At 71.5% G+C, this 230686-nt stretch carries 209 protein-coding genes, 1 tRNA gene and 4 pseudogenes (1 of these 214 running past the window's edge); 81 read left to right on the forward strand and 133 right to left on the reverse strand.

The annotated features are described in order from the left end of the window. Together AB0O48_RS00810 and AB0O48_RS00815 are read left to right on the forward strand one after the other, a co-directional pair. Window positions 1–404: pseudogene (locus tag AB0O48_RS00810) on the forward strand (hypothetical protein); the annotation flags it as partial. A gap of 1 nt (window position 405) precedes the next feature. Continuing rightward, entirely contained in the window at window positions 406–1110 is a 705-nt protein-coding gene (locus AB0O48_RS00815) for a class F sortase (RefSeq protein WP_357246248.1), read from the forward strand. 73 nt (window positions 1111–1183) lie between these two features. Here the strand turns inward: AB0O48_RS00815 and AB0O48_RS00820 are convergent, their stop codons facing one another. Further along, the gene (locus tag AB0O48_RS00820; protein WP_357246250.1) at window positions 1184–6265 is read right to left on the reverse strand and encodes an NAD-glutamate dehydrogenase; all 5082 of its coding nucleotides are present in this window, start codon (window positions 6263–6265) and stop codon (window positions 1184–1186) included. Between the two features lie 289 nt (window positions 6266–6554). On the opposite strand from AB0O48_RS00820, the gene AB0O48_RS00825 reads away from it, so the two are divergent. Further along, window positions 6555–8519, forward strand: coding sequence for a penicillin-binding transpeptidase domain-containing protein (locus AB0O48_RS00825; RefSeq protein ID WP_357246253.1), 1965 nt, complete (start codon window positions 6555–6557; stop codon window positions 8517–8519). Between the two features lie 758 nt (window positions 8520–9277). Here the strand turns inward: AB0O48_RS00825 and AB0O48_RS00830 are convergent. The 6 genes and pseudogenes from AB0O48_RS00830 to AB0O48_RS00855 form a co-directional block, all read right to left on the reverse strand. Beyond that, window positions 9278–10234, reverse strand: a pseudogene (locus AB0O48_RS00830) (arginase family protein); the annotation flags it as partial. Between the two features lie 66 nt (window positions 10235–10300). Beyond that, entirely contained in the window at window positions 10301–11224 is a 924-nt protein-coding gene (locus AB0O48_RS00835) for a tetratricopeptide repeat protein (protein WP_357246255.1), read from the reverse strand. A 154-nt stretch (window positions 11225–11378) separates the two neighbouring features. Further along, on the reverse strand, window positions 11379–13067 hold the full coding sequence (locus AB0O48_RS00840; RefSeq protein ID WP_357246258.1) for a methylmalonyl-CoA mutase family protein: 1689 nt from the start codon (window positions 13065–13067) through the stop codon (window positions 11379–11381). Window positions 13068–13172: 105 nt separating this feature from the next. Continuing rightward, complete coding sequence (locus tag AB0O48_RS00845; protein ID WP_357246261.1) at window positions 13173–13574, reverse strand: Asp23/Gls24 family envelope stress response protein; 402 nt, start codon at window positions 13572–13574, stop codon at window positions 13173–13175. Window positions 13575–13689: 115 nt separating this feature from the next. Then, window positions 13690–14694, reverse strand: a complete 1005-nt coding sequence (gene meaB / locus AB0O48_RS00850) for a methylmalonyl Co-A mutase-associated GTPase MeaB (RefSeq protein ID WP_357246264.1) — start codon at window positions 14692–14694, stop codon at window positions 13690–13692. Between the two features lie 55 nt (window positions 14695–14749). Next, the gene (locus AB0O48_RS00855) at window positions 14750–15949 is read right to left on the reverse strand and encodes an acetyl-CoA C-acetyltransferase (protein WP_365062265.1); all 1200 of its coding nucleotides are present in this window, start codon (window positions 15947–15949) and stop codon (window positions 14750–14752) included. 62 nt (window positions 15950–16011) lie between these two features. Here AB0O48_RS00855 and mce point away from each other — a divergent pair, with 62 nt between their 5' ends. The 4 genes from mce to AB0O48_RS00875 all read left to right on the forward strand — a co-directional run bounded on the left by mce (window position 16012) and on the right by AB0O48_RS00875 (window position 22019). Next, window positions 16012–16488, forward strand: a complete 477-nt coding sequence (mce, locus tag AB0O48_RS00860) for a methylmalonyl-CoA epimerase (RefSeq protein ID WP_365062267.1) — start codon at window positions 16012–16014, stop codon at window positions 16486–16488. Window positions 16489–16750: 262 nt separating this feature from the next. Next, window positions 16751–18106 (forward strand): crotonyl-CoA carboxylase/reductase, encoded by a 1356-nt coding sequence (gene ccrA, locus AB0O48_RS00865; protein ID WP_357246273.1) that lies wholly within the window; start codon window positions 16751–16753, stop codon window positions 18104–18106. Window positions 18107–18445: 339 nt separating this feature from the next. Next, window positions 18446–19705: a DivIVA domain-containing protein gene (locus AB0O48_RS00870; protein WP_357246276.1), complete on the forward strand. Its 1260-nt coding sequence runs from the start codon at window positions 18446–18448 to the stop codon at window positions 19703–19705. Window positions 19706–19883: 178 nt separating this feature from the next. Continuing rightward, complete coding sequence (locus AB0O48_RS00875; RefSeq protein WP_357571787.1) at window positions 19884–22019, forward strand: hypothetical protein; 2136 nt, start codon at window positions 19884–19886, stop codon at window positions 22017–22019. A gap of 83 nt (window positions 22020–22102) precedes the next feature. Here AB0O48_RS00875 and AB0O48_RS00880 read toward each other — a convergent pair whose 3' ends face one another. Beyond that, window positions 22103–23077: a hypothetical protein gene (locus AB0O48_RS00880; RefSeq protein WP_357246282.1), complete on the reverse strand. Its 975-nt coding sequence runs from the start codon at window positions 23075–23077 to the stop codon at window positions 22103–22105. Window positions 23078–23203: 126 nt separating this feature from the next. Here AB0O48_RS00880 and AB0O48_RS00885 point away from each other — a divergent pair, with 126 nt between their 5' ends. Beyond that, window positions 23204–23353, forward strand: coding sequence for a hypothetical protein (locus AB0O48_RS00885; protein WP_357246286.1), 150 nt, complete (start codon window positions 23204–23206; stop codon window positions 23351–23353). A 206-nt stretch (window positions 23354–23559) separates the two neighbouring features. Beyond that, window positions 23560–24639, forward strand: a complete 1080-nt coding sequence (locus tag AB0O48_RS00890) for an AI-2E family transporter (protein ID WP_357247135.1) — start codon at window positions 23560–23562, stop codon at window positions 24637–24639. A gap of 16 nt (window positions 24640–24655) precedes the next feature. Here AB0O48_RS00890 and AB0O48_RS00895 read toward each other — a convergent pair whose 3' ends face one another. From AB0O48_RS00895 to AB0O48_RS00925, 7 genes are all read right to left on the reverse strand, one after another. Continuing rightward, window positions 24656–25465, reverse strand: coding sequence for an alpha/beta hydrolase (locus tag AB0O48_RS00895; RefSeq protein ID WP_357246287.1), 810 nt, complete (start codon window positions 25463–25465; stop codon window positions 24656–24658). 112 nt (window positions 25466–25577) lie between these two features. After that, window positions 25578–25907: an ATP/GTP-binding protein gene (locus tag AB0O48_RS00900; protein WP_130404050.1), complete on the reverse strand. Its 330-nt coding sequence runs from the start codon at window positions 25905–25907 to the stop codon at window positions 25578–25580. Between the two features lie 11 nt (window positions 25908–25918). Further along, a complete protein-coding gene (locus AB0O48_RS00905) occupies window positions 25919–27073 on the reverse strand; it encodes a hypothetical protein (RefSeq protein WP_357246291.1) in 1155 nt (384 codons plus the stop codon). Beyond that, the gene (locus tag AB0O48_RS00910; protein ID WP_357246294.1) at window positions 27070–27564 is read right to left on the reverse strand and encodes a SigE family RNA polymerase sigma factor; all 495 of its coding nucleotides are present in this window, start codon (window positions 27562–27564) and stop codon (window positions 27070–27072) included. Before AB0O48_RS00910 ends, AB0O48_RS00905 begins: the two co-directional genes overlap by 4 nt. Window positions 27565–27605: 41 nt before the next feature. Further along, entirely contained in the window at window positions 27606–29396 is a 1791-nt protein-coding gene (locus tag AB0O48_RS00915) for a 3-hydroxybutyryl-CoA dehydrogenase (protein ID WP_365062272.1), read from the reverse strand. 126 nt (window positions 29397–29522) lie between these two features. Continuing rightward, a complete protein-coding gene (locus tag AB0O48_RS00920) occupies window positions 29523–30587 on the reverse strand; it encodes an alpha/beta hydrolase (RefSeq protein ID WP_365062274.1) in 1065 nt (354 codons plus the stop codon). Window positions 30588–30687: 100 nt separating this feature from the next. Next, the gene (locus AB0O48_RS00925; protein WP_357246303.1) at window positions 30688–31053 is read right to left on the reverse strand and encodes an FHA domain-containing protein; all 366 of its coding nucleotides are present in this window, start codon (window positions 31051–31053) and stop codon (window positions 30688–30690) included. Between the two features lie 306 nt (window positions 31054–31359). On the opposite strand from AB0O48_RS00925, the gene AB0O48_RS00930 reads away from it, so the two are divergent. Then, window positions 31360–32856 carry an aldehyde dehydrogenase family protein gene (locus AB0O48_RS00930; RefSeq protein ID WP_365062276.1) on the forward strand — a complete coding sequence of 499 codons (1497 nt, stop codon included), beginning with the start codon at window positions 31360–31362 and terminating at the stop codon, window positions 32854–32856. A 79-nt stretch (window positions 32857–32935) separates the two neighbouring features. After that, entirely contained in the window at window positions 32936–33595 is a 660-nt protein-coding gene (locus tag AB0O48_RS00935; protein WP_365062278.1) for a class I SAM-dependent methyltransferase, read from the forward strand. A gap of 5 nt (window positions 33596–33600) precedes the next feature. On the opposite strand, the gene nucS is transcribed toward AB0O48_RS00935, so the two are convergent. Beyond that, window positions 33601–34260: an endonuclease NucS gene (gene nucS, locus AB0O48_RS00940; protein ID WP_357246312.1), complete on the reverse strand. Its 660-nt coding sequence runs from the start codon at window positions 34258–34260 to the stop codon at window positions 33601–33603. A gap of 71 nt (window positions 34261–34331) precedes the next feature. On the opposite strand from nucS, the gene AB0O48_RS00945 reads away from it, so the two are divergent. Both AB0O48_RS00945 and AB0O48_RS00950 read left to right on the forward strand, forming a co-directional pair. Continuing rightward, entirely contained in the window at window positions 34332–34949 is a 618-nt protein-coding gene (locus AB0O48_RS00945) for a DUF4126 domain-containing protein (protein WP_357246315.1), read from the forward strand. Between the two features lie 91 nt (window positions 34950–35040). Beyond that, on the forward strand, window positions 35041–35337 hold the full coding sequence (locus AB0O48_RS00950) for a DUF1540 domain-containing protein (RefSeq protein WP_357246318.1): 297 nt from the start codon (window positions 35041–35043) through the stop codon (window positions 35335–35337). A gap of 15 nt (window positions 35338–35352) precedes the next feature. Here AB0O48_RS00950 and AB0O48_RS00955 read toward each other — a convergent pair whose 3' ends face one another. Then, window positions 35353–37359, reverse strand: coding sequence for a protein meaA (locus AB0O48_RS00955; protein ID WP_357246321.1), 2007 nt, complete (start codon window positions 37357–37359; stop codon window positions 35353–35355). A gap of 151 nt (window positions 37360–37510) precedes the next feature. On the opposite strand from AB0O48_RS00955, the gene AB0O48_RS00960 reads away from it, so the two are divergent. Genes AB0O48_RS00960 through AB0O48_RS00970 form a run of 3 tightly spaced genes read left to right on the forward strand, consistent with a single transcriptional unit; the run spans window position 37511 to window position 40064 of the window. Then, a complete protein-coding gene (locus AB0O48_RS00960) occupies window positions 37511–38362 on the forward strand; it encodes an ABC transporter ATP-binding protein (RefSeq protein WP_357246325.1) in 852 nt (283 codons plus the stop codon). Then, window positions 38359–39204 carry an ABC transporter permease gene (locus tag AB0O48_RS00965; protein ID WP_357246328.1) on the forward strand — a complete coding sequence of 282 codons (846 nt, stop codon included), beginning with the start codon at window positions 38359–38361 and terminating at the stop codon, window positions 39202–39204. The genes AB0O48_RS00960 and AB0O48_RS00965 overlap by 4 nt, the downstream gene beginning before the upstream one ends. 47 nt (window positions 39205–39251) lie before the next feature. Continuing rightward, window positions 39252–40064, forward strand: a complete 813-nt coding sequence (locus AB0O48_RS00970) for an alpha/beta hydrolase-fold protein (RefSeq protein ID WP_357246331.1) — start codon at window positions 39252–39254, stop codon at window positions 40062–40064. Window positions 40065–40101: 37 nt separating this feature from the next. On the opposite strand, the gene AB0O48_RS00975 is transcribed toward AB0O48_RS00970, so the two are convergent. Continuing rightward, the gene (locus AB0O48_RS00975; RefSeq protein ID WP_357246334.1) at window positions 40102–40950 is read right to left on the reverse strand and encodes a 3-hydroxyacyl-CoA dehydrogenase family protein; all 849 of its coding nucleotides are present in this window, start codon (window positions 40948–40950) and stop codon (window positions 40102–40104) included. A gap of 224 nt (window positions 40951–41174) precedes the next feature. Here AB0O48_RS00975 and AB0O48_RS00980 point away from each other — a divergent pair, with 224 nt between their 5' ends. Further along, window positions 41175–41795: a hypothetical protein gene (locus AB0O48_RS00980; protein ID WP_357246336.1), complete on the forward strand. Its 621-nt coding sequence runs from the start codon at window positions 41175–41177 to the stop codon at window positions 41793–41795. Here AB0O48_RS00980 and AB0O48_RS00985 read toward each other — a convergent pair. After that, window positions 41687–43219 carry a serine/threonine-protein kinase gene (locus tag AB0O48_RS00985; protein WP_365062283.1) on the reverse strand — a complete coding sequence of 511 codons (1533 nt, stop codon included), beginning with the start codon at window positions 43217–43219 and terminating at the stop codon, window positions 41687–41689. The two genes, AB0O48_RS00980 and AB0O48_RS00985, sit on opposite strands and share 109 nt — an antisense overlap. Window positions 43220–43263: 44 nt before the next feature. Between AB0O48_RS00985 and AB0O48_RS00990 the strand changes: the two genes are divergently transcribed. Then, window positions 43264–43812 (forward strand): RNA polymerase sigma factor, encoded by a 549-nt coding sequence (locus AB0O48_RS00990; protein WP_357571793.1) that lies wholly within the window; start codon window positions 43264–43266, stop codon window positions 43810–43812. A 30-nt stretch (window positions 43813–43842) separates the two neighbouring features. On the opposite strand, the gene murA is transcribed toward AB0O48_RS00990, so the two are convergent. Next, window positions 43843–45285, reverse strand: a complete 1443-nt coding sequence (gene murA / locus AB0O48_RS00995) for a UDP-N-acetylglucosamine 1-carboxyvinyltransferase (protein WP_357246344.1) — start codon at window positions 45283–45285, stop codon at window positions 43843–43845. Between murA and AB0O48_RS01000 the strand changes: the two genes are divergently transcribed. Continuing rightward, window positions 45284–45856, forward strand: coding sequence for a cob(I)yrinic acid a,c-diamide adenosyltransferase (locus AB0O48_RS01000; protein WP_357246347.1), 573 nt, complete (start codon window positions 45284–45286; stop codon window positions 45854–45856). The genes murA and AB0O48_RS01000 overlap by 2 nt on opposite strands. A 394-nt stretch (window positions 45857–46250) precedes the next feature. Here AB0O48_RS01000 and AB0O48_RS01005 read toward each other — a convergent pair whose 3' ends face one another. The 13 genes from AB0O48_RS01005 to glyA all read right to left on the reverse strand — a co-directional run bounded on the left by AB0O48_RS01005 (window position 46251) and on the right by glyA (window position 57255). Continuing rightward, on the reverse strand, window positions 46251–46706 hold the full coding sequence (locus tag AB0O48_RS01005; protein ID WP_357246350.1) for a DUF2550 domain-containing protein: 456 nt from the start codon (window positions 46704–46706) through the stop codon (window positions 46251–46253). Between the two features lie 12 nt (window positions 46707–46718). Further along, the gene (locus tag AB0O48_RS01010) at window positions 46719–47000 is read right to left on the reverse strand and encodes a F0F1 ATP synthase subunit epsilon (RefSeq protein ID WP_357246353.1); all 282 of its coding nucleotides are present in this window, start codon (window positions 46998–47000) and stop codon (window positions 46719–46721) included. Window positions 47001–47088: 88 nt separating this feature from the next. Continuing rightward, entirely contained in the window at window positions 47089–48234 is a 1146-nt protein-coding gene (locus AB0O48_RS01015; RefSeq protein WP_365063225.1) for an LCP family protein, read from the reverse strand. A 225-nt stretch (window positions 48235–48459) separates the two neighbouring features. After that, window positions 48460–49896 carry a F0F1 ATP synthase subunit beta gene (gene atpD / locus AB0O48_RS01020; RefSeq protein WP_365062287.1) on the reverse strand — a complete coding sequence of 479 codons (1437 nt, stop codon included), beginning with the start codon at window positions 49894–49896 and terminating at the stop codon, window positions 48460–48462. Next, window positions 49896–50825, reverse strand: coding sequence for a F0F1 ATP synthase subunit gamma (locus tag AB0O48_RS01025; RefSeq protein WP_357246359.1), 930 nt, complete (start codon window positions 50823–50825; stop codon window positions 49896–49898). The genes atpD and AB0O48_RS01025 overlap by 1 nt, the downstream gene beginning before the upstream one ends. Before the next feature lie 4 nt (window positions 50826–50829). After that, entirely contained in the window at window positions 50830–52482 is a 1653-nt protein-coding gene (gene atpA, locus AB0O48_RS01030) for a F0F1 ATP synthase subunit alpha (protein ID WP_357246362.1), read from the reverse strand. Between the two features lie 143 nt (window positions 52483–52625). Beyond that, window positions 52626–53447, reverse strand: a complete 822-nt coding sequence (locus AB0O48_RS01035) for a F0F1 ATP synthase subunit delta (RefSeq protein ID WP_357571794.1) — start codon at window positions 53445–53447, stop codon at window positions 52626–52628. Continuing rightward, complete coding sequence (locus AB0O48_RS01040; protein ID WP_357246368.1) at window positions 53447–53986, reverse strand: F0F1 ATP synthase subunit B; 540 nt, start codon at window positions 53984–53986, stop codon at window positions 53447–53449. The genes AB0O48_RS01035 and AB0O48_RS01040 overlap by 1 nt, the downstream gene beginning before the upstream one ends. Window positions 53987–54012: 26 nt before the next feature. Further along, window positions 54013–54255, reverse strand: a complete 243-nt coding sequence (locus tag AB0O48_RS01045; protein ID WP_357246371.1) for an ATP synthase F0 subunit C — start codon at window positions 54253–54255, stop codon at window positions 54013–54015. Window positions 54256–54318: 63 nt separating this feature from the next. After that, window positions 54319–55116, reverse strand: coding sequence for a F0F1 ATP synthase subunit A (atpB, locus tag AB0O48_RS01050; protein ID WP_357246373.1), 798 nt, complete (start codon window positions 55114–55116; stop codon window positions 54319–54321). A gap of 11 nt (window positions 55117–55127) precedes the next feature. Continuing rightward, window positions 55128–55364 carry a hypothetical protein gene (locus tag AB0O48_RS01055; RefSeq protein ID WP_357246376.1) on the reverse strand — a complete coding sequence of 79 codons (237 nt, stop codon included), beginning with the start codon at window positions 55362–55364 and terminating at the stop codon, window positions 55128–55130. 183 nt (window positions 55365–55547) lie between these two features. Then, window positions 55548–55973 carry a hypothetical protein gene (locus AB0O48_RS01060; RefSeq protein ID WP_357246379.1) on the reverse strand — a complete coding sequence of 142 codons (426 nt, stop codon included), beginning with the start codon at window positions 55971–55973 and terminating at the stop codon, window positions 55548–55550. Further along, entirely contained in the window at window positions 55966–57255 is a 1290-nt protein-coding gene (gene glyA / locus AB0O48_RS01065) for a serine hydroxymethyltransferase (protein ID WP_365062293.1), read from the reverse strand. Before glyA ends, AB0O48_RS01060 begins: the two co-directional genes overlap by 8 nt. Before the next feature lie 35 nt (window positions 57256–57290). On the opposite strand from glyA, the gene AB0O48_RS01070 reads away from it, so the two are divergent. Continuing rightward, a complete protein-coding gene (locus AB0O48_RS01070; RefSeq protein WP_357246385.1) occupies window positions 57291–58751 on the forward strand; it encodes an SDR family oxidoreductase in 1461 nt (486 codons plus the stop codon). A gap of 12 nt (window positions 58752–58763) precedes the next feature. Here AB0O48_RS01070 and AB0O48_RS01075 read toward each other — a convergent pair whose 3' ends face one another. The 4 genes from AB0O48_RS01075 to prmC all read right to left on the reverse strand — a co-directional run bounded on the left by AB0O48_RS01075 (window position 58764) and on the right by prmC (window position 63195). Continuing rightward, window positions 58764–60878 (reverse strand): transglycosylase domain-containing protein, encoded by a 2115-nt coding sequence (locus tag AB0O48_RS01075; RefSeq protein ID WP_357246388.1) that lies wholly within the window; start codon window positions 60876–60878, stop codon window positions 58764–58766. A gap of 110 nt (window positions 60879–60988) precedes the next feature. Further along, window positions 60989–61600, reverse strand: a complete 612-nt coding sequence (locus tag AB0O48_RS01080; RefSeq protein ID WP_357571797.1) for a phosphotyrosine protein phosphatase — start codon at window positions 61598–61600, stop codon at window positions 60989–60991. Beyond that, window positions 61601–62248, reverse strand: coding sequence for an L-threonylcarbamoyladenylate synthase (locus tag AB0O48_RS01085; RefSeq protein WP_204945979.1), 648 nt, complete (start codon window positions 62246–62248; stop codon window positions 61601–61603). Further along, the gene (prmC, locus tag AB0O48_RS01090; protein ID WP_365062297.1) at window positions 62248–63195 is read right to left on the reverse strand and encodes a peptide chain release factor N(5)-glutamine methyltransferase; all 948 of its coding nucleotides are present in this window, start codon (window positions 63193–63195) and stop codon (window positions 62248–62250) included. The genes AB0O48_RS01085 and prmC overlap by 1 nt, the downstream gene beginning before the upstream one ends. A gap of 74 nt (window positions 63196–63269) precedes the next feature. On the opposite strand from prmC, the gene AB0O48_RS01095 reads away from it, so the two are divergent. After that, window positions 63270–64817, forward strand: a complete 1548-nt coding sequence (locus AB0O48_RS01095) for a GGDEF domain-containing protein (protein WP_357246397.1) — start codon at window positions 63270–63272, stop codon at window positions 64815–64817. A gap of 34 nt (window positions 64818–64851) precedes the next feature. On the opposite strand, the gene prfA is transcribed toward AB0O48_RS01095, so the two are convergent. Further along, the gene (prfA, locus tag AB0O48_RS01100; protein ID WP_357246399.1) at window positions 64852–65940 is read right to left on the reverse strand and encodes a peptide chain release factor 1; all 1089 of its coding nucleotides are present in this window, start codon (window positions 65938–65940) and stop codon (window positions 64852–64854) included. 124 nt (window positions 65941–66064) lie between these two features. Next, window positions 66065–66289, reverse strand: coding sequence for a 50S ribosomal protein L31 (rpmE, locus tag AB0O48_RS01105; protein WP_365063228.1), 225 nt, complete (start codon window positions 66287–66289; stop codon window positions 66065–66067). A gap of 273 nt (window positions 66290–66562) precedes the next feature. On the opposite strand from rpmE, the gene AB0O48_RS01110 reads away from it, so the two are divergent. Beyond that, a complete protein-coding gene (locus AB0O48_RS01110) occupies window positions 66563–67459 on the forward strand; it encodes an AAA family ATPase (RefSeq protein ID WP_357571798.1) in 897 nt (298 codons plus the stop codon). Window positions 67460–67519: 60 nt separating this feature from the next. On the opposite strand, the gene rho is transcribed toward AB0O48_RS01110, so the two are convergent. From rho to argS, 9 genes are all read right to left on the reverse strand, one after another. Then, entirely contained in the window at window positions 67520–69721 is a 2202-nt protein-coding gene (gene rho / locus AB0O48_RS01115) for a transcription termination factor Rho (RefSeq protein WP_365062300.1), read from the reverse strand. Between the two features lie 298 nt (window positions 69722–70019). Beyond that, window positions 70020–70964 carry a homoserine kinase gene (gene thrB, locus AB0O48_RS01120; RefSeq protein WP_357571800.1) on the reverse strand — a complete coding sequence of 315 codons (945 nt, stop codon included), beginning with the start codon at window positions 70962–70964 and terminating at the stop codon, window positions 70020–70022. 64 nt (window positions 70965–71028) lie between these two features. Continuing rightward, a complete protein-coding gene (locus AB0O48_RS01125; protein WP_357246410.1) occupies window positions 71029–72273 on the reverse strand; it encodes an MFS transporter in 1245 nt (414 codons plus the stop codon). Window positions 72274–72284: 11 nt separating this feature from the next. Next, window positions 72285–73103, reverse strand: a complete 819-nt coding sequence (locus tag AB0O48_RS01130) for a polysaccharide deacetylase family protein (protein ID WP_357246413.1) — start codon at window positions 73101–73103, stop codon at window positions 72285–72287. 157 nt (window positions 73104–73260) lie between these two features. Then, window positions 73261–76539: an efflux RND transporter permease subunit gene (locus tag AB0O48_RS01135; RefSeq protein WP_357246416.1), complete on the reverse strand. Its 3279-nt coding sequence runs from the start codon at window positions 76537–76539 to the stop codon at window positions 73261–73263. A gap of 142 nt (window positions 76540–76681) precedes the next feature. Further along, a complete protein-coding gene (thrC, locus tag AB0O48_RS01140; protein WP_357246418.1) occupies window positions 76682–77731 on the reverse strand; it encodes a threonine synthase in 1050 nt (349 codons plus the stop codon). A 140-nt stretch (window positions 77732–77871) separates the two neighbouring features. Continuing rightward, window positions 77872–79182, reverse strand: coding sequence for a homoserine dehydrogenase (locus AB0O48_RS01145; protein ID WP_357247143.1), 1311 nt, complete (start codon window positions 79180–79182; stop codon window positions 77872–77874). An 8-nt stretch (window positions 79183–79190) separates the two neighbouring features. Further along, the gene (gene lysA / locus AB0O48_RS01150) at window positions 79191–80576 is read right to left on the reverse strand and encodes a diaminopimelate decarboxylase (protein WP_357571804.1); all 1386 of its coding nucleotides are present in this window, start codon (window positions 80574–80576) and stop codon (window positions 79191–79193) included. 1 nt (window position 80577) lies between these two features. Beyond that, window positions 80578–82245: an arginine--tRNA ligase gene (gene argS, locus AB0O48_RS01155; protein ID WP_357571805.1), complete on the reverse strand. Its 1668-nt coding sequence runs from the start codon at window positions 82243–82245 to the stop codon at window positions 80578–80580. Between the two features lie 97 nt (window positions 82246–82342). Here argS and AB0O48_RS01160 point away from each other — a divergent pair, with 97 nt between their 5' ends. From AB0O48_RS01160 to AB0O48_RS01175, 4 genes are all read left to right on the forward strand, one after another. Next, complete coding sequence (locus AB0O48_RS01160) at window positions 82343–83146, forward strand: DUF3105 domain-containing protein (RefSeq protein ID WP_357246427.1); 804 nt, start codon at window positions 82343–82345, stop codon at window positions 83144–83146. 8 nt (window positions 83147–83154) lie between these two features. Then, a complete protein-coding gene (locus tag AB0O48_RS01165; protein WP_357246430.1) occupies window positions 83155–83826 on the forward strand; it encodes a DUF305 domain-containing protein in 672 nt (223 codons plus the stop codon). Between the two features lie 315 nt (window positions 83827–84141). Continuing rightward, the gene (locus AB0O48_RS01170; protein ID WP_357247146.1) at window positions 84142–84837 is read left to right on the forward strand and encodes a winged helix-turn-helix domain-containing protein; all 696 of its coding nucleotides are present in this window, start codon (window positions 84142–84144) and stop codon (window positions 84835–84837) included. A gap of 92 nt (window positions 84838–84929) precedes the next feature. Next, window positions 84930–85001: transfer RNA gene (locus AB0O48_RS01175), tRNA-Arg, on the forward strand. A gap of 100 nt (window positions 85002–85101) precedes the next feature. Here the strand turns inward: AB0O48_RS01175 and AB0O48_RS01180 are convergent. Then, the gene (locus AB0O48_RS01180; protein WP_357571806.1) at window positions 85102–86172 is read right to left on the reverse strand and encodes an FAD-dependent oxidoreductase; all 1071 of its coding nucleotides are present in this window, start codon (window positions 86170–86172) and stop codon (window positions 85102–85104) included. A gap of 66 nt (window positions 86173–86238) precedes the next feature. Between AB0O48_RS01180 and AB0O48_RS01185 the strand changes: the two genes are divergently transcribed. Then, on the forward strand, window positions 86239–86802 hold the full coding sequence (locus AB0O48_RS01185) for a TetR/AcrR family transcriptional regulator (RefSeq protein WP_357246436.1): 564 nt from the start codon (window positions 86239–86241) through the stop codon (window positions 86800–86802). Window positions 86803–86826: 24 nt separating this feature from the next. On the opposite strand, the gene AB0O48_RS01190 is transcribed toward AB0O48_RS01185, so the two are convergent. Further along, the gene (locus AB0O48_RS01190; RefSeq protein ID WP_365062306.1) at window positions 86827–87423 is read right to left on the reverse strand and encodes a WHG domain-containing protein; all 597 of its coding nucleotides are present in this window, start codon (window positions 87421–87423) and stop codon (window positions 86827–86829) included. Continuing rightward, a complete protein-coding gene (locus AB0O48_RS01195) occupies window positions 87410–88243 on the reverse strand; it encodes an alpha/beta hydrolase (RefSeq protein ID WP_365062308.1) in 834 nt (277 codons plus the stop codon). The genes AB0O48_RS01190 and AB0O48_RS01195 overlap by 14 nt, the downstream gene beginning before the upstream one ends. Window positions 88244–88402: 159 nt before the next feature. Between AB0O48_RS01195 and AB0O48_RS01200 the strand changes: the two genes are divergently transcribed. Then, window positions 88403–88861 (forward strand): hypothetical protein, encoded by a 459-nt coding sequence (locus AB0O48_RS01200; RefSeq protein WP_357571808.1) that lies wholly within the window; start codon window positions 88403–88405, stop codon window positions 88859–88861. A 26-nt stretch (window positions 88862–88887) separates the two neighbouring features. Here the strand turns inward: AB0O48_RS01200 and AB0O48_RS01205 are convergent, their stop codons facing one another. The 5 genes from AB0O48_RS01205 to AB0O48_RS01225 all read right to left on the reverse strand — a co-directional run bounded on the left by AB0O48_RS01205 (window position 88888) and on the right by AB0O48_RS01225 (window position 94711). Further along, on the reverse strand, window positions 88888–91269 hold the full coding sequence (locus AB0O48_RS01205) for an excinuclease ABC subunit UvrA (protein WP_357246448.1): 2382 nt from the start codon (window positions 91267–91269) through the stop codon (window positions 88888–88890). A 29-nt stretch (window positions 91270–91298) separates the two neighbouring features. Further along, window positions 91299–91709, reverse strand: a complete 411-nt coding sequence (locus AB0O48_RS01210) for a VOC family protein (RefSeq protein ID WP_357246451.1) — start codon at window positions 91707–91709, stop codon at window positions 91299–91301. A gap of 5 nt (window positions 91710–91714) precedes the next feature. Beyond that, a complete protein-coding gene (locus tag AB0O48_RS01215; RefSeq protein ID WP_357246453.1) occupies window positions 91715–92164 on the reverse strand; it encodes a helix-turn-helix transcriptional regulator in 450 nt (149 codons plus the stop codon). A gap of 71 nt (window positions 92165–92235) precedes the next feature. Then, window positions 92236–93195, reverse strand: coding sequence for an ATP-dependent DNA ligase (locus AB0O48_RS01220; protein WP_365062312.1), 960 nt, complete (start codon window positions 93193–93195; stop codon window positions 92236–92238). Between the two features lie 31 nt (window positions 93196–93226). After that, the gene (locus AB0O48_RS01225) at window positions 93227–94711 is read right to left on the reverse strand and encodes an MFS transporter (RefSeq protein WP_357571810.1); all 1485 of its coding nucleotides are present in this window, start codon (window positions 94709–94711) and stop codon (window positions 93227–93229) included. 75 nt (window positions 94712–94786) lie between these two features. Here AB0O48_RS01225 and AB0O48_RS01230 point away from each other — a divergent pair, with 75 nt between their 5' ends. The 3 genes from AB0O48_RS01230 (at window position 94787) to AB0O48_RS01240 (ending at window position 98132) form a co-directional block, all read left to right on the forward strand. Further along, window positions 94787–95221 carry a helix-turn-helix domain-containing protein gene (locus AB0O48_RS01230; RefSeq protein ID WP_357571811.1) on the forward strand — a complete coding sequence of 145 codons (435 nt, stop codon included), beginning with the start codon at window positions 94787–94789 and terminating at the stop codon, window positions 95219–95221. 101 nt (window positions 95222–95322) lie between these two features. Further along, window positions 95323–95910 (forward strand): TetR/AcrR family transcriptional regulator, encoded by a 588-nt coding sequence (locus tag AB0O48_RS01235; protein WP_357246464.1) that lies wholly within the window; start codon window positions 95323–95325, stop codon window positions 95908–95910. Beyond that, window positions 95910–98132 (forward strand): MMPL family transporter, encoded by a 2223-nt coding sequence (locus tag AB0O48_RS01240; RefSeq protein ID WP_357246467.1) that lies wholly within the window; start codon window positions 95910–95912, stop codon window positions 98130–98132. Before AB0O48_RS01235 ends, AB0O48_RS01240 begins: the two co-directional genes overlap by 1 nt. A 111-nt stretch (window positions 98133–98243) precedes the next feature. On the opposite strand, the gene AB0O48_RS01245 is transcribed toward AB0O48_RS01240, so the two are convergent. Further along, a complete protein-coding gene (locus tag AB0O48_RS01245) occupies window positions 98244–99500 on the reverse strand; it encodes an erythromycin esterase family protein (RefSeq protein ID WP_357246470.1) in 1257 nt (418 codons plus the stop codon). A 128-nt stretch (window positions 99501–99628) separates the two neighbouring features. Here AB0O48_RS01245 and AB0O48_RS01250 point away from each other — a divergent pair, with 128 nt between their 5' ends. Beyond that, window positions 99629–99820, forward strand: a complete 192-nt coding sequence (locus AB0O48_RS01250) for a DUF2795 domain-containing protein (protein ID WP_357246473.1) — start codon at window positions 99629–99631, stop codon at window positions 99818–99820. Between the two features lie 157 nt (window positions 99821–99977). Here the strand turns inward: AB0O48_RS01250 and AB0O48_RS01255 are convergent, their stop codons facing one another. Next, window positions 99978–100880, reverse strand: coding sequence for a Gfo/Idh/MocA family oxidoreductase (locus AB0O48_RS01255; protein WP_357571812.1), 903 nt, complete (start codon window positions 100878–100880; stop codon window positions 99978–99980). 193 nt (window positions 100881–101073) lie between these two features. On the opposite strand from AB0O48_RS01255, the gene AB0O48_RS01260 reads away from it, so the two are divergent. The 3 genes from AB0O48_RS01260 (at window position 101074) to AB0O48_RS01270 (ending at window position 102365) form a co-directional block, all read left to right on the forward strand. Beyond that, on the forward strand, window positions 101074–101436 hold the full coding sequence (locus AB0O48_RS01260) for a cupin domain-containing protein (protein ID WP_357246478.1): 363 nt from the start codon (window positions 101074–101076) through the stop codon (window positions 101434–101436). Between the two features lie 127 nt (window positions 101437–101563). Then, the gene (locus tag AB0O48_RS01265; protein WP_357571813.1) at window positions 101564–101956 is read left to right on the forward strand and encodes a hypothetical protein; all 393 of its coding nucleotides are present in this window, start codon (window positions 101564–101566) and stop codon (window positions 101954–101956) included. Then, the gene (locus AB0O48_RS01270; protein ID WP_357246483.1) at window positions 101949–102365 is read left to right on the forward strand and encodes a hypothetical protein; all 417 of its coding nucleotides are present in this window, start codon (window positions 101949–101951) and stop codon (window positions 102363–102365) included. Before AB0O48_RS01265 ends, AB0O48_RS01270 begins: the two co-directional genes overlap by 8 nt. 64 nt (window positions 102366–102429) lie before the next feature. On the opposite strand, the gene fabG is transcribed toward AB0O48_RS01270, so the two are convergent. Together fabG and AB0O48_RS01280 are read right to left on the reverse strand one after the other, a co-directional pair. Next, on the reverse strand, window positions 102430–103188 hold the full coding sequence (fabG, locus tag AB0O48_RS01275) for a 3-oxoacyl-ACP reductase FabG (RefSeq protein WP_357571814.1): 759 nt from the start codon (window positions 103186–103188) through the stop codon (window positions 102430–102432). 43 nt (window positions 103189–103231) lie between these two features. Beyond that, complete coding sequence (locus AB0O48_RS01280; RefSeq protein WP_357247149.1) at window positions 103232–104884, reverse strand: alpha-amylase family protein; 1653 nt, start codon at window positions 104882–104884, stop codon at window positions 103232–103234. Between the two features lie 57 nt (window positions 104885–104941). Here AB0O48_RS01280 and AB0O48_RS01285 point away from each other — a divergent pair, with 57 nt between their 5' ends. Together AB0O48_RS01285 and AB0O48_RS01290 are read left to right on the forward strand one after the other, a co-directional pair. After that, window positions 104942–105556 (forward strand): DUF1349 domain-containing protein, encoded by a 615-nt coding sequence (locus AB0O48_RS01285; RefSeq protein ID WP_357571815.1) that lies wholly within the window; start codon window positions 104942–104944, stop codon window positions 105554–105556. A gap of 57 nt (window positions 105557–105613) precedes the next feature. After that, on the forward strand, window positions 105614–106285 hold the full coding sequence (locus AB0O48_RS01290; RefSeq protein ID WP_357571816.1) for a DedA family protein: 672 nt from the start codon (window positions 105614–105616) through the stop codon (window positions 106283–106285). 4 nt (window positions 106286–106289) lie between these two features. On the opposite strand, the gene AB0O48_RS01295 is transcribed toward AB0O48_RS01290, so the two are convergent. Both AB0O48_RS01295 and AB0O48_RS01300 read right to left on the reverse strand, forming a co-directional pair. Further along, a complete protein-coding gene (locus AB0O48_RS01295) occupies window positions 106290–107036 on the reverse strand; it encodes a membrane protein insertase YidC (protein WP_357571817.1) in 747 nt (248 codons plus the stop codon). 117 nt (window positions 107037–107153) lie between these two features. Continuing rightward, window positions 107154–107447: a DUF6412 domain-containing protein gene (locus AB0O48_RS01300; RefSeq protein WP_357246498.1), complete on the reverse strand. Its 294-nt coding sequence runs from the start codon at window positions 107445–107447 to the stop codon at window positions 107154–107156. 160 nt (window positions 107448–107607) lie between these two features. On the opposite strand from AB0O48_RS01300, the gene AB0O48_RS01305 reads away from it, so the two are divergent. The 3 genes from AB0O48_RS01305 (at window position 107608) to AB0O48_RS01315 (ending at window position 111187) form a co-directional block, all read left to right on the forward strand. Then, window positions 107608–108744, forward strand: coding sequence for a glutamate--cysteine ligase (locus AB0O48_RS01305; protein ID WP_357246501.1), 1137 nt, complete (start codon window positions 107608–107610; stop codon window positions 108742–108744). Window positions 108745–108767: 23 nt separating this feature from the next. After that, window positions 108768–110147: an FAD-dependent oxidoreductase gene (locus AB0O48_RS01310; RefSeq protein WP_357571818.1), complete on the forward strand. Its 1380-nt coding sequence runs from the start codon at window positions 108768–108770 to the stop codon at window positions 110145–110147. A 68-nt stretch (window positions 110148–110215) separates the two neighbouring features. Beyond that, window positions 110216–111187 carry a LacI family DNA-binding transcriptional regulator gene (locus AB0O48_RS01315; RefSeq protein ID WP_357247151.1) on the forward strand — a complete coding sequence of 324 codons (972 nt, stop codon included), beginning with the start codon at window positions 110216–110218 and terminating at the stop codon, window positions 111185–111187. A gap of 205 nt (window positions 111188–111392) precedes the next feature. Here the strand turns inward: AB0O48_RS01315 and AB0O48_RS01320 are convergent, their stop codons facing one another. The 3 genes from AB0O48_RS01320 to AB0O48_RS01330 form a co-directional block, all read right to left on the reverse strand. After that, window positions 111393–112346 (reverse strand): carbohydrate kinase, encoded by a 954-nt coding sequence (locus AB0O48_RS01320; protein ID WP_357571819.1) that lies wholly within the window; start codon window positions 112344–112346, stop codon window positions 111393–111395. Beyond that, entirely contained in the window at window positions 112343–113602 is a 1260-nt protein-coding gene (locus tag AB0O48_RS01325) for an AGE family epimerase/isomerase (protein ID WP_357246510.1), read from the reverse strand. The genes AB0O48_RS01320 and AB0O48_RS01325 overlap by 4 nt, the downstream gene beginning before the upstream one ends. A gap of 232 nt (window positions 113603–113834) precedes the next feature. Further along, window positions 113835–114476 carry a TetR/AcrR family transcriptional regulator gene (locus tag AB0O48_RS01330; RefSeq protein WP_357246513.1) on the reverse strand — a complete coding sequence of 214 codons (642 nt, stop codon included), beginning with the start codon at window positions 114474–114476 and terminating at the stop codon, window positions 113835–113837. Between the two features lie 76 nt (window positions 114477–114552). Between AB0O48_RS01330 and AB0O48_RS01335 the strand changes: the two genes are divergently transcribed. Beyond that, entirely contained in the window at window positions 114553–115395 is an 843-nt protein-coding gene (locus AB0O48_RS01335) for an arylamine N-acetyltransferase (RefSeq protein WP_365062323.1), read from the forward strand. An 18-nt stretch (window positions 115396–115413) separates the two neighbouring features. Here AB0O48_RS01335 and AB0O48_RS01340 read toward each other — a convergent pair whose 3' ends face one another. After that, on the reverse strand, window positions 115414–116310 hold the full coding sequence (locus AB0O48_RS01340; protein ID WP_357246519.1) for an NmrA/HSCARG family protein: 897 nt from the start codon (window positions 116308–116310) through the stop codon (window positions 115414–115416). A 101-nt stretch (window positions 116311–116411) separates the two neighbouring features. Between AB0O48_RS01340 and AB0O48_RS01345 the strand changes: the two genes are divergently transcribed. Continuing rightward, window positions 116412–116891 carry a MarR family transcriptional regulator gene (locus tag AB0O48_RS01345; protein WP_357246522.1) on the forward strand — a complete coding sequence of 160 codons (480 nt, stop codon included), beginning with the start codon at window positions 116412–116414 and terminating at the stop codon, window positions 116889–116891. A 28-nt stretch (window positions 116892–116919) separates the two neighbouring features. Here the strand turns inward: AB0O48_RS01345 and AB0O48_RS01350 are convergent, their stop codons facing one another. Together AB0O48_RS01350 and AB0O48_RS01355 are read right to left on the reverse strand one after the other, a co-directional pair. Continuing rightward, window positions 116920–117345 carry a nucleoside deaminase gene (locus AB0O48_RS01350; RefSeq protein WP_357246523.1) on the reverse strand — a complete coding sequence of 142 codons (426 nt, stop codon included), beginning with the start codon at window positions 117343–117345 and terminating at the stop codon, window positions 116920–116922. After that, window positions 117342–118193 carry an LLM class flavin-dependent oxidoreductase gene (locus tag AB0O48_RS01355; RefSeq protein WP_357246526.1) on the reverse strand — a complete coding sequence of 284 codons (852 nt, stop codon included), beginning with the start codon at window positions 118191–118193 and terminating at the stop codon, window positions 117342–117344. Before AB0O48_RS01355 ends, AB0O48_RS01350 begins: the two co-directional genes overlap by 4 nt. Window positions 118194–118250: 57 nt before the next feature. Between AB0O48_RS01355 and AB0O48_RS01360 the strand changes: the two are divergent. Further along, window positions 118251–119117 (forward strand): annotated as a pseudogene (locus AB0O48_RS01360) (aminoglycoside phosphotransferase family protein). Window positions 119118–119264: 147 nt separating this feature from the next. Here the strand turns inward: AB0O48_RS01360 and AB0O48_RS01365 are convergent. From AB0O48_RS01365 to AB0O48_RS01375, 3 genes are all read right to left on the reverse strand, one after another. Beyond that, the gene (locus AB0O48_RS01365; RefSeq protein WP_357246531.1) at window positions 119265–120074 is read right to left on the reverse strand and encodes a DNA-formamidopyrimidine glycosylase family protein; all 810 of its coding nucleotides are present in this window, start codon (window positions 120072–120074) and stop codon (window positions 119265–119267) included. Window positions 120075–120359: 285 nt separating this feature from the next. After that, complete coding sequence (locus AB0O48_RS01370; RefSeq protein WP_357571824.1) at window positions 120360–120560, reverse strand: DUF397 domain-containing protein; 201 nt, start codon at window positions 120558–120560, stop codon at window positions 120360–120362. Continuing rightward, window positions 120553–121440: a helix-turn-helix transcriptional regulator gene (locus tag AB0O48_RS01375; RefSeq protein WP_357571825.1), complete on the reverse strand. Its 888-nt coding sequence runs from the start codon at window positions 121438–121440 to the stop codon at window positions 120553–120555. Before AB0O48_RS01375 ends, AB0O48_RS01370 begins: the two co-directional genes overlap by 8 nt. 225 nt (window positions 121441–121665) lie before the next feature. On the opposite strand from AB0O48_RS01375, the gene AB0O48_RS01380 reads away from it, so the two are divergent. The 5 genes from AB0O48_RS01380 (at window position 121666) to rocD (ending at window position 125445) form a co-directional block, all read left to right on the forward strand. Beyond that, a complete protein-coding gene (locus AB0O48_RS01380; protein WP_357246539.1) occupies window positions 121666–121836 on the forward strand; it encodes a hypothetical protein in 171 nt (56 codons plus the stop codon). Further along, on the forward strand, window positions 121833–122093 hold the full coding sequence (locus tag AB0O48_RS01385; RefSeq protein ID WP_357246542.1) for a hypothetical protein: 261 nt from the start codon (window positions 121833–121835) through the stop codon (window positions 122091–122093). The genes AB0O48_RS01380 and AB0O48_RS01385 overlap by 4 nt, the downstream gene beginning before the upstream one ends. A gap of 67 nt (window positions 122094–122160) precedes the next feature. Continuing rightward, window positions 122161–123045, forward strand: a complete 885-nt coding sequence (locus tag AB0O48_RS01390; RefSeq protein ID WP_357571826.1) for a thrombospondin — start codon at window positions 122161–122163, stop codon at window positions 123043–123045. A 370-nt stretch (window positions 123046–123415) separates the two neighbouring features. Beyond that, entirely contained in the window at window positions 123416–124231 is an 816-nt protein-coding gene (ddaH, locus tag AB0O48_RS01395) for a dimethylargininase (protein WP_357247154.1), read from the forward strand. Beyond that, window positions 124231–125445 (forward strand): ornithine--oxo-acid transaminase, encoded by a 1215-nt coding sequence (gene rocD / locus AB0O48_RS01400; RefSeq protein WP_357571891.1) that lies wholly within the window; start codon window positions 124231–124233, stop codon window positions 125443–125445. The genes ddaH and rocD overlap by 1 nt, the downstream gene beginning before the upstream one ends. Window positions 125446–125497: 52 nt before the next feature. Here rocD and AB0O48_RS01405 read toward each other — a convergent pair whose 3' ends face one another. From AB0O48_RS01405 to AB0O48_RS01445, 9 genes are all read right to left on the reverse strand, one after another. After that, window positions 125498–126652: an FHA domain-containing protein gene (locus tag AB0O48_RS01405; RefSeq protein WP_357246548.1), complete on the reverse strand. Its 1155-nt coding sequence runs from the start codon at window positions 126650–126652 to the stop codon at window positions 125498–125500. After that, a complete protein-coding gene (locus tag AB0O48_RS01410) occupies window positions 126649–126942 on the reverse strand; it encodes a 4a-hydroxytetrahydrobiopterin dehydratase (RefSeq protein ID WP_357246551.1) in 294 nt (97 codons plus the stop codon). The genes AB0O48_RS01405 and AB0O48_RS01410 overlap by 4 nt, the downstream gene beginning before the upstream one ends. Before the next feature lie 126 nt (window positions 126943–127068). Then, the gene (locus tag AB0O48_RS01415) at window positions 127069–127302 is read right to left on the reverse strand and encodes a hypothetical protein (RefSeq protein WP_357246553.1); all 234 of its coding nucleotides are present in this window, start codon (window positions 127300–127302) and stop codon (window positions 127069–127071) included. A 212-nt stretch (window positions 127303–127514) separates the two neighbouring features. Then, window positions 127515–136154: a DNRLRE domain-containing protein gene (locus AB0O48_RS01420; RefSeq protein ID WP_357571827.1), complete on the reverse strand. Its 8640-nt coding sequence runs from the start codon at window positions 136152–136154 to the stop codon at window positions 127515–127517. A 338-nt stretch (window positions 136155–136492) separates the two neighbouring features. Continuing rightward, entirely contained in the window at window positions 136493–137542 is a 1050-nt protein-coding gene (locus AB0O48_RS01425) for an acyl-CoA desaturase (RefSeq protein WP_357246557.1), read from the reverse strand. 136 nt (window positions 137543–137678) lie between these two features. After that, window positions 137679–141080, reverse strand: coding sequence for a hypothetical protein (locus AB0O48_RS01430; RefSeq protein ID WP_365062331.1), 3402 nt, complete (start codon window positions 141078–141080; stop codon window positions 137679–137681). 48 nt (window positions 141081–141128) lie between these two features. After that, complete coding sequence (gene cutA, locus AB0O48_RS01435) at window positions 141129–141449, reverse strand: divalent-cation tolerance protein CutA (RefSeq protein WP_357066756.1); 321 nt, start codon at window positions 141447–141449, stop codon at window positions 141129–141131. Window positions 141450–141522: 73 nt separating this feature from the next. Then, entirely contained in the window at window positions 141523–142527 is a 1005-nt protein-coding gene (locus tag AB0O48_RS01440; protein ID WP_357571830.1) for a 1-acyl-sn-glycerol-3-phosphate acyltransferase, read from the reverse strand. Next, window positions 142527–143360: a patatin-like phospholipase family protein gene (locus AB0O48_RS01445; protein WP_357246566.1), complete on the reverse strand. Its 834-nt coding sequence runs from the start codon at window positions 143358–143360 to the stop codon at window positions 142527–142529. Before AB0O48_RS01445 ends, AB0O48_RS01440 begins: the two co-directional genes overlap by 1 nt. Before the next feature lie 165 nt (window positions 143361–143525). On the opposite strand from AB0O48_RS01445, the gene AB0O48_RS01450 reads away from it, so the two are divergent. Beyond that, window positions 143526–145019, forward strand: a complete 1494-nt coding sequence (locus tag AB0O48_RS01450) for a serine/threonine-protein kinase (protein WP_357246569.1) — start codon at window positions 143526–143528, stop codon at window positions 145017–145019. 28 nt (window positions 145020–145047) lie between these two features. Here AB0O48_RS01450 and AB0O48_RS01455 read toward each other — a convergent pair whose 3' ends face one another. The 9 genes from AB0O48_RS01455 to AB0O48_RS01495 all read right to left on the reverse strand — a co-directional run bounded on the left by AB0O48_RS01455 (window position 145048) and on the right by AB0O48_RS01495 (window position 155048). Beyond that, window positions 145048–146103: a glycosyltransferase family 4 protein gene (locus tag AB0O48_RS01455; protein ID WP_357571892.1), complete on the reverse strand. Its 1056-nt coding sequence runs from the start codon at window positions 146101–146103 to the stop codon at window positions 145048–145050. A 157-nt stretch (window positions 146104–146260) separates the two neighbouring features. Beyond that, window positions 146261–146932 (reverse strand): BON domain-containing protein, encoded by a 672-nt coding sequence (locus tag AB0O48_RS01460; RefSeq protein WP_357571831.1) that lies wholly within the window; start codon window positions 146930–146932, stop codon window positions 146261–146263. 185 nt (window positions 146933–147117) lie between these two features. Continuing rightward, window positions 147118–148794, reverse strand: a complete 1677-nt coding sequence (locus tag AB0O48_RS01465; protein ID WP_357571832.1) for a trypsin-like peptidase domain-containing protein — start codon at window positions 148792–148794, stop codon at window positions 147118–147120. Between the two features lie 62 nt (window positions 148795–148856). Continuing rightward, window positions 148857–150410, reverse strand: a complete 1554-nt coding sequence (locus AB0O48_RS01470; protein WP_357246579.1) for a HAMP domain-containing sensor histidine kinase — start codon at window positions 150408–150410, stop codon at window positions 148857–148859. Next, the gene (locus AB0O48_RS01475) at window positions 150407–151108 is read right to left on the reverse strand and encodes a response regulator transcription factor (RefSeq protein ID WP_355033347.1); all 702 of its coding nucleotides are present in this window, start codon (window positions 151106–151108) and stop codon (window positions 150407–150409) included. Before AB0O48_RS01475 ends, AB0O48_RS01470 begins: the two co-directional genes overlap by 4 nt. Window positions 151109–151239: 131 nt before the next feature. Continuing rightward, entirely contained in the window at window positions 151240–151851 is a 612-nt protein-coding gene (locus tag AB0O48_RS01480; RefSeq protein WP_357246582.1) for a PadR family transcriptional regulator, read from the reverse strand. Beyond that, window positions 151848–152672: a DUF4097 family beta strand repeat-containing protein gene (locus AB0O48_RS01485; RefSeq protein ID WP_357571833.1), complete on the reverse strand. Its 825-nt coding sequence runs from the start codon at window positions 152670–152672 to the stop codon at window positions 151848–151850. The genes AB0O48_RS01480 and AB0O48_RS01485 overlap by 4 nt, the downstream gene beginning before the upstream one ends. A gap of 643 nt (window positions 152673–153315) precedes the next feature. After that, a complete protein-coding gene (locus AB0O48_RS01490) occupies window positions 153316–154281 on the reverse strand; it encodes a lysophospholipid acyltransferase family protein (protein WP_357571834.1) in 966 nt (321 codons plus the stop codon). After that, window positions 154278–155048: a GNAT family N-acyltransferase gene (locus tag AB0O48_RS01495; protein WP_357246590.1), complete on the reverse strand. Its 771-nt coding sequence runs from the start codon at window positions 155046–155048 to the stop codon at window positions 154278–154280. Before AB0O48_RS01495 ends, AB0O48_RS01490 begins: the two co-directional genes overlap by 4 nt. Before the next feature lie 150 nt (window positions 155049–155198). Between AB0O48_RS01495 and AB0O48_RS01500 the strand changes: the two genes are divergently transcribed. The 7 genes from AB0O48_RS01500 (at window position 155199) to AB0O48_RS01530 (ending at window position 165437) form a co-directional block, all read left to right on the forward strand. Beyond that, complete coding sequence (locus AB0O48_RS01500) at window positions 155199–155846, forward strand: hypothetical protein (RefSeq protein ID WP_357571835.1); 648 nt, start codon at window positions 155199–155201, stop codon at window positions 155844–155846. 141 nt (window positions 155847–155987) lie between these two features. Then, a complete protein-coding gene (locus AB0O48_RS01505) occupies window positions 155988–156923 on the forward strand; it encodes an ATP-binding cassette domain-containing protein (RefSeq protein WP_357571836.1) in 936 nt (311 codons plus the stop codon). Then, entirely contained in the window at window positions 156920–157732 is an 813-nt protein-coding gene (locus AB0O48_RS01510; RefSeq protein WP_357246597.1) for an ABC transporter permease, read from the forward strand. Before AB0O48_RS01505 ends, AB0O48_RS01510 begins: the two co-directional genes overlap by 4 nt. Before the next feature lie 313 nt (window positions 157733–158045). Then, entirely contained in the window at window positions 158046–161837 is a 3792-nt protein-coding gene (locus AB0O48_RS01515) for a multifunctional oxoglutarate decarboxylase/oxoglutarate dehydrogenase thiamine pyrophosphate-binding subunit/dihydrolipoyllysine-residue succinyltransferase subunit (RefSeq protein WP_357571837.1), read from the forward strand. A 133-nt stretch (window positions 161838–161970) separates the two neighbouring features. After that, window positions 161971–162156 carry a DUF6104 family protein gene (locus AB0O48_RS01520; protein ID WP_357246603.1) on the forward strand — a complete coding sequence of 62 codons (186 nt, stop codon included), beginning with the start codon at window positions 161971–161973 and terminating at the stop codon, window positions 162154–162156. Between the two features lie 99 nt (window positions 162157–162255). Then, window positions 162256–164325: a phosphate acetyltransferase gene (pta, locus tag AB0O48_RS01525; protein ID WP_357571838.1), complete on the forward strand. Its 2070-nt coding sequence runs from the start codon at window positions 162256–162258 to the stop codon at window positions 164323–164325. After that, complete coding sequence (locus AB0O48_RS01530; protein WP_357571839.1) at window positions 164322–165437, forward strand: acetate kinase; 1116 nt, start codon at window positions 164322–164324, stop codon at window positions 165435–165437. Before pta ends, AB0O48_RS01530 begins: the two co-directional genes overlap by 4 nt. A gap of 76 nt (window positions 165438–165513) precedes the next feature. Here AB0O48_RS01530 and AB0O48_RS01535 read toward each other — a convergent pair whose 3' ends face one another. Together AB0O48_RS01535 and AB0O48_RS01540 are read right to left on the reverse strand one after the other, a co-directional pair. Then, window positions 165514–165684: a hypothetical protein gene (locus tag AB0O48_RS01535; protein ID WP_357246611.1), complete on the reverse strand. Its 171-nt coding sequence runs from the start codon at window positions 165682–165684 to the stop codon at window positions 165514–165516. Between the two features lie 162 nt (window positions 165685–165846). Then, window positions 165847–166308 carry a MerR family transcriptional regulator gene (locus AB0O48_RS01540; protein WP_357571840.1) on the reverse strand — a complete coding sequence of 154 codons (462 nt, stop codon included), beginning with the start codon at window positions 166306–166308 and terminating at the stop codon, window positions 165847–165849. A 93-nt stretch (window positions 166309–166401) separates the two neighbouring features. Between AB0O48_RS01540 and AB0O48_RS01545 the strand changes: the two genes are divergently transcribed. Together AB0O48_RS01545 and AB0O48_RS01550 are read left to right on the forward strand one after the other, a co-directional pair. Then, a complete protein-coding gene (locus AB0O48_RS01545) occupies window positions 166402–167451 on the forward strand; it encodes an aldo/keto reductase (RefSeq protein WP_357571841.1) in 1050 nt (349 codons plus the stop codon). 98 nt (window positions 167452–167549) lie between these two features. Next, entirely contained in the window at window positions 167550–168518 is a 969-nt protein-coding gene (locus AB0O48_RS01550; RefSeq protein ID WP_357571842.1) for a chlorophyllase, read from the forward strand. A gap of 142 nt (window positions 168519–168660) precedes the next feature. Here AB0O48_RS01550 and AB0O48_RS01555 read toward each other — a convergent pair whose 3' ends face one another. From AB0O48_RS01555 to AB0O48_RS01565, 3 genes are all read right to left on the reverse strand, one after another. Then, window positions 168661–169623 (reverse strand): zinc-binding dehydrogenase, encoded by a 963-nt coding sequence (locus AB0O48_RS01555; RefSeq protein WP_357246622.1) that lies wholly within the window; start codon window positions 169621–169623, stop codon window positions 168661–168663. Window positions 169624–169754: 131 nt separating this feature from the next. Next, complete coding sequence (locus AB0O48_RS01560) at window positions 169755–170933, reverse strand: NADP-dependent malic enzyme (RefSeq protein ID WP_357246625.1); 1179 nt, start codon at window positions 170931–170933, stop codon at window positions 169755–169757. A gap of 143 nt (window positions 170934–171076) precedes the next feature. Next, window positions 171077–171427, reverse strand: coding sequence for a S24 family peptidase (locus AB0O48_RS01565; RefSeq protein ID WP_357246627.1), 351 nt, complete (start codon window positions 171425–171427; stop codon window positions 171077–171079). An 84-nt stretch (window positions 171428–171511) separates the two neighbouring features. Here AB0O48_RS01565 and sodN point away from each other — a divergent pair, with 84 nt between their 5' ends. The 3 genes from sodN to AB0O48_RS01580 are packed head-to-tail and all read left to right on the forward strand — an operon-like array spanning window position 171512 to window position 172919. Then, on the forward strand, window positions 171512–171916 hold the full coding sequence (gene sodN / locus AB0O48_RS01570) for a superoxide dismutase, Ni (RefSeq protein WP_357246630.1): 405 nt from the start codon (window positions 171512–171514) through the stop codon (window positions 171914–171916). Next, entirely contained in the window at window positions 171913–172515 is a 603-nt protein-coding gene (locus AB0O48_RS01575; RefSeq protein ID WP_357571843.1) for a GNAT family N-acetyltransferase, read from the forward strand. The genes sodN and AB0O48_RS01575 overlap by 4 nt, the downstream gene beginning before the upstream one ends. Then, entirely contained in the window at window positions 172512–172919 is a 408-nt protein-coding gene (locus tag AB0O48_RS01580) for an ATP-binding protein (protein WP_088987803.1), read from the forward strand. Before AB0O48_RS01575 ends, AB0O48_RS01580 begins: the two co-directional genes overlap by 4 nt. A 73-nt stretch (window positions 172920–172992) precedes the next feature. Here the strand turns inward: AB0O48_RS01580 and AB0O48_RS01585 are convergent, their stop codons facing one another. Next, complete coding sequence (locus AB0O48_RS01585) at window positions 172993–173421, reverse strand: hypothetical protein (protein ID WP_365062344.1); 429 nt, start codon at window positions 173419–173421, stop codon at window positions 172993–172995. On the opposite strand from AB0O48_RS01585, the gene AB0O48_RS01590 reads away from it, so the two are divergent. Further along, a complete protein-coding gene (locus tag AB0O48_RS01590) occupies window positions 173420–174370 on the forward strand; it encodes a diacylglycerol kinase family protein (protein ID WP_357246638.1) in 951 nt (316 codons plus the stop codon). The genes AB0O48_RS01585 and AB0O48_RS01590 overlap by 2 nt on opposite strands. Window positions 174371–174820: 450 nt before the next feature. After that, a complete protein-coding gene (locus AB0O48_RS01595) occupies window positions 174821–175078 on the forward strand; it encodes a WhiB family transcriptional regulator (protein ID WP_088950012.1) in 258 nt (85 codons plus the stop codon). Between the two features lie 67 nt (window positions 175079–175145). On the opposite strand, the gene AB0O48_RS01600 is transcribed toward AB0O48_RS01595, so the two are convergent. The 5 genes from AB0O48_RS01600 to AB0O48_RS01620 all read right to left on the reverse strand — a co-directional run bounded on the left by AB0O48_RS01600 (window position 175146) and on the right by AB0O48_RS01620 (window position 179774). Continuing rightward, on the reverse strand, window positions 175146–175886 hold the full coding sequence (locus AB0O48_RS01600) for a CbiX/SirB N-terminal domain-containing protein (protein WP_357571893.1): 741 nt from the start codon (window positions 175884–175886) through the stop codon (window positions 175146–175148). A gap of 53 nt (window positions 175887–175939) precedes the next feature. After that, the gene (locus tag AB0O48_RS01605) at window positions 175940–176701 is read right to left on the reverse strand and encodes a phosphoadenylyl-sulfate reductase (RefSeq protein ID WP_357246641.1); all 762 of its coding nucleotides are present in this window, start codon (window positions 176699–176701) and stop codon (window positions 175940–175942) included. Next, the gene (locus tag AB0O48_RS01610; protein WP_167393614.1) at window positions 176698–176859 is read right to left on the reverse strand and encodes a hypothetical protein; all 162 of its coding nucleotides are present in this window, start codon (window positions 176857–176859) and stop codon (window positions 176698–176700) included. Before AB0O48_RS01610 ends, AB0O48_RS01605 begins: the two co-directional genes overlap by 4 nt. Beyond that, window positions 176856–178568, reverse strand: a complete 1713-nt coding sequence (locus tag AB0O48_RS01615) for a nitrite/sulfite reductase (protein WP_357246644.1) — start codon at window positions 178566–178568, stop codon at window positions 176856–176858. Before AB0O48_RS01615 ends, AB0O48_RS01610 begins: the two co-directional genes overlap by 4 nt. Window positions 178569–178862: 294 nt before the next feature. Further along, complete coding sequence (locus AB0O48_RS01620; RefSeq protein WP_357246646.1) at window positions 178863–179774, reverse strand: ArsR family transcriptional regulator; 912 nt, start codon at window positions 179772–179774, stop codon at window positions 178863–178865. Window positions 179775–179836: 62 nt separating this feature from the next. Between AB0O48_RS01620 and AB0O48_RS01625 the strand changes: the two genes are divergently transcribed. Then, complete coding sequence (locus AB0O48_RS01625) at window positions 179837–180862, forward strand: aldo/keto reductase family protein (protein WP_357246649.1); 1026 nt, start codon at window positions 179837–179839, stop codon at window positions 180860–180862. Window positions 180863–180897: 35 nt separating this feature from the next. Next, window positions 180898–182403 (forward strand): glycosyltransferase family 39 protein, encoded by a 1506-nt coding sequence (locus AB0O48_RS01630; RefSeq protein ID WP_357246651.1) that lies wholly within the window; start codon window positions 180898–180900, stop codon window positions 182401–182403. Window positions 182404–182437: 34 nt separating this feature from the next. On the opposite strand, the gene AB0O48_RS01635 is transcribed toward AB0O48_RS01630, so the two are convergent. Together AB0O48_RS01635 and AB0O48_RS01640 are read right to left on the reverse strand one after the other, a co-directional pair. Beyond that, window positions 182438–184030, reverse strand: coding sequence for a histidine kinase N-terminal domain-containing protein (locus AB0O48_RS01635; RefSeq protein ID WP_357246653.1), 1593 nt, complete (start codon window positions 184028–184030; stop codon window positions 182438–182440). 25 nt (window positions 184031–184055) lie between these two features. Continuing rightward, complete coding sequence (locus AB0O48_RS01640; protein WP_357247166.1) at window positions 184056–185087, reverse strand: SIS domain-containing protein; 1032 nt, start codon at window positions 185085–185087, stop codon at window positions 184056–184058. A 189-nt stretch (window positions 185088–185276) separates the two neighbouring features. On the opposite strand from AB0O48_RS01640, the gene AB0O48_RS01645 reads away from it, so the two are divergent. Continuing rightward, complete coding sequence (locus AB0O48_RS01645) at window positions 185277–187106, forward strand: tetratricopeptide repeat protein (RefSeq protein ID WP_357246655.1); 1830 nt, start codon at window positions 185277–185279, stop codon at window positions 187104–187106. Window positions 187107–187184: 78 nt separating this feature from the next. On the opposite strand, the gene AB0O48_RS01650 is transcribed toward AB0O48_RS01645, so the two are convergent. Then, window positions 187185–188774 (reverse strand): MDR family MFS transporter, encoded by a 1590-nt coding sequence (locus AB0O48_RS01650; protein WP_357246658.1) that lies wholly within the window; start codon window positions 188772–188774, stop codon window positions 187185–187187. 112 nt (window positions 188775–188886) lie between these two features. Here AB0O48_RS01650 and AB0O48_RS01655 point away from each other — a divergent pair. Beyond that, window positions 188887–189576, forward strand: a pseudogene (locus AB0O48_RS01655) (TetR/AcrR family transcriptional regulator); the annotation flags it as partial. On the opposite strand, the gene AB0O48_RS01660 reads toward AB0O48_RS01655, so the two are convergent. From AB0O48_RS01660 to AB0O48_RS01690, 7 genes are all read right to left on the reverse strand, one after another. Beyond that, window positions 189509–190018, reverse strand: coding sequence for a GNAT family N-acetyltransferase (locus tag AB0O48_RS01660; protein ID WP_357246661.1), 510 nt, complete (start codon window positions 190016–190018; stop codon window positions 189509–189511). The pseudogene AB0O48_RS01655 and the gene AB0O48_RS01660 sit on opposite strands and share 68 nt — an antisense overlap. After that, a complete protein-coding gene (locus AB0O48_RS01665) occupies window positions 190015–190230 on the reverse strand; it encodes a biotin/lipoyl-binding carrier protein (RefSeq protein ID WP_357246664.1) in 216 nt (71 codons plus the stop codon). The genes AB0O48_RS01660 and AB0O48_RS01665 overlap by 4 nt, the downstream gene beginning before the upstream one ends. Before the next feature lie 424 nt (window positions 190231–190654). Further along, a complete protein-coding gene (gene rsrA, locus AB0O48_RS01670; protein WP_030336658.1) occupies window positions 190655–190942 on the reverse strand; it encodes a mycothiol system anti-sigma-R factor in 288 nt (95 codons plus the stop codon). Between the two features lies 1 nt (window position 190943). Then, the gene (locus tag AB0O48_RS01675; RefSeq protein ID WP_357246667.1) at window positions 190944–191768 is read right to left on the reverse strand and encodes a sigma-70 family RNA polymerase sigma factor; all 825 of its coding nucleotides are present in this window, start codon (window positions 191766–191768) and stop codon (window positions 190944–190946) included. Between the two features lie 226 nt (window positions 191769–191994). Continuing rightward, on the reverse strand, window positions 191995–192612 hold the full coding sequence (locus tag AB0O48_RS01680; RefSeq protein WP_357246670.1) for an alpha/beta family hydrolase: 618 nt from the start codon (window positions 192610–192612) through the stop codon (window positions 191995–191997). Between the two features lie 52 nt (window positions 192613–192664). Then, window positions 192665–193057 carry a WhiB family transcriptional regulator gene (locus AB0O48_RS01685; RefSeq protein WP_357377506.1) on the reverse strand — a complete coding sequence of 131 codons (393 nt, stop codon included), beginning with the start codon at window positions 193055–193057 and terminating at the stop codon, window positions 192665–192667. A 200-nt stretch (window positions 193058–193257) separates the two neighbouring features. Next, window positions 193258–193968 (reverse strand): SOS response-associated peptidase, encoded by a 711-nt coding sequence (locus AB0O48_RS01690; protein ID WP_365062353.1) that lies wholly within the window; start codon window positions 193966–193968, stop codon window positions 193258–193260. Between the two features lie 102 nt (window positions 193969–194070). Between AB0O48_RS01690 and aroA the strand changes: the two genes are divergently transcribed. The 4 genes from aroA (at window position 194071) to AB0O48_RS01710 (ending at window position 198265) form a co-directional block, all read left to right on the forward strand. Beyond that, complete coding sequence (gene aroA, locus AB0O48_RS01695) at window positions 194071–195372, forward strand: 3-phosphoshikimate 1-carboxyvinyltransferase (protein ID WP_357246678.1); 1302 nt, start codon at window positions 194071–194073, stop codon at window positions 195370–195372. Between the two features lie 136 nt (window positions 195373–195508). Continuing rightward, entirely contained in the window at window positions 195509–196504 is a 996-nt protein-coding gene (gene rsgA, locus AB0O48_RS01700) for a ribosome small subunit-dependent GTPase A (protein WP_365063237.1), read from the forward strand. A gap of 28 nt (window positions 196505–196532) precedes the next feature. Then, window positions 196533–197351, forward strand: coding sequence for a histidinol-phosphatase (hisN, locus tag AB0O48_RS01705; protein WP_365062356.1), 819 nt, complete (start codon window positions 196533–196535; stop codon window positions 197349–197351). A 26-nt stretch (window positions 197352–197377) separates the two neighbouring features. Further along, window positions 197378–198265 (forward strand): hypothetical protein, encoded by an 888-nt coding sequence (locus tag AB0O48_RS01710; protein WP_365062358.1) that lies wholly within the window; start codon window positions 197378–197380, stop codon window positions 198263–198265. A gap of 27 nt (window positions 198266–198292) precedes the next feature. On the opposite strand, the gene AB0O48_RS01715 is transcribed toward AB0O48_RS01710, so the two are convergent. Beyond that, window positions 198293–199492 (reverse strand): glycosyltransferase, encoded by a 1200-nt coding sequence (locus tag AB0O48_RS01715; RefSeq protein ID WP_357246690.1) that lies wholly within the window; start codon window positions 199490–199492, stop codon window positions 198293–198295. Window positions 199493–199716: 224 nt separating this feature from the next. Here AB0O48_RS01715 and AB0O48_RS01720 point away from each other — a divergent pair, with 224 nt between their 5' ends. From AB0O48_RS01720 to AB0O48_RS01730, 3 genes are all read left to right on the forward strand, one after another. Next, window positions 199717–200715, forward strand: coding sequence for an SDR family oxidoreductase (locus AB0O48_RS01720; protein WP_365062360.1), 999 nt, complete (start codon window positions 199717–199719; stop codon window positions 200713–200715). A 59-nt stretch (window positions 200716–200774) separates the two neighbouring features. Beyond that, a complete protein-coding gene (locus AB0O48_RS01725) occupies window positions 200775–201536 on the forward strand; it encodes an ATP-binding protein (RefSeq protein WP_365062362.1) in 762 nt (253 codons plus the stop codon). Window positions 201537–201626: 90 nt separating this feature from the next. Next, complete coding sequence (locus AB0O48_RS01730; RefSeq protein ID WP_112583682.1) at window positions 201627–202199, forward strand: DUF5709 domain-containing protein; 573 nt, start codon at window positions 201627–201629, stop codon at window positions 202197–202199. A 6-nt stretch (window positions 202200–202205) separates the two neighbouring features. Here AB0O48_RS01730 and AB0O48_RS01735 read toward each other — a convergent pair whose 3' ends face one another. Both AB0O48_RS01735 and AB0O48_RS01740 read right to left on the reverse strand, forming a co-directional pair. Next, the gene (locus AB0O48_RS01735; protein ID WP_357247169.1) at window positions 202206–202859 is read right to left on the reverse strand and encodes a response regulator transcription factor; all 654 of its coding nucleotides are present in this window, start codon (window positions 202857–202859) and stop codon (window positions 202206–202208) included. 14 nt (window positions 202860–202873) lie between these two features. Continuing rightward, window positions 202874–204013, reverse strand: coding sequence for a DUF5931 domain-containing protein (locus AB0O48_RS01740; RefSeq protein ID WP_357246699.1), 1140 nt, complete (start codon window positions 204011–204013; stop codon window positions 202874–202876). Window positions 204014–204132: 119 nt separating this feature from the next. On the opposite strand from AB0O48_RS01740, the gene AB0O48_RS01745 reads away from it, so the two are divergent. Continuing rightward, complete coding sequence (locus AB0O48_RS01745; protein WP_365062365.1) at window positions 204133–204588, forward strand: ATP-binding protein; 456 nt, start codon at window positions 204133–204135, stop codon at window positions 204586–204588. Between the two features lie 409 nt (window positions 204589–204997). Here AB0O48_RS01745 and AB0O48_RS01750 read toward each other — a convergent pair whose 3' ends face one another. The 8 genes from AB0O48_RS01750 to AB0O48_RS01785 form a co-directional block, all read right to left on the reverse strand. Further along, window positions 204998–205843 carry a G5 domain-containing protein gene (locus AB0O48_RS01750; RefSeq protein ID WP_365063240.1) on the reverse strand — a complete coding sequence of 282 codons (846 nt, stop codon included), beginning with the start codon at window positions 205841–205843 and terminating at the stop codon, window positions 204998–205000. A gap of 268 nt (window positions 205844–206111) precedes the next feature. Next, window positions 206112–206939, reverse strand: a complete 828-nt coding sequence (locus AB0O48_RS01755) for an ABC transporter permease (RefSeq protein WP_357572551.1) — start codon at window positions 206937–206939, stop codon at window positions 206112–206114. Beyond that, entirely contained in the window at window positions 206939–207838 is a 900-nt protein-coding gene (locus AB0O48_RS01760) for an ABC transporter permease (RefSeq protein WP_365062368.1), read from the reverse strand. Before AB0O48_RS01760 ends, AB0O48_RS01755 begins: the two co-directional genes overlap by 1 nt. After that, a complete protein-coding gene (locus AB0O48_RS01765) occupies window positions 207835–208986 on the reverse strand; it encodes an ABC transporter ATP-binding protein (protein ID WP_365062370.1) in 1152 nt (383 codons plus the stop codon). The genes AB0O48_RS01760 and AB0O48_RS01765 overlap by 4 nt, the downstream gene beginning before the upstream one ends. A 4-nt stretch (window positions 208987–208990) precedes the next feature. Then, entirely contained in the window at window positions 208991–210175 is a 1185-nt protein-coding gene (locus AB0O48_RS01770; RefSeq protein ID WP_357241929.1) for a spermidine/putrescine ABC transporter substrate-binding protein, read from the reverse strand. Between the two features lie 208 nt (window positions 210176–210383). Further along, the gene (locus tag AB0O48_RS01775) at window positions 210384–210572 is read right to left on the reverse strand and encodes a DUF397 domain-containing protein (RefSeq protein WP_357572547.1); all 189 of its coding nucleotides are present in this window, start codon (window positions 210570–210572) and stop codon (window positions 210384–210386) included. Beyond that, window positions 210563–211306 (reverse strand): DUF5753 domain-containing protein, encoded by a 744-nt coding sequence (locus tag AB0O48_RS01780; RefSeq protein WP_365063243.1) that lies wholly within the window; start codon window positions 211304–211306, stop codon window positions 210563–210565. Before AB0O48_RS01780 ends, AB0O48_RS01775 begins: the two co-directional genes overlap by 10 nt. A gap of 300 nt (window positions 211307–211606) precedes the next feature. Next, complete coding sequence (locus AB0O48_RS01785) at window positions 211607–211975, reverse strand: DUF3499 domain-containing protein (RefSeq protein WP_357368957.1); 369 nt, start codon at window positions 211973–211975, stop codon at window positions 211607–211609. Window positions 211976–212128: 153 nt separating this feature from the next. On the opposite strand from AB0O48_RS01785, the gene AB0O48_RS01790 reads away from it, so the two are divergent. Then, window positions 212129–212578 (forward strand): metallopeptidase family protein, encoded by a 450-nt coding sequence (locus AB0O48_RS01790; protein ID WP_357241919.1) that lies wholly within the window; start codon window positions 212129–212131, stop codon window positions 212576–212578. A 100-nt stretch (window positions 212579–212678) separates the two neighbouring features. Here AB0O48_RS01790 and AB0O48_RS01795 read toward each other — a convergent pair whose 3' ends face one another. The 6 genes from AB0O48_RS01795 to AB0O48_RS01820 form a co-directional block, all read right to left on the reverse strand. Continuing rightward, the gene (locus AB0O48_RS01795) at window positions 212679–212936 is read right to left on the reverse strand and encodes a WhiB family transcriptional regulator (protein WP_007455784.1); all 258 of its coding nucleotides are present in this window, start codon (window positions 212934–212936) and stop codon (window positions 212679–212681) included. A 458-nt stretch (window positions 212937–213394) separates the two neighbouring features. Continuing rightward, window positions 213395–213724, reverse strand: coding sequence for a phospholipase (locus AB0O48_RS01800; protein WP_365062373.1), 330 nt, complete (start codon window positions 213722–213724; stop codon window positions 213395–213397). Between the two features lie 16 nt (window positions 213725–213740). Then, the gene (locus tag AB0O48_RS01805; protein ID WP_357241913.1) at window positions 213741–215135 is read right to left on the reverse strand and encodes a DUF4331 domain-containing protein; all 1395 of its coding nucleotides are present in this window, start codon (window positions 215133–215135) and stop codon (window positions 213741–213743) included. A 51-nt stretch (window positions 215136–215186) separates the two neighbouring features. After that, on the reverse strand, window positions 215187–215465 hold the full coding sequence (locus AB0O48_RS01810; protein ID WP_357241910.1) for a hypothetical protein: 279 nt from the start codon (window positions 215463–215465) through the stop codon (window positions 215187–215189). Between the two features lie 164 nt (window positions 215466–215629). Then, window positions 215630–218173, reverse strand: coding sequence for a bifunctional FO biosynthesis protein CofGH (locus AB0O48_RS01815; protein ID WP_365062376.1), 2544 nt, complete (start codon window positions 218171–218173; stop codon window positions 215630–215632). A 115-nt stretch (window positions 218174–218288) separates the two neighbouring features. Continuing rightward, window positions 218289–219302, reverse strand: coding sequence for a hypothetical protein (locus AB0O48_RS01820; RefSeq protein ID WP_357241905.1), 1014 nt, complete (start codon window positions 219300–219302; stop codon window positions 218289–218291). A 98-nt stretch (window positions 219303–219400) separates the two neighbouring features. Here AB0O48_RS01820 and cofD point away from each other — a divergent pair, with 98 nt between their 5' ends. Together cofD and AB0O48_RS01830 are read left to right on the forward strand one after the other, a co-directional pair. After that, window positions 219401–220402, forward strand: coding sequence for a 2-phospho-L-lactate transferase (gene cofD, locus AB0O48_RS01825; protein WP_357241902.1), 1002 nt, complete (start codon window positions 219401–219403; stop codon window positions 220400–220402). Then, window positions 220399–221484, forward strand: coding sequence for a coenzyme F420-0:L-glutamate ligase (locus AB0O48_RS01830; RefSeq protein ID WP_365062379.1), 1086 nt, complete (start codon window positions 220399–220401; stop codon window positions 221482–221484). Before cofD ends, AB0O48_RS01830 begins: the two co-directional genes overlap by 4 nt. Window positions 221485–221738: 254 nt before the next feature. Here the strand turns inward: AB0O48_RS01830 and AB0O48_RS01835 are convergent, their stop codons facing one another. Both AB0O48_RS01835 and AB0O48_RS01840 read right to left on the reverse strand, forming a co-directional pair. Next, window positions 221739–222737: a winged helix-turn-helix domain-containing protein gene (locus AB0O48_RS01835; RefSeq protein ID WP_357241896.1), complete on the reverse strand. Its 999-nt coding sequence runs from the start codon at window positions 222735–222737 to the stop codon at window positions 221739–221741. 288 nt (window positions 222738–223025) lie between these two features. Further along, window positions 223026–224072 carry a hypothetical protein gene (locus AB0O48_RS01840; protein WP_365062382.1) on the reverse strand — a complete coding sequence of 349 codons (1047 nt, stop codon included), beginning with the start codon at window positions 224070–224072 and terminating at the stop codon, window positions 223026–223028. Window positions 224073–224111: 39 nt separating this feature from the next. On the opposite strand from AB0O48_RS01840, the gene AB0O48_RS01845 reads away from it, so the two are divergent. After that, window positions 224112–224720 carry an NUDIX domain-containing protein gene (locus AB0O48_RS01845; RefSeq protein WP_357241890.1) on the forward strand — a complete coding sequence of 203 codons (609 nt, stop codon included), beginning with the start codon at window positions 224112–224114 and terminating at the stop codon, window positions 224718–224720. On the opposite strand, the gene AB0O48_RS01850 is transcribed toward AB0O48_RS01845, so the two are convergent. Further along, complete coding sequence (locus AB0O48_RS01850; protein ID WP_357241887.1) at window positions 224689–225780, reverse strand: sugar phosphate nucleotidyltransferase; 1092 nt, start codon at window positions 225778–225780, stop codon at window positions 224689–224691. The genes AB0O48_RS01845 and AB0O48_RS01850 overlap by 32 nt on opposite strands. Window positions 225781–225841: 61 nt before the next feature. Further along, window positions 225842–226987 (reverse strand): glycosyltransferase family 1 protein, encoded by a 1146-nt coding sequence (locus AB0O48_RS01855; protein ID WP_357241883.1) that lies wholly within the window; start codon window positions 226985–226987, stop codon window positions 225842–225844. Between the two features lie 154 nt (window positions 226988–227141). Between AB0O48_RS01855 and AB0O48_RS01860 the strand changes: the two genes are divergently transcribed. Further along, the gene (locus tag AB0O48_RS01860) at window positions 227142–227831 is read left to right on the forward strand and encodes a TIGR03089 family protein (protein ID WP_365062385.1); all 690 of its coding nucleotides are present in this window, start codon (window positions 227142–227144) and stop codon (window positions 227829–227831) included. Between the two features lie 193 nt (window positions 227832–228024). Here AB0O48_RS01860 and AB0O48_RS01865 read toward each other — a convergent pair whose 3' ends face one another. Further along, complete coding sequence (locus AB0O48_RS01865) at window positions 228025–229998, reverse strand: acetoacetate--CoA ligase (protein WP_365062387.1); 1974 nt, start codon at window positions 229996–229998, stop codon at window positions 228025–228027. Window positions 229999–230140: 142 nt separating this feature from the next. Then, window positions 230141–230659, reverse strand: coding sequence for a hotdog domain-containing protein (locus tag AB0O48_RS01870; protein WP_357241874.1), 519 nt, complete (start codon window positions 230657–230659; stop codon window positions 230141–230143). Between the two features lie 23 nt (window positions 230660–230682). On the opposite strand from AB0O48_RS01870, the gene AB0O48_RS01875 reads away from it, so the two are divergent. Then, window positions 230683–230686: the 5' portion of a hypothetical protein gene (locus AB0O48_RS01875; RefSeq protein WP_357241871.1), read on the forward strand. Its footprint extends 671 nt past the window's final position; 4 of the gene's 675 nt are visible here — the first part of the coding sequence; the start codon lies at window positions 230683–230685; the stop codon falls past the right edge of the window.

Here is a 230686-nt window from a genome sequence, read left to right on the forward strand (position 1 = left end):
AGCACGGCTCGGACGAGCGCGGCGGCTACGGCAAGGACGAGCACGGCTCGGACGAGCGCGGCGGCTACGGCAAGGACGAGCACGGCTCGGACGAGCGCGGCGGCTACGGCAAGGACGAGCACGGCTCGGACGAGGACAGCTGGGAGAAGGAGCGCGAGTTCGTCTACTACGGCGACGCCAAGGTCGACAAGGATGCCAAGCCGGGTCGCTACGAGCTCAAGGGCTCGTGCGGCGAGGGCGAGCTCGTCGTGCTGCCGCACGGCGGTGTCGACGGTGGTGACGGTGGCGCCAGCACCGGTACCGACCGTGGCCTGGCCACCGGCGGGGCGGGCCTGCTCGGCGCTGCCGCGCTCGGCGGGATCGTGCTGATGCGTCGTCGGCGGACCAATGGTTCGCTCGTCTGACGTGACGACGACACGGGCCGGCGGCCGTCACGGGAGACCGTGGCGTGCCGCCGGCGCGGCCGTCGTCGTCACTATGGCCATGCTCGGCGCTGGCATGATCGGCTTCGCTCTGAAGACCACCCCGCAGACCCGACCGCCGCAGCCGCTGGCCCAGGCCGGTCCCGAGGTGAGCGGGCCGGCCGACACCGCCACCGCCGTGCCCCCGGTCGACGGGCAGCCGGTCGGCCAGGGGGACGTTCCGGCCGGGTTGGCGCGCTCCGCGCCGACCAGCATCGAGATCCCCCGGATCGGCGTCAACGCGACGATCCTGTCCCTCGGCACCAACCCGGACGGGACCGTCCAGGTTCCCCCGTTGGAGCAGGCCGACCAGGCTGGCTGGTACGAGCCGGGAGCGAGCCCCGGCGAGACCGGTAACGCGGTCATCGTCGGGCACGTGGACTCGGCGAAGCTCGGCCCGGCCGTCTTCTTCGACCTCGGCTCTCTCGTGCCCGGTGACACCATCACGGTGCGGCGGGCGGACGGCCAGCCGGCCGCGTTCCAGGTCGACTCGGTGAAGTCGTACCCGAAGACGGCCTTCCCCACCGAGTTGGTGTACGGACCGAGCGACCGGCCCGGTCTGCGGGTGGTCACCTGCGGTGGTCAGTTCGACGAGGCCGCCAAGAGCTACCCGGACAACATCGTCGTCTTCGCCACCCTGGTGGCCTGATCGGGGACGAAACGAAACGCGGTCCGGCCGGTCGGGTCACCCCGACCGGCCGGACCGCGTCCGGCGTACCGACTCAGGCGGCCGCGGAGGTCCGCACCAGGGTGCGGATCTGGCGCAGCAGCACCGACAGGGCGGCGAGATCCGCCCGCGACTCGTCGAACTCCCCCATCGCCCGCCGGGCGCGGTGGATCGAGGTCGCGTTCGACTGCTCCCACTGCTGCACCCGCTCGTGCGGCGGCAGGTCCTCCGGGGTGGAGTCGAACACCTCCGCGGTGAGCGCGGCCAGCGCGGCGTACAGGTCGTAGCGCAGCGCCATCCGAGCCAACGTCTGCCAGCGGTCCTCGCGAGGCAGCAGGGAGATCTTCGACAGCAGCGAGTCCACCCGGAACAGGTCGGACAGCACGAAGTAGACCGAGGCCACCTCGCTGACGTCCCGCCCGCTGGCGTTCGCCGTCTCCACCACGTCCATCAGACCGAAGCTGTACATCAGCCGGGTCGCGCGTTCCGCCAGCTCGCGGGGCAGCCCACGCTCGGTCATCGAGTCCATGTGCGCGGCGATGCCCTGCCGCTCGTTGCCGTAGAACAGTTCCTCCAGCCCCGGCAGCAGCCGGGTTACACCGTCGCGCAGCCGGGCGATCTCGGCCGGCACGTCGATCGGTGAACGCCGGTTGGACACCAGCCACCGCACGGCCCGGTCGAGCAGCCGACGGGTGTCCAGGTAGACACTCGTCTGCAACTCCGGCGCGACCTTGTTGTCCAGCGCCTCGACCGCGTCCCACAGGTCGCGGAGGCCGAACACCTCGCTGACCACCACGTAGGCCCGGATCACGTCCGCCGCGCTGGCCGCCGTCTCCTCGACCACCCGGAAGATGAACGAGATGCCACCCCGGTTGATCGCCTCGTTGACCAGCACGGTGGTGACGATGTCGCGGCGCAGTCGGTGCTGGCCCATCCGGTCGGCGAAGCGCTCACGCATCGGCGTCGGGAAGTAGTTGACCAGGACCTCGGTCGTCCACTCCTCGTCCGCCAGACCCTCGGTGAGGATCTCCCGCTCCAGGACGATCTTCACGTACGCGAGCAGCACCGCGAACTCCGGCGCGGTCAGCCCGGACTCGCTGCGGACCGCCAACTCCTCATCCGGCGGCAGCGCCTCCAGCGCCCGGTCCAACCCACCCGACCGCTCCAACTCGTTGATCATCCGGCGGTGCACCGGAAGCAGCGAGGCGGCCTGGGCCTGGGCGTTGTTGATCGCCCGCGCCTGGTCGTAGTTGTCCCGCAGCACCAGCTCCGCGACCTCGTCGGTCATCCCGGCCAGCAGCTCGTCGCGCTCGGCCGTGGTCAACTCGCCGTCGGCCACCGCCGTGTTCAGCAGGATCTTGATGTTCACCTCGTGGTCGGAGGTGTCCACGCCGGCCGCGTTGTCGATGAAGTCGGAGAAGATCCGGCCGCCGGTCAACGCGTACTCGATCCGGCCGAGCTGGGTCCAGCCCAGGTTGCCGCCCTCGCCCGCGACCCGGCACCGCAGGTTGCGCCCGTCCACCCGGATCGCGTCGTTGGACTTGTCGCCCACCTCGGCGTTGGTCTGGGTGGACGCCTTGACGTAGGTGCCGATGCCGCCATTCCAGAACAGGTCCACCGGAGCGGTGACGATCGCCTTCATCAGCTCCTGCGGCGACAGGTGCGTGACGTCGTCGTCCAGGCCGATCGCCGCCCGGACCTGCGGCGTGATCGGGATGGACTTCGCGGTACGCGGGAAGATGCCGCCGCCGGCCGAGATCAGCTCCGGGTTGTAGTCCTCCCACGAGGACCGGGGCAGGTCGAACAGCCGCCGCCGCTCCGCGTACGAGGTGGCCGCGTCCGGCTCCGGGTCCAGGAAGATGTGCCGGTGGTCGAAGGCGGCCACCAACCGAATGTGCTCGGACAGCAGCATCCCGTTGCCGAACACGTCGCCGGACATGTCGCCGACGCCGACCACCGTGAAGTCCTGGGTCTGGGTGTCCAGGCCCAACTCCCGGAAGTGCCGCTTCACCGACTCCCAGGCGCCCCGGGCGGTGATGCCCATCTTCTTGTGGTCGTAGCCGGCAGAGCCGCCGGAGGCGAAGGCGTCGCCCAGCCAGAAGTTGTGTGCCGTGGAGATCTCGTTGGCGATGTCGGAGAACGTCGCCGTGCCCTTGTCCGCCGCGACCACCAGGTACGGGTCGTCGGCGTCGTGCCGGACCACGTCCTCGGGCGGCACGATCTGCCCGCTGACGATGTTGTCGGTGACGTCGAGCATCGCGCCGACGAACTCCTGGTAGCAGGCGACCGCCTCGTCCCGGTCACCCGGCTTCTGCTTCAGCACGAAGCCGCCCTTGGCGCCCACCGGCACGATCACGGTGTTCTTCACCATCTGCGCCTTGACCAGACCGAGCACCTCGGTCCGGAAGTCCTCCCGACGGTCGGACCAGCGCAGCCCGCCCCGGGCCACCGGCCCGAACCGCAGGTGTACGCCCTCGAAGCGGGGCGAGTAGACGAAGATCTCGAACTTCGGTCGGGGCGCGGGCAGGTCCGGGATGGCCTGCGGGTCGAGCTTGAACGCCACGTACGCCTTCGGTCGCCCGTCGGCGCGCTTCTGGTAGAAGCTGGTCCGCAGGGTCGCCTCGATCAGCGTCAGGTACGACCGCAGGATCCGGTCCTGGTCGAGGCTGGCCACGTCGTCCAGCCCGGCCCGGATCGTCTCGACCAGCTCACCGCTGCGCTGCTGCCGCTGCTCGGTGGTCTGCTCGCCCGGCGCGAACCGGGTCTCGAACAGCTCCACCAGCAACGCGGCGAGCTTCGGGTACGCGATGAACGTCTGCTCCATGTAGTCCTGGGAGAAGACCGTGCCGGCCTGCCGCAGGTACTTCGCGTACGCCCGCAGCACCACCACCTGCCGCCAGGTGAGCCCGCCGCGCAGCACCAGCTCGTTGAACCGGTCCACCTCGGCCTCACCGCGCCAGGCCGCCGCGAAGGCGTTCTCCACGTGCGGGCGCACCTCGGACAGCTCGTGGTGCCCCTCGGGCAGCATCAGGCCGAAGTCGTACAGGTAGACGCGCCCGTCGATCCGGTCCACCTCGTACGGGTGCTCGTCGACCACCCGCACACCGAGGGAGTGCAGCACCGGCAGCACGGCGGAGAGCATCATCGGTTCGCCGTACCGGTAGACCTTGAACCGGACGTCCATCGCCTCGGCCAAATCCGCGCCGGGGACCCGGGTGCCCGGCCGGGGCGCCAACTGCTTACGGAAGAGGTGCATCTCCAGCTGGCCGGGCTCCTCCAGCAGCTCCAGCTTCGCCAGGTCCTTCATCGCCTCGTACGGCGTGTGCCCGTCCTTGTAGCCCTCCGGGAACGCGTCGGCGTACCTGGTGAACAGGTGCTTGGCCTGCTCGTCGCCGAGCTTGCGCTCCAGCACCAGCCGGTAGTCGTCGTCCCAGAGTCGGGTCGCGTCGGCCAACTCCTCGGCCAACAGGTCGGCGTCGATGTCGCCGGGCGGTCGCGTCGGGTCGGTACGCACGATGAAGTGCACCCGGGCCAGCATCGACTCGGTGACACGGGTGGTGTAGTCCACCCCGACACCGTTCAGCTCCCGCAGCAGGATGTCCTGCATGCGCAGCCGGTTCTGCGTGGTGAACCGGTCCCGGGGCAGGTAGATCAGGCAGGAGATGAACCGCCCGTACGCGTCCCGGCGCAGGAAGACCCGCAGCTGCCGACGACCGGCCATCCGCAGTACGCCGATCACCGCGTGGTAGAGGTCGTCGGTCTTGATCTGGAACAGCTCGTCGCGGGGGTAGGTCTCCAGGATCTGGATCAGATCCTTGCCCGAGTGGCTGCGCCGGCTCAGGCCGGAGCGGTCCAGCACCTCGGCCACCTTGCGGCGCACCACCGGCAACTCCCGGACGCTGGTCCGGTACGCGGCGGTGGAGAACAGGCCGAGGAAGCGCCGTTCGCCGATCACCTCGCCGGCCTCGTTGAAGATCTTGAAGCCGATGTAGTCCAGGTACGCCGAGCGGTGCACGGTGGCCCGCGAGTTGGCCTTGGTGATGATGAGCAGGCGCTTCTCCAGCACCTTGTCGTGCGCCTCCGGCGTCATCGACGCCAGCGGCCGAGCCTCCGGCGCGTCGGAGCGCAGGATGCCCAGACCCGTGCCGAGCACCGCCTCCAACGCCTTGCCGTCGACCTCGTCGCCGGCATCGCCGCTCGCGACGTCGACCAGCCGGTACTCCCGGTAGCCGAGGAAGGTGAAGTGGTCGTGGGCCAGCCACCGCAGCAGCTCCACCGAGTCGGTGATGTCCTTCTCCGGCACCGGCGGCCGGTTCTCGGCGGTACGCGCGGAGGCCAACTCGTCGGCGAGCGCGAGCGAGCGCTGACGCATCTTCGGCCAGTCCTCCACCGCCTCCCGCACGTCGGTGAGCACCCGCTGCAGCTCGCGGCGCAGCCGGTCCCGCTCGGCCGCGTCCCGGACCGGGTCGATCTCGATCCGCATCCAGCTCTCGATGATGTCGCCGGCGATCGCGTCGTCCGGCTCCACGTCCGCCGAGACCTCGGTGAGGCGGCCCAACGGCTCCCGCCGCACCACCACCAGCGGGTGCACCAGCAGATGCACGTCCAGGTGGTACGAGTTGAGCAGCGCGGTCACCGAGTCGACCAGGAACGGCATGTCGTCGGTGACGATCTCGACGACCGTGTGGTGCTGGTCGGCGTGCGGCTCGTGGATCCGCAGCTTCAACTCGCCCGGCACCCGCTGTTGGGCGAGGTCCCGGTGCGCCCGGGCCGCGTCGAGCATCTCTTCCGCCGTGAAGCCGACCAGCTCCTCGTCCGGTGCGAACCGCCAGAAACGGCCGACGAGTGTCGCCGCGTCGTGGTCGTCCCCCGCGAGCGCGACAGCCTGAGCCACCAGCCGCTCCGCGTTGGGAACTGGTTCGTCGAGCTCGGCGTCCTCCACGTCGTCGGCCAACGCCTCGGTGGGCAGGCCCAGATCGTAGATGGTGTCGATGCTCGACCCGGTCAGCCCCGTGACTCCCGTGTCGAGCCGGCCGTAGCCGTCCCCGTCGGTCGCCGAATCGAAGCTGTCGTCGTCCCGGCCGGAGTCATCCTGCCGGAGGTCGGGTTCCGGTTTGATCGCCGGACGCCGGTCCATCGGTGCCACTCCCCTCGACCCACCGCGTTGTGGGTCACTCTGCCGCTCAGCCTAGGCCCTGCCGTTGTGCGCCTTCGTCGGCGGACCACTGGCCAGACGTCCGGATCGGGACTTTGTCCTTTCACCCGTTGCGGGTCCGAGGTTGGCCGGCTGCGGGATACCCCGCCACGCGATGTTCATCACACCGGCCCGGCCCGTCTTTGAGCGCGCCCGCCATGCTGGGGGACGTTGGGGACGGCGTCGGCGTACTACCGTGCGAAGGCGCTCCGAGATCGGAAGGACCAGCTTCATGCCCTCGTCGTACCCCCGGCCCCTCCGGCCGAACCCCGTCCGCCGTGTGGCCGCCGCCCTCACCGCGGCGCTGCTCATGGCCGGCGTTCTGGTTGGCTGCTCGGCTGACGACGGGCCGGAGGGCAGTCTCGACGCCTTCCTCGCCGGTTGGCGCAGCGGCGATCTCCAGGCGGTCGGTCTGATCGACCCGACCGGCAGCAAGTTGCCCTCGACCGAGGTGAGTCGCCAGATCAAGGAGCTCTCCGGTGAGCTGGCGGCGACCCCGCCCACGCTGACGCGTCGTGGCGAGCCGAAGGTGAAGGCGGACATCGCCACCACAACCGTCCAGGTGGAGTGGAAGCTGCCCGGTCAGACCCCCTGGACGTACGACCGGGAGGTGCGTCTCGCCAAGGGCGACGACGACCAGTGGCAGGTGATCTGGGAGCCGAAGGTGGTGCACGAGCAGCTCACCGAGGGTGACCGGTTGGCGTTGCGCCGCGACGCCAGCACCCGCGCCGGGGTGCTGGACGCCGCCGGCCAACCGATCGTGACCCCCCGGCCGGTGGTGCGGGTCGGCGTGCAGCCCGACGGGGTCACCGATCTCGGCAAGCTCGTCAAGGACCTCGACGCGGCGTTCAAGGCCATCCGCCCGGCGCTGGTCCCCGGCGTCGACCTGGCCGACCTGCCCGACCGGGTGACCAAGGCCGAGCCGGGCGCCTTCGTCGAGGTGGTGTCGCTCCGCGAGGAGGCGTACCGGCAGATCAAGCCCCGGATCTACGACCTGCCCGGCACCAAGTTCGTCTCCGACAAGATCGACCTGGCGCCCACCCGCGAGTTCGCCCGTGCGGTGCTCGGCTCGGTCGACCCGGCGCAGGCCGACGACCTCGCCGCACACCCCGACCGGTACGTCGTCGGCGACCTGGTCGGGCACGGCGGGCTGCAGGGCCGCTACGACGAGCGACTGCGCGGTGGCCCCGGGCTGACCGTGGTGGTCGAGCGTCCCGTCGAGGGCGGCAAACTGGAACCGACCGGCACCGAGTTGTTCCGCCGGGAGCCGCAGCCCGGTCAGGCGCTGAAGACCACGCTTGACGTCGCCGTCCAGAATGCGGCCGACGGGGCCCTGCGCGCCGAGCCACGGCGGTCCTCGATGGTGGCGCTCCGGATCAGCGATGGTGCCGTGCTCGCCGCGGCGAACGGCCCTGGCCCGGCCGGGGAGAATCTGGCCTTCGACGCTCAGGTGCCTCCGGGCTCCACGTTCAAGATGGTCAGCGCGCTCGGCCTGCTGGACCGGGGTGCGGTCACTCTGGACGGGCCGGTGGCCTGCCCGAAGACCTTCACCGTGGACGGTCGCTCCTTCAAGAACTCCGACAACTTCGAACTCGGCTCGGTGCCGTTCCGCACCGACTTCGCCAAGTCCTGCAACACGGCGTTCGCCTCGCTCGCGCCGAAGCTCGGCGGTGACGGGCTGGCCGCCGCCGGCCGCTCGTTGGGCCTGGAGGGTCAGTGGGACCTCGGCACGGACGCCTTCACCGGCAAGGTGTCCGCGGGTGGCAGCCCGGCCGAGCAGGCCGCGGCATCGTTCGGGCAGGGCACCACGCTGGTCAGCCCGCTGGCCATGGCCGGTGCCACCGCGGCGGTCGCCCGAGGCCGCTTCGAGCAGCCGAAACTGCTCATCGACCCGGCGCCGGCCAAGCCGGCCCCGCCGGGCGAGCAACTCAAGCCGGAATCGGTCGCGGCACTGCGCGCGATGATGCGCGAGGTGGTCACCACGGGCACCGGCAGCGCGCTGAAGGACGTGCCGGGCGAGGTCTACGGCAAGACCGGCACCGCCGAGTACGACGACAACCCGGCCCATACCCACGCCTGGTTCGTCGGTTGGCGGGGCGACGTGGCGTTCGCCGTCTTCGTGGAGAAGGGCGGCGCCAGCACGGCGTCGGCCGTCCCGATCGCCGAGCGCTTCCTCCGCGCCCTCCCCCCGTCCTGACACCAACGCCGCTCAGGAACGCCCAGCCCCGACCCGCCGCCCAACCCCGACCGCACGCCCAGCCGGCAACCCCCGCCCAGCCCGAACCGCACGCCCGGCCGGCAACCCCGCGCACCGCTCCGGCGTTGATCCACTCGGTTTTGCTGAAACCGCGCTATCCGAGCCACTCGGACGCCGCGACATCATGAAAGCCGAGTCGATCATGACCCGGCGGGGCGGCGTTCGGGTCAGGCGGTGTCGGCTTTGCGATGGTCCGGGGCATTCTCGGCCGGTGGGGAGGGTCGGCGGAGCAGACCCGGGCCGGCCGACGCGGGTGGGCCGACCGGCTCCCGCTCGGTCGTGGCCGGGAGGTGGGCCGCACCCTCGGCGGAGTCACCACCGAATCGGCCGGAAGCAGCCACCGCACCATCGGGGCGGTCGATGCCGGCCCGGTCATCGGCGACGGCTCCCGGGTCGGCCGACCCCGCCTCCGGGAGCGGCGTGGCATCGACGGCCGGAGACCACGAGGGGGCATCGGCGAAGGACGCCGCGCCGCCGATCACACCAGCCACCCCACCAAGCCGCTCCGCGCGGTCCACCCCACCAAGCCGCTCCGCGCGGTCCAGTCCACCGATCCGCTCCGCGCGGTCCAACCCACCAAGCCGCTCCGCGCGGTCCACCCCACCAACCCGCTCCGCGCGGTCCAACCCACCTGCACCTTCGTCGTGGCCGGGTCGCTCGGTGGGAGCCGGGGTCCGGCCGTTGCCGCGGCGGGGGCCGGGGGTCGGCCGGGACGACAGCAGCCGGGGCGGCACCGCCTCCGGGGCGGTGACCGGGGCCAGGCCGGCGACGACGGTGTTGACGATCTCGGCCGCGTACGAGCCGTCGGGGTCGTAGTCGGGGTCGAACACGGTCAGCTCCACGCCGAGGCAGTGTGGGGTGTCGACCAGGCCGGCGAGCAGGATCTCCAGCTCGGCGAAGGCGATCCCACCGGGGTCGGGGGCATCGACGGCGGGCATCACCGCGGGGTCGAGCACGTCCACGTCGATGTGCACCCAGTAGCCCGCGCAGTCGGCGAGCTGCTCGTGCGCCCACTGCGCGGTCCGGGCGGCGCCCTCGGCGCGCAGCGCCGGCACCGGCCGGGTGGTGATCCCGGCGGCCTGGAGGTCGAGCCGGTACTCGTCCTGGGCTCGGATGCCCAGCACCACCACGTCGATGTCGCGGAAGTAGGGCCGGCGGCCCTCGATCGCGGCCAGGTCGGCCTGGCCGCGCCCGGTGACGAGGGCCAGGTCCTCCCCGGCGGCCGCCCCGACGTAGGAGGCGTTGCCGGGGTGCCGGAAGTCGGAGTGCCCGTCGACGAAGACCAGCCCGATCCGCCCGCCGACGGCTTCACCGAGGCGGTGCATGGCCAGCGCCGAGCCGAGCAGCACGGAGCAGTCGCCGCCCAGCACCACCGGGAACTCGCCCCGGTCGATGATCGAGCCGATCCGCTCGGCGAGGGCCAGCGAGTAGTCGGCGATCTCCCGGGCGTGGCACACCCCGTCGCCGGGCCGCCAGTCGCCCGGGTCGTACCGTGCCGGGGTGACGCAGCCGGCGTCGCGGGCGCGGAGCCGGGCCAGCAGTTCGTGGTCGCGCAGTGCGCCGGGCGCCTTGGCGCACCCGGGGACCGACGTGGACGTCGGCGGCCGCAGACCGAGATTTGTCGGCGCGTCGAGGACGGCGATCCGGCGCATCATGAGCTCCCGTCCTCGTTGGTCGGGCGGGCCGGCCGGAACGCCGGCCCGCGCTGGCGTGCTGTGAACTCAGAACAGGGCGCTGGCCAACGCCCGGCGCGCCGAGGCGACGGCCGGATCGTCCGGGCCGGCGATGGAGAAGAGCGAGACCAGGTGCTGGCGGGCGGTCTCCCGGTCTTCTCCGGCGGTGCGCCGGACCAGACCGACGAGCCGGGCGTACGCCTGCTCGGCCAGACCGCTGAGCACCTCGATGTCGGCGGCCAGCAGCTGCGCGGCCACGTCGTCGGGGGCGCTCTCGGCGGCGGCCAGCGCGGCGGCCGGGTCCGCGCCGGCGACCCGGCGGGCCACCCCGACCTGGGCCAGCCCGGCGGTGGCCGCGGCGTCCGCCGGGGCGTCGGCCAGAATCTTCCGGTACGCCTGCTCGGCGGCGTCCAGGTCGCCGCTCATCAGCGCGTCGTCGGCCTCGTCGAGGCGGGGGTCCTCCGGCTCGGCGACTGTCACGCCGCCGGCCTTGAGTACGGCCTGGATCCACTGCCGCAACTGGGCCTCGGGCACCACGCCGGAGAAGGCGTCGACCGGCTGGCCGCCGACGACCGCGTAGACCATGGGGATGCCCTGGACTCGGAACATCTGTGCGATTCGCGGATTTTCCTGCACGTCGACCCGGGCCAGCACCCAGGTGCCGCCGCCCTCGGCGTTCAACTGCTCCAGGACCGGGGCGAACTCGTCGCTCTCCGGGAAGCCGGCCGCGCCGAAGAACACGACGACGGGCACGGCCATCGACCGTTCGAGCACCTCGGACTGGATTGTCGCCTCGGTGACGTCGACGATGGCGGTGCTCCCGCCGGCGGTGGGCGCGCCGGGGGTGCCGTTGGACGGGCCGCCCTGTGGGGGCGTGCCGGGGCGGGTACTTGCTGGTGCGGGGCCACGCAGCGTGCTGAGGTCGACCGCGCCGCGGGTGAAGATCGACGAGGTGATCCGTGGGTCGCTCATGGTTACCTAGTCTCGCACGTGAGCCCCCGATCTCAGGTCACCCACAACCCCGACGTTGCAACTCTCACGCCCCACCCCCACCCCCGGCGATCGGGCATTTCTGCCGCCAGGAAGTGGGCGGCGGGTGCGTGATCGACGGGGGTGGTGGTATGGGTCAGAAGCGGGCTGGTTCGCGGTGGGTGCCCCACTCGGCGCGGAGGGCGTCGCAGATCTCACCGAGGGTCGCTTCGGCGCGGACGGCGTCGAGCATCGCGGGGATCATGTTCTCGTCGGTGCGGCTGACGTCGACCATCCGGGCCACCGCCGCGCGGACCGCCGACTCGTCCCGCGCACCCTTGCGCTCGGCCAGCACCCGGCGCTGCTCCAGCTCCACCTCGTGCGAGATGCGCAGGATCTCCAGCTCCTTGGCGACCGTACCGGTGTGGCAGTTGACCCCGACGATCTTCTTGTCACCCTTCTCCAGGGCCTGCTGGTAGACGAAGGCCGACTCGGCGATGTGCCCGGTGAACCACCCGTCCTCGATGCCGCGCAGGATGCCCGAGGTCATCGGGCCGATCTGGTGCGGCCCGTCCCCGCCGAGCTGCCGGATCCGGGCGAAGATCTCCTCCGCCTCGGCCTCGATCTTGTCGGTCAGCGCCTCGACGTACCAGGAGCCGCCGAGCGGGTCGGCCACGTTGACCACGCCGATCTCCTCCATCAGCACCTGCTGGGTACGCAGGGCGATCTCGGCGGACTCGTCGGTGGGCAGCGCCAGGGTCTCGTCGAGCGCGTTGGTGTGCAGCGAGTTCGTGCCGCCCAGCACCGCCGCGAGCGCCTCGACGGCGGTCCGTACGACGTTGTTGACCGGCTGCTGCGCGGTCAGCGACACCCCGGCGGTCTGCGTGTGGAAACGCAGCCACAGGGCCTTCTCGCTTGTCGCGCCGTAGACGTCGCGCAGCCAGCGGGCCCAGATTCGGCGGGCGGCGCGGAACTTGGCGATCTCCTCGAAGAAGTCGAGGTGCGAGTCGAAGAAGAAGCTCAGCCCCGGCGCGAACACGTTCACGTCCAGGCCGCGCGAGAGGCCCAGCTCGACGTACCCGAAACCGTCGGCCAGGGTGTACGCCAACTCCTGCGCGGCGGTCGAGCCGGCCTCGCGGATGTGGTAGCCGGAGACCGACAGCGGCTTGTAGCGCGGGATCTCGGCGGCGCAGTATTCCATCAGGTCGCCGATCAGGCGCAGGTGCGGCTCCGGGTCGAAGAGCCACTCCTTCTGCGCGATGTACTCCTTGAAGATGTCGGTCTGCAGCGTGCCGTCCAGCTTGGACAGGTCGGCGCCCTGCCGCTCGGCGGCGACCAGGTACATGCAGAACACCGGCACGGCCGGACCGGAGATCGTCATCGAGGTGGTGACGTCGGCCAGGTCGATGCCGTCGAAGAGCGCCTGCATGTCGGTGGCGGTGTCGATGGCGACGCCACAGTGGCCGACCTCGCCGAGCGCCTGCGGGTCGTCCGAGTCGCGGCCCATCAGCGTCGGCATGTCGAACGCGACCGAGAGGCCGCCACCGCCGGCGCCGAGGATCATCTTGTAGCGCTCGTTCGTCTGCTGGGCGTTACCGAAGCCGGCGAACTGCCGGATCGTCCAGGTCCGCCCGCGGTAGCCGGTCGGATAGAGACCCCGGGTGTACGGGTACTCGCCCGGCCAGCCGATCCGCTCGAAGCCCGGGTACGCGCTGCCCTCGGGCGGCCCGTAGACCGGTTCGACCGGCATCCCGGAGAGCGTGGTGAAGTCAGCGTCGCGCTTGCGTGCGGCGTCGTACCGGGCCTGCCAACGCGCCCGTCCGGCGTCGATCTCGTCGGCGTCCATGAGCAGGGCTCCTCCTCGGGTCCTCGACTGCACGTCGAGTGTAGGGCCCACACCTGAACGATCGCTAAGTCCCGTCGTACCGACCGGTAACGTGCGAGCTGGGCCTTAGACGGCCGGCCCGCCCATCGCCACGTCGTCGACCCGGATGTTGACCTCGTCGACCCGCAGCCCGTACGCCTCGACCGCCTCGGTCACCCGAGCCCGCACCTGCCCGGTGATCTCCGGGACCGGCTGGCCGGCGTGAATCACCAGCACCAGGTTGACCACCGCGGCATCGCCGGTCACGTGGGCCGAGCAGCCCCGTCGGGCATCGCCCACCTGATCCAGCCCGACCCGGTCCAGCACCGAGTTGAAGAATCGGGCCACGTCCCCGCCCAACTCGGCCACTCCGGGAACAGCGCGGGCCGCCGCGACGGCGATCTTCTCGATCACCTCGTCGGACACCTGCGTCGTTCCGCCGGCCCCCGCCGACGCCGTGGTCAGCTCCCGCGTCACCTCGTGGTCCATCGCCACTCCCCCTGCTCCTCGCGCCACCGCGCCGGCACACCGCCCGGCCCCCACCGCCGTGGGGCGCTGCGAGCCTACAAGGAGGGAATGCCACCAGGGTGTCCCCGGTGGACGGTCAGCGGGCGAGCTGGGCGAGCAGTTCGTCCGCCGCCCGGTAGGGGTCGATCGCGCCCTCGGCCACCTTGGCGGCGAGCGTGGCCAACTCCGTACCGTCGCGCAGTGAGCCGATCCGGGCGCGCAGGGTGCCGAGCGCGATCGCCTCGACCTCGGCGGCGGCCCGCGCCTCCTGGCGGCGGCGCAGCTCGCCGTGCTCGACGAGCCAGCCCCGGTGCTTGTCGATCGCCGCCGCGATCTCGTCGATGCCCTCGCCGCGCGCGGCGACCGAGCGGACCACCTGCGGTCTCCACTGCCCCGGGCCACGCTCACCGAGGGCGATCATGCCCTGGATGTCGCGGACGGTGGCGTCGACGCCGTCCCGGTCGGCCTTGTTGACCACGAACACGTCGGCGATCTCCAGGATGCCGGCCTTGACCGCCTGGATCGCGTCGCCCATGCCGGGCGCGAGCAGCACCAGCGTGGTGTCGGCCAGCGAGGCCACCTCCACCTCGGCCTGTCCGACCCCGACGGTCTCCACCAGCACCACGTCACAGCCGGCGCCCTCCAGCACCCGGACCGCCTGCGGCGTCGCCGCGGCCAACCCACCGAGGTGACCCCGGCTGGACATGGACCGGATGTAGACGCCCGGATCGGTGGCGTGGTCCTGCATCCTTACCCGGTCGCCGAGGATCGCTCCACCGGTGAACGGGCTGGACGGGTCGACCGCCAGCACGCCGACCCGGTGCCCCTTCGCCCGCAGCGCGCGGACCAGCTCGTTCGTGGTGGTCGACTTACCCACCCCGGGCGAACCGGTCAGCCCGACGACCTGGGCCTGCCCGGCGTACGGCGCCAACGCGGCGGCGATCGCCGGCAGCAGCTCGTCGCCGTTCTCCACGAGGGTGATCAGCCGGGCCACCGCGCGGGGGTCACCCGCGCGGGCGCGTTCGACAAGCATCGGTACGTCCCGGGTGCGGCGCACCGACGTGGCACCCGCGGACGGGACGCGCTCCGCCGCGTCGCTCACCGCACCACCCTTGTTCGCGACCGCGGCGCTCGCAGAACCGGCTCACGTCCCGCGGTCACTGGTCCACCGCAGCCTTGCCCGGCACGTGGATGATCAGCGCGTCGCCCTGACCACCGCCACCGCAGAGCGCCGCCGCGCCGGTACCGCCGCCGCGCCGCTTCAGCTCCAGAGCGAGGGTGAGGACGAGACGAGCGCCGGACATGCCGATCGGGTGCCCCAGCGCGATGGCGCCGCCGTTGACGTTGACCCTGTCCGGGCTGATGCCGAGGTCCCGGGTGGACTGCACACCGACCTGTGCGAACGCCTCGTTGATCTCGATCAGGTCCAGGTCGGCGACGCTCAGGCCGCCCTTCTTCAACGCGTGGTTGATCGCGTTGGACGGCTGCGAGTGCAGGGAGTTGTCCGGGCCGGCCACGTTGCCGTGCGCACCGATCTCGGCCAGCCAGGTCAGCCCCAGCTCGATGGCCTTGGCCTTGCTCATCACGAGCACGGCGGCGGCGCCGTCGGAGATCGGCGACGAACTGCCGGCGGTGATGGTGCCGTCCTTGGCGAAGGCGGGGCGCAACTTGGCCAACGACCCGACGGTGGTATCCGGGCGGATGCCCTCGTCCTCGCTGATCACCAGCGGGTCACCCTTGCGCTGCGGGATCACCACCGGGGCGATCTCGTCGGCGAAGTGACCGTTCTTCTGCGCGGCGGCGGCCCGCTGGTGGCTGGCGGCGGCGAACTCGTCCTGCTCCTCGCGGGTGATGCCGTGCCGGGCACCGAGGCGCTCGGTCGACTCGCCCATCGAGCAGCAGTCAAAGGCGTCGCTGAGCCCGTCGTGCGCCATGTGGTCCTTGACCACCACGTCGCCGTACTTGTGGCCGGTGCGCTGACCCATCAGCAGGTGCGGGGCGTTGGTCATCGACTCCATGCCGCCGGCCACCACGACGTCGAACTCGCCGGCACGGATCAGCTGGTCGGCCAGGGCGATCGCGTCCAGGCCGGAGAGGCAGACCTTGTTGATGGTCAGCGCCGGCACCGACATCGGCACGCCGGCCTCGACCGCGGCCTGCCGCGCCGGAATCTGACCGGCGCCGGCCTGCAGCACCTGCCCCATGATCACGTACTGGACCTGCTCCGGGCTGACCCCGGCCCGCTCCAGCGCGGCCTTGATGGCGATCCCGCCCAGCTTCGTGGCCGGAAGATCCTTGAGGTTGCCCAGCAGCCGGCCCATCGGGGTCCGCGCGCCGCTGACGATCACCGAAGCCATGCCTGCCTCCGAGGGGGGTGCCGAGCTGTACGCCTTAACGATTGTTCGGTCAGACTAGCGCCATGACTGAGAACTCCTCCGCCGAGCCTGGTGCCGACTCCGTCACAGACATCGGGCTTCGCAAAATCGACCACGTCGGGATCGCCGTGGCCGACCTGGACGCCGCCATCGACTTCTACCAGCGGACGTTCGGGATGCGCTGTGTGCACGTCGAGACCAACGCCGAGCAGGGCGTGCGGGAGGCGATGCTGGCCGTCGGGCCGACCACCGAGGGTGGCTGCGTGCAACTGCTCGCCCCGCTCACCCCGGAGTCGACGATCGCCAAGTTCCTGGACCGCAACGGTCCGGGTGTGCAGCAGGTCGCGTACACGGTGGTGGACATCGACGCGGCGTGCGCGGCGCTGCGCGCCCGGGGGATGCGGCTGCTCTACGACACACCGCGGCGCGGCACCGCGGACAGCCGGATCAACTTCGTCCACCCGAAGGACGCCGGTGGCGTCCTCGTCGAACTGGTCCAACCCGCCCCCACCGCCCACTGACCCCCGCACGTGGCGCATCCTCCCGCGCCACGTGCGCGCACGTCAGTGCGCGGTTGGTGGGGCGGCCGGACACCTTCACGCATCGGCGGATGCAGTTTTTCACAGAGGACTTCCCGGTCTAGCTACCGTTCAGTAACGTCCGGCCCCACCGGAGCGCGACCGGGGTCGGATGTGTCGAATGCCGACATGGCGGTCGTGACCCACCGGCGCCGACGATGGCAGCACCCGGGCCCGTGCGGGTGCGGACGAACCGGAGGTCACCGTGCAGGACATCCTCGAAGCGATCATGGCGGCGGAGGAATCGAACGATCCGGACCGCGAACTCGCCGGCGTCGCCGGGCTGCCCGTACCGGAGAGTTACCGAGGCGTCGTGGTCCGCGCCGAGGAGGCCCGGATGTTCGACGGCAAGCCCACCCGGGACAAGGACCCGCGCAAGGCGTTGCACGTCCAGGAGGTGCCGACGCCGGAACTGGCGCCGGGCGAGGCGTTGGTCGCGGTGATGGCCAGCGCGATCAACTACAACACGGTGTGGACCAGCATCTTCGAGCCGCTGCCCACCTTCAGGTTCCTCCAGCGCTACGGCCGGGTCTCCGAGCTGACCCGCCGGCACGACCTGCCGTACCACGTCGTCGGCTCGGACGCGGCGGGCGTGGTGCTGCGCACCGGTCCCGGGGTGACCCGCTGGGCACCCGGCGACGAGGTGGTCGCGCACTGCCTCTCCGTCGAGCTTGAGGACGCCGCCGGGCACGACGACACCATGCTGGACCCGCAGCAGCGGATCTGGGGCTTCGAGACCAACTTCGGTGGGCTGGCCGAGCTGGCGGTGGTCAAGGCCAACCAACTGATGCCCAAGCCACGGCACCTGAGCTGGGAGGAGGCGGCCAGCCCCGGGCTGGTCAACTCCACCGCGTACCGGCAGCTCGTCTCGCATCACGGGGCCAACATGAAGCAGGGCGACGTGGTGTTGATCTGGGGCGCCTCCGGCGGCCTCGGCGGATACGCCACCCAGATGGCACTCAACGGTGGCGCGATCCCCGTCTGCGTCGTCTCCTCGCCGGAGAAGGCGGAGCTGTGCCGCCGGATGGGTGCGGACCTGGTCATCGACCGGGCGGCGGAGGGTTTCCGCTTCTGGAAGGACGAGGAGACCCAGGACCCGGACGAGTGGAAGCGCTTCGGCGAGCGGATCCGCGAGCTGACCGCCGGCGAGGACCCGGACATCGTCTTCGAGCACCCGGGTCGGGAGACCTTCGGCGCCAGCGTCTACGTGGCCCGGCGCGGTGGGACGATCGTCACCTGCGCCTCCACGAGCGGCTTCCAGCACCAGTACGACAACCGTTACCTCTGGATGCACCTCAAGCGGATCGTCGGCAGCCACTTCGCCAACTACCACGAGGCGTGGCAGGCCAACCGTCTGGTCGCGCTCGGCAAGGTGCACCCGACGGTGTCCCGCACCTACTCCCTGGAGCAGACCGGTCAGGCCGCGTACGAGGTGCACCGCAACGCCCACCAGGGCAAGGTCGGGGTGCGTTGCCTCGCACCGACGGACGGCCTCGGCGTACGCGACGGGGAGCTGCGGGCCCGGCACGAGGAGGCGATCAACCGCTTTCGGGGGCACTGACCGGCACCGCCGGTCCGGGGCACTGGCCGGCACCGCCGGCCCGGGGCACTGGCCGGCACCGCCGGCCGGACGGATGAACGCTCGATGGCCAATGCGCTGATCGGACATTGTTCTTCCGCTCCCATTAGCGGAAAACCCGCCCGGATCGAACAAAGGGCCTCGGGGTAACCCCGGGGCCCTTTTCCGCGTCACGCTCCGTGGCGTCCGACCCGCCCGGGACCTGCCAAGATCGGCGATTGGTCCCCCTCCGCCGATGGCGGGAGTTGACCATGTAAAGAGGCCACGAAAGCTGCGCACCGCTCTTGCGAAGCACCCTGGGGCGTCTGCCAGTATGTCCCAATGCCCCAGCAGCAGTCCTCCCCTCTCGCGTTCTTCGATAACGCGAACTCGCAGCCAGACTTCACCGTCGGCCTGCGCGGTTACAACACTCACCAGGTCGATGACTTCCTCGGCCGGATGACCGCCGCGCTGACCCAGTCCGAGCAGGCCCGTGCCGAGGCCGAGCAGCGGATGAACGACGCCCAGCGTCGGCTCCGCCAAGCCGAACAGCGCATGAGTGCGCTGGAGCAGAAGCTCACCGACACGAACAAGCAGCTCGAAGAGAACAGCCGGCCCACCCTCTCCGGCCTCGGCACCCGCGTCGAGCAGATCCTCCGGCTCGCCGAGGAGCAGGCGAACGACCACCGCAACGAGGCGAAGCGCGAGTCCGAGGGCATCCTCTCCGCCGCCCGCCTCGAGGCCCGCGAGATCACCGACAAGGCGCGTGCCGAGGCCGCGGCCATGAAGGCCAGCGCCGAGCGAGAGGCGGGCAACCTGCGCACGGCCGCCGAGCGCGAGGCCGCCGAGGTCCGGGTGCAGGCCCGCCGTGAGGCTGACACGCTGCGCGCGGACGCCGACCGCGAGACCAAGCAGCTGCGTACCGTGACGGCGCACGAGGTCGCCGAACTGAAGTCGACAGTCGAGCGGGAGGTGGCCACCCTTCGGGCCACCGCCGAGCGGGAGATCACCCAGCAGCGGGCCAAGGCCGCCCGCGAGGCTGAGGAGAAGCGCGCCGAGGCGACCAAGCTGCTGACCGACGCGCGGGACAAGCGCGACAAGGACCTTCAGGCTCTGGAGCTCCAGCTGGCCGAGCGGCGGGAGAAGTCCGAGCGCGAGGAGTCCGAGCGGCACGCTGCACAGGTCTCGCAGACCCAGAAGATGGTCAGCGAGGCCGAGCAGCGTGCTCGGGCCGCGCAGGAGCGGGCGAAGGAGATCGAGCAGCGCGCCGAGGCCCGCCGGGTCGAGTCGGAGCGCAACGCCGCCGAGACGGTGGACAAGGCCAAGGCGCACTCCGAGAAGACCCTCAACGAGGCAAAGGCCGAGTCGCAGCGTCTGCTCTCCGAGGCCCGTACCGAGGCGGAACTGACCACGCAGGCCGCCCGCCGCGAGGTCGAGGACCTCACCCGGCAGAAGGACGCGGTCACCTCGCAGCTGGGCCAGATGCTCTCCGGGCTCGCCGGCATCGTTCCGGGGATGCCCGCTGCCGCCCCGGCGGCCAAGCCGGAAGCCAAGAAGACCGACGGCGGTCAGGAGCGGGTGCCGGCGGAGACCACCGGCTGACGCGAGGCGTCAGGTCGGGGCATCGAACGGCGCGAGGTGACACCGGGTAACCGGTGCAACCTCGCGCCGTATGCGTTTCCCAGCCGGTGGTATCCCTTGCCCGCAACGGAGTGAAGTAGCTCGCACAAGGCGCGTCCGTATCGCCCCAGCAGGCCCTGTTGCGTGTGAGGATGGGGGCATGTCGCACGGCGAGGAACTGTTCGCTCTCGGCGGGGACGTGACGACGGAGCCCAGCTTCGAGTCCGCTCTGCGGGGGTACGAGAAGAAACAGGTTGATCGGTATGTCGCTCGTGCCGAGCACGAGATCGCGACCCTCGCCTCCGAACGGGAACAGGCGTATACACAGATCCACAAGCTCGCCGGCCAGGTCGAGGTGCTCCAGCGTGACCTGACGCAGGTCCGCAAGCAGATGAACGTGGTCGACCGGGCCTCGTTCCGCCACCTCGGCCCACGGGTCGAGTCGATCCTCACGCTCGCGGAGGAGCAGGCCGAGCAGATCGTGTCCGACGCGAACGTGGAGATCGAGGCCCGTCGCGCCGCAGCCGAGCACATCATCGAGGAGGCCCGCCAGCAGGCCGCGCGGGCCCTGAAGGACTTCGAGATCGCCCTCGCCGCGCGCCGCTCGGAGGAGGAGCGGCACAGCGCCGCCCGACGGGCCGAGGCCGAGGCCACTCTGCGGTCCGCCAAGGACGAGTCGGCGCAGTTGCGCAAGGCGGCGCAGGACGCGCTGGCGAAGGCCCAGCAGGAGGCCACCCAGCTGCGGGACACCGCCAAGGAGATCCACGCCCGCGCGCAACAGGAGTCGACCAAGCTGCGCGAGACGGCCCGGGAGACACTGGCCAACGCCCAGCAGGAGGCCAGCGACCTGCGCGGGGCCGCCAAGGAGGTGCACGCCAAGGCCCTCCAGGAGGCCAAGCGGCTCACCGACACCGCGACCGAGGCGGGCCGGGCCAGCCACGCCAAGGCCCAGCAGGAGGCAAAGCAGATCATCGACGACGCGTCGATGGCCGGACGCTCCACCCGCGCCAAGGCGCTGCAGGAGGCGGAGCGGCTGACCACGCAGGCCGCCGAGGCGGGCAAGCGCAGCCGTGCCGAGACCGAGGCGTACGTGCAGCGGATGCGCACCGAGACCGAGGCGTACGTGCAGCACACCCGGGCGCAGACCCAGCAGGAGCTGGGCGCCTGGCGGGCCGGGGTGGAGCAGGAGGTCAACTCGCGTCGCGAGGCGGCCGACCGGGAGTTGGCGCAGCGTCGGTCCACTGCCGAACAGGAGTTCGCCAAGCGCCGCGACGAGCTGGACAAGCAGCACACGTCCCGCCAGCAGGAGCTGGAGACCGGGTTCGCCAGCCGTCAGCAGGAGTTGGAGGCGGGTTTCACCAGCCGCCGCGACGAGTTGGAAACCGAGTACACGGGACGCAAGAACGAGCTGGAGACCGAGTACACGAGCCGGCGGGATCAGCTGGAAACCGAATACTCCACGCGCAAGAACGAGATCGAGCAGGGCGCGGCCGGGATTCGGCAGGCGGCCGAGCAGGACGCGGCGGCTCTTCGCCAGCGGTCCGAGGCGGAGGCCGCCGAGCTGCTGAGCCGGGCCGAGACCGAGGCCGGCGGCAAGCGCCGCGAGGCCGACGAGCACGTGGCGGCCTCCCGTCGGCAGTTCGAGGAGTACGCGGCCACCACCCAACAGCACCTGGCCACCACTCAGCAGCACCTGGCGGCCACACAGCAGGAGTCCGCGGCGGGCCGACAGCAGCTCGCCCAGGTGATGCTGGAGATCGCCCAGGCTCAGCAGCAGCTCGCCGACCTGCGCCAGGAGACCTGGAAGGCTCGGCAGGAGTCGGACGAGCTGCAGCGGCAGATGACCGAGGCGCGGTTGCAGAGCGTCGCTGGTCCGATCGATGGCCCAACCACGCCGGCCGCCGGTAATGGTGCGAGCCGGAACGCGGCCGACGAGAAGGCCGCGACCGTCTCCGGCACGGCGACCACCGACGCGGGCGCGTCGTCGGGGTTGGGAGCGGCCAACGGTCTCAAGACCGAGTCCGCCGACACCCGGCAGCCGGCGAACGCCGGGGCCGAGAGTGCCGGGCAGTCCACGTCCCGGCCGGTGGCCGAGCCGGTGACCACCGTCGACGGGGGCGCGGCCAGCGCCGGGGTGGACGGGGAGCCGACCGTGGCCGCCGTTCCGGGCGAGGGTGGCCGGGGCGCCAAGCCGACCAAGATCACCAGCACCGGTGAGAACGGCAAGCGACCCAGCAAGCCGACCACCGACGAACGCAGCGCCAAGCCCAGCAAGGTCACCATCGAGAAGGACTGACGGGTACGCCCCCAGCGCTGACTCGGGTGCGCGCCGAGATCTTGGACAGTTCCCGTCCCGCGTTGACGGAAACTGTCCAAGATTCAGATGTGCGTCGGATGGCGTTGGGATGGGGTGGGGCTCCAGCCGGCCGCGACGAGGGCACGCCGGACGGCGCCGGCGACCTCGTCGGGACGGGCGCGGACCAGCCAGGCCGGAAAGCGCAGGATCCGGTCGCCGCTGGTCCAGACGTCGTTCTGCCGACGCATGTCGTCTGCCCATTGCCGGGCGTCCATGTGGTGCGCGCCGTCGACTTCGACATGCACCCGCCACTGCCGCCAGTACGCGTCCAGCCAGCGGTTGCGGCCAGCCGCGTCCACCCGATGCTCCTGAAGATCAGGTACGGGCAGCCGGTGCCGGCGACAGAGGCGCAGGAAGTCGATCTCCGAGAGCGCCTGCGCGCCGCCGGCGATGTCACCGACGGTCTGTTGGATCAGGTGCCGGCGGGGCGCTCGCGGGAGGACGTCGAGCACGGTCTGCAACTCCTCGGGAAGCACCCGCCGCTGCTGACAACCGGCTGCCAGCACCCCCTGCGCCTCCTCCACTCCGACTGCCCAGCCCGCCGCGTCGACGAGTGCTCTGGCCGTCGTGGTGCGCGGTGGACGGGCGAGTTGCCGGTGCGAGTCCGGCAGCACCGACGTGCGATGCACCACTACCGCGGGCATGTCGATGGGGAGGCGACGCAGCGAGGTCCGTGCGGCACGGCGGGCGGCCGGCACCTGCACGTGCAGAGGCTCACGGCGCAGCCCGCGTACCCCGGCTTCGGTGGCGGCGGTTACCCCGGCCAGCATCGCGCCTGGTCCGGCGGCCAGCACCGCGACCCAGAGCTGCTGGTCGCGGCTCAGGCGACCGTTGCCGGTCAACAGGATCCCACGGCAGATCGACCGCCAGCGGCCGGAGCGGATTCGCCCACGGACTGCCCCCTCGCTGAGCAGGCTGGAGACCTGCGCGGTCGTCAGCACGCCCGCCTGCTCGAAGGCGAGCCAGTCGAGTGCGTCGGCGTCATCGGCAGGCAGCATCCGAACAGCGTTCACCGCCGCGAGCCCGCCACACCACCAGATCTTGGACAGTTTCCGTCAACGCGTAACGGGAACTGTCCAAGATCTGCGCGTGGGCTGGGTCTGGAGGGTGCCGACGGTGGTTGGGTGGGGCACCTGGAGCGCCGGATTGACGGTCTCGTGGTCGATGGTGACCATGGGGTGGCTACGCTGCTGGCGCGCTGGGAGATGATCACAAACGTCCGCCGTCAGTCGATCGAACTGGTGCGGGACGTTCCGCGTGGCGGTCGTTCGTGACCACCACCCGTCATCCCACCGCCTGAGTCGGGAGGTCTCTGGTGCCGCAGCACGACCCGTCCGGCGACGACCCGGGCGTGACCCCGGGGCCACCGCCAGCGGAAAACCCACCGGCGGAGACGCCACCGTCTGCGAAGACGCCACCACAGGCGGAGACGCCACCGCCTGCGGAGACGCCGCCACCGGTGCCGGTTCCCGCTCCGGGAATCGACCCGGATGAGCCACCGGCGGTTCCGTCCGGAAAGTTCGGCACACCGGGGCGTCCGCTGCGGCGCAGCAGCTTCCTGATCGGGTTCACCGGGGCGTTGGGTGTGCTGCTGGCGTACACCCTCTATCTGGGGATTCGCAATGCCGGCGGCATCCTGGTGCTGGTGGTGATCGCGCTCTTCCTGGCGGTCGGCCTCAACCCGGCGGTGGTCCGGCTTCGCCGCTGGGGCGTGCCGCACGGCCTGGCGGTGGCGGCCGTCGCGTTGACCGTGGTGCTGCTGCTCTGCGGCGGCGTGGTCGCGCTGGTTCCGCCGATCGTGACGCAGTCGGGACAGTTCGTCGACCAGATCCCGAACCTGCTCGACGAGTTGCGCCGCAATCCGACGGTCAATGACCTGGTGGAGCGGTACGACGTGGTGGAGCGCGTGCAGGGCGCGGCCAACGCGCAGACCGTCGGCCGGGCGCTCGGCGGGGTGTTGGGCGGCGCACAACTGATCTTCGGCACGGTGTTCCGGACGCTGACGGTGCTGGTGCTGACGATCTACTTCCTGGCCTACTTCAACAAGCTTCGCGCCCTGGGCTACTCGTTGGTGCCCCGGTCGCGGCGCGAGCGGGTGCAGCTGATCGGCGACGAGATCCTGGCCAAGGTCGGGGCCTACATGGTCGGCGCGCTGAGCATCGCGGTGCTGGCCGGCGCGACCACCTTCGTCTTCGCGCTGATCGTCGGGCTGCCGTACCCGTTCGCGCTGGCCGTGGTGGTGGCGGTGACCGACCTGATCCCGCAGATCGGCGCCACCCTGGGCGCGGTGATCGTGAGCCTGGTCGGCTTCGCCGCCGACCTGCCCACCGGCATCGCCTGCGCGGTCTTCTTCCTCGTCTACCAGCAGGTGGAGAACTACCTGATATACCCGAAGGTGATGCGGCGCTCGGTGGAGGTCAACGAGGTGGCCGCCCTGCTGGCCGCCCTGCTGGGCGTGGCGCTGCTGGGCGTGGTGGGCGCGCTGATCGCCATCCCCACGGTGGCCGCGCTGCAACTGATCCTGCGCGAGGTGGTGCTGCCCCGCCAGGAGACCCGCTGACCCACGGCGAAGGGGGTCAGCCGGCCTGACCGGCGGCCGGCCCGGGGACGGGCGTGTCGGCGAACGAGGCGACCGTCCGGTCGGCGTACGCGCTGACGTCGCCGGCCTCCATCGGGCCGTCCCAGGTCGTCGGGAGCGGCACCTCGACGGCCGGGTTGACCCGCCGGACGATCTCGTCGAGCACCGTCTCCGCGTCGCCCACCCAGAGGTGCTTGGCGCCCGGCACGCCGACGACCTCGGCCTGCGGCACGGCGGCGAACCGCTCCCGCGCCTCGGTCGGGCGCAGGTAGTCGTCGAACTCGGGCACCAGCGCCGTCAGCGGCCGACCCGAGGCGGCCCAGGTGGTCAGGTCCTCGGGTGTCGAGAAGCGTAGCGGCGGGGAGAGCAGGATCGCCCCGGCGACAGCCGGGTCGCAGCCGTACTTCAGGGCCAGGTCGGTGCCGAACGACCAGCCGACGAGCCAGATGTTGGGCAGCTCGGCGAACTCCGCGTACTCGATGGCGGCGGCCACGTCGTACCGCTCCCCCACCGCGCCGTCGAAGGTGCCCTCGCTGGTGCCGCGCAGGCTGCTGGTGCCCCGGGTGTTGAACCGCAGCACGGCCAGGTCGGCCAGGGCCGGCAACCGCCAGGCCGCCTTACGGAAGACGTGGCTGTCCATCATCCCGCCGTGGGTGGGCAGCGGGTGCAGGCAGACCAGGGTGGCCACCGGCGGCCGGTCGGCCGGCAGGGCCAGCTCGCCGACCAGCCGCAGACCGTCGGCGGTGTGCAGCTCGATGTCCTCCCGGCGGCCGGGCAGGATCGACGACGCGCGGATCGCTGTGCTCACCGCCCAAGTGTGTCGTGAAGTCACCGCCGCCGCCCACCCAGGCACGAACAGCGTGATCCAGGTCGCTGAGCCGCTGCGCGGACACGGCGCGCGCGGCCCCCGGCCGGGTTGGTCAGTAGCGCGGGGTGCCGCGGCCGCGCTGCACCGCCGGGCCACGCCGATCCCGGGCTCGCCAGCAGCCGCTGTGCCAGTGTCGCCGGTCGGTCAGGTCACCCAGGCCGTCGGCCGGCCAGGCCACCAGGTGCGCCACCCCCGGCCGGATCTCCTGGTCACAGCCGGGGCAGCGGTACGTCTTGACGGACGCCCCCGCGCCGATTCCGCGTACCTGCCAGGCGCCGTCGGTCCACTGCTGCACCGAGGCGACACCCTGCCGGACCCGATCGGCGTCCAGGTTGGCGTTGTCGTCCCGGCGAGGGCGATTGCGACGGGGGCTCACAGTCACCAAGGTTACGGTCACTTCCAGCTGGCCGGCTCGCCAAGGTCGTCGGCGACCCGGAGCCCGCCGATAACCGTGCTGACCTCGGCGTCCGTGGGCGGGCGCTCCCAGCGGTTCTCGTGCCCCATGGACAGCAGGGTGTGCGGAATGCCGAGCACGTGCCAGAAGTCACCCATGTCGAACACCGGCCTGCCGGCGATCTCGCGGTTGGCCTTGGACCGGTCGGGCGAGGATGGGCGGGGTGAGTAGTAGAGCCGCACCGGCAGGGTGCCCGCGCCCTGGAGAGCGACCGTGAGCGCCGCTTCGGTCTGATCCGAAGCCGCGACGGGCCTCTGGGTCGGCGTGGTGGTTCCCGCCACGTTCACGATGCTGGGCCAGGCCAGCTGACGCACCGCCACCTCGCACGCGCTGATCCGGGCACCTGGCGGCAGAGCGGTCAGTCGGACCGGGGCGACACAGCGGCGGGCTTCGTCGAACCGAAGCGCCGCGGCCGCTCGTTGGACCTCGGCACTGGTCTCGCCGAGGGTCGCGACCCGGACATACAGGCCCGGGACGGGCTGCCAGCGCAGCACCCACCCCTTCGCGACCCGGTCGAGCTGACGGATCACCCCGTTGTACCGAGATGCGGAGTCGACGTCCGGGCCAGGCGAGGGAAGATCCTTCTCGCTGTCGGCGGCGTTCACTCTGTCGGGGCCGATGTCCCGAAGCTGGCTCGGGTCACCGGTCTCGGCCGTCCGTGGGTCGGCAGCAACGATCACCAGAGCCTGCACACCGCCACCCAGGTCCAGTCGCATGCTCTCGACCTGAGCTGCGGAGCGCCAGGCGACCGGCTTCGCTGCTGACGGATCGACCCCGAAGTGCAGCAGCTGGGGGTCGGAGCCGATCAGGGCGGGGCTCGCCGCTGCCCCCGGAATCCCCGGTGCTCGGGGCGGCGTGACCACGACCAGGCTGGGCGTGACTGCCGGCTGTGGCGGCGCGGCCGACGGCGTACGGAGGGCCACACCGGCCCCGAGCAGCACCGCGACGCCGAGCGCTGTCCCGATGACGGCGCGCCGTCGCCGCCGACGGGTTCGTCCCCCGTGCACCGCCGCCGTCAGCAGGCTGTCGGTGTCCACGGGTCCGTCGGCCTGCTCCCGGAGTACCCGTGCGATCCGCTCGTCGAGGTTGGTCACGGCCGGCTCCCGTTCGTCGTGGGAACGCCGTGGCGCTCCCGCAGCTGGCTGAGCGCCCGCATCGCATGGGTGCGGACGGTGACCGGGGAACAGCCGAGAATCTGGGCGATTGTCGCGTCGTCGAGGTCCTCGTAGTAGCGCAGCACGAGCACCGCGCGCTGCCGGTCGGGCAGGCCGAGGATCAGCCGCCACATCTCGTCCCGGTCGGCCGCGTCGCCGCCCAGGTCCCCGCGCCCCGGCCGGTCGGCGAACTCGGCAGTGGCCAACTCCCGGCTGGATCGGCGGCGCCACCACGAGGTGTTGGCGTTGACGAGCATCCGGCGCACGTAGACGTCCGGATGGTCGGCACGGGCGATTTTCCGCCAGTGCACGTACGCGCGCGCCAACACGTCCTGGGTGAGGTCCTCGGCCCGGTGCTCGTCACCGGTCAGCAGCCGGGCCAGCCGGACGAGCGCCGGCCCGCGACTGCTGACGTATTCCTCGAAGGTCACACCACTGAGACGCCGTCACCGGCGCCCGCTGTTGACACCGGTCAGCGGTGCGAGTGGTCGCGGAAGCCGCGGCGGGTCTTGCGGCCCAGGTAGCCGGCGGTGACCAGGTGCTCCAGCAGCGGCGCGGGCGCGAAGCCCGGCTCACGCAGCTCCAGGTACAGCTCGCGCTGGATCGCCAGCGCGACGTCCAGCCCGACCACGTCGAGCAGCTCGAAGGGACCCATCGGGTAGCCGCAGCCCAGCTTCATGGCGTGGTCGATGTCGTCGGCCGTCGAGTAGCTGGCCTCCAGCATCTTCACCGCGTCGTTCAGGTACGGGAAGAGCAGCGCGTTGACGATGAACCCGGACCGGTCGCCGCAGACCACACCGGTCTTGCCGAGCGCGGCGCAGACGGCACGGGCGGTGGCGGTGGCCTCCGGTGAGGTGCGGATGGTCCGCACGACCTCCACCAGCGGCATGACCGGCGCCGGGTTGAAGAAGTGCAGTCCCACCACGTCGGCCGGTCGGTGGGTGGCCATCGCCACGTCGATCACCGGCAGGGACGAGGTGGTGGTCGCCAGCACGACGCCCGGCTTGCAGATCTCGTCGAGGCTCGCGAAGAGGGCCTTCTTGACGCTCAACTCCTCGACCACCGCCTCGACCACCAGGTCGACGTCGGCGAGGTGGTCGAGGGTGGCCGACCAGCTGATCCGGCCGAGCGCGGCGTCCCGGTCGGCCTCGGTGAGCTTGCCGCGCACCACGCCCTTGTTCAGCGAGGTCTTCACCGCCTCGCAGACCGTCGCGGACTTCTCCGCGCCGCGGGTCACCGACACGACCTCGTAGCCGGCCGTCGCGAACACCTCGATGATGCCGGTGGCCATCGTCCCGGAGCCCACGATGCCGACCTTTGCGATGGCGCGCGCGCCGTCGGCCAGCCCGGCCTCCGTGGCCGGCGGCGTCGCCTCGTCCGGTACGACCACCGGCGAGCCGGGCCGCTCGTAGGTGTAGAAGCCCCGGCCGGACTTCCGGCCGAGCAGTCCCGCCGTCACCATCTGCTTGAGCAGCGGCACGGGGGCGTGTCGGCGGTCCCGCCCGCCGCGCCGGTACATGGTGTCCAGAATCTCGTACGCGGTGTCCAGGCCGATCAGGTCCATCAGCGCCAGCGGGCCCATCGGCAGACCGCAGCCGAGCTTCATCGCGGCGTCGATGTCCTCCCGGGCGGCGTAGTGCGACTCGACCATGGCGACCGCGTGGTTGAGGTAGCCGAAGAGCAGCGCGTTGGCGATGAAGCCGGCCCGGTCGTTGATGGTGACGTCGACCTTGCCGAGTCGGGCGCAGAGCGCCTCGACGTCGGCGACCACCTCGGGCGAGGTGACGACGGTGCGGACCACCTCGACCAGCTTCATCACCGGCGCCGGGTTGAAGAAGTGGATGCCGATCACCTGGTTGGGCCGGGTGGTGGCCACCGAGATCTCGGTGACGCTCAGCGACGAGGTGTTGGTGGCGAGAATGGCCTCCGGCCGGCAGACCCGGTCCAGTTCGGCGAAGATCCGCTGCTTGAGGTCGAGGTGCTCGGGCACCGCCTCGATGACCAGATCGACGGAGTGCAGTGCGGGCAGCCCGACCGCGAAGTGCACCCGCTCGTGCAGGGCGTCGCGGTCCGCCGCGGCGAGCTTGCCCTTCGCGACCGCGCGGTCGGTGGAGGCGGTGAGGGTGGCCCGGCCCCGTTCCAGCGCCGGCTCGGAGATCTCGACCGCGACCACATCGATGCCGTTGCGGGCGAAGACCTCCACGATGCCGGCACCCATGGTGCCCAGCCCCACCACACCCACGGTGCTGAACTCGCGCGCCACGACCGGCCTCCCCAGACACTCCGCACGGCCCCTGAACGGCCGCTAAGGTTATGCGCGCGAGTCTGCCACGTGACGCTTGGTTGTCGAGACGCCGTGGCATATTTCACCGCCGACGACGTGGGGCCGCTAGGCGGCCGGCGCGCTGGTCAGGGCCAGCAGTTCCGCGACGAACTCCGCCGGCCGCTCCAGGTGCGGGCTGTGTCCGCAGCCGGGCAGCACCACCTCGTGGTACGCGCCGCCGGCCGCCGCGTACCGCTCCAGCACCGACCGGGTCTGGCCCACCATCGGCTGCGGCGGGCAGGCCTCCTCGCCGGGCCAGTCGGGTACGAGACCCAGCGAGCCCAGGTACGCCAGGTCGAACAGCGAGGTGTCCGAGACGATGACGTCGGCGTCGCCGCGTACCCAGGTGATCGGGGGCTTGTCGGCGACGGCCACCAGTTCGTCGGCGAGCCGGAACCAGGTCGGCGCGAGCGCGTTGAGCACACCACGTCTCCCCGGCGCGGTGCCCGGCCAGTTCGTCGAGGGCGCCGCCGTGCCCGGGTAGTTGTCGTCCCCGGTGGCGGTGGAGAGCACCGTGTCCAGGAGCAGGTCCTCGTCCGCGCCCAGTGCCGCCGGATCGGCCACATAGGTGGCGCGCAGGACCGCGCGCGGGCTGGCCGGGGCGTCCGCGCTCCGATCGCCGGCGGCGAGCCGGGCGACGAAGTCCGGATTCGCCGTGCCCGCGCCGGTGCCGGCGAAGTCGGGAGTGGTGGGTGTGCCGGTCAGGTCGCGGGTGCCGCCGAAGCCGTACGGGGAGACCGGTGCCGCGAGCAGCAGCGCGCCCACCCGGTCTGGATGGTCGACGAGGAGACGCATCGCCACCCCGCCCCCGAGGGAGTGCCCGACGACCACCGGGCGGGTGTCGTTGGCACCGAAGAGCGTCGGGTCGTCCAGGAGGGCGGCCACGTCGTCGGCGAAGTCCCGCAGGCCCCGGGTGGCGTCCACCGGGGCGGTCGCGGAGTCGCCGTACCCGCGCAGGTCGGGGGCGACCACCCGCAGCGTCGGCGGCAGCCGCCGGACCAGCGGCTCCCAGAACAGCGCGGAGGAGCAGTTGCCGTGGATCAGCAGCACCGGGATGCCGTCCGGCGGGCCGGCCACCCGGACCGCCTGGGTGATGCCGTTCGCCGTGACGCTCCGCTGCTCGGTTTCCATCCGCGGGATGGTGCCACGCCCGCCGGCGCGGGTCCACGTGCCGGACAGCCACCCCGGGTGCGGCCCAGGTGTGGGCCACACCCGGGTCGGCGGGCGCTGGTCAGCGGCGGACGCTGGGCGGCGCGGCCAACGGCAGCGGCAGTGTCGGTCGGACGTCCCGCCGGGACGGGCCGAAGCTGAGCCCCACCGGATCGGTGTGTGCCACCCCCGGGTCGAACAGGCGCAGTTCGGTACGGCCGAGTCGGATCACGTCACCGTCGGAGAGAAGCTCGACCTCGGTGATCCGGCGGTCGTTGAGCCAGGTGCCGTTTGTCGAGCCGAGATCCCGCAGCGACGGACCCTCCGGGGCCAGCCACACCTCGGCGTGGCGGCGGCTCAGGTGCGGGTCGCTGATGACGACGTGACCGGTCGGTGCTCGACCGACCACCTGTGGTTCGATCCGCAGTCGGAAACTCGCTCCGCGCATCGGCCCACCCGCCACCGTCAGCAGCGGTCTAAGTTCCGGATGTTCCTCCATGGACAGTCAGCCCTCCACCCCACACCGTTACTCCGCGCGTCAGCCTGCCATCAGACGGTAGTCATCGATACCGCCCAGCCGGTCAGCTCCTCGCCACCTCCCGGCTACCCGCCGTTCGACGATTCGGGCGGATCGCGTTCACCATCAGCGCCTTGGCCTGCACTGATCAACGATCAGGCGCAGCCGCACGACTCCGGGCCGGTCGGCCACGATCTGGACCTACCGGTGAGTAATCCTCGGGTCTAGACTTCCGCCATGACGGCTGTGCAGGTCCCCGGTCTTCCGGTCATCGAGGCGGGTCGGCTGGTCTCCACCAGCCCGGCCACCGGCGCCGAGGCCGGCCGCTTCGCGGTCGCGACCGACGCCGACGTGCGGCGGGCCGTCGAGGACGCCCGCGCCGCCGGCGGGTGGTGGGCCGGGCTCGGCTTCACCGACCGCCGCGAACGGATGCTGCGCTGGCGCGCCCTGCTCGCCAAACGCATCGAGGAGCTGGCCGAGCTGGTGCACGTCGAGGGTGGCAAGCCGACCGCCGACGCCATCGTCGAGATCGTCACCGCGATCGAGCACATCGACTGGGCCGCCCGCAACGCCAGCCGGGTGCTCGGCCCGCGCCGGGTGCGGTCCCGGCTCATCCTCGCCGAGTTCTCCGGTCACCTCGAATACCAGCCGCACGGCGTGGTGGGCGTGATCGGGCCGTGGAATTATCCGGTCTTCACGCCGATCGGTTCCGCCGCGTACGCGTTGGCCGCGGGTAACGCCGTGGTGCTCAAGCCGAGCGAATACACCCCGGCCGCCGGCCAGTGGCTGGTGGACAGCTTCGCCGAGGTGGTGCCCGAGCACCAGGTGTTCAGCGCCGTGCACGGGCTGGGCGACGTGGGCGCCGCGCTGTGCCGCGCCGGGGTCGACAAGCTGGCCTTCACCGGCTCGACCGCCACCGCCCGCAAGGTGATGGCCGCCTGCGCCGAGACGCTGACCCCGGTACTGATCGAGGGCGGCGGCAAGGACGCCATGATCGTCGACAGCGACGCCGACCTGGACGCCGCGGCCGAGGCGTGCGTCTGGGGCGGCATGACCAACGCGGGCCAGACCTGCATCGGCATCGAGCGGGTGTACGCGGTCGACTCGGTCTTCGACGCCTTCGTCGACAAGGTGGTCGCCCGCGCCGGTCGGTTGACAGTGGGGCCGGAGGGCACCGACATCGGGCCGATCACCATGCCCCGGCAGATCGACGTGATCCGCCGGCACATCGACGCGGCGATCGACTCCGGTGGGCGCGCCGTGCTCGGTGGTCCGAGCGCCGTGCAGCCGCCGTACGTGCACCCGACCGTGCTCGTGGACGTCCCGGAGGAGTCGGCCGCCGTCCAGGAGGAGACGTTCGGCCCCACGCTGACCATCAGCCGGGTCCGCGACGCCGACGAGGCCGTCACCCGCGCCAACGCCCTGCCGTACGGCCTCGGGGGTTCGGTCTTCGGCCGGCGGCGGGCGGTGTCCATCGCGCGGCGGCTGCGCTCCGGCATGGCCTCGATCAACTCCAGCCTGACCTTCGCCGGCATGTCCACCCTGCCGTTCGGCGGGGTCGGCGACTCCGGCTTCGGGCGGATCCACGGGGAGGACGGGCTGCGCGAGTTCGGCCGAGCCAAGGCGATCACCCGCCGTCGGGCCCGGTCACTGTTGCCGTCGATGACCTTCGAGCGCACCCCGACCGACGTGGCCCGACTCGTCAAGGCCATCAAGGTGATGTACGGCAGATGAGTGTCGGATAACCGATCTCGACGAAGATCGGCGTATCCACATGTTTATACGCGGTGTCGGCGGCGGTACATTGCGTTAAATGGGCCCCAATCGATTGCGCTACCGCCTTGTCGACAGCGACCAGTCGTGGAGTGCGCGGCGGCGCCGGCATCGCTCGGACTGGTTGGCACGCACCTTCCCCGAGATCGGCGACATGCACGTGGTCGATCTCGGCGGCCGGCTCGGCACCTGGCACCGCGCGACCGTCCGGCCGGCCCGGGTCACCGTCATCAACCTGGAGCAGCCGCCCGCCGTCGTGCCGGACTGGGCCCACGTCGAGCAGGCCGACGCCTGCGCCCTGCCCGCACGACTCGCCCGGACCGAGTACGACCTGGTCTTCTCCAACTCCGTCCTGGAGCACGTGGGCGGGCACGAACGCCGGCTGCGCTTCGCCGCCGCCGCCCGCGCGATGGCCGACCGGCACTGGGTGCAGACGCCCTACCGCTACTTTCCCATCGAGCCACACTGGATCGCGCCCGGGATGCAGTTCCTGCCGGTACGACTGCGCACCGCGCTCGCCCGCCGTTGGCCGCTGGGCCACAAGCCGACCCGCAGCCACGACGCCGCCATCCACCAGGTGCTCTGGACCGAGTTGCTGGACCGCTCGCAGATGCGCCACTACTTCCCCGACTCGCACATGCTCGTCGAGCGGGCGTTCGGCCTGCCCAAGTCGCTGATCGCGGTGCGTACCGGCGGGTGAGCCGCTCAGAAGAGCGTCAGTTCGTCCTTCTCGATGCCCCGCAGCCGGTCGTAGTTCACGACCACGCACCGGATGCCCCGGTCCGCGGCGAGCACCCGGGCCTGCGGCTTGATCTCCTGGGCCGCGAAGACCCCGGCCACCGGGCTGAGCAGCGGGTCACGGTTCATCAACTCGAGGTATCGAGTCAACTGCTCCACACCGTCGATGTCACCGCGCCGCTTGACCTCGACGGCGACCGCGCCGGAGTTGGCGTCCCGGCACAGCAGGTCGACCGGGCCGATCGCCGTCATGTACTCGCGGCGGACCAGCGTGAATCCCTCGCCCAACGCCCCGGGGTTGGCGGCCAACAACTCCTGGAGGTGCGCCTCCACCCCGTCCTTGCGCAGGCCCGGGTCCACCCCCAGCTCGTACGAGGTGTCCTGGAAGATCTCCTCCAGGGTGATCCGCAGCTCCTCGCCGGCCTTGTTGACCACCCGCCACACGCCGGGGGCCTCCTCCAGCCGACAGGGCGGGCTCATCCAGTTCAAGGGTTTGTACGCCCGGTCGTCGGCATGGATCGACACCGACCCGTCCGCCTTCACCATCAGCAACCGGGTGGCCGGCGGCAGGTGAGCCGAGAGCCGTCCGACATAGTCCACCGAGCACTTCGCAATGACCAACCGCACCCGACGAGGGTAGCCGAGGACCCACCGGTCGCCGCCGAGCGGCACTGGCGCGTCGGTGCCATGCTGAGACCGTGTTCGAAGTCCTCACCGGCACCGGCCTCGCCGCCTCAGCGGGGCTGAACGCCTACATACCCCTGCTCGCCCTCGGCCTCCTCGGCCGCTACACCGACCTGATCGACCTTCCGAGCGGCTGGACCTGGCTCGGCAACGGCTGGGTCATCGTCATCCTGGCCGTGCTGCTCGCCGTGGAGATGGTGGCGGACAAGGTGCCCGTGGTCGACCACATCAACGACGTGGTGCAGACCGTGGTCCGACCCACAGCCGGTGGCCTGGCCTTCGGCGCCGGATCCTCGTCGGAGACGGTGACGGTCAGCGACCCGGGGAGTTTCTTCTCCTCGCACCAGTGGGTGCCTGTCGTCACCGGCGTACTGCTGGCGTTGGGCGTGCACCTGCTCAAGTCCGCGGCACGGCCGGTCATCAACGCGACCACTGCCGGGTTCGGCGCCCCGGTGGCCAGCACCGCCGAGGACGCCACGAGCGTGGTGGTCTCCCTGGTGGCGATCATCCTGCCCGTGCTGGTGCTGGCTTTCCTGCTGGGTCTGGTGGTCTTCGTCTTCTGGTTCCTCCGGCGGCGCTCGGAACGCCGCCGGGAACGCGAGGCGGCCCGCGCCGCCGGCTTCCGCGTCTGACCTGGTCGGCGGCGGATCGGCGGGCCGCCATACCCGGGTTGCACGGGCCGACAAAAGCCTAGGATCGGGGCAAGACCTAGAGGAGGTTGGCATGACTGCAGCTTTGGAGATGCCCCGAGTCCAGGAATGCGTAGTCGCCGCGTGCGCGTACAACCAGGCGGGTGACTGCCACGCCTTCGCGATCACGATCGGCAGCATGGATCACGCGCACTGCCACACCTTCGTCGAATCGCCCATCCGGGGCGGCGTGGACGGAATGACCGCCCAGGTCGGCGCCTGCCAGCGTGCCGACTGTCGGCACAACGAGCAGTTGGAGTGCCACGCGTCGTCGATCAAGGTCGGCCCGGACAACGACCTGGCCGACTGCATGACGTACGCCGGCCGCTGACCCACCGACGGCGGGTCAGGGCAGGTCGTTGGCGCGTCGGATGACCGTCACCAGGTCGTCGATGATGTCGGTGAGGGCGAAGTCCTTCGGGGTGAAGACCCGGGCCACCCCGGCTGCCCGCAGCGTGTCGGCGTCACCGGCGGGGATGATGCCGCCCACGACCACCGGCAGGTCCGCCCGCCCGGCGGCGCGCAGCCCGTCCAGCACCGCGGGCACGGCGGCCAGATGCGACCCGGAGAGCACGGACAGCCCGACCAGGTCGACGTCCTCCTCCACGGCGGCGGCGACGATCTGCCCCGCGGTGAGCCGGATGCCCTGGTAGACGACCTCGAAACCGGCGTCGCGGGCACGTACCGCGATCTGCTCCGCGCCGTTGGAGTGCCCGTCCAGGCCGGGCTTGCCGACCAGCAGCCGCAGCCGGCCGCTGCCCAACTCGCGGGCGGTGGCGGTGACGCGCTCCCGCACCGCGGCGAGACCCGGATCCCCGCCGCTGCCGGTGCCGCCGGCCAGACCGGTCGGCGCCCGGTACTCGCCGAAGACCTGCCGCAGCGCTCCGGCCCACTCGCCGGTGGTCACCCCGACCCGCACGCACTCCACGGTGGCCGGCATCAGGTTGGTGGTGGTCGCGGCGTCCGCACGGAGCCGGGAGAGGGCCGCGTCGACGGCGTCCGCGTCCCGATCGGCCCGCCACCGGTGTACGCCCTCCGTGGCGGCCGCCTCGACCGCCGGATCGACCTGCTCGACGGCTTCGGCGCCGGCGGCGGTCAGCGGGGAGGGTTCGGTCTCGGCGTACCGGTTGACCCCGACCACCACGTCGGCACCGGACTCCATCCGTCGCCGGCGCTCGGCCAGCGAGGCGACAAGCGCGCTCTTGAGGTAGCCGGTCTCCACGGCGGCGACGACACCGCCCAGCTCCAGCACCCTGTCCAGCTCGACCCGCGCCCCGCTGACGACCTCGTCGACGAGCGCCGTCATCACGTGCGAGCCGGCGAAGAGATCGGGATATTCGAGCAGATCCGACTCGTACGCCAGGACCTGCTGCATCCGCAGTGACCACTGCTGGTCCCAGGGGCGGGGCAGGCCGAGCGCCTCGTTCCAGGCGGGTAGCTGCACCGCGCGGGCCCGGGCGTCGCGGGACATCGTCACGCCGAGCATCTCCAGCACGATGCGTTGGATGTTGTTCTCCGGCTGTGCCTCGGTGAGGCCGAGCGAGTTGACCTGCACGCCGTAGCGGAACCGCCGTTGCCGGGCGTCGGTGACTCCGTACCGCTCCCGGGTGATCTCGTCCCACAGCACCCCGAACGCGCGCATCTTGGCGATCTCCTCGACGAAACGCACCCCGGCGTTGACGAAGAACGAGATCCGCTGCACCACGTCGCCCATCCGCTCGGGCGGCACCTGACCGGAGTCCCGGACCGCGTCGAGCACGGCGACCGCGGTGGCCAGCGCGAAACCGACCTCCTGCACGGGCGTGGCACCGGCCTCCTGGAGGTGGTACGAGCAGATGTTCACCGGGTTCCACCGGGGCATCGCCGTCAGCGTGTGGGCGATGACGTCGGCGGTCAGTCGCAGTGAGGCGGCCGGCGGGAAGATGTAGGTCCCCCGGGACAGGTACTCCTTGATGATGTCGTTCTGGGTGGTGCCGGCGCAGCGGGCCAGGTCGGCGCCCTGTTCCAGCCCCACGGTTCCGTACAGGGCGAGCAGCCACATCGCCGGGGCGTTGATGGTCATCGAGGTGTTCGTCTCGGCGAGCGGTATGCCGTCGAAGAGCGCCCGCATGTCGCCGAGGTGGGCCACCGGCACGCCGACCCGGCCGACCTCACCGGTGGCCAACTCGTGGTCCGGGTCGTACCCGGTCTGGGTGGGCAGGTCGAAGGCGACTGAGAGGCCGGTCTGCCCCTTCGCCAGGTTGCGCCGGAAGAGGGCGTTGGTCGCGGTGGCCGACGAGTGGCCGGCGTAGGTACGCATCACCCACGGGCGGTCCCGCTCGGGTAGCCGTCCCGTAGATGCCGTCTCATCCATGGCTGGAGCTTAAGTTACCGTTCAGTAAAACGGACTGTGGAAAACCACACAGGTCCATGTCGGGGACGTCTGGGCGCGAAGCGCGCGCAGTGGTGCGCACCGCTATACCCCGGACACCACCCCGGCCGGGTCAGGACGCACACTGGACGGCATGGATGACGAGCTGGCCATCTCCGTCCGCGGGCTGCGCAAGGCGTACGGCGACAACGTCGCGGTGGCGGGCGTGGACCTCGACGTGCGCCGGGGCGAGGTGTTCGCGTTGCTCGGCCCGAACGGCGCCGGCAAGACCACCACCGTGGAGATCCTGGAGGGTTACCGACGCCGGGATGCCGGCGAGGTCTCCGTGCTCGGCACGGACCCGGCGCAGCAGCACGCCGACTGGCGCGCCCGCGTCGGCATCGTGCTCCAGGGCACCGGCGAGTTCGACGAGCTGACCGTGGCCGAGGTGATTCGGCACTTCTCCGGCTTCTATCCCGACGCCGACGACCCGGACAAGGTGATCGAGCGGGTCGGGCTGGCCGACAAGGCGAAGGCCCGGACACACACCCTCTCCGGCGGGCAGAAGCGCCGCCTGGACGTGGCGCTGGGCATCGTCGGTCGTCCCGAGCTGCTCTTCCTCGACGAGCCGACCACCGGCTTCGACCCGGAGGCCCGCCGCGAGTTCTGGGAGCTGATCCGCGACCTCGCCGCGGCCGGCACCACGATCGTGCTGACCACGCACTACCTGGACGAGGCGGAGGCGCTCGCCGACCGGGTCGGGGTGATCGCCGGCGGCCGACTGGTCGAGGTGGCCGCCCCGAACCAACTGGGCAACCGACAGGAGGCCCTCGCGACGGTCTCCTGGCGTACCCCGGACGGGACGCCGGAGAGCGCGCAGAGCGCGACGCCGACGGCCCTGGTGGCCGACCTGGCCGCGCGCTACGGCGGCGAGGTCCCTGGCCTCACGGTGACCCGGCCGACCCTGGAGGACGTCTACCTCACCATGATCGGACACGCGCGATGACGACCACGACGAAGCCGGCGACGCCGGTCACCGCGACCCGCGGCCGTCGGCCGGGTGCCGGCGCGCTCGCCCTGCGCCAGGGCCGACTGGAGATCACCCAGTTCCTGCGCAGCCGGGAGTCCGTGGTCTTCACCATGGGCTTCCCGATCATCATGATCCTGATCTTCGCCTCGATCTTCGACGGCACGATCGGTGGCGGGGTCAAGTTCACCCAGTACTTCATCACCGGCATGATCGCGACCGGCCTGATGACGGTGAGCTTCCAGAACCTGGGCATCTGGATCCCGATCGAGCGGGACCGCGGGGTGCTCAAGCGCTATCGGGGCACGCCGATGCCGAAGTGGGTCTGGTTCGCCGGCAAGGTGATCATGGTGGTGGCGATCGGCATCGCCGAGACGGTCCTGCTGCTGGCCGTCGCGGTGGCGCTGTTCGACCTCGACCTGCCGGGCACCGCCGCGAAGTGGTTCACCTTCGGCTGGGTCGCCGTGCTCGGGGTGACCGCGTGCACCCTGTGCGGCATCGCCATCTCGTCGCTGGCCCGCACCGCCCGCAGCGGCTCGGCGGTGGTCACCCCGGTCGCCCTGGTGCTCCAGTTCATCTCCGGGGTGTTCTTCGTCTTCACCGACCTGCCCACCTGGATGCAGCAGGTGGCGGCGCTGTTCCCACTGAAGTGGATGTGCCAGGGGCTGCGGTCGGTCTTCCTGCCGGAGAGCTTCGGCGCCCAGGAGCCGGGCGGCTCGTTCGAGCTGGGCCGGGTCGCGCTGGTGCTGACCCTGTGGTGCGTGATCGGTGTGGTGCTCTGCCTGACCACCTTCCGCTGGACCACCAAGCGCGACGGCTGACCCGTTCCGGGGTCCCGAACCGCCCCGGGGCCTGCCAGACTCTGTCGATGACCGCTCGACCGACCCGGCGTGGTCTCCTGCTTGCGGGTGCGGGAGCGACGGCACTGGCGGTCGGGGTCGGCTGGGCCGCCCGCGACCTGATCCGTCCCTCGCCGGCACGGCCGACACCCCCGGACGCGCCCGCCGGTGACGAGCGGCTGACCAGCCGGCCGTCCGCCGCACGTGGCCGCTCGGTCGACTTCTACACGGCCGTCCCGGACGGGCACGGCGACGGCCGGGGGTTGCCGGTCTGCCTGGTGCTGCACGGCGCGTCCACCACCGCGCGCGACTTCCCCGGGCTCGGCCTGGGGCGCTTCCTGACCGACGCGGTACGCCGGGGCGCGCCGCCGTTCGTGCTCGCCGGAGCGACAGGCGACCGCCTCTCCTGGCGCCCCGCCGGTCGGGACGACCCGCAACGGATGGTGCGCGAGGAGTTGCCGGCCTGGTGTGCCGAGCGGGGCTTCGACGCCACCCGGCTGGCGGCCTGGGGCTGGTCGATGGGGGGCTTCGGCTCGCTGTTGCTCGCCGAGACCTGGCCGGGGCTGCTCCGCGCCGTGGCGGCCTTCTCCCCCGCCGTCGCGCCCGGCGATGACGTCTTCGCCGGTGTCGACCGGCTGCGCGGCACCCCGCTGGGTCTGTGGTGCGGCCGGCAGGACGACTTCCTCGACGACGTGCAGGCGCTGGAGCGAGCCCTGCCGGAGCCGGCGGCCCACGCGGAGTACGCCGACGGCCGGCACGACTTCCGCTACTGGGGACGGGTCATACCCAGCGCCCTCGACTTCGTCGCGGCAGCGCTGGCCGCGCCGCCCCGGCCGACCTGACCCCGGAGACCGCGAACGGACCCCGGGGCTGGACGTCTCAGTAGGTGTAGAAGCCCTTGCCGGTCTTGCGGCCGAGGTCGCCGGCGGTGACCATCCGCTGGAGCAGCTCCGGCGGAAAGAACTTCTCGTCGGCCGTGTCGGTGTAGATGTTCTTCGAGGCGTGCAGCAGCACGTCCACGCCGGTCAGGTCGGTGGTGGCCAGGGGTCCCATCGCGTGCCCGAAGCCCAGCCGGCAGGCCGTGTCCAGGTCCTCGGCGGACACCACACCGGACTCGACGAGCTTGACCGCCTCCATGACCAGGGCGGAGATCAGCCGGGTGGTGACGAAGCCGGCGATGTCCCGGTTGACCACCACCACCGTCTTGCCGATCTCCTCGGCGAAGGCCCGCGCGGTGTCCAGCGTCGCGTCGCTGGTCTTGTAACCGCGTACCAGCTCGCAGAGCTGCATCATCGGCACCGGGGAGAAGAAGTGGGTGCCGACGACCGCCTCGGGCCGCTCGGTCACCGCGGCGATCTGGGTGACCGGGATGGCCGAGGTGTTGGTGGCGAGCACCGCGTCCGACTTGCAGATCTTGTCCAGGGCGCGGAACACCTCGTGCTTGATCTCCAGCCGCTCGAAGACCGCCTCGACCACGATGTCCGCGTCGGCCGCCGCCTCCAGCTCGGTGGTCGGGGTGATCCGGGCCAGCGTCGCCTCGACCTCGGACGCCTCGATCTTGCCCTTCTCGGCGAACTTCTCCAGCGACTTCCGGATGCCGGCAAGCCCTCGGGTGGTGGCCGCGTCGTCCAGGTCGCGCAACGTCACCTGCCAGCCCGCCTGCGCCGCCACCTGGGCGATGCCGGAGCCCATCAAGCCCGCCCCGACGACCGCGAGTCGACCCGCCATCTGCTTCTCCCTCGCTGCGAATGAGTGCCTCACTGCACCCTAGTCGGCGAGCCTGAACGATGACTAAGCGCGCTCCACCCCGGAAGGATGTTGGGCGCTTCCGGTGACCTTGGGCGGGGTAGGGACCGGTGACGGATTCATGACCCCGCTCGGCGAACAAACTCCCCTGCGGGTGCATCGAACCCTGCGACAACAACCCAACGGCCATCAGCCAGGAGTTCATCATGCGTGCCACGCCCTTGGTCGGAACCCTCACCTGCCTCCTGCTCGTCGCCGCGTGCACGTCACCGGCACACCAGAGCGGCAACGCCGCGCCGGCCGGCTCACCGGACCCCGCGACCAGCGCGGCGACCACCACGCCGCCCGCGTCGCCCACGCCGCCCGCGTCGCCCACGCCATCTGCGTCGTATTCGCCGTCGGTGCGACCGTCGAGCACCACCGATCAGCTCGTCCTGGGACCGAACGGCATCGGCTCACTGAAGCTCGGAATGACCCGTCAGCAGGCCACCGCGACCGGGATGCTGCGGATCCCCTTCGACGCCACCGGCGGCTGCGGCACGTCATTCCTGCGCGCCGCCCCGACCGAGGAGGGGACCATCACCCTCTCGCCGACCGTGGGAATCGCCGCCATCAGCGTGTGGCCCGGCATCAAGACGCGCGAGGGTTTGGGCATCGGCATGTCAAGCGCCGAGGTGCTTCGGATCTACCCGGCATACCGGGAGGGGGTCAACGCTGGCTACGCGACGCCCCCCGGCAACGACAAGGCCGTGTACCGCATCGCAACGAGGAACGGCAAGGTCACCGCGCTGAGTCTGCAGCACGTGGACCAGGACTGCTTCGACTGAACCGACCCGACCCGGCCGGCCTGGGGCGCCAGTGAGCTGGACAGCCGCAGGTCGGCCAGGATCTCGTCGGTCAGGTCGGCGTCACCGACCTGCTTGATCTGCAGGTAGACGCCGTAGCCGCGCTGCGGCACGGTGAGCACCACCTCGCTGAACGAGACCGCGGCGCCACACGAGGTCCACCGCCGTATCCGCGCCTGGTTACCGCCCACGTCCACGGTCCGGTCGGGCTGCGGGACGCAGGAGGTGTGGCTGGGCAGGGCGGGTGCCGCGCCGCCGGCGAGCAGTGCCTTGCTCACGCCGACGAACACGCCGGGTATCCGACTCGCGGGATCGGACCAGACGTCGAGATCCGGAGCGACCGCGAGGCCCGGCGCCTGACCCGCGGGAAGTCGCAGCACCGAAGGATCCCAACCGGCGTCCTTCACCTGGCCGGCCCAGCTCGACGGCACCGCGATCGACAGGGCACCGGAGACGTCGTGGACGCGTACCCAGCCCGACCGTGCCGGCAGGGCGGCGCTGGAACCCGCCGTCGCCAGCAGCGCGGTCAGTGCGACCCCGACGCCGACGACCCGTCCCAACTGCCGCACCAACCGGCCGCGGCCCGTGTCCCGCTCCATCGCGGCGATGACCCGGCACAGCTCGTCGAGCAGGACCGCGGCGGACGCCCACCGTTGCCGAGGGTCGTGATGCAGCGCGCGGCGCACCAGGTCGTCCACCGCGGACGGAACCCCGGGGCGTACCTGGGACGGCCTGGGCAACGACCGCCCACCCCTGCCCGCGCGACTGGCCTGCTCGGGAGGGTTCCCGGTCAGCATGTGGTACAGGGTCGCGCCGATCGCGTAGACGTCGGCGCGGATGTCCAGGCCCCCGCCCGGGGTGGCCTGCTCGGGAGGCATGTAACCGGGTGTGCCGGCGGCGAAGGTGAAGCCGGACGCGTTCGCGAGCGCCTTGGCCAGGCCGAGGTCGGCGACGAGCACCCGATCCCGATCCGCGGCCGGCTCGAACAACACATTGGACGGCTTGAGGTCGCGGTGCAGCACACCAGCCTCGTGCAGCACGGTGACGGCACTGGCGATGTCGGCCGCGACGAGCAGGGCCTCCCGTACCGGCATCGGCCCCGAGACGAGCCGATCCGCGAGGGTGCCACCGGCCACGTACGGCATCACCAGGTACGGCCGGCCGTCCGGCAGCTCACCGACGTCGAGGACCCGCACGAGCAGGCTGGAATCCGTCCGCCGCATGATCCGCGCCTCCTGCTCGAAGCGCTCCCGCAGATCGGCGTGGTACGACCAGTTGTCCGCCAGCACCTTGATCGCCACCGACGCGTCCAGGGCGTCGTCCGCGCCGAGCCACACGGTGGCGAACGCTCCGGAACCGATACGTCGCAGAATGCGATATCGGCCGATCCTGTCGGGTACTGACACGCCCGTATTATGGCCCTCAGGACGTGGGGGAACGGGGCCTGAGCATGTCAGACGATCTTGGAATCGAGGAGCTCGCCGGCCGCGCCGCCACGGGTGACGCCGCCGCTCTCGACGCGCTGCTGAGCAGGATCGGCCCGCAGGTCCTGCGGCAGTGTCTGCGCCTCCTCCCGTGCCGGCAGGACGCCGAAGAGGCGTGCCAGGACGCCCTTCTCCAGGTCGCTCGCAAGATAGACGGCTTCGCGGGGCGGTCGAAGTTCTCCACCTGGCTGTACGTCGTCACGGCCAACTGCGCCCGGCAGACGTACCGGAGCCTCAAGCGCCGGGCCGGCGAGCAGCCCACGCCACTGCTTCCCCTTGATGCCGCCGACCCGCGTACGACGAGCGTGATCGCGGGCTCCCGGCTCGACCTGCTGGACGCGCTGGAACGGCTGGAGGCACACCGACCCGAACTCGTCGCCCCGCTGGTGATGCGTGATCTGTGCCAGTTGACCTACGAGGAGATCGCCGACCACCTCGCCATTCCGATCGGCACCCTGAAGTCCCGCATCCACGACGCGCGACGACACGTACGGGCCTCGCTGGGGGCCGCCTGACGCGGTGCGGCCCCACGCACGGAGCCGGCCTCAGATCTCCAGTGACGGTTCATCCGGGGTGGTGCCCCGCTCGACCGCCACCCCGAGAGCGCGGAGATCGGCCACGAAGTCCGGGTAACCCCGGTCGACGTGGTGCACGTGGGAAACCTCGGTGACCCCCTGCGCGCACAACCCGGCGATGATCAGCCCCGCGCCGGCGCGGATGTCGGTCGCCTGGACCGGGGCACCGGAGAGCCGACCTCGCCCACGGACCACCGCGTGGTGCCCGTCGGTCTTGATGTCCGCGCCGAGCCGCATCATCTCGTTGGCGAACATGAACCGGCCGTCGAAGATGTTCTCGGTGATCAGGGAGGCGCCGTCACTGACGGCGGCCAGCCCGATCGCCATCGGCAGCAGGTCGGTGGCGAAGCCGGGGTACGGCAACGTCACCACGTCCACCGCCCGGGGCCGGTCGTCCATCCGTACGCGGAAGCCGTCTCCCCGGGTCTCCACCAGGCCACCGGCGGCCACGACCTTGTCCAGCGCGACCTCCAGGTACGCCGGGTCCAGCCCGGTCACCGTCACGTCGCCCCGGGTCATCGCCGCCCCGAACGCCCACGTGCCGGCGACGATCCGGTCCCCCACCGTGGCGTGCCGCACCGGGTGCAGACCCGGCACCCCGGTGATCCGCAACGTGGAGGTGCCCGCACCGGAGATCCGCGCCCCCATCTGGTTGAGCATCGTGCAGATGTCGACGATCTCCGGCTCCCGGGCGGCGTTGTCGATCATCGTGACGCCCTGGGCCAGCACCGCCGCCATCACCAGGTTCTCGGTCGCTCCCACGCTGGGGAAGTCCAGCACGATGTCCGCGCCGCGCAGCCCGTGCGGGGCGGACGCGATGACGAAGCCGTGCTCACCGGAGATCTCCGCGCCCATCCGGGTCAGCCCGGAGACGTGCATGTCCAGCCCGCGTGACCCGATGGCGTCGCCACCAGGATGGGCCACCCGCACGTACCCCCGGCGGGCCAGCAGCGGGCCGAGCACACAGATCGACGCGCGCAACCGCCGGACCAGGTCGTAGTCCGCCTCGGCGCCCGGTTGCTCGGGCACGTCGATGGTCACCGACCGGGACCGGGCCACCCCGCCGCGGGCCACCATCGGGTCGACCGGGTCGTCCGCGTCGAACCGGACGCCGCAGCCCAGCCGACGCAGCACCTCGCCCATGATCGCGATGTCGGTGATCCGCGGGACGTTCGTGATCACGCTGCGGCCCGGGGCGAGCAGCGCGGCGGCCATCAGCTTCAACGCCGAGTTCTTGGCCCCCACCACGTGTACGGTGCCGGTGAGCCGGGCGTCCCCGTACACCCGGATGACGTCGACGTCGTTGACCGCCGGGTCGCCCGCGTCGCCGGGGCCCGCCACCACCGGCCAACTGGTCGCGCTGTCCGGCCGCGCCGGGATCGTCAGGTCGGGAATCCGTAGGCTGTGCGTCATGGCCGTCCACCTCACGCGCATCTACACCAAGGCCGGCGATGCCGGCATGACCAGGCTGAGCAACAACGAGCAGGTGCCGAAGACCGATCCACGGATCGCCGCGTACGCGGATGTCGACGAATGCAACGCCGCGATCGGCGTCGCGCTCGCCCTGGGTGGGCTCGACGAGGAACTGCGGGGCGTGCTGGGGTCGGTGCAGAACGACCTGTTCGACGTCGGCGCCGACCTGTCCACCCCCGTCGAGCCGGAGCCGAAGTACCCGCCGCTGCGGGTCACCGAGGCGTACGTCGAGCGCCTTGAGGGCTGGTGCGACGAGTACAACGCACGCCTGAGCAAGCTCGACTCCTTCATCCTCCCCGGCGGCACCCCGGGCGCGGCGCTGCTCCACGTGGCGCGGACGACCGCCCGGCGTGCCGAACGCGCGGCATGGGCGCTGGTCAGCCACGATTCGGAACGGACCAGCACTCTCCCGGCAAAGTATCTCAACCGGCTCTCCGATCTGCTCTTTATCCTGTCAAGAACGGCAAATCCGGCGGGAGATGTGCTATGGGTGCCGGGCGGCAAGCGCTGACCGTGGGCGCGCTGCACCACGTGGAGGTGTGGGTTCCCGATCTGGCCGCTGCCACGCGTAGTTGGGGCTGGCTCCTCGGCGAGCTGGGCTGACCAGCGCCTAGATCAACTCGGGTTCCTTGATGTCGGGCCATCCCAGCCACCAGAACACCCCGGCATCAAGAAGCCCGAGTTGATCTAGGCGCGCCACCGCCACCGAAGAAGGCGGGACCGACCACCGAGAAGGCGAGACTCAACCAACCCGGTAACGGCAGAAGGCAAGAAGCGCGCCAGAGCGGCGCACAGCGCCAACGACGGGTTTCCGGGGGAGCCCGCCCGGCGCAGGGATCAAGCCTGACCGCCCGGAGCCGGGTGGGCTCCCCCGGAAACCCCAAGCGCAACCACCCAGGAGCCGATCAGGCAGCCGGCCAGTCCTGGGAGGCCATACGCGGCGAGACCGCCCCCGGAGGGGCGGCCTCGAGCCAGGAGAGGAAACCGGTGACGGTCGACCGCGCCATGGCGATCTCCACCGGTGCGTGGTGACTCGTACAGCGGAGGATCACCCAGTCGGCCGGCATGGAGAGCCGTTCCTGGCCCTCCGGCAGCCGGCGGCGCTCCACCGCCAGCCCTTTGCGGGAGAGCACCCGCTTGGGTCGGATCGCGAAGCTGAACATCCGGTACCACCGCAGCTCGTCACCGGCGAACCGGCCGAAGCCGGGCGACCAGCCACGGCCGTCGAGCATGGTGGTGACTCGGACGCTGAGCCGGATGATGCCACCGCTACGGGTGACCAGCGCTCGCCGGACGAAGAGGGTGAGAAGCGCGCCGAGGATGACGACAACGCCGATCCCGATTCCTTCGACGATGTCCATCCCCGGTGTGGCTCAGCGGCTCTGCGCGGAGACCGGGGTTGCGCTCTCGGCCAGCACGATGACGCCGTCGGCGCTCACCGAGAGGAAGCCGCCGGCGACCTCGTAGGAGACCTGCTCACCGCCGGCGAGCTTGATGCGGACCTGACCGGGCTCGGCGAGTTGGCCGAGCAGCGGCGCGTGTCCCGGCAGGACACCGAGCTCGCCTTCGGTCGTCCGGGCGACCACCATTTCGGCGTCACCGGACCAGACCTTCTCCTCGACGGCGACGAGCTCGACGTGAAGCTGCTTTGCCACGCTGTCTCCTTGCTGCGGCGACGGATTGCCGAAAGTCTAGCCTGACGCGCACGCGCTCCCAACGCGGGTGGGAGAACCCGCGCCGCGACTACTTGGTCTTGTTCACGAAGTCCGGATGCTCCAGCAGGAAGGCATCGAGCTGCTCGTTGTGCAGGGCGGTGAAGAAGTCCGGGACATCCGCCTGGAACTGCTCACCGAGGTAGACGCCCCTGCTGTTCTTGAGCTCGCCACCGGCGAGCTTGATCATCTGGATGGTGTTCGGGCGGATGTCCTTCAGGGCGAGCCCGAAGTCGACGACGCTGCTGCCCCGACCGTTGAAGATCAGCGACTGGCCGGCGGCGCGGAGCACCTTGTCCAACTTGAGGGGGTTGGCCACCACGTCGGCGCTGAACGCCTGGCCCACCATGGCCTTGACGAACTGCTGCTGGTGGCGCTGCCGGCCGTAGTCGGAGTCCGGAACACCGTTCTTCGGGTAGCGCTGCCGGACGTAGTCCAGCGCCTGCCACCCGCTGAGGTGTTGGTTGCCCTTCTTGTAGACCGCCTGCGGGCCGACGTAACCCTCGCCGTACGTCTTGCCCGGCCGCGGCTTGCCGTCCGGCTGCTTGTGCTCGGACTTGACGTCGCGCTCGATGTACATGTCGACGCCGCCCATCGCGTCGACGATCTTCTGGAAGCCGGTGAAGTTGATGATGGCGCCAGCGTCGAACCGCTTGATGCCCGTCACGTTCTGCACGGTGGTGGCCAGCAGCTCGAAGCCACGTGCCGCGTCGGGGTTGGCCCCCGGCACCTTGCTGCCGAACGACATCGCAGCGTTGATCTTCGTGGTCTCGCCGGGGAAGTCGGCCTTCTTGAACGCCGGGATCGGCACGTAGAGGTCGCGCGGCAGGGAGAAGAGGTAGGCCCGGTCCATCGACGCCGGCACGTGCAACACCATGATCGAGTCGGCCAGCGGCGCGGCCGTCGGCGTACGCGGGTCGATGCCGACGAGCAGGATGTTGAGTGGGCCCTTGATGTCGCTCTTCTTCGCCTGGGCGCCCGCCGCCTGGTCACCGAACAGGTCCGCCTTGCCGACCGCACCCTCGTAGCGGGCCATCAGGGCCTCCGTGCCGACCAGCACCGCGCCGCTGAGCACGACCAGCACGGTGCCGAACACCGTGCAGATCCTGGCCCAGCCTGGCACGCCGCGCCAGACGGATGACTTGCGGCCCCGCTTACCGGCCTTACCCACGAGCAGCTCCGTTCGTTACGCCCACACGAAGGAAGACGGGCGCACGTCGTCGAAAGGTTGCGAAGATCAACGCTCGTCAGGGGTGAGCGCGCGAATTAGAACGTATCTCGGGTTCTTGGGAACGGACGACCCCGAGTAACGGACCGCGACGATGGTAGGACGCGAAGATGAACAAAAGACTGCCCCGGCATGGCCGGGGCAGTCTTTTGGTTGCGGGACGAATCGGGCTTGTCAGCCCTTCATCAGCTCCTCAGCCTTGCGCTCCAGGTCCTCAAGACCGCCGCACATGAAGAACGCCTGCTCGGGGAAGTGATCGTACTCACCCTCGCTGATCTTGCGGAACGCCTCGATGGTCTCCTTGATCGGGACCGTCGAGCCCGGTACGCCGGTGAACTGCTCCGCCGCGTAGGTGTTCTGCGAGAGGAAGCGCTCGATCCGCCGGGCCCGAGCCACGGTGATCTTGTCTTCCTCGGAGAGCTCCTCGATACCGAGGATGGCGATGATGTCCTGCAGGTCGCGGTAACGCTGCAGGATCCGCTTCACCTCGGTGGCCACCTGGAAGTGCTCGGCGCCGACGAACTCCGGGGCGAGGATCCGGGACGAGGACGCCAGCGGGTCCACGGCCGGGTAGATGCCCTTGTCGGAGATCGACCGCTCCAGGTTGGTGGTCGCGTCCAGGTGGGCGAACGTGGTGGCCGGGGCGGGGTCGGTGTAGTCGTCCGCCGGCACGTAGATCGCCTGCATGGAGGTGATGGCCTGGCCCCGGACGGAGGTGATCCGCTCCTGGAGCTCGCCCATCTCGTCGGCCAGGGTCGGCTGGTAACCCACGGCGCTCGGCATACGGCCGAGCAGGGTGGACACCTCCGAACCGGCCTGCGTGAAACGGAAGATGTTGTCGATGAAGAGCAGCACCTCCTGCTTCTTCACGTCCCGGAAGTACTCCGCCATGGTCAGCGCGGAGAGGGCCACCCGCAGCCGGGTGCCCGGCGGCTCGTCCATCTGGCCGTAGACCAGCGCGGTCTTGTCGATGACGCCGGACTCGGTCATCTCGGCGATGAGGTCGTTGCCCTCACGGGTGCGCTCACCCACGCCGGCGAACACCGAGGTACCACCGAAGTTACGGGCCACCCGGGTGATCATCTCCTGGATGAGCACCGTCTTGCCCACGCCCGCGCCACCGAACAGGCCGATCTTGCCGCCCTTGACGTACGGGGCGAGCAGGTCGATGACCTTGATGCCGGTCTCCAGCATCTCGGTCTTCGGCTCCAGGTCCGCGAAGGCCGGGGCCTTGCGGTGGATGCCCCACCGGTCGTCGGCCTCGAACGTCTCGCCCTCTTTGAGGTTGAGCACCTCGCCGATCGCGTTGAACACCTTGCCCTTGACCGCGTCGCCCACCGGTACGGTGATCGGCTCGCCGCGGTCGCGCACCTCGGCGCCACGAACCAGGCCGTCGGTCGGCTGCATCGAGATGGCACGGACCAGGTTGTCACCCAGGTGCTGGGCGACCTCCAGGGTCAGCGTCTTCTCACCGCCGGACAGGTTCACGGTGACGTTGAGGGCGTTGAACAGGGCCGGCATGGCGTCGCGCGGGAACTCGGCGTCGACGACCGGGCCGATGACCCGGACCACGCGACCCGTGGCCGTCTTGGTCTCTACTGGTGCAGTCATCACACTTCACTTCCCGACGCGGCCAGCGCGTTGGCGCCGCCGACGATCTCGCTGATCTCCTGGGTGATCCCGGCCTGGCGAGCCGAGTTCATCTCGCGCGTGTACTTCTCGATCATCTCTTCGGCGTTGTCGGTGGCGCTCTTCATCGCCCGCCGCCGTGCCGCCGACTCACTCGCCGCCGACTCGATCAACGCCGCGTAGATCCGCGTGTTGATGTACCTCGGCAGGAGCGCGTCGAGCAGCGCCTCCGCCTCCGGCTCGAACTCGTACGCCGGCAGCAGCCCCTCGGAGCGCGGCCGGTCCTCCACCTGCATCGGACCGATCACCTTGGTGACCGGGTTCTGCGTCATCAGCGAGTGGAACTCGGTGTAGACGATGTGCAACTCGTCGACGCCGAGCACGCCGTCCGCTCCGGCCCCGCCGTCGGCGTCGTCCGCACCGGCGGTGAACGCCTTGATCAGCGTCTCACCGACGGTACGGGCGTCCTCGAACGACGGCTGCTCACTGAAGCCGGTCCAGTTCGCCTCGATCGGCCGGTTGCGGAACCGGTAGAACCCGACGCCCTTACGTCCGATGACGTAGAGCACCGGCTCCTTGCCGTCCGCCTTGAGCCGCGCGATCAGCGACTCCGCCATCCTGATCGCGTTGGAGCTGTAACCGCCGGCCAGGCCACGGTCGCTGGTGACCAACAGGACGCCCGCCCGCCGCACCCGCTCGCGCGGGGTGAGCAGCGGGTGGTCGATCCGCGCGTTGGACGCCAGCGCCGTGAGCACGCCGGTGATGGCCTGGGCGTACGGCAGGGACGCCTGCACCCTGGCCTGAGCCTTGGCGATCCGGCTCGTCGCCACGAGCTCCATCGCCTTGGTGATCTTCTTCATCGACTTCGCCGAGCGGATCCGTTGACGAAGAACGCGTACCTGGGCCGCCACGGGATCAGCTCTCGGCCGGGCGGTCGGTCGCGCTGTCGCGGAAGCGGGTCACCGTCTCGCGGTTCTCGTCACCCTCGAGCGGAGCGGCCGGCGCGTCGTTGACCTTGCGCTCGTCGTCCTTGTTGAGGAAGACCTGCTTGAACTCGGCGATCGCCGCGTCCAGCGAACCGACGATGTCGTCGCCCCACTGGTTGTCGGCGATGCCGGCCAGCACACCCTCGTGCTTGTGCCGCAGGTACTGGAGGAACTCCGCCTCGAAACGCCGGACGTCGCTCACCGGGATGTCGTCCAGCTTGCCCTCGACACCGGCCCAGACCGAGACGACCTCCTGCTCGACCGGGAACGGCGAGTAGTTCGGCTGCTTGAGCAGCTCGACGAGGCGTACACCGCGGTCGAGCTGGGCACGCGAGGCCCGGTCCAGGTCGGAGGCGAAGGCGGCGAACGCCTCCAGCTCGCGGTACTGGGCGAGGTTGAGCCGCAGCGAACCGGCGACCTTCCGCATCGGCTTCACCTGGGCGGCGCCGCCGACCCGGGAGACCGAGGTGCCGACGTTGATCGCCGGGCGGACGCCCTGGTTGAACAGGTCCGTCTCCAGGAAGATCTGGCCGTCGGTGATCGAGATGACGTTGGTCGGGATGAAGGCCGAGATGTCGTTGGCCTTCGTCTCGATGATCGGCAGACCGGTCATCGAGCCGCCACCCAGCTCGTCGGAGAGCTTCGCGCAGCGCTCCAGCAGGCGGGAGTGCAGATAGAAGACGTCACCCGGGTACGCCTCACGGCCCGGCGGGCGACGCAGCAGCAGCGACACGGCCCGGTACGCCTCGGCCTGCTTGCTCAGGTCGTCGAAGACGATCAGGACGTGCTTGCCGCCGTACATCCAGTGCTGCCCGATGGACGAGCCGGTGTACGGGGCCAGGTACTTGAAGCCGGCCGGGTCGGACGCCGGGGAGGCCACGATGGTCGTGTACTCCATCGCGCCGGCCTCTTCCAGCTGGCCCTTGATCGAGGCGATCGTGGAGGCCTTCTGGCCGATGGCGACGTAGATGCAGCGGACCTGCTTCTTCGGGTCGCCGGTGCGCCAGTTGTCCCGCTGGTTGAGGATCGCGTCCAGGGCGACGGTGGTCTTACCGGTCTTACGGTCACCGATGATCAGCTGCCGCTGGCCCCGACCGATCGGGGTCATCGCGTCGATGGCCTTGATGCCGGTCTGCAGCGGCTCGAACACCGACTGGCGGGACATCACGTTCGGAGCCTGCAGCTCCAGCTCGCGGAAGCCCTCGTTGGCGATGTCACCGAGCCCGTCGATCGGCTTGCCGAGGGCGTCGACCACGCGGCCGAGGAAGGCGTCGCCAACCGGAACGGAGAGAACCCGCTCGGTGCGCTTGACGCGCTGCCCCTCCTCCAGCTTGGCGGAGTCACCGAGAACGACGACACCGATCTCCCGGACGTCGAGGTTCAACGCCACGCCGAGCGTGCCGTCCTCGAACTCCAGGAGTTCGTTGGTCATGGTCGAGGGCAGGCCCTCGACGTGGGCGATGCCGTCGCCGGTGTCGGCGACGGTGCCGACCTCCTCGCGGGAGACGTCGGACGAGTAGGAAGAGACGTAGCGCTCCAGGGCGCCGCGGATCTCCTCCGTCGAGATGGTCAGCTCGGCCATCCTCTGCTTCCTTAAAATTCAGGGGCCCGGGATACCTAGTACCGACCGGTCCGAATGGCGTCTGTCATTCCGGGCGCTGCGGCGGCGGAGCCGCCCCGACGCTGAGCGGCGGAGGCCACTCAGCCGCTGGGCGGCTGAGCCGTTCAGCGCTTCGCGAGCGCGTTGCGGGTCTCGTTGAGGCGGCGCAGGATGGTGCCGTCGTACAGGTCGGAACCGACCCGCACGCTCACGCCACCCAGGACGTGCGGGTCGACCGTCTGCTTGACGGAGACCTCCCGACCGTATATCGCGGTGAGGCTCGCACCCAGCCGGCGTTCGTCGTCGTCACTCAACGGGGCCGCGACGGTCACGTACGCCACCTGCCGGTCGCGTCGCTCGGCGGCGAGTTCCACCAGCCGGGTCAGCGCGCCGGTGAAGGAGCGCCCCCCGAACCCGCCGAGCGCCACCTCGACGAGGCGGACGGTGACCGGGCGGGCCTTGTCGGCGAGCAGCTCCCGGGCCAGGGTGGCCCGCTGCTCGACCGGGGCGACCGGGTCGGCCAGCGTGTTGCTCAGCGCCGACTGACCGGCCACGACCTGGCCGAAGCGGAACAGCTCGTCCTCGACCTCGCCCAGCTCGCCGGCCTTGTCGGCGCTGGCGAGCAGCGCCTCCACGCCGAGGCGCTCGGTGCCGTCGAGCAACTCCGACGGTGCCGACCAGCGGCCGGAGACCAACGCCACGAGCAGGTCGAGCGCGTCGGCGCCGATCCGCCCGCCCAGCATGTCGCCGAGCAGGGCACCGCGGTCGTCACCGGAACGAGCCGGCTCGGACAGTGCCCGACGCAGCCGCGGCTCACGCCGCAGCAGGGTCGCCACGGAGAGGATGGCGTCGGCGGTGGAGGCCACCGCCGACGGCTCCGCGCCGCGGACGTACGCGTCGAGGCGCTCGGCCGCGACCTTGTACGACTCCCGGCTGGCGGCCTGCATCAGCGGGCCCCCGTGCTCTCGAGGCCGCTCAGGAACCGGTCGACGGTGCCCTTGCGTCGCGCCTCGTCGGCCAGCGACTCGCCAACGATCTTGCTGGCCAGGTCCACCGCGATCGTGCCGACCTCCGCGCGCAGCTCGCGCACGATGGTGGCCCGCTCGGCGGCGAGTGCGTCCTTGCCCGCCTGGATGACCCGGTCGGACTCTTCCCGCGCCTTGGCGAGGATGTCCTGTCGGATCCCCTCGGCGTCGGCCCGCGCGTCGTCACGGATCTTGGCGGCGTCGGTGCGGGCCTCAGCGAGCTGGGCACGGTACTGCTCGAGCAGCTGGTTCGCCTCGGCCTGAGCGGCCTCGGCGCGCTTGATGCCGCCCTCGATCGCGTCGACCCGGGCCTGGAACGTCTGCTCCATACGGGGGAAGACGAACTTGATCAGTACGAAGCAGAGCACGGCGAAGGCGACAATCCCGACCACGATCTCCTCGGGAATGGGGATGATCGGGTTGTGGTCTGACTCACCACCCTCAGCGGCGAGGAAGTACATGGGTGACCTCCCGGTCGACGAGCGGATTAGAGCTCTCCCTGCCAGATGAAGCCGAAGGCGATGCCGAACAGCGCGAGCGCCTCGATGACGGCGAAGCCGATCCAGACGTACGGCAGGGTCATCCGCGACGACTCGGGCTGGCGGGCGGTCGACTGGATGTAGGCGGCGAAGACCAGACCAACGCCGATGCCCGGGCCGATGGCCGCGAGGCCGTAGCCGATGGCTGCGGTGCTGCCAACGACACCTTCTGCGGCGGCGACGTAATCCATTAGTGGTTCCTCCTGGTTATCACGCGTGTCTCTCACGCGGGACGACAACGGATGGTGCGTGGATCAGTGCTCTTCGGCGAGCGCGCCCTGGATGTAGCTGGCGCTCAGCACCGTGAAGACGTAGGCCTGTAGGACGATGACCAGCGCTTCGAGAAGGGTCAGCGCCACGGTCATCACCCAGGACACCGCCGAGATCGGTGCCAGCCAGGCGTTGGCGTTGATCATCGCGAAGCCGCCGAGCGTGAAGACCAGCAGGAGCATGTGGCCGGCGAACATGTTCGCGAAGAGACGAACGGCCAGCGAGAAAGGCCGGATGATGAAGGTCGAGAACGCCTCGATCGGGATCAGCAGCGGCAGGATGTACCACGGTGCCGGTGGGATCAGGGCGTGCTTGAAGTATTTGGCGAAGCCGTGGTGCCGGATGCCGATGTAGTTGAACAGCACGTAGCTGATCACCGCGAGGATCGCCGGGAAGGCGATGTGCGAGTTCGGCGAGATCTGGAAGAACGGAATGATCGCGAACGCGTTGGTCACCAGCACGAAGCAGAACAGCGTCGTGAAGTACGGCGCGAACCGCACACCCTGGTGACCGATCATGTCGACCGAGATGTTGTTGCGCACGAAGCCGTAGATCGACTCGGCGAACCACTGCTTCTTGGTCGGCACCAGCTTCGGGTTCCGATAGGTCGCCAGGAAGAAGATGATCAGAACGCCGACGGCGATCCAGACCATCAACGTGAACTTGGTGAACCAGTAGGAGTCGTGCGCACCCCAGGGCAGGATGCTGGGCAGGTAGAAGTCCTCCTTGCTAGGTGGGAATTCTGCCTGGCCCGCTGCCAGGACGTTCGCCTGTCCGAACACCGCGTCCCTTCCTAAGTAGGCGTGCCGAGTCGGCGGATGACCAGGATGACTCCCCCGGCCATGCCGAGCACGAAGCCGATCCCGGTGGCGACGCCACCGGTGTCGAGCCACTGGTCGACCAGCCAGCCGATGAAACCCCACACGAGCATGCCTCCGATGAGGTAACTCAGTGCGGTCCAGCCCTGACCGGCACCGGACGGATAGTCGTCCGGTTGCCCGGGGGGACGGGGGGTTTGGTCATCAGCCATGACGGGGCGAACGATATCAGCCGGGAAGACGAGGCTGTGCCTCACCCCCCGCACAACCATCGTTGTGTGGGCTTCTCGTGGGCGCCGTCGTCTGTGGGCACGCTACTCCCCTTCCGCCCGTCGGAAAATGACCGGAGGCCGACACATTGCGGCGCGTCCGCTGGTTGGGACGCGACCGCCAGGTCAGCCGTGCGGCCGACGAGCGTGCACCGTGGTCAGCCACCAGAGGTGCACCGCTGTCCACACTGCCACCCCGGCGACGATGCCAAGGCACAGAGGGATCAAACCGGCCCAACCGGTCGACGCCACCGCCACCAGCACCGCACCCAATAGGCTGAACTTCACCACGTACAGGCCCAGGCCGAGCGGCAACAGCAACTGCGGGTTGACCTGGTCGGCCCGCGCCAACACCACTGTGGTGAGGGTGTAGCTGAGCACCGTGACACCCACGCCGGCCGCCGCGCCGAGCGCGGCCGTCCCACCGCCGGTCACCCCGCCCACCACCGCGGCGAGCACGGCCAGCGCCGCCGACGCGGCCAACAGGACGGGCAGGTGCCGCAGCCGCCACCGCCGGTCGCTGTCCGGCGCGACCACCCCGGGCTCAGCCACGGGGGTACGCCGGAAACGCCGCGACCAACTCGGCCACCTCGGCACCGATCCGGGTCAACTCGTCGGCCCCGCCCGGGGCGCCGGGATCGGTGCGCACCGCTCGGGCGATCAGGGTGGCCACCTGCCGCAGGTCACCCTCCCGCATGCCCTGGGTGGTGACGCTCGGGGTGCCCACCCGCAGACCGGAGGCCACCATCGGCGGCTGCGGGTCGTACGGGATGGCGTTCTTGTTCAGGGTGATCGACGCGGCGTCGCAGCGTCGCTCGGCCTCGGCGCCGGTCACCCCCACCTCGCGCAGGTCGATCAGGGCGAGGTGGGTGTCGGTGCCGCCGGACACCGGACGCATCCCCTCGTCGGCCAGCCCGGCCGCGAGCGCCTGGGCGTTGCTGACCACCTGCCGGGCGTACGTCTGGAACTCCGGCTGGGCGGCCTCGCGCAGCGCGACCGCCTTGGCCGCGACCGCGTGCATCAGCGGACCGCCCTGGGTGAACGGGAAGACCGCCTTGTCGATCCGCTGCGCCAGCGACTCACGGCAGAGGATCAGGCCGCCGCGCGGGCCGCGCAGCACCTTGTGGGTGGTGGCGCAGACGACGTCCGCGTACGGCACCGGGGACGGGATCGCCCGACCGGCGACCAGGCCGATGAAGTGCGCGGCGTCCACCATCAGGTACGCGCCGACCTCGTCGGCGATCTCCCGGAACCGGGCGAAGTCGATCAGCCGGGGGTACGCGGTGGCACCACAGATGATCAGCTTGGGTCGGTGCGCACGGGCCAGGTCCCGTACCTCGTCGTAGTCGATCAGCTCGGTGTCCGGCCGGACCGGGTAGCCGACCGGGTGGAACCACTTGCCGGAGAAGTTCACCCGGCTGCCGTGGGTGAGGTGCCCACCGTGCGGCAGGTCCATCGCCAGCACGGTGTCCCCCGGCTGGACCAGCGCGGCGTACGCGGCCAGGTTGGCGCTCGCCCCGGAGTGTGGCTGAAGGTTGGCGTGCTCGGCCCCGAAGAGCTCCTTGGCCCGGGCGATGCCGATCTCCTCGGCCCGGTCCACCTCGGCGCAGCCCCCGTAGTAGCGCCGGCCCGGGTAGCCCTCGGCGTACTTGTTGGTGAGCGTCGAGCCGAGCGCGGCCAGCACCGCCGGCGAGGTCAGGTTTTCGCTGGCGATGAGCTGCAGGCCACCCCGCAGCCGGTCCAGCTCGCCGAGGACCACCCCGGCGATCTCCGGGTCGGTGGCCCTGAGCTGGGCGAAATCCGGTCCCCAGAAGGTGCTCGTCTCGGTCTCCACAGCGAACGAGTCTAGGGGGCCGCAGACTGGACCTCGTGAGATGCCTCGTCACCGGAGCGACCGGATACATCGGCGGGCGGCTGACGCCACTGCTGCTCGCCGAGGGACACACCGTGCGGTGCCTGGCCCGCAAGGCGGTCCGACTGCGCGACGTGCCCTGGGCCTCGGCGGCCGAGATCGTCGAAGGGGACCTGAGCCGGCCGGACACGTTGCCCGCCGCCTTCGCCGACGTGGACGTCGCCTACTTCCTGGTGCACTCCCTCGGCCGGCCCGACTTCGAGGCCGTCGACCGGACGGCGGCGACGAACTTCGCGGCGGCGGCCCGGGCGGCCGGCGTACGCCGGATCGTCTATCTGGGCGGTCCGCTGCCGGAGACCGGTGCGGTCCCCTCGCCGCACCTGCGCTCCCGGGCCGAGGTGGGCCGGATCCTGCTGGCCAGCGGGGTGCCCACGGCGGTGCTCCGGGCCGCGGTGATCATCGGATCCGGCTCGGCGTCGTTCGAGATGCTGCGCTACCTGACCGAGCGACTGCCCGCCATGATCACCCCGCGTTGGGTGCGTAACCGGATCCAGCCGATCGCCGTCCGCGACGTGCTGAACTACCTGGTGGGCTCCAGCGCGCTACCGCCGGAGGTCAACCGGGGCTTCGACATCGGCGGACCGGACGTGCTCACGTTCCGCGAGATGATGCAGCGCTACGCGCGGGTGGCCGGGCTGCGCCGGCGGATCATCGTGCCGGTCCGGGCGCTCACCCCGGCGCTCTCCTCGCACTGGGTCGGCCTGATCACCCCGGTGCCGAATGCCATCGCCCGCCCGCTGGTGGAGAGCCTGATCCAGGAGGCGGTCGCGGACGAACACGACATCGCCCGCTACGTTCCCGACCCGCCGGGCGGGTTGACCGGCTTCGACGACGCGGTGGCGCTGGCGCTGGCCAAGGTGCGCGACGCCCAGGTGGAGACCCGCTGGTCGAACGCGAGCGGCCCGGACGCGCCCGCCGAGCCACTGCCCACCGACCCGGTGTGGTCCGGTGGCACCGCCTACACCGACGTCCGGGAGCGGACGGTGGACGCGCCACCAGCGGCGCTCTGGCGGGTGGTCGAGGGCGTCGGCGGCGAACACGGCTGGTACTCGTTCCCGCTCGCCTGGTCGGTGCGCGGCTGGTTGGACCGCCTGGTCGGCGGGGTCGGCCTCCGTCGGGGCCGACGCGACCCACACCGCCTCCAGGTCGGTGAGGCGTTGGACTTCTGGCGGGTCGAGGAGATCGTCCCGGGCGAGTTGCTGCGACTGCGCGCGGAGATGCGGCTGCCCGGCCGGGCCTGGCTGGAGATGCGGGTGCTCCCCACCGACGGCGGCCGCAGCCGCTACCAGCAACGTGCCGTCTTCCTGCCGCGCGGCCTGCCGGGGCACGCCTACTGGAAGTCGGTGGCCCCGTTCCACGCGGTGGTCTTCGGCGGCATGGCCCGCAACATCGCCCGCAACGCCGAACAGACCCCCTGATCCCCGCAGGTCTCAGTTGCCGGTGCGGGCTCCGGTGAGCTGGAAGGCGGTTCGTTCGCTCGGCGGGACGAAGTCGCGGACCGGTTGACCGCGCAGGGCGGTGGAGAGCACCTCGCCGACCGCGTCGACCATCCGGGCCTGCACGGCCTGACCGACCGCGTCCCGGGGATCGTCCGGGTTCGCCGCCATCGAGGCGACCGCGATCTGCGGGGTGAACGCGACGACCGTCTCCGTCTCGTAATGCTCTGAGCTGCCGGTCTTGCCCGCGACCGGCCGGCCGAGCCGCGCCCGCAGGCCGGCTGCGGTGGCACCGTCGCAGCGCCCGTACATCGACTGGTCGCCGACCGGGCAGCGAGCCGCGTCGGTGGCCGCCCGCGCAACGTCGACGTCGAGCACCTGCCGGCAGTCCGGCTTGGCGGCGTCGACCGGGCGGCCACCCGCGTCGGTGATCGACACCACCGGCAGCGGCGCGCACCAGGTCCCCTCGGCCGCCACCGTGGCGTACGCGGTGGCCAGGTCCAGCGGCGTGGTCGCGGCGACGCCCAGGGTGAACGCACCCCAGTCCTTCGCGTCGTAGCGGGCCAGTCGGGCGTCGGCGTCGGCCCGCAGCACGATGCCGAGTCGCTCGGCCATCTCCACCACCCGGTCGGCGCCGACCTTCTCGGTCAGCCAGGCGAAGTACGTGTTCACCGACCGACCGAACCCGGTCCACATGGTGCGGGGGCCATCCATCGAGGATGGGCTGGCGTTCGAAGGACACCAGCGGCCGGCACAGCTCGCCTCCCCGGTCGCCGGGAAGCGGGTGAGCAACTGGGTGGGCGCCACGAAGTCGGTCGACAGCGGCAGGCCCGCCTCCAGCGCGGCAAGCATCGTGAAGAGTTTGAACGTCGACCCGCCCTGGTACCCCTCGATCGCACCGCCGCCGCCGATCAACTGGTTGACCGTGTTCGGGCGGTTCTTCTGCCCGACGGGGTTGTCCCGCACGCTGTAGGTGCGGTTCACCGACATCGCCAGCACCCGTCCCGTGCCCGGTTGCACCACCGCGGTCGGCACCGCCTCGGCCGCCGACGGCTGATAGATCTTCAGCACCTGCTCGGTGGTGGCCCGCTGCACCCCCGGGTCCAGCGACGACACGATCGAGAACCCACCCCGGCGCAGCGCGCGTTGCCGCTCGTCGGCGGACGCGCCGAACGCGGACTGGCTGCTCCACCAGCGGGTGAACCAGTCGCAGAAGAAGCCCCAGTCGTTGTGCGCCTCGGGCACCCCGGTGCAGTCGTTGGGCGTCTCGCTCGGCCGTAGCTGCAAGGGCTCGGCCCGCGCCGCCGCCGCCGCGTCCGCCGGCACCTGCCCCGACTCCACCAGCCGCTCCAACACGTACGACCGCCGCGCCATCGCGCTGTCGGCGTCGCCGTTGATCGGATCGTCGCTGTCCGGCGACCGGACCAGGCCGGCCAGCAGCGCCGCCTGGGCCAGGGTCAACTCGGCCGGGGACCGGGAGAAGTAGCGCTTGCTGGCCGCCGCGACGCCGTACGCCCCGGCGCCGAAGTAGGCGATGTTGAGGTAGCGGGTGAGGATCTCCTCCTTGTCGAGCTCGCGTTCCAGCGCGAGCGCGTAACGCATCTCCTGGAGCTTGCGGGCGGTGCTGACCTCGGTGGCGGCCACCCGCTGCGCCTCGGTCAGCCGGGGATCGCTGCTGAGCACGTTGCGGACGTACTGCATGGTCAACGTGGAGGCGCCCTGCCGGGTCTGCCCGTCCCGCTTGTTGACGGTGAAGGCGCGCACCACGCCCCGCAGGTCCACTCCGCTGTGCTGGTAGAACCGGACGTCCTCGGCGGCCACGATCGCCTGGCGCATCACCGGGGCCACCTCACGCAGCGGCACGTCCACCCGGTCCTCCTGGTAGAAGGAGGTGATCAGGGTGGTGCCGTCGTTGGCGTAGAGGTTGGAGCGCTGGGCGGTGGGCGGCGTACGAAGTGTGTTCGGTAGCTCCGAGTACGGCGTGGACAGGGCGCTGAAGCCGATCCCGAACACCAGGGCCACCGGCAGGGCGGCTGCGGCCAGCACCAACCCGGCCAGCACTCCAGCGATCACCACGGTCAGCAGTTTGTCGAGATGGGCCCGGATCATCAGCTCTCCCCGCAGGAGCCGGTCACGCTAGGACCCGTTCAGAATGACCCGGAACGCCGCTTTCGCCCCGGGTTTTCCCCAAACCCGGAGGAAACTCGCACCGCGCCCAATCAGGGCAGCAGCGCGCCGGCCAGCGGGTGAACCGTCTCCTCGATCTCGTCGGCGACCCGGCTGAAGCACTGGTCACCACGGCCCCACGGGTCGTCCAGATCGTCCGTCGTCAACGCCGAGGCGCCCAACCGGGCGTCGTGGGCCGCTGCCACCAGGGCCACCCCCCGGGCGTACACGGCCTCCGGGGTCGCGTCACCCGGCGGCAACGCGGCGGCGTCCACCGCGGCCAGCAGCCGACCGAACTCACCCAGCACGAACGTGCGGGCCGCCGCGTCCGGCCGCAACGCCACCACGTACTCCTGCTGGTCGGCGGTGGCGGTCAGCACCAGGTCGGCGGCGTCGATGTGGTCCGACCGCAGCTTGCGCGCGGCGAACCCCTCGACGTCCCCACCACGGCCGGTGACCTGCCGGGCCGCCGGCGGATTCATCTCCTCGCCCGCGTGCCAACCACCCGTGCCGGCGCTGTGGCTGTGCAGCAAATTATCGGCCTGGGCCGGGTCCTGCGCACGCCGCGTCAACCGCTCCCGCACCGCCAGAGCGAGCAGCCGCTCCGCCATCGGGGAGCGGCAGATGTTGCCCATGCAGACGTGCAGGACCGTGAACGGGGGCACTCAGACCCCCCGACCGTCGACGAGGTCCGGAACGACGTCGCGCAGCTTCTCCAACGGGATCGCCCCGGCCCGCAGCAGTTGCGGCACCTCACCGGTCAGATCCACGATCGTGCTGGGCACCGGATCCGGGCACGGCCCGGCCTCCAGGTAGGCCCGCACCGAGTAGCTGAGCTGGTCCCGTGCCTCCTCGGCGGTCACCGCGGCGGGCTGGCCGGTCTTGTTGGCCGACGAGACCGCCATCGGGCCGGTCTCCCGCAGCACCTCGAGCGCCACCGGGTGCAGCGGCATCCGCACCGCCACCGTGCCGGTCTTGTCGCCCAGGTCCCACTGGAGGCTCGGCGAGTGCTCGACCACGATCGTCAGCGCACCCGGCCAGAACGCCTCCACCAGGTCCCGGGCTGCGGTGGGCAGCGAGAAGACCAACCCGTCCAGGGTGTGCCGCGAGCCGATCAGCACCGGCGGCGGCATCTGCCGACCCCGGCCCTTGGCATCCAGCAGGGCCTTGACCGCGTACGGGGTGAACGCGTCCGCGCCGATCCCGTAGACGGTGTCCGTCGGGAGGACGACAAGCTCGCCGTTCTTGACCGCCTCGATGGCCGCAGCGATGCCGCGGTCCCGATCGGCGGGCGATCGGCAGTCGTAAAGCATCACGAGGAGTCAGTCTGCCACGCCGCCCCGATCGGGGCGTGCTGGCCGTCCGCCCGTCGGGACGCGGTGGCGTAACGGGGACGTCCGGTGAGGTCCAGATGCGCCGTGACAGCGGTGAAGCCACCGTCGCCGGCAAGCAGCGCGGGAACCGCCGCGCCGTGGGTGTCGTCGTGCTCCACCCCGAGCACGCCGCCCGCGCGCAGCAGCACCGCCGCACGGCTGACGACCGGCCGGATCACCGCCAGGCCGTCCGCGCCGCCGAAGACCGCCTCCGCGGGGTCGTGCCCGGCCACCTCCGGCGGGACCACCACGTCGTCCGGCACGTACGGCGGGTTGCAGAGCAGCACGTCCACCGAGCCCACCAGGGACGCCAGCAGGTCCGGCGCGGTCACGTCCGCCTCGACCACCTCGATCGGCCGGTCTCCCGACGCGGCCCGCTCCGCCGCGTTGCGCCGCAACCAGGCCAGCGCCCGCGGGGACCGCTCCACCGCGATCACCCGCGCACCCGGCACCTCCTGCGCCACCGCCAGCGCGATCGCCCCCGAGCCGCTGCAGAGGTCGACCACCACCGGGTCGGTGCGGCCCCGGGCCTGCTCGACACCCCAGCCGGCCAGCAGCTCGGTCTCCGGCCGGGGCACGAACACACCCGGCCCGACCGACAGGTCGAGGTGCCGGAACCCGGCCCGGCCGGTCAGATGCTGCAACGGCACCCGCGCGGCCCGATGGCGCGTCAGCTCGTCGAGCCGCGCCAACTGCTCCTCGTTCAGGTCGTCGGCGAGAGCCAGCCGGCCTCGGGAGACCCCCAGCACGTACGCGGCCAGCACCTCCGCCTCCGCCCGGGCCGAGCCGACCCCGGCGGCGGCGAGCGCGCGGGCCACCCGAGCCACCGCGGCGGACGGGCGGGTGGGGCCTGTCCCTTCGGGGGGGTGTTGCGGCAGAGTGGTCACGCGACAATCATGATGCGTCGCGGGCAGCGCGACCAACGGGTGCGCGGGCGGCGCACACGACAGGAGGTCGGCGGGTGGGGTGGCTCGACCGGGTCGATGACCAGGTTGACTTCCTCACGCGCGCCCGGGCGCTGCAGGAGGCTAGTCGCTCCGCGGAGTCGTACGTCCTGCTCGAACGTGTGATCCGCACCACCACCGATCCGGCGGCGCGTGCGGACGCGATGGTGCAGCGCCTCTCCGCCCTGATCAATCTCGGTCGGACGGCGGAGTTCACCCGGGCCATCGAGGAGGCGTCGGCGGCCGTCCGCGATCTCGCCGAGCCCTACCTGCACGGGCACCTCAACGCGCTCGCCGCCCTCGCCGCACACCACCAGGGCGCACTGGACCGTTCGGTCACGCACCTCGTCCGAGCCGCCCGCGCGCTGGGCGCCGTCGAGGACCCGGACCGGGACACCGCCTGGGGCTGGCACGACCTGGCCATGGCGTACAGCTACCTCAGCTTCCACGGATACGCCCTGGGGGCCATCGAACGAGCCCGGCAACTCGGTCTCACCGCCGGGATCCCCGAGGAGACGTTCGCCGCGCCGGGCATCCGGCTGCGCAACGCCGTGGCACTGGACCACAACGGCGACAGTGACGGCTGCCTGCGGGTGCTCCGGGACGTGGCCGCCGACCTGGCCCGCTTCATCGACTCCGGGCGGGCCGGACGGCTGCGCCCGAGCAGCCTCGCCGCGTACGGCTACGCGTCGGCCCGGCAGGCCGCGCTCGGCGACCAGGTGGAGACCGACGGGAAAGCCGAACCGGCCCGCCTGATCAGCCACGGTGGGGACAGCTCCCGCGCTCGCGACCTGCGTCAGCTCGGGCAGGTGTGCCTCGCCGTCGCCGACGGCCGGCCGATCGAGGCGGTCGCCCGACTGGACACCGTCCAGGTCTCCAACGAGACGCTCGGGGCGGCCGAGCCGGCCCGACTGCGCAGCATCGCGCTGGCCCGTGCCGGCGACCACGCGGCGGCGCACCGGGCCGACCGGCTGGCGTTCCGGCTCGCCGCCCAACGCAACGATCGGCTGCGCGACGTCTACATCGACGGCATCGCCGCCCGGATCGACCACGAGGAGATGCGCCGCGAGGCGGCACGGTTCGAGGGCGAGGCGTTGACCGACCCGCTCACCGGGCTGCCCAACCGCCGCCGGTTGGAGCGCTACATCACCGCCGTGGTCACCCGAGGCGACCGGGTGGTGATCGGTGTCTGCGACCTGGACGGCTTCAAGGCGGTCAACACCCGCCACGGGCACCACTCCGGTGACCTGGTGCTGCAACGCATCGCCGGAGTGATCAACCGGGTGATGCGCCGGGGTGACTTCGTGGCCCGCTACGGCGGCGACGAGTTCGTGGTGGTGCTGCCGGACACCGGCATGCGCGAGGCCGCCGAGGTGGCCCGCCGGATCGAGGCCGCCGTCCGACTCGAAGACTGGGAGTCGCTGGTGCCGGGGACCCCGGTCGGGGTGAGCATCGGCTTCGCGGAGGTCTCCGGCGGCGGTGGGCTGCGGGACGCCCTCGGCGTCGCCTTCGAGCAGGCCGACCGGGCCATGCTCCGCGCCAAGTCGCGTCCCCGCGCGAGCTGATCGCCCGGCGGACAGCGGCGGGGCGCGGCGGCGGTCAGCGGCGGGTCAGCTCGGTGTCGCCGGCGAGCCGGGCGGCGCGGTCGGCCTCGGCGAGCGCGTCCAGCACCCCGTCCAGGTCGCCGGCGAGCGCCAGGTCCAGGTTGTACGCCGTGTAGCCGATCCGGTGGTCGCTGATCCGGTTCTGCGGGTAGTTGTAGGTGCGGATCCGCTCCGAGCGGTCGACCGTGCGCACCTGCGCCTTGCGGGCGTCCGAGGCGGCGGCGTCGGCCTGCTCCTGGGCGGCGGCGAGCAGCCGGGCGCGCAGGATTCGCATGGCCTGCTCCCGGTTCTGCAACTGGGACTTCTCGTTCTGGCAGGAGACGACGATGCCGGTCGGCAGGTGGGTGATCCGCACCGCGGAGTCGGTGGTGTTCACCGACTGACCACCCGGGCCGGACGAACGGAACACGTCGATGCGCAGCTCGTTCTGGTCGAGGGTGACGTCGACGTCCTCGGCCTCGGGCAGCACCAGCACTCCGGCGGCGCTGGTGTGGATGCGGCCCTGCGACTCGGTGACCGGGACCCGCTGCACCCGGTGCACACCGCCCTCCCACTTGAGTCGCGACCAGACGCCGTTGCCGCCCTCCGGCACACCCTTCGTCTTGATCGCCAGCGAGACGTCCTTGACCCCGCCGAGGTCGGAATCCTGGGCGTCGATCACCTCGGTGATCCAGCCGTGCCGCTCGGCGTAGCGGGTGTACATCCGCAGCAGGTCAGCGGCGAAGAGAGCCGACTCCTCGCCACCCTCACCGGCCTTGATCTCGACGATCACGTCCTTGGCGTCGTGGGGGTCACGCGGAATGAGCAGCTCGGCGAGGCGCTCCTCCAGCATCGGCACGGATCCGGCGATGGACTCCGCCTCGCCCGCGAAGGACGGGTCCTCGGCAGCCAACTCACGAGCCGCGGACAGGTCGGCGCGGGTCTGCTCCAGCTCGGCAGCGGCCTTGTGCAGGGGCACCAGCTCCGCGTAGCGGCGACCCACCCTGCGCGCGGTGGCCTGGTCGGCGTGGATGGCCGGATCGGCCAACCGCTTCTCCAGCGTCGCGTACTCGTCGAGGAGGGCGGCCAGACGCTCGCTGCTCATGCTGCGGATGCTCCTTCGACGGTGCGAAGCCGGCCGGGCCGAAGGCCGCCGGCTGCGTAACAGGGCACAACGCGGACGGCGCCCGCGCCCGGTGGAAAACCGGACGCGGGCGCCGAACGAGGAGTTACCTGGCCTTCTTGGCCTGAACCTTGGCGTACTTCTGCTGGAACTTCGCGACCCGGCCGGCGGTGTCGAGAACGCGCTGCTTACCGGTGTAGAACGGGTGGCAGGCGCTGCAGGTCTCGGCGTGGATCGTGCCGCCCTTGGCGGTGCTGCGGGTCGTGAACGTGTTGCCACAGGAGCAGCTGACCTCGGTGGTCACGTACTCCGGGTGGATGTTTGCCTTCATCGCCTCGGTCCTCTCGTTGGTGGTCGCCGGGTCGCCGTCATCACTCGTCGCGCCGTACACGACGGGCTCGGGCGTGAACCGGAACCGGTGGCCGATTGACCAGTGTGCCATGGGCCTGAGCCGACCCGGCAATCGGGCCGCACACCTCGTCCGGCATCGTCAACACGTGCTACCCCACCCGCATTCCCGCCGCCCGGCGGGGCATTCGCCCACCCGGCGGTCCGCCGCCGCGTACCCCGCCGGGGGTACGTCCCACGAGCCGGAGGGATACCGGTGACCCGCCTGATCGCCACCCGCGGACTACCCGCCTCGGGTAAGACGACCTTCGCCCGAACGCTCCAACCGTCCGTGGCCCGGGTGAACCGGGACGACCTGCGCCGGATGCTGCACGGCGAGCGGCTCTTCACCCAGTGGGCCGAGGCCCAGGTGACCGTCGCACAGCGGTCCCAGGTCGAGGCGTTGCTGCGCGCCCGGGTGGACGTCTGCGTGGACGACACCAACCTGCGCTCGCGGGCCCTGCGGGGCTGGGCCGACCTGGCCGCCCGGCACGGCGCTGATTTCGAGGTGCACGACTTCACCGACGTGCCACTTGACGAGTGCCTGCGCCGCGACGCCGCGCGCCCACCTGCCGACCAGGTCGGCGCGGACGCGATCCGTCAGCTGCACGAGCGGTACCTGGAGGGGCGGACCCTGCCGTTGCCGGTGCCGCAGGCCCGCACCGGACGCCCCGCCGTGGTGCACCCGCCGTCGACCGAGCCACCGGAGATCGTCCTGGTGGACATCGACGGCACCGTCGCGCTGGCCGTGTCCCGCAGCCCGTACGACATGACCCGGGTGGGCGAAGACGCGCCGAACACGGCGGTGATCGCGGCGGTCCGGGCGATGCACGCCGCCGGATACGGGGTGGTCTTCTGCTCCGGGCGGGACGCCTCCGCCCGAGCGGCCACCGAGGCCTGGCTGGACCAGCACGTCCAGGTGCCGTACCTCGGCCTGCACCTGCGCGCCGTCGGCGACTCGCGGAAGGACTCGGCCGTGAAGCGGGAGATCTACGACCGGGAGATCCGGGACCGTTACCGGGTGGCCGGTGTCTTCGACGACCGTGCCCAGGTGGTCCAGATGTGGCGAGCCCTCGGCCTCACCGTCTTCCAGGTGGCCGACGGCGACTTCTGAGCCGCGAAGGGGCACGGCCAGGACGGCCGTGCCCCTTCGTCGTCGATCACCCGGGACTGGTTACTCCCCCGGCGTCGACTTCGCGATCTGCATCAGGAACTCGATGTTGGTACGGGACTGCTTGAGCCGGTCCAGCAGGAGATCCATCGCCGCCTGCGAGTCCAGCGAGTGCAGCACCTTCCGGAGCTTGTGGATGATGGCCAGCTCCTCGGGTGCGAGCAGGACCTCTTCCTTCCGGGTGCCGGACGGGTTGATGTCGATGGCCGGGAAGGTCCGCTTGTCGGCGATCTTCCGGTCCAGCTTCAGCTCCGCGTTGCCGGTGCCCTTGAACTCCTCGAAGATGACCGTGTCCGCCATGGAACCGGTCTCCACCAGCGCCGTGGCGATGATGGTCAACGACCCGCCGTTCTCGATGTTGCGGGCCGCGCCGAGGAAGCGCTTCGGCGGGTAGAGCGCCGTGGAGTCGATACCACCCGACATGATCCGGCCGCTGGCCGGAGCCGCCAGGTTGTACGACCGACCGAGCCGGGTCACCGAGTCGAGCAGCACGACCACGTCGTGTCCAAGCTCGACCAGGCGCTTGGCCCGCTCGATGGCCAGCTCGGCCACCGTGGTGTGGTCCTGCGGCGGACGGTCGAACGTGGCCGCGATGACCTCGCCCTTGATCGACCGCTGCATGTCGGTGACCTCTTCAGGCCGCTCGTCGACCAGCACCACCATCAGGTGGCACTCCGGGTTGTTGCGGGTGATCGCGTTCGCGATCGCCTGCAGCACCATCGTCTTACCCGCCTTCGGCGGCGACTGGATGAGTGCCCGCTGGCCCTTGCCGATCGGCATGACCAGGTCGATGACCCGGGTGGTCAGGATGTGCGGCTCGGTCTCCAGGCGCAGACGCTCCTGCGGGTAGAGCGGAGTGAGCTTGTAGAACTCCGGACGACGCCGGGCCTCCTCCGGCTCCATCCCGTTGATCGTGTCCAGCCGCATCAGCGGGTTGTACTTGTCGCGCCGCTGGTCGCCGCTGTTGCCGCCCTCGCGGGCCGCCCGCACCGCACCGGTGATCGCGTCACCGCGGCGCAGGCCGTACTTCTTGATCTGGGACATCGAGACGTACACGTCGTTCGGGCCGGCCAGGTAGCCGGTGGTCCGCACGAAGGCGTAGTTGTCGAGCACGTCGATGATGCCGGCCACCGGGACGAGCACGTCGTCCTCGCTGACCTGCGGCTCACGCCCACCGGTGTCGGTGCCGGTCTCGGTGCGCTCACCGCGCCCGCGACGACGGTCCCGGAAACGGCTGCGCCGGCCACGCCGGCCGCCGCCCTCGCCGTCATCGTCGTCGTTGTCCCGCTCGACACGCTCGACACGCTGACCACGGTCGTTGCGGTCGCCCCGGTCGCCCCGGTCGTTGCGGTCGTTGCGCTCGCCCCGGTCGGAGCGCTCCGTGCGCTCGTTCCGCTCGCCGCGCTCGGCCCGCTCGCCCCGGTCGTTGCGCTCGGCACGATCCGCCCGCTCGCCCCGGTCGGAGCGCTCGGTGCGGTCCACGCGCTCGGTGCGCTCGGCCCGTTCCGGACGCTCGGCCCGCTCGGCCCGCTCGGTGCGCTCGGCCCGCTCCGGACGCTCGGCCCGCTCGGTGCGCTCGGCCCGCTCGGTGCGCTCGGTGCGCTCGGCCCGCTCCGGACGCTCGGCCCGCTCAGTGCGCTCGGCCCGCTCAGTGCGCTCGGCCCGCTCCGGACGCTCGGCCCGCTCGCGGCGGTTCTCGCCACGGTCGGCCCGGTCGCCGGCTTCCGCCTCGTCGGTACGCGTCTCGGCCGGACGTGCCGTCTCGGTCGAACGCGCCTCAGCCGGACGGGTCTCCGCCGCTGCGGCCCGGCTCCGCCGGGTGCGACCACGGCCCTCGGTTTCGGGGGCTGGCTCAGCCGCTGCCGGCTCGGCGCCACGTCCTTCGGCGGCCGGCCGGTCGGCGGTCTCCCGCACCTCGGCGCGCACCCCCTCACGGGTCGGGGCTGCTGCGGCCGCGACCTCGGCCCGCGGTCGAGGGGTCCCGGCGGCGTTGCCGCCCTGCCGCTCGGAAATCGCGGCGATCAGCTCGCCCTTGCGCATGCGAGCCGTGCCGGAGATGCCGAGCGACGCAGCCAGGCTCTGCAGCTCTGGCAGCAGCATCGCCGACAGACCGGTGCCGCTACGCCGACGACGGGCGGGAGCGGCGGCGGTGGCATCGCCAGCGACGTTGGAAACATCCGACGTCACGTCGGTGGTGTCGCTCAATGGATTCCTTCCCTCGATAAAGGCCGGGACTGCCCGGAGTCGGAACTAAGGTGGCCGGGCGGCCTCGGTGCACCCGCCTCGCAAGGACGCGTCGCGGGAGTCTGTGACACAGCAGCCGGTCGGTATCCCGACTCACCAACGTCGGTGAGCAGGTCTCGCCGTCTGCGGCGACCTGTGGAATCTGCGGTGCGGCGTGGGCCTTTGGCAGGGGTGTGACGGGCTGACCGCCGAGAGCTTCGGGGTGCGCCGCCTCGCAGGAGATCGCGTGCTTCGCGGCTGTGCTAGGTCTAGAGCGTAATCAACTCTTCCGACCTGCGGCAACAGGGCCCCGCTCGGCGTGTCCAAGTCTACCCCGAGCAACCCGCGCACCGCTGACGTCTATCGGTAACTGCCAGATTTCCCAGTCTGTTCCCACCGGGAAGCCCTCCGGGGGCTCGCTGAACGCCAGCACGGTGGGGCCGGCCCCACTGACCACGGCTGCCACACCAGCCGCTCGTAACGCTCTGACCAGCGCCGATGTGCCTGGCATCCCGGATGCGCGGTAGTCCTGGTGGAGTCGGTCGACGGTCGCCGGCAGCAGCAGCCCCGGGTCGGCGGTGAGCGCGTGCACCAGCAGAGCCGCCCGCCCCGCGGTCAACGCGGCGTCGCCGTGCGGCACGGTGGCCGGCAACGCGGCCCGCGCGGCAGCGGTCAACCCGCGCTCCGCCGGGACGAAGACGGTGGGCAGCACCCCGTCCGCGACCGGCAGGGACACCGCCCGCGCGCCCGTCGGCTCGGACCAGGCCACCGTGAAGCCGCCGAGCAGGCACGGTGCGACGTTGTCGGGATGGCCCTCGATCTCGGCGGCCAGCCGGAGCGCGGCCCCGTCGTCCAGCCGGTGCTCCCCGTCGGTGACCAGGGCACGGGCCAGCAGCACCCCGGCGACGATCGCGGCGGACGAGGAGCCCAGCCCGCGCGCCTGCGGGATCCGGTTGACGCACTCCACGCTCAGGCCCTCGGGGTGGGCGTCGAGCACGTCGAACACGGCCCGCATGGCCCGCACCACCAGGTGCCGGTCGTCGTCCGGCAGCTCACCGGCACCCTGCCCGGTCACCGTCACCCGGACCCCGCCCGGCGCGACCTCGGCGGACACGTCGTCGTAGAGCCCGAGGGCGAGACCCAACGCGTCGAAGCCCGGACCCAGGTTGGCGCTGGTCGCGGGGACCCGGACACGGACCGGCCCGGCGGTGAAGTTCGTCGGCACGCGCTCATGCTAGGCGTCGGCACCGACGAACCGGCCCGTTGCCCGCTGCCTGGGACCGCCGACTTCAGCCGGCCGGGTTCGGGACCGGTTCCGCAACCGGATCGCTGAGCGTGAGCCGCCGGGTGGCGATCCGCCAGCCGACCGCGTAGACGAGGGTGATCAGCCCGCAGCCGGCGAGCACGACCCGTTCGTCCACCACGTCCACGACCAGGGCCACGGCCAGCTGACTCACCGAGATCGCCAGCGTCGCGAGCATCATGTCGGTGGCGAAGACACGCCCACGCAACCGGTCCGGAACCTCGCCCTGCAGGGCGAAGTTCGACATCACCCAGTTGCTGCCGCCGGCGAAGTGCGCCACGAAGACCAGCAGCAGCACCAACGGGAACCAACGCACCACCGACGTGCCCAGATAGGACAGCCCGTAGAGCGACATCGACAGCGCGAGCCCGGGCAGCAACCACGCCCGGTTGGTGAGCACCCGACGCATCAGGATCGGCCCCACCAACGCACCGGCCCCACGCACCGCGAAGAGCAGGCCGGCGCCGAGCGGGCCGACGCCGTACACGCCGGCCAGCAACGGGAACACGGTCAGCACGCCGTTGCCCAGGCCCACCGCCGACTTCACCGTGACCAGCGCGAGCACCCGGGGACGGTGACCGATGTAGCCGAGCGCCTCGCGGACGGCGGCCCAGGTCCGCTGGGCCGGCAGGTGGGCGTCCCGTGGCGCCTGCAACGGCCGGCGGATCCGGGTGGCGAGGGCCGCGGCCAGCGCCAGGCCGACCGCCGCCACCCAGAAGCAGACGTACGGGCCGGCAGCGGTGCTGAGGACGCCACCGAGCGAGGCACCGACGACGGTCATGGTGCCCCAGGCCGAGCCGGCGACCGCGTTGCCGGCGGCCAGCTCGTGCGGCTCCAGCACGTTGGGCAGCGCGGCCTGCGCGGCCGGCGAATAGAACGCCTTGGCCACCGCGACCACCCCGATCGCGACGAGCGCCAGCCACGCCGTGGCGGCGCCGCGCACGCCGAGCAGCAGCAACACGCCGGCCAGCGCGGCCACGTTGGCCGCGATCATGATCTTCCGGCGGTCGAAACGGTCGGCGATCGTGCCCGTGTACGGCAGCAGCAGCGCCACGATGCCGGTGTCCACCGCCAACACCAGCGCGCCCCAGACCCCGCTGCCGGTCAGCTGCGGTAACAGCACCAGCAGCGGCACCATGACGAACCAGTCGGCGCCGAAGACCACCAGTTCGGCCAGGAAGAGGTTGCGGAAGCTCCGGTTGCCGGTCAGGACCGAGAGGGTGGACGCCACGGAGCGGCACCTTACCTGGTCGGGGTCGGGGCCACGCTCGCTGTCAGCAGCGCCGAAACCGTGACGAAGGTGTAACCAAGCGACCGCAGTCCATTGATCATGTCGGTCAGGCCGCGGAGCGCGACCAGTCGCCGATGGGCCCCCACATCGTGGCCGAGCACGATCGTTCCCGGTCGGACCTCAGCCACGATCCGCCGGGCGTGGCCGGCCGGGTCGTCGGGAAACTCGCGCTCCACCATCTGCAGCGACCAGAGCACCAGCCGGTAGTCCAGCCGCGCCGCCGCGTGCAGCACCGCCCCGCCCAGGTGACCGTACGGTGGGCGAAGCAGCCGGGGCTGAGCCCCGGTCACGTCGGCGATCGCGTCGTGGCTCCGGCGCAGGTCGTCGTACGCCTCGGCGGCGTCCAGCTCGGCCAGGTCCCGGTGGTCCCAGCTGTGGTTGCCCACCTCGTGCCCCGCGAGCCGGTCGCGGACGACGTCGGCGTGCCGGCGGACCTGCGCGCCCACCATGAAGAACGTGGCCGGAACCTGGTGCCGGGCCAGGGTGTCGAGCACCATCGGAGTCCACTGTGGTGCCGGGCCGTCGTCGAAGGTGAGGGCCACCAGACGCTGACTGGTCCTTCCCGACCAGAAGACCTCAAGCGCGCCGGCGCCGACATCCTGCTGGCCGTTTCCGAGTGTGGCGCTGGCGGGGCCGCCGGCGATCGGCAGCCGACGATGGGTGCCCTGCCACGCCTCGGACGCCCCGGCGCCGATGGCAACCCCGCCGACCACCAGCAGGCCACGGCGCAACAGATCGCGCCGCCCCCACCCTCGCGTGCCGTCGGCCATCCGCCCACCCTTGCGTCACCCGCACCCATCTATCTACGAAGAGTACGCAAGAAGTTACAGAAGGTGCGGCTCCGGTCGGATCGGAGTGTTTCGGTCGACAGACGCAGGAACGCCCCCGGCAGAACCCTGCCGGGGGCGTTCCGAGTCGCGGTCCGACCTACTCGGTCGACTCCGACGGAGGCAGCGGCGAGGTACGGCTACGGGGCAGCCGCAGCACCTCGAACTGGTCCGTACCCTCGACCAGCGCGGCCGACGGCGCGGCTCGCCCGGCCGGCTGCGCACCCTCGGCCGCGGCCGAGGCAGGTGCGCCGCTCGGCACCGCCACCTGGTTCGGGGCCGACACCTCGTCGGTCTCCGCCGCGGTCACCTCCGACCTGCCGGCGCGCCGCCGGTCGCGTCGGTCCCGCAGCGACTCCTTGGTGTGCTCCACCATCGTGTAGAGCGTCGGCACCAGGATCAGGGTGAGCAGCGTGGAGCTGAGCAGACCGCCGATCACCACCACCGCCAGCGGCTGCGAGATGAACCCGCCCTCACCGGTCAGCCCGAACGCCATCGGCAGCAGCGCGAAGATGGTCGCCACCGCGGTCATCAGAATCGGGCGCAGTCGACGCCGGCCGCCCTCGACCACCGCCTCCCGGACGCCCATGCCCTGCGCCCGGTACTGGTTGATCAGGTCGAGCAGCACGATCGCGTTGGTCACCACGATGCCGACAAGCATCAGCACGCCGATCAGCGCCGGCACGCCGAGTGGCGTCCCGGTGACCAGCAGCAGACCGATCGCGCCGGTCGACGCGAACGGGATGGAGATCAGCAGGATCAGCGCCTGGGTGAGGCTGCGGAACGTCGCCACCATGATCAGGAAGACGATCGCGATCGCCACCAGCACCGCCAGGCCCAGGTCACCGAACGCATCCGCCTGATCCGCGCTGACGCCACCGATCGTGAAGCTCGCGCCCGGCACGTCGAGGGCGTCCAGCCGCTTCTGCAGCTCCTTGCTCGTCGCGCCCAGGTTCGAGCCGGTCGCCGCACCGGTCACCGACACGCTGCGCTCGCCGTCGATCCGGGTGACCTGCTGCGGCCCCTCGCCCTGGGTGACGTCCGCGATGTCGTCCAACTTGACCGACCCCACCGGCAGCGCCCGCAGCTCCTCCACCGTCACCGGCGGGCGCGTGCCCAGCCGCAGCACCACGTTCTGCTGCTGGCCGTCGAGCGAGACCTGACCCAGCGGCGCTCCCCGGAACGCCTGCGACACGAGCTGCCCCACGGCGGCCTCGGTGAGTCCGGCCCGGCCGGCGGCGACCCGGTCGACGGTCACGTCGACCCGCGGCACGCGCTCGGCCAGGCTGGTGGAGACATCCTCGACGTCCGGGACACCGGCCATCGCCGACCGGGCCTCCTCGGCGGCCCGGGTCAGCACCTCCGGGTCGCTGGCCTGGACGACCACCTCCAGCTGGCTGGTCGACGCCTCCTGCCCGCCACCGAAGCTGATCTCCCCCACACCGGCGCCGAGCTTGTCGAACTCCTTGCGCAACACCTCACGCATCTGCTTCGCGTCGGTGTCACCGTCGAGCGCCAACGACCAGCTGGCGACGTTGTTGCCGCCGCCACCCGCCCACGGGTTGTCGCCACCGCCGGCGGTCACCTGGTACGTCTCGACGCCCCTGGTGGCCGACAGCACCGACTCGACCTGCCTGGCCGCCGCGTCGGTGGCCGCCAGGCCACTTCCGGCCGGCAGCTCCTGGCTCATGTTGAGGGTGTCCTGGCCGGAGTCGTCCAGGAAGTTGGTCTCCAGCTTCTGGGCCAGACCGAAGGTGCCGAAGAGCACCAGCAGGCCGAGCCCGACAGTGATCCACCGGGTCGACCGCTTGCGGGTGGCGAACCCGACCACCGGCAGGTACGCCCGCTGCAACGGGCTGCGCAGCTCCTTCTCCTCCGCGCCACGCCGCACCGCCTCGTCGTCCGCGGTGCCGCCACGCGGCTTCAGGAACCAGTACGCGAGCACCGGGATCACGGTCAGCGACACCAGCAGCGAGGCGAGCAGCGCCACCGTCACGGTGATCGCGAACGGTGCGAAGAGCTGACCCACGAACCCGCCGACCAACGCGATCGGCGCGAACACCGCCACCGTGGTGAGGGTGGACGCGGTCACCGCACCCGCGACCTCACGGACGCCGGTGACGATGGCGTGGCGCTTCTCCTCGCCGTACTCCAGGTGTCGTTTGATGTTCTCCAACACCACGATCGAGTCGTCCACCACCCGGCCGACCGCGATGGTCAACGCGCCGAGGGTGAGCAGGTTGAGCGAGTAGTCACCGATCCACAGTGCGATCAACGCCACCAGCACGGAGAGCGGGATGGAGACCGCGGTGACCACCGTCGAGCGCACCGACAGCAGGAAGACCAGGATGACGATGACCGCCATCACCAGGCCGAGCAGACCCTCGGTGGTCAACGACTCGATCGACTTCTCGACGAACGGCGCCTGGTCGAAGACGACCGTCAGCTCCGCACCGGAGGCGTCCTTCAGGTCGGCGAGCCGGTCCCGGATCTCGTGCGAGATCTGCACGGCGTTGCCGTCCGGGGCGGCGGTGACCGCGATGCCGAGGCTGTCCTTGCCGTTGGTCCGGGTGATCGCCGTGGCCGGTGCGAGCTGCTGCTCGACCGTCGCCACATCACCGAGACGAACCGGCGTCGCGCCGGGGGTGACGACGATGCCGCGGAGGTCCTCCAGGTTGGCGATCGGCGCACCGACCTGCACCGGAAGGGCCAACCCGCCGTCGGTCACCGCGCCGGCCGGAACGGCCACGCCGTTGGTCTTCAGCGCCGCGCCGATCGCCGTCGGCTGCACCTGCGCCGCGGCCAGCTTCGCCGGGTCCGGGGTGACCACCACGACGTCGTCGCGGGTGCCGGTCACCTCGACCGTGCGTACCCCCTCGATGCCCTCCAGCTCCGGCACCACCGTCGCCTGGAGCTTCTCGGCGAGCGCCCGCTCGTCCGCCGCGCCGGCCGCGGCCAGCACCACCGCCGGCAGGTCGTCGGTGCTACCGGCGATGACCTGGGGGTCGACGCTCTCCGGCAGCTGGGCGTCGATCCGGCTCAGCGCGGTCTGCATCTTGTTGACCACGTCGTCCAGGTCGGTGCCGAACTCGTACGTCACCTGGACGGTGGCCGACCCCTCGCGGGACGTGGAGGTGACCTTGTCCAACCCCGGAATGCCCTGGAGGGCGTTCTCGATCGGCTCGGTCACCTGCGACTCGACGATCTCGGGGCCGGCACCGGGGTAGGGGGCCACGATGAACGCGGCCGGGAATTCGAGCGACGGCAGCAGTTGCTGCTTCAGCGACGGCACGGCGAACACTCCGAACACCGTGGTCACCACCGCGATGAGGGCGATCAGCCCTCGGTTGGCGAGGCTGAATCTGGCAAGCAGCGACATCGGCCTGGTTCACTCCTGAACGAGAATGCGGGCGGGGATACGTGAAAGTGTGCCGGATTCGATCACCGGAACCCCCGCCGCCCCCGACGCAGTCTCACCACCCGACCGCCGGCCTGCCCGCAGCGGGCGGCCGGCGGCGCGCTCAGGCCAGGTCGAGGGCGCGAGCGGCGGCCATCGGGTCGTTCGCGATGGTCAGCGGCGCCGGCGCCGTGGAGATCGCCCACTCCGGGTCCTTGAGGCCGTGGCCGGTCACCGTGCAGACCACCGTCGACCCGGGCGGCACCGCGCCCGCCTCAGCCTGCTGGAGCAGGCCGGCCACGCTGGCCGCGCTGCCCAACTCGACGAAGACCCCCACCTCGCGGGCGAGCAGCCGGTACGCGGAAAGGATCTCCCGGTCGGTCACCGCGGCGATCAGGCCACCGGAGGTGTCCCGGGCGTCCAGTGCCTTGGTCCAGCTCGCCGGGTTGCCGATCCGGATCGCCGTGGCGATCGTCGACGGCTCCGGCACCACCTGGCCGGTCACGATCGGGGCGGCACCGGACGCCTGGAAGCCGTACATCTTCGGCGTGCGGGTGGTGGCGCCGGCGGCCCGATCCTCCGCGTAGCCCATCCAGTAGGCGGAGATGTTGCCGGCGTTGCCGACCGGCAGGCAGTGGATGTCGGGCGCGTCACCGAGCGCCTCGACGACCTCGAAGGCGGCGGTCTTCTGGCCGTGCAACCGGTCGATGTTCACCGAGTTGACGAGCGCGACCGGGTGGTCCTGGGCCAGCTTCGCGGCGAGCGACAGGCAGTCGTCGAAGTTGCCACTGACCTGGAGCAGCTTCGCGCCGTGCACCAGCGCCTGGGCCAGCTTGCCCAACGCGATCTTGCCCTGCGGCACCAGGACCGCGCAGGTGAGCCCGGCCCGCGCCGCGTACGCCGCCGCGGAGGCGCTGGTGTTGCCGGTGGAGGCGCAGATGATGGCCTTGTTGCCGGCCTCGACCGCCTTCGACACCGCGAGGGTCATCCCCCGGTCCTTGAACGAGCCGGTCGGGTTGGCGCCCTCCACCTTGAGGTGCACGTCGCAACCGATCCGGGCGGACAGCACCGGCGCCGGCAACAGCGGCGTGTTGCCCTCGTGCAGCGTGACGACCGGCGTGGCCGCGGTGACCGGCAGCCGATCCCGGTACGCCTCGATCAAACCCCGCCACATGTCGATCTCCTCGCCTCTACCGCCGCACCGACCCGAGCATCAGGGCCACCTTGGACCAGCCTGCCGGAGTGGTCGATGGCACACCCCGGCTTACCCACCTGTCGGGACGCACGAGCCCACCCATCGATGGTGTCAACGAATCAGGCGCCACCCTCGACCCGCAACACACTGGTCACGGACCGGACAATGTCCAGACCGCGCAACTCGCCGACGGTCGCGGCGAGCGCGGCGTCCGGCGCCACGTGGGTGACGATGACCAACTCGGCGTCGCCGTCACGGCCGGGCGACCCACCCGCCGAGCCCTGCCGCACCGTCGCGATCGACACGTCGTGCCGGGCGAACACGCCCGCCACGGCGGCCAGCACACCCGGACGGTCGGCCACGTCCAGGCTGACGTGGTAGCGGGTCAACGCCTCACCCATCGGCCGGACCGCCAGGGCCGCGTACGCGCTCTCGCTGGCCGCGCGCACCCCGGCGAGCCGGTTGCGGGACACCGCGACCACGTCGCCGAGCACCGCGCTGGCGGTCGGCGCACCCCCGGCGCCCCGACCGTAGAACATCAACTGCCCGGCCGCGTCCGCCTCCACGAAGACCGCGTTGAACGCGTCGCCGACGCTGGCCAGCGGGTGGCTGCGCGGGATCATCGCCGGGTGCACCCGGACGCTCACGGTCTCCCGGCCGGTGGGGTCGACGCCCCGGGCCGCGATGCAGAGCAGCTTGATCGTGCAGCCCATCGCCTGGGCGCTGGCCATGTCCGCGGCGGTCACCTCGGTGATGCCCTCGCGGTGCACGTCGGCCGCGCCGACCCGGGTGTGGAACGCCAGCGAGGCGAGGATCGCCGCCTTCGCCGCCGCGTCGAAGCCCTCCACGTCGGCGGTCGGGTCGGCCTCCGCGTACCCCAGGGCGGTGGCCTCTTCGAGGGCCTCGGCGAAGCCGGCGCCGGTCGCGTCCATTGCGGAGAGGATGAAGTTGGTGGTGCCGTTGACGATGCCGGTGACCCGGTTGATCCGGTCCCCGTGCAGCGACTCGCGCAGCGGGCGCAGCAGCGGGATCGCACCGGCCACGGACGCCTCGTAGTAGAGGTCGCCGCCGCCCTCGGCCGCCGCCTCGTGCAGGGCCACCCCGTCCTCGGCGAGCAGCGCCTTGTTGGCGGTGACCACGCTCTTGCCGGCCCGCAGCGCCTCGACCAGCCAGCCCCGGGCCGGCTCGATACCGCCGACCACCTCGATCACCACGTCCACGTCGTCGCGTTTGATCAGGCCGAGCGCGTCGGTGGTGAACAGGGCCTCGTCGACGGGCAGGTCACCGCGGTCGCGGCCGAGCCGGCGGACGGCGATGCCGGCGATCTCCAGTGGAGCGCCGATCCGGGCCGTCAGGTCGGCCGACTGCTCGTGCAGCAGCCGGACCACCTCCTGGCCGACCGTGCCACAGCCGAGCAGCGCCAAGCGCACAGGTGACGTCATCCAACATCCAATGCCAGCAGGTCCTCTTCGGTTTCCCGGCGGACGATCAGGCGCGCCTGGCCGTCACGTACCGCCACGACCGGGGGCCGGGGCACGTGGTTGTAGTTGCTGGCCATGCTCCGGCAGTAGGCACCGGTGCCGGGCACTGCGACAAGATCTCCGGGCTGCACGTCGGCGGGCAGGAATTCATCCTTCACCACGATGTCCCCTGACTCACAGTGCTTTCCCACCACGCGGGCGAGCAACGGCTGCGCGGTCGAGGCCCGGGAGGCCAACGTCGCCGAGTAGGACGCGTCGTAGAGCGCCGTGCGGATGTTGTCGCTCATCCCGCCGTCGACGCTGACGAACGTGCGGATGCCGTCGAGCTCCTTGACCGTGCCGACCTCGTAGAGGGTGAACACGGCCGGGCCGACGATGGCCCGCCCCGGCTCGATCGACAGGTACGGCACGGCCAGGTTCTCCGCCGCGCACTCCAGGTCGACGATCTTGCGCAGGCGCTTGGCCAGGTCCTGCGGAGTGGCCGGGTCGTCCTGGGTGGTGTACGCGATGCCGAAGCCGCCGCCCAGGTCCAGCTCGGGCAGCTCCACCCCGCGTGCGTCGCGGATCTGCGCCTGGAGGGCGAGCACCCGGCGGGCCGAGACCTCGAAGCCGCTGGCGTCGAAGATCTGGGAGCCGATGTGCGAGTGCAGACCCCGCAACTCCAGGACACCCTCGTCGAGGATCTTGAAGGCGGCGGTCGCGGCGGCACCGCCGGCCAGCGAGAAGCCGAACTTCTGGTCCTCGTGGGCGGTGGCGATGAACTCGTGGGTGTGCGCCTCCACGCCGACCGTGACCCGGACCAGCACCCGGGGCCGGACCCCGCGCTCGCGGGCGAGCGCGGTGAGCCGGTCGATCTCGGTGAACGAGTCGACGATGATCCGTCCCACTCCGGCGTCCAACGCCCGGGACAGCTCGGCGACCGACTTGTTGTTGCCGTGGAAGCCGATCCGCTCCGGCGGCATCCCGGCCGAGAGCGCGGTGGCCAGCTCACCCCCGGTGCAGACGTCCAGGTGCAGGCCCTCCTCGGCGATCATCCGGACCACCGCCCGGCAGAGGAACGCCTTGCCCGCGTAGTAGACGTCCTCGGTGGGGAAGGCCGCCCGGAAGTCGCGGCAGCGCGAGCGCAGGTCGGCCTCGTCGAGGACGTACACCGGGGTGCCGAACTCGGCCGCGATGTCGCGGACGCTGAGGCCCGCGACGGCGACCGCGCCGTCCGCGCCGCGCGTCACCGACCGCGGCCACAGCGCCGGCACGAGGGCGTTGACATCCGCCGGGGTACGCAGCCAGGCCGGCCCCCGGTCGCTGATGTCCGCGTGCAGCGCTCCGGCCTCATGAGCCCTCATGTCACATCCTCTCGGGCGCGGAGACGCCGAGCAGGTAGAGGCCGTTGGCGACGACCGTGCGGGTGGCGTTGTTGAGCCAGAGCCGGGCGCGGTGCAGGTCGGTGATCTCCTCGTCGCCGCGCGGCAGCACCCGACAGTCGTCGTAGAACCGGTGGTAGGACGGCGCGACGTCCTCCTCCAGGTAGCGGGCCACCCGGTGCGGCTCGCGCAGTTCGGCGGCGGTGGCGACCACCGCTGGGAACTGGGCGAGCGCCTTGAGCAGCTTGTTCTCCTTCTCGTGACTGAGCAGTTCGGGGCGGAACGCGTCGGCGTCACCCGCGAGCAGCCCCACCTCGGCGGCGTTGCGGGCCACGCCGGCCGTCCGGGCAGCCACGTACTGCACCTTGTAGACCGGGTTGTCGTTCTTGGCCTTGGTCCACAACTCGATGTCGATGTCGATCGGGGAGTCGCTGGAGTAGCGGGCCAGCGCGTACCGGGAGGCGTCCACGCCGATGGCCTCGACCAGGTCCTCCAGGGTGATCACCGTGCCGGCCCGCTTGCTCATCCGCATCGGCGCGCCGTCGCGCAGCAGGTTGACCAGCTGCCCGATGAGGATCTCCAGGTTGCGGTCCGGGTCGTCACCGAAGCAGGCGGACATCGCCTTCATCCGGCCGATGTAGCCGTGGTGGTCGGCGCCCAGCATGATCACGACGCGCTCGAAGCCGCGCTCGCGCTTGTCCAGGTAGTAGGCGCAGTCCGCGGCGAAGTACGTCCACTCGCCGTTGGACTTGCGCAGCACCCGGTCCTTGTCGTCACCGAAGTCGGTGGTGCGCAGCCAGGTGGCGCCCTCGGACTCGTAGAGGTGTCCCTGCTCGCGCAGCCGGTTCAGCGCCAGGTCGAGCTCACCCCGGTCGTGCAGGTCCTTCTCGTTGAAGTAGGTGTCGAACTCCACTCCGAAGTCGCGCAGCGAGGTGCGAATCTCGTCGAACATCAGCGCGACGCCCTCGACCCGGAAGATCTCCTGGGCGGCGTCGTCGTCGAGCGAGCGCACCTCCGGCCGGCGGGCCTGCACCTCGGCGGCGATCTCGGCGATGTACGCCCCGCCGTAGCCGTCCTCCGGGGCCGGCTCACCCTTGGCGGCGGCCAGCAGTGAGCGGGCGAACCTGTCGATCTGCGAGCCCGCGTCGTTGAAGTAGTACTCCGTGCCGACCTCGGCGCCGGTGGCCCGCAGCAGCCGGCTCAACGCGTCGCCGACGGCCGCCCAGCGGACCCCGCCGATGTGCACCGGCCCGGTCGGGTTGGCCGAGACGAACTCCAGGTTGATCTTCTCCCCGGCGAGTCGCTCGCTGCGGCCGTACTCCGCGCCGGCCTCGACGATCACCCGGGCGAGCTGACCGGCGGCGGCCGCGTCGAGCCGGATGTTCAGGAAGCCCGGCCCGGCGATTTCCACCGATTTGACACCGGCCGTCCGGCCCAGTTCGTCGGCCAGCGCGGTCGCCAGTTCCCGGGGCGGGACCCCCACCTTCTTGCTCAACTGCAGCGCGAGCGTCGACGCGTAGTCGCCGTGCTCGGGGTTGCGCGGTCGCTCCACCACCGTGCTCGCCGGCAGCGCGGCGTGGTCGAGCCCACGCTGCGCGAAGACGGCGTGGGCGGCGGCAAGGACGACCGAGGCTAGTTCTGCAGGAGTCACCCAGCCATGTTATCGGGGGTAGACTCGGGCACTCGGCGGCTCCCCTGCGCGTCTACCGGCCCGCCACTCCCCTGACCGACCGACTTGACGAGGCACGATGAGCATCAGCACCCCGGGTGGCCCTGAGCGCCGCCCGACCGTGGTCAGCACCGGCAAGAAGCCGGCCGCGGGCCGGCCGGCGCCCGGCGCCAAGGCCGGTTCCGGTAAGCCGGCCGGCTCCCCCCGGGCCGGCGGCAAGGGCCCGCGCAAACCGGTCACCCCGGTCAAGGTGAGCCAGGGCCGCGCCTGGGGGCCGATCGCGCTCTTCGTCGCGGTGGGCGTGCTCGCGGCCGGCATCATCGGCTACGGCGCCTACGCGGCGTTCCAGGGCTCCAAGCCGTGGGACAAGCGGGCCAACGCCATCGACGGCATCGTCAACATCCGCAAGACCGACGGCGAGAGCCTGAAGTACGAGTCGCACAAGTCGGGTCCACTGACCTGGAAATACTCGCCGCCGGTGGGTGGCGTGCACAACGCCGCCTGGCAGAACTGCATGGGCGACGTCTACGACGCGCCGATCGCCAACGAGCACGCGGTGCACAGCCTGGAGCACGGCGCGGTGTGGGTCACCTACCGCCCCGACCTGCCCAAGGACCAGGTCGACAAGCTCGCCGGCAAGGTGCGCGGCGTCGAGAAGATGCTGATGAGCCCGTACGAGGGCCTGGACAAGCCGATCTCGTTGCAGGCCTGGGGCTACCAGCTCAAGCTCGACAACGCCGACGACTCGCGGATCGACGAGTTCATCAAGGACCTGCGGGTGAACGCCTCCGCCGAGGGCCCGACGGCGCTCTGCAACACGGGCATCACCGCCACCGGCACCACGCCGCGTGAGCTTCCGCAGCAGCAGCAACCCCAGCAGTAAGGACGCCGATGACCGCCCCCGCCACCACCGACAGCGAGTACGACGACACCCCGGCCGTCCCGGACGAGGACGGCCGGGCCCCGGCGTCGCGTTACGGCGTGCTGGCGCTCGCCGTCATGGTGGTGGTGGGGCTGCTCCTCGGTTATGCGGGTGGCCTGCTCACCCCCCGGTTGACCCGCCCCGGTGACGCGTCGGTCGAGGCGGGCTTCGCCCGGGACATGACGACCCACCACGCGCAGGCGGTGGAGATGAGCCTGATCGCGTACCGGTCGGCGACCCTCCCCGAGGTGCGGCAGATCGCCGTCGACATCGCCACCGGGCAGCAGGGCGAGATCGGCGCCATGCAGACCTGGCTGCGCGAGTGGGGCCTCAGCCCGACCGGTTCGAAGCCGCCGATGTCGTGGATGTCCGACGGAGCCGCCGTCAAGAACGGCCTGATGCCGGGGATGGCCACCCCGCAGCAGATGACCGCCCTGCGGGACGCCAGGGGCATCGAGGTCGACAGGCAGTTCCTGACCCTGATGTACGACCATCACCTGGGCGGCATCCACATGATCGACGCGGCGCTCGACGAGACCGGCAACGACGAGGTCGTCCGGGTGGCACAGACGATGAAGAACACCCAGCAGACCGAGCTGAACAACCTCCGGCAGCTCCAGGCGCAGGCCGCCAAGGGCTGACCGACCGGTTCGGGCGTACCCGGCCCGCGTTCCCGCCGATCGGTGCGGTGACGCGGGCCGCGCCATGTCGAGGCCACCTCCCCCGGCACCGCCTTGATCGACTCGCCTTTCCGGAAGTCGGGCTGTCCTCGCAACCAGGACGCCCCGACCTGCAGGAACCCGAGTCGATCACAGCGGGCAGACCACCACCTCTGACCCTTGATGCACCCCTAAGTACCTTGTGGGTGATTTGACCGGGACAGGCGATTACGTTGCTTCGAGACTTTTCTCCCCACATATCGTGACCAGTTGCGATTCGTGCTCGTTGCCCAAGACGTGGGGGTTGCACTCAGAGACGCACGGCGTTCGGTCACCAGTTGGTGCCGACGTCACACCATCGGCGGTGACGGGGCGGTGGCAGCCGTCCGTCGCGGACAGCGGCAGAGCGAGCCGGGAATGCTCAGCCGCGAACAGGAACTCGAACTGATCGACACACTGCGGGGCGTCCACCCCGACGAGTTCGGCCTGGACGACGAGCTGTGGACGAGGCAGAGCCTCACCACGCTCATCCAGCGCCGATTCGACCTGCCGTTGGACGCCGGGGCGGTCGGGGCGTACCTGCGGGCCTGGGGGTTGGGTCCGCGCGAGCCGCGCGAGCGGGCCTGTGGGCTCTGCGTCAGCGCGGTCGAGCGCTGGGTCCGCAGTGAGTACCCGGCGATCACCAGGGCCGCCCAGGAGCACCTCGCCGAGGTCTACTGGATCGGTCGGATCCGGCTGCGCGGCACCATGCCGGCGGCGGACGTGATCTCCGCCGTCTCGTCCCGCGGCCGGGTGCGCTTCATGATCACCACACCGACGGTGGACCCGCCGCTCCCCCGCGACTTCGTGCTGCGGCTCAGCGGCGAGGAGCAGCGCACCGTGCACCTGATCGTGGACGGCTCCTGGCCGCGCAACGAGTGGCCACGCCGGCTCCCCCGGCGAATCGTCCTGCACCCGCTGCCCAGCTGTGGGCGGGCCGTCGCGGCCGCCTGAGCACCGGGTGAGCCGGTCGTCGACACGATCGGCTCACCCGATACCGATTCGGCGTACGCGGAGGAGGTTTGCTAGTCTTCTCCAGTCGCTGAGCCCCCGTAGCTCAGGGGATAGAGCACCGCCCTCCGGAGGCGGGGGCGCAGGTTCGAATCCTGCCGGGGGCACCTTGGACCATGAATGCCCCGGCCGTTTCGCCGGGGCATTCTTGCGTTGGGTCAACATGCGGGCGACGACCGAGCCCGGGCACCGGTTTGTTGGTGGCGCTCACGCGCCCGGCGGGCCGGCCACCATGCTCGCGCGCAGGAGTTGGTCGCGGACCGGTATCGCGTGCCGCAGGTGAGTCATCCGGGCAGCCAGGCCAGCCATGCGAGCCAACCTCTGGGTGGCTGGCCGACGCCGGCGATCGTATTCGTGCAGAGCCTGCTCGACCGCGCGCGTCGCGCCCAGGTGGGAGGCCAGCGCTACCGCGTCGATGATCGCCTCGCACGCGCCGCGCCCCAGGTCGGGTGTCATGGCGTGCGCGGCGTCGCCAAGGAAGGCAACCGTGCCGTGCGTGAAGGACGGCAGCGGCGGCGTCACGTACACGTCGTGGCGCAGCACCGCGGACTCGTCGATCGCGTCCAGGACGGTCTGGACCGGGGGCGCCCACCAGCCGAACATCCTCCGCAGTTCGACGAGTTCCTCGCCCGGGCGGAACCGGCCCTCCGGTGCCGCCGCGGACGCGTACCAGTTGGTGCGACCACCCTCCTGCGGTGTCACGCCGAACTTGAGGCCCCGGCCCCACATCTCCACGAACGTGTCGGTGGGCATGTCCTGCACCACTCCGCGCCACGCCGTGCTGCCGGAGAATCGTGCCCGGTACGCCGGGCCGAACACCTTTTCGCGAGCCTTGCTGAACACGCCGTCGGCCACCACGACCAGATCGACGTCGCCCACCTCGGTAACGTCGTCCACCGGATCGCCGGCCCGCAGCTCCACCCCGGCCTCCATCGTCGCGTCGTGCAGGATGGCGAGCAGTCCCGGCCGGGACAACAGGTAGACGTGGTCGCCGGTGCGCCGGTGCAGCCGTTCGACGTCGATCGTCGCGATGCGGGAACCGTCCGGACGAAGGAAGACCCCGGCCTGCTGTCGTCGGCCGTCCCGGCGGACCAGGTCGCCGACGCCGATCGCGTCCAGCGCCCGCAGCGCAACGGGCCACATGCCGAGCGCCGTGCCAGTGCTCGGCAGCCCCTCGTCCCGCTCCCGGACGGTGACCGTCCAGCCTGCGCGTCGCAGCGCGATCGCCGCCGTCAGCCCACCGATGCCCCCGCCAATGACCAACGCACGTCTCTCCATTCTCACCACGCTACAACACCTGTTGTTTTGAAACTACGGATGTGGTGGACCGAATAAGGTGGAGGCGTGCCCTCCCGCGAAGAAAACCTGCTCGACGCCGCCATCGGCATCCTCGGAAGTCACGGCGTACGGGCGTTGACGCATCGCGCGGTCGACGCGGCCGCCGCCGTGCCGACCGGCTCCACGGCGAACTACTTCAAGACCCGGGACATGCTGATCAATGCCGTTGCCGACCGATTCGCCGATCGCGACCGCGCCACCTGGCAGGCGATCGCGGGCTTCGTCCGCCCCACCACCGCGGTCGAGCTGGCGGCTGCGCTCGCCGCCTACGTGCACCGTGCCCTCGGCCCGGAGCGCGCCCTGACCATCGCCCGATACGGCCTTTTCATCGAGGCCGCACTGCGCCCGGAACTGCAGGGGCGACTCGCGGAGGCGGCCCTCTCGATCCGGACGTGGGGCACGCAGTGGCTGCGCGCGATGGGCTCCACCGACCCGGAGAGCGAATGCGCGGCGATCCTCGACTACCTGGACGGCCTCATCTTCCACCAGCTCACGTTTCCCGGCCCGGCCGAGCAGGTGGAGGCGGCGATCACGCAGACGGTGAGCCGACTGTGCACCACCGCGGTTTGACCACCGAACGGCCCAGACAACGCCTCACCGGTGATCGGCGGGGTCGGCGGCTGAGGTGCAGCGCAGTGCGCGGTCGACGAAGTTGATGAGCCATTCGAAGCTCTCGTCGATGTCGGTGGACCACTGGAATCCGTTGGTGGCCTGCAGGGTGGCGAAGCCGTGGAACATGCTGCGCAGCGCGCGCAGGGCGTGGGTAATGTCCTGCGGGGCGATGTCGTACCCCCGGAGGACCGCCTCGAAGGGTCCGAGCGCCCGCCTCTCCGCGATCACGATGGGGTCGTCCGGACCGGTCGGAGTGATGCCGAGGGTGGCCGCGTACCGGCCGGGGTGAGCAACCACGAAGTCACGCAGCGCGCGGGCCGCGGCGGCCAGCGCGTGCCGCCCGGAGCGGCCCTGGGTGGCCGCGCCGATCGCGTCGGCGGCCTCGGCGATGGCGAGGGCGGCGATGCGTCGGTTGAGGTCGTCCTGGCTGGCGATGTGCTTGTACAGCGACGGGGTGCGCACCCCGACCCGCTCGGCCAGCCGGGCCATGGTCAACTCGGCGAAGCCGACCTCGTCGGCGAGCGCGGCGCCGGCCGCGACGACCGCACCCGGGTCCAGGCCCGCCCTAGGCACGGACACCGGCCAGGAAGGGCAGGACCACGGCGAGGGTCTGCTGGGGGTACTGGACGTGCGGGTAGTGCCCGGCACCGTCGATCATCGCCAGCCGGCCCAGTCCGGTCGGCAGGTCGGCGACGATCGCCTCGCCCTCGGCCTGTGGTGAGACCCAGTCGGGGTCGAGGGCGCCCTGCACGATCAGCGTCGGGCAGCTGACGTTGCCGAGTTGCTCACCGGCGTCGACGGGAGAGATGGTGCCCATCTTCTGCAGGACCTTCATCCGGCCCGGCTGCCGCAGCATCGCGGTGATCTGTCGCAGGCGGGCGTCCCAGTCGACGGGCTTGGTGCCGGGGTAGGCGAGGTCGAGGTACTTGGCCCACTGCTTGGTGCTGCCGAGGATGGTCGTGCCCATCAGGGCGGTCGCGCCGCGCCGGTAGGCGGCCACGCGCATGTCACCGAGCTTGACCTGCTGCTTGCGGGTGAAGGGCGCGAGTTCGACGAGTGCGGTGATCAGCTCCGGGGCCTTCGCCGCGGCGATCGTGGCCGCGCCGCCGGCGATGGAGTGGCCGACCAGGATGGCCGGCCCGCCGAGGTGCTCGACCAGGGCGATCAGGTCGCCGGCGAGAGCGGTACGGGTGTAGGAGGCCCACCCGACGCTGGACTCCCCGTGGCCGCGCAGATCCATCGCGGCGACCCGGTAGCCGGCCTGCACCAGGGCGGGAGTGAGGAACCGGTAGGCCTCGCGGCTGTCGCCCATGCCGTGGGCAAGCACCACCAGCGGTCCGGTGGCACCGGTCACCTCGTAGGCGATGGTCCCGCCGTCGACGTTCAAGAACTCAGTCATGACTACCTCCAGGTGGCCGTTGGCGCGTTGGCTAACCGCGTTAGCCAAAAGCTATCACCATTAGCTTGAGAATGCCAGTCCCCGGGCGCACCGCCGGAGAGCCGCCGCCACCCGCACCCGGCGACGCCCCTACGTGCGTAGGTGATCAAGAATGGCGTCATGCTGTTTCTCGGGTTGCTGCTCGCCGCGTTGGGCGGGGCCGCCCTCGCGACGGTTCTCACCGTTCGCGGGCTCACCGCGGCGTTCCGGGCCGGCGAAGGATCGGGTCGGCTGCGGGCGGCGGCGCTCCTCGCCGGTGCCGCCACGGTCGGCGTGTACGCCTGGGGCCTGCTCCACCTCGGCTACGCGGTGCTGCGGGCCGAGGATGGTGGAGCCGGCTCGTTCCCGATCGCACCGTGCCGAGAGGCCGGGCCGCAGCGGGCAAGCCAGGTCGACGGGTACGACGTCAGCTACCTACCGCTGCGCTTCGAGTGCCGCCTGAGCGGTGGCGGCGGGTACGTCACCTCGACCGTGCCCGGATACGTCAACCCGGGCACGGTCGTCCTCGGCCTGCTCACCGCCACCTGCGGCGTCCTCGCCAGCACGACGGCCCAGCGCGCCCGACCGCCGGTCGCCTGAACGACGGACCGGCGGGCGGGCCACGCTCAGCTCCCGACGTACGCGGCGAGGTGCTCCCCGGTGAGGGTGGCGCGGCCGGCGACGAGGTCGGCCGGGGTGCCCTCGAAGACGATCCGACCCCCGTCGTGGCCGGCCCCGGGGCCGAGGTCGATGATCCAGTCGGCGTGCGCCATGACCGCCTGGTGGTGCTCGATGACGATCACCGACTTGCCGGCGTCGACGAGGCGGTCGAGCAGGCCGAGCAGTTGCTCGACGTCGGCCAGGTGCAGGCCGGTGGTCGGCTCGTCGAGGACGTAGACGCCACCCTTCTCGGCCATGTGGGTGGCCAGCTTGAGGCGCTGCCGCTCCCCGCCGGACAGGGTGGTGAGCGGTTGACCCAGGCTGAGGTAGCCGAGCCCGACGTCGGCGAGCCGGTCGAGGATGGCGTGCGCGGCAGGCGTACGTGCCTCGCCGGTGCCGAAGAACTTCTCGGCCTCGGTCACCGACATCGCGAGCACCTCGCTGATGTCGCGACCGCCGAAGCGGTATTCCAGCACCGAGGCCTGGAACCGCTTGCCCTCGCAGTCCTCGCAGGGGGCGGCGACGCCGGCCATCATCCCCAGGTCGGTGTAGATCACGCCGGCGCCGTTGCAGCTCGGGCAGGCGCCCTCGGAGTTGGCGCTGAACAGTGCCGGCTTCACACCGTTGGCCTTCGCGAACGCCTTGCGGATCGGGTCGAGCAACCCGGTGTAGGTGGCCGGGTTGCTCCGCCGCGAGCCACGGATCGCACCCTGGTCGATCGAGACCACACCGGCACCTGCGGGAATCGAGGAGCGCACGAGCGAGCTCTTACCCGAGCCGGCGACACCGGTGACGACGACGAGCACCCCGAGCGGTACGTCGACGTTCACGTCCTGGAGGTTGTTGGCCGTCGCGCCACGGATCTCCAGCTTGCCGGTGGGCGTGCGTACCGTCTCCTTGAGGGCGGCCCGGTCGTCGAGGTGGCGGCCGGTGCTGGTGCCGCTGGCGCGCAGGCCGTCCAGGCTGCCCGCGTAGCAGATGGTGCCGCCGTCCGTGCCGGCGCCGGGGCCGAGGTCGACGACGTGGTCGGCGATGGCGATGGCCTCCGGCTTGTGCTCCACGACCAGGACCGTGTTGCCCTTGTCGCGCAGTTGGAGCAGCAGCTTGTTCATCCGCTGGATGTCGTGCGGGTGCAGCCCGATCGTCGGCTCGTCGAAGACGTACGTGACGTCGGTGAGCGAGGAGCCGAGGTGACGGATCATCTTGGTGCGCTGGGCCTCGCCGCCGGACAGGGTGCCCGAGGGCCGGTCGAGCGAGAGGTAACCCAGGCCGATCTCCTCGAACGAGTCGAGGAGGTGTTGCAGCCCCGCCAGCAACGGAGTCACCGACGGCTCCTTGATCCCGCGGACCCAGGCGGCGAGATCACTGATCTGCATCGCGCAGGCGTCGGCGATGTTCTTTCCCTTGATCTTCGACGACCGGGCCTCCTTGCTGAGCCGGGTGCCGGCGCACTCGGGACAGGTCGTGAAGGTCACCGCCCGCTCCACGAAGGCGCGGATGTGTGGTTGCAACGCGTCGATGTCCTTGGCGAGGAAGGACTTCTGGATCGACGGGATCAGGCCCGCGTACGTCAGGTTGATCCCGTCGATCTTGATCTTGGTGGGCTCCCGGTGGAGCAGGTCGTGCTGCTCGCGCTTGGTGTACTTGCCGATCGGCTTGTCCGGGTCGAAGTAGCCGCAGCCACGGAAGATCCGGCCGTACCAGCCCTCCATGCTGTAGCCCGGGATCGTGATCGCGCCCTCGTTGAGCGAGAGGCTGTCGTCGTACAGCGCCGACAGGTCGATGTCGTTGATCGAACCCATGCCCTCGCAACGCGGGCACATTCCGCCGAGCCGGGTGAAGGTCGCCTTCTCGGTCTTCGTCTTGCCCACGCCCCGATCGACGGTGATCGCGCCGGTGGCCTTCACCGAGGGGACGTTGAAGGAGTACGCGTTGGGCGAGCCGATGTGCGGCTGCCCGAGGCGGCTGAACAGGATGCGCAGCATCGCGTTGGCGTCGGTGGCGGTGCCGACGGTGGATCGGGAGTTGGCGCCCATCCGCTCCTGGTCCACGATGATCGCCGTGGTCAGGCCGTCCAGCAGGTCGACCTCGGGCCGCGCCAACGTCGGCATGAAGCCCTGCAGGAACGCGCTGTACGTCTCGTTGATCATCCGCTGGGACTCGGCGGCGATGGTGCCGAACACCAACGAGCTCTTGCCGGAGCCGGAGACACCCGTGAACACCGTCAGCCTGCGCTTCGGGATCTCGACGCTGACGTCCCGGAGGTTGTTGACGCGCGCGCCCTGCACACGGATCAGGTCGTGGCTGTCCGCGACGTGCGGGGTGGACGGCGGGGTGGCCGTGCTCATCAGGTCTCCATCTGTCCGGGGTCGGACGGTCAGCGCACTTCCTGGATGCGGATCAGATTGCCGGCGGGATCGCGGAAGGCGCAGTCCCGGACGCCGTACGGTTGCTCGGTCGGCTCCTGGACGACCTCGGCGTCGGTGGCCTCCAGCTTGGCGAAGGTGGCGTCGAGGTCGGTGGTGGCCAGGTTGACGCCGAAGTAGCTGCCCTTGGCCACCAGCTCAAGGATGGTCTGCCGCTCGTCGTCGGTGATGCCCGGGTTGGCGGCCGGCGGGTGCAGGACGATGGCGGTGCTGGGCTGGCCGGGCGGCCCGACGGTGATCCAGCGCATCCCCCCGTAGCCGACGTCGAGGCGGACCTCGAAGCCGAGGACGTCGCGGTAGAAGGCCAGCGAGGCGTCCGGGTCGGTGTGCGGAAGGAAGCTCGAGTGAATGGTGATGTCCATGGCCGTCACGCTAGTTGTGGCTCCGCGACCTGCGCTTCTCGATTCCTGATCGGTCTGGTCACCTGCTTCGCCACGCACGACGGCAGCCCCGCCGCCGCCTGCGCCGCCTGCCGCCGGTAGACGCTGGGCGGCATGCCGACCAGCTCGGTGAAGCGGGTGCTGAAGGTGCCCAGGGACGAACAACCGACCGCGAAACAGACGTCGGTGACGCTCAGGTCGCCCCGGCGCAACAACGCCATCGCACGCTCGATCCGCCGCGTCATCAGGTAGCTGTACGGAGATTCGCCGTAGGCGAGCCGGAACTCGCGGCTCAGGTGCCCGGCCGACATGTGCGCGCCCCGCGCGAGCGCCTCGACGTCCAGCGGTTGCGCGTACTCCCGGTCGATCCGGTCGCGGACCCGGCGCAGCCGCGCGAGGTCGCCCAGTCGCTGGGTCGCGTCGGGTTTGCTGCTCACCTGGGAAATCGTGCCACAACCCACCGACAATCCGCCGTTCGCCAGTCGCGCGCGGCGACCGGCGATCCCGGTCAGCCCACCTCGCGACGCGCGCGGGCCCGCCGCTTTCCCTCGTGCATGGCCTGCACCCGGGCCACCGGGATGGTCCGGCCCTCGGCGACCAGGTCGGCCGGGAGCGGCTGCGGGGCCGGCATCAGCGCGGCCCACGGATCGCCGTCGCCGAGCAGCTCCGGCGCGGTCCGGATGGTGAAGTCGGCCGGGGCCACCTCGGTCAGGTCGGCCCAGTCGACCGGGAAGGACACCGGCAGGCCGGGGCGCAGCCGAGGGCTGTACGTCGCCACCACCGTCGCGCCGCCCGCCCGGGTGGCGTCCACGAAGACCCGGCCACCCCGGTCCTCCTTGATGTAGGCGGTGGTGGCCAGCGCCGGGTCGAGCCGCTCGGCGCGGACGGCGAGCGCCCGGGTGGCGGCGGCCAACTCCTCCGCCGTGGGATCGCCGGCCACCGGGACGAACACGTGCACGCCCTTGGCGCCGCTGGTCTTGACCGCACCGGCCAGGCCGGCGTCGGCGAGTGCCTGCCGGACCAGCAGGGCCGCCGCGACGGCCGCCCGGAAGCCGTCACCCTCCGGCGGGTCCAGGTCGAGCACCAGGTGGGTCGGCCGGTGCGGATCGGCGGTGGTGGCCAGCGTCGGGTGGTACTCCACCGCCCGCTGGTTGGCGAACCAGAGCAGGGTGCGCCTGTCGTCGCAGAGGGCGTACGAGATCTCCCGGTGCGACGCCTCCGCCCAGACCGGCACCCGGCGGACCCAGTCCGGGGTGTAGCGGGGCAGGTTCTTCTGCATGAAGGGCGGCTGACCGGGGCGGACCCGGATCACCGACAGCGGGCGGTCCCGCAACTGCGGCAGGATCCGCCTACTGACGGCGTCGAGGTAGTCGACCAGGTCTCGCTTGGTCGCGTCGTCGCGGTCGGACAGCGGCTGGTCCAGGTTGGTCAGGGCCACGCCGTCCCGGGTCTCGTCAGCCTTGCTCACCCGACCACCTTCGCGGTCCCGGTGCCGTCGGTCAACCGGACGCGGCGCTCGGGTCCGGACCGATTCCGGCGCCCACCGTGGCCGACCCCGACGGGTCGGCGTCCGGTCCGAGCTGGGCTGGGCGTCGGGGCAGTGTCGTCATCGCTACCAGCAACGCGGCGACCACCAGGGCGGCGGCCACGGCGAACGCGGTCCGGTAGCCGGCGGCCAGGGCGGCCGTCTCGGCCCAGCCGGCGGCCCGCAGTCCGTCGGTGCGGGCGGCGGCCAGGGTGGCCAGCGCGGCCAGACCGACCGCGCCGCCGACCTGCTGGGTGGTGTTGACCAGGCCGGACGCGAGCCCGGCGTCCGCGTCGGTCGCGCCCGCCATGGCCAGGGTGGTGACGGCCGGCAGGGTCAGACCGCCGGCCACCCCGAAGGTCAACATCGCCGGGAGTACGTCGGCGAGGTAGGCGCCGTCCGCGGGCAGCCGGGCGAGCAGCAGGAAGCCGACGGTGGCCAGGCCCAGCCCGACCAGCAGCACGGTCCGGGCACCGCAGCGGGCGATCAGCCGACCGGCCAGGCCGAGTGACACCACCGCGATCACCACCGGGGTGGGCAGGAAGGCCCAGCCGGTCGCGGCGGCGTCCAGCCCGAGCACCAGTTGCAGCTCCACGGCGAGCAGGAACTGGAAACCGAAGTACGCGGACACCATGAGGAACTGCACGGCGTTCGCCGCCACCAGACCCGGGACGCGCAGCACCCGACCCGGCAGCAGCGGGGTCGCCGCCGTCCGTTGGCGGAGCACGAACCCGCCGAGCAGCAGCGCCGCGAGGGCCACCGCGCCGAGGGTGCGCGGGCTGGTCCAGCCGTGCTCAGCGGTCCCCACGATGCCCAGCACGGCGGCCATCAGACCGGCGGTGACGAGCAGCGCGCCGGGCAGGTCCAGGCCGGCCCGCAGGCCGATACCCCGTTCGGCGGGGAGCCGGCGGACGGCCGCGAGCAGGATGGCCGCCCCGATCGGCAGGTTGACCAGGAAGATCGCCCGCCACCCGGCCGCGTCGGTGAGCACCCCACCGGCGACGGTGCCGACCGACGCGCCGGCCGCTCCGGTGAAGCTGAAGACGGCGATCGCGCGGGCGCGCTCGGCCGGTTCGGGATAGAGCCGGACGATCATGCCGAGGCTGACCGCCATGGCCAGCGCCCCACCGACGCCCTGGCCGAACCGGGCGGTCACCAGCAGGGCCGGCCCGGTGGCGACCGCGCAGGCCAGCGAGGCCACTGTGAACAGCGCGACGCCGGCCAGGAAGACCCCCCGCCGGCCGAGCAGGTCGCCGAGTCGGCCGGCGAGCAACAGCAGCCCGCCGAACGCGACCAGGTACGCGTTGACCACCCACGCCAGGCCGGCGGCGGCGAAGCCCAGATCGCGTTGCACGGCGGGCAGCGCCACCGCCACGACGGTGCCATCCAGGATGATCATCAGGCTGCCGGCACAGAGCACGAGCAGTGCTGGCCAGCGGGACGGAACGACGCGGTCCATGAAACCCCTCCTTGGTGCACGGTTTGTTACCGAGGTCATCGTCTGTGACCATGAACCGGAGCGGAAGGAGGCACTGTGATGTCCCAGAGGAACAGCGATGTGTCCGCGCAGGTCGAGGCCGAGGTGACCTGCGCGGCCGAGAACGTGCCGTTCACCCCGGGTCAGGCTCGGGCCTGCACCGTCCGCGAGGTGCTCGACCGGGTCGGCGGCAAGTGGAGCATCAGCATCCTGGTGTCCGCCTCACACGGCCCGGTGCGCTTCACCGAGTTGGAGCGGAGCGTCGAGGGGATCAGCCGCCGGATGCTCACCCTGACGCTGCGCAACCTGGAACGGGACGGCCTGCTGCACCGCCGGGTCTATCCGACCGTTCCGCCGAAGGTCGAGTACACCGCCACCCCGATGGCGCTGGAGCTGTACGAGTCGCTGGTGGCGCTGACCGCCTGGGCCGAGCGACACCGCCGCGCCATCGCCGAGGCGCGGACCAGGTACGACGCCCAGCACGCCGGATAAACCCGGCCGAGGTGTGGTGAACGCCACCGCTTTCCTCTGACCGATCGGTCAGGGTCTGACCGATCGGTCAGGCATGCTGGTTTGCGGGAGGTGGACCAACCATGGTCAGAGCGGTGTCCGACACGCACGGTGAGATTCTCGCCGCGGCGGCCCGGCAGTTCACGGTGAGCGGCTACCGGGGCACCTCCCTGCAGGACATCGCCCGTGAGGTCGGCTGCTCCAAGGCCACCGTGCTCTACCACTTCGCCAACAAGGAAGCCCTGCTCGCCGAACTGATGGCCCCGGCGATCGGCGTGCTGCGGGACCTCGACGACCGGCTCACGGGCCAGACCGGTTCGGCCGCGCAGGAGGTCGCCGCGCAGGGCTTCGTCGACCTCGCGGTCCGGTTCCGGCGGGAGATCGCGGTGCTGCGCGGCGAGTTCCCGGAACTGCTGTGCCAGCCGGCCTTCGCGCACATCCAACAGATCTCCGACCGGCTGCGTGACGCGCTGGCCGGCCACTCCGACCGGCCGGGCGCCCGGATCGCCGCGCTGGTGCTGCTCGCCGGGATCTCCGAGGCCTGCGGCGAGTTCACCGACATCCCCGACGACGAACTGCGCTCCGCCCTGCTCACTCTCGTCCGGCGGGCCGTCGAACCCGTCGACGCACCCCTGCCCCAACCACCCACGACCGAGGACAAGGACTCCTGATGGCCACCCTGCTCTACCGGCTCGGCCGGGGCGCGCTGCGCCGGCGACGGCTCGTCGTCGCGCTCTGGCTCGTCGTACTCGTCGTCGCCGGCCTGGCCGCCGCGACCCTGCGCGGCCCGACGGCGAGCAACTTCACGATGCCCGGCACCGAGAGCCAGCGCGCGCTCGACCTGCTCGCCGAGCAGTTCCCCGCGGCCAGCGGCGCCACCGGCACCATCGCGGTCAAGGCGCCGGCCGACGGCCAACTGGCCACCCCCGAGGGCCAGGCCGTGGTGCAGCAGCTGGTCCAGGAGGCCTCGGCCCTGCCCGGCGTGGTCGGCGCGGTGAACCCGCTCCAGGTCGGCGCGGTCTCGCCCAACGGTCGCTACGCCCTGGTCCAGGTCCAGTTCTCCAGCGGCGGCGACGAGGTGACCGACGCGCAGCGCACCGCGTACGAGGAGGTCGGCGCCGCCGCCGAGGCCAAGGGTTGGCAGGTGGCCCCGGGTGGCGAGGTGCTCGGTGGTGAGCCGGAGATCGGCTCCACCGAGGCGCTCGGCGTACTGGTCGCCGCGATCGTCCTGATCATCACGTTCGGCTCCCTGGTCGCCGCCGGGATGACCATGCTCAACGCGCTGATCGGCGTGGGCGTCGGCATGGCCGGCCTGTTCGCGCTCAGCGGCGTCATCGAGTTGACCAGCACCGCGCCGATCCTGGCGCTGATGCTCGGCCTCGCCGTCGGCATCGACTACTCGTTGTTCATCACCTCCCGGCACCGGCAGAACCTGCTCGAAGGCCTGTCCCCGGAGGAGGCGGTCGGCCGAGCGGTCGGCACCGCCGGCTCCGCGGTGGTCTTCGCGGGCGCCACAGTGGTCATCGCGCTGGCCGGGCTCGCCGTGGTGAACATCCCCTTCCTCACCGTGATGGGTCTCGCCGCCGCCGGTACGGTCACCGTCGCGGTGCTCGTCGCGATCACCCTCCAACCGGCCCTGCTCGGCTTCGCCGGTCGCCGGGTGCTCCCCCGCCGGCTGCGAACCACCGTCACCGACGGCACCACCACCGACACCAGCGCTGTCGCCGACCACTCCGGCGACACCGACCGGCCGGCCGCCGAGGACGAGTCCCGGTTCGGGTTCCGCTGGGCTCGGTTCGTCACCCGCTTCCGCGTACCCGTCATCCTGGTCGGCCTGCTCGGCCTGGGGCTGCTCGCGCTGCCCACGCCGGACATGCGGCTGGCCCTGCCAGGCGCCGCGACGGCCGCCGTCGGCTCACCCGCCCGGGTGGCCAACGACCTGACCGTCGAGGGCTTCGGGGCGGGCTTCACCGGCCGGCTCGCGGTGGTGGTCGCCGGTGACACCCCGCAGGCCACCTCGGCCGCCGTGCCGCAGGTGACCGCGCTGCTCCAGCGCACCGAGAACGTCCTCGCGGTGGCGCCGCCCCAGCTCAGCCCGGACGGCCGGACCGCGCTGCTCGGCGTGGTGCCGAAGACCGGCCCGACCGACGAGGCCACCGAGACCCTGGTCCACGACATCCGCAGCGCGGTGGGCGGGATCCGCGACGCGGACGTCCTGCTCACCGGCGCCACCGCGATCGGTATCGACGTCTCCGAGAAGCTCTCCGACGCACTGCCGGTCTACCTGCTGCTGGTGGTCGGGCTCTCGGTGCTGCTGCTGATGCTGGTGTTCCGCTCGCTGCTGGTGCCGGTCAAGGCCGCGTTGGGCTTCCTGCTCACCGTCGCCGCCACATTCGGCATCACGGTGGCCGTCTTCCAGCAGGGGCACCTCGCCGACCTGGTCGGCCTGGACACGCCTGGTCCGCTGATCAGCTTCCTGCCGATCCTGCTCATCGGCATCCTGTTCGGGCTCGCCATGGACTACGAGGTGTTCCTGGTGTCCCGGATGCGGGAGGACTTCGTCCACGGCAAGTCCGCCCGGCAGGCCACCATCAGCGGCATGGGGCACGGCGCCCGGGTGGTCACCGCCGCCGCACTGATCATGATCTCGGTCTTCGGGGGCTTCGTCTTCCTGGAGGACCCGGTGATCAAGTCGATGGGCTTCGCCCTCGCGGTCGGCGTCGCCATCGACGCGTTCGTGGTCCGGATGACGATCGTCCCGGCGGTGATGTCACTGCTCGGTGACCGCGCCTGGTGGCTGCCGAGCTGGCTCAACCGAGCCCTCCCGAACGTCGACATAGAAGGCGAGGGCCTCCGCACCCACCTGGAAGAACGCACCCCGACCCACGTCTGACCCCGCCCCCGACCCAACGCGGTCGATCATGGAGTTGTGGTGCCCGTTGTGCCCCGATCAGAGGCCTTCGTCCAGCACCACAACTCCATGATCGACGCGATCGAGCGGCCGTCAGACCCCGGCCGGGTACGTCTCCATCTCGCCGGGGGCGGCCGGCACCGGTAGCGGGTGCAGAGCTGTCGTCTCGTCGCACCAGATGAAGGCGTCGTAGCGGTCGCCCAGGCGGCTCGGCACGTAGTTGCCCCAGGACTCGAAGGACGGGTCGTAGACGACCCCGATCGCCCGATGGTCCACGGTGTCGGTCACCCAGCCCGGCTGGTCGTCACCGCCGAAGATCAGCACCGCCCGGTCCGGCATCAGCTCGTGCAGCCGCCGCTCGACCGACCCCTCCCGAGCCGGTGGCACCACCATCGGCTCGGGAGGCGAGCCCCACCGGGGTGCGGCGATCACCGTGCCCCGGTAGCTGCCGAAGCCGATCAGCGCCACGGCGTCGTCGCCATGCCGTTCCCGGGCCAACTGACCAATGTTGACCATCCCGTCCGCGGCCATGTCGGTGGCCCGCGCGTCCCCCACGTGCGTGTTGTGCGCCCAGACGATGCCCCGGGCATCCGGGCCGTACCGGTCCAGCAACCGGTCCAGGGTGTCCTGCATGTGCGTGTCGCGGATGTTCCACGAGTCCGGCCCGCCGGCCACCATCGCCCGGTAGTACCGCTCCGCGCCGGCCACCACCTCCGCGTTCTGCCAGGCCGAGAAGCGGTCCGGCCCGTCGGAGAGGGCGTGTTCACGGGTCCGGGCGAGCAGACGGACCACCTCCTCCTCACAACGGGCGGAGACGAACCGGCTGGCCGCGCCGTACTCCTCGACCCTCTTGCCGTACGGCTCGAAACACCGGTACGCGTCCTGCGCCGCCTCCAGCGACGTCGGGTCCTCCTCCCCCAGATAGTCGAAGATCGCCTGCATCGACTCCCAGAGGCTGTACACGTCGAGCCCGTGGAACCCGGCGCGTTGGTCCTCCGGCCGCTCCACGTTCCAGGCCCGCAACCAGGTGGCGAACCGGGCCACCTCGGCGTTGGCCCACATCCAGGTCGGCCACCGCTCGAACTGGTCGAGCGCGAGCTGCGGCTGGAGCGCGCCGCCGGGCGCGGCGGTCACCGACCGGTGCACCCGATCACAGTCCGGCCAGTCACCCTCCACCGCGACGAAGGAGAACCCGCACTCCGCGATCAACCGTCGGGTGAGCTGCTCACGCAACCGGTAGTAGTCGTAGCTGCCGTGGGTGGACTCGCCGATCATCACCACCCGGGCGTCTCGTACGCGTTCCAGCAACGGGTCGAAGTCGCTCGGCGCGCCGAGCCGCTGAACCAGCATGCCAGCGGCTACCCGGCCGCCGCTGGGGCAAACCGTGGGCGCGTCGCGGGCCGACACGCCGACCGCCGGGCCGTCGCCCGTGCCAGCCGCCACGGTGTACGCCCACCGCGAGCGGGTAGCCGGCCGGCATGACCGTCACCGGCGTTCAGTTGCAGGAGTACCTGGCCGGGCTCGACTACCCGGTCTCCCGGGAGGACCTGGTCCGCTGGGGCCAGGAGAACGGGGCCAGCACGGCGATGCTGCAGATGTTGCAGGCGTTGCCACCCGAACAGTTCGCCTCCCCCGACGAACTGGCCGCAGCCCTGACCACCCTCAGCTAACCGCCCTCTTCCCGGTGATCAAGAGGTTTGCGTCGTTGGCAGGTCGTTTCGTGACGCAAACCTCTTGATCACCGCGATCCAGCCCTCGATCCAGCCCTCGATCCAGCCCGCGACGCAGTCCGCGATCTAGTCCGCGATCCTGCAGGGTGGGTCGGGGTTATGGGAGCAGGACGGTGCGGGCTTCTGCTCGGGCGGTTTCGGCGGCGGCGATGATGGCGACGACCTCTCGGCCGAAGTGGACGTCGCAACGGTGGTCCCGGGCGCCGGTCCGTACCTGCTCGACGAGTTGGTCGATCGCGACACCGAACGCCGTGGCGGCATCGTTCTCGCCGAACGGGACGTTCTCGATTCCGTTCTCGCCGTAGAACACGAACTCCCGGGCCATCGACTCGGTCGGGGCGTCCAGGGAGAGCGAGGCGCTGCTCGTGGCACCACCCTCGTGGGTGAGCAGCAGGTGCACCATCCCGCTCGGCCCATCCATCGCCGCCACCTGGGTCACCCGGCCCAGCACCGGCAGGAGGATGGAGAGCGCGTGCGGGGCGATGTCCCAGAGCGCGCCGTGCTCGCGACGCCACAACGACCCGCCGTACGGGCTGCCGTCCTGGAAGATCGAGGCGAACGCGGTGGTCCGACCGTGCTGCCACCCCCCGACGGCGGCGGTGGCGGCGAGGAAAGCTGTCACGTTCGGCTGGAACCGCTGGGTGAAGAAGACGACCGAGGCGACCCCGGACTCCTCGGCAGCGGTGACGACCCGGTCGGCGTCGGCCACGCTGAGCGCCAGCGGCTTGTCCAGCAGCAGGTGCCGCCCGGCGGACGCGGCCCGGACCGCGATGTCGGCCTGGACGTCCGGCGGCAGCGCGACGGCGACCGCCTCACACTGCTCGATCAGCGCGTCGACGTCGGCGTAGGCCGGCACGCCGTACCGCTCGGCCAGCGCGGAGGCCCGCTCCGGGTTACGCCCCCACACCCCGACCAACTCCGCGTCCGGGTGTGCGTGCAACGCCTTCCCGTGCGTCTCGATCGCCCAGTGACCGGTGCCGAACAAGCCGAACCGCAGCACGTGTACCTCCGCTGTTTCCCCGTCCCGCGGCAACGCCACGGACGTGATCCACGCTAGTCGCCGCGGTGGTCATGACGGCGGCGGGTTCGACCAATCGAAGCAGCTACCTCCCCGTTTCCACGGACCCGCTCCGGGCAACGCCACGTCCGATCGCCGCCAGACACCTCAAGCGCGGCGAGGCAGTCTCGACGGCATGCCGAGCACTGATTCGACACTGACCAGCGGCCCCGTCGCCTTCACACACTGGTACGACTTCGCCGAGGGCGGGCCCGTGCACAGCGCCCTGCTGCCGTTTCCGTCGACGGCACCCGCGCCGTTCGAGGTCGCTCGCTGGTCGGTGGCGCCGAACACGTCGAACGACCTCGATGTCCATCGGTCGCGCGAGGTGTGGATCATCGTGTCCGGCACCGGAACCTTGACCTTCGGCGACCAGACGAGCGTTCTGCGGCCCGGGGACGTCGCGGCGTTCGACAGCGGGGTGCCGCACCAGCTCCGGAACGACGGACCGAACCCGCTCCTCGCCGTCTCGGTCTACTGGTTGCCGGACGGCGACTGACGTCGGCCCCGGTCCGCCGAAGTGTCCCGAACGCCCGTCGACGGCCACCCACCGAGGCAGGGTCATCCGATTACTACGGCGGTTAGTAGGCTGTGCCGGTGACCGAGGCAACGACCGGGCAGGTCCGGTGACCAGCGCGAGCATCGACTCGCCGGTGGACGGAATCGTCGCGACCGTGTCGATCGTGCTGTCGCTACTCGTCGCGGTGTGGGCGCTGGTGGCGGCGGTGCGCCAACGGCCGCCGGACCGGGTGCAGTTCGTCGGCCTGGGCGTACTCGAAGTGGCATTGCTCGTGTTGAGCGTGCTGGCCCTGGTCGCGGTCGGCGGCGGGGACCGGCCCGGTGAGCCCGGGGCCTTCTTCGGCTACCTGGTCACGCTCGTGAGCCTGCCGCCGTTGGCCTGGGTGCTGGCCCGGATGGAGCCGACCCGTTGGGGTTCGGCGATCGTCTGCGCGGTCTGCCTGGTGGCCCCGGTGGTGGTGGTCCGTTTGCAGCAGACCTGGGAGGTGCTCGGTGGTTGAGACACGACCGGCCGGACGCGCCACGAACGCCGGCCCCGGTCGGCTGCTGATCGCGGTCTACCTGCTCTTCGCCATCGCGGCGACCAGCCGGGCGGGTCTGCAGCTCGCCACCAAGTTCGACGAGGCGCCGGTGGCGTACCTGCTCTCCGGGGTGGCCGCGCTCATCTACATCGTGGCGGCGGTCGGGTTGGCGCGGGCCGGGCACACCGGCCGACGGGTCGCGCTGGCGTGCTGCTCCGTGGAGTTGGTCGGGGTGGTCGCGGTCGGCATCCTGAGCCTGGCCGACGAGGAGCTCTTCCCGGACGAGACGGTCTGGTCGCAGTTCGGCAGCGGGTACGGCTACATCCCGCTGGTGCTGCCGGTGCTCGGCCTGATCTGGCTCTGGCGCACCCGCCGCGCACCCGCCTGACAACGACGACGAGGGCGCCGCCGGCAGTGCCGGAGCGCCCTCGTCGGGGGTACACAGGTACGGGTCAGTCCCGCGGGCCGCCCGCGACGTAGATGACCTGACCGGAGACGAACCCGGCACCCTCGCTCGCCAGGAACGAGATGGTGTGCGCGACGTCCTCCGGGAACCCCGGGCGACGCACCGGGATCTCGGCCGCCGCGTGCTTCTTGAAGTCGTCGAAGTCGACCTTCATCCGGGCGGCGGTGGCCGCGGTCATGTCGGTGACGATGAAGCCGGGTGCGACCGCGTTCACGGTCACCCCGAACGGCCCCAGCTCGATGGCGAGCGTCTTGGTGAAGCCCTGGAGGCCGGCCTTGGCGGCGGCGTAGTTCGCCTGACCCCGGTTGCCCAGCGCGGAGGTGCTGGAGAGGTTGACGATCCGCCCCCACTTGCGGTCCACCATGTGCTTCTGCGCGGCCTGGCTGAACAGGAACGCGCCCCGCAGGTGCACCCCCATCACGGTGTCCCAGTCGGCGTTCGTCATCTTGAACAGCAGGTTGTCGCGCAGCACACCGGCGTTGTTGACCAGGACGGTGGGCGCGCCCAGGTCGGCGGCGATCCGGGCCACCGCTGCCTCGACCTGGTCCCGGTCGGAGACGTCGGCGCCCACACCGAGCGCCCGGCCACCGTCGGCGACGATGGCGTCCACCGTGTCCTTGGTGGCCGACTCCTCGATGTCGACGACGGCGACGGCCATCCCGTCGGCGGCCAGCCGTCGGGCGGTGGCCGCGCCGATGCCGCGTGCGGCTCCGGTGACGATGGCGACGCGGGGCTCCTCCGACATGATTACCTCCCGGTAACGTGGGGTCGATCGGAGGAGCTTAACGTCAACAGGCCGGCCCCCGGCATAGGCGAATCCACCGGTATCCGTAGCCGGAGACCTTCACCGCGCCGAGCTTGCCCAGCTCGCCGTAACCGCGGTCGGTGAGCACGTCGATCGGCATGTCGGCCTCCGGTTCGAGGCTGCTCAGGTCCACCTCGACGTCGTCGGTGCCCAGGTTGTGCACGAAGACCATGGTCCCGGTCGGCCCGTCCGCCCGGTGCGCGAGCACACCGGCGGGCACCGCCACGTCGATGTGCGTCGTCGAGCCGGACCCGATCTCCGGGGCCTCCCGCAGGGTACGGATCATGCGCTCGAACCAGGCGAGCAGCGACTTCGGGTCGCCGCGCTGGGCGGTGACGTTGATGTTCTGGTAGCCGAACTCACCCTTGTCGATCACCGGGCGGACCAGCTTCTCCGGGTCCGCCGTGGAGAAGCCGGCGTTCGGCTTGTACGACCACTGCATGGGGGTACGGATGGCGTCCCGACCCCGCAGCGACAGGTCCTCGCCCATCCCGATCTCCTCGCCGTAGCGCAGCACCGGCGTGCCGCGCATCGAGAACTGGAGGGCGTACGCCAGCTCGATGCGCCGCCGGTCGTTGCCGAGCATCGGGGCGAGCCGGCGACGGATGCCCCGGTCGTAGATGCGCATGGTCTCGTCCGGGCCGAACTCCGCGTACACCTGGTTGCGCTGTTCGGTCGTCAGCCGGGACAGGTCGATCTCGTCGTGGTTGCGCAGGAAGGTGGCCCACTGCCCACCGACCGGCAGCTTCGGGGTGTCGTGCAACGCGTCGATCAACTGCTCCGGGTCCTGCCGGGCCAGGGAGAGCATGAGCCGACCGTTGAGCATGAAGTCGAAGAGCATGTGGATCCGGTTGCCGGACCCGCTGGCGTCGCCGAAGAACGTCGGCAGTTGGTCCGGCTCGACGTTCGCCTCGGCCAGCAGGACGGCGTCGCCGCGCCGCCACTGCACGTGCTGGCGCATCTCGGTGAGGAACTCGAAGTCCTTCGGGGAGTTCGGGTTGCCCGGCTCGGTCAGCTCGATGATGAACGGCACCGCGTCCATCCGGAAGCCGGAGACGCCGAGCTGGAGCCAGAACGACATGATCTTCTTGATCTCCGCCCGGACCTGCGGGTTGGCGAAGTTGAGGTCCGGCTGGAACTTGTAGAACCGGTGGTAGAACCACGCCTTCGCGGTCCGGTCGTAGCTCCAGGTCTCGTCCTGCTCCCCCGGAAAGACCATGCCCTGGCGCCGGTCGTCCGGCTCGGTGTCCGACCAGACGTACCAGTCGCGGTACGGGGAGTCCGGCGAGGACCGGGCGGACTGGAACCACGGGTGCTCGTCGGAGGTGTGGTTTACCACCAGGTCGATGATCACCCGGATGCCCCGGTTCTGGGCCTGGTGCAGCAGCTCGGCGAAGTCGCCCAGGGTGCCGAAGCGCGGGTCCACGTTGTAGAAGTCGGTGGCGTCGTACCCGTCGTCGCGGTTGGGCGAGGGGTGGATCGGGTGCAGCCACAGGCAGGTCACCCCGAGCCGGGCCAGGTAGTCCAGCCTCCCGATCAGCCCACGAATGTCACCGACGCCGTCACCGTCGGAGTCGGCGTACGTGTCGATGTCGAGGCAGTAGACGACGGCTTCGGAATACCAACGGTCACCCATGCCGAAGGAACATCTCCGTTCGATCACCGCGGCAAACCCTTGGTTATCGTGCCTGTCATGGGAAACGACCTGGTACCGCCGAGCACACCGTTGGACTGGTCCGCGGGCAGGTGGCTGCACCCACCGGTACGCGTCGAGGACGGTCCCGCCGGCCAGCTCGTCGTCGAGCCGGCGGCGGAGAGCGACTTCTGGCGGCGGACCAGCTACGGCTTCGTCCACGACAACGGCCCGGCGCTGCTGGCACCGCTGCCGGTCGACACCGCCATGGAGGTGAGTTTCCGGCTCGACTTCGCGGCGCAGTTCGACCAGGCCGGTGCGCTCGTCCGCGTCGACGAACGGACCTGGACCAAGGCCGGCGTCGAGATCAGCGACGGTGAGGCGCAGGTCGGCGCGGTGGTGACCCGGGAGTTCTCCGACTGGTCGGTGGCGCCGGTGCCGCAGTGGGCGGGCCGGGAGGTGACCGTCCGGGTCAGCCGGGCCGGCGACGCGCTGACCGTCCGTGCCCGCGCCGACGACGAGCCGTGGCGACTGGTCCGGCTCGCCCCGCTGGATCCGGCGGCCGAGGCGGTGGCCGGGCCGTTCTGCTGTGCGCCGTCACGCGCCGGCCTGACCGTGGTGTTCACCGGCTGGCGGCAGGGTCCGGCGGACACCGCTCTGCACCCCGAGGTGTAGCAATAGCCTTGCCGGGTATGACAATCCGATCCCCCGCAGCCGACCGGAAGGACGACCATGGCGTACGCCCAGAGTGGCGACCCGGCCGAGTTCACCGGGTTGACCGGTTGGGTGGCCTCGGTGATCGAGGCGATGGGACCCGTGGGCGTGGCGCTGCTGGTGGCGTTGGAGAGCATCGTCCCGCCCATTCCCAGCGAGATCGTGTTGGCGCTCGCCGGCTTCCTGGCCCACGAGGGCAAGTTCAACGTCCTGCTCGTGACGCTGGCCGCGACGGTCGGCTCGCTTGTCGGCGCGCTGGTGCTGTACTGGCTCGGTGCGGCGCTCGGCGAGGAGCGGCTCAAACGGTGGTTGGACCGCATCCCGCTCGTCGACAGCGACGACCTGGAGAAGGCCGACAAGTGGTTCGAGCGGCACGGCCGGTGGGCGGTGCTGATCGGCCGGGTGGTACCGGTGGTCCGCAGTCTGGTCTCCGTGCCGGCCGGGGCCAACCGGATGCCGTTGGGCGAGTTCATCCTGTTCACCACGATCGGCAGCGGGGTGTGGAACGGGCTCATCGTCGGGGCCGGCTACGCGCTCGGCAGCCGTTGGCAGGACGTGGAGCGCTACAGCGACTGGTTCAACTACGCGATCGGCGCCGCCTTCGTGGTGGTGGTGGTCCTGTGGGTGATTCGCAAGGTTCGCAAGCGGCGGGAGCGCGACGACCGGCGGTCGGTGACCGCCGGTCGCTGATCCGCTACCGGTCGGCCGCCGCCGCAACTGCCTGCGGGCGGCGGAGCACCGCCTGTTCGACCGCCGACCACACGCTCGTGGTCACCAGGTAGATCACCGCGGCGAGCGGCAGCACCAGCGCCACCAGCACCGTCGTGAACGGCAGCAGGGGCAGCAGCCGCCCGAGCACGGCCGCTCCCGGCCCCTCGGTGGGCGTACCGGCCACCGTGCCGACGGCCGCCGCGGCGCGCCGCGCCCGCCGCGACGACCACCAGGCCACCGCCAGCAGCACGGCCAGCAGTACGGCGAAGAGCGGGCCGGCCGCCCCGGCCACACCGTCGCTGAGATGGTGGCCCAGCGGCACCCCGGCGAGCCGCTCGTCGAGCAGCCCGGTGCCGCCCTCGTTCGTGGCGAACAGCCGGTAGAGCACCAGCAGGAACGGCGCCTGGAGCAGCAGCGGCAGGCAGCCGGCGATCGGGTTGGCGCCGGCTGCTGAGTACAACGCGAACACCTCGCGCTGAACCTTCGCCGGGTCGTCGGCGTACCGCCGCTGGAGGTCTCGCACCTGCGGGGCGAGCGCCGCGCGGCGCCGCTCGCCGCGGACCTGCGCGACGGTGAGTGGCGAGATCAGCAGCCGGACGGCGATGGTGAACAGCACGATGGCGGCGGCGGTCGCCATCGTGCCGGCCAGTGGGGTGAGCAGGTCGGTGAGCCAGGACAGTGCCGTGCCGGCAGCGCCGACGACGTCGTGCAGTGGTGCGAAGGCAAGCATGGACAAACCCCTCGGTCCGATTCCGGTGGGGTCCTCCCCCGAGCGACACCCGACAGCACGGGCGACGCTCGACAGGGGGACCTGTGACGGCGGGATCGGCCGCGCGGCGGCGTGGCGCTACGCGGCCGAGGGGTGTCCCGGGGCACGGGGGCGGGGGCGACCGGCGGCGTCCGGGTCGATCTGCCGGGGCATTCGGCGGCCACGGGACCGGGCGCGCAGCCCGGCCCACCGCGGCCCGGTGCCGGGGGTGCCCGACCTGCCCAGCACCCGCGCCGCGAGCACCACGGCGAGCAGCACCAGGGCGGTCAGCGCGGCACCGGCGAGCAGGTCGGTCGGACGGCCGGCGAGCAGGGTGAGCTGGGCGAACGCGACCATCCACGCGACCCCGACAAACCCCAGTGGCACCGGCACGGGCTCAGCATAGGACCCGCTGTCACGTCGTCCCGCCGAAATCGACGGCACACCCGAGCACGACGAGTCACGCCACGTTTCCCGGTGTCGCCACGTTGGGTAACCAGACAGCGGACCGACGCGGATGGACCGCGACCGGTAGGAACGGACGGTGGTGTCGATGACCGGTCAGGTGGCGGAGGCGCCCAGCGAGACGGCTGCGGCGACCGGATTGCTCACCGTGGGTGTCGAGGAGGAGTTCCTGCTCGTCGACCCGCACACCGGGGCCGCGGTCCCGGCCGTCGACCTGGTGATGGAGCAGGTGCCGGCCGAGCTTCGCGGGCAGGTGGAGCGGGAGTTCCAGACCAGTCAGATCGAGATCGGCAGCCCGCCCGGCCTGGAGCTTTCGTCGATCCGGCACTCCCTCGGGGTGCTGCGGCGGGCGCTGTCCGACGCCGCCGAGCGGGCCGGCGTACGCCTGCTCGCCATCGGCACGGGTCCGGTGGACGGTCCGGTGCCGCCGGTGGTGGACAAGCCCCGCTTCGACCGGATGATCGAGCGGTTCCGGCTGCTCGTCCCGGGCCCCGGCAACAACGGCATGCACGTGCACGTCGGCGTCCCCGATCCGGAGACCGGTGTGCAGGTGCTCAACCACGTACGCCCGTGGCTGCCGATGCTGCACGCGATGACCACCAACTCCCCGTTCTCCCGCGGGGAGGACACCGGCTACGCGAGTTGGCGCTCGGTGGAGTGGGAGCGCTGGCCGTCGGTGGCCCCGACCCCCTATCTGGAGTCGCACGAGCACTACCAGCGGCTGATCCGACAGTTGATCTCCAGTGGGGTGATGCTCGACGAGGGGATGCTCTACTGGTACGCCCGCCTGTCGGCGAAGTACCCGACGGTGGAGCTGCGGATCGGCGACGTCTGCCCGTCGGTGGACGACGCGGTGCTGGTCGCCGCCCTGGTCCGGGCCCTGGTGGCGACCGCGATGGCGGATGTCGAGGCTGGGCGGCCGGCGTTGCAGACCGACCACCACCTGCTGGTCGGCGCACACTGGCGGGCCGCGCACGACGGCCTGGAGGGCGACGCGGTCGACGTCACCACCGGCGAGGTGCGCCCGGCCTGGGAGCTGCTGGACCGGCTGGTGGAACGGCTGCGGCCGGCGCTTGAGCAGCACGGCGACTGGGCCGACGTGACCGACCTGCTGGGCGGGTTGCGGCGGCACGGCAGCGGTGCGGCCCGGCAGCGCGCGGTGTTCGAGCGCACCGGCCGACTCACCGACGTGGTGCAGGACGTCGCACGACAGACCCGCGGCTGATCAGCACGTGACAGGATGAGGCCGTGGCGCAACGGCTGATCGTCATCGGCGGGGACGCCGCCGGAATGTCGGCGGCGTCCCAGGCCCGACGCCGCCGCGACCGCGACGACCTGGAGATCACGGTCTTCGAGCGGGGCCACTTCACCTCCTACTCGGCGTGCGGCATCCCGTACTGGATCAGTGGCCTGGTGTCCGGCCCGGAGGCGTTGATTGCCCGGGACCCGCAGACGTTCCGCACGACGTACGCGATGGACGTCCGGCTGCGCCACGAGGTCACGGCCATCGACCTGGACCGCCGCGAGGTGGTCGCCCGCGACCTGGAGGGCGGCGGCGAGGTCCGCGAGCGCTTCGACGACCTGATGTACGCCACCGGCGCGGTGCCGGTGCAGCCGCCCTGGGCGGCCACCGACGCTGGCGGCGTGTTCGGCATGCAGACCCTCGACGACGGGGCGGCGCTGCGCGACTGGCTGGAGGGTGAGCCACGGCCGCGTCGGGCCGTGGTGATCGGCGGCGGCTACATCGGCGTCGAGATGGCCGAGGCGCTGATGCAGCGCGGCCTGTCGGTGACCCTGGTCGAGGCGGGCTCACAGCCCATGGCGACCGTCGACGGCGACATGGCCGAGCTGGTCGCCGACGCGATGCGCGGCCTGGGTGTCACGATCCGCACCGACCTGCCGGTGACCGGCCTGGAGCAGCGCGACGGCCGGGTGTCCGCGGTGGTCACGGCCGAGGGGCCGATACCGGCCGACGTCGTGGTCCTGGGCCTGGGAGTACGCCCGAACACCGCGCTCGCCGAGGCTTCCGGGTTCCCGATCGGGACGACCGGCGGCATCCGGGTGGACCGGCGGATGCGGGTGACCGGGCTGTCCGGCGTCTGGGCGGCGGGCGACTGCGTGGAGACGTTGCACCGGGTCAGCGGGATGCCGGTACACGTGCCGCTGGGCACCCACGCCAACAAGCAGGGCCGCGCGGCCGGGATCAACATCGGCGGCGGGTACGCCACCTTCGCCGGTGTGATCGGCACGGCCGTGACGAAGGTCTGCGACCTGGAGGTGGGACGCACCGGCCTGCGGGAGCGGGAGGCCACCCTGGCCGGTTTCGACTTCGTCTCGGTGGTCGCCGAGTCGACCAACCGGGCCGGCTACTACCCCGGTGCCCGGCCGATGACCGTCAAGTTGATCGCCGAGCGGCCCAGCGGCAGGTTGCTCGGCGCGCAGATCGTCGGCTGGTCCGAGGCGGCCAAGCGGATCGACACGCTGGCCGTGGCACTCTGGAACGGCATGACGGTGGACGATATGACGTCACTGGACCTGGGCTACGCTCCGCCGTACGCGCCGGTGTGGGATCCGGTGCTCGTCGCCGCCCGCAAGGCGGTCGACGCGCTCGCTGCCCTCGACCGCTGACCGGTGCCCGCCGTGGAGGACCCGTGACCCAGACTCCGACCCGGCCGACGACGCGTCGGCGCCCGACGATGGTCGACGTGGCCCGGCACGCCGGGGTCAGCCTGAAGACGGTCTCGCGGGTGGTCAACGACGAGCCGGTGGGTCAGGAGCTGGTCAGCCGGGTGCTGGCCGCCATCGCCGAGCTGGGCTTCCGGCGCAACGACATCGCCCGCAACCTGCGCTCCCGGCAGCTCAACGCCACGGTCGGGTTGCTCATCGAGGAGATCGCCAACCCGTTCTACGCGACAATCGCCAGCGTTGCCGCCGAGATCGCCGCCGCGCACGGCACGATGCTGATCACCGCCTCGTCGGAGGAGGACCCGGAGCGGGAACGCGCCCTGCTCCAGGACTTCACCCAGCGCCGGGTCGACGGGCTGCTGGTGGTGCCGGCGGGCCTCGACCACTCGTTCCTGCGGCGCGAGGTCGAGTTGGGGATGCCTGTGGTGTTCCTGGACCGGCCGCCGCAGGGGCTGCACGCCGATGCCGTGCTGTTGGACAACCGGGGCGGCAGCCACGCCGCCGTCGCCGCGTTGCTGGATCAGGGGCACCGCCGGGTGGGCCTGCTGCTCGGTGCGCCGAGCGTGCCCACGATGCGCGAACGGTTGACCGGGGCGCGGGCGGCCCTGGCCGCGGCCGGGGTCGCACCGGACGAGTCGCTGGTCTCCGAGAGGCTCATCGCGCCCGAGGAGGCCGGGCGGGCGGTCGCCGCGCTGCTGGACCTGGCGGACCCGCCGACGGCCTTCTTCTGCGCCAACAACCGGCTCACCGTCGGCGCGCTCCAGGAGCTGCACCGCCGGGGCAGCGACGCCGCGCTTGTCGGCTTCGACGACTTCGAGCTGTCCCACCTGATGCCCCGGCCCCTGACCGTCGTCGCCTACGACACCCGGGAGCTGGCCCGGGTCGCCACCGAGCGGCTGTTCCAGCGGATCGCCGGAAACGACGAGTCCGCGCCGTCCACCACGGTCCTCCCCACCCAACTCCTCCGCCGCGGCCTCCCCTAACCCAACCCCCGCTCGCCCCCACCCCCACCCCCACCCCCACCCCCACCCCCACCCCCACCCCCACCCCCACCCGGTCGATCATGGAGTTGTGGTGGGCGTTTGACTGCACTTCGCGGCGTTTGTGAGGCACCATAAGTCCATGATCGACCCGGCGAGCCTGGGCCCCGGCGCGGTGGGGGGCGGGGTGGGGGCGAGGGCCGGGGTTTTACGGGGTTGGGTTGAGGAGGGCGTCGACGTCGGCGCGGTGGGGTGGGTCGGCGCCCTGGCGGGCGCAGGTCAACGCGGCCACCGTCGCGGCCTGCCGCAGCACGACGTCCCACTGCTGCTCGGTCACCCCGGCGAGCCGGTCGGCCGGCCGGTCGCCGAGCGCGTCGAGGTCGGCCAGCGCGGCCAGCAGACCGCCGGTGAACGAGTCACCGGCGCCGACGGTGTCGACGACCGTGGTGCGTACCGCCGGTTGCTCGTGCAGCGATCCGTTCGGGGCGAGCAACCAGACACCCTCACCACCCCGGGTGACCAGCGCGCAGGACACGCCGGCGTCGCGCCACTCGGCCAGTACGTCACCCACCGACCGGTCCGGGTAGAGCCACGCCAGGTCCTCGTCGCTGGCCTTCACCACGTGCGCGAGGGGCACCTGGCGTCGTACCCTGGCCTGCTCGGCCGCCCGGTCGGTGACGATGCTCGGCCGCAGGTTGAGGTCGATCGAGACGGTGAGCCCGTCGCGGCGGCGTTCGCGGGCGAGCAGGTCCTCCAGCACCTGCGCACCGGGTGCCAGCGCGAGCGCGAGGGATCCGGTGTGCAGCGCGGTCGCCCCTGACCCGGTGAGGTCGGGCAACTCGTCCGGCGTCCACTGCCAGTCCGCCGTGCCGGCCAGCCGGAACTCGTAGCTGGCCTGCCCGCTGGTGTCCAGCGTGGCCTTCGCCACCGAGGTGGGCTCCGGGGCGCGGACCGCCCAGTCCAGCTCCACCCGGTTGGCGCTCAGGTGTGCGGCGAGCTGCCGACCGTACTCGTCGGCCCCGAGCCGGGCCAGCAGCCGTACCGGCTGGTCGAGCCGGGCCAGGGTGACCGCCACGTTCGCCGGGGAGCCTCCCGGCACGGCGCGCTCCCCCTCGGCGGTGACCACCAGGTCGATCAGCGCCTCACCCGCGACCACGATCATGCGGTCACCTCGCCCGGCGCGAGCGGGCCGGGGCCACCGAGCCCGGTGGCCGAGCGGGACAGCAGCACCGCCTGGTACGCGTGGTAGACGTCCGGCCGACCGTGCCAGACCGTGTCGGCGGGCAGGTTCTGCGGGTCCAACTCGTGCCGCCAGCCGGTGCCGTCGATCAGGTAGCGGCGCGCGTACGCCCAGAAGACCCGGTACCAGTCGGCGTAGACGTCGTCGCCGGTGCGGCGGTACAGGGTCACCGCCGCTCCGACGGCCTCGGCGAGCACCCAGTGCATCCGGGAGCGCACCACCGGCCGGTCGTCCCAGTCGATCGTGTAGACGAAGCCGTCGGCACCGTCGACCGCCCAGCCGCGGCGTACGGCGGCGGCGAACAGGTGGCGGGCGTCGGTGAGCAGCCAGCGTGGCGGCTGCGGCAGGACCGCTTCCAACTCCAGCAGCAGCCGGGCCCACTCCAGCCAGTGGCCCATGGTCGAGCCGTACGGCCGGAACTGGTCGGCGGGCTGGTCCCGGTTGTAGTCGAGCAGCGGCGTCCAGTCGGCGGTGAAGTGCTCGGGCAGCCGCCAGTCGTGCCGGGCGGCCTCGGTGTGCGGCAGGTGGTAGGCGATCCGCAGGGCCCGGTCGGTCCAGCTCGGGTCGCCGGTGGCGGCGGCAGCGGCGAGGAACGCCTCCACCATGTGCATGCTGCTGTTCGCGCCGCGGTAGTCCTCGGTCACCGTCCAGTCCCGGTTCCACGACTCGCGGACCGCTCCCACCTCGTCGTCCCAGAACCGGTCCCGCACCACGGTCAGGACGTCGGCGAGCAACTCCTCCGCGCCGGGCCGTCCGGCGCGCGCGGCGCTGGATGCGGCGAGCAGCACGAACGCGTGGTCGTAGCCGGCCTTGTGGTCGTCGACGGGCGCTCCCTGCTGGTCCACGGCGCTGAACCAACCGCCGAACCGGTCGTCGCGCAGCAGGGTGCTGAGCGCGGCGATTCCGTGGTCGACAAGGGCGGCGGCGTCGGGGTCGCCGCCCAGGTGGGCGAGCGCGGCCACGTGGGTCATCCGGCAGGTGATCCAGGTGTAGACGGGTTCACCACGGTCCGGGGTGCGGTCGTCGGTCAACCACCAGAAGCCGCCCTCGGCCCGGACCGCGCGGCGGGCCGTGTCGAGCAGCGTGCGGGTCTGGTCGGCGAGGAAGTCGTCCAGGTCGGGCAGGTCGGGTGATCCTGCGGGGTTCGTGGTGGCGTCGAATCGGGGCACGTCGGTCATCTCAGCTGGTCACCGTCGGGTAGGAAAGGGACATACGGCCAGGATCGGCGTACGGACCGGGTCCGCGCCGCAAAACCGTCAACGGTACGGCGTGACGCCGCAGACGCAAGGGAGGATCATGAGTGCGATTCATCCCTTATGACCGTTGACATCGTTGTCACTTCTCAACCCTGCTCCGGCAGCCGGCCGACTGTCAATTCCGGCCATCCGCGTTGCCTGGCGTCAGCGTTCCTCACGCGCCACCGAGGTCGGTCAGACCGATCTCGGCGGGAGGAAGCTCGTGGATGCCCGGGCCGGCACGCAGGCCCTCGAGCATGAGGACCAGGAAGCGGTCCACGCTGCGTTGGGTGAGTTCGGCGCGCAGCCCGGGTAACGGCCGCAGCAGCAGTGCCATCATCAGGGTCAGGTCGCTGGCGCCCACGTCGCGGCGCAGATCGCCGTCGGCCTGCGCGCGGCGGACGAGCCGGTCGAGGATCTTCAGCAGGGCTTGCCGCAGCCGCTGCTCCTCGGGCTCGGTGTGCAACTGCTCCCAGGTGCTGGTGAACCAGATCGACAGCCAGGTGGCCAACCGCAGCTCGGCCGCCGCCCGGCGGACGAAGCGCGCCAGCGCCCGCCACGCGTCCGGCTCCTCGTCCTCGGCGTCGCGAGCGATGGCGACCACACGGTCGAAGCCGTCCAGCGCCACCCCGCGCACCAGGGCCTCGCGATCGGGAAACCGGCGGTACAGGGTGGCGGCCCCGACACCGGCGCGGCGGGCCACCTCCTCCATCGGCACGTCGACGCCCCGTTCGGCGATGAGCGCCCGAGCGGCCTCGATGATCTGCTCGCGGTTGTGCCTGGCGTCGGCCCGGAGCCTGCTGCCCTCGTTCGTCACTCCATCAGTATACGGATGAAGTTCTGTCACTTACACTCGTCAAGTGGAGGAGCATCTATCATTTAGGAGTCCGCCGATGAGCACCGAACTGGCTCAGATGCTGCACCGAATCGGGCACCACGGGCGCGTGGCAGCCGACGTGGAGACGCTGTTCGCCCTACATCAGGCCTGGCGGCACACCGTGCCGTACGAGAACCTCGACATCCAGCTCGGCCGGCCGATCGCCCTCGACGCGGAGGCGATCTTCGACAAGCTCGTGCGGCGTCGACGCGGCGGCTACTGCTACGAGCAGAACGCCGGCCTGGCCACGCTGCTGCGGCTGACCGGCTTCCAGGTAACCATGGTGGAGGCCGCCGTTCTGCGCGCGACGCGCGGCGAGGCGATGTGGGGCAACCACAACGCGCTCCTGGTCGACCTGGACGGTCGGCGCTGGCTGGCCGACGCCGGCATCGGCGACGGATTCGTCCAGCCGTTGCCGATGCGGGAGGGTCCGCACGCGCAGGGGCGCCTGACCTACCGGCTCGAACAACTCGACCCGGACACCTGGCGATTCCACCACCACCCCGGCGGCACCATCGCCTCCTACGATTTCCGCCTGCGACCACGGGACATCGCCGACTTCGCCGCCCGCTCCCGGGACATGTCCACGTCCCCCACCTCGGCGTACGTCACCACGCTCATGGCCGCCCGGCCGATCGCCGGCGAGACCCTGATCCTGCTGTCCCGGACCCTGCGCCGGCTGGGCGCCGACACCAGCAGCCCGCGCACGATCACCGACGTCGACGACTTCGCCCGGACGCTGTCCACGCACTTTCTCGTACCACTCGACGACCTCGGCCCGGACGGCGTCGCGCGCCTCTGGCAGCAGACCGGCACCCAGGACGACCTGTGGCGCGCACGCGTCCGCAACACGTCCTGAGCGGGAGCGGGGGCCTGGTCAGGACGTGGACGACACATGGTCGCCGGTCGCGGCGGACAGCAGCGTGGCCCAGTCCTGGCCGGCGACCCAGTCGGCGAAGCCGTGCCAGCCGACCTCCGGGTAGTCGCGACGCAGGCCGGCGACGTCGAGGTCCAGACCGACATCGGTGAAGTACGCGAACATCGCCGCCAGGTCGGTGGACCACTGTTGGACGCGGGTCAGGGGCACCCGCCGATGGTTGATCGCGGAGCCGATGGCACCGGCGAGGATCTCGGCCATCTCCGCGGGTGTGCGCTGATCGGAGGCGATGTCGATCCGACGGCCGGCGAACGCGCTGGCGCGCCCCAGGACGAGGGCGGCGAACGCGCCGATGTCGACCGCCGCGATGAGGGCGAGCGGCCGGTCGGCGGGCATCGGCCAGGCGAAGACGCCCTCGCGCAGGCCGTCGAGGGTCCAGCCGCTGGCGTAGTTGTCCATGAAAGCCGCCGGCGCGATGATCGTCCAGGGCACACCGCAGCCCCGGAGGTGCTGCTCGACCAGGTACTTGCTCTCGTAGTGCGGAACGCCCGTGCCCCGGTCGGCGTGCGCGACGGTGGTCAGCACGATGTGGTCGAGGCCAGCGGTCACCCCGGCGTCGACGAGGGCCGTGCCGTGCCGGACCTCGGTGGCGAGGTCGGTGCCGAAGGGGGTGGTGACCGCGAACAGCGAGTCGGCTCCGGCGAGCGCGGCGTCCAGGGAGGCGCGGTCGTCGAAGTCGGCGTGGCACAGCTCGGCGCCGAGGTCGCGCAGGACGTTGGCGGCCGGGGAGGTGGGTTGGCGGGTGAGCGCGCGTACCCGGTGGCCGGCCTTCAGCAGGGCGCGGACCGTGGCCCCGCCCTGCGCTCCGGTGGCTCCGCTGACGGCAACGGTGAGCATGAGTCCTCCTGGGGTAATATAGCTGCGTGACGCATTAACTGCGCCACGCAGCAGGCTAGGAAGAATCGCTGCGTCGTGCAACTAGTTTGGAGGTGATCTGGGTGACCCCACCGCGCAGGGCCCGGCTGTACGAGGAGTTGTCGATGGCGTCCCGTCGCTATCTGGCCTCGTACGTGCTGTTCAACCAGGCCATCGCCGACCACCTCGGCCTCCACCCGACCGACGTGCAGTTCCTGAGCCTGCTCACCGCGGCGCCCGGTCCGCGCACGGTGCGTGAGATCGCTGAGATGACCGGCCTCACCACGGGCTCGGCCACCCGCCTGGTCGACCGACTCGAACGTGGTGGCTACGTGAAACGCACGCCCGACCGGGAGGATCGGCGCCGGGTGCTGGTCAGCCCCGTGCCGGATCGCGTCGACCGGGTCACGGCGGTCTGGGACGACCTCGGCCAGTCCTGGCAGGCGATCCTCGACGACCAGACCGACGACGAGCTTGAGGTGATCACCCGCCACCTGGCGCGCGCACACGACCTGAGCCACGCCCAGATGGAATACCTGCGCTCCCGTCCGAAGCCCGACTGAGCCGCGACGGCAGCCCTTACCGGTTGGGTCAGTAGTAGTTGTCGATCGGCTGACGCGCCTCGTCGAACAGCGCCGGCCCCTCGTAGCGGACCGCGGGCAACGGCGGGGTGGCCGGCTTGACCTCTTCGAACTGCTCGCTGGACAGGGCGTACACCACCCGCCCGAGCCCGGAGCGGTCGATCGCGGTCGCGCACATCGGGCAGGGCTGGCAACTGGTGAACATGGTGGTGCCGGCCGCCACGTCGGGCGCGAGTTCCCGGGCGGCCCAGCGGGCCAGCTTGAGTTCCGGATGGGCGCTGATGTCCGAGTCGGACACCACCGTGTTGTGGTCCTCGATCAGCACCGTGCCGTCCGCACCGACGAGCAACGACCCGAACGGCCGTTCGCCGGCAGCCCCCGCCTGGCTGGCGATCTCCACGGCGCGGCGGAGAAACGTCTCGTCGTCGGGTGTCATCGAACCTCCTGGGTCGTGGCGTACGCGGCCACGGCCGCGAGGGTCCGCCAGGCGCGTTCGGGTTGGCGGATCTCGGCCGGGTCACCGTTGAACGGGTCGAGCACCACCGCCTCCGCGCCGAGCAGCCGGATCTGGTCGAGGTCGGCGACGATCTGCTCGATGGTGCCGACACCGGCGAGCCGGTCCGGGGCAGTGACCGGTTCGCGGGTTTCCTGGAGCGCGATGCGCGGCACCAGCGCCGGCTCGGGGAGGCCCAGTTCCTTGGCGATGGTGCCGAGCCGCCCGGCCGCGTCCGCGAGTTCGCCGGGCGTGAGTCGCAGCGGATGCCACGCGTCACCGAGCCGAACGGCGCGACGCATGCCGGCGTCGCTGTTACCGCCGACCCAGATCGGGACCGCCGGGCTGTCGTAGTCGTCGGTGTCCTGCCAGGCGTCGCGCATCGCGCGCAGATGGTCGTCGGTCAACGCGCCGCGTCGTTGGAACGGGACGCCGAGCGCCTCGAACTCCTGCCGGGCCCAGCCGACGCCGACCCCGAGGACGAGCCGGCCGCCGCTGAGCCGGTTGAGGTTCGCCGCCATCCGGGCGGTGAGCAGCGGGTGCCGGTACGGGACGATGAGCACCGTGGTGCCCAGCCGGACCCGGCGGGTCACCCCAGCCAGCCAGGACAACGTGGTGAACGGCTCGTAGAACGGCGCCGGGTACTGCTGGGCCACGTCCGGAGTCACCGCGATGTGGTCGGAGACCATCAGCAGGTCGAACCCGAGGCCCTCGATTGTCTGCGCCCACCGTCGCAGCACGTCGGGGTCGGTGCCCGGGCCGAAGTTCGGGACGTTCACGCCGATCTGCACGGGCCTACGCTAGCCACTGTGGACGAGCCTGGGAACGCCCAGCCCCAGGATGGCCGGATGGAACTACCCGAGGGACTCGACTGGGTAGGCGCGTCACCGGCCGGCCGGGCCTGGCTCGCCACGCTCCCGACGTGGCTGACGGAGTGCGCCGAGCAGTGGTCGCTGCGACTTGGCCCGCCCTTCCGGCAGGCGTACGCCTCGCTGGCGCTCCCGGCGGACCTACCGGACGGGACGGCGGCGGTGCTGAAGCTCCAGTACCCGGACGACGACAGCCGGCACGAGGCCGACGCGCTGGCCCACTGGGACGGCGACGGCGCGATCCGGCTGCTCGCACACGATCCGGAACGACGCGCCCTGCTGGTGGAACGCTGCCGGCCCGGCGGTCCGCTGCACGAGTTGCCGATGGACCGGGCGCTGGACGTGGTGACCAGGCTGCTGCCGCGGCTCTGGCGACCCGCTGGCAGACCGTTCACCCCGCTCGCTGAGGAGGCCGCCGGCCGGATCGACCGGATGCCCCGCGCATGGGAGCGGGTCGGCCGGCCGTACGAGCGGCGGCTGTTGGACGCGGCGCTCGACCTGCTCACCGCCCTGGTGTCGAGCCAGGGCGAGCAGGTGCTCGTCAACCAGGACCTGCACGCCGGCAACGTGCTCGCCGCGGACCGGGAACCCTGACTGGCGATCGACCCGAAGCCGCTGACCGGCGAACGCGAGTTCTCGGTCGTGTCGATGGTGCGGGGTCCGGAGTTGGGCCATTCGCCGGCCGCCGTCCGACACCGGTTGCGCCGGCTCAGCACCGACCTCGGACTGGACCGGGAGCGGGTGCGGGATTGGACGATCGGGCACACGTTGGCCTGGAGCGTCGCCGACGACGGCGTCTTTCCGCACCAGATCGAGGTGGTCCGCTGGCTGCTCGACGGCGACTGACCGCCATCATTGATCGACTACTCCGCCCATGATCGCGCTCGATTCAGGATGTAGTGGTCTGCCCAACCCAGGAGGCCACTCTTTCCTTGTTCCAGCACGATCAAGGGCGGCTCGGGCGGCTCGGGCGGCCTGGGCGACGCGACCGGCTCAGCCGGCTTGGCAGGTGCGGCACCAGTAGAGGTTGCGCCCGGCCAGCTCACCACGGCTGACCTCGGTGCCGCAGACGTGACAGGGCGCGCCGGGGCGGCGGTAGACGTACACCTCGCCGCCGTGCCGGTCCACCCGGGCCGCCCGGCCCATCGCCTCCGGCAGGTGTACGTCGCGCACGGTGTCGATCCGGCCATGCTCGACCGCGAGCCGCATCAGCCCGACCAGGTCGGCCCAGAGCGCGTCCCAGCCGGCGCGGGTCAGCCGGCGGCCGGGCATCGTCGGCGGCAGTCCGGCCCGGAACAGCGCCTCGGTCACGAAGATCAACCCGGTGCCGGCCACCACCGACTGGTCCAGCAACAGCGCCGCGAGGGGCGTCGGGCTGCGCGAGATCCTTTGGTACGCCCGCTCCGGGTCGGCGTCGGCTCGTAGCGGATCCGGCCCGAGGCGGTCCCTTAGTGCGGCCACCTCGGGTGGGCTGATCAGCTCGCAGGCGGTGGGTCCGCGCAGGTCCAGCCAGTGTCGATCGCTGGCCAGCCGCAACCGCACCTGGCCGATCGGCTCGGGCGGCTCCCCCGATCCGTCGGTGAACTTCCCATAAAGCCCAAGGTGTACGTGCAGAGTCAGCTCGCCGGCGTAGTGGTGCAGCAGGTGCTTGCCGTACGCCTCGGTGCCCTCCAGCACGGTGCCGGAGAGCCGGGCCGCGCCGTCGGCGAAGCGGCCCTGCGGGCTGGCGGCGTGCACCTTGTCCCCGGCGAACAGCTCGGCGTGGCGGGCCGCCAGGCGGTGGATCGTATGTCCCTCTGGCACAGGTGCCAAGGATAGCCAGCCCGCACCGAGACGCCGATCGGCCCAGGTCACCGCCGCGCTGATCGCCGCCGGCCGGCCGCCGCCGCGCCCCTCGCCTCGGGCGTCGCCGCGCCCCTCGCCTCGGGCGCCGCCGCGCTGATCGCCTCGGGCGTCGCCGCGCCGCCTCCGGGCGTCGCCGCGCTGATCGACTCGGCTTTTAGGAAGTCGGGGTGTTCTGGTGAGCGGGACACCCCGACGTTCAGGAGGGCGAGTCGATCAAGCGGGAGGGCGCCCTGGACGGTGTAGTCAGCTCCGGCGCTGCCCCTTGACGTCGCCCACGAACGCGGCCCAGGCGGCAGGAGCGAAGGCGAGCGCCGGACCGGTCGGGTCCTTGCTGTCGCGTACGCCCACGACGCCGGGCAGGTCGTCGGCCACCTCGACGCAGTTGCCGCCGCTCCCGCCGCTGCGGGTGCTCTTGCGCCAGGTCGCACCGGCAAGGTCAGTCATGATGCTCCTCGATGATCGAAGTGATCATTTTTTCTGATTCTGCCTCACCCGAGGCGAGGGCCTCCAGATCCGACCAGACATGTTCGTAGGCGACCACCTCGGCTGGTTTGTCCAGATAGAGCGCCCCGGTGATGTTCTCCACGTAGACAGTGGTCGGCTCGGTGGACGCCCTCCCGAACGCCTGCGGGAAGTCCAGCAGGACGAAGGTGCCCGTCTCGCTGGCCAGCGGCGGACCGGCCGCGAGCGGCAGGACCCGCAGACTCACCGTCGGCAGTGCGGCCACATCGAGCAGGTGTCGCAACTGCTGAGCCATCGCCCGGCGGTCGGGGATCGTGCGCCGCAGAACGGCCTCACTCAGGACGACCCGCAGGGTGGGCGCGGTGGGCAGCCGACGCACGAGGATGCCCTGCCGTTGCAGCCGGACCTCCACCAGCTTCTCCCGATCCTCCTCGCGCAGGGTCGGATTCTTCCGGCGGAACAGCTCGCCGGCGTACTCCCGGGTTTGCAGGAGTCCGGGAATTAGCTCGGCGTCATATTGGCGCAGTGCCGAGGCGGAGGATTCCAGGCCGACGTACAGCGAGAACCACGACGGCACGACATCGCCGTACGAATGCCACCAACCCCGGGCGCGAGTCTCCTTCGCCAGCCCGGCGACAATCTCGCCCATCGCGTCGGGCACCCGATAGAGAGCACACATCGCTCGGGCGTCCACGACGCGCACCGGGACCAGCCCCTTCTCGACGCGCCACACCTTCTGCCGTGAGCAGTCCAGTGCTTCGGCTGCGGCGTCCAGCGAGACCGAGGCATCCTCGCGGAGCTGCGTGAGCAGCCGTCCGAGCTGCCGCCGAGGGACCGTGGACCCGCTTGTTTCATCCGTCATGCAACATCACCGCGTCCCTCCTGCAACACCGAATGTTTCGCCTCGCACGCAATTCTCTTCCATTCCTCGTGCGTCAATATGACGTGACGTTAGGGCGGCTGTGCGGATTGCACAAGGGGGCCAGCATGGAACAAGATGTCACGCGTTGGCGCCTCCCAGAAAGCAGAATCGGGAATAGCGTCAGCACAAGGCCACCGGGACGCTATTGCTCGGAAGGACACCGCCATGCGCGTGTCGTACAACGAATATCTCTTGGTCACCGCGCTGACCCTCGCCCGTCGACACCGGCCCGTGTGGAGCTGGGTGCGCTGGCGCACCGTGTGCCGCTGCGGCGACGAACTGCCCTGCCGGGCCCGCCACCGCATCCCGATCAGCCGTGGCCACTGGCCGACGTGACCGAGTGGAAACCCGGCGACCTGCTGCTGATCGGCGCGGCGTGCTCGGTGCAGTTCGCCGGCGAGCGGGCGCTGCGCCTACGACTGGTCAGTGTCGACAAGCGCCCGACGTACCACGGATGGGTCTGGCTGACGGGCTACGTACTGAATGGCAAGGGCCTGGCCGTCGACCGGCGGGAGGTCTTCGTGCGGCAGGCCGGGGTGCGGCGTGGCGACCCCGTACCCGAAATTGGTGTCAAGAAACGCCCAGGTGGGTAATTCAGGACGGAAGCGCGTGGGTGCCACCCCGTCCGTCGGCCACCACGCATTTATCAGGAGGTGTGTAGTGGTCAGGATTCCTTCGCTGTCCCGCCGGTCCGAGCCGGCACCGACGCGGGACGAGAACCTCGACGGCCGCGTGGACGGCCGCGACGCCCCGGTCGCCGACCGGGACAGCACGGCGGCCACCGACGCGGGCCGATTTGACGACGTCGCCGGACGGCCGGTGGTCACCGACCGGGACGCCGACCAGACGACGTACCGCAGCGCCGCAGCGCCCAGCGGCCAGCTCGGCGAGGCCGAGCGGCGGGCCGCCGAGCGGGCTGCGGTGGCCCGAGCCGCCATCTCCCGCCCGGTCGAGAGCGAGCCACGGACCGGCACCGCCCGCCCGGCGGAGACCACGTCCCCGGCCGCCCGCCCGGCGGAGACCGAGTCCCGGACCGGCATTGCGGTGGAGACCGAGTCCCGGGCCGGCACCGCCCCGACCTTGGCGCGCACCGCCGAGCGGGACGCCGACCTCGACCCCACCACCCGCCGGCCCGAGCCGACGGACGGGCTCACCACCGACCGCCCGGCCGACCCGACCCCGGGCGCGACCACGCCGGAGCCGCCGGTGACCCGTGGCCCGAAGCCGCGGGCCAGCCTGCTCGCCACTCTCGGCCTGATCGTCTCCGTCGTCGGTGCGATGTTCGTGCTGACCGGCACCCTGGCCGGGTACGGCATCGGGGTCGGCGCGTTCGGCGCGGTGCTCGCGGTGCTCGGCCTGATGGCCACCCACCGCCGGCACGTCGCCGGCAAGACCGACGCGCTGTTCGGCGTGCTGATCGGCCTGGCCGCGGTGGTGATCGGGGTGCTCGCGATGACCGGGCAGTTCGACTGGCCGACCGCCGACGGGGACTGGGTGCAACGCTTCCGGGAGTGGCTTGACTCACAGTTTGTGGATCGTTTCTAGCGGGCACTGTTCCGCTCGCCGGTGATGCACCGGCGAACAGCCGGCGGTTCGCCGGCAGCCCGAACTCATCCGGTGGTTCACCGGCCGGGCAACACCCTTTCAGGGGCGGCGGTTCGCCGCCCCTGAAGTGTTTTCCGGGCCAGGCCCGTGGCGGCTTCCGTGCCCGGTGGCCCGAAACACGAATCCTGGCCCACCCAGCCCGGAACGCAACGATTCGCAGCCGAGCCCCCCTGAGACGCAATGAATGTTCGGTCTGCGCAACTCTCGGTGGTGGATCCTGCCGCTGGGGCCGCATAGCGTTGAGTCACGGCGCCAGCCCGTGGGCCACGGTGGCCGGGCGCGCCCGACCCCTTGGAGCAGGACAATGACGATGGACGCCACCAGCCAGCGCCTGTTGATGTGCCGGCCGACGTACTTCGCCGTCGATTACGCGATCAACCCCTGGATGGACCCGAGCGCGCCGGTCGACACCGCGCTGGCCGTCCGGCAGTGGGAGCAGCTCCGCCAGACGTACCTTGATCTGGGCCACACCGTCGAGGAGATCACTCCGGTGCCCGGCCTGCCCGACATGGTCTTCGCCGCCAACGGCGGCACGGTCATCGACGGCAAGGCGATGGCCGTGCAGTTCCGCGACCCGCAGCGCGCCGACGAGGCACCGGCCTACCGGGCCTGGTTCGAGGACGCGGGCTTCGAGATGTACGACCCGAAGCACGTCAACGAGGGCGAGGGCGACGTCCTGCTGGCCGGCGACCACCTGCTGGCCGGCACCGGCTTCCGCACGGCGCACGCCTCGCACGCCCAGTTGCAGGAGGTCTTCGGCTACCCGGTGATCACCATGCAACTGGTCGACCCCCGCTTCTACCACCTGGACACCGCGCTGACCGTGCTCGACGAGCGGACCGTGGCGTACCTGCCGGAGGCGTTCTCCCCCGGCAGCCAGGCGGTGCTGCGCCGGCTCTTCCCCGACGCGGTGCACGCCACCCTGGCCGACGCCGAGGTGCTGGGGTTGAACGCGGTCAGCGACGGACAGCACGTGGTGCTGCCCGCGCAGGCCACCGACCTGGCCGCCAAGCTGCGCGACCGGGGCTACGAAACCATCGGTATCGACCTGTCCGAGCTGCGTAAGGCCGGCGGCGGACCGAAGTGCTGCACACTGCGACTCCGCCAGGGAAAGGCAATCAAGTGATCGTGGATGACATCCTGCGGACGCCGGGAGCGGTCCGGGACGCCGAGCGTTGGACGGCGCACAACTACCACCCGCTGCCGGTGGTGATCTCGTCCGCCGAGGGCGCGTGGCTCACCGACGTGGACGGCAAGCGCTACCTGGACTGCCTGGCCGGCTACTCCGCGCTGAACTTCGGCCACCGGCACCCGCAGCTCATCGCCGCCGCGCACGCGCAACTGGACCGGCTGACGCTGACCAGCCGCGCGTTCATCCACGACCAGTTCGCCGACTTCTGTCGGGAGCTGGCCGAGCTGTGCGGCAAGGACCTGGTGCTGCCGATGAACACCGGCGCGGAGGCCGTGGAGACCGGGATCAAGGTGGCCCGCAAGTGGGGCTACCAGGTCAAGGGTGTGCCCGCCGGCCAGGCCAACATCGTGGTCGCCGAGGGCAACTTCCACGGCCGGACCACCACCATCGTGAGCTTCTCCACCGACGAGGACGCCCGCGCCGACTTCGGGCCGTACACCCCGGGGTTCACGGTCGTGCCGTACGGCGACCTGGACGCGCTGACCGCCGCGATCGACGAGAACACCGTGGCCGTGCTGCTGGAGCCGATCCAGGGCGAGCAGGGCGTGGTGGTGCCGCCGGAGGGTTACCTGCCGGGCGTACGTCAGGTCTGCACCGACCGCGACGTGCTGTTCATCGCCGACGAGATCCAGTCCGGTCTGGGGCGTACCGGCGAGACTTTTGCCTGTGACCACGAGGGCGTCGTGCCCGACATGTACCTGCTCGGCAAGGCGCTCGGCGGCGGTATCGTGCCGGTCTCCGCGGTGGCCGCGAACGCCGACGTGCTCGGCGTGCTCAAGCCCGGCCAGCACGGCTCCACCTTCGGCGGCAACCCGCTCGCCTGCGCGGTCGCCATCGAGGTCGTCCGGCTGCTGGCCACCGGCGAGTTCCAGCGCCGCTCGGCCGAGCTGGGTGAACGGCTGCGAACCGGCCTGGAAGGGTTGGTCGGCAAGGGTCTGGTCGGGGTACGCGTCCGCGGCCTGTGGGCCGGTCTGGACATCGACCCGGCGCTGATGAGCGGGCGGGAGGCGTGCGAGCGGCTCGCCGAGCGTGGCGTGCTCGCCAAGGACACCCACGGCTCCACCATCCGGCTCGCCCCGCCCCTGGTCATCACCGAGGAGGAGATCGACCTGGCGGTAACCAAGCTGGCCGAGGTGCTGGCCGGCTGAAGCACACGTGCTGGAAGGCGGGCGTCGGGAGTCCCGACGCCCGCCTTCCGCGTCAGGGGCGGGGTAGGCGCATCGCCATTGTTGGGGCCTCGGCCATCACCGAGGTGGGGGTGAACGGGGCGCCGGTCGGCAACTCCTCGGCACGGCCGATCTGCACCCCCGGGTACAGCTCCACCATGTCGTTCTCACCGAGCACCCGGGACTGCTGCGGGGCCAGGGGAACCCGGTCCGACTCGGTCATCGAGCCGGCCGGACGGATGCCGGAACCGTTGGTGCTGATGTCGGTCACGATGACCTCGCCGACCCGCAGCTCGAACTGGACGTGACCACGGCTGATCCACCGCCGGGCCTCGTCGTTGAGCCACTGACCGAGCATGATCCCGCCGTCCTGCTCGGGAGCCCGGCCGGCCACGATCGGCCGCTCCTCGGTGAGCACGAACCGCCGCCGGACCAGACCACCGACGCGCACCGCGAGCACCTCGCTACGCGGACGCGGGCCACTGTCACCGAGGCGTACCCCGTGTCGGGGGCAGGTCGGCACGCCGTTGCGCAGCGCGGGCGGCGGCTGCGCGGCCGGGCCGCGATCGGCGCCCCCGGCCAGGTCGGCGAACGCGCCACCCCCACCACCGCCGCCGAACAACGCGCAACCCGACTCTGGGCAGCGCCACTGCCGGGCCAGCAGCTTCACGCCGGTCGGCGAGGGCTTGCCGGCGACCGGCGCGTGCCCACCGCCGACGTGCGCGATGAACACCGGCCCGCCGGCGCCCGGCACCGGGGCGACCACCCGACCGGGCTGCTCGACCAGCCACGGGAACCGCCCGCGCAGCCCGTCGAAGCGGACCCGGCTGAGCACCGGCAACCCGAGCAGGTCGGCCACCTCCAACATCCGGTCGCCCGGATTGTCGAGCACCTCGACGAGCCCGTCGTCGGCCCAGCGCCGCACGACCATCCGCTCGTTGGACGTCAGGTCGGCGTCGGAGAGCAACGCCCGGTGTACGACCGCGTAGACCTGGACGCTGTCCTCCTCCAACTCCCGGGAGAGCGCGTCGATGACCATGCCCAGGCGCAGCAGGCTCGCCGGCCGGCCACCGTCGATGTCCTGGTAGCGGATCACCTCGGCCAGGTCGACGACAGCCCGGGCCAGCGACGGGTCCGTGCAGACCCGACCCTCGATGGCATCCAGAACCTTGCTGATCTCGAATCTCATGCCGCACTCCGGACGATGTCGTCGATCCGCCGGGCCAGCTCGACGTCCCGGTGGGTAACCCCACCGGCCGAGTGCGTGACACAGCGGAAGGTCAGGGTCCGCCATCGGATGTCGATGTCGGGATGGTGGTCAAGCTCCTCAGCCACCGCCGCCACCCGGTCCACCACCGCGATGGCGGCCGGGAAACTGCCGAGCTGGGCCGTACGACCGATGCCGGTCGGGTCACCCGACCAGTCGGGCAACCGGCCCAGCTCTTCTCGCACCGCGTCCGCGGTGAGCAGGTCTGCCATGAGCAGACCCTACCGGTGGCGCGGCCGACGAGCCGGACGCGCCACCGGTCAAGGCCTCGACGCCGTGCCGTCGTTCGCTCGTCGCCGACGACACCGCGATCGCGACCGCACCGACACGCCCTCAGCTCACGGACCGACCTCCAGGTAGGACCTGGTTTTCTGCGGATCAAGAGACTCCGGAATGAAGCGCGCCGTCTTTCCGGTCGCCCGAGAGATGACCACCATGAACTTCTCCACGTCGTCCAGATCGGCCTTCGTGGTCACCGCGAGTGGGTCGCCCTGGAAGTCGACAAGTGACGTCGAGTAGAACTGGGTCGTCCACAGCTGGCGACCGACTCGGACATGCAACGTGCTGGTCACGTTGTCTCCTTCGGAGAAGAGCACGGGCGTTATCGACACTGGCTCCTTGTCGCCCTCGCCCTCCGTTGCCAGCGACATTTCGTAACCCGCCTGCTCGAGCGCGTCGAGGGTCGATTGCCAATCCCTAAGAGAGGCATCGAGGACACATATCTCCAGCAGTCCACCTTCTTGCAGAGATATCCGACGGAGAAGCTCAGCGTGGTTGCCGGGGCTCACGGCTGGCCCCTTCGATAGTCCGTGTGATCGAGGAATCCGACGAAGTCGCCGTTCGCCTTCCATCTCGCGCCGATGTCCGGAAGGAGTTGGTCGATCACACCCCCATGTTCGGGGTGGTTCCACCTCTGAGTTGCCGTCTTGGAATTCGTGAGGAGGTCTTCGATCAGATGATTCGACATCCCGACCCGATCCTTGCCGGAACGCAGCGGGATGAGTGACGTGTTCGGTCGGCCCATGTGCTTCTGGTACGCCCGCGAGGCAGCGGAATCTCCTGCCTTTCCGTTCAGTGGGTCGGTGGCGCTCTTGTGCATGGCACCCGCATCGGGGGTGCAGTTGTGCACGAGCACCGAGGTCGTGCCGGCCAGCACATAGTACGTGTGGATGTCGTCGACGGTCAGGTTGTAGACCGTCGCGTGCTCCGTCCAGCGGCGCGTACTCACCACTGACAGCTCGCGGCCGTCCGAGCTGACCACCTGGTCGCCGGCAATCAGCTGCCCGGCCTCGATCCACCGCTGCTCGTCCTCCACCCAGAACGGGTGACCGGCGGTCGCGGTGATGTCGGCGGTCTCGCCGTCGGCCGCACCGTCCACGGCGACGGCGACGTCTACCAGGTCCCGCTCACCCTCACCACGGATCAGCCTGGTCACGGGCTTGGCCTCGGTCTCGCCCGTCTCGGGAGAGCTGGCCAGCACCTGATCACCGAGTTCGACGGCCTCGATGGGCTTGGTGCTGCCGTCGGCCATCAGCACCAGGGTGCCCGGCACGAAACTGTTGGACAGGCAGTTCCCGCCGGTCTTTGAACCGAGCTTCAGGCCGCCGCCACCGGCCCCACCCTTGGCACCCGTGGCTGCGGCCCCCTTCGCCGCGCCGCCCCCGCCGCCACCGGCGGCGATGCTGAACGCGTCGAACAACAGGTGCCCGGCTGCCTTACCCGGATGACCGGACTTGACGTCGTTGGTCAGCCCGTCGGACCAGTCCTTCACGGCCTGACCCGGGTTGCTCAACGTCTTCTTCAGCGACTCGCCGCGCTCCTTGTTCCGGCCCTTGGCCGCGTCGCTGGTCTCCTTGTCGACCGCGGGGCTGTCGGCGACAGCGGTGTCGTACGCGGCCTGCGCGATGTTCTGCCCGGCCTCCTTCACGTCGGAGCCGATCGCCGAAGCCGCGTCCTTCACGAAGTCACCGACCTCGTCGGCGGCGTCGGAGAGCCAGTTGTGGCCGTCCAGCTCCACGTTGCTGATCGGGTTGCCGCCGGCGAACGCGTACCGGTTGCCGGTGTACGGGTCGACGGCCAGGCCCAGGTCGTCCAGCGCCCCGTTGTACGAGTCCCGGGAGAGGAACTGGTTGATCCCCGGGTCGTAGTCCCGGAAGCCCATGTCGTAGTCGCCGGTCGACTGGTCGAAGCGCTTGGACTGGAACCGGTACGCGTTGTACGGCGCCTTGTCCGGGTTCTCGGGGTTACCGGCGTCGGGCTTGTCCACACCGGTGAACTGACCGGCGTCGTTCTTGCCGTAGGCGCTGTAGCCGTAGGTGGCCCGGCCGTCGCCCTTGTCGTCGGTGATCTGCCCGATGTCGGAGGACCCGTCGTAACCGACGTACGAGTCCTCCTGGGTGTCGTCGGTGTTGGTCTTCACCTGCGACAGCAGGTCACCGCCCGGACCGCGCTGGTAGGACTTGACGACCTTGGTGCCCTCCAGCTCGGCGGAGATGTCACCGGTCAGCCCGAGATACGCGTACGTGGTGGTCTTGCCGCCGTAGGTGCGGGTCGCCTGCCGGTCCAGCGGGTCGTACGTGTAGTTGGTGGTCTTGTTGCCCGGGTTCTTGACGTTGGTGACGACGTGGTCGAAGCCGTCGTAGGTGTAGCTCTCCAGAGTGATTCCGAGCGAGGTCACCGTCTTGAGCCGGCCGTACGGGTCGTACGCGTAGCTCGCCTCGACACCGTCGATCTTGGCGGACTTCAGGCGGTTCTTGTCGTACTCGTAGTCGGTGGTGACACCGCCGACGGTCTGCTTGACGACGTTGCTGTTGGCGTCGTGCACGTAGCTCTCGGTGCCGGCGCCGCTGCCGGTCTTCGTGACCGTACGGATCCGGTCCTGCGGGTCGTAGGCGAAGGTGCTCGTCGTGTCGACGTACGCGCTGCGGTTGTCCGCGTTCTGCTTGTGCGAGACGTCCTTCGACTTCTGCCCGTTGGCCTCGTACTCGTAGGTGTGCTGGTTGACCACCGCGCCGCCGGACTTCTTCTCCACCTGGCTCTGCACCGAGCCGTTGAGGAAGTAGTCGGTGGTGACGACGTTGCCGTTGCCCTTGGTCTCGGTCGCCGTCTGCCCGCGCTTGTTGTAGGTGTAGCGCGTGTACTTCGGCTTCGGGTCCGTCGGCGACGTCGAGTTCTTGATCTCGCTGGCGAGGTCCCGCTCGGTCTCGTAGGTGTACTCGGAGATCTGCGTGTCGTGGGTGCGCTTCTTGAGCAGATCGTTGGGCTCGTACGAGAACGTGGTGGTGTTCTTGACCGCCGTGCTCTTCTTCTCCTCCACGCTGGCGACGCGGTTGAGCATGTCGTACGACACGGCGTAGGTGTCGATGGCCGCCCCGGTGCTGGTGTCCAGCATCTTGGCGAGGTTGCTGTTCACGTCGTACTCGTAGGCGAAGTTCTTGCTCGGCGTGCCCGAACCGGCGCCGTTGTCGGACTGGCTCTTCTTCTTGCCGTCCGGGTAGTAGGTCCAGTCCATCTGGCGCGGGGTGCCGCTGGCGCCGGCGACCGTCCGGGAGGTCTGCGCGCCGTTGTTGTCGTAGTCGTACGTGGTGGTGATGTTCCAGCCGACGTCCTTCGAGGTGCGGATCCAGCCGTTGTCGAAGAACGTCTGCACGGTGTCGTTGCGGGCCGACTGGTCGTTCGACGGCGGTGCGGAGATCAACTCCAGGTTGCCGACCGTGTCGTACTGGTACTTCGTGACCGACGGCGTGGTGAACTGCGAGTCGTCCCGGTCGTACGGTTGCTGGACCTCACGGACCCGGTTCACGGCGTCGTAGAGCGTGACGGTCGTGAAGTCGTCCGGATCGTTCGTGGTCTCGACCCCGCGTGGGCTGATCTGCCGGCTGAGGTTGCCGACCCCGTCGTACTCGTACTTGGTGGTCCGGTAGGTGATCGTGCCGCCGGACGACTGGTACGGCACCTTCTGCTCGATCAGGGCCGAACGCTCGTCGTAGTTCATCAGCGACCGGTTGCCGTCCTGGTCGATCGCGACGGTCGGGTTGCCGTCCCGGTCGTACTCGACGCCGGTGCTGTTGCCCTTCGGGTCGATCGTCGTCTTGACCCGACGGTTCAGGTCGTAGGTGAACTGTGCCGTCCAGTCGTTGGGGTCCGACGTCGCGTTCTTCCGCTGGTCGATCTGCTGCCGGACGTTGCCGGCCAGGTCGTAGTCGATGCTGAGTCGGCCGTTGAGCGCGTCGGTGACCTCCTTGGGCCGGTTCAGCTCGTCGTAGACGTACACCGTGGCGTAGTCCAGCGTGTCGGCCGGGGTCAGCATGCCCTTCGGCTCGGTCACCTTGATGACGTTGCCCACCTGGTCGTAGTCGTACTTGGTGGTCGACGCCTCGGAGTTGGAGGTGTCCTTCGGTGTGGTGACCGTGCTCGGCCGGTCCAGCGCGTCGTAGACCGCGGTGGTCACCGCCCCGGTCGGTGACGTCTGCTGGGTGGCGTTGTCGTTCTTGTCGTACACCGGAGCGGGGGTGGTGATGTACACGCCGTTCGCGGCGTCCTTCGGGACCTTCTGCGTCAGGGGACGACCGAAGCCGTCGTACGTGTAGGTCGTGGTGCGCTCTTTCGGGTCGGTGACGGTGAGCACGCTGCCGATCGACGAGTACGTGTACTTCGTGACCTCGGTCAACGGGTTGGTGATCTTGCGCGGGTAACCGACCGGGTCGTAGTCGGCGTAGTCGGTGCTGTGCTTGTTGGCGTCCGTCGCCTTGGTCATCCGCCCGAACGGGTCGTACGCGTAGCTGGAGGTGTAGTCACCCTCGAGGCTCGTGGCGGTGCCCTTGGGGTCGGTCACCGAGGTGAGGTTGCCGACGGTGTCGTACCCGAACTTCCAGTGCCGGCCCTCCGGCGAGTACTTGTCGGTCAGCTCGGCGGTGTGCCCGGCCAACCCGTACCGGTAGTCCATCCGCAGGCCGGGGGTGTTGTTCCGGTTCGCCTCGGGATCCTTGACCTCCAGCGGGTAGCCGGTCACCTGGTCGAACCGCCAGGTGCTGATCGCCCCGCCGGCCTCCTCCAACCGGCTGACGTTGTTGTCCGCGTCCCAGCCCAGCAGGGTGGCCTGGTTCAGGGCGTTGGTGATGCGCGTGGCCCGACCGAAACCGTCGATCAAGCTCTCGGTGGCCCGGCCCTTGGGGTCGGTCACCGTGGTGAGCACCCCGTCGCTGGCGTCGCCGTCCGGGTCCTGGTAATCCACCAGGGTGTTCTTGAGCAACCGGTCGGTGACCATGTTCACCTTGCCCTGGAGGAACTGGTCACCTGCCTCGTTGTAGGCGATCTTCGACACGGCCGTCCGCGGGTCCACCACCCGGGTCAGGCGGGCGTTCTGCGGCCCCTGCGACTCGTCGTAGACGAAGCCGAAGGGCTTGGCGTCGGCAGTGCCGGACCCGTCGGTGACCTCCCGGAGCAGTCCACCGTCGCTGTAGACGAAGGACATCACCCGCCCACTCACGTCGGTGATCGACTTGAGCTGGTTGATGATCCGCCGGTCCTGCAGGTTCGTCAGGCTCTGCTTCGTGCCGTTGACGAACGCGGTGTAGCTGTCGCCCGCGGCGTAGTAGTCCAGGGACAACGTCCGCCGGTTCTCCGGATCGGTCAGGTAGCGCAGCATCGCGGTGTTGCGGTAGTCGACCTGCATCCGCTCGTAGGTGAACAGGAGCTGGTTGCCGTTACGGTCCCGCACGGCACTCTGGTAGCCCTGCTCGTCGAAGACGAACTGGCTGCGGTCCGGCCGCGTCATCGTCCACGCCTGGCTGGTGTCGCCGCTACCGGTGCGTTGCAGGTACAGGTGCACCCCGGCGGGCTGCACGTAGCGCCAGTCCGCGGTGTTCGCGCTGTTGTGCTTGTCCAGGTTGAACAGGTGGGTGGTGCCGTCACCGTCGGTCATCGCGACCTGCTGCGGCCACGTGCTGTCCCCGCCCCGGAACTGCAACGGCGACCCGAGCCGGACCGCGCTCGTGGTGGACAACGACCAGCCCAACCCCATCGACGAGGTGGACGTGTCCTGGCTGTTGTAGGTCAGCCGGACGAATGTCGACACGCCCCGGCTCGGGTTGGCCAACGGGTTGTAGCCGAACACGGCGTTACCCGAGAACTGGTTGACCATCAGCGACGAGCCGGAGCCCGCGCTGCCGCCGGCGTACTGGTAGAACTTCTCCAGCCCGAGCTGGTCGGAGGTGGGGTCCTCGACGGCCACCGCCTGGTCGAGGGGTTGGATCTGGGTGCCCTCCGACAACCACTGCCCGGAGTTCTTGTTCCGCAGGTCCCACTTCAGGACGTAGTCCTCCCGGCGATCGCCGTCACCACCGCCGGCGGGGGCCTTCACGGTGGCGTTGATGGTGACCACACCGCCGGGTGCCTGCGCCGACGGCAGAGGCGTCTCGATCGGGTTGCCCGCGTTGGTGGCGGGGGTGCCGTCCGGACGCGTCCAGTGGTACGACAGCACCCAGTCCGACGGCGACCACACCGACGACGACGTGGTGTTGGTGACGGTGACCGGCACCAGGTACTGGTCACCCGGGATCATCCGGCTCGGCGTGTTCGGCGCGTGGTAGGTGCTGGCGTTGTTCGGCACGGTGTAGATGACCCGCAGCCGGGGCCGCAGCGACGGTTCGGCCGCCTCGGCGGAGAGGAACAGCACCCGCTGCTCCACACCGGCCTCGTTGGCAAGCCGGATCTGGACACCCTTGTTGTTGCTCGCGCTGTCCACCCAGCGCTGCACCAGCGGGCCGGCCTCCCAGTTGACCCAGCCCGGGTCGCCGTTGAGCGAGCTGACCGTGGACTGCACGGTCGACTCCACGTCGCCGCCCGCCGTGTTCCAGGCGATCCCGGACTGGGCGCTCTTCCACGTCGAGGTCGTCTCGCTGAAGTTCTGGGTCAACCCGCGGAGCTGGAACTGCTGCTGGCCGGCGCCGTCGCCCTCGGTGTACCAGCCCCACAGGCCGACCTGCGCGTTGACGATCTTCGCCTGAGCGGGCAGTCCGGTGACGTTGGGGAACTTCAGCACCACTCGGCTGTTGCCGTAGATCGAGCCCTTGTTGCCGACCTGAAGCTCACCGCCGGCATCCAACTTGTCCCAGTTGTTGTCCGGTTTGGCGCTTGTCAACGTGTTGTCGTCCGCGCCGGTGAAGAACCTGATCACCTGGCCGGCCTTGGGCAGCCGCACCATCTGGGTCTGCGCCGGGATGACCGTGCCGTCGCGCAACCGCACGGCGACCATGTAGAAGTAGGCCTCGCCGAACTGGGTCGACGAGTTCGCCGGGGTGGGCGTCGCGTGGGTGTCCGAGTACGTGGTGCGGCCCGGTCGAATCGGGGCGACCAGGGTGGACGCGTTCGGCATGAAGTTCTGTGTCTTGCTGGAGTGCACCTGGTACTCGACCAGGTCGTCATCCGGCGACGACGAGGGGTCGGTGTAGGACGACCAGGACAGGTCGGCGCCGGTGGCCCGGACGGTGGTCACCGGATTCAGCGCGACCCCGGGCTTGCCCCAGGTCAGCACCAGCTTCGGGCCGTGGTCGTCCTCACCACCGTAGGAGAAGTCGCCGGACTCGTACCGTGGGCCGCCGTTCTTGTTGGTCTCGTCCTTGCCCTTGAGCATGAAGCCGTAGTTCGTCGCGGGATTGTCCAGCCAGCCCTGCACGATCGAGCGGACGCTGTAGCTGTGCCAGGCGTTGGTCTGGTTCAGTGGCTTGGTCACCTCGGCCCGCTTGACCAGCCGCACCGCGTCGGCCACGACCTTCTTGTTGGCCACGTCGCCGAGCACCACCTTGTGCGTGGTGCCCGCCTTGAAACCGTAGGTGCCGATCGACACCCAGTTCTGACTGCCGGAGCCGGTGGTCTGGTTGACCGTCTTGACCACCGAACCGCCGTCGTGGAACACGGTGTAGGGCGCGTTCGTGGCCCGGTCCGAGCCCGGCACGTAGTGCACGTACACCTCGTACTGGCCGTCCTCGGTCAGGCGCGGCACCCAGGTGAACGTCTGACCGGTGGACGCGTCGGCGTTGTACCGGTACGCGCCGTTGTTCGCCAGGCTGCGGTCGGTGGCCGTGGCACCCACCCACTCACCGCTCGCGGACACCTTTGCGGTCTCCGCCTCGTCGACCTGCTCCCGGTTCTCCCCGACTTCGGCGAACTTGGCGCTCATGCTGCTCCACGTCGCGGTGGTCTCGTTCCACGCCGCGGTCACCCGACGCGCCTCGAACGCGATCGCGCTGTCGTCGGCGCCACCGTGGGTCTGGTCGAAATACATCTGCAGCTGCGCCGAGTCCAGCACGGTGTTGGCCGGCACCTTGGACAGGTCGAACTTGGTGAGCGAGCGGAACGTGCCCCCGGTGGAGGCGCCGGCGGACAGCTTCCAGGTGCTGTCGAAGTTCTCCGTCGGACCGCCGGAGGCGAGCATCACGTCCTGGGCCTGGTTCAACGTGGGTTGGACCTTGATCGTCGGATCGATCACCACCGGGTACTTACGGGCGGGGTCGCGCAGCCAGGCGTCGTCCGCGCTGACCGTCACCACCGTGCGACCGTCCTGCTGGCTGACCCGCTGGCTGACCTGGTAGCTCATCGCCTTGCCGACCACCGACGCCTGGTCGTCGGCACTGTCGTACATGTACGGCCGAGGCATCGTGAAAAGCGCCGGACCCTGCCAGTCGGTGGCGAAGAACGACAGCGAGCCGTCGGCCTCCGGCACCGCGCGGACCGAGTCCACGTCCAGCGTGAACGTGTACGTGGCCGGCCCGCTCGGCGCGGCGGCCAGCACGATCTGCTCCTTGATCGCCGACGGGGTCACCTCGTAGACCAGGTCGGCGCCGCCGAGCGCGCCCGGGTAGGTGACCCGGGAACCCTTGGCGGTCGGGCGCAGGGCCTGCGGGCCGCCGGCGAGCCCGAGGGTCAACCCGTAATCCCCCATCGAGTACGACAGCACGCGGTCACTGCGGTCGCCGAACCTGCCGGCGAACGTGTTGCGGGTGGCGGCGAAGGGGTAGCCAGAGCTGTCCCCGGCGGACACGGTCGACTGGATGTCCTGCCAGCGGCCCTTGCCGTCGCGGTAGTGGACCGGCTCGCGGCTGGCCTCCGCCTGCATCCGTCCGTCGGCCAGCAGGTAGACCTTGGTGCTCGCGGTGCGGCGGTCGACCAGCTCCCGGACCCGGCGTGCCGGCGGTATCGCCTCGGCGGGTGTCGGCTGGGCCACCGAGGGCAGGACCTTCGCCGGACCCGGTGGGGTGTCCGGCACGTCCCGGCCCTGCGGCGTCGGCGGGCGCAAGACCGTGCCCGCCCGGGGTGCCGACTCGGCGCCACCTGCCGGCCGCGCGTACGCGGGGCTGCCCGAGACCACCAGCACGACGCCGACCAGGACCGCAATTAGGCGGCGTCCATTACCGACAATGCTCATTTGTTTTCCTTCACGCGATGCCGACAACGAAGACACAATTGCCCACGGCACTTGACGTGCCGGTCACACTGCCGCGAAGAAGGAATCGGACGCGCAGAAACAGCGCCGGACACCGCGACGAGGCTCAGAGAATGAGTCAGATCAGCGCCCCCCGTGGGTGCCGCAGTGAACCTAGCAAGCCATGATTGACCATGGCAACTATTGACCTGAGGCAATTTTTGCGATCGCTGCTTTTCCCCCGAGACCGGATATGCCGGCCAGAAACACATCGATGGGGCGGCATCATCAGATGCCGCCCCATCGATCAGTACTCACCACCGCCGCAGCGGCGGTGCCGTTCAGCCGCGCAGCGGCCGGCCCACCTCGTGCAGGTGACCGAGCGCCTGCCGGTACGACTCGATCAGCCCGGTCTCGGCGTACGGGATGCCCTGCTCGGCGCAGTAGGCGCGCACGATCGGCTGAGCCCGCCGCAGGTTGGCGCGGGGCATGTTCGGGAAGAGGTGGTGCTCGATCTGGTAGTTGAGCCCGCCCAGCGTGGTGTCCACCAGTCGACTGCCCCGCACGTTGCGGGAGGTCAGCACCTGCTTACGCAGGAAGTCCAGGTCGTCCTCGGCGGTCGGCATCGGCATGCCCTTGTGGTTCGGTGCGAACGCGCAGCCCATGTAGAGGCCCCACAGCGCCTGGTGCACGACGGCGAAGAGCAGCGCCTTGACCGGCGACATGACCGCCAACAGCAGCGCCACGTAGCCGACGGTGTGCGCGACGAGCAGCGCGGCCTCGACCGCCCGGTGCCGCATCGGGACGGCGTACCTGCCGTCCTCCCGGCCGACGATCGCCCGGATGCTCGCCACGTGCAGGCTCAGACCCTCCAGCAGGAGCATCGGGAAGAAGAAGTACGCCTGCCGCTGCGCCATCCAACGGCCGAACCCGCGGGTCTCCAGCGCCTGCTCGTGCGTCCACACCAGGGCGCCCGCGCCGACGTCCGGGTCCTCGTCCTCGTGGTTCGGGTTGGCGTGGTGCCGGTTGTGCTTGTCGACCCACCAGCCGTAGCTGATCCCCACCGCCACGTTGCCGGCGAACATCCCCACCAACTCGCTGGCGCCCCGGCGTCGGAACATCTGCCGGTGACCGGCGTCGTGCCCGAGGAACGCGACCTGGGTGGTGGCCACCGCCATCAGTGCCGCGAGCGGCAGCTGCCACCAGGAGTCGCCGAGCAGGAACACGGCGATCCAGCCGGCCACGAAGGCGCCGAGGGTGAGCGTGATGCGGGCGACGTACCAACCGGGGCGTCGCTCCAGCAGGCCCGCCTGGCTGATCCGCCGGGACAACTGTGCGTAGTCACTGCCTCGCCGTCGTACCGGCGGTTCCGCCACCGCTCCGAGCGCCATTGCTGCTCCCGATCCGCTTGTGCCTGAACCAGGACGGTTCGGGCTTATCGTCAAGTCTCCCGTCCGCGGTAGCGCTGAGAAAACCTGGCAACCCCCGAATCGGGGGTAGGGCGGGCACTACCCCCGATGGCGTGACTCAGCCCAGCCGGGCCACCGTGGCCCGCAACCGAGCCAGGTCACGCCGCCGCCGCTCGTAGGTCGCGGCCAGCCCGACCAGCGCCAGCCCGCCCACACCGAGGTAGATCCACCGGGGAAGCAGGTCCCAGCCCCGGGCCACCTCGTGCAGGGCCAACAGCGCCAGCACTCCCCCACCGAGCAGCACCGGCGCCTGCCACCGGCGGCTGGCGCCGGCCAGCACCGCGCCCAGGGCCGCCGCGCCGAGGAACAGTCGCCGCCACGGCTGCGGGTCCGCCCCGGCCAGCACCGACACGAGGCTCGGGAGCAGCGCCGCGACCAGCCCCGGGCCGAGGGCCGGCCAACTGGTCAGGCCCGGCCGGGTGCGCAGCGCCAGCAGACCAGCGCCGAGGGCGAGCGCCGAGGCCGGCAGGGTGTACGCCTCCAGCACGGTCACGCCGCCGGCGGACAGCAGCACCCACGCACCGAGCAACTCGCTGCCGGCGGCGATGCCGGCGAACACCCACCGCCGACCGGCCGGCTCACCCCGTCGCAGCAGCCGCAGCGCGACGGCCACGCCCCAGAGCACACAGACGGTGGCGAGGTGCCGCGCCACCTCGACGACGAGCACCGCCGCCACCAGCGCCACCGCCTGCGCGGCAGCGTCCAGCACCCGCCCGACCCGGTCTCGCGGCGAGGCCACCGCGGCGACGGCCAGCACGAGCGCGGCCACCCCCAGCAGCGGGTACGCCGCCGCCCGCAGCGGCAGCCCTCCGGCGAGCGGGGCGGTCACCGCCAGCGCCGACGCCGCCCCCACCGCGGCCAGGCACCCCGCGACCCGCACCTCGACCACGCGCGCCCCGACGGCGACGACGACCGCCGCCACCAGCAGCACCCCCTGCGCGGCGAGCGTCCCGGCCGGGGTGGCCAGCAGCCCCGCCACACCGGACGTGGTCAGCACCACCCCCACCGGTACGACGACAGGTGCGCCCGCCGGCCGCGCGGCAAGTGCCGCGAGCAGCAGCGCGGCCATTCCGACGAACAGCACAGCCGCCGGCAGCACCGGCCACGGCGTGCCGATCGCGAGGAGCAGCACCGGCAGGGCGGCCGCGACGAACGGCAGCGCGAGCAGCACGCGTGGGCGGATCCCCCGACCGGCCAGCACGACGGCCGCCCCCAGCACGGCCAGCGCCAACCCGCGAGGGAGCGCCATCGGGTCGGTGACGATCGTGGGCACGCCCGACCACACCCGCTCCCGACTGCCGTACGGCGACCCGAGCGCGGTCAACACCGTTGGCAGGGCCGCCAGGACCGTGACCACCGCCAGCAGGCCCCCCGCCGCCAGCAGCACGGCCCGCCGGACCGGTTCCTTCTCGCCGGCCGCCGGCCGCTCCCACCGGGCGACGAGCGCGACACCGAGCGCCGCCAGCGCGGCGTACAGCGGCAGTGGCTCGTTGCCCGCCACGACCAGCGGCGTGAGTCCGGGCACGGTCACCGCGACCACGGCGCCGGTCACCGCGTACCCGGTCAGCTCCACCCGGTGGCGACGCGCCGCGAGCACCGCGACCAGCGACAGCCCGGCGGCGACAAGGGCCAGCCGCGCCTGCCACCAGGGGGGCGCACACGCGGCGAACAGCGCCACCGTGGCGACCCCGGGCAGCGCGAGCTGCGCGACCAGCAGCCCCACGCCGGCCACCTGCCGGTACGGCCCGGCGCCCCGTCGTACGGCGAGTGTCAGCCCGACCACGACGACGCTGCCGAGCGCCACCAGAGCACCGGTCGGGGTGGCCAGCGCGACGAGCAACCCGTGCCCGAGCAGGACGGCGGCACCGAGCGCGCTGGTGCGCAGCGAGGCGGCGCGTGCCGCCGGGCGGGCCAGCACGGCGACCAGCAGGGCGACCCCGCCGACCAGGTCGACGGCCACCACCGCCGGCCAGGGGGCCGCCCAGCCGGTGGGCACGGCGAGCAGCACCGCCACCGCGCCGGCCGGGGCGAGCACCGCTCGCGCCCTCCCGGGCAGCAGCAGGACCGTCGCGCCGAGCACCAACGCGACGGCGGGTGCGAGCTGCCAACCCCAGTCCAGGTCCGGCCCCGTCCCGGCCCCGCGCCACGGCGGCAGCGAGCGGCTCACGGCCGCGACCGCGAGCACGGCGGTGATCAGCGCGGCCACCTGCGCCGTGCCGGCCGCGACCAGCAGCGCACCGGCGCGCGGGCCGGTCCGCCAACCCCCGGCACCCGGCAGCAGCCGCACCGCACCGGCCAGCACGAGGGCCACCGTCGCCGCCGCGATCAGCAGCAGTGCCGGCCGCAGCTCGGCCACCGGGCGCAGCAGCGCGGCGGCGAGCACCGGCACCAGCACAGCGCCGGCCACCGCCCGCAGCGCCGGTCCGCCGACCAACCAGGCCGCACCGAGCCCGGTCAGCGCGACAAGCAACAGCGGCAACCCGGCCAGCAGCGGCGAATCCGCCGCCCGTCCGAGGACCAGCGGCACCAGGGCGCAACTCGCGGCGCCGACGAGCGCGGCCACGTGCCCGACCGCCGCCGACACCCGGCCGACCAGCACCGCCACACCGTCCCGGCCGCGCAGCGCGACAAGCACGCCCAGGTCCAGCAGCGCCACGGCGAGCAGGACCAGCGCCCATCCGGCCGCACCCGGTTCGACCGCGACGGCGAGCAGCGGCAGCACCGGCTGGGCGGCCAGCAGGGCGGCGAACCACGGCCCGGTCAACCCGCTCCACCTGCCGTACGCCACGGCGACCGCCGCGCTGGCCCCCCCGACCAGCGCGGCGTACCGGCTGCCCGGCCAGCCGGCCACCCCGGCCAGGTCCACCGACCAGGCCGCGTAACCGTCGAGCACCACCAGCAGCAACCCGACCGCGGCGAACGTCTCCGCCGTGCCGCGCAGCCCTCGACGGACCGCCAGCAGCGGTACGGCCAGCAGCAGCGCGGTGAACGCGGTCAGGATCGACGCCCGCCCACCGACGCCCACCGACGCCCAGGCCACCGCGGTGAACACCACCGCCGCGGTGCCCAACAGCAGTCCACCGAGGACGAAGAGCAGACCCTGGATCGTCCGGCTGGACGTCTCCGCAGCACCCGGTGCCGCATGCTCCGCAGCACCGGGGCCGCCGGTCGGCACCGGCCCGACGACAGGCGTCGGGCTCGGCACCACCGGAACAGCCAACCCCGCGCGGACGACCGCCGCCAGCTCGGCCCGCCGCCGCGACAGCACCGAGAGGCGTCCAGCAAGCTCGGTGTACGCACGGCGGGCGCGCTCCACCTCCGGCTCGAGCTGGGCGACCTCTCGGCCCAGCCGGAACACCTCGGCGGCGACCGGATCGGGTGCGCGCCGGCAGCCGGTGCAGCCGGTGCTCAGGCCGGCCGGGGCAGCGCAGGCCGGGCAGGGATAGCGGGTGTCATCCACCCGGTCATCATCGGGAGCAGACCGGGGCGCGGCCCAGAGTCCGCGTACTCAGGGTCGGGTGTGTTCGAAGACCCAGGTCGCGTACGCGGGATCACCGCTGTCCACCCTGGACACCAGGATCTCCGGCACCTCGTACGGATGGCTGACCCGGATCTGATCCACCAACGCGGCCAGCCGGTCCGGTGCGGTCTTGAACTGCACCGACCACTCGGAACTGGTCTCCACTCCGGACCGCCACCAGTAGGTGCTGTCCACCTGACCGCCCACCTGTGCACAGGCGGCCAGCCGACCGGCAACGGCCGCGGCCGCCAGCACGTCGGCGACCGAACGCGCATCCACCACCGTCGTCACCACGCAGATCTGATCCACGCCCGCACCCTACGCGGCGCCACCCCGTCGAGCCGGCTTTTCGCTCCCGACCGCGAGGCCGCGCGGCGCACGCTCATCGATTGGCCGCGATCCAGGCGTCGATCCGTGCCCACCAGTCGAACAGCCAGTCGATGCGTTGCTGCCGTCCGACCGGCACGTCCTCCGGCGGCACCGACCAGAACCGCATCACGATCTGCTTGTCCATCGGCAGTTCCCGCCACACGTCGGCGACGGTGAGCATCCGGTCCAGTCCGGTGTGGGCGACGAAGATGACCCCGGCGTCCGGGGCGGCGTCCAGCGCGGCGAGCATCCCGCCGGGCTGCGGGGCGAGGACGTGGCGCATCCGCTCGGCGCGCAGGGCCATCCGTTCCAGGCCGAGGGAGCGCAGCCGGGCGATGGCGCGCAGCCGCCGTTTGGGGGTGAAGTTACCGCCCTCGGGGAAGATGACGAACGCGTCGTTGTCGTCCAGGCCCGCGGCCAGGTGCCCGACCTGGCGTACCGTCTCCTCGCCGCGCTCCGGCGTCGGCGCGATGAAGCGGTTGGGCAGCCGGTTGAGCAGCACGTCGATCGCCGGGTCCCACTGGAGGCTGTCCTTCAGGACGATGCGTGGCTCCCGCTTGAACCAGTTGACCAGGCCGTGGATCAGGATGAACGAGTCACCCGGCCCGGCGTGCCGGCAGAGCACCAGCTCCGGCCGGCCGGGCAGCGCGGTGTCCGGGTCGGTGCCCACCACGTCGATGCGCAACCGCAGGGTCCAGCGGGCCTGCCAGAACAGCACCCGCAGGAACCAGCCGGCCAGCACGTAGTGCGCACGCTGGAAGGCCGGGGACCGGACCCGCAAGCCGAAGCCGGAGACCACCCAGAGCACGAAGAGCGCGAGCAGCGCGGCAGCGTTCCAGACCAGGTACACGCAGCCGATCCAGAGCAGCCGCAGTGGGCGCAGGCGACCCGGGACCAGCGGCGACGCGGCTGCGGCGAGGAGCGCCCAGACCGGCAACGTGGTGACCACGACGAAGGCGAGCACCACCACGGCGGGGGCGAACAGCAACCGGCGTAGCCACCTGGGGGGCAACGGCATCACCGCTCCAGGTGGGTGGCGAGGTAACGCCGGGAGGCGGTGTACGCCCGGCTGATCCGCCGCCCCACCGCCGCCATGTCCCGGTACGCCCACGGGGTGTCGTCTCGTGGGTTCAGCCCTCCGGTGGGCAGGACGTGCACCTCCACCCCCTCGGGCAGCGCGGCCATCTCGCGGAAGAAGCGGTGCCGGCGGGAGATCTCGAAGGCGACCTGCGCGATCTCCCACGGCCGTCGGGGCGGCGTCAGCTCGCGTTCGATCCGACCCACCTGGAGGACGTAGATCCGGCGCGCGCCGACGGCCACCGCCTCGCCGATCGGGATGGAGTTGACGATGCCACCGTCGACGTAGTGCGCGCCGTCGATCTCCATGGGCGGGAGCAGGCCCGGCACCGAGGCCGAGGCCATCACCGCCGGCACGACCGGACCGGTGTCGAACCAGTGCTCGGCGGCCCGCTCGATGTGCGCGGCGCAGCAGCGGAACGGGACCCGCAGATCGGCGAAGGTGGTGTCCACGCCCAGCTCGGTTTCGAGCAGGCGGCGCAGCGGCCGGGGCGAGTGCAGGTGGGTGCGGGCGGCGAAGCGACGCAACTGCCGGGCGACCGAGTCGCCGTACACCTCGCTCGCCTCCGGCGAGGCCCACAGCCGGACCAGCCGGTCGGTCACCGCCTCCGACGGGTCGGCGGCGACGAGCGCCCCGTTCACCGCGCCGATCGAGGTGCCGAGCACCATGTCGGGCTGGATGCCGGCGCGGAACAGCGCGCGCAGCATGCCCACCTCGACCGCGCCGAGCACTCCCCCGCCGCCGAGCACGAACGCCACAGGTCCCGCCGCCATGCCCCTCATCCTGGCACGGGTCCGCAGCCGACCGGCCAGCCGCCGTCGCCGGACGGTCGGCGCACGCCAGACACCGCCCGGCGACCGGAGCCGGTGACGGCGTTGACAGGCCGAACGCATTCGCGCAACCTGATACCGCTCCCACCCCTGAGGCAGGTGCGATCCGTGAAGGCAGCGCTGCATCCGGGCCGATTGCTGGCTCGCAGATACCGACTTCTGGACCAGATCGGCGCCGGTGGCATGTCCGTGATCTGGCGTGCCCGCGACGAGGTGCTGGACCGGGTCGTCGCGCTCAAGGTGCTCGCTCCCTCGCTGGCCGCCGACGCGCGATTCCGCGGCATGGTGCGCGAGGAGGCCCGCGCTGCCGCCCAGTTGGTACACCCACACGTGACCTCGGTGCACGACTACGGGGAGACGGTCGCCCCGGACGGCTCGATCACCTCGTTCGTGGTGATGGAGCTGCTCAACGGCGAGGAGTTGGAGCTGCGGCTCACCGAGGGGCCGTTGCCGTGGGCCGAGGCGGTCCAGGTGGGCGCGCAGGTCGCGGACGCGCTGGCCGCCGCGCACCGACTCGGCATCGTGCACCGCGACATCACTCCGGCCAACGTGATGATGACCGGTTCGGGGGTCAAGGTCCTCGACTTCGGCATCGCCACCCGGATCGGCGCGCCCGACGAGGACGAGGACGGCGGCACCTTCGGCACTCCGGCGTACGTCGCTCCGGAACGGCTCGACGGCGCACCGGCCCAGCCGTCCACCGACGTGTACTCACTCGGCGTCCTGCTGCACGAGGCACTCACCGGCCGGGTCCCGTACCCGGCGGAGACCTGGGAGCAGCTCAGCGCCGCGCTGGCCAACGGTCCGGCGCCGACCCTCGCCGAGCTGCCGGACCTGCCTCCGGCGGTGACCCGGATCTGCCTGCGCAGCCTCGCCCGCAACCCGGCGGACCGGCCGACCGCCCGCCAGGTCGCCACCACGCTTCGCGAACAGCTCGTGCCGGCCGACCCGCCACCCACGACCGTCCCGGTGCCCGCTCAGCCCCTGCCGTCGCAGGCGGTAACCGTCGCGGCGGCCCCCGGAGAGACGGCCGCCGGCGGAACAGCCGCCGCCGGCGGAACGGCCGTCGTCGGGACCGACGCGGGCGAGACCGACGCGGGGTCGCGGTGGTCGCGACGGCGACTGGCGCTGCTGCTGGTGCCCGTGGTCCTGGTGGTCGCGGCGGTGCTGATCGGCGTGGCCCTGCGGCCCGACCAGCAGCCCACCCGGCAGGCGCAACCCTCGGCCGGTCCGGTGACGACTCCGACGACCGCCCCGCCGACCTCCGCGCCGCCCGAGCCGACGACGGCACCGCCGGCCGGGCCGAGGACCACGTCGCCCCGCTCCGATCCGGGCACCCTCGTGGAGGCCGCCAACCGGGTCGACGAGCTGATCACGGCGGGGCTGAGCGCCGGGGAGATCCGCAGCGACGTCGGCCTCGACCTGCGCAACGAGCTGCGCAACCTGACCGCCGCGGTCAGCTCCGGCCGCGACGAGCTGGCACCACCGGTGGCCCGGCTGCGCAACAAGGTCGCGGTCCGCCTCGGTGAGGGTGGCATCAGTCCGGCGTACGCGCAGCAACTCGACGTCGCCGTCGCGGAGCTGGGCATGGCCCGGGTCTGACCGCACGGTGACGCCCCGGCGGGCAGGGTCAGCGGGCCGACACGTGGGCCGACTCGCGCACGTCGTGGCCGCCGGCGGCGAAGCGCCGGTAGATCTCCGCGTACCCGTACGCCATCCGCTCGACCGAGAAGTTCCGCGCGACGTGCGCCACGCAGTCCTCCGGGTCGAGTTGCTCCGCCGCGCGCAGGGCCGCGGGCAGCTCGTCCGCGTGCGCGCAGGCCAGCCCGGTCACCCCGGGCCGGACCAGCTCCGGCACCGCACCCCGGTTGAGCGCGACCACGGGTGTCCCGGTCGCCATCGCCTCCAACATGACCATGCCGAACGGCTCGTCCCACTGGATTGGCATGATCAGGCAACGGGCGTCGACGAGCATCCGCAGCGTCGCCGCGCGATCGGCGTTGAGGACGACTGTCACGTTCTCGTCGACGAGCGGGGCGACGACCTGCTCGTAGTAGCGGCGCTCGGCCGGCTCGTTGCACTTGCCGGCGAGCAGCAGGGGCAACCCCGCCTCCCGGCAGGCCCGGATGGCGACGTCGGGACCCTTGTCCGGGCTGAACCGGGCCAACCACAGCACCGGCCCTCGGCCGGGCACGGTCTTACGCGGGAAGCCGCGGATGTCCAGCGCGTTGTGCACCGTGCCGGCCCAGGGCAGGCTCGGATTCAGCCGACGCTGGGCGTGCGAGATCGCCACCAGGGCGACACCCGAGTCGATCTCGTCGAGCACATCGCCGTACTCCCCCACGGGGTTGCCGTGCACGGTCGCGACCGTCGGCACGGCCCGGCGGCCGGCGATCAACGGACCGATCGTGGTGTGGTCGTGGATCACGTCGAAGTCGGCCGCCGTGATCAGCCGGTTGACCCGGGCCAGGTGGGCCAGTTCGGGCAGTGACTCGCCAAGCCGCTCGTACTGGACATCGGGCACGGTCGAGACGAAGCCGTCGGCATCGGTGCCGTGGTGGCTGCCGGCGCCGAACAGGGTCACCGCGTGTCCGTGACCGCTCAACGCGTCCACCAGTGCGGCGACGACCTGCTCAAGGCCGCCGTAACCGGGCGGCGGCACGGACAACCACGGCGGAACCACCATCGCGATGCGCAGCGACCGCTCCGGAGGGCGGCCCGCGGGCGGGTGGGTCACGGCCACGAGTCCTCCCCGTTGATCCCCGGTACGGCGTGACCGCCGACCGGCGTGGTCGGCGGCGGGTTCCCGGTGGCGTCCCGGGTAAACCGGACAAGGCGGACGCTCACCCGCCGACCAGGAGTTGGTCGTGCACCACCCGCACTCCCGGCGCGCTCCACGCGACCCGCTGGACCTGGTCACGTTCCCACCAGGAGCGGACCACCCCGGCGAGGACCAGCGTGTCGCCGTCCACCTCGACGGTCACCCGATCGCCACCGATCGTGCGGGCCAGCGCCCGCTGGACGTCCCGACGCAGTCGGTCAGCGACCGGCGGGGCCGGCGGCCGTACCTCGATCAGGTTGGTGATCCCCCGTACGCCGTCGAGCCGGCGCACCTCCCCCTCGGCGGCCCGCCGCTGCCACCCGAACTCGACCTCGCCACGCAGCATCAGCCAGCCGTTGGCCACCGTCACGTCGAGCCGTTCGGCGGGCACGAAGCTGTCCCACTCCAGAGCCCGGGAGGCGGCGATGGCGACCTCGGCGTCGGTACGCCCCGGCGTACCGGGCAGCCGCACCTCGATCTCGTCGGCCACCGCCCGTACGCCACGGACCCGCTGGGCACATCGGGTCGCGGCCCAACCGCGGGCGGCACCGTCCACGTACCCGGTCAGGGTGACCACGCCCTGGTCGACGGTCACACCGATCTCGTTCGGTTGCAGTTGGGCGTCCCAGGCCAGCTCCGCCAGGACGTCGCGTTGGATCCGCTGGTCGTCGCGGACGTCCACCACCTCGGTCATGGCACCCACCCCCGGTTTCGGTCGCCGAGACTCGCGCACCGAAATCTGCCGGGCACACGGGTGACGGCGGCTCACCCGATCCGGGTGAACCGCCGTCCTGGCCGAAAAAGCGCGGCGGGTGACGGAGCCGACCCCCTCGGCCCCGCCACCCGCCGCCGGAGGGAGGAAGCAGGTTCAGATATCTGTCAGTTCGTCTCGGCGAGCGTCACGGACACCGACTTCTCGGCGCCGTTCCGCTTGAACTGCACCTCGACCCGGTCGCCGACCTTGCCGGCCTGGACCGCGCCGACCAGGTCGTCCGAGTCGTTGACCGGCTTGTCGCCGAACCGGGTGACGACGTCGCCGCGCTGGAGGCCGGCCTTCTCGGCCGGGCTGCCCGGGGTGATCGACGCGACCAGCGCGCCGCCGCCCTCGGCCTGGTTGACGCCCACTCCGAGCGACGGGTGGCTGACCTTCTCGCCGCGCTGGAGCTTGCCGGCGACGTCCTTCGCCTTGTTGCTGGGGATGGCGAACCCGACCCCGATGTTGCCGGTGCTCTGCCCGGAGGTCGCGATGGCGGTGTTGACGCCGATCACCTCACCCCGGGTGTTGACGAGCGCGCCGCCGGAGTTGCCCGGGTTGATCGGCGCGTCGGTCTGGAGCAGACCGGAGATCGAGCTGACGGGCTGGCTCTGCTGGGTCGGGTCCTGCTGCTGGCCCTCGCCGGCCCGGATGGTGCGGTCCCGGGCGCTGAGGATGCCCGAGGTCACCGAGCCTTGCAGGCCGAGCGGGCTGCCCAGGGCGAGCACCTGGTCGCCGACCTGCATGGCGTCGCTGTCGCCGAACTTGGCCGGCTTGAGGTCGGCGACCCCGTCGGCCTTGACCACGGCCAGGTCGGTCTTCGGGTCGGTGCCAATGATCTTCGCCGGTGCCTTCTTGCCGTCGGCGAAGACCACCTCGACGGTGTCACCGCTGGCCGAGGCGACCACGTGGTTGTTGGTCAGCACGTAGCCGTCGGTGGTGAGCACCACGCCGGAGCCCTCGCCGCTGCCGGTGGTGATCGAGACGACGCTGTCCTGTACGGACGCGGCGATCTTCGGCAGGTCGGCGCTGTTGAGCACCGGTGCCGCGGTGTAGGTGCGGGTGACGCCACCGCCGTCGCCGTCGAGCGCGAGGGCGAGCGCCCCACCGGCCACGCCGGAGCCGAGCATCAGCGCGAACACCGCGACGCCGGCGCCGGCGAACTTGGCGATCCGGCCGGGCCGGGGACCGCTGCCGGGCGGCGCGACCTGCGGACCCCACGGCGGGACCGGCTGACCCGGGTGCTGGGCGTGCTGCCCGGGGTGCTGCTGGTGCGGGGCGTGCTGCTGCTGGTGCGGCGGGTACGCCATGCCCGGCTGTCCCCCACCGGCCCAGCCGGACTGCTGGCCGGCGTACCAGGGGGCACCGGGGTACCGGCCGGCGTTCGGCTGCGGGTAGCCGGACTGGCCGGGCGTGGGATAGCCGGACTGGCCGGGTGCCGGGTAGCCGGAGACCGGGTACGGCGGCGCGGATCCAGCGGTGGCCGGCGGCTCGTATCCGGTCGGCTGCGCGGGGGTCGGCTGCGCGGCGGTCGGCGGCTCGTACCCGGTCGGCTGCGTGCTGGCCGGCTGCGCGCCGTAGGCGGCGGGTGCGGCCTCGGTGACGGCGGTGGTCGAGGTGTCGCTCGTGGTCGGCGCGTCACCGGCGGCCTGCGCGTCACCCGTGGTCGAAACGACCTGGATGGGAGTGGTCGGGGAGTCGGACTGCGCGCGCTCGTCGCGTGGCAGCTCGGCGGTGGGGTGCGACGGCTCGGCGTCGGTGGGGGCCGGCCGGCGCTGCGGGTCGGACTCGTACTCGGTCATGGCACTACCTTCTCCCTTGGCACTGCAATCAACCTGGAACCGTCCTGGAAGTTGGCTGAAAGTCACTCGCCGACGTCGTCGACCTGCGGCAGCAGCGGCAACCGGACCCGGAAGGTGGCCCCGCCGCCGGGTGTCTCGACCGCCTCGACCGAGCCGCCGTGCGCGGCGACGAGCGCTGCCACGATCGCCAGGCCGAGGCCGGTGCCGGTGTTGCCGTCGGCCCGCCGGGTGCGTGCCGCGTCGGCCCGGTAGAACCGCTCGAAGACCCGTTCTGCCTGCTCCGGCGAGAGGCCCGGACCGCTGTCGGCCACCTCGATGACGGCCTGGCCTCCCGGCTCGGCCCGCAACCGCACCCGGATCTCGGCGTCCGGCGGGGTGTGGGTGAGCGCGTTGGTGACCAGGTTGCCGATCACCTGACGCAACCGCGGGTCGTCGGCGGAGACGACGAGCGGACCCGATCCGGGGGCGATCTCCAACTCGATCCGGCGGTCCGGGGCGATCACCCGGGCGGCCTGTACGGCGTCGGAGGCGAGCACCGGCAGTTCCACCGGACTCAGCGCGAGTGGCCGTTCCCGGTCCAGCCGGGCGAGCAGCAGCAGGTCCTCCACCAGCAGCCCCATCCGGGCCGCCTCGTCCTCGATGCGGCGCAGCAGGCCGGCGGTCTGCTCCGGCTCCCGGGCCGCGCCCTGGCGATACAGCTCGGCGAAACCACGGATGGTGGTCAGCGGGGTCCGTAGTTCGTGCGAGGCGTCCGCGACGAAGCGTCGCATCCGCTCCTCGGAGCGGATGGCCCGCGCCTCGGATGCCTGAGCGGCGTAGGCGGCGTCCCGCGCGGAGCTCTCCGCCGAACGCGCCGACGCCTCCGAGGCGGCTCGGGCGGTGAACGCCGCCTCGATCTGGGTGAGCATCGCGTTCAACGCGCGGGAGAGGCGGCCCAGTTCGGAGGTGGGCTCGGCCTGCCCCTCCTCCGGGTCGGGCACGCGCCGGGTCAGGTCGCCGCCGGCGATGGCGGCGGCCGTTCGTTCGATCTCCACGAGCGGTTTGAGGCTGGTCCGGACGATCGCCGCGCCCACCGAGGCCAGCATGATCAGCACCGACCCGCCGACCAGCAGGTCGATCCAGACCAGCCGCTTCACCGCCAGGTCGACGTCGGTGAGGTGCTGACCGATGGCCAGGGGCTGACCGTTGGGCAACTGGGTGTAGAGCATCCGCCAGCGCACCTTGCTGTCCCGGGCCCGGACGGTGAAGGGTTTGCCCTCCAGCTTCTCGAAGCCGGCGGCGTCCGACGGGAACGGTGGCAGGTCGCCCAGCACGAAACGCTTGTTGTCGTAGACCAGGTCCCGGCCGTTGCTCGAGTTGATGGCCACCACCAGGTAGTCGGTCGGGAAACCCACACCCACACTGCCCTGCTGGGCGGCGACGACCTCGTCGAGGCTGCGTGCCGAGCCACTCAACTCGCTGTCGACCTGGGTGACCAGGTAACTGCGCAGGAAGACAGTGGTCAGCGAACTGATCACCAGCAGCGCGGCGGCGACGAGCAGCAGCACCGCGGTCACCAGCTTGACTCGCAGCGGTACGCCCCGCAGCCGTCCCTTCGCCTGCTGGACCGCGTTCACGCCGCCGGCTTGCGCAGCACGTACCCGACGCCACGCAGCGTGTGGATCAACCGGGGTTGGGTGGTGTCGACCTTGCGTCGCAGGTAGGAGATGTAGGACTCGACGATGTTGTCGTCACCGCGGAAGTCGTAGTTCCAGACGTGGTCGAGGATCTGCGCCTTGGACAGCACCCGGTTGGCGTTGAGCATCAGGTAGCGCAGCAGCTTGAACTCGGTCGGCGACAGCTGCACGCGCTGGCCGGCCCGGTGCACCTCGTGGGTCTCCTCGTCCAGCTCCAGGTCGGCGAAGGTGAGCCGGGAGGGCGCCTGCCCGCCGGTCGTGGTGCGGCGCAGCACGGCCCGGATCCGGGCGGTCAACTCCTCCAGGCTGAACGGCTTGGTGACGTAGTCGTCACCACCCAGGGTCAGCCCACGGATCTTGTCGTCGGTGGCGTCCCGGGCGGTCAGGAAGACCACCGGGGTACGCGTGCCGCCCTCGCGGAGCATCCGGATGACCTCGAAGCCGTCCAGGTCCGGCAGCATCACGTCGAGCACCACCAGGTCGGGCCGGTGGTCCTTGGCGGCGTTGAGCGCCGCGCTCCCACTGGTCGCGGTGGCCACGTCGAACCCCGCGAAGCGAAGGCTCGCGGAGAGCAGTTCGAGGATGTTGGGGTCGTCCTCGACGACGAGAAGTCGCGCCTCGGTCTGGGTAGCGGGCATGCGCCCATCATCGGTGACATCACTGCGCCAGCGCTGGACACTTCCTGCAAAAAACCTGTGAGTCACCGCCGTACGGCGACTCCGGTCAGCGCCGTTCGGCGACTCGGGTCAACGCCGTTCGGCGACTCGGGTCAACGCAGCAGGCGGCGCAGCCCGTCCAGGGCGCCGTCGAGCAGCCGGATCGCGGTGCGCAGCTGGGTGTCGCTGAACTGCCGGGCGCGCGTCAACCGGCCCACCTCGGCGCTGAACGCGAGCAGCCGCTTGTCGAGCTCGTCGAGCAGCTCCGCCTGCGGCCCGACGGTCGACGCCGGCCGGGGCGGCGGCGCCGGCGCGTCCCACCGGGTGCGTCGGGTCTGCCGGGTGGCCTCGCTCAGCTCCCGCTTGAGGTCGCGAACCGAGCCTCGTACCTCGCTGCGGATCTCACCGGCCAGGGTGGAGAGGTCGGCCACCGAGGCCGCGATGTCCGCCTCGAGGGCTTCCAACTCGCCGGCCCGTTGGCGCAGCTCCGCCCGGCCGGCGTCGGTGATGTCGTACGTCTTGCGGCCGCCGGCCGCGGTGTGGCTGACCAGGCCCTCGACCTCCAGCCGTTGCAGGCGGGGGTAGATGGTGCCGGCGCTGGGCGCGTAGAGCCCGAGGAAACGGTCCTCCAGCAGGCGGATCAGCTCGTAGCCGTGCTTCGGGCCGTCGTCGAGCAGCTTGAGCAGGTAGAGCCGGAGCCGCCCGTGGCTGAACACGGCGGTCACGGCAGCTCCTCCCCATCATGGTCGACGGCTCGGGCGAGCAGGGCGATGCTGCCCGAGGTCGCGGAAGCCCAGAGCTTACCGTTGCCGGCGCCGAGCACTCCCTCGCTGTTGCGCACCGGGAACGTCGAGCTGCGCAGCTGCGGAAAGCCGCTGGTGATGCGCCCGGAGGCGGTGTTCAGCTGGACGGCGAGGTCGCTGTCCGCGCGGACCCGGACGGTGATGCCGCCCGAGATGGTGCTCAGCCGGATCTCGCTGTGCCGGGGGTTGTCCAGGTCGCAGGTGATGGCCCCGGAGACGGTCTGCGCCCGTACCCGGTCGGCGGCGCTGTCGGCGAGGATCACCTCACCGGAGACCGTCTCCAGGGTGAGGTCGCCGCGGACGCCGAGAGCCTCCACCGGGCCGGAGGTGATGTTCGCCGTGGTGTTGCCCCGCAGCCCCATCAGGGTGATCTGGCCGGCGGTGACGTGGACCCTGGTCTGCCGGCGCAGGCCGGAGACGACGAGCGAGCCCGCGACCAGGCCCAGGTCGGCGAGGACGTCGGCGGACACGGCGATGGAGACGTCCACCCGGGGGTAGCGGTGGATCATCCGGAACCACCGCAGGACGTCCGACCAGCTCCGACCGCGTTCCTGACGGATGTTGAGCCGGCCGTCGGCATGCTCGATCAGGACCGGCCGACGGCCGACCTGGGTCACGTCGATCCGGGTCGGGCCTTCGGCGGCGACCACGTTGAGCCGCCCACTGACCAGGCGGACATCCAACCGGGTGACCGGTCCGTCCACGGTGAGCCGCTGCGGGCTCTCGACCGTCCATCCGGCCATGGCGCGTCCTCCTCTCGACGGCGCGCCAACGCGCGCCGGACGAGCAGACAGTAACGCGATACATCGCGACAGCACAAGACAGATCGCGAGTTGGCGGCCATCCTGCGCGCGCCAAGATCCGCCCCCAAGATCCGCCCCGAAGATCCGCGCATCTTCCCGGATGTTGCTGCCTCAGACGCGCACCAGGCAGCAACATCACCGAAGTTGCGAAGATCTTGCACCGCGAACCCAACCTTCACACCAAGATCGCGCTCGATCCTTGATGTAGTGGCATCCCACATCCCCGAGGCCACTACATGCTGGATCGAGCGCGATCTTGGTGGGCTCGGAGCGCAGGACACGGGCGCGGGCGCGGGGCGCAGGGCGCGGGCGCGGAGCGCGGAGCGCGGGCGCGGAGCGCAGGGCGCGGGCGCGGAGCGCAGGGCGCGGGCGCGGAGCGCAGGGCGCGGGCGCGGAGCGCAGGGCGCGGGCGCGGAGCGCAGGACGCGGGCGCGGAGCGCAGGACGCGGGCGCGGAGCGCAGGACACGGGCGCGGAGCGCAGGACACGGGCGCGGAGCGCAGGGCGCAGGCGCGGAGCGCAGGGCGCAGGCGCGGAGCGCAGGGCGCAGGCGCAGGGCACGGGCACGGCGCAGGGCCGCCGTCTCAGGCCGCCAGGTCCAGCCCGCCGCCGACAACCGGCGTGGGCACGGGCACCGCCGGGACCGCCGTGGGCACCGCGACCGCCGGGGTCGCCGTGGGCACCGGGTGCGGCCGGGTCCGCGCCCCCGCCCCGGCCGCGGGCACCAGGTGTACGGCGGACTCGGCGGCCCGAGCCAGCAACCGCCGGTCGGCGGTACGGGCCGGATGCAACGCGGCGGCGATCGTCACCGACACCACCAGATCCCGCGCCGTGACCACCCGGACCATCGACCGCAGCAACGTGTCCGCACCGAGGAAGGCAGCGGCCGTGGTGGTCGTACCGGTGGCCGCACAGGCGTAGGCGAGCCGCAGTGGCACCACCGGGCTGCCCGTGTCGATGGCCGCCTGGAACGTCGCGGGCCGGAAGCCGCCGCCGGGGCGGCAGTCGGCGGCACCGGCGCCCGCACACCAGGTCGTCCCCTCCGGAAAGACCGCCACCGACCGGCCGGCGCGCAGCGTGTCGGCGATCCGGCCGACCATGGCCGGTAGCGCGCGCGGCCGGGCGCGGTCCACGAAGACGGTCCCCGCCACCGCGGCCAGCAGGCCGAACACCGGCCAGGAGCGGATCTCCCGCTTCGCCACCATCCGGGTGGGCGCGACGGCCAGCACCGCGAGGATGTCCAGCCACGAGACATGGTTGGCGACCAGCAGCGCCCGCCGCCGGGGCAGTCGGCCCCGGATCACCAGCCGGACCCCGAAGGCCCGCGCGGTGGACCGGGCCCACCCGCGCACCGCCGCGTGGCGCTCCTGGACCGGCAGTACGGGCAGCAGCACCACCAGGCCGACGCCGGCCAGCAGCATGCCGGACACGGCGACCAACCGCAGTACCCGACGGGCCACCGACACGGTGGGCACCCCGCCGGTCGGTGGCAGACAGTCGTCGTCGCAACCCGACGACGGCCGCCACAGGTCGTGCGACCCGGCGGTCATCGCTGCGCCTCGCCCAGGAAGTGCCGCAGGTAACGCGGGTTCATCCGATCCAGGCAGAACAGCACGTAGAAGTCCGCGCAGCCGAAGTCGGGGTCGTACGACGGCTCGCCGCAGATCCACGCGCCCAGCCGGAGGTAGCCACGCAGCAGCGGCGGTACCGCGACGCGGCCCGCCGGATCGGCGGCCACCGGTCCGGCGGCCGACTCGGTGAACCAGGGCCGCAGCGGGCGGACCCGCAGGGGCGGCGGCGACAGGTGCCGGGTCTGGGCCTGGGTCCACACCTCGGCGACCGTCCGCCCGCCGTCGGCCACCGGCACCGACGCGCAGCCGCCGAGCCAACGGGAACCCCGCAGGTGCAGGTATCGGACGATGCCCGCCCACATCAGATTGATCACCGCGCCGGAGCGGTGGTCCGGGTGCACACACGACCGGCCCGCCTCGACCAGGTCGTCGCGGAGCGGATCGAGCGCGCCGAGGTCGAACTCGTCCTCGGCGTACCGCCGGGTGCTGCGGCCCGGTGGCAACAGACGGTACGTGCCGACCACCTGGCCGGTGCTGTCCTCGCGGACGATCAGGTGGTCGCAGTGCGCGTCGAAGGGATCCACGTCCAGCCCGGCGGTATCGGGGAGGAGAGTGGCGCCGAGCTCGGTGGCGAACACCTCGTGGCGCAGGCGTTGCGCGGCCGCGACCTGGATGGGGTCGTCGGCGATCAGCAGGGTGTATCCGCTGGTCGTCAGGGGTGCGCCAGCGGCATGCAGAACGGCCATGGGATCTGTGTAGGTGCTCGGGTTGCCATTCACTCAGACCACCGGTGTCGGCAGGATGAACGCCGGCCGGCAGATGCGTCCCACCGGTGGTCGTGCGAGGCTGCCCGACGAACCGGCGACGACGCCGGCACGCCCCACCGGAGGTCGACGATGCGGATCGAGTCCCGCTACAACGGGCCGCCCGGCTCGGGCAACGGCGGCTGGAGCGCGGGAGTGTTCGCCGCCGAGGCGGGCGGCACGGGCCCGGTCGAGGTGACGCTGCGCCGACCGCCACCACTGGACACCGAGCTGATCCTGACCGACGGCGAGGTCCGTGACCCGGCCGGCGAACTGGTGGCCGAGGTGCGCCCGGCCGGCGTGGTCGACGTCGTCGTACCCCCGGTGGACCTGGACACCGCGGTGGCCGCGGCGACGCGCTACCCCGGCCTGGTCGAGCATCCGTTCCCCGGTTGTTACGTCTGCGGGCCGCAGCGGGCCGACGGGCTGCGGATCTTTCCCGGCCGGTTACCTGATGGGCGGACCGCCGCGCCGTTCCGGGCGCCCGAGCGGGTCAGCGCACCCACGGTCTGGGCGGCGTTGGACTGCCCCGGCGGTTGGACGGTCCTCGCGCCGGGCCGCCTGTACCTGCTGGGTCGGATCGCCGCAGTGGTCACGGCGCTGCCGGGGCCGGGCGACGACTGCGTGGTGACCGGGGCGTTGCTCGACGTCGATGGCCGCAAGGCGCTCGTGCACACCAGCCTGTACGGCCCGGACGGCGCGTTGCTCGGCGCGGCGCGGGCGACCTGGATCGCCCGCTGAGACCGTCCGTCGTCCGCAGGGTGGAGTCGCCTCCGCCCTGCGACGGAGACGAACATAGGAACCGAGCCTGATTGACCTTGATGCCCCGGGCCGTCACGCTGTGCCACGGCGTACCTCGACGCCGTACACGGGAGGAGAACGATGACTGACGGGCAGCGAAGCCCCACCAGCGACGGTCAGATCGTGGTGTCCGGTCTGACGAAGCAGTACAAGAACGTGCGGGCGGTGAACGACCTGTCCTTCACCGTGGCACCGGGGCGGGTGACCGGCTTCCTCGGCCCGAACGGCGCTGGCAAGACCACCACCCTGCGCATGCTGCTGAACCTGGTCACGCCGACCGCGGGCACGACCACCATCAGCGGCCACCGGTACGCCGATCTCACGGACCCGCTCCGGCACGTCGGCGCGGTGCTGGAAGCCTCCAGCGCGCACAAGGGCCGCACCGGCATCAACCACCTGCGGGTCATCTGCGCGGCGGCCGGGCTGCCCCGGCAGCGGGCCGACGAGGCGCTGGCCCTGGTCGGGTTGACCCCGGCGGCGAAGCGCAAGTTCAAGGGCTACTCGCTGGGCATGAAGCAGCGGCTGGGCATCGCCGCCGCCATGCTCGGCGACCCTCGTGTGCTGATCCTCGACGAGCCCGCCAACGGGCTCGACCCGGAGGGCATCCGGTGGATGCGCGGGTTCCTCAAGAACCTCGCCCACGAAGGCCGCACCGTGCTGGTCTCCAGCCACCTGCTGTCGGAGATGCAGCTGCTCGCCGACGACGTGGTGATCATCGCGGCCGGGCAGCTGGTCCGGCAGGGACCTGTCGACCAGGTCCTCGGCTCGATGGCGCAGACCGCCCGGGTACGGGTCCGCACGCCGCAGGCCGAGGCTCTGGTCGCGGCGCTGAAGGCGCAGTCGGCGACCGTCGACACCGACGAGCAGGGCGTGCTGCTGGTCGCCGGGGTGGACGCCCCGACGATCGGCCGGACCGCCCTGACCGCCGGCGTCGAACTGCACGAACTGACCACCGAACGACCCGACCTGGAACGGGTCTTCCTGGAGCTGACGGCCGGAAAGGCGGGCATCCGATGAACCTGGTCCGAGCCGAACTGCTCAAGATCCGTACGACCAGCACCTGGTGGTGGCTGGCCCTCGGCGCGTTCCTCGCCCTGGTGCTGGCCTTCGTCGTCAACGCCTGGCTCGCCAGCCAGGTGCTCGGCGGCAACCAGGAGGACTTCGGCGTCAGCGGGGACCAGGCCACCCCCGCCGGCCAGGCGGCCAACCTGTACACCTCGGGGCAGTACCTGGGGCTGATGTTCGTGATGCTGATCGGCATCCTGATGGTCACCAACGAGGTCTTCCACCAGACCGCGACCACGACCTACCTGACCACGCCGCGTCGCACCTCGGTGATCCTGGCCAAGCTCGGCGCCGCCTCGCTGCTGGGCTTCGGCTTCTGGCTGGCCACCACGGTGATCGACCTGGCCGCTGGGTCGGTCTTCCTGAGCCTGAACGACCACGGCGCGCAGCTCGGCGAGTGGACGGTGCACCGGGCACTGCTGCTGAACCTGCTGGCGTACATGATCTGGACGGTCCTCGGGGTGGGCATCGGCACGCTGATCCCCAACCAGCTCGGCGCGGTGATCACCGCCTCGGTGCTGTACCTGATCGGCACCCAGGTGGCCCAGCTGCTCTTCTTCCTCCTCTCCAGCTGGCTGGACAACGAGGCGGTGATGAAGTGGCAGGTGGTCTGGCCCGCGGTGGCATCCCAGGTCATGATCAGCGGGAGCAGCACCGACCTGACCCCCGACTGGTGGGTCGGCGCCCTGGTGCTGGTGGGCTACGCGCTGGTCAGTGGCATCGTCGGAATCCTGATCACTCGACGTCGCGACATCGCCTGACGGCTTTTCCGACCCCGGGGCGGCGAGCTGGCCGCCCCGGGGTCGGCACCACGCCGGGAGCTGGCCGCGCGTCACCGGCGATCTGCCGTGCGTCACCAACCTCGATCTGCCGCGCGTTACCAGCCCTCGGCTGGCCGCGCAGCGGTTGCTGAACTTCTGGCATCTTCTGTGAAACCGGCCACGGGGCCGAGGCTGAAATGCCTACGGGATCCGTACGGCGTAGCCTGGGAGCCGTCCAGTCCGTGCTCCTAATCGGGCACGAGGGACACACCGCGTGCCACACAAACCCGCGTGAAAGAGGCGATTACCGGCCGTGTCGACCCAGCAGACTTCGCAGGAGAACCCACTGGCGGGTTTCGGCCCGAATGAGTGGATCGTCGAGGAGATGTACCAGCGGTACCTCGCCGACCCATCGAGCGTCGATTCGGCCTGGCACGACTTCTTCGCCGACTACCGGCCGGCACCCGGCGCGGCCACGCCACGCGGGGCTGAGGCGTCGGAAGAGCCGGCCGCCGCTCCCGAGCCGGACGGCCAGCCGGAGGCAGCCGCCACGGTCAGCCAGCCGAGCGCCACGCCGCCGGCGACCGCGAGCAAGCCGAGCGCCGCACAGTCGTCCGCGAGCAAGCCGTCCGCCGCACCGTCGTCCACCGCGCAGTCGGCGCCGGCCAAGCCCGCTGCCGCGCCGGCCGCGTCCAAGGCCGCCCCGGCGAAGGCGGCCCCGGCCAAGCCGGCCGCCGCGCCGAGCGCCGACGGCCCGCAGACCACGCCGTTGCGGGGCGTCGCCGCGAAGATCGTCCAGAACATGGACGCCTCGCTGAGCGTGCCCACCGCGACCAGCGTGCGCGCGGTCCCGGCGAAGCTGCTCGTCGACAACCGCATCGTGATCAACAACCACCTCGCCCGGGGGCGCGGTGGCAAGGTCAGCTTCACCCACCTGGTCGGGTACGCGCTGGTCCGGGCGCTGGTCCAGCACCCGGAGATGAACAACTCCTTCGCCGAGGCCAACGGCAAGCCGGCGATGGTCCGCCCCGCCCACGTCAACCTCGGCATCGCGATCGACCTGGCCAAGCCGGACGGCAGCCGCAACCTGGTGGTTCCCTCCATCAAGGGCTGCGAGACGATGGACTTCCGGCAGTTCTGGCAGGCGTACGAGGACGTGGTCCGGCGGGCGCGGCGCAACGAGCTGACCATGGACGACTACAGCGGCACCACGATCTCGCTGACCAACCCGGGCGGCATCGGCACCGTGCACTCGATGCCCCGCCTGATGCAGGGGCAGAGCGCGATCATCGGCGTCGGTGCGATGGAGTACCCGGCCCCCTACCAGGGCATGTCCGAGGCCACCCTGGCCGAGCTGGCCGTCAGCAAGATCATCACGCTGACCAGCACGTACGACCACCGGATCATCCAGGGTGCGCAGTCCGGCGAGTTCCTCAAGGTGATGCACGAGCTGATCCTCGGCGAGCACGGCTTCTACGACCAGATCTTCACCTCGCTGCGCATCCCGTACGAGCCGGTGCGCTGGATGCGCGACGTCGCGGTCAACTCCGAGGGTCAGATCAACAAGACCGCCCGGGTGCACGAGCTGATCCACGCGTACCGCGTGCGCGGTCACCTGATGGCCGACACCGACCCGCTGGAATTCACGATCCGCAAGCACCCCGACCTGGACGTCCTCCAGCACGGGCTCACCCTCTGGGACCTGGACCGCGAGTTCCCGGTCAACGGCTTCGCCGGCCGGCAGCGGATGAAGCTGCGCTCGATCCTCGGCGTGCTGCGCGACTCGTACTGCCGCCGCGTCGGCATCGAGTACATGCACATCCAGGACCCGGAGGAGCGGCGCTGGGTGCAGGAACGGATCGAGCGCAAGTACGAGAAGCCGGCCGCCGACGAGCAGAAGCACGTGCTCAACCGGCTCAACGCCGCCGAGGCGTTCGAGACCTTCCTGCAGACCAAGTACGTGGGCCAGAAGCGCTTCTCGCTGGAGGGCGGCGAGTCGCTGATCCCGCTGCTCGGTGAGGTGCTGGAGTCCTCCGCCGAGAACGGGCTGGACGAGGTCGTCATCGGCATGGCGCACCGGGGTCGGCTCAACGTGCTGGCCAACATCGTCGGCAAGCCGTACGAGAAGATCTTCTCGGAGTTCGAGGGTCACCTGGACCCGCGCTCGACGCAGGGCTCCGGCGACGTGAAGTACCACCTGGGCCAGAACGGCAAGTTCACCACTCCGGACGGCGCGCACTCGGTGAAGGTGTCGGTGGTGGCCAACCCGTCGCACCTGGAGGCCGTCGACCCGGTGCTGGAGGGCATCGTCCGCGCCAAGCAGGACCGGATCGACCTCAAGCTGGAGGGCTACACCGTGCTGCCGCTGGCGGTGCACGGTGACGCGGCGTTCGCCGGGCAGGGCGTGGTCGCCGAGACGCTCAACCTGTCGCAGTTGCGCGGCTACCGCACCGGCGGCACCGTGCACGTGGTGGTCAACAACCAGGTCGGCTTCACCACCGCCCCGGAGTACAGCCGGTCCAGCCTCTACAGCACCGACGTGGCCCGGATGATCCAGGCGCCGATCTTCCACGTGAACGGCGACGACCCGGAGGCCGTGGTCCGGGTGGCCCGGCTGGCCTTCGAATACCGGCAGACGTTCAACAAGGACGTCGTGATCGACATGGTCTGCTACCGCCGGCGCGGGCACAACGAGGGCGACGACCCGTCGATGTCCAACCCCCAGATGTACAAGATCATTGACTCGAAGCGCTCGGTGCGCAAGCTCTACACCGAGGAGCTGATCGGTCGCGGTGACATCACCGTGGAGGACGCGGAAGAGCTGCTGCGCGACTACCAGGCGCAGTTGGAGAAGGTCTTCAAGGCCACCCGGGACGCCGCCTCGGCGCCCCGCCAGCTCAACCGGCCGCGCCGCGAGGAGGAGCCGGAGCCCCAGGTCGACACCGCCACCGACGCGTCGGTCGTGAAGGCGATCGGCGAGGCGCACATCAACCTCCCCGAGGGCTTCACCCCGCACAAGCGGATCCAGCAACTGCTGGACCGGCGGGCCAAGATGTCCGTCGAGGGCAACATCGACTGGGGCTTCGGCGAGATCATCGCGCTCGGGGCGCTGCTGCACGACGGGGTCACCGTCCGGCTCGCCGGGCAGGATTCGCGTCGCGGCACGTTCGTCCAGCGGCACGCCTCGGTGGTCGACTCCCGCACCGGCGACGACTACCTGCCGCTGAAGTCGCTCACCGGCGACGGCGAGCGCTCCCGGTTCTTCGTGCACGACTCGCTGCTCAGCGAGTACGCGGCGATGGGCTTCGAGTACGGCTACTCGGTGGAGAACATCAACGCCCTGGTCGCCTGGGAGGCCCAGTTCGGCGACTTCGTCAACGGCGCACAGTCGGTGATCGACGAGTTCATCTCGTCCGGCGAGGTGAAGTGGGGTCAGCGCTCCGCCGTCACCCTGCTGCTTCCCCACGGCCACGAGGGCCAGGGTCCGGACCACACCTCCGGTCGGCCGGAGCGGTTCCTGCAGATGTGCGCCGAGGACAACATGCGGGTGTCCATCCCGACCACCCCGGCGAACTACTTCCACCTGCTGCGCCGCCAGGCCCTGTCGCCCAAGCGCAAGCCACTCGTGGTGTTCACGCCGAAGTCGCTGCTGCGGCACAAGCTCTGCGTCTCCTCGGTCGAGGACTTCACCACCGGCACCTTCCAGCCGGTGCTGCGCGACACGGCGGCACCGGCCCCCGAGTCGGTGAAGCGGGTGCTGCTCTGCTCCGGCAAGGTCTACTACGACCTGTTCCAGGCCCGGCAGGACCGCGGCGTCACCGACACCGCGATCCTCCGGATCGAGCAGCTGTACCCGCTGCCGGTGGAGGAGATCCGCGCCGCCCTCGCGCAGTTCCCGAACGCGGAGGACTTCGCCTGGGTGCAGGAGGAGCCGGCCAACCAGGGCGCCTGGTCGTTCGTCGCGCTCAACCTGCTGGAGCACCTCACGGACGTCCGGCTGCGGCGGATCTCCCGCCCGGCCGCGGCAGCGCCGGCCGTCGGCTCGGCCAAGACCCACGAGGTCGAGCAGAACGCGCTGATCGAGGCGGCTCTCCCCCGCCCGTGACCTGACCGCACCACGCGAGCCGGGGCAGGGCCGTTACCCACGGTCCTGCCCCGGCTCGCGTCGGTCCACGGACCCACCGACCCACCCGCCCATCCGCCCGGCCCGCGCCGGGCCGAGCACGAGGACGTACCCGATGTACTTCACCGACCGCGGTATCGAGGAGCTGGTCGAGCGCCGGGGCGCCGAGCAGGTGACCCTCGAGTGGCTGGGCGAGCGCCTGCGCGACTTCGTCGACCTCAACCCCGACTTCGAAACCCCCATCGAGCGCCTGGCAACGTACCTGGCCCGCCTGGACGACCCCGACGACGACGACGCCTGACCCGTCCCCCCGTTCCGCACCCGGTGATCAAGAAGTTTCGGTCACGATGGGGGCCGGAGCTGACGCAAACTTCTTGATCAACGAGCAGGGGGTGGGAACGTGGCTCGCAGTGTGTATCTGACCAGCGTTGGTTCGGGCGGGGGCAAGTCGACGATCGCTCTCGGATTGGCGGAGTTGCTCTCTCGCCAGGTGGGGCGGATCGGCGTGTTCCGGCCGTTGGTCGCCGACACCGGTCCGGATCCGATCCTCGCCCTGCTCAGTGAGCGTTACCGGGTCGAGCTGCCGCTGTCGGAGCTGGCCGGGGCGACCTACACCCAGGCAGCGGCGCTGGTCGCGGACGGCCGACGTGAGCAACTGATCTCCACGGTTGTCGAGCGGTACCGGGCGGTGGAGCGGCAGTGCCCGGCAGTGGTCGTGGTGGGCAGCGACTTCGACGACCCGGGCGATCCGGCCCATCCTCGCGAGTTGGCCTTCAACGCCCGGCTGGCCACCGAGTTCGGCAGCGTGGTGGTGCCGGTGGTGGACGGCCTCGGGCAGGAGCCGGCGGCGGTCGCGTCGGCGGTGCGCGGGGCGTACCACGATCTGACCGACCTGGGCGCGACGGTGCTCGCGGTGATCGCCAACCGGGTGACCGAGCCGATGACGCTGCCCGACCTGCCGGTCCCCGCGTACGCCATCCCGGAGGTGCCGAGCGTGTCGGCGCCGACGGTGGCCGAGGTGGCGGCGGCGCTCGGCGCCACCCTGCTGGCCGGGGACGACGCCGCGCTCAGCCGGGACGTGCTGGATTTCGTGGTCGGCGCGGCGCACGTACCGACCCTGCTGGACCACCTCACCGAGGGCGCCCTGGTGATCACCCCCGGGGACCGGGCCGACCTGCTCGTGGCGGCGAGTGCCGCGCACGTGGCCGGTCAGGCGTCGGTGGCCGGGCTGGTGCTCACGCTCGGTGAGCAGCCGGACCCCCGGGTGATGCGGTTGGTGCAGGGGCTGAACACCGGGTTGGCGGTGCTGTCGGTGCGCAGCGACAGCTACGACACGGTCGCCGCGTCCAGCCGGATCGAGGGTCGACCCAGCACGGCCAACCCGCGCAAGGTGGAGGCCGCGCTGGGCGCGTTCGAGCGCTGTGTGGATACCGACGACCTGGCTCGCCGGCTGCGGGTCAGCCGGTCGACCCGGGTCACCCCGCTGATGTTCGAGAACGAGCTGATCGACCGCGCCCGCTCGAAGCCCCGGCACCTCGTGCTGCCGGAGGGCACCGACGAGCGGATCCTGCGCGCGGCGGAGATCCTGCTGCGCCGGGGCGTGGCGGAGCTGACGCTGCTCGGCCGACCGGACGACATCGCCCGGCGGACCCGCGAACTGGGCATCGACCTCGGCGACGCGAACGTCGTCGACCCGGCCACCAGTGCGTGGCGCGACGACTTCGCCGCCGACTACGCACGGCTGCGCGCCCACCGGGGCGTCACCGCCGAACTGGCGCACGACATCGTGGCCCAGCCCAACTACTTCGGCACGCTGATGGTGTCGACCGGCCGGGCCGATGGCATGATCTCCGGCGCCACGCACACCACCGCCGCGACCATCCGACCGGCGTTCGAGATCATCCGTACGCTGCCGGACGTCTCGGTGGCCTCCAGCGTCTTCTTCATGCTGCTCGCCGACCGGGTGCTGGTCTACGGCGACTGCGCGGTCAACCGCGACCCGGACGCCGCACAGCTCGCCGACATCGCGATCTCGTCGGCCGACACCGCCGCCCGGTTCGGCATCGAACCCCGGGTGGCCATGCTGTCCTACTCCACCGGCAGCTCCGGCGCGGGCGCGGACGTGGAGAAGGTCGCCACGGCCACCGCCCTGGTCCGCGAGCGCCGGCCCGACCTGCTGGTCGAGGGGCCCATCCAGTACGACGCGGCGATCGACCCGGCGGTGGCGGCGACGAAGTTGCCGGGCAGCCCGGTCGCCGGCCAGGCCACCGTCTTCATCTTTCCGGACCTGAACACGGGCAACAACACGTACAAGGCGGTGCAGCGCTCGGCCGGGGCGGTCGCCGTCGGCCCGGTCATGCAGGGCCTGCGCCGGCCGGTGAACGACCTGTCCCGCGGCGCGACCGTGCCGGACATCGTCAACACGGTGGCGATCACCGCCATCCAGGCGGCCACCGAGGAGGCCTCATGAGTCGGGTGCTGGTGCTCAACTGCGGGTCGTCGTCGGTGAAGTGGCGCCACTACGACGGGGACCGGGTGCTCGACCACGGCACCGTCGAGCGGGTCGGTGAGCCCGGTGGCGGCCCGGCGGACCACGCCAGCGCGGTCCGGCAGATCCTGGACGGACTCGACCTGGGCGGGCTGGAGGCGGTCGGGCACCGGGTGGTGCACGGTGGTCGGACGTTCAGCGCGCCGGTGCTCGTCGACGACGCGGTCCTGGCCGCGATCAAGGACCTGGTGCCGCTGGCCCCGCTGCACAACCCGGCCAACCTGGCCGGCATCGAGGTGGCCCGCGCGGCACTCCCGGACGTCCCGCAGGTCGCCGTCTTCGACACCGCGTTCCACCACACCCTGCCGGAGGCCGCCGCGACCTACGCGATCGACCGGGACACCGCCGAGCGGTACGACATCCGCCGGTACGGCTTCCACGGCACCTCGCACGCGTACGTGTCCCGGCGTACCGCCGAACTGCTCGGCCGCCCGTACGACCAGGTCAACACGATCACCCTGCACCTGGGCAACGGGGCCAGCGCCTGCGCGGTGGCCAACGGTCGCAGCGTCGCCACCTCGATGGGCATGTCCCCGTTGCAGGGGCTGGTGATGGGCACCCGCAGCGGCGACCTCGACCCCACGGTGATCTTCCACCTGCGCCGGGAGGCCGGGCTGTCGGTCGACGAGATCGACGACCTGCTCAACCACCGCAGCGGGCTGCTCGGGCTGACCGGCGCCAACGACATGCGCGAGGTGCTTGCGCGCCGGGCGGCCGGGGACCGGGCGGCGGCGCTGGCCTTCGACATGTACTGCCGGCGGATCACCGAGTACGTCGGGGCGTACTACGCACTGCTCGGCCACGTCGACGCGATCGCCTTCACCGCCGGGGTCGGCGAGCACGCCGCGCCCGTCCGGGCAGCCGCGTTGGCCGGCCTGGACCGGCTCGGTATCGCCGTCGACGATGCGCGCAACGACGGTACGGGCGACCGCGTCATCTCACCCGACGGCGCCGAGGTGAGCGTCTGTGTCATCCGCACCGACGAGGAGCGGGAGATCGCCCGGCAGACCCGAGACGTGGTCGCCCGCCACTGACGACCCGTCCGAGGCGATGCGACAAGTGGTGGTGGCCCGCCCCGTGGGCTGTGCGGGTCGACCCGGCCCGGTCCGGTCAGCTCGCGAGCCAGACGACGAGGACGACGAGCAGGACCACCACGACCGCCGCGCCGATGATCAGCGGCAGGCGGGACGGCGACTCCACCGGCGCAGCGGCCTCCGGTGTCTGGCTGAACGCGCGGAACGCCTCGGTGTTGCCACTGGGGTCGGTGTAGTTCTCAGGCATGCCGGTGACCCTAGCGAAGCCGCTCGCGAAGCACCGCCCCGGTAGGGCGCCCTGGTGGACGACCTCGCGCGCCGCCAGTTGGCGAGCATCGCCGAGGTGGTCGAGGTCGCCGGATCGGCCCGCTCGTCGTTCCGACGATCTCGGTGCCGGCCCAGATCGAGTTCAAGCAGATGTACCCGGTGTGGATGCCGGAGCGGCCTCGCCGTCCGAAGGACGCGGACGACCTGGCTCGACTGCTTGCCGGGCCTCGTCGAGCAGGTCCTCGTACACCCCGACCTTGAAGCTGATCAGATCCAGGCTCTGGGTGAGCTGGCCGATCTGGTCCGTGACGCGCCTGTGGTGCGCACGCATGAGCGCGAGTCGTTCCTCCTCGTTGCCCGCGCCTTCGCGAACGAGTTCGGTGTAGCGGCGCAGCGCCGGCAGCGGCATGCCGGAGGCGCGGAGAATGACGCAGACGGTCAGCCAGTCCACGTCGTCCTGGCTGTAGACGCGACGCCCGGTGGACCCACGGCGTACGGGGCTGACGAAGACGCCCTGCTGCTCGTAGAAGCGGAGCGCGTGCACGCTCAAGCCGGTGCGTTCGGCGACCTGTCCGATGCTCAGACCCGCGGTGACCTCAGCCATGTCGAGCAGGGTAACGGGGGTTGACCTAGAGCCGACTCGAGCTCCTACGGTGCCAGGTGATCACCACTGAACACCACCTGGGAGAGCATCGTCATGCGCTATCGCACCCTCGGCGGCACCGGCATCGAGGTGAGCACCCACTGCCTCGGGACCATGATGTTCGGTGCCGTCGGCAATCCCGACCACGACGACTGCGTCCGCATCGTCCACACCGCCCTCGACCAGGGCATCAACGTCATCGACACTGCCGACATGTACGGCCGGGGCGAGTCCGAACAGATCGTGGGCAAGGCGCTGCGCGGGCGCCGCGACGACGTCGTGCTGGCCACCAAGGTGCACTTCCCGATGGGCGAGGGACCCAACCAGGGCGGCAACTCGCGGCGGTGGATCCTCAAGGCCGTCGAGGGGAGCCTCCGGCGGTTGGACACCGACTGGATCGACCTCTACCAGATCCACCGTCCCGACCCCTCGACCGACATCGAGGAGACGCTCTCCGTGCTCACCGACCTCGTCCGCGAGGGCAAGATCCGCGCGTTCGGCTGCTCGACGTTCCCCGCCGAGGAGATCGTCGAGGCGCACCAGGTCTCCGAGCGTCGCGGCCTCGGACGCCTGCGCACCGAACAGCCGCCGTACTCGATCCTGGCCCGTGGCGTCGAGGCCTCGACCCTGCCGGTCTGCCAGCGCTACGGCATGGGGGTGCTGGTCTGGAGCCCGCTCGCCTTCGGATTTCTCAGCGGGAGGTACCGCAGGGACCAGCCCGTCGACCTGTCGACCGGGCGGGCCGCACTGCGGCCCGCGCAGTTCGATCCCACGATCGCCGAGAACGCCGCGAAGCTCGACGCCGTCGAGCAGCTCGTCGAGCTCGCGGCGAGCATCGGCTGCACGCTTCCACAGCTCGCCATCGCCTTCACCGTGGCCCATCCGGCCGTCACCTCGGCGATCATCGGACCGCGCACCATGCCGCAACTGGAAGATCTGCTCAAGGGCGCCACGCTCACCCTGGACGACGCGACCCTCGACCGGATCGACGAGATCGTGCCGCCCGGCACGAACCGGTACAACCCCAATGCCGCCTTCCCACTGCGCGCGCTGACGGACATCGCACGTCGGCGTCGTCCTCTCGCGGACCGTGCCGCGGCCTGAGTGGGCCCGCCTCCGAGGGCACAGCACGGGGTGACCGGAAGGGCACAACGCGTCAATGCCCGCCGGGCACCCCAGCCGGTCGGGGCACAATCGGATTCATGTCGCGTCGCGTCACTCCCGCGCTGCTGGCCAGCGCCGTGCTCATGGCCGGTCTGGCCGGCTGCTCAACGGACACCCGCCCGAGCCAGAGCGGTCCGGTTCCGCCGGTCGAGCCGAAGGCCGCCGCCACGCCGGCACCGCAGGTCCCCGCCGGGAAGGCCCCGCAGCGCGCCTTCGCGGTCGGCGTACGCCAACTCAAGCTGAACCGGGACGGCCGTGCGCTGCCGACGACGCTCTGGTACCCGGCGGCCGGGCAGTCCGGCGGCGCGGCCAAGCGGTCGGCGACGGCGGCCGAGGGCCGGTTTCCGGTGGTGATGTTCAGTCACGGGCTGGGTGGGCGGCCGGACGACTACGCCACGCTGCTGACGCGGTGGGCGGCGGCGGGTTTCGTGGTGGCCGCGCCGACGTTCCCGCACACCTCCGCCGGCGGCGACAAGAACGTCCTCGACGTGCTCAACCAGCCGGCCGACGTCTCGTACGCGTTGGACCAGGTGCTCGCGCTGGACGGCAAGGCCGGCGACGCGTTGCGGGGGCGGTTGGACGGCGAACGGGTGGCCGCGGCCGGGCACTCGGCGGGCGGGGTGACCACGATCGGGCTGTTCACCGCCAACCGGGACGAGCGGCTGGACGCGGGCGTGGTGTTCGCGGGCACCGCGCTCGGCGTGGGCACCGCGTTCGCCGGCGCGGCCGCGCCGCAACTGTTCGTGCACGGTGAGCTGGACGAGGTGGTCGAGTACGCGGCGGGCAAGGCCGCGTACGACAAGGTGCCGTGGCCCAAGGCGATGCTGAGCCTGCCCAAGGGCGACCACGGGCGGGCGCTGCTCACCGACGGCGCGACGCTGCGTGTCGTCTCGGACACGTCCGTCGAGTTTCTGCGCTGGTCGCTGTACGGCGACGCCGACGCCAGGAAGCGCATCCCCACCGACGCGACCCGCGGCGACGTCGCCACCTTCGACGACCACCTCTGAACGGGCGGACCGATCGCGCCGCGCCGCGCCCTGCCCCAAGATCGCGCAGTAACCAGGAAATAGTGGCCTCCCGCGACGCGGAGGCCACTATTTCCATGATGTTGCGCGATCTTGGGGGCGGGGCGGGGCGGGGCGGGACGCGTCAGGCGGTGTGGTCGATGACGACCTTGCCGAAGGCGTCGCCGGACTGCAGGCGGGCGAAGGCGTCCTCGACCCGGCCGAACGGGACCACGCTGTCCACCACCGGGCGCACCTCGTTGTCCGAGCAGAACGCCAGCAGCTCGTACAGCTCCCCCGGCGTGCCCATGGAGGTGCCCAGGATCTCCAACTGCATCGCGAAGAGCCGGCGCAGGTTGACCGCCGGTTCGTGCCCGGCGGTCGCGCCGGAGACCACGATCCGGGCCATCGGCGCGGCCGACTTCAGCGAGTGGTCGAAGGTGGCCGCGCCCACCGTCTCGATCACCACGTCGACGCGTTCCGGCAGCCGGGCACCGGGTTCCACGGCGGTGGCGCCGAGAGCCGAGATCCGGTCCCGCTTGCCGGCGTCGCGGCTGGTCGCGTACACCCGCTTGCCCATCGCGACGGCGAGCGCGACGGCCGCGGTGGCGACGCCGCCGCCCGCGCCCTGGACCAACACGCTGTCGGCGTCCGCGACGCGGCCCTTGGTGGTCAGCATCCGCCACGCGGTCAGCCAGGCCGTGGGCAGGCACGCCGCGTCGGTCGCCGCCATGCCGTCGGGCAGCGGGATCAGGTTCGATCGGGGTACGGCCACCCGCTCGGCGAGGGTCCCGGCGAAGTGCTCGGAGAGGATGGAGACCCCGCGCGGGTCGCCCGGGGTGACCACCACCGGGTACACGACCACCGGGCGGCCCTCCGGGTCGAGCCCCACCGCGTCGCAGCCGAGGATCATCGGCAGCTGTGCCTCGGCGAGCCCCACGCCGCGCAGCGACCAGAGGTCGTGGTGGTTGAGCGAGGTGGCCTGCACCTGCACGGTCACCCAGTCGTCGGCCGGGTGGGTCGGCTCGGGCCGCTCACCGACGGTGAGCGCGGCGAGCGGGTCGGCGTCATTGAAGCGGGAGGCAAAGGCGGCACGCATGATCGGCACGGTAACAAGCTGAGCGCCCGTTAAGAAGGCGCCCGGCCCATGCGGCGCCGAGAGCGTCCCGGTGCAGGCCAGCGCGGCCGACGGCGCATGCTGCGGCGGAGCGCGCCAGCGCCTGTGCGGGCGCGCAGACCCTAACGGCGGGCGACGCCGTCGCGACGGGCCGCCTCGGCGACCGCCTCGGCGACGGCCGGCGCAACGCGCGGGTCGAGCGGCGAGGGGACGATCGCGTCGGCGGTCAGCGACTCGGCCACCACACCGGCGATGGCGTCCGCGGCGGCGACCTTCATCGCCTCGGTGATCCGGGTCGCACCGGCATCCAACGCCCCACGGAACACCCCGGGGAAGGCCAGCACGTTGTTGATCTGGTTGGGGTAGTCGCTGCGCCCGGTGGCGACCACCGCGACGTGCCGGGCGGCGACCTCGGGGTGCACCTCCGGGGTCGGGTTGGCCAGCGCGAACACGATCCCGCCGGGTGCCATCCCCGCCACCGCGGCCTCGGGGATCTGCCCGCCGGAGACCCCGATCAGCACGTCGGCGTCGCGCAGCGCCTCGGTGATGTCGCCGTGTCGGCCCTCCGCGTTCGTGGTCGCCGCCAACTCGGCCTTGGTGCCGGTCAGCTCGGTGCGGTGCCGGCCGATGATGCCCTTGGAGTCGCAGACGACCACCTGGTCGGGGTTGACGCCCCCGGCGATCAGCATCTTCGTCACGGCCACCCCGGCCGCACCCGCACCGCTCACCGCGACCCGCAGGTCGCCGAGCTTGCGGTCGAGCAGGGTGGCGGCGTTGCGCAGCGCGGCGAGCACCACGATCGCCGTGCCGTGCTGGTCGTCGTGGAAGACCGGAATGTCCAGCGCCTCGTCGAGCCGGCGCTCGATCTCGAAGCAGCGCGGGGCGCTGATGTCCTCCAGGTTGATCCCGCCGAACGAGGGGGCCAACGCCCGGACCACGGCGACGATCTCGTCCGCATCCTGCGTGTCCAGGCAGACCGGGACGGCGTCCACCCCACCGAACTGCTTGAACAACACCGCCTTGCCCTCCATCACCGGCAGCGCGGCACGTGGGCCGATGTTGCCGAGCCCCAGCACCGCCGAGCCGTCGGTGACCACCGCGACGGTGTGCGACACCCAGGTGTAGTCGTCCACCAGGGCCGGGTCGGCGGCGATCGCCTCGCACACCCGGGCCACCCCCGGGGTGTACGCCAGGGAGAGGTCCTCCCGGCTGGTCAGCGGCACGGTCGAGGTGACGGCCATCTTGCCGCCCCGGTGCAGCAGGAAGACGGGATCAGCGGGGTCCACGGTGGACGAAGACATGGCGGTGACTCCAGGATCTGTCGAGCAGATGTGAGGCGGCCGGGCCTGGCCGCGAGGTGGGCGGCGAGCGGTGGCACGCGTACGGGGGTCACCCGGGCACTTCCGAGCATAGTGTCGACGCCCACACCCGGATGTGAGCGGGGTCATAACCGCCGGCGATGTACCCGACCGGGGCGCGGCCAGTAGCGGACCAGCACCCGCCCTCGTACGTCGGCGACCCCGTACGCCCGGGAGTCGTCGGTGACCAGTTCGTTGTCGCCGCGCAGCCACCAGCCGCCGTCCTGTTGCCGGACCGCCCGCTTCACCACCAGCAGGTCGGGGCGAGTGCGGAAGACCGCGACCACCACGTCGCCGGGTCGGATCCGGCGGTCGCCGGGGCGGACCAGCACCGAGTCGCCGTGCCGCAGCGTCGGTGCCATGGACGGGCCGACCACCAGGACGGCGGTCAACGGCCCGCGCAACCGGGCCACCTCAGGCGGGTGATCGGTGCCCACTGGTTTCACCTCCGTCCGTTCGGAAAGCATCCCCCAGGAGTAATGTCGCCTTTGATCATCGCAAACTTCCCATGGAGGATCCTGATGCGATTTCCGCGCATCCTCGCGCCCCGCGTCATCGCGAGCGCACACTGCGACCTGCCGTGTGGTGTCTACGATCCGGCTCAGGCTCGGATCGAGGCCGAATCGGTCAAAATGATCTGCGAGAAGTACCAGGCGAACACCGACCCGGAGTTCCGCACCCGCGCCATCATCATCAAGGAGCAGCGCGCCGAGCTGGTCAAGCACCACCTCTGGGTGCTGTGGACCGACTACTTCAAGCCGCCGCACTTCGAGAAGTACCCGAACCTGCACAGCCTGTTCAACGAGGCCACCAAGCTCGCCGGCGCCGGTGGCGTCAAGGGCAGCCTCGACCCGGCCACCGCCGACAAGCTCCTCTCGAAGATCGACGAGATCTCGAAGATCTTCTGGGAGACCAAGAAGGCGTGACCGCACCGGTCATCCTGACGATCCGGCCGGCACGTCCCGAGGACGTGCCGGCCGTCGTCGCCATGGTGCACGAGCTGGCGGAGTACGAACGGGCCGCCGACCAGTGCCACCTCACCGCCGAGCAGCTGACCTCGGCCCTGTTTCCGGCCGCTCCAGCGAGCGGCGCGGCCACGGACGCGTCCAGCCCCGCGCCGGCTCCGGCGCTCTTCGGGCACGTCGCGGTGGACGAGCAGGACGAGCCGATCGGCTTCGCGCTGTGGTTCCTCAACTTCTCCACCTGGGCCGGTGTGCACGGCATCTACCTGGAGGACCTCTACGTTCGGCCGACCGCCCGGGGGTCCGGTGCGGGTCGGCTGCTGCTCGCCGCCCTGGCCGAGATCTGCGTACGACGCGGATACCGGCGACTGGAGTGGTGGATGATCGACTGGAACCCGGCCGCCGGGTTCTACGCGTCGATCGGCGCGGAGCAGATGAGCGAATGGGTCCCCTATCGGCTCAGTGGCGACGCGCTGCGCGAGCTGGCCGACCATGCCGCCACCGCTGGCACGCGTACGGGCGACCGAGCGGGTAGAGTCCCCGACCGGGGGGATGAGGCGTGACTCAACTGACTGGCCAGCCAGCGACCGACGACGACGTGGTGCACCTCACGGTGCCCGCCGACGGCGGTTACCTTGGCGTGCTCCGCACCGCCACCGCCGGCCTCGCGGCCCGGTTGCAGTTCGCGCTGGACGAGATCGAGGATCTGCGGATCGCGGTCGACGAGGCGTGCGCCATGCTGCTCGCCATCGCCACCCGCGACGCCGAGTTGGAGTGCCGCTTCGCGGTCACCGAGGACGCGTTGACCGTCGAGGTGACCGTGCCGACCGTGCGTGGTGCCACGCTGCCGGCCGAGTCGTCCTTCGCCTGGAAGGTGCTCACCGCGTTGACGACGTCGGCGTCCGCCACGGCCGCCGACGGTCGGGCCACGATCGCGCTGCTCACGCGCCGCTCCGGCGGCTACTGACCGGCGCCGCTCCGGCGGCTACTGACCGGCGCCGCTCCAGCGGGCTACTGACCGGCTCGGCGCGCCGGGTCCGTCACGCCACGCCCAGTGCCCGGGTCGTCGGGGGGCTGACCAGCAGCCAGGTCACGCCCAGGCCGAGCGCCATCAGCGGCACCCCCAGCCAGCCCAACCCGCCCTGGATCATGAACCATCCGATCGGCAGCAGCATCAGCTGCAGCACGATCGCCGGCGCACGGGCGCCCGCCTTACGGCGGGACAGGGCCCGGCCCAGCGCCCAGAGCGCGACCGCGGCCCCGACGGCGAACGCGGTCACCAGCAACGCCGACGCCAGATCGGTGGTGGTGGCCGTGAGGTCGGCCCAGATCAGCCATGCCGCGATGAGCCCGACGGCGGCCGCCTCCGCCCAGAGCAGCCGGACCGCCCAGCGGAGCGTGACGGGAGCCGAGTCGATGGTCACGCGCGCCACGATACCCGGGCTACCGGGAGGTACAGTGCCGCCCATGCACGCCGTCCTGGTGGTCAATCCAAAGGCCACCACCACCAGCGAACGCAGCCGGGACGTGCTCGTCCGGGCGCTGCGCAGCGAAGTCGACCTCAGCGTGCGCTACACCCGGCGGCGCGGACACGCGATGGCGCTGGCCCGGGAGGCCGCGGCCGAGGGTGTCGACCTGGTCGTCACCCTGGGTGGCGACGGCACCGTGAACGAGGTGGTGAACGGCCTCATGACGGCCGACCCGCCGCCCCGCGCCGACGACGCGCCGATGGCCGAGCGGTTGCCCGCGCTGGCGACCGTGCCGGGCGGGTCGACAAACGTATTCGCCCGCGCGCTGGGCCTGCCCCGGGAGTGGCCGGAGGCGACCAGCATGATCCTCGAAGGGTTGCGCCTGGGCCGGAGCCGGACGGTGGGGCTGGGCCTCGCCGACGACCGCTACTTCACCTTCTGCGCGGGGTTCGGCCTGGACGCCGCGGTCATCCACCGGGTGGAGCAGGCCCGGCGCAAGGGTCGGGTGTCCACGCCGACGCTCTACCTGCGCTCGATCATGAATCAGTACTTCTTCGCCTCGGACCGGCGACATCCGGCGATCGTGCTGGAGCGTCCGGGCGAGCCGTCCGAGGCCGAGCTGGCCACGGTCATCATCCAGAACACGGCACCGTGGACGTACCTGGGCGACCGGGAGGTCAACCCGAACCCGGCGGCGTCGTTCGATCTCGGGCTGGATGTGCTGGCGCTACGTCAGCTCCGGGTGGCTAGCACAACACGGACAGTGACTCAGTTCCTATCCCGGCAACCGGATCCACGCGGTCGGCAGGTGTTACGACTCCATGACACGGCGGAGTTCACGCTGGTCTCCAGCCGTCCGCAGGCGTTTCAGCTCGACGGCGACTATCTCGGCGAGCGGGAGAAAGTCAGATTCACCTCCGTTCCGGCCGCACTGAGAGTAATCTGCTAGGTCTCGGGTACTGCCCTTGGTCGACACGGTGGCCACAACCGATCGACTTGGTCGCCGCCACACCGAGGGGCAGGTGCCGGAAATGTCAGCAATGTCACGCGGACTGTACTATATTGATCCTCGACTGTGGCACGGCGGGTAATCGGGAAAGCCCCGAAAACCGGACAAAGGGGCTGTGGGCTTGCTCACCGCCCGGAGTTTTTCCGAGCGTCACCCTTGACATCACGACTGTTCGTGAAAGTATTCACAAGCGGACTTGAGTTACCGGGACATTGCCTGGATATGCTCGTCAGGTTGAGCTGTTCCAGCAGGTCCCCGGCGCTGAACGCCTGCTCACGCACTGCCGAATGGACGGACGCTAACCGTCACCATCGGCACTGCGGATGCATATAGGAAAAGCACGACCAAGCAATTGTTCGCCACCCATCCAGAATGAGGAGTGTTGCCGCCATGGACTGGCGTCACCATAGTGTCTGCCGCGACGAGGACCCAGAGCTGTTCTTCCCGATCGGGACGTCTGGACCGGCTCTGCTGCAGGTCGAGCAGGCCAAGGCCGTCTGCAGGCGCTGCTCCGTGACCGACCAGTGCCTGCAGTGGGCACTCGAGTCGGGTCAGGACGCCGGCGTCTGGGGCGGAATGAGCGAAGAGGAGCGGCGGGCCGTCAAGCGGCGCGGCGGCCTCCGCGTGCTGCGCGCTCACTCCGCCTGATCCCAACGACACCGCTGTACGCCCCGGTGGGTCCGCCCACCGGGGCGTTCCGCTGTCCGCCCCAGCCTCAGCCGGCCGGTGCCACGACGTGGCCGTTCGACAGGTCGTCGACCCGGCGCAGCACCACCTCGACCAGCTCCGGCGCGTCGGTCAACGGGGCGGACACCGCCACCGCGCCGGCCGCCCGAGCCGCCTCGGTCACCGCGTCGTGGAACAGGCCCGGCGCCAGGAAGTACGCGGACACCGCGACCCGCCGTGCGCCGGCCGCCCGCAGCCGCGACACCGCCACACCGGCCGCCGGTGGCGCCGCCGAGGCGTACGCCACCCGACAGGGCACCCCGAACTCGGCACCGAGCGCCTCCGCGGCCTGACCCACCGACCGGCGGGCGCGCGCGTCCCGGGTGCCCGCCGCGGCCAACACCAGCGCGTCGAAGCGGCCCGGCCGCACCTCGGTGAGCCGTCGACGCAGCCCGGCCAGCAGCCCCGGGTCGACGGTGCCGTCCGCCGGGCCGAGCACGTCGGTCACCCGCACCGCCAGTGGCCGCTCGGCCCGCACCGCCGCGCTGACCGCCGCCGGAATGTCCACCCGATGGTGATACGCGGCGGTCAACAGCAGGGGCACCAGTACCGCCCGTTGGTGACCGGCCGCCGCCAGGCCACGCAGCACCTCGGTCGGCCCCGGCTCGGTGTGGTCCAGCCAACTCGCCCAGACCTGTGTCCCGGGCCGGGCCGCCGACACGGCTCGGGCGAGTGCCCGGGTGGCGTCGGCCGCTCGTGGATCCCGGCTGCCGTGGGCGACGAGCACCACCGGGGCCACCCCGCCGGCCACGTCCGGGCCGGTCGGGGTGGTCGCTGGCGAGGTCAGACGTGCAGCCCGCACTCAGTCTTCTCGAACATGGCCCACCGGCCGGCCCGCGCGTCCTCGCCGGCCTTCGTCCGGCGGGTGCACGGCCAGCAGCCGATCGACCCGTAACCCTGCTTGAACAGCTCGTTCACCGGCACGTTGAAGCGCGCGATGTACGCGTCCACATCCTTCTGCGACCAGGCCGCGATCGGGTTGACCTTGACCCTGCCGCGCCGCGCGTCGAACGTCACCACAGGCGTGTTGGCCCGGGTCGGCGACTCGTCCCGCCGCAGGCCCGCGGCCCAGGCGTCGTACCCGGACAGCGCCCGCTCCAGCGGCTCCACCTTGCGCAGCTGGCAGCAGTCGTCCGGTGACTTGTTGAACAGCCGGGGGCCGTACTGGCCATCCTGCTGGCCGACCGTGAGTCGGGGCCGGATCGACCGGACGTTCACCGGGAGCGTGCGGGCCACCTCGTCGCGCACCCGCAGCGTCTCGGGGAAGTGCAGGCCGGTGTCGAGGAAGACCACGTCCACGCCCGGGGCCACCCGGGACACCAGGTGCGCCAGCACGGCATCGGCCATCGAGCTGGTGACGCAGAACCGGTCGCCGAAGGTCTGCGCGGCCCAGCGGGCGATCTCCAGCGCCGGAGCGCCTTCCAGGTCCTGGGCCGCCTGCTCGGCCAGGGCGCGCAGCTCGGCGGGGTCGCGTCGGGCCGGGTCGGCGGATGTCGAAGCGCCCGGACCGACCAGGCGCAGGTTCGCTGCGGAGACGAGGCTCATCGGGTCACCGCCCGGGAGAGCAGGCCGGTGAACTTCACCGAGAAGACCCGGGTGCAGGCGTGGCACTCCCAGGCGCCGTGCCCCGCCTCGTGCGGCCGCAGGTCCTCCTCGCCGCAGTACGGGCAGTACAGAGGTGCCGCTCGGTTCTCGCTGCTCACCGCAGTGCCTCCTCATCGACTCTGATCACCCAGTTGGCGAACGTCTCGCCCTCGCTCCGACCGGCCAGGTAGCGACGGGCCAGCCGTTCCACGTACTCCGGAAGCTCCTCGGCGGTGGTCTTCAGGCCGCGCAGCTTGCGGCCGAAACCGGCCGTCTGCCCCTGGGCCATGCCCAGCCCGCCGCCCAGGTGCACCTGGAAGCCCTCGACCTGTCGGCCGTCCGGGCCGACCACCAGCTGGCCCTTGAGCCCGATGTCGGCCACCTGCGTGCGGGCGCAGGCGTTCGGGCAGCCGTTGATGTGGATGGAGATGTCCGCGTCGAAGTCACGCAGCCGCTGCTCCAGCCGGGCCACCAACTCCTCGCCGCGGGCCTTCGTCTCGACGATGGCGAGCTTGCAGTACTCGATGCCGGTGCACGCCATCGTGCCGCGCCGCCAGGCCGACGGCCGGGCCTCCAGGCCAATGCCACGCAGCGCGTCGACAAGCGACTCCGTCCGCTCCGACGGCACGTCGAGCACCAGCAGCTTCTGGTACGGGGTGAGCCGCACCCGGTCGCTGCCGTGCGCCTCGACCACGTCGGCCAGTTGGGCGAGCTGCCCGCCGGAGACCCGCCCGACCACCGGCGCGGCGCCCACGTAGTGCCGCCCGTCGGCCTGCTCGTGCACGCCCACGTGGTCGACCGGCTTCGACGGCAGGGTCGGCGCCGGGCCGTCGAGCAGCGTACGACCGAGGTAGTCCTTCTCCAGGACCTCGCGGAACCGCTCCACACCCCAGTCCGCCACCAGGAACTTCAGCCGAGCCCGGTTGCGCAGCCGCCGGTAGCCGTAGTCGCGGAAGATCCCGACCACCCCGGCCCACACGTCCGGAATCTCGGCCATCGGCACCCAGACGCCGAGCCGCTGGGCGAGCATCGGGTTGGTGGAGAGACCGCCGCCGACCCAGACGTCGAAGCCGGGGCCGTACTCGGGGTGCTCGACACCGAGGAAGGCGATGTCGTTCGACTCGTACGGGGTGTCGACCAGCCAGGAGATCGACGTCTTGAACTTGCGGGGCAGGTTGGAGAACTGCTTGTCGCCGACGTACCGGGCGACGATCTCGTCGATCGCCGGGGTCGGGTCGAGCACCTCGTCACGGGCCACGCCGGCGACCGGGCTGCCCAGCACGATCCGGGGGCAGTCGCCGCACGCCTCGGTGGTCTGCAGGCCGACCGACTCCAGCCGACGCCAGATCTCCGGCATGTCCTCGACCCGGATCCAGTGGTACTGGATGTTCTGCCGGTCGGTGATGTCGGCGGTGTCCCGGGCGAACTCCCGGGAGATGTCCGCGATCACCCGCAACTGGGCCAGGCTGAGCTGGCCGCCGTCGATTCGGACCCGCAGCATGAAGAACTCGTCCTCCAGCTCGTGCGGCTCCAGCACGGCGGTGCGCCCGCCGTCGATGCCCGCCTTGCGCTGGGTGTAGAGGCCCCACCAGCGGAACCGGCCCCGCAGATCCTGCGGATCGATGGAGGCGAAGCCGCGGTGCGCGTAGATGGTCTCGATGCGGGCCCGGACGTTGAGCGGGTCGTCGTCCTTCTTGATCCGCTCGTTGGGGTTGAGCGGCTCACGGTGGCCGAGCGCCCACTGACCCTCACCCCGTGGCCGGCGCGGTGCTCGGGTCGGGCGAGCCGTCGGGTCCTCGGAACGGGCCGGGATGCTGCTGACCGCCATCGCGGCGTCCTCCGTTGTCTGCTGTGCCTCGGGGTACGCGGGGCGCGGCGGCCGGCCCGGCGAAGCGGGCGGGACAACGGTGTCTTCAGACAGCCGGCGCGGAGCGCGCCCGAGACAGATTGATCGGGCGTCGTCAGTAGGCCGGACAGATCGCGCTGCGCACGCGGCCGTAATCGACGTGGCGACGTGCCACGAAGCGGCGGACGACTGCGGCGGTCATGCGCCCCATGCTGCCACACCCCGAGGGGGCCGGCCAATGTCCACGTGCTGGATCCCACATCACGGGCGAGGGGGCTAGTCGACCAGCTGGTCACCGAGGATGGTTCGCGCGTACCGCACCACCCTGCCCTCCCGTACGCCGACGATCAGGCCGTTGTCCCGCAGCGTGGTGAGGTGGTGCGACGCCGTCGCCGGCGCGAGCCCCAACATCGCGGCCAGCTCGCCGGTGCTCAGTGGCGCGTCGAGCAGGGACAGCGCCGCCGCCCGCGTACCGCCGAGCAGGGCGCCGAGCGCCGCGCTGGGCGGCGGCGACGCCCACAGCCCGCCGAGCCCGGCCGGCGGATAGCAGAGGGCGGGTCCGGCGTCCCCCTCCAGGATCGCGTGCACCGTCGGTCCGGAGAACGAGGTGGGCAGCAACGTCCACGGGCGGTCGTCCAGACCGGCCGGCCGGGACGTGCCGACGGCGACCCGCAGCGCCGCGCCGTCCCAGCGGATCAACGGGTGCAGCTCGCGGAGCAGGGTGCGCCCGCCCTGGTCGGCGGCGAGCAGGGTGCGCCGCCGGATGTCGGCCAGCGCGAGCGCCCGCAGCCGGGGCCAGTCCGGTGCGATCAGCAGGGTGAAGTACCGCCGGAGCTGCGCGACCAGCTCGTCCGGGGCCAGCCGGGGTGCGCCGGCCCGGTCCAGTTGCCGCCGCACCCGGGACGGGTCGGTGCCGGCGACCGCCCGCAGCTCGGCCGCCAGGTTCGGGGCCACCCCGATCGGGGTGAGGAAGTCCGGTACGTAGCCGTTGGACGACCGGAGCACCGCCAACAGCGGCTCCAGGCCGGCCCCCGGCAGCAGCCGTTCGGCGCGCTCCCGCCACGGGCGGTGCATCCAGTACTTCGCCGGCTTGCGCAGCGCCCAGGAACTGGCCACCAGCTCGGCCAGCGGCGAGTGCACGAACCGGACGCGACTCAGGTCGTCCGGCGTGAACCGAACCTCGATCACCGACAGATTCGACCACGTTCGAACGGTTCGGCGACAGCGCGCGACCGCCGGAGGATCCGAGCATGGAATACAGGCAACTGGGCCGGTCGGGCCTGCGCGTGAGCGCGGTCGCGTACGGCAACTGGGTCACCCACGGCAACCAGCTCGACGACGACGCGGCGGGCGCGTGCGTGGCCGCCGCCCTGGACGCGGGCATCACGACCTTCGACACCGCGGACCGGTACGCCCAGGGGCGGGCCGAGCTGGCGCTGGGCAGGGCGCTCAGTGGCGTCCGGCGCAGCTCGATCGAGCTGTGCACGAAGGTGTTCCTGCCGGTCGGGCCGGGGGCCAACGACTCCGGACTGTCCCGCAAGCACATCATCGAGAGCTGCCACGCCTCGCTGGGCCGGCTGGGCACCGACTACGTCGACCTCTACCAGGCGCACCGGTACGACGACAGCGTGCCGCTGGAGGAGACGATGCTCGCCTTCGCCGACCTCGTCCGTCAGGGCAAGGTGCTCTACGTCGGCGCCTCCGAGTGGACCGCCCCGCAACTGCGTGCGGGTCTGCGGCTCGCCGCCGACCTGCGCGTCCCGTTCATCGCCAACCAGCCGCAGTACTCGATGCTGTGGCGGGTGGCGGAGGCCGAGGTGGTGCCCACCAGCGCGGAACTCGGGCTGGGTCAGCTCGCCTGGGCGCCCCTCGCGATGGGCGTGCTGACCGGCAAGTACGAGCCCGGCAGGCGCCCGCCCGCCGATTCCCGGGCCACCGACGGCTTCGGCGGGTCGTTCGTCGCCCGCTACTCCTCGGATCTGTTGCTCTCCCGGGTCCGCCAGCTCCGGTCGATCGCCGATGCCGCCGGCTGCACGATGGCCCAGTTGGCGGTGGCGTGGGTGTTGCACCGACCGACCGTGGCCAGTGCGATCGTCGGTGCGTCCCGACCCGGGCAGCTCGCCGAGACCGCCGGCGCGGCGGCGGTCCGGCTGGACGACGAGCTGATGGAGCGGATCGATGCCGTGCTCGGTGACCTTGTCGAGCGTGATCCGGCGAAGACGGCCCGGCCGAACGACGTGATGCCCGCCTGGCGCCCACCGCCTGCGGCCGGCTGACACCACGAACGGCGAGACCGTGGCAGGCTCGGACCGTGGGCAGATTGTCCGAGTCGACCGGCGCGGCGTGGGACCACCTGCGCCGCGTACCGGTCTGGCTCGCCCCGGCACTGCTGACCCTGGCGGTGACCCTGACCGGGCTGGGTTCCGCCCAGCTCTGGCGCGACGAACTGGCGACCTGGAGCGCGGCCAGCCGGTCGCCCGAGGACCTGGCCCGGCTGGCCGGCACCATCGACGCCGCCACCGGGCCGTACTACCTGCTGATGCACGGCTGGACCGCGATCGTCGGCGACTCCACGGTCGCCCTGCGCGTGCCGGCCGTGCTGGCGATGGCCGTGGCGGCCGGGCTGCTCGCCGTGCTCGGCGCGCGGCTGGTCGACCGGCGCACCGGCCTGTTCGCCGGGCTGCTGTTCGCGGTCCTCCCCGGCACGTCCCGCTACGGGCAGGAGGCCCGCCCGTACGCGTTGGCCACCATGCTCGCGGTGCTCGCCACCCTGCTGCTGGTGCCCGCACTGCGCCGACCGAGCTGGACCCGCTGGGCCGGATACGCCGCCGCCGTCGCCGCCCTCGGGCTCATCCACCTGATCGCGCTCACCCTGCTCGCCGCGCACGGCCTGGTCGTCCTGCTCGCCTGGTGGCGCGGCCCGGCCACGGCCGGCGTCGGCAGCCGGGACGAGCACGACGCTGCGCGGGACCGGCGGGTGTGGCGCTGGGTGGTCTCCGTGGTGCCGGCCGCGCTGCTCGTCGCCCCCCTGCTGCTCAAGGCCCGCGCCCAGCGGTCCCGGCAGCTCAACTGGGTCCACCTGGTCCGCCTGGACGACCTGACCGCTCTGCCCGGCGGGGTGGCGCAGAGCAGCGTGGTGGGTGGACTGCTGGTCGGGGTCGCCGCGTTGGGCGCGGCCCGCCTCGGGCGTCGCGCCCTGCTGCCGGTGAGCGCGGTGCTGCTGCCCGTGCTGCTGCTCTTCGCCGCCGGTGAGGTCGTACCGCTGTGGGTGCCCCGGTACCTGGTCTTCGTGGTGCCCTTCGCCTGCCTGCTGGCCGGCGCGGCGATGGCCGCGGTGGCGGTGCCCGCCGCGCTCGCCGTGGTGGTCCTGGCCGGGTTGCTCGGCCTTCCCGACCAGGCGGCGTTGCGGCGCACCCACGAGTGGCCGCGCAGCGCGCCGGTGGACTACGCGGGCGCGGCGCGCGTGATCGCCGACGGTCAGCGGCCGGGCGACGCGATCGTCTACTCGCCCCGGCAGAGCTGGCTCTTCCTCGACCTCGGCATCGAGTACCACCTCGACGACCCTCCGCGGGACATCCTGGTCACCGAGGACGAGGTCCGCCGGGGGGACCTGTGGGCGGCCGAGTGCCCCCGACCGGAGCAGTGCCTGGCCGGTACGACACGGGTGTGGCTGGTGCTCTCCGGTCGGCACGCCGAGCCGCTGGCCGCCGTGACCGGCGCCAAGGGTGACGCGCTACGCGCGGACTTCACCGTCGCCCAGGTCTGGCCGCGCCCCGGCCTGACCGTAGCCCTACTGACCAGCCGCCCCGCCCGCTGATCCGCTGACACCCACGGCTGTCCCGGCGCGGCGGTCAGGCCTGTGAGCGGCCGTCGGGGGCGTTGCGGGCCAGTGGGACGACGAGCACGGCCTCGGTGCCGCCGGTGGCACCGGCCCGCAGTTCGATGGTGCCGCGCAGCTCCCCGGTGACCAGGGCACGGACGATCTGGAGGCCGAGCCGGCTGGCTCGCTCCGCGTCGAAGTCCGGCGGCAACCCGCGCCCGTTGTCGGTCACCGAGACGTGCAGCATCTTGCGGAACCGGTGCGCCGAGACCACCACCTCGGGTCGCAGCGACGGGTCGACCTCGGGAGCAGCGACCGGCACCATGCCCGAGGCGGCAGGCGCGCGGGGCTCGTCCGCCTCGTCGGCCGGCGGGAAGCCGTGCTCGACGGCGTTGAGCAGCAACTCGTTGAGGACCATCACCAGCGACGTGGCGATCTCCGCCGGCAGCACGCCGAAGCTGCCCCGTCGCCGCATGCCGACGCTCACCTCGGTCGCCGCGACCTCGGTCGCCGCGCTGGCCACCCGGTCGACGATGCCGTCGAACTCGACCGCCTCGTCGCTGGACATGGAGAGCGTCTCGTGCACCAGGGCGATCGAGGCGACCCGGCGGACCGATTCCTCCAGCGCGACGCGCGCCTCCGGCATGGACACCCGGCGGGCCTGCAATCGCAGCAGCGCGGCGACGGTCTGGAGGTTGTTCTTCACCCGGTGGTGGATCTCCCGGATCGTGGCGTCCTTGGTGATCAGTGCCCGATCCCGGCGGCGAACCTCGGTGATGTCCCGCACCAGCACGAGCGCGCCGATCGGCACCCCGGCGGGCATCAGCGGCAGCGCCCGGGTGAGCATCGTGGCGCCGCGGGCGTCGATCTCCCGGCGCGGTGGCGCCTCGCCGCGCAGGGCGGCCAGGATGCCGTTCGCCGCCTCGGTGCCGTCCAGCGGGTCGCCGGCGAGCCGGCGGTGCAGCGCGGCCAGGTCCTCGCCCACCAGGTGCGAGGCGTAGCCCAGCCGCCGGTACGCGGACTGCGCGTTCGGGCTGGCGTAGGTGACCTTGCCGCCGGCGTCGAGCCGGACCAGGCCGTCACCGACCCGGGGCGCGGAGGTGGTCTCGCCCGGGTGCCGCGGTGGCGGGAAGGTGCCGTCCGCGATCATCTGCGCCAGGTCGTCGGCCGTGGTCAGGTAGTTGAGTTCCAGTTGGCTCGGGGTGCGCGCGGTGGAGAGGTTGGTGTCCCGCCCCACCACGGCGATCACCTCGCCGGCCTCCCCCTCGGCGGTGCGCAGCCGGACCGGGATCGCCTCGTGCCGGGCCGGCACGTCGCCGTACCAGACCGGGTCGCCCTCGCGCCAGATCCGGCCCTGGGAGTACGCCACCCCCAGGTGGGCGACCTCCGGCCCGCCGACGATCCGCCCCACCTGGTCGTCCTGGTACGCGGTGGGTGCGGTGGTCGGGCGGACCTGGGCGACGCACAGGAACGTGCCGTCGGCGTCAACCGGCACCCAGAGCAGCAGGTCAGCGAAGGAGAGATCGGAGAGCAGTTGCCAGTCGCCGGCGATGCGGTGCAGGTGGTCGATGTCGGCCGGACGGAGATGGGTGTGCTCCTCGGCGAGGTCGCGCAGCGTGGACACGGTGACCAGGGTGCCACGCCACGCCTCACATCGTCGCGGTGACCTTCTTCAACCCACGCGGCGCGTCCGGATCCTCGCCCCGGGTGAGCGCCAGGGCCAGCGCCAACCGCTGCAACGGCAGGATGTCCAACAGCGGGGCGTACCGCTCGTCGACCTCGGGGACGGCCAGCCGGGTGGCGCCCGGCACGTCGGCGGAGCCGACCACCACGACGTCGGCACGGCGTTCGCCGAGGCGGGGCAGCACCTCGCCCATCGAGCGGCCACCGGGGCCGGAGCCGACCACGGCGAGCACCGGGACCTCCGGGTCGGTCATCGCGAGTGGGCCGTGCAGCAGGTCGGCGCCGGAGAAGGCGAGCGCCGGCAGGTACGAGGTCTCCATCAGCTTCAGCGCGGCCTCCCGGGCGGTCGGGTAGGCGTACCCCCGGCCGGTGGTGACCAACTGGCGGGCGAACCGGTAGCGCGGGGCGAGCTGGGCCGGGGTGCCGTCGGCCAGGGTGCGGGCGGCCAGCTCGGGCAGCGCGTCGAGCGCCTCCCGTTCGGCCGCCGGGAGCACGCCGTCGCCGGCCCGGATCCCCTCCACGAGCATCAGCAGGGCGAGCAGCTCGGCGGTGTACGTCTTGGTGGCGGCGACCGCCCGCTCGTGCCCGGCGGCGATGTCGACGCTCAGCTCGGCCACGTCGACGAGCGGCGAGTCGGGGGCGTTTGTCACCGCGAGGGTCAGCGCCCCGGAGGCGCGGGCGGCGCGCAGCACCTCGGCCAGGTCGGGCGAGCCGCCGCTCTGGCTGACCCCCACGACAAGCGCGTCGGACAGGTCGGGGCGTGCCCCGTACAGGGTGACGACGCTTGGCGAGGCGAGCCCGGCAGGCAGGCCGAGCCGGATCTCGGTCAGGTACGCCCCGTAGAGGGCCGCGTGGTCGGAGGTGCCCCGGGCGGTGAAGACCACGTGCCGTGGGCGACGTTCGGCGACGACCGCCGCCACCCGCGCGATCTCGGCGGCGTTGGCGGCCGAGAGCAGGCGGGCGTAGCCAGCCGGCTGCTCGTCGATGTCGGCGGCCATGCCGGAGCCTGCACGTGTCACGGAAACCCCTCCCCTGCGCGATTGCCGCGCGATTCTTGCTCAGTCTTGCACTTTTAACCGTAGCTCAGCAATCGAACGAGCAGGACTGCGCAGGTGATCACCAGTTGATCTCAATATCAACTAAGCTGGTGGTTGCACCCGGCCCAGCCCCAGCGACGAGAGGACGACGTGCCCGACGGAACGGACGACCCCGCGCTCTCCCCGACGGAGGAGCTGGCTCTGGCCCGGCTGGCACTCGACGAGGGCGACCTGCACCACGCCGCCGGCCACCTCGCCGGCGCGCTGGCGCAGGCCCCCACGCTCCCGGAGGTGCACGAGACGCTGGCCCGGCTCGCCGCGGCCAGCGGCGGTGGCCTCGGCCTCTTTCCGATCAACCACCACACCTTCGTGGGCGCGGTCGTCGCCCGCGCCCATCTGCTCGCCACCGCCGGCCGTCCCGCCGAGGGACTGGAGTTGCTGGCCGCGGCGACCGCGTACGCGCCCGGCACCGAGTGGGCCGGCGTTCCCTGGGTCACCGCGCCCGAACTGGCCGAACGGCTGGACCCGGAACACATCGCCCGGATCCTCATGCAGGTCTGCGCCGCGCTGCCGGACCCGGTGCCGCGGGTCGACCGGGGCGCCCTCGCGCCGTACCTCACACTGGCCCGCAACGCCGCCACCGTCCACCCCGACCACGGTCTGCTGCTGGGCGCGGCGTCCGCGCTGGCCCGGCGCCTCGGCGAGGCCGCGCTCGCGGTGCGCTGGGCCACCCGAGGGGTACGCACACAGCCCTCGAAGATGGGCGAGGTCTGGCTCGGGTACGCGTACCGCAGCGCGGGCCGGACCCGCGAGGGCCTCGCCGCCCTCGGTCGGGCCGTCGAGCTGGACCCCGACGACCTGGCGATCTACGCGGACATCGCCGGCACCCTGGCCGAGATCGGCCGACTGGACGAGGCGCTGGAGTGGACCGAGCGGGCGCTGGCGCGCGACCCGTCCTTCGACTGCGCGGTGCACACCGCCCACCGGCTACGGCACCTGCGCGACGGCGACCTGGCCCACCTGGTCGCGCTCGCCGACTTCGTCCGCGACCACCCCAATGACAGCCACGAGCATGGTGACCTGGCCCAGTGCTGCCGGGGCCGCCCCTGGCTCGGCCAGCTGACCCCGGCCGGCGGCCCACTCGTCGACGCGCTGCGCCAGGCGGTGGCCGATGACGACAACGGTTCCGGCAGCGCCGTACGACTGCCCGCCGCAGCCCCGCCGAGCGCCGTCCGGACGGCGACGTCCACCGCCCCCGGGCTGCGGATCGACGTCGTCGGCTCGTTGGAGCCGGACCCGCGCGAGCCCCGGCGGGCGTCGGCCCAACGGTTGTGGCACTACGCGGACAACGTCCCCATGCCCGCCCTGCCGGCGCCCTCGGCGACGGCTGTCGAACGGATCGGTCAGCTCGCCCACCCGGCGTGGCCGCACCCACCGGCGGCGTACGACGCGGCGGTGGGCCTCGCCGGCCTCGACCTGGCGGACCTGCTCGGCCTGCTGGTGCACCCACCAGCGGCACCGGCCAACGCGGTGGGTCGCCTGCTGGCCGCGCACGACCCGTCGATCTGGGTCCGTGGGGTGCAGGTGTGGGCGTGCCTGGGGCTGCTGCACCACCGCACCGACGAGCCATGGGAGAGCTCGACCCGGCGCCGGGTGCTGCTCGACCTGATCTGGGACGTCGAGGACTGGGTCACCGAGGCGGCGCTGTTCGCCCTGGTCACGGCCGCCTGGGTGGATCCCTCGGTACGGTCGGACGTGGCGCGGGTGGTGGCGGAACGGCTCGCCGACGCGGCCGCCGTCGCTCGGGTCCGGCCGGTCCCGATCGCCGTCTCGCTGGCCCACCTGGCGCTCGCCGTCCCGGAACTGGACAAGGCCGCCGCGGCGCTGGCCACGGAACTGCTCGACACGCGGTCCTCCCGACTCCCCCGCCCCCGCAACCCCCTCCGTCGCCTCTGGCAACGCCTGACCCGCCGATCCTGACCCTGCCCGCGGGGCACAGCAGCGCGCCGCGCCGGCCCGGATGGGCTGACGCGGCGCGGCGCGGGGGAACGGTGTGGGTCAGGCGACCGGGGCTGCCTTGCCGAGGGCGACCTCGGCCTCCTCCTCCGGAGTGGCCTGCGGCGGCGCCTCGTTGGCGGTGCGCAGCGGGATCTCCTTGATGAACCAGGCGAGCACCGGGATCGCGATGGTGAACACCACCGCCCAGAGGAACACGTGCGAGATCGCGTCGGAGAGACCACCGAGCACCAGCTCACGCGCCTGGGCGGGCAGGTCCTTGAGCTTCTCCAGGTCCATCCCGGCACCACCGGACTCGCCGCCGAAGGCTCGACCGCCCTCGGAGCTGGCCAGCCGGTTGGCGAAGATCGCGCCGAAGAGCGAGATGCCGAACGAGCCGCCGATCGACCGGAAGAACGTCGCCGCGCCACTGGCCGCGCCGAGATCCTTCTGCTCGACGCTGTTCTGCGCGATCAGCATCGTCGTCTGCATCAGGAAGCCCATGCCGACGCCGAGCACGACCATGTACAGCGACGACATCAGCTTGCTGGTGTTGGTGTCGAGCATGGACAGCAGCCCCATGCCCGCGGTCATCGCGACGCCACCGATGATCGGGTACGCCCGGTACCTGCCGTTACGGGTGATCGCCCGGCCGATGACAAGCGAGACCACGAGCATGCCGAACATCAGGGGCAGCAGCAGCAGACCGCTGTTGGTCGCCGACGCCCCCTGCACGGTCTGCTGGTAGAGCGGCAGGAAGTTCATCGCGCCGAACATCGCGAAGCCGAGCAGGAAGCCGATCACCGAGATCAGCGCGAAGTTACGGTTCGCGAAGAGCGCCAACGGCAGGATGGGCTCCTGGACCCGGCGCTCCACCAGGCCGAACGCCGCCAACGCGACAACGGCCAGTACGGCCAGGCCGAGGATCTGCGGCGACGTCCAGTCGTACTCGTTGCCGCCCCAGGTGGTGATGAGCACGATTGCGGTGATGCCGACCGAGAGCAGCCCGGCGCCGAGCCAGTCGATCCGGTGCTCGGTGCGGTACTTCGGCAGGTGCATCGTGGTGATCAGCACGAGCAGCGCGATCCCGCCCAGCGGCAGGTTCACGTAGAACGCCCACCGCCAGGAGAGGTGGTCGGTGATGAAGCCACCGGCCAGCGGACCGGCGACCATGGCGATGGCCATGATGCCGGCGATCATGCCCTGGTAGCGCCCACGCTCGCGGGGCGGGACCAGGTCACCGATGATCGCCATCACGCCGACCATGAGCCCACCGGCGCCGAGGCCCTGCACGGCACGGAAGGCGATGAGCTGGACCATGCCGTCCTCCGGGCCGCCGAGCATCCCGGAGCCGGCCATGCCGCAGAGGGCGGAGCCGACGAGGAACATGATGACCGAGGTCAGGAAGACCGACTTGCGGCCGTAGAGGTCACCGAGCTTGCCCCAGATCGGGGTGGACACGGTGGTGCCCAGGACGTACGCGGTAACCACCCAGGTGAAGTGGTTGAGGCCGCCGAACTCGCCGACGATCCGCGGTAACGCGGTGCTGACGATCATGTTGTCGAGCATCGCGAGCATCATCGCGATCATCAGCCCGAACAGCACGACCCGGATGTTGTTGGGTCGTACGCCGGTCTGTGTTGCTTGAGTCATAGGTAAGCTCCCCCCGAGGAATGTCGTACTTACTTGCCGCCCGGCTAGTCACCTTACTAGCCGCACGGTAAGTTGGGTAGGAAGCCACGGTCAAGCGATTAGGAGTGCGTGAGTGAGGGAGAGCACAGGCGGGACGCGGGAGCGGATCAAGGCCGTCGCGCTCGAACTCTTCACCGAGCAGGGGTACGAGAAGACCTCGCTGCGGGAGATCGCCGAGCGTCTCAACGTCACCAAGGCCGCGCTCTACTACCACTTCAAGAGCAAGGACGACATCGTCGCCAGCTTCGTCGAGGACCGGCTGGACCGGATGGACGAGCTGAACGCCTGGGCCGCGACGCAGCCCGCCACGCTGGCCACCCGCCGCGAGCTGATCTCCCGGTACGCGGACACGATGTTCGACGGCGCGCAGCCGTCGGTGATGCGTTTCTTCGAGCAGAACCAGACCGCGCTGAAGAGTCTCTCCGCCGGCCAACAGATGCGCGGTCGGATGTTGGACCTGGCCGACGCGCTGTGCCGGGGCGACGAGTCCCCCGCCGCCCAACTGCGCGCCGCGCTGTCGATCTTCGCGGTGCACACGAGCTGGTTCGCGGTCCGCGCACCGCACATCAGCGACGACGAACGCCGCAAGCTCGCCCTGGAGGTGGCCGACGAGTTGCTCGCCGCCATCGGCACCGACCCCGACGCGAGCGACCACGACGGACCCGCCGCCGGCCAGGGCTGACCGGTCGGGCGGCTCAGCCGCGTGTCAGGACCAGCCGCAGACCGAGCAGGTCGACGCCCACCGCCGGAGCCCAGTCCTTCTCCGGTGCCCGGACGAACCCGAGCCGCGAGTAGAGCCGGTGCGCCGAATCGGCCATTCCGGCCCGGACGCAGATCACCACCGCCGTGCAACCCAACTCGACGGCGCGTGCCACGCACGCCTGCGCGAGTGCCGCGCCGACACCCCGACCCTGAGCGCCCGGGTCGACCGCGAGCATCCGGAACTCCGCCTCGCCCGGCCCGGACAGCTCGGCGAACGGGGTGCCCGGCAGCACGAAGGTCACCGACCCGAGCACCGCCTCGGTCACCTCGTCGACCGCGACCAGCACCTCACCGCTGACGGCCCGGGTCGACACGTCGGCCAGCACCTCGCCGTACCCGTGTTCGCCCTTGAGCTGGCCGTCCGCCTCGTACGCGGCCACGGTCAACCGGGCCACCGCCGGAAAGTCGGCCGGCTCGGCCGAACGGACCCGCAGCCCGCTCAAGCAATCACCGCGATCAGGTCACCGTCCTGTACGACGTCACCCTCGTGCACCGCCAGCTGCTCGAGCACACCGTCGGACTCGGCGAGGACGGGGATCTCCATCTTCATCGACTCGAGGATCACCAGGGTGTCGCCCTCGGCCACGGTGTCACCTGCCGAGGCGACGACCTTCCAGACGTTCGCCACCATCTCGGCGCGGATCTCCTCGGCCATGTCCGGGCCCTCCCTTTTCGCGATGTGCCTGCCGACGTATCCAATCATGCGACGTCCGCCGGTGGGCGCGCAGCGGCACGGCCGGGATGACGCACCCGCCCCGGGGAAAGGCGGCAGGTGTCGACCGCACTACCATCAGCGGGTCGGACCCGATGCCGGGCCGTCGGTGGGTGCACCGACGCCGAGGTCGTGGGCAGCACGGATCCGCCCCCATCACGAGGAGGTCAGCATGGCGAAGAAGTCCCGCAAGAAGAAGGCTCGTAAGAAGAGCGCCGCGAACCACGGCAAGCGTCCCAACTCCTGAACGGGTCGACGGGCCGGCGGCCCGTCACCGCTCAGCTCGACCCGGCCGACGCCGGGTACACCGGTGGCCCGGGTCGACAACGACCCGGGCCACCGGTCTTACGCTGTGCTCTGCCGACGCTCAGTCGGCCAACTCGCGCGAATCACTGGTCTCGAAGACCACCAGCTCGGTGAGCTTGACCCGCAGCCGCTCACGCAGCTCGTCCGGGGCGGTCTCGTTGCCGCAGCACCGAGCCACCAACGCCCGTACCTCCTGCTCGAGCCCGTACTCACGCAGGCACGGCCCGCACTCGTCCAGGTGGTGCCGGATCAGCGAGCGCCGCTCGTCGGCGCACTCCAGATCCAGGTAGAGGTAGACCTCCGCGAGCACCTCACGGCAATCCGTCTCGTGCGGCTCCCCACAGCTCACGTCACACCTCCCGGCCGGCGGCAGCGGTCGAGCCCTTGGACGAGCGGGCCGCACTGAAGCCCCGCTCCCCGGCGTAGCGCTCAAGCAACTTGCGCAGATTACGACGGCCCCGGTGCAGACGCGACATCACCGTGCCGATCGGCGTACCCATGATGTCGGCGACCTCCTTGTAGGAGAAGCCCTCGACATCGGTGAGGTAGACAGCCAGGCGGAACTCCTCCGGCAACTGCTGGAGGGCCTCCTTGACGTCGCTGTCCGGCAGCCGGTCCAGTGCCTCGGTCTCGGCGGAGCGCAACCCACTGGAGGTGTGCGACTCGGCCTCGGCGAGCTGCCAGTCGGTGATCTCCTCGGTGGGCGCCTGGATCGGCTGGCGCTGCCGCTTGCGGTAGGAGTTGATGTAGGTGTTGGTCAGGATCCGGTAGAGCCAGGCCTTCAGGTTCGTGCCCTGCTCGAACTGGTGGAAGGCCGCGTACGCCTTCAGGTACGTCTCCTGGACCAGGTCTTCGGCATCCGCCGGGTTGCGTGTCATCCGCAGCCCAGCAGCGTAGAGCTGATCGACGAATGGCATCGCGTCCCGCTCGAACCGGGCCCTGCGCTCGTCCGTCTTCTCGGTGGTCAACCGCACATCCCCTCGCGTCGGATGCTTTCCCGCCGAGGATACGCGCACGGACCTGCCCGCAGATTCACTTCCCGCCGGTGTGCCTGTGCTCACCGCACCCGCCCCGCCCGGTCCCGCCGTCGCGGGCCACTCCGGGCCATCCAGCAGCCGCTTCAGCTGCCGGGCGTCCCGCTCGTCCCGTTCCAGGCTTCGTGTCTCGGTCGGCACCGGTCACCCCCCTCGCAGAAAAGTCTTCCGGGGTTAGTAACGCGAGATGACCACTGGGGCATTCCGGCTGGCCTCCCGTTCCTGGTCCCGGCCCCGACGGCGGCCGGCGCTGGGACCAGGAAGGGCCTGGGAGGACTGGTGTCACCGGTCCGGATCGGGCCGGCGGCACCATCGGATGCAACGACCCGCGCCCGGCACCGGAAACGGTCGCGCGGGCGAGCCGGGATCAGGTGGGCGCCCAGCCCTGGGCGTGCAACCAGACCCGGACGAGGTCAGCGGTGCCGGCCGGATCCCGTCGCAGGTCGTGCGTCTCCCCGGGACGACTCACCACCTGCACGGTCGGCCCCGGCTCCGGTGTCCCGAACGGGTCCCGGTCACCGTTGACGACAAGCGTCGGCAGGCCGGTGTCCAGTTCAGCGGCCCGCGAGCGCTCCGGCCGCCCGGGTGGGTGCAGCGGAAAGGCCAACGCGACCACACCGGCCGCACCCACCGCACGGGCCGTGCGGCAGGCCACCCGAGCGCCACTGGAACGGCCACCGACCAGAATCGTCGGCACGTCGGCGTGCCGCTCCCGCAGCACGGCGAGCACCGCCGTCCAGGCCTCGTCGAGATGACCTGCCGGTGCCGGCGCACGTCGACCGGCGACCCGGTAGGGCTGGGTCACCCGCGCCACCACCAAGCCGGCCCCGACCGCCGCGTCCCGGACCGCGAGCAGGTCGGGGGCATCGACGCTGCCGCCCGCGCCGTGCCCGAGCACCAGCAGGGCGGTGGCCGGGCGGGACGGCAGGTCGGTGTCGATCCGCGCCGAACCGCGCGGTGTGTCGATCTCGTCGCTGGGCAGCACCGACCCATTCTGCGCCGCCGGACCGGCGACGGGTGCGGGCCGGGTGAACCGATCAGCTCAACGGGACCAGAGTGAGCAGCCGATCCCGTACCGGCGGGCCGGCGTCGTCGACGGCGTCCGGGTCCGGCTCGACCTCGCCACGCCAGGCGACAAGCATCGCCCGCCGCTCGCGGGGTGTCGTGGCACCCCACACGCCGTGGCAGTCACCGACGTCCAGCGCCCAGGCCAGGCAGGACCCCTGCACGTCGCAACTGCGGCACAGTGCGACGGCGGCGTCCGCCGGTTCGTTCGGTGCCGGAAAGAATGTCTCCGGATCGACGCTCTGGCATGTGCCTCTGGTGCGCCACGCGTCGTCCTGTCGCCGTTCCCGCACGGCCTTCAGCAGTCGCGGATCTCGCCGCGCCGCAGCAACCTCGTGCGGGCGAGGCATACGCGCCCGTGTCATCCACCCACCTCCCCCGTGGGACCGGCAAGATCGGTGGACGTCGTCCGCCCCGTGCGAATCGACAGCCACTACCGGCGCTGTGTTCTATCGCACTTCACAACGCCGAGACAAGGGTCTGCCGGGAACATGACTGAACGGCCAGGAGACGAATCGCGCGCAACCCTGGCAAATCGGCGCTTGACGATGCGCGGCGGTCGGTCTCAGAACAGGGTCAGCTCCTGCGGTCGCACCGATGGCTCCACCGGCACCCGGGCGGTCAAATGCGGCCCGTCGTTGCGGACGTCGCCCACCGCCGCCCCGACCGGCCGGATTTCCAACCCGGCGAGCCACTCGGCCGACGCCGGGGTCAGCAACCGCTCCGGCTCGTCGGTCGGCGCCAACCACGACGCCCAGTGCTCGGGCGACAGCAGCACCGGCATCCGGTCGTGCACCTCGGCCAGGTCGCCGAGCGCCGCGGTGGTCAGCACGCTGAAGGTGAGCCGGGTCTCGACCTCGGACTGCCAGACCGACCAGATGCCGGCCAGGGCGAGCACGGAGCCGTCGGCGGGCGTCAGGTAGTAGGCCTGTCGCCCACCGTCGGGCCGACGGACCCACTCGTACCAGCCATCCGCCGGGATCAGGCAGCGGCGACGGGCGAACGACCCGGCGTACGCCCGACTGGTGGCCACCGTCTCGGCCCGCGCGTTGATCATGCGGGCCGCCCCCGCGGGAGAGCGGGACCAGTGCGGCAGCAGACCCCAGCGACCGACGCAGAGGCTGCGGTGCCCCTCGGGGCTGACCCGGACCAGCGGCACCGGGTCGGTCGGCGCGACGTTGTGATCCGGTCGGAGCAGGCCGTCGGTGTCGTCGGACGACTCGAACAGCGCGCTCAGCTCCCCGGAACTCCTGGTCGTCGCGTACCTGCCGCACATGGACCACACGCTAACGCGTCAGCGCCCCGCCGGCTGTCCCGCCAACCGGGAGTACGACCACCGCCTCCCGCCATCGGGCGGTCGACGCGGCAGAATGTGACCGTGGGGAATCTGACCGCGACCCGGCCGCCACAGCCGTGGAGCGCACCGACCGCGTCCAACCCGGTGGCGGCGACGCTGCGCCTGCCCGGGTCCAAATCGATGACCGCGCGCGCCCTGGTGCTCAGCACGTTGGCCGCCGGACCGTCGACGCTTGCCGAGCCGCTGCGAGCCCGCGACACCGAGTTGATGGCCGCCGGCCTGCGCGCGATGGGCGCCCACGTGTCGATCAGCGACGACGAGCGCTGGCTGGTCCGGCCGCACCCGCTGAGCGGCCCCGCCCACGTCGACGTGGGCCTGGCCGGCACCGTGATGCGGTTCGTGCCGCCGGTGGCCGGGCTGGCCGACGGGCCGGTCACCTTCGACGGCGACCCCTACGTTCGCACCCGGCCGCTCGGCCCGCTGGTCGGCGCACTGCGCTCGCTGGGTGTCCGGATCGACGTCACCGGCACGGGCAGCCTGCCGCTGACCGTCTTCGGCACCGGTGGGGTCACCGGCGGCGAGGTGGTGATCGACGCGTCCGTGTCCAGCCAGTTCGTCTCCGCGTTGTTGCTGGCCGCCCCTCGCTTCGACCGGGGTGTGGTGGTGCGCCACGTCGGCCCGCCAGTGCCCTCCGCGCCACACCTGCGGATGACCGTGCGGATGCTGCGGGCCGCCGGCGCGGCCGTCGACGACAGCACCCCCGACGTGTGGACCGTCGAGCCCGGCCCGCTCACCGGGCGCGGTTGGGAGATCGAACCGGACCTCTCCGGCGCGGTGCCGTTCTTCGCCGCCGCCCTGGTCACCGGTGGTGAGGTGACCCTGCAGGGCTGGCCGCACAGCAGCGCCCAACCGGTCGAGCAACTCCGCTCGTTGCTGCACCGGATGGGCGCCGAGGTCACCCTCTCCACCGCCGGGCTGACCGTGCGGGGCACCGGCGTGGTGCACGGCCTGACCGCCGACCTCTCCGACGTCAGCGAGCTGACCCCGGTGCTGACCGCGCTGGCCATGCTCGCCGACTCGCCGTCGGTGCTCACCGGCGTCGGGCACATCCGAGGCCACGAGACCGACCGCCTGAGCGCGCTCGCGGCCGAGTTCACCGCCCTCGGGGCGGACATCACCGAAGCGCCGGACGGGCTGGAGATCCGACCCCGTCCACTGCGCGGGGGGACCTTCCGCACCTACCACGACCACCGCATGGCTCACGCCGCCGCGGTCGCCGGGCTGGCCGTTCCCGGCATCGAGGTGGACGACGTGGGGTGTACCTCCAAGACCATGCCCGAGTTCCCGGCACTATGGTCAGCGATGGTGACCGGCAAGAGCTGACGCGAGAAGAGGACAGGTCCTGGCGACCAAACGGCGGGAGTACGACGAGGACGACGTACGGGTCCGGCCCGGAAAGTCGTCGCGCCCGCGTACGCGCACCCGCCCCCAGCACAACGATGCGGTCGACGGCTTCGTCATCGCCGTCGACCGGGGGCGCTACCAGTGCGTGCTGGCCGGGGCCGAGCGCGGCGTGGTGGGGGCCGAGCTGCCCACGGTGACCGCGATGCGCGCCCGGGAGCTGGGCCGCAAGTCGGTGGTGGTGGGCGACCGGGTCAGCCTGGTCGGGGACACCTCCGGCGCGGAGGGCGCTCTCGCCCGGATCGTCCGCATCGCCGAGCGCCGATCGGTCCTGCGCCGCACCGCCGACGACGACGAGACCACCGCCGAGGGCCGGCTGGAACGGGTGGTGGTGGCCAACGCCGACCAGCTCGTGATCGTCAGCGCGCTTGCCGACCCGCCGCCGCGCACCGGGTTCATCGACCGCTGCCTGGTGGCCGCGTACGACGCGGACGTCGAGCCGCTGCTCTGCCTCACCAAGGCCGACCTGGCCGGGCCGGAGGAGGTGCTCGGCTACTACACCGAGTTGGAGCTGCCGTACGTGCTCAACCGTCCCGACTCCGACCTGGGCGCGCTCCGCGCGCTGCTCAGTGGCAAGGTGTCGGTGCTGGTCGGGCACTCCGGGGTGGGCAAGTCGACACTCGTCAACCGCCTCGTCCCGGACGCGCTGCGCGCGGTCGGCGTGGTCAGCGCGATCGGCCGGGGCCGGCACACCTCCACCAGCGCGGTGGCGCTGCGGTTGCCACCGGTGCCCGGCGTCGACACCGACCCCGGCTGGATCATCGACACCCCCGGGATCCGCAGTTTCGGGCTGGCGCACGTCTCGGCCGACAGCCTGCTGCACGGCTTCCCGGACCTGGTCGAGGGCACCGTCGACTGTCCGCCCAACTGTCAGCACACGGCCGACGAGGCTGCCTGCGGGCTGGACGCCTGGGTGGCCGCCGGCAAGGCCGACCCGCGCCGGCTGGCCTCGTACCGCCGGTTGCTCGCCTCCCGGGCCGGTGAGGGTGACTCGCGCGGCGAGAGCGACCAGCGCGGGCCCGGCGAGGGTGACCGGCGCGGGCCCGACGAGTGAGCCGAGGGGCGTCGGCTAGGTTGCCGGCATGACCGGGTACGCCGACGACCTCGCCCTTGCCCACCTGCTCGCCGACCGGGCCGATGCCATCGCCATGGCCCGGTTCCGCGCGCTCGACCTGCGGGTGGAGGCGAAGCCCGACCTGACTCCGGTCTCGGACGCGGACACCGCCGTGGAGCGGGAGATCCGCGCCCTGCTGGCCGAGCACCGGCCGACCGACGGGCTGCTCGGCGAGGAGTACGGCGCGCAGCCGTCCGCCGACCCGAACGGCCGCCGGTGGATCATCGACCCGATCGACGGCACCAAGAACTTCGTCCGGGGGGTGCCGGTCTGGGCCTCCCTGATCGCGCTCTACGACGGTGACCGGCCGGCGGTCGGCGTGGTGTCCGCACCGGCGCTGGGCCGGCGCTGGTGGGCGAGCGCGGGCGCGGGCGCGTACGCCGGTCCCGGTGCCGCCGCCGGCGAGCGGATCGGGGTGTCCGCGGTGCACGGGATCGCGGATGCCAGCTTCTGCTACTCGTCGCTCGACGGGTGGGAGCGCGCCGGGCGGCTGGACGCGATGTTGGACCTGATGCGGGCGACGTGGCGCAGTCGGGCGTACGGCGACTTCTACGGCTACATGCTGCTGGCCGAGGGCGCACTGGACGTGATGGTCGAACCGGAGCTGTCCCTGTGGGACGTGGCGGCGCTGGTGCCGATCATCACCGAGGCGGGTGGCACGGTCACGGATCTGTTCGGTCGACCGGCTCCGGCCGGTGCGCCGGGCACCGACAGCAGCGTGGTGGCCACCAACGGGGTGCTGCACGCCGACATCCTCAGCCGGCTCGATCGGCCAGCCGAGCGCTGACCCCCGCCAACCTCTATCCTCGCCAGGTGGTCTCCTCCGGTTGGTGTTTTCTCGCGGCGATGATCGTCGCGTACGGCTTCGCCAACCTCCTCCAGTCGGTGGCCGCGGCCCGCACCACGGTCCACCACACCTTCGATCCGGGCCTGCTGCTGCGTCTCGCCGGGCACCGGACGTACCTGATCGGACTGGGCTGCCAGATCGGCGGGTTCGTGCTCGCCTTCCTGGCCCGCCGGGACCTGCCGCTGTTCCTGGTGCAGGCGAGCGTCGCGGCCGGGCTCGGGGTGACCGCCATCCTCGGCGTGCTGGTGTTGAAGTGGCGGCTGCCGGTGGCGGAGGTGGTGCTGCTGGTCCTGCTCTTCGCCGGGATCACGGCGCTGGTGCTGTCCGCCCGGCCGGCCCCGTCGAAGCAGCTCGGCACCGCTGGCTCGATCGCCCTGCTGGTGGCGCTCGGCGTCATCGCGGTGCTCGGCGTCTTCGCCGTCCGACTGCGCGGGGCGCCCGGCTCGGTGGCCCTCGGCTCGCTGGCCGGGTTGGCGTTCAGCTCGGCGGCGGTCGCCGCCCGGCCCCTGGCGTCCGCGTCGTCCGCCGAGGCGTTCCTCTCCCACCCGCTGTTCTATCTGCTGATCGCCCACTCGATCGTCGGCCAGTTGCTGCTGGGGTTGGCCATGCAGCGCGGTTCGACGACCGCCGCGGTCGCCGCGATGGACGCCGCCGGTGCGGTGCCGGCCGCGATCGTCGGCCTGCTGCTGCTCAACGACAAGATCTGGCCCGGCCGGGAGTGGCTGGCCGCGGCCGGTTTCTTGGTCACCCTGGCCGCGGTGATCGGGCTGACCCGGTACGCCGAGCCGCAGCAGCAACGCGCGGTGGGACGACGTCGCGACCAGGCCATGGTCGTCGTCGGGCGGTCCGGCTGAGACACCGGGCCGCCCGACGCGCCCTCTTCAGGCCTCGACCGGCTTGCGGCGACTCACCACCCGCTCGTAGAGGCGCTCCAACGCGCCCGCGGTGCGCTCCCAGGTGTAGCTGCTGCGCACCCGGTCCACCGCGGCGTGCCCGTAGGCGAACCGGCCGGCGTTGTCGGCGAGCAGCCGGCGCAGAGAGACGCCGAGCGCCCGCACGTCGCCGGGGGGCACCAGGCGGCCGGTGACCTCGTCGACGACGGCGTCCGCCAGGCCGCCCATCGCGTAACCGATCACCGGCACGCCGCAGGCCATCGCCTCCAGTGAGACCCGCCCCGCGGAGGAGTAGTGCGGCGTGCAGGCGACCACGTCCGCCGAGCGGTACCAGGTGGCCATCTGGTCGTGCGGCACCGCTCCGACGAGCCGTACCTGGTCGACGACGCCGACCTGCTCGGCCAGTTCGCGCAGACGCCGCGCCTCGGCATGGTTGGCCAGTTGGTCGGCCGGCGGCCCACCGGCGATCACCAGCTCGGCGTCACCGACCAGTCGCATCGCCCGGATCAGGTCCTCCTGGCCGTGCCCCGGAGACAGCGAGCCGACCGAGAGGATGCGGGACCGCTGTTCGCGCGGCGCCGCCTCGCCGTCGGGCTGGAACAGCTCGATGTCCACCCCGGCCGGCACCAACGCGACCGAACTGCGTTGCAGGCCCATCCGGGTCAGCTCGTCGACCTCGTCGTTCGACTGGGCGACGGCGATGTCGACGGCCCGGGTCAGGGCGCGTTCCAGCGTGATCCGCTCCCCCGGCCCGTCGTAGTGGCCGCCCAGGTGGCGTGCCTGCTCGACGCCGAGCGAGTGGAACGTCTGCACCACCGGGATGTCGGTCTCCCGAACCGCGTGTGCGGCGGCCAGGCCACCGACCCAGTAGTGCCCGTGCACCACCTCGGGCCGCCAGGCGCCGGACCACGAGTCGGCCAACCAGCGGCCGAACTCCGTCACGTGCGGGATGAGTTTCGCGGTGGGTAGTGGGGTGGGCGGGCCGGCGGGCACCTGGAGCACCTGGTAGCCGTCGACGTCGACGGTCGCCGGCAGGCCGGGGTCGTCCCGGCGCTCGTACAGTCGTACGTCGTGGCCTCGCTCGGCCAACTCGGCGGCGACCCGTGCGATGTGTTGCCTGGTGCCGACCGGTGGGCCGTCGGCGTGGCGGTATGAGCTGGCGTGCGCGCAGACGAGGCCGACGCGCATGGGTCACCTCCCTGCGATCTTCCCTCGGCAGTGGTCCTCCCGTTCAGAGCGTCCCATTAACCTCGGGAGCGGGAGTCGAAACCTGGCAGATCGGGAAGAGTGCCCGCGAGTGCCACCGACGCTTGCGCCACGGCAATCACATTGACCACACGAAACGCCGTTAGCCGGAAGATCGACAATCAACAGGTGGCATGACCAGGCGCGGGCGGGGGTACCGCTCAGGAATGCCGCTGACCCGCAGCCTCGACGATTCGACCGTGGTGATCACTGGCGCGTCCAGCGGGATCGGCACGGCGACCGCGTACGCGTTGGCCCGCCGGGGTGCGGCCGTCGCGCTGGCCGCCCGCAGCGAGGCGGCCCTCCGCCAGGTCGCGCTGCGCTGCCAGGAGTTGGGCGGCCGGGCGCTCGTCGTACCGACCGACGTGACCGATCTGGAGTCGGTGCAGCGGCTGGCCGATCGGGCGGCGGCTGAATTCGGTCGCATCGACGCCTGGGTGAACAACGCCGGAGTCGGCGTGGTGGGTCTGTTCGACGAGATTCCGATCGCCGAGTTCCGTCGGGTGGTGGAGGTCAACCTGCTCGGCGCCGTGCACGGCATCAAGGCCGCCCTTCCGTACCTCGGCGCCGCCGGAGGCGGCGTCCTGGTCAACAACGCCTCGGTGCTGGCCGAGGTGGCCATGCCGTACCAGTCGGCGTACAACGCCACCAAGCACGGCATCCGCGGGCTGGCCGACACGGTCCGACAGGAGTTGCGGGTCACCGGTCGCGGTCAGATCTCCGTCTGCACGGTGCTACCGGCCACCATCGACACCCCGTTCTTCCGGCACGCGGCCAACCACAGCGGTCGGGAACTCATGCCGCCGCCCCCGATCTACCCACCGGAGGTGGTCGCGGAGACCATCGTCCGGGTGCTGCGTCGGCCCCGGCGCGAGGCGTACGCCGGCGGCGCGGGCCGCCTGCTCGGCCTGCAGTGGCGGCTGGCGCCCGCGCTCGTGGAGCGCGCCCTCGGCTGGTACGCCCACCGCGCGCAGTTCGGCCCGGGCGCACGGGTGGACAGCAGCGGCAACGTCTTCGACGCCGACGGGCAGGCCCACCGGGACGGCGGCTGGCACGGTCGCCGACGCCAGCTGGTGCGGATGAGCGCCGCGTTCGGTCTCGCCGCCGCCGGCACCGCGGTCGGCACCCTGGCGGCGATCAATCGTCGATCCCGGTTGGCGCCCTGATGACCGGCATCGAGCGCCCGAATGCGCGAACGGTCGTCGGCGCGCACAATGGGGCGATCATGTCGAGCTGTCTGGTGGAGATCGACGATTCGTCGGCGGTGGTCCGGCTGACCGGGACGCTTGACGCCGCGGAAGCCGAGGCGGTACGCGGCGCGCTGCTCGCCTGTCTCTGGGACCGACCGGGCCCGGTGGTGGCGGACGTGACCGGGCTGCGGGTCGCGGACCCGATCGGGCGGGCCGTCTTCGCCGACGTTCGCCGCGAGGTCGCCGACTGGCCCGCCGTGGATCTGCTGCTGTGCGACCCGGCGGTCGACCGGCCCGTGCAGGTGGACGCCGGGGCACCGCCCCGGCCGGCGATGGTGGCCGGCGTGCCGGCCTGGCCGACGGTGGACGGGGCGTTGGCCTCGGTCGCGGTGGCACCGCTGGCGGCGGTGCTCACCGCCGAACTGGCCCCGGCGGTGGGAGCCGCCCGGCAGGCCCGTGACCTGGTCACCACCGGCTGCCGACGCTGGGGCATGGAGATGCTGACCGACCCGGCCAGCATCGCGATCACCGAAATGGTGAACAACGTGGTGGCGCACGCACGGACCCCGATGACCGTACGGCTGGCCCCCCAGGACGGCACCCTGCACCTGGCGGTGCGCGACTACTCGGCGCGTCGGCCGACGTTCGCCGGGTTGTCCCCGCCGAACCGGGTCGGCGGCCGGGGGCTGCTGCTGATCGACACGGTGGCGCGACGCTGGGGCAGCAGCGCCCTACCGGACGGCAAGGTCGTGTGGTGCGTGCTGCACCCGGAGGACGAGGTCGCACACCTCGGCTGATGCGGCCTATCGCCTCCGGTGCCGCTTTCGACCACGGCACAGCCTCGGGTGCTCCGGTTATGGCGGGAGGGCAGCGGGTAGTGATCAGACATGCGCGACAACGAGTACCCGACCCCCGTGTCCGACACCGAGGCGCAAGGTCTGCCCGACACCGCCGATGACGACTCGACCGCCAACGACGACGTCCTCACCGGCCGCGAGGCGGACGGCCCGGACCCGGCCCAACTCCCCGGCGACCGGACGCCGGTGGCGGTGGACCGGTTCGGGACGACCGCCGAGGAGCAGCTCGACGGCGAGTCGTTGGACTACAAGCTCGACCGCGAGGTCTACGAGCGCCCGGCGGACGACCCGCTGGCCGGAACGATCGACCCGAAGATCGCCTTCGAGGCGGACAACCTGGAAGCCGCCGCGGAGGCACAGCTGGACGCCGACGTGATGGACCCGGGACCCACCTCGGATCCGAACTCGCCGGTCTCCCTCTACGACCACGGTCAGCTCGGCACGGTGGCCGACGCCACGGTGGGTCGGCTGGTCGAGCCGGACGAGGGGTCGCACACCGACCAGGAGACCGACTCGGTGGCGTACGACGCCGGTTCCGCCGGCGGCGGCGCGACCGCCGAGGAGTTGGCCATCCACGAGACGGAGCCGCCGCGCTCGGTCTGACCGTGGTCAGTCGTCCAGGCCGCGTTCGATGGCGTACCGGGTCAGCTCGACCCGGTTGTGCAGTTGCAGCTTGCCCAGGGTGTTCTGCACGTGGTTCTGCACCGTGCGGTGCGACAGTCCGAGTCGCTGCGCGATCTGCTTGTACGACATCCCCTTCGCCACCAGCCGCAGCACCTCGGTCTCCCGGTCGGTGAGCCGAGGCGTTGCCGGTTCCCCGCCGCCGGCCGGGTCGGGGTCCTGCCCCGGCCCGGCGGCCAGCCGGCGGTACTCGCCGAGGACGAGCCCGGCGAGGCCGGGGGTGAAGACCGCGTTGCCGGCCGCGGTCCGGCGGACCGCGTCGAGGAACTCCGCGGGGGCTGTCGACTTCACCAGGTATCCGGTGGCCCCCGCCTTGACCGCGTCCAGCACGCTCTGCTGTTCGCCACTGGCGCTGAGCATCAGCACCCGCACGTCGGGCAGTGCCGCGCGCAGCCCCAGGATCACCTCGACGCCGGAGATGTCCGGCAGTTGCAGGTCGAGGACGACGACGTCGGGCCGGGCGGCGGCGGCCACCCGGATGGCCTGTCGCCCCTCGCCGCTCGTCGCCACCACCAGGAATCCGGCCTCGGTCAGGTCGCGGGCCACGCCCTCCCGCCACATCGGATGGTCGTCGACCACCATCACTCGCGTCGCGTTCACCGCTGCGCCCTCGGCACGGTCAGCTCGATCTCGGTGCCCGCCTCGGGGGCGGATGCGATCCGCACGGACCCGCCCAACTCGACCACCCGGCCCCGGATCGACTGGGTCACGCCGAGCCGGCCCTGAGCGGCGGCCTCGGCCAGTCGGCCGTCCGGGATGCCCGGCCCTTCGTCGCGGATCGACACCGTCACCGTCTCCCCCTCGTCCTCGATCAGCACCCAGGCCCGTCCGCCGGCGTGCCGCCCCACGTTGTCCAGCGCCGCGCCGGTCGCGGCGGCCAACTCTCCGGCCACCCGGCGTGGCAGCGGCACCGGGGTGGCCGGGGCGGAGAGCGCCACCGCCGACGAGGCGTACCGGCTGAGCAGGGTCCGCAGGTCCACCGCGGCGGCGTCGGGTCCGTCCAGGGCCACACCGGGGGCCGGACCGGTGCCGGCGATCAGCGCCCGCAACGCGGCCTCCTGCTCACCGGCCAGCCGGGCCAGCTCGCCGGCCTCGCCGGGCAGGTCAGCGCCCCGCCGCTGGACCAGCGCCAGCACCTGGAGCACCGAGTCGTGGATCCCCCGGGCCAGTCGTTCCCGCTCCCGGGTGGCGGCCTCCAGTTCCACCGCACGTTGCAGTCGTTCCTCGGCGCCTGCCGCGAGACGGGCCACGTGCCCGACCACCACCCCGGCGAGCAGCATGAGGATCACCCCGGTGAACGAGGACTGGCCGATCCGCTCCCGGGTGGCCAGATCCGCGCCGGCAACCAGCAGTGCCGCGATCGTGCCCCGCCGTCGGCCGCCGGAGACGGCCCAGGCCAGCACCGGGCCGGCCATCCAGGCGACCCCCATGGTGGGTACGCCGTGGGTGAGCGCCGTCCGTCCGACCACCCACGGGGTGGCCAGCACGACGGCCAGCACCACGCCGAGATCGGCCAGCAGCAGCGGCCAGCGCCGCCAGGCCGGTCGGGCGTACGCGAGCGCGGTCGCCCCGGTCCAGGTCATCATCACGAGGACCAGGGCACCGACGGCGTACGGGTGGGCGTACCGGTCGGCGTCGCGCACCGCGAGCGCGCAGACGTACGCCAGGGACGCCAGCCTGAACACCGCGAGCGCACGCCACAGCGGCACCTCGAATCCACCTGGCGGCGACGGCATGGCCGTCACGATGCCACATCCGACAGGTAGCACGGCGAGCAGCGAGTGCGGTTCGGGAAACCCTGACGTACGGTGGAAAAGCCGCGAAATACTCCGAGATGCGCCGCCGGGACGGGCCCATGACGAACGCAGATCCGCACGCACCGCGTACGGTTGTGCCCATCGAACCTGCCCTCCTGATCGCCGACGCCTTCGACCAGGCCCAGGTGACCGAGATTCGACACTCGGTCACCTCCTGCGCGCACGCTTCCGGGCTCGCCGGCCAACGGCTCGACGACTTCGTGCTCGCGATCAACGAGTTGATCACCAACGCGGTGCGGCACGGCGGCGGACGCGGCTGGCTGCGGCTCTGGCACGAGTCGGAGCTGCTGGTCTGCGAGGTCGCCGATCACGGGCACGGGATCAGCCCGCAGCGACTGGGCGATCGCAGCCGGCCAGCCACGGACACCGCCGGCGGCTGGGGCCTCTGGCTGGCCCGCGAGCTGACCGACGCCATGGAGGTCGTCACCAGCACCGCCGGCACCACCGTCCGAGTCACCACAAGCCTCACCCAACACAACCACACCCCGCACTAACTCGGAAGTAGACCTACTTCCTACCGATTAGGGCCGCTTCGCGCAGCGGAGCGACAGCGACTAACCCCACGCCCCCGCGGTCCGCGCCCCCGCCCCGCGGTCCGCGCCCGCGCACCCCGCCCCGCACCCGCGCACCTCGCCCCGCCCCGCGCGGACGCCCTCGCCCCGCCCCCGCCCCCGCCCGTCGATCATGGGTTCGTGGTGGGCGACAGCTCCGCATGCGCCCCTTGTGCGCGGCACCACAACTCCATGATCCACGCAGATCAGGGCGGGCGCTTCGGCGATCTTGCGGTTTCTGTTGTCGGGATGGGTGGGATATCCCTTATGTCGCGACAGAACCGCGAGATCGCGCGGGTGAGGTGTGAGGGCGGGGGCGGGGGCGGGGTGGGGGTGGGGTGGGGGTGGGCCGTCAGTCGCAGGCCGTGCCGTCGCCGTCGCGGTCCAGGTCGTAGATGTCGTCGCCGATCACCCTGATGGGTCCACTGACGTAGGCAGGGCCGTTGCCGCTGCCGCCCGCGCAGTCGACGTCGCTGGCGATCGGGACACAGCCGCTGTAGTTCGGGTCGCACGTCGAGGACTGCGGCTTCTTGGTGCCGACGGCGACGACCTGGGTCACCGGCTGCTTCGTCACCGTGGACTTGACCAGTTTTTTCGACGTCCGCACCCCGTTCGTGGTGGTCACCTCGTACGTCAGGGTTCGCACTCCGTTGACGCCCTTGGTCCGGACGACGCGCTTGCCCTCGGCCAGGGACGCGTCCTTGACGGTCGTCTCGCCGTACCGGACGGTGGCTTGCTCCGTCTCGGTCCTCACCCGCACGACCGGCGCGGGCGCGGCATCCGGCGGGGCCGGCACCGGGGACTCGGTGGCGCCGAGCGTGGCGACCGGTGTGGCGACCGGTGTGGCAACGGGCGTGGCGACGGGCGTGGCGACGGGCGTGGCGACGGGCGTGGCGACCGTTGTGGCAATCGGCGCGGCAGCCGGCGCGGAAGCCTCGTCGGTCGGCTCGGCGGGCGCCGCCACGATGGGCTGCTGCGCCTGCTCGGCGGCCGTGCCGGTCTTGGTCGGCTCCGGTTCGCCGGCCAACGCGCCGATGATGGCGGTACCGGTACAGCAGAGCAGCAGGATCGACAGGGTCACCGAGCCGAGGATCACGGCGGTCCGACGGGCGGGACTGGCCCGACGGAACCAGTTCGGGCGGCCACCCGGGCCGGACTGCGGTGCGTACGGCGGGCCGGGGACCGGCGGTGGTTGCATCGTCACGGCGATGAGTGTCGTCGCAAACACCGTCCGCAAGATCCTCCGTCGTGCTCGTCACCTGCGCCGTTCGCGTCACGCCGATGATCCGTGGGCACGTCTTCGGACGACGGGACGACACCTGCGGCAACCCTCAGGCCGACTGATCAGGGCCGATCGTGCGGCTGGATTTGCCTACAAAAGCCGCGAATCCGAACGAGTACGCCCTCGCGCGCTCACTCGTCGACGCAGGACAGGTGATGTGTCGAGATGCCGTCAGCAGGCGGGCTCAACGCGCTGCCCCCGTCGCGCCGACATCCGACGCGGGCCGACGAGCCTGCCGACCCCGCAGCGACGTGAGCCCGGTCAGCAGGAGCGCTATCGCGAACATCGCGGTGCCGATGACGTTCACCTGTGGTGGGATGCCCCGCTGGGCGGCGCCCCAGACGTACATCGGGAACGTGACAGTGGTGCCGGCATTGAAGTTCGTGACGATGAAGTCGTCGAAGCTCAGCGAAAAAGCCAGCAGCGCGGCGGCCACGATGCCGGGCAGCACCAACGGCAGGGTGATCCTCCGGAAGGTCTGCCACTCGTTGGCGTAGAGATCCATAGCGGCCTCCTCCAACCGCCGGTCCATCCCGGCCAACCGCGCCCGCACGGTGACCACCACGAACGACACACAGAACGTCACGTGCGCGACCACGATGGTCCAGAAGCCCTGCGGCACCCCGGCGGACACGAAGAGCGCCAACAGCGACGTACCCATCACCAGCTCCGGGGTGGCCATCGACAGGAAGATCAGCACGTTGATGCCGGACCGGCCGCGGAGGCGGTGCCGGACCAGCGCGAACGCCAGCAGGGTGCCCAGCACGGTGGCGACCACGGTGGCGAGGAAACCGATCTGCACGCTGCGGACCACCGCGTCACACATGTCCGACGTGGCGCAGGGCCGCCGCCAGTTGTCCAGGGTGAACTCGTTGAAGTCGTACGACAGCCGACTCGACGGGCGGTTGAACGACAGACCGGCCACCACCAGGATCGGCAGCGACAGATAGCCGACCACCAGCAGCGCCACGATCAGCACCCAGCGGTCGACCAGCCAGCGCCAGAACCTCATCAGAGCCGCCTCTCGAAGCCGGCCCGACGCAGGTAGCCGACGACCACCGCGAGGATCGCGGCCATCAGCAGGAACGACAGCGCGGCGCCCTGCGGGTAGTCCAACCGGACCAGGAACGCCGAGTCGACGACGTTGCCGATCATGTACTCGTTGGGGGTGCCGAGCAGCTCGGCGTTGATGTAGTCGCCGCTGGCCGGGATGAAGAACAGCAGCGTGCCGGCGACCAGGCCGGGCCGGGACAGCGGCAGGGTCACCCGACGGAACGCCTGCGCACCGCTCGCGTACAGGTCGCTGGCCGCCTCCAGCAACCGGTGGTCGAGCCGCTCCAGGCTCGCGTACAGCGGCAGCACCAAGAACGGCAGGAAGTTGTACGTCAGGCCGAGCACCACCGCCAACGGCGTGGCCAGCAGCCGTCCCTGCGGTGCCAGCAGGTGCACGTCGCGCAGCAGACCGACGAGCACGCCGTTGTCCGACAGGATGGTCTTCCAGGCCAGCGTCCGGACCAGGAAGCTGGTGAACATCGGCGCGACCACGCACACCAGCAGCAGGTTCCTCCACCGCCCGGCCTTCTGCGCGATCGCGTACGCCAGCGGGTAGCCCAGCAACAGCGCCAGCACCAGGGCCAGCCCGGCGTAGCCGAACGAGCGCAGGAACTGCGGCCAGTACGCCTGCACCACGTCCGGGTAGTTGCCGAACGCCCAGGCCATCGCGTACCCGGTGGAGAGCGAGCCGCCGGGGTCGTAGAGGCTCGCGGCACCGAGTTGCAGCAGCGGCACACCGAAGAAGACGAGCAGCCAGGCCACCCCGGGCAACACCAGGAGGTACGGCAGGAGGCGGCGCCGCCCGGACCGGACCGCCGGCGGCCCCTGCCCCGCTCCGGTCGGCGCCGGACGGGTCACGAGGGCGCGCCCACCGGCTCGTCGCGCACCGGCGACGTCCGGTCGGTGTCCCCGGCGGCACGGGGCAGCAGGAACGCGTGCCGCGGATCCCAGTACGCCACGGCCGTGCTGCCGACCGCCACCGGCGTCGAGGTCCCGCTGTTGGCCGTGAAGACCGACAACTCGGCGCCCCAGCCGGTCCGCAGCAGATACTGCGTGCTGACCCCCACGTAGGACGCGTCGCTGACCACCCCGGTGACGTGCTGATGCCCAGCGGGCACCTGGTCGGCGGAGCCGACCAGAATCAGCTTCTCCGGGCGTACCCCCAGGTGGACCGGACCGTGGTCGGACCGGGACCGGCCGGTGGGCACCGAGAAGCGGCTGCCGTGCGCCGTCACCGTGACGTCGTCGCCGCTGACGCCGGTGGCGTCGCCGGCGAGCAGGTTGGACTGGCCGAGGAAGTTCGCCACGAACGCGGTGGCGGGAAGCTCGTAGAGGTCGGCCGGCGTGCCCTGTTGCGCGATCCGTCCGTCGTGCATCACCGCGACGGTGTCGGCCATGGTCAGGGCCTCCTCCTGGTCGTGGGTGACGTGCACGAAGGTGATGCCCACCTCGGTCTGGATCCGCTTCAGCTCGATCTGCATCTGCCGGCGCAGCTTCAGATCCAGGGCACCCAGCGGCTCGTCGAGCAGAAGGACCTGCGGCCGGTTGACGAGCGCCCGGGCCAGCGCGACCCGTTGCTGCTGGCCGCCGGAGAGCTGGGCCGGCCGGCGGTTGCCGTAGCCGTCGAGCTGCACCAGCGACAGCATCCGCAGAACCTCGCCGTCGACCGAGCGGATGCCGCGTCGACGCAGCCCGAAGGCCACGTTCTCGAAGACGGTGAGGTGCGGAAACAGCGCGTAGCTCTGGAAGACGGTGTTGATCGGCCGCCGGTACGGTCGCAGCCGGGTGACGTCCCGGTCACCGAGCAGCACCTGGCCGCTCGTCGGTTCCTCCAGCCCGGCGATCATGCGCAGCGTGGTGGTCTTGCCGCAGCCGGACGGGCCGAGCAGGGCGAAGAACGAGCCCGGTCCGATGGACAGGCTGAGGTCGTCGACCGCGGTGGAGGCACCGAACCGCTTGGTGAGGTTGGCCAGGCGCAGGTGGTCGGCGGGTGTCTCGCGTGCCATCCCGTCACGCCCCGATGACCTGCTGGAACTTACCCTCGTACTCCTTCTCCTGCTTCTCGTCCAGGGCCATGAACATCGTGGACTTCGACAGCAGAGCCTCGTCCGGGAAGATCAGCGGGTTGGTCGCCAGCTCGGGGTCGATCTTCTCCATCTCGGCCTGAGCGCCCTTGACGGGGCAGATGTAGTTGACGTACGCGGCGAGCCTCGCGGCGACGGCCGGCTCGTAGTAGTAGTTGATGAGCTGCTCGGCGTTCGCCTTGTGGGTGGCCCTGTTGGGCACCATCATGTTGTCGCTGTAGAGCATCACCCCGGAGTCGGGCGCGACGAACCGCACCCTCTCGTCGGCGGTGGAGAGCTGGATGACGTCCCCGGACCAGCCGATGCAGGCGGCGATGTCGCCCTTGGCGAGATCGGGTGCGTAGTCGTTGCCGGTGAAGCGGCGGATCTGCCCCGAGTCGACGGCCTTCTTGAGTTTGTGGAGCGCGTCGTCGAACTGGGCGGTGGTGAAGTTCGACGGGTCGTGCCCACCCGCGCCGAGCAGCAGGCCCATCGTGTCGCGCATCTCGCTGAGCGCGGTCACCCGGCCCTTGAGGTCGGGGCGGGTCAGCAGCTCGTCGACCGTACGCAGCTCCTTGGTGACCTTGCCGTTGTACGCCAACCCGGCGAGGCCGGACTGCCACGGGATGGAGAGCTGGTTGTCGGTGTCGAAGGAGCGGTTGAGCAGCGGCGGGAGCAGGTTGGCCCGCACGTTCGGAATGTTCGCCGGGTCGAGTTTCTGGATCCAGCCGAGCCGGCTCATCCGGGCCGCCATCCAGTCGCTCAGCACGATGATGTCCCGGTCGGTGCTCTGGCAGGCGGCGAGCTGCTGCCGCACCTTGCCGAAGAATTCGTTGTTGTCGTTGATGTCCTCGGTGTAGGTGACCTGGATACCGGTCTTCCGGACGAACTCGTCCAGGCTGGGTCGCTTGGACTCGTCCTCCTCATCCACGTCCAGGTACTGCGGCCAGTTGGAGAACGCGAGCTTCCGCTCGGTGCCGGAGAGGTCCTCGCTGACGCAGCCAGCCTCGGTCTGTTGGGCGCCCTTGGTGCCGCAGCCGGCAAGGCCGCCACCCGCGGCGACCAGGGCGGCCGAGCCGAGAGCGCCGGTGAGCAGTCCACGCCGGGAGAGGGGCCGGAGGGGGACACGCATCAGTTTTCCTCAGGGGTCGGTGCCGTGGACGACTGACACGATGACAAACCGGCACCACCGGCGGAGCATCGGGGCCGACGCGTCACCACCCGTGGACGTGTCGACCACGCTCAGCGTGAGCCACGCGATATTGCGGATGGCGGGGTGTCTGCGCGCCGGGACACCGCGCTTTCCCCAACCCGAGTGGATCAGCGGCCGGACCGACGGCTCAGCTCGATCGGACGAGGTTGACGAAGGACGTCCAGGCGGCCGGCGCGAAGGCCAGGGTGCCACCGTCACGGTCCTTGCTGTCGCGTACCAACACCCGGCCGGGCAGGTTGTCGGCTACCTCGACGCAGTCGCCGCCGTTGTTGCTGCTGCGGGTAGCGGTGCGCCAACGGGCGTCGGTCATGTCCATGTCGTGGCCACTTCCCTGATCAGCTCGATCGACAGGCGTTGGGGTAACGCCTCACCGGTGACGCTCTCCCACCTGCGTCCCAGGCTAGCGACGTCGACGGGATCGGTCACGACCTGACCGCGGAGCTGGTTGTCGAGATACGCCAATTCCGTCCCGTCGGGCAGGCGGCCCAGCACGAAGGGACCGGCCAGACCGGTGTGCCACGGGCTCTCCGCCGGGATGACCCGCACCTGCACGTGCTCCCACTCCGCGACCGCCGCCAGGTGGGCCAGCTGCCCGGACATCACGGCGCGCTCACCGACCAGCCGGCGCAGCACCACCTCGTCGATCACCGTCACGAGCTGCAGTGGGGCGTCGCGACCGAGGACCGACTGCCGTTCGAGGCGGCCCGCGACGATCAGATCCACCTCGGACGGTGCGAGCAGCCCACCGGTACCCAGCACCGCGCGGGCGTACCCCTCGGTCTGCAGCAGGCCCGGCACGAGCAGCGGCTGGTAGGAACGGATCGAGACGGCGTCCTGTTCGAGCTCTGCCCACGGCCGGAACCACGGCAGGTCACGGCGGCGGAACGGCTCCGGCCAGAGGTCGGCCGCGTCCCGACGGAGCACCCGGGCGACCGCGATCCGGGTGCGCGGGTGCGGGATGTGCCCCGCGGCGAGCCACCGCCCGGCCGTCTTGGGGTGGATGCGAACCTTCTCCGCAAGCGATTCGACCGTCTCGCCCGCCTCGGCCATCGCCACCCGCAACGCCTCGTTCGCCACTCGGACCCTCCCGCCCACGAGGGGTACACCGCGACCTGGAACGGTGCACGCTGCGGCGCATGTTAACCACGCTGCGTGGCGGTGTCTGCGGCCTAACGGCGTGTGGCGGTGAGACGTATTGATACGCCCCCCAAACGCCCCCAGGTGCCCCACCAACGTCCCCGACCCACCCGCGCCACGCTGGTTGATCAGGAGGTTTCGGTCATCGACCGGCGCGTTCTTGACGCAAACCTCTTGATCAACACCGAAGAGGGCCGCGGGGCCGGGTGGGGGTTAGTGGTTGGGGGGGATTACTCGGAGGTGGCCTCGGCGGCCGGTTTGGTGGGGGTGCTCGGGGCGGTTCTGGTCGGGCTCCGGGGGGCGGGGGGCCGGGCGGGCGGCTTCGCGGACCGCCTCGGCGAGCGCCACCAGGTCGTCGGTGGTGGGCGGCGGCGGCTCGAACGCGCCCTCGTGCCGGACCACGTCCCAGCCACGCGGTGCCGTCAGGCTGCGGGCGTGCGGCTCACACAGGTCGTACGTGTGCGGCTCGGCGAACGCCGCCAGCGGCCCCACCACCGCTGTCGACTCGTTGTAGACATAGGTCAATGTGGCGACCGCTTGCCGGGGGCAGCCGTTACGGGAGCAGCGCCGTGGTGACCTCACGTGCGGCAGGGTATCTCCATTACCGGGTCCGGCGCATCGCTTCGCGTTGCGACACGCCCGTCACGGTGATCACAGTTCGCCGTTCTGGGCGCGCCGCGCCACGGGAGCGGCGGTGCCGCTGGCCAGCCCGGCGCGGGCGCTACCCTTTGCCTCATGACGAGCCCGGAACACCGCCGCCCCGGCCCCGGCCGGCGTGTGCACCGTGACCGGCACGGTCGTGGCCTGCGCGGGCGGCTGGTGCCGGCCACCGTGCCACTGGCACGGACCAAGGCCGAGGTCTTCGACGACCTGGTCCTGGACACCGTGGAGACGCTGGAGCGTCGGTTCGCCAAGGAGCTGGCCGGGGTCGAGTTCGCGGTCGAGGACGTCCCGCCGGACCTGAACGTGTACGACTCCGATGTGCTGGAGGATGGCGAGGTCCCGCTGGCCCGGCTGCTGCCCGGCCGGCCGGGCCGACAGGAGGTGCCGCCGCGGATCGTGCTGTACCGGCGGCCCCTGGAGTTCCGGGCGATGGATCGCGAGGACCTCGCCGACCTCGTGCATGACGTGATCATCGAACAGGTGGCGAACCTGCTCGGGGTCGACCCCGACGAGCTGACCTGAGCCACCCCTCAGTCGCTGATCGCGCAGCCGCACCGGCGGCACACGCAGCCCCAGAACGCGCAAGAGTCGGGCGGCCCCCACCGCCTCGACCTCGCACCGCTCAGGCGGCCCGCCGCTTCAACTTGCGCCGCTCCCGCTCGGAGAGCCCACCCCAGATGCCGAACCGCTCGTCGTGACCGAGAGCGTATTCGAGGCATTCGGTCTTGACCTCACACCGCGAGCAGATCCGCTTCGCCTCGCGGGTTGAGCCGCCCTTCTCGGGGAAGAACGCTTCGGGGTCGGTCTGCGAGCACAGTGCCCGCTCCTGCCACTCCGGCGCGTTTCCGAGCAGGTCGGCCACCTCAAGCTGGCCGTCCATCAAATGCCTCCTTGTCGCGCACCGGCGTCATCGCCGCTGCAACCCCCCACGCGAAAGGCGTGCTTGTCCGTCCGGTCCCGTTTTGTTGCGTTCCGTGCGAACAACCCCATTCAAATTACACGCGTGTAATGCGTGCGCCGTCAAGCCAAACTTGATAATGGAGTCGCCCTCCCGACACCCCCGGACGGCCACTCGGACCGTCCAGCCTCGCAACCTGCCCTATCGATTCAGACCCCGGCCGAGTAACGCCCTCTCCGGCGAGTTGCCCGACTTTTCTCCCGTGGCGCTCCCCCGACGAGGCGCCAGCGGGGCAGTGCCAGACGTCCGCACCCTCAAAGCTGATCTTGGTGGGGGACAGGTTAACGCGGCGCGGCGCAGACCGCCCGTCGAGCTGGGAACAGCACGTACGCCCCGTCCACAATGTGGACGGGGCGCGGCGCGAGACCGGTGCGAAAACGTCAGCTGGCGACCCCGAACCCGCTGGTAGGCCACACGAATTCGGCGATGCCTCCACCGTGGACAGAAATTGAACCGGCGGGCGTACTCTCGTCCCACCAGACGGTATAAATCCCGCCGGGCAGATCCGGATAGACCGCACTGTGGAACGAGCCGTCCTGCACCCGGCGCTCCCGCACGGCAGAGTGGACCCGCCGATCGTCGTCCCGGCTGATCTCGATCTCCCGGCCGTGCAGATCGCGGCCCGTGTAGACGATCAGAGCACCGGTGTCGCCGCCCAGATCGAGGACGACGCTCCCCGTCTCCGACGGCCCGTACGCGTGCTCGTGCATCCCCTCCCCCCGCCGGTCAGGACGCCGCCGGCGGGTTGTTGAACCCGTCGTACGGCGTACCCAGGTAGGGGAAGTTTGCGAGGAACGGCGCGGTCACGTCGGCGGCGCTCAACCCCGGGGTGACCGCGGCGGCCGCCGCGTCCGGTTGGAACGTCTTGTCCACGAGCGGGACGGTGACCCCGGCGATCGCCCGCAGCGCGATGCTGACCACGTCGTCGCCGACCCGCCGCCCGTTCGGGTATCCGGCCAGGTCACCACCGAGCACCCCGAACCGGTCCGGCTGCCGGGTCGGCGGGATCGCGGTGTTCAGCCGCAGCATGTCGGCCTGCACGTCGCCGGTGGCGTTCGTGAAACCGTCGATCAGCCCGGCCGGTACGCCGGTGAGCAGGATCGCCACCAGGTCCGCACGGGCCTTCTTCGCCTTGGTGAGCCGGTCCAGATTCGGGAACACGTCCGGGTAGAGCGCCGGCAGCAGGGCGGCCAGCTCCGGCTGCTCGACGAACCGCGCGAACCGCTTGTCCTCCGACGGTGGCAGCGAGTTCCACAGGTCCTTCTTGGACATCGGCACGATGACCTCGTTGAACAACGGATTGCCCAGCCGGGAGACCTGGGTGAACGGCCCGGTGGCGGTGTCCGCACCGCCCCGGTCACCGAGCACCCGTACCTGCCGACGCGACGCCGACGTCCACACCCCGATCACCGACGCCGCGTCACCGGCGCCGTAGCGGTTGGCGCGGCGACGCACCTGCTTCAGTGGCACCTGCACGGCGATGCTGTGCACGTTCATCCGGTCGGTGGCGTTGACCGGCTCCCCCTCGGCCTTGAAGATCTTCTTCCCGGCGACGTGCAGCTGCTGGAACGGCCGCAACGTGCCGAGGTCGAAGATCGCCCCCAGGTCGACGAAGAAGCCGTCCGCGCGCTGCCCGGCGAAGACCCGCTCGCCGGTGGAGAGCGAGTAGGTGGCCTGCCGCACAAGCTCGGCGTACTTCGGGGTGGACAGCGGGCCGACGTTGCACGGCGGGCAGGGCAGCTTGTGCGCCAACCGGTGCTCCCGGCCGTCGGTCACCCGGGTCAGGCTGTAGAACTGCCGCCGGTTCCAGTTCTTGCTGTCCAGCGACTCGATGGCGCCGGTGTTGTAGAGAAAGCTGTTCGGATTGGTGATCTCGGTGGTGAATTCGAACCGGTAGGTGACATCCGGACGGCCGTCGCCGTCGTTGTCGATATGGATCTCGTAGCGCACGTCGTCACCGAACTCGAAGAAGTTCGGGCCCCCCGAGGGCAGCTGCAACGGAACGTAGTTGGCGATCAGCGTCACCGTGTCGGGCTTGTCGGGGCTGACGAACGCGTACAGGTCGGAGCTGTCGGCGACCGGATCCTTGGCTATCTCCGGGGCCTCGCGATGGGAAGACATGGCGGACCAACCTCACTGGGCGGGGACAGGATGGCAGTGCGGAGTGCCGGGTCAGCGCCGGGCGGCGCGCCGCAGCCGGTCCGCCAGGCCGCGGTCACGTACCTCGATCCGCGTCTCACCGACGAAGACGTCCATCGTTCCGGAGGCGGCGTCGCGCAGGTGCACGACGATCGGCTCGTCGGCACGTCCAGCCGCGCCGGGGGCGTTCTGCGCGGCCGACAGGCCGGGCACGGTGAGCGCGGCGGCACCGAGGGTGGCGGTGGCCGCAGCGGTCAACGTCTGCCGGCGGGTCAGTCGCGGCCACTGCCGCTTCCGCTGATCACTGGTCATGGGCAACCTTTCCGGCGGCGGCGCGGTACGCGCCCGCGGGGACGGACGGGTCCGGCGCCGTCCATCGACGCCGCCGGGCCCCTGAGGGGGGCACCGGCGGCGGTCCTGGCCGCGACCGCCACCGGCATCGCGTGGTACGGCCGGCAGCGGGGAAAGGTTCGACGTCAGGGTCGGGCGTGACCGTACGCAGTCGACCGCTTGCGCGCCGGCCGACCGGCTGCCGTCGCAATGGCCCGCAACTGCTCCTCGGTACGCGCCGACCCGTTGTCGGAGCCGGCCATCCGGGAGATCGTCTCCTCCATCAGCGTGCCGCCCAGGTCGTTGCATCCACCCTGGAGCATCGCGACGGTGCCCTCGTCACCGAGCTTCACCCAGGAGCACTGGATGTTGTCGATCCGCCCGTGCAGCAGCAACCGGGACATGGCGTGCACCACCCGGTTCTCCCGCCAGGTCGGCCCCGGTCGGGCGATTCCCGCCAGATAGATCGGAGCATTGGTGTGCACGAACGGCAGGGCCACGAACTCGGTGAACCCGCCGGTACGGTCCTGCACGCCGGCCAGCACCCGGAAGTGCGCCAGCCACTGCCCGGGGTGGTCAACGTGGCCGTACATCATGGTGGAGCTGGACCGGATGCCCAGCTCGTGGGCGGTGCTGACCACGTCGACCCAGGCGGCGGCCGGGAGTTTTCCCTTGGTCAACACCCAGCGCACGTCGTCGTCGAGGATCTCCGCGGCGGTGCCGGGGATGGTGTCCAGCCCGGCCTCGCGCAGCTGCGTCAACCAGTCGCGCACCGGCACGCCCGCCTTCGCGGCGGCGGTGACGATCTCCATGGGCGAGAAGGCGTGCACGTGCATGTCCGGCACGCGGGCCTTGATCGCGCGCACGATGTCGGCGTACCCGGTGACCGGCATCTTCGGGTCGATGCCACCCTGGAGGCACACCTCGCTGGCCCCGGCCGCCCACGCCTGCTCGGCCCGGTCGGCGACCTGGTCGACGGAGAGCCGGTACGCGTCGGCGTCCCGCTCACGCTGGGCGAAGGCACAGAACCGGCAGCCCACGTAGCAGACGTTGCTGAAGTTGATGTTGCGGTTGACCACGTAGGTGACGTCGTCGCCGACGGCGTCGCGCCGGACGTCGTCGGCGAGCCGGCACAACGCGTCGAGCGCCGGCCCGTCCGCCCCGAACAGCGCCAGCGCGGCGTCGGTGTGCCGGGGGTCGAGCAGCGCCGCCGGGTCGTCGGCGGCGAGCGTGAGCCCGGCCGCCAGGTCACGGTCCGCGCCGCTCCCGGCCGCCACCGGGGGTACGCCCGCACGCCGTGCCGTCGCCTCCGGGGTGACCTTGCCGGCGACCTCGGACCAGTCGCCGTAGACGCTGTCGAAGTCACCGCGCCGGTCGTCGGTGCGGCCGGTGGTGTCGATGGTGGTGTGCAGGTCGACCCGCCCGCCGAACACCTCCTCCGGCTCCTGCCAGGGGTGGCCCTGCGGCAGGGCCGACTCCACCGCCATGCCGGTCGCCGGATCGGCGAGCGCGTCGACGTGCGGCAGCAGTCGCGGGTCGAGCCACGGGTCACCGGCGCGCACGTACTCCGGGTAGATCGTCAGCCGCTCCCGCAGCGTGAACCCGGCCAACTCGGTGTGCCGGGCCAACTCCTCGATCTGCGGCCACGGGCGTTCCGGGTTGACGTGGTCGGGGGTGAGCGGCGAGACACCGCCCCAGTCGTCGATGCCGGCGCGCAGCAGCAGGTCGTACTCACCGGCGATGAGGTTCGGCGGGGCCTGGATCCGGGCCTTCGGGCCGAGCAGCAGCCGGGCCACCGCCACCGTGGCGGCCAGGTCGTGCAGCTCCGCGTCGGGCATGCCGCGCATCGCCGTGTCCGGCTTGGCGCGGAAATTCTGCACGATCACCTCCTGGAGGTGGCCGTACTCCCGGTGGGTGCGGCGGATCGCGAAGAGCGCGTCGACCCGCTCGGCCGGGGTCTCCCCGATGCCGATGAGGATGCCGGTGGTGAACGGCACTCCGACCCGGCCGGCGTCGTCGAGCACGCGGAGCCGAACCGCCGGCTCCTTGTCCGGTGAGCCGTAGTGCGGGCCGCCCGGCTCGGACCAGAGCCGGGTCGCGGTGGTCTCCAGCATCATGCCCATGCTCGGGGCGACCGGCTTGAGCCGTTGCAGCTCCGACCAGGACAGCACCCCGGGGTTGAGGTGCGGCAGCAGGCCCGTCTCCTCCAACACGGCCACCGCGCAGGCCCGCAGGTAGTCAAGTGTGGAGTCGTAGCCGCGCTCGTCGAGCCAGCTCCGGGCCGCCGGCCAGCGCTCCTCCGGCCGGTCACCGAGCGTGAAGAGGGCCTCCTTGCACCCCTGCTCGGCACCGGCCCGCGCGATGGCGAGCACCTCGTCGCGGTCCAGGAACGGCGCCGGCAGCCGGTGCGGCACGGTGGCGAACGTGCAGTAGTGACAGCGGTCCCGGCACAGCCGGGTCAACGGGATGAAGACCTTCTTCGAGTACGTGACCACGCCCGGCCGCCCCGCGTCACGCAACCCGGCGTCGCGGATCCCACCGGCCACCCGGAGCAACTCGTCGAGGGCGTCCCCCCGGGCCGACAGCAGGGCGGTCGCCTCGTCGACGTCAAGCGCCCGCCCGGTCGCGGCCCGGCCCAGGGCACGCCGCACGCTAGCGTCACTCGGACCGGATTGGGTGCGATCAACCATCCGCTCAGCCTATGCGCAGCGCTCGCCGGCCCGGCCAGTCCCGGCCCGCACCGTGGGAAAGGGCACGGCGGCACCACCCCCGCCCGGTGCTCAGAGAGCCGTTGCCGGAGCAGACTCAGCGCGGCTGGTCCGGATGCTCACCGGGCTTGATCTGCTGGGTACGGTCGGCGTCCGGATCGACCGGGCGGACAACCGCCTGGGTCGGGTCGGCGGACGCCGGTTCGACGGACTGCCGCGGAATGGCCTGGGTCGGGTCGGCCGACGGCGGCTCGACGGGCTGACGCGGAATGGCCTGCGTCGGATCGGCGGACGGCGGCTGCCCGAACGGCGGCTGCCCGAACGGCGACGCGGGCGGCGCGGACTGCGGGGCAGGGTGGGCCGGCGGGGCCGACTGCGGGTACGGCGGGGCCGACTGCGGGTACGGCGGGGCGGACTGCGGGTGCGGCGGGGCCGACTGCGGGGCCTGGAACGGCGGGGACGGCTGGGCGTACTGGCCGCCGTACTGATCCGCCGGGTAACCGCCGGGCTGGCCGGGAGCGGGCCACCCGCCCTGCGGCTGACCACCGGGTTGCCCCGGAGTCGGCCAGCCGGCCTGCTGCTGCGGCCAGCCTGGCTGCGGCTGGCCGTAGACACCGGGCTGCGGCTTGGGCCGCGGCACGTAGTAGTGGGCGCGCCAGATGGTGTAGACGACCCAGGCGGCGACCGCGAAGATCGCCATCCAGGCGATCTGGGTGAGCACACCGAGGAGCGCGTCGAGCACCCTGGTGTCGGCCAGCCGGCCCACCGTCGAGATCAGCATGGTCAGCGTGCCGATCACCGCACTGGCCGCGTACTCACCGAGGGCCACCTGCGTGATCAGCTTGGCCTTCGGCGCCACCGGCGAGATGTGCGTGGCCAGCAGGACGGCCAGCAGCGGGAGGCCCACCGCCACCAGCCCGACGAACGTGCCGAAGGCGTCGCCCGCACGTTCGGTGAAGGAGCCGCCCGGGGTGATCAACCGGAGCAGGCCCACGAAGAGGAGCACGGCGTTGGCGCCGAGCAACGCGAGCGCGGCGAGTTCGCGTAGCGGCTTGGTCAGCTGACGGGCCTGCGCCGCGTCGGCGGACGCGGGCTCGGCGGGGCTGGTCACTAGCTCCCCCTCGGGGCAGGAACGGACAGGGCGCACGTGAGCCTAGTCTCGAGGGCCACCGGCAGATCGAAGGCACCACGTGCGCGAGGATGGTCGTCATGCACATCGTGGTTCTGGCCGGCGGCATCGGCGGCGCCCGGTTCCTGCTCGGCGTCCGGGCGTACGCCCGCGACGTCGGCGCGGAGGTGACCGCCGTGGTCAATGTCGGCGACGACCTGTGGCTGCACGGGTTGAAGATCTGCCCCGACCTGGACAGCGTCATGTACACCCTCGGCGGTGGCGCGGACCCGGAGCGGGGCTGGGGTCGGGTCGGCGAGAGTTGGACGGTCAAGGGCGAGCTGGCCGCGTACGGGGCACAGCCGGACTGGTTCGGTCTCGGCGACAAGGACATCGCCACCCACCTGGTGCGCACCACCATGCTCAACGGCGGTTACCCGTTGAGCGCGGTCACCGAGGCGCTGTCCACCCGTTGGCAGCCGGGCGTGCGTCTACTGCCGGCGACCGACGACCGCCTGGAGACCCACGCTGTCGTGAGCGGGAGGAGTGAGCCTGCGAGCCCCGCACTCGCGAACAGCGCCAGCACCGTGGAGGACGAGCAGGGGCAGCGGGCGATCCACTTCCAGGAGTGGTGGGTACGACACCGGGCCGACATCCGTACCCATCGCTTCGTCTTCGTCGGTGCGGAGACGGCGAAGCCGGCACCCGGGGTGCTGGACGCGATCGGGTCGGCCGACCTGGTGTTGGTCGCCCCCAGCAACCCGGTGGTGAGTATCGCGCCAGTGCTGGCCGTACCGGGGCTGCGGGAGGCGGTGGCGGACGGCCCGGCGCCGGTGGTGGGTGTTTCGCCGATCATCGGCGGTGCTCCGGTGCGGGGGATGGCCGACCGTTGTCTCGCCGTGCTGGGTGCCGAGTGCAGCGCCGCCGGGGTGGGCCGCCTCTACGGGGGCCGGTCGGACGGCGGCCTGCTGGACGGCTGGTTGGTGGCCGACGAGGACGCCGGCACGGTGGTGCCGGGGGTGACGGTCCGCGCGATGCCGCTGCGGATGACCGACGAGGCGGCGACGGTGGCCATGGTCCGCGCCGCGGTGGAGTTGACGTGAGGCTGGAGATCCTGCCGGTGCTCGGCATCGGCCATGTGACCGAGGGTGACGACCTGGCGGCGATGATCGCCACCGCTGCGCCGTGGCTGCGCAACGGGGACGTGCTCGTGGTGACCAGCAAGATCGTCTCGAAGTCGGAGGGGCGGCTGGTCGACGTCCCGGCGGACGGTCCCGAGCGGCTGGCCGCACGGGACGAGATCCTGGCCGCTGAGACCGCCCGGGTGGTCGCCAGCCGGGGGCCGACCCGGATCGTGCAGACCCTGCACGGTTTCGTGATGGCCTCCGCCGGGATCGACGCGTCGAACGTGGACAAGACCCAGCTGGTGCTGCTGCCGGTGGACCCGGACGCGTCGGCACGGGCGCTCCGCGACGCGTTGCGGGAGCGCTACGACCTGGACGTGGCGGTGATCATCAGCGACACCATGGGCCGACCGTGGCGCAACGGGCTCACCGACGTGGCACTGGGTGTGGCCGGAATGCCGGCGATCCGCGACCACCGGGGCGAGGTGGATCCGTACGGCAACGAGCTTCAGTTGACCCAGATGGCCGTGGTGGACGAGCTGGCCGGGGCCGGCGAGCTGATCAAGGGCAAGTGCGACCAGGTCCCCGTCGCGGTCGTTCGGGGCTACCTCGCCGCCACCACCCCGGACGACGCCGGTGGCGCGCGGGCGCTGATCCGCGACGCGGCACAGGATCTCTTCGCGCTCGGCACCGCCGAAGCGCGTGCTGCCGGACTCACCGACGCCGCCACCCTGGCCGATGGTCCCGGTCCGACGCCGGCCGACCTGAGCGCGGTACGACGGGCGATCGACGCGGTCGCCGGGGTGGTCGCCCCCGGCACGGTCTTCACGCTCGTCGACGAGGCCGAGGTACGCGCCGGGCTGGTCGCCGAGATGCCCGGCTGGCCGGACGGGGCCGACCTGCTGCTCGGCTCGGCCCCGACACCCGTCGACCCGATCGGCCTGGTTCGCTTCGGTGCCGACCTGCACCGACTGCGCGTCGCCCTCGCTGCCCAGGGCGTCGGGTCGACCCTGTTGCCACCGCCGCCCGGCAGCCCGGCGAGCGCCGCGCTCGCGCTCTGAGCGACAGCCGGGTCGCCCGCCCGAGCGGCCCGGCGCGCGGCGCTCGCGTTCTGAGCGACGGCCGGGTCGCCCGCCCGAGCGGCCCGGCGCGCTCGCGCTCTGAACGACGGCCGGGTCACCCGCCCGAGCGGCCCGGCGTGCTCGCGCTCTGAACGACGGCCGGGTCGCCCGCCCGAGCGGCCCGGCGCGCTCGCGCTCTGAACGACGGCCGGGTCGCCCGCCCGAGCGGCCCGGCGCGCTCGCGCGGTGGCGGGTCAGGCGTCGAGCATGGCCCGGCCGAGCGGGGTCAACGTGTGCAGCACGCTGTTGCGGTCCCGGTGGCTGACCAGCAGGCCGGCGTTGCGCAGCACCGTGGCGTGTTGGCTCGCCGCCGCCGGTGAGATGTTGAGCCGGCGGGCGACCTCGCCGGTGGTGCAGCCCTCGTCGCTGGCCTGCAACACGGCCGCCCTGGTGCGGCCGAGCAGCGCGGCGAGTGACTCGCGCGCGGCGGCGGACCGGACCGCCCCGCTGCCGTCGGCCGACGCCAACCCGCCCAACCGGTCCACCCGGTAGACGAGCACCGGCGGCAGGGCCGGATCGAGCAGGGCGACAGGCGTGTCCGCACAGAAGAACGACGGCACCAGCAGCAGCCCTCGACCGTCCAGGTGCAGCTCCCGGCTGTGTGGGTAGTTGCGGACCTCAAGCACCCCACCGTCCCAGCGCATGGCCGGCCGGAGGCTGTTGAGCAGGCCCTCGATGCCGCCGTCGAGCAGCGCCCTGGCCCGGTGCGCCCGGTCCGCCGCGACCGCCGACTGGATGCGGGTCCAGTACGGGTTGATCGCCAACGACCGGTACTGGACCATCGAGTCGGCGAGGTGGTGCAGCACCGCCACCTCGCCCCGGGCCAGCGCGGCGGCCGAGGGCGGCAGCTGGTTCTCGGTGGCGAGCACGCTCAGGTCCCGTTGCAGCATGCCGGTCGGGGTGCTGCGGAGCGCTTCCAGCCCGGCCTCGAAGCCGTCCACGCTGGCGTACGGGGTGAGGAAGTCCGGGAAGTAGCCGCGCGGCGGGCTCAACGCGAAGAGCAACCGGAGTTGCTCGGAGGCGGCGTCGTGACGCAGGCCTCGGGAGACGGTGCGCCGCCAGTGTGCCGTCAACGGGTCGCGGTTGCGGCTCTGCAACGCGTGCAGGCTGAGGACCAGCTCCCAGACCGGGTCCGCCGCCGGCGCCACCCGAGTCCGGAGGATGTCCTCCCCGGAAAAGTGGATCTTCAGCATGGAGCGCTCCAGTGTCGCCAGCAGGGGGATGCCGGGTGACCGTTTGACTCTACCCGGACGGCACTAATCTCCATCTTTAAGCCTGGGCTGAAAAACCTCGACGTCGCCGGAGCGGTTCGCCATGCTTCCAGTGCCCGAACACCGTGCCGGTGCGTCCTCGATGCGCCGGCCCCCGGGGCACCGGGTCTGGGGAGGCCCCGGTGGTCGGGCGGCACCACGAGGGTCTGCGGCCCTTGCTCCGCAGAGGTGCCGTCCGGTCACCAAGCCTCGCCACATCGCGCGCTCGGCTCAACCAACCCAGAGCGCGACCCGGTGATCCTCGTCCGTGACGTAGAACGGTCGCCCGTCCACCTCGGCCAGCCCTTCCACGTGGTGGAACGGCGCCAGGTCCCGCACCGGCTCCCCGACCAGCCGGGACGCGTCGGCCGACCCAGCGGGCGGGAGGCGGAAGCGGACGTGCCGAGACGTGACGTCACCGCCGCCCGGATGGTCGTCGAGCAGCACCGACCCCTTACCCAGCGCGTCGATCGAGCCGATCACCGCCGCGTACCCGCCGTCCGGCGTCGGGGTGATCGCGCGGAACCCGGTCAACTTCCCCGGCGGGGTGACTCCGGCCAACGCGTACGCGCGCAACGCCCCCGGCCACGCCGGCTCCGCCCCGAACATGGCCGGCACACCGGCGATCTCCACCAGGATCGGCTCACCGGCGTCGGTGACCGGGAACCGCAGCCCGAGCAGGACCGTCCCGGCCGGGGTGAAGGCGGCCGCCTCCACGTTCAACGGCAGGTCGCCCGGGGCCAGCCGGCTCACCCAGCGCTTCTCCCGCGCGGTCCCCCGCGCCAGCGTCTCCACGATGAACCGCGCCCGCACCCGCTCCCCGGGCGGCAACAGGGTCAACGGCGACCCGGCGAGAGCGTCGTTCACCGCCCGGTGCAGCCGGAACGAGTTGCGCACCACGTGCACCGGCACCAGCCCGGTCGCCGCGTCGTCCTCCCGGAAGCGGGCCACGAAGGCGCGTCGGGGCCGCAGCGGGCCAGCCTTCGAGCCGAAGTGGGAGCCGAAGACGTACACCCAGCCGTCGTGGTGGGCGAGCGCCTCGCCATCCTCGGTCCGCCCGTTCTCCGGACCCGCGTCGGCGAGCACGTGCCGGGCCGTCCACCCGCCGTCCTCGCGTTCCAGCAGCAACGCCAGGCAGCGCTCGACCGGCCCCTCGTCCAGCACGGTCCAGAAGCCCCGCCGGGCGCCGTACGCGCGCAGCAGCGCCGTCGACCGCACCGGCAGCAGATCGCTTGCCTCGTTGCCGGCTACCACGAATTCGACGAGTCGCAGGGTCATCGCGCCAGCGTACGGAGCGCCCGCTCGTACAGTGTCGGGGTGCCCGACACCCCGATCACCGCCCATCCGACCGACCCCGAGGCGTACGCGGCGCTGCACGCCGACGCCACCGCGCTGCTCGAAGACTGGCAGCCCACCAGCCCGGGGGCGGCCACCGCGAGGGACCGCACCCTCACGTTGCTCGACGCCGGCCCGATCGCGATGAGTCGGCCGCACCGACCCGGGCACGTCACCGCGAGCGCGCTGGTGCTGGACGCCACCGGCTCGCGGGTACTGCTCTGCCTGCACGTCAAGTTCGGGCGTTGGGTGCAGCTCGGCGGGCACTGCGAGCCGACCGACCAGACCCTGGTCGCCGCCGCGCTCCGCGAGGCCACCGAGGAGTCCGGCATCGCCGACCTGCGCATCGACCCGGTGCCGATCGACGTCGACGTGCACGAGGTGCTCTGCCAGGGCGGCTCACGCCACTACGACGTCCGATTCGCCGTGGTCGCGCCTCCCGGCGCGGTCGAGCAGGTCAGCGACGAGGCCGAGCAGTTGGGCTGGTTTCCGCCGGCCCAGCTGCCCGAGCCGCTGGCCGGCGGGACCGTACAACTGCTCGCACCGGGCCTGGCGGCCCTCAGACGTAGCCCTCTTCGCCGCGCGCCTTGAGCTCGTCGACCAGGGCCTTGACGCCCTGGGCCTGATCGCGCGGGCAGACCAGCACCGCGTCCGGGGTGTCCACCACGATCAGGTCGCGCAGCCCGAGGACAGCCACCAACCGACCGGACTGCGGCACCACCACCAGGTTGGTGCTGTCCCGCAGGAGCACCCCGGGCTTGGCGTCGGTGCCGAGCACCACGTTGCCCGCCTCGTCGGCCGGCAGCACCTCACCCAGGGTGTGGAAGTCGCCGACGTCGTTCCAACCGAAGTCGCCCGGCACGGTCGCGACCCGACCCGCGGTGGCCGCGCCCTCCATCACCGCGTAGTCCACGGAGATCTTCGGCAGCGTCGGCCAGATCGCGCCGAGCACCTCGTCCTGCTCGGGGGTGCCCCAGGCGGCGGCGATCGCGGCCACGCCAGCGTGCAACGCCGGCTGCTGGCGGGCCAGCTCGGCGAGGAAGACATCCACCCGCCACACGAACATGCTCGCGTTCCACAGGTGCCGGCCGGAACGGACGTACGCCTCGGCGACCTCCGCGCCCGGCTTCTCCTTGAACTCGGTCACCGGCCGCCACGGAGCGCCGTCGGTCTCCTCGCCGGTCTCCAGGTAGCCGTAGCCGGTCTCCGGACGGGTCGGGGTGATCCCGACCGTCATCAGCATCCCCTGCTCGGCCCCCCGGACCGCCTCCTGGACCGTGCGCACCCAGCTCCCCGGGTCGCCGATCAGGTGGTCGGCCGCGAAGCTGCCCATCACCGCGTCCGGGTCGCGCACCGCGATCACCGCGGCGGCCAGCGCGATCGCCGCGCAGGAATCCCGAGGGGAGGGCTCGACCAGGATATTCTCCTCCGGCAGACCGGTCAGCTGCCGAGCCACCGCCGCGACGTGCGCGGCACCGGTGACCACCAGGGTCCGATCCGGTGTGGTCAGCGGCGCGAGCCGCTCCACGGTCGCCTGGAGCAGCGAGGAACTGGTGCCGGTCAGCGGGTGGAGGAACTTGGGGTGGCCGGCGCGGGACAACGGCCACAGTCTCGTGCCGCTGCCACCTGCCGGAATTACCGCATAAAGCATCCGCACATCATGCCCGACGTACCTACTGGCAGTGGCACGGGTCACCACCAGGCACCCGAGCTCAGGAGCGGGCGCGACTCCAGGCGGCGATGTGCACCTCGGCGCTGGACTCCCAGGTGAATTCCTTGGCCCGGTCGAAACCCGCCTTCGCCAGGGACAGCCGACGCTGCTCGTCGTCGAGCAGCGCGGCCAGGTCGGTGCCGATCTGCTCCGCATCCTCCGAGGTGTACGCGACCGCGTCACCGCCCACCTCGGGCAGCGAGAGCCGGGGCGTGGTCAGCACCGGGGCGGCGCACGCCATGGCCTCCAGGATCGGCAGCCCGAACCCCTCGCCGTAGGACGGGTAGGCGGCGACCAGTGCGCCACCGAGGAAGCCGGGCAGGTCGGCGTAGCGCAGGTAGCCTGGGCGCAGCAGGCGCAGGTGCGACGGAACCTCGGCCACCGCCCGGTCGATGTCGTCGTCGTGCCCCTGCCCACCGGCGATCACCAGGGCCGGCGGCTCGGCCCGGTCGGACACCGCGCGGGCCCAACCACGGATCAGGTTGGGCACGTTCTTCCGCGGCTCCTTGGCGCCGAGGAAGGCGACATAGCTGCTGTTGCCCAGCCCCAGCCGAGCGCGGACGCGGGCCTTCTCCTCCTCGGTGGGGGCGTGGAAGGCCTGCTGGTCGACACCGTGGTAGGCCACGTCGATCCGCGTCGGATCGGCGTCGAGCAGCCGGATCAGCTCGTCCCGGGTGGCCTTGCTGGGCACGATCACCCGGTTGGCGCGGCGCAGCGACGTCTTGATGGCGCTGCGGAAGAACGTGCGGCGGGACTTGTCGTAGTGCTCCGGCTCGGTGAAGAACGTCGCGTCGTGCACGGTGACGGTGACCGGGCACCCGGCCCGCAGCGGGCAGGTGTAGAAGGGCGAATGCAGCACGTCGGCGCTCACCTGCTGGGCGAGCAGCGGCAGGCCGGTCTGCTCCCACGCGAGCCGGGCCGGGCGGTGCGCCACGGCGGCCGGAGCTGGGATGATCTCCGCGCCGGGCAGCATCCGGGTGTAACGCTCCAGGTCGGTGCGGAGGCTGACCACCGCCAGATCCACCCCCGACCCGCACACCTTGCCGAGGGCACCGAGCAGACCGTCGACGTATCGACCGACGCCACCACGGTCGGTGGGGACACTCGTGGCGTCGATGAGCACGCGGGGCGGGCGACCGGCGGTCACGGGGCGACTCCTTGCACTGGCGGGTCTGTGGGGAACAACACTCCGGGGGTCAAGCCTACGCCGGAGCGCGGGGCCGACGCTGACTGCGACCCGACGGTTTGCCGAGTTGTCATCGTCTTCGAGTACGGCCCACAGGGGCGTATCGTTCGCGCCGATGGCCGACAACATTGCCCGGGTGTTCGCCGACGCGATCGCGACCGACCCGACCCGACCGCTCCTCACCTGGTACGACGATGCCAGCGGTGACCGCACCGAACTATCCGGCGCCACCCTGGCGAACTGGGTGGCGAAGACCGCCAACCTGCTCGTCGACGAGGTCGGCCTCGCACCGGGCACTCCGGGCGGGGTGCTGTTGCCGCCCCACTGGCAGACCGCGGCGGTGCTGCTGGGCTGCTGGTCGGCCAAGCTGAGCGTCGTCGACACACCGGGCGACGTCGACGTGCTCTTCGCCGCCGCCGACCGGCTCGACGAGGCGCAGTCCTGGTCGGCCGACGAGCGGTACGCCCTCGGGCTGGCTCCACTGGCCGCCCCGCTCCGGCAGGTGCCGCCCGGGTTCGCCGACTACGTGGTCGAGGTACGCCGGCACGGCGACCACTTCCGCCCGCAGCCGGGGCCGGGCCCCACCGACGAGCACCTGCTGGCCCGCGCCGAGGCCCGCGCCACCGAGCTGGGCATCGAGGCCGGTGCCCGGGTCCTCGTCGACGCCGCCCGTTACCCGGACCCGGTGGACTGGCTGCTGGCCCCGCTGACCCGGGCCGCCACGGTGGTCCTCAACGCCAACCTCGACCCAGCCCGCCTGGCAGGCCGCCAGACCACCGAAAAGGTCACCCAAACCCTCCAGTAACCCCGCCGCCCACCCCCTGCCCGCTGCCCACCCCACCCCACCCCACCCCGCCCCGCCCCGCCCCGCCCCGCCCCGTCGATCATGGAGTTGTGGTGGGCAACTGCTGCACCTATGCCCCTTTTGCGAGGCACCACAACTCCTTGATCGACGCGGGCGGGGGGGTGGGCGGCGGGGTTGGCGGGAGGGCGGGCTGTTAGGGGGTGGGGGTGCGGGACTGGGCCAGGGCGGCGAAGGCGTTCAGGGACTCGGGGTTGGCCAGGGCGCCCTTGGCCGCCGCCTGGTCTACCGGGGTGCCGGTCAGGATCTTCTTGACCGGGACCTCCAGCTTCTTCGCGGACAGGGTGCGGGGCACCGCGCGTACCTGGTGGATCTCGTCGGGCACGTGCCGGGGCGACAGGGCGGTGCGCAGCTCGCGGCAGATCTTCTTCCGCAGGTCGTCGTCCAGGCTCAGACCCTCGGCCAGCACCACGAAGAGCAGCAGCTCACCGGCGCCACCCTCGTCGTCCTCCAGGTGCACGACGACCGAGTCGAGCACCTCGTCGAGCCCTTCGACCACGGAGTAGAACTCGGCGGTGCCCAACCGCACCCCGCCCCGGTTGAGGGTGGCGTCGGAGCGGCCGGTGATCACGCAACCTCCCCGCTCGTTGATGGTGATCCAGTCCCCGTGCCGCCAGACGCCCGGGTAGACGTCGAAGTACGCCTCGGAGTAACGGACACCGTCCGGGTCGTTCCAGAAACCCACGGGCATGCTCGGCATCGGCTCGGTGATCACCAGCTCGCCCAGCTCGCCGAGCACCGGGGTGCCGTCGGCCGAGCGTGCCTCCACCTTCGCGCCCAACGCCCGGCAGGCGATCTCGCCCGCGTACACCGGCAGCAGTGGCACCCCGCCCACGAAGCCGGTGCACACGTCGGTGCCGCCGGAGAGCGACTGGAGCTGCACCCGGTCGCTCACCGTCTCGTACACCCAGTGGAAGCCCTCGGCCGGCAGCGGCGCACCGGTCGAGCCGACGCCGCGCAGCGCCGACAGGTCGGCGACCTCGCGGGGCACCAGCTGAGCCTTGCGGCAGGCCAGCAGGAAGGGCGCGGAGGTGCCGAAGTACGTGGTGCCGGTCTCCGCCGCCAGCCGCCACAGCCCACCGAGGTCAGGGTGGGCCGGATTGCCGTCGAAGAGCACGATCGTCGCGCCCACCGCCGGGCCGGAGACCAGGAAGTTCCACATCATCCAGCCGGTGGTGGTGAACCAGAAGAACCGGTCGGCCGGACCCAGGTCGTGGTGCAGGGCGAGCATCTTCAGGTGCTCCAGCAGGATGCCGCCGTGACCGTGCACGATCGGCTTGGGCAGCCCGGTGGTGCCCGAGGAGTAGAGCACGTACAGCGGGTGGTCGAACGGCACCGGCGTGAACGTCAACGGCTCGTCGGTCGGCGCGGCCAGTTCCTCCCAGCCCAGCGCATCCTCGGGCGCGGAGCCCGTGGGGTCGAGGTAGCCGATGGAGACGGTGTGCCGCAGCGACGGCAGGGCGGCCCGGATCGCGGCGACCTCCGCGCGCCGGTCCACCGCCTTGTCGCCGTACCGGTAGCCGTCCACGGCGACCAGCACTGTCGGCTCGATCTGCTGCCAGCGGTCGGTGACGCTGCGGGTCCCGAACTCCGGCGCGCAGGACGAGAAGATCGCGCCCAGGCTGGCGGTGGCCAGCAGGAGGACGTACGTCTCAGGAATGTTCGGGGCGTACGCCGCCACCCGGTCACCGGCGGTGACGCCGAGCCGGCGCAGACCGGCCGACACCCGGCGGACCTGCTCGCGCAACTCCCCGGCGGTCAGCGTGACAGGTGCGCGGGTCTGCCCGTGCGCGATCACCACCGGGTCGTCGTCGGCGCGACCCGGCATCCGCAGCACGTTCTCCGCGTAGTTGAGCGTGGCACCGGGGAACCAACGGGCACCGGGCATTCCCCGCTCGGCCAGGGTGGCGGTCGGCGGGGTGTGCGCGATCACCTCGAAGTGGTCCCAGATCGAGCGCCAGAACCCGTCCAGGTCGGTGGTGGACCAGCGCCACAGCGCGTCGTAGTCGGTGAAGTCCAACCCGCGGTGCTCCCGCAGCCAGCGCAGGTAGCCACCGATCCGGGACCGCTCCAGTACGTCCGCCGGCGGCGTCCACAGCATGTCACCCACTGCCCCACCCTCCCCTGGCCTCGCACGACACTGTGCCTGGGCCGTGGCGCCATCTTGCCCTACCTCGAAGCGCCATTCTGCGCACCGGGTCCGGCAACCGATGCGTGCCCACCCCACACTCCAACCCGGCACCCCATGTGGGTCAGCCGGCGCGGTGGGCCTGGATGGCACGGCGCCGGGCGAGGCGGTGCGCGCGACGGATCTCCGCCTCCTTGTACCGGCGCTCGTCCTCCGCCGTCTCCGGCAACACCGGACGGACCGTCCGGGGGGCCCCGCCCACGTCCACGCCGACGAAGACCAGGTACGCGGTGGCGACCCGGACCGGCGCGTCCTCGGCCGAGTCCCACCGCTCGGCGACCACCCGCACGCCCACCTCCATCGAGGTCTGGCCGGTCCAGTTCACCTGGGCGTGTGCGTGCACGAGGTCACCGACCCGGACCGCCTCGGAGAAGACGATCTCGTCGATCGCAGCGGTCACGGCCGTTCCGCCGCTGTGCCGGGCAGCGGCGGCACCCGCCACGTCGTCGACGAACTTCATCAGAACCCCGCCGTGCACGGTGCCGTAGAGGTTCACGTCCACGGCAGTCATAATCTTGCTCAGCGTGACGCGCGAGTACGACGTCGGCTTGCCGACCGGTGCGGCGGAGAGGTGCTCAGTCATGCCGAAAACGGTACGGTGCGCGGATGC

This window comes from Micromonospora sp. NPDC085948, assembly GCF_040686315.1.
Classification (GTDB): Bacteria; Actinomycetota; Actinomycetes; order Mycobacteriales; family Micromonosporaceae; genus Micromonospora.

Coding starts and splice junctions, on each gene's coding strand:
- lysA (WP_357571804.1), bottom strand. CDS start 80,576: ATGAGGGCTCATGAGGCCGGAGCGCTGCACGCGGACATCAGCGACCGG.
- AB0O48_RS01225 (WP_357571810.1), bottom strand. CDS start 94,711: ATGGACCGCGTCGTTCCGTCCCGCTGGCCAGCACTGCTCGTGCTCTGT.
- AB0O48_RS01280 (WP_357247149.1), bottom strand. CDS start 104,884: ATGGGTGACCGTTGGTATTCCGAAGCCGTCGTCTACTGCCTCGACATC.
- AB0O48_RS01740 (WP_357246699.1), bottom strand. CDS start 204,013: ATGCCGTCGCCGCCAGGTGGATTCGAGGTGCCGCTGTGGCGTGCGCTC.
- AB0O48_RS00835 (WP_357246255.1), bottom strand. CDS start 11,224: ATGAGCGACCCACGGATCACCTCGTCGATCTTCACCCGCGGCGCGGTC.
- AB0O48_RS01730 (WP_112583682.1), top strand. CDS start 201,627: ATGCGCGACAACGAGTACCCGACCCCCGTGTCCGACACCGAGGCGCAA.
- AB0O48_RS01780 (WP_365063243.1), bottom strand. CDS start 211,306: ATGGCCGAGGCGGGCGAGACGGTCGAATCGCTTGCGGAGAAGGTTCGC.
- AB0O48_RS01250 (WP_357246473.1), top strand. CDS start 99,629: ATGACCGTCACCGGCGTTCAGTTGCAGGAGTACCTGGCCGGGCTCGAC.
- AB0O48_RS01005 (WP_357246350.1), bottom strand. CDS start 46,706: ATGGACATCGTCGAAGGAATCGGGATCGGCGTTGTCGTCATCCTCGGC.
- AB0O48_RS01375 (WP_357571825.1), bottom strand. CDS start 121,440: ATGACGGATGAAACAAGCGGGTCCACGGTCCCTCGGCGGCAGCTCGGA.
- hisN (WP_365062356.1), top strand. CDS start 196,533: ATGACCGGGTACGCCGACGACCTCGCCCTTGCCCACCTGCTCGCCGAC.
- AB0O48_RS01405 (WP_357246548.1), bottom strand. CDS start 126,652: ATGAGATTCGAGATCAGCAAGGTTCTGGATGCCATCGAGGGTCGGGTC.
- AB0O48_RS01135 (WP_357246416.1), bottom strand. CDS start 76,539: ATGTCGCTGCTTGCCAGATTCAGCCTCGCCAACCGAGGGCTGATCGCC.
- AB0O48_RS01380 (WP_357246539.1), top strand. CDS start 121,666: ATGCGCGTGTCGTACAACGAATATCTCTTGGTCACCGCGCTGACCCTC.
- AB0O48_RS01815 (WP_365062376.1), bottom strand. CDS start 218,173: ATGGTTGATCGCACCCAATCCGGTCCGAGTGACGCTAGCGTGCGGCGT.
- sodN (WP_357246630.1), top strand. CDS start 171,512: ATGCGATTTCCGCGCATCCTCGCGCCCCGCGTCATCGCGAGCGCACAC.
- AB0O48_RS01750 (WP_365063240.1), bottom strand. CDS start 205,843: ATGCAACCACCGCCGGTCCCCGGCCCGCCGTACGCACCGCAGTCCGGC.
- AB0O48_RS01335 (WP_365062323.1), top strand. CDS start 114,553: ATGAGCACCGAACTGGCTCAGATGCTGCACCGAATCGGGCACCACGGG.
- AB0O48_RS01520 (WP_357246603.1), top strand. CDS start 161,971: ATGTACTTCACCGACCGCGGTATCGAGGAGCTGGTCGAGCGCCGGGGC.
- AB0O48_RS01560 (WP_357246625.1), bottom strand. CDS start 170,933: ATGTCTTCGTCCACCGTGGACCCCGCTGATCCCGTCTTCCTGCTGCAC.
- AB0O48_RS01775 (WP_357572547.1), bottom strand. CDS start 210,572: ATGGACATGACCGACGCCCGTTGGCGCACCGCTACCCGCAGCAGCAAC.
- AB0O48_RS00820 (WP_357246250.1), bottom strand. CDS start 6,265: ATGGACCGGCGTCCGGCGATCAAACCGGAACCCGACCTCCGGCAGGAT.
- AB0O48_RS01490 (WP_357571834.1), bottom strand. CDS start 154,281: ATGACCGCCGGGTCGCACGACCTGTGGCGGCCGTCGTCGGGTTGCGAC.
- AB0O48_RS01445 (WP_357246566.1), bottom strand. CDS start 143,360: ATGGCGGCGGGACCTGTGGCGTTCGTGCTCGGCGGCGGGGGAGTGCTC.
- AB0O48_RS01075 (WP_357246388.1), bottom strand. CDS start 60,878: ATGATCCGGGCCCATCTCGACAAACTGCTGACCGTGGTGATCGCTGGA.
- AB0O48_RS01690 (WP_365062353.1), bottom strand. CDS start 193,968: ATGTGCGGCAGGTACGCGACGACCAGGAGTTCCGGGGAGCTGAGCGCG.
- AB0O48_RS01085 (WP_204945979.1), bottom strand. CDS start 62,248: ATGCTTTACGACTGCCGATCGCCCGCCGATCGGGACCGCGGCATCGCT.
- AB0O48_RS01835 (WP_357241896.1), bottom strand. CDS start 222,737: ATGCTGAAGATCCACTTTTCCGGGGAGGACATCCTCCGGACTCGGGTG.
- AB0O48_RS01530 (WP_357571839.1), top strand. CDS start 164,322: ATGAGTCGGGTGCTGGTGCTCAACTGCGGGTCGTCGTCGGTGAAGTGG.
- AB0O48_RS00975 (WP_357246334.1), bottom strand. CDS start 40,950: ATGGCGGGTCGACTCGCGGTCGTCGGGGCGGGCTTGATGGGCTCCGGC.
- AB0O48_RS01795 (WP_007455784.1), bottom strand. CDS start 212,936: ATGGACGGCCAGCTTGAGGTGGCCGACCTGCTCGGAAACGCGCCGGAG.
- AB0O48_RS01615 (WP_357246644.1), bottom strand. CDS start 178,568: ATGGCGGTCAGCAGCATCCCGGCCCGTTCCGAGGACCCGACGGCTCGC.
- AB0O48_RS00960 (WP_357246325.1), top strand. CDS start 37,511: ATGGATGACGAGCTGGCCATCTCCGTCCGCGGGCTGCGCAAGGCGTAC.
- AB0O48_RS00955 (WP_357246321.1), bottom strand. CDS start 37,359: ATGGATGAGACGGCATCTACGGGACGGCTACCCGAGCGGGACCGCCCG.
- thrC (WP_357246418.1), bottom strand. CDS start 77,731: ATGTGGCGGGGTTTGATCGAGGCGTACCGGGATCGGCTGCCGGTCACC.
- cofD (WP_357241902.1), top strand. CDS start 219,401: ATGCACATCGTGGTTCTGGCCGGCGGCATCGGCGGCGCCCGGTTCCTG.
- AB0O48_RS01870 (WP_357241874.1), bottom strand. CDS start 230,659: ATGACTGAGCACCTCTCCGCCGCACCGGTCGGCAAGCCGACGTCGTAC.
- AB0O48_RS01055 (WP_357246376.1), bottom strand. CDS start 55,364: ATGGCTGATGACCAAACCCCCCGTCCCCCCGGGCAACCGGACGACTAT.
- AB0O48_RS00925 (WP_357246303.1), bottom strand. CDS start 31,053: ATGCGCGGAGCGAGTTTCCGACTGCGGATCGAACCACAGGTGGTCGGT.
- AB0O48_RS01510 (WP_357246597.1), top strand. CDS start 156,920: ATGAACCTGGTCCGAGCCGAACTGCTCAAGATCCGTACGACCAGCACC.
- AB0O48_RS00870 (WP_357246276.1), top strand. CDS start 18,446: ATGCCCCAGCAGCAGTCCTCCCCTCTCGCGTTCTTCGATAACGCGAAC.
- AB0O48_RS01040 (WP_357246368.1), bottom strand. CDS start 53,986: ATGTACTTCCTCGCCGCTGAGGGTGGTGAGTCAGACCACAACCCGATC.
- AB0O48_RS01770 (WP_357241929.1), bottom strand. CDS start 210,175: ATGCGTGTCCCCCTCCGGCCCCTCTCCCGGCGTGGACTGCTCACCGGC.
- AB0O48_RS01200 (WP_357571808.1), top strand. CDS start 88,403: ATGCTGTTTCTCGGGTTGCTGCTCGCCGCGTTGGGCGGGGCCGCCCTC.
- AB0O48_RS01640 (WP_357247166.1), bottom strand. CDS start 185,087: ATGGCCGCCGACATCGACGAGCAGCCGGCTGGCTACGCCCGCCTGCTC.
- AB0O48_RS01285 (WP_357571815.1), top strand. CDS start 104,942: ATGGGAAACGACCTGGTACCGCCGAGCACACCGTTGGACTGGTCCGCG.
- AB0O48_RS00980 (WP_357246336.1), top strand. CDS start 41,175: ATGCGTGCCACGCCCTTGGTCGGAACCCTCACCTGCCTCCTGCTCGTC.
- AB0O48_RS01720 (WP_365062360.1), top strand. CDS start 199,717: ATGCCGCTGACCCGCAGCCTCGACGATTCGACCGTGGTGATCACTGGC.
- AB0O48_RS01000 (WP_357246347.1), top strand. CDS start 45,284: ATGGCCGTCCACCTCACGCGCATCTACACCAAGGCCGGCGATGCCGGC.
- AB0O48_RS01810 (WP_357241910.1), bottom strand. CDS start 215,465: ATGACCAGTGATCAGCGGAAGCGGCAGTGGCCGCGACTGACCCGCCGG.
- prfA (WP_357246399.1), bottom strand. CDS start 65,940: ATGAGCAGCGAGCGTCTGGCCGCCCTCCTCGACGAGTACGCGACGCTG.
- AB0O48_RS01205 (WP_357246448.1), bottom strand. CDS start 91,269: ATGAGCACGGCCACCCCGCCGTCCACCCCGCACGTCGCGGACAGCCAC.
- AB0O48_RS01295 (WP_357571817.1), bottom strand. CDS start 107,036: ATGCTTGCCTTCGCACCACTGCACGACGTCGTCGGCGCTGCCGGCACG.
- AB0O48_RS01715 (WP_357246690.1), bottom strand. CDS start 199,492: ATGCGCGTCGGCCTCGTCTGCGCGCACGCCAGCTCATACCGCCACGCC.
- AB0O48_RS01290 (WP_357571816.1), top strand. CDS start 105,614: ATGGCGTACGCCCAGAGTGGCGACCCGGCCGAGTTCACCGGGTTGACC.
- AB0O48_RS01545 (WP_357571841.1), top strand. CDS start 166,402: ATGCGCTATCGCACCCTCGGCGGCACCGGCATCGAGGTGAGCACCCAC.
- AB0O48_RS00880 (WP_357246282.1), bottom strand. CDS start 23,077: ATGCTGCCTGCCGATGACGCCGACGCACTCGACTGGCTCGCCTTCGAG.
- AB0O48_RS00855 (WP_365062265.1), bottom strand. CDS start 15,949: ATGGCTTCGGTGATCGTCAGCGGCGCGCGGACCCCGATGGGCCGGCTG.
- AB0O48_RS01045 (WP_357246371.1), bottom strand. CDS start 54,255: ATGGATTACGTCGCCGCCGCAGAAGGTGTCGTTGGCAGCACCGCAGCC.
- AB0O48_RS00970 (WP_357246331.1), top strand. CDS start 39,252: ATGACCGCTCGACCGACCCGGCGTGGTCTCCTGCTTGCGGGTGCGGGA.
- AB0O48_RS01595 (WP_088950012.1), top strand. CDS start 174,821: ATGGACTGGCGTCACCATAGTGTCTGCCGCGACGAGGACCCAGAGCTG.
- AB0O48_RS01495 (WP_357246590.1), bottom strand. CDS start 155,048: ATGGCCGTTCTGCATGCCGCTGGCGCACCCCTGACGACCAGCGGATAC.
- AB0O48_RS01240 (WP_357246467.1), top strand. CDS start 95,910: ATGGCCACCCTGCTCTACCGGCTCGGCCGGGGCGCGCTGCGCCGGCGA.
- AB0O48_RS01475 (WP_355033347.1), bottom strand. CDS start 151,108: ATGCCCGCTACCCAGACCGAGGCGCGACTTCTCGTCGTCGAGGACGAC.
- AB0O48_RS01160 (WP_357246427.1), top strand. CDS start 82,343: ATGAGCATCAGCACCCCGGGTGGCCCTGAGCGCCGCCCGACCGTGGTC.
- AB0O48_RS01315 (WP_357247151.1), top strand. CDS start 110,216: ATGGTCGACGTGGCCCGGCACGCCGGGGTCAGCCTGAAGACGGTCTCG.
- AB0O48_RS00965 (WP_357246328.1), top strand. CDS start 38,359: ATGACGACCACGACGAAGCCGGCGACGCCGGTCACCGCGACCCGCGGC.
- AB0O48_RS01305 (WP_357246501.1), top strand. CDS start 107,608: ATGACCGGTCAGGTGGCGGAGGCGCCCAGCGAGACGGCTGCGGCGACC.
- AB0O48_RS01685 (WP_357377506.1), bottom strand. CDS start 193,057: ATGACACGGGCGCGTATGCCTCGCCCGCACGAGGTTGCTGCGGCGCGG.
- AB0O48_RS01505 (WP_357571836.1), top strand. CDS start 155,988: ATGACTGACGGGCAGCGAAGCCCCACCAGCGACGGTCAGATCGTGGTG.
- AB0O48_RS01180 (WP_357571806.1), bottom strand. CDS start 86,172: ATGGAGAGACGTGCGTTGGTCATTGGCGGGGGCATCGGTGGGCTGACG.
- AB0O48_RS01485 (WP_357571833.1), bottom strand. CDS start 152,672: ATGGCCGGATGGACGGTCGAGAGCCCGCAGCGGCTCACCGTGGACGGA.
- AB0O48_RS01130 (WP_357246413.1), bottom strand. CDS start 73,103: ATGGCCGACGGCACGCGAGGGTGGGGGCGGCGCGATCTGTTGCGCCGT.
- AB0O48_RS00875 (WP_357571787.1), top strand. CDS start 19,884: ATGTCGCACGGCGAGGAACTGTTCGCTCTCGGCGGGGACGTGACGACG.
- AB0O48_RS01425 (WP_357246557.1), bottom strand. CDS start 137,542: ATGGCGCTCGGAGCGGTGGCGGAACCGCCGGTACGACGGCGAGGCAGT.
- AB0O48_RS00840 (WP_357246258.1), bottom strand. CDS start 13,067: ATGGACGCCGACGAGATCGACGCCGGACGGGCGCGTTGGCAGGCCCGG.
- AB0O48_RS01605 (WP_357246641.1), bottom strand. CDS start 176,701: ATGAGCCTCGTCTCCGCAGCGAACCTGCGCCTGGTCGGTCCGGGCGCT.
- AB0O48_RS01455 (WP_357571892.1), bottom strand. CDS start 146,103: ATGGTGGTTCCGCCGTGGTTGTCCGTGCCGCCGCCCGGTTACGGCGGC.
- AB0O48_RS01195 (WP_365062308.1), bottom strand. CDS start 88,243: ATGACTGAGTTCTTGAACGTCGACGGCGGGACCATCGCCTACGAGGTG.
- AB0O48_RS01805 (WP_357241913.1), bottom strand. CDS start 215,135: ATGTCTTCCCATCGCGAGGCCCCGGAGATAGCCAAGGATCCGGTCGCC.
- AB0O48_RS01745 (WP_365062365.1), top strand. CDS start 204,133: ATGACGAACGCAGATCCGCACGCACCGCGTACGGTTGTGCCCATCGAA.
- AB0O48_RS01535 (WP_357246611.1), bottom strand. CDS start 165,684: ATGCCTGAGAACTACACCGACCCCAGTGGCAACACCGAGGCGTTCCGC.
- AB0O48_RS00930 (WP_365062276.1), top strand. CDS start 31,360: ATGACGGCTGTGCAGGTCCCCGGTCTTCCGGTCATCGAGGCGGGTCGG.
- AB0O48_RS01460 (WP_357571831.1), bottom strand. CDS start 146,932: ATGACCGAGGTGGTGGACGTCCGCGACGACCAGCGGATCCAACGCGAC.
- rpmE (WP_365063228.1), bottom strand. CDS start 66,289: ATGAAGGCAAACATCCACCCGGAGTACGTGACCACCGAGGTCAGCTGC.
- mce (WP_365062267.1), top strand. CDS start 16,012: ATGACTGAGAACTCCTCCGCCGAGCCTGGTGCCGACTCCGTCACAGAC.
- AB0O48_RS00920 (WP_365062274.1), bottom strand. CDS start 30,587: ATGGAAACCGAGCAGCGGAGCGTCACGGCGAACGGCATCACCCAGGCG.
- AB0O48_RS01860 (WP_365062385.1), top strand. CDS start 227,142: ATGGCCGACAACATTGCCCGGGTGTTCGCCGACGCGATCGCGACCGAC.
- AB0O48_RS01165 (WP_357246430.1), top strand. CDS start 83,155: ATGACCGCCCCCGCCACCACCGACAGCGAGTACGACGACACCCCGGCC.
- AB0O48_RS01350 (WP_357246523.1), bottom strand. CDS start 117,345: ATGACACCCGACGACGAGACGTTTCTCCGCCGCGCCGTGGAGATCGCC.
- AB0O48_RS01440 (WP_357571830.1), bottom strand. CDS start 142,527: ATGCCGTTGCCCCCCAGGTGGCTACGCCGGTTGCTGTTCGCCCCCGCC.
- AB0O48_RS01625 (WP_357246649.1), top strand. CDS start 179,837: ATGGAATACAGGCAACTGGGCCGGTCGGGCCTGCGCGTGAGCGCGGTC.
- ddaH (WP_357247154.1), top strand. CDS start 123,416: ATGGACGCCACCAGCCAGCGCCTGTTGATGTGCCGGCCGACGTACTTC.
- AB0O48_RS00845 (WP_357246261.1), bottom strand. CDS start 13,574: ATGGACCACGAGGTGACGCGGGAGCTGACCACGGCGTCGGCGGGGGCC.
- AB0O48_RS01665 (WP_357246664.1), bottom strand. CDS start 190,230: ATGGCCGAGGAGATCCGCGCCGAGATGGTGGCGAACGTCTGGAAGGTC.
- AB0O48_RS01840 (WP_365062382.1), bottom strand. CDS start 224,072: ATGACCCTGCGACTCGTCGAATTCGTGGTAGCCGGCAACGAGGCAAGC.
- atpD (WP_365062287.1), bottom strand. CDS start 49,896: ATGACTGCACCAGTAGAGACCAAGACGGCCACGGGTCGCGTGGTCCGG.
- AB0O48_RS00825 (WP_357246253.1), top strand. CDS start 6,555: ATGCCCTCGTCGTACCCCCGGCCCCTCCGGCCGAACCCCGTCCGCCGT.
- AB0O48_RS01765 (WP_365062370.1), bottom strand. CDS start 208,986: ATGGCACGCGAGACACCCGCCGACCACCTGCGCCTGGCCAACCTCACC.
- AB0O48_RS01420 (WP_357571827.1), bottom strand. CDS start 136,154: ATGAGCATTGTCGGTAATGGACGCCGCCTAATTGCGGTCCTGGTCGGC.
- AB0O48_RS00990 (WP_357571793.1), top strand. CDS start 43,264: ATGTCAGACGATCTTGGAATCGAGGAGCTCGCCGGCCGCGCCGCCACG.
- murA (WP_357246344.1), bottom strand. CDS start 45,285: ATGACGCACAGCCTACGGATTCCCGACCTGACGATCCCGGCGCGGCCG.
- AB0O48_RS01790 (WP_357241919.1), top strand. CDS start 212,129: ATGACGAGCCCGGAACACCGCCGCCCCGGCCCCGGCCGGCGTGTGCAC.
- AB0O48_RS01850 (WP_357241887.1), bottom strand. CDS start 225,780: ATGCTTTATGCGGTAATTCCGGCAGGTGGCAGCGGCACGAGACTGTGG.
- fabG (WP_357571814.1), bottom strand. CDS start 103,188: ATGTCGGAGGAGCCCCGCGTCGCCATCGTCACCGGAGCCGCACGCGGC.
- AB0O48_RS01235 (WP_357246464.1), top strand. CDS start 95,323: ATGGTCAGAGCGGTGTCCGACACGCACGGTGAGATTCTCGCCGCGGCG.
- AB0O48_RS01585 (WP_365062344.1), bottom strand. CDS start 173,421: ATGGGCGGCACTGTACCTCCCGGTAGCCCGGGTATCGTGGCGCGCGTG.
- AB0O48_RS00950 (WP_357246318.1), top strand. CDS start 35,041: ATGACTGCAGCTTTGGAGATGCCCCGAGTCCAGGAATGCGTAGTCGCC.
- AB0O48_RS01465 (WP_357571832.1), bottom strand. CDS start 148,794: ATGACCGAGTACGAGTCCGACCCGCAGCGCCGGCCGGCCCCCACCGAC.
- AB0O48_RS01340 (WP_357246519.1), bottom strand. CDS start 116,310: ATGCTCACCGTTGCCGTCAGCGGAGCCACCGGAGCGCAGGGCGGGGCC.
- AB0O48_RS01590 (WP_357246638.1), top strand. CDS start 173,420: ATGCACGCCGTCCTGGTGGTCAATCCAAAGGCCACCACCACCAGCGAA.
- AB0O48_RS01550 (WP_357571842.1), top strand. CDS start 167,550: ATGTCGCGTCGCGTCACTCCCGCGCTGCTGGCCAGCGCCGTGCTCATG.
- AB0O48_RS01245 (WP_357246470.1), bottom strand. CDS start 99,500: ATGCTGGTTCAGCGGCTCGGCGCGCCGAGCGACTTCGACCCGTTGCTG.
- AB0O48_RS01370 (WP_357571824.1), bottom strand. CDS start 120,560: ATGACTGACCTTGCCGGTGCGACCTGGCGCAAGAGCACCCGCAGCGGC.
- AB0O48_RS01325 (WP_357246510.1), bottom strand. CDS start 113,602: ATGACCGACGTGCCCCGATTCGACGCCACCACGAACCCCGCAGGATCA.
- atpA (WP_357246362.1), bottom strand. CDS start 52,482: ATGGCCGAGCTGACCATCTCGACGGAGGAGATCCGCGGCGCCCTGGAG.
- AB0O48_RS01650 (WP_357246658.1), bottom strand. CDS start 188,774: ATGACTCAAGCAACACAGACCGGCGTACGACCCAACAACATCCGGGTC.
- AB0O48_RS01800 (WP_365062373.1), bottom strand. CDS start 213,724: ATGCACGAGCACGCGTACGGGCCGTCGGAGACGGGGAGCGTCGTCCTC.
- AB0O48_RS01540 (WP_357571840.1), bottom strand. CDS start 166,308: ATGGCTGAGGTCACCGCGGGTCTGAGCATCGGACAGGTCGCCGAACGC.
- AB0O48_RS01035 (WP_357571794.1), bottom strand. CDS start 53,447: ATGCAGGCCGCCAGCCGGGAGTCGTACAAGGTCGCGGCCGAGCGCCTC.
- AB0O48_RS01725 (WP_365062362.1), top strand. CDS start 200,775: ATGTCGAGCTGTCTGGTGGAGATCGACGATTCGTCGGCGGTGGTCCGG.
- AB0O48_RS00935 (WP_365062278.1), top strand. CDS start 32,936: ATGGGCCCCAATCGATTGCGCTACCGCCTTGTCGACAGCGACCAGTCG.
- AB0O48_RS01755 (WP_357572551.1), bottom strand. CDS start 206,939: ATGAGGTTCTGGCGCTGGCTGGTCGACCGCTGGGTGCTGATCGTGGCG.
- AB0O48_RS01320 (WP_357571819.1), bottom strand. CDS start 112,346: ATGATCGTGGTCGCGGGTGAGGCGCTGATCGACCTGGTGGTCACCGCC.
- AB0O48_RS01210 (WP_357246451.1), bottom strand. CDS start 91,709: ATGGACATCACCATTCACTCGAGCTTCCTTCCGCACACCGACCCGGAC.
- AB0O48_RS01260 (WP_357246478.1), top strand. CDS start 101,074: ATGCCGAGCACTGATTCGACACTGACCAGCGGCCCCGTCGCCTTCACA.
- AB0O48_RS01500 (WP_357571835.1), top strand. CDS start 155,199: ATGCGGATCGAGTCCCGCTACAACGGGCCGCCCGGCTCGGGCAACGGC.
- AB0O48_RS01735 (WP_357247169.1), bottom strand. CDS start 202,859: ATGGTGGTCGACGACCATCCGATGTGGCGGGAGGGCGTGGCCCGCGAC.
- AB0O48_RS01410 (WP_357246551.1), bottom strand. CDS start 126,942: ATGGCAGACCTGCTCACCGCGGACGCGGTGCGAGAAGAGCTGGGCCGG.